Source organism: Algoriphagus marincola DSM 16067 (assembly GCF_000429405.1).
In the GTDB taxonomy this organism is placed as follows: Bacteria; Bacteroidota; Bacteroidia; order Cytophagales; family Cyclobacteriaceae; genus Algoriphagus; species Algoriphagus marincola.
The window spans coordinates 173,015-403,700 of sequence record NZ_AUBU01000006.1; the positions used below are offsets into that span (position 1 = coordinate 173,015).

A 230,686-nucleotide genomic window follows, 5' to 3' on the forward strand; every position below is an offset into this window, starting at 1 on the left:
GTTTGAAGATTTTCGAGGGATCCGCTTTCTGCATTGTATTTTGACCTGATTTTTTCTGCAGTTGAAAAGGCAATCACATAATCCCCCGAGCCATTGGAAGCAATCCCACCAGTTTTTGCCAAACCCATCATGGCTCTTTTGGCTAGTCTTTCGAGATTTCTGGATTCAAGTGGAGCATCAGTGGCCACTACAATCATGCAGCTGCCATCTGCTTTTTCGATTGCACTTCTAAACGGATATTTTTCCAGCTTCTCTCCTACTGGTATACCGGCAATTTGAAGGTTTCCACCAAAATTACTTTGAACCAACACGCCTACCGTATATCCGCCTAGAGAATGGGGCAAGACTCTGGAAGATGTACCGATTCCGCCTTTCCAGCCAAAACAAACCGTCCCTGTTCCAGCACCAACGTTTCCTTCCTCGATTGCTCCGGACTCGGCTGAATGAATGGCTTGAATCACCTCTTCCGGCCGAATATGCATGCCACGGATATCATTCAAAAAGCCATCATTCGTCTCTCCTACGACAGCATTGACGGATTGTACGGATTCATTTCCATCTTGAGAAAGCACATAGCGAACAGTCCCTTCAATCCCAGCAGCAACGGAAAGGGTATTCGTCAGAATAATCGGACTTTCGATCAATCCCAGTTCCTGCACCTGAGTGACCCCCGCCAATTTTCCAAAGCCATTTCCCACATAAATTGCTGCGGGTACTTTTTCCTGAAAAATATTTCCGCCATGGGGTAAAATCGCAGTCACTCCTGTCCGAATGGACTCTCCTTCAATTTTTGTCAAATGCCCAACTTTCAACCCTTCCACATCGGTAATAGCATTGAGTTTTCCACTAGGAAGCACACCAAACGGAATCCCCAAATCTCGAGGACGACTCTGACTGTAGGATTCAGAAACGAGCGAGACAAGGAAAATCAGACTGAGCAAATGCAAGGAATGAATCTTCATAGCTAAAGAGATATGGATGTTGAATTTTTCAATCCGTCAAAACGGACAAGTTCTTTCAATATTACCTATCTTAAACCCTTCATCCAACATTAAATAAACAATGCTTAAAAAAGAGCGCTACCAAGCTTTTATAGATTATTTTTCTCAAAATATGCCGATCGCTGAGACGGAACTCCAGTATGAAAGCCCTTTTCAACTCCTGATTGCGGTTGTGCTTTCGGCTCAGTGTACCGATAAGCGAATCAACATGGTGACGCCTGCTCTTTTTCGTGATTTTCCCACCCCTGAGCATTTGGCGAGTTCAAATTTTGATGAGCTTTTTCCCTATATCAAGACTGTTTCCTACCCAAACAACAAAACCAAGCATTTGCTCGGATTGGGGAAAATGCTCGTAGAAGAATTCAATAGTGAGGTTCCCGAGACAGTAGCTGAATTGACCAAGCTTCCTGGAGTTGGCCGAAAAACGGCCAATGTCATCACTTCGGTGGTTTGGCAGCAGCCCAACATGGCAGTTGATACTCATGTCTTCCGCGTTTCTCGTCGTCTGGGTCTAGTGCCGATGACTGCAAAAACTCCCTTGGAAGTCGAAAAACACCTAGTTCGTCATATTCCAAAGGAATTTGTACATCAGGCTCATCACTGGTTGATTTTACACGGTAGATATACCTGTTTGGCTAGAAGGCCGAAATGCGAAGAATGCCAAATCACTCATTTTTGCAGATATTTTGAAAAAAATCAAGGCTTGGTTCCCGGCAAAAAACCCAAAAAATAAATGTGTGGAATTCATCTAATCTGGGGTAAGGGTGCCAATGAAGAATCAATCGGCACTTTGATGAAGGATGCCCAACACAGGGGACCTGATCAGGATGCTCGGGTGAGTCCATGGCCGGGAATATGGATTGGTGTCAATCGACTCAAAATTTTACATCCCGGTCCTGAAGCAGATCAACCTTTTTGGTCAACTGAGGGAAATCACTTGCTAGTCTGGAATGGTGAAATCTATAATTTCCAGGATTTAAGAAACCTTTTGCTCAAAATGGGTATAGATCTTTTTACCCAATCTGATACAGAAGTCCTGATGCACTGGTTGAAGATATTTGGAAGCGCTGGCCTGGAGAAGCTCGAGGGAATGTTTTCATTATTTTTTGTGGACCTAACATCCCAAAATGTGCTAGTCGCCAGAGATCCCAATGGGGAAAAGCCACTCTATTATCATCAGACTCCCGAAAGCTTGATTTTGTCTTCCGAATCCCGGGGAATTGCCAAATTAATCCAGTCAGACTTTGATTTTAAGGAGGTCGAGTACTTCCATTATTTTCGTACACCCCAACCCGGAAAGACTTTTTTCAAGGGAGTCAAAGAGTGGAAAGCTGGTAGATTCAGTTTGATTCGTGATCAATCAGCTTTTCGATGGGATGATATTTCTACCAAGGTTTCAAAGGAAAAAGAGCCGAGCCAATCTGGATTTTTGGAGCTATTAAGGGACTCCGTTTTGAATCAGTTTCACGCTGATGTACCAATCGGAATGCTACTCAGTGGAGGTGCTGACAGCACGTTGCTTTATTCGCTGTGGTATGAGGAGACAGGAGTTACTTTGCCAGCATTTACCATTCAGCATGAAGTACAATATCAAAGAAAGTACAGCGATGCCAAAGCCGTGGAAAAGCTCGGAAAAAAGCTGCCATTCGAGGCGAATTTTGTACCGGTCAACCAGCAAATTTTTAAAGAAAATTGGCAGGAATACCTGACAAACCTTGACTATCCGGTAGGTGACTCTGCAAGCTTTTTGACTTGGCTCATTGGAAAAGAAGCCAAGAAATCAGTGAAAGTGCTAGTCTCTGGAGCTGGGGCAGATGAGCTTTGGGGAGGCTATCGTCGGCATCAGGCATTTCAAAGTTATCTAAACAACAAAGATTTGGCGCTATCGATAGCATCGTTTTTAGCTAAAATGCCTTTTGGTAGAAGCTGGAAGAAAACCTTTGAAGGCATCCAAAAAGACCCATTGCGAACCTTTTGGAATTTTTCTGCGCTGGAAAACCCTCCTCAGGACCTTTTTATGGATTATGAGCGAATCTTCAAATCGAATCTTTCTACCCTAAAGCAAGCCTTGGACTTTGATCGGCAAGTTTATTTGGTTCAGGATGTGTTGAAGATTCAGGACAATGCCTTGATGGCACATGGTATTGAAGGGCGCTCTCCTTATTTGGACCCTAACTTGATCCAGTTTTGGAAACAAGTACAAAAAGAAGAGGACCTGCTTGGTAAAAAATGGATTCGTCAAAGTTTGCGCGAACGTGAATTAGAATGGGTTGCGGATCGAAAAAAGCTTGGCTTTGGACTTCCATTGCTGGAATGGTTTAGTCGAAAAGATGATTTCTCAAATTGGGTATTTTCTACTGTAAAAAATTTCTCCAAAACCTATCAAAAGGAGCTACCCCCAGCTACCTTGGCCTTATGTCAGCAGCCGGAAAGTTATGTGAAATCTCATTTTCTCTCGATTTACAATTTCTTTCTTTTGGCAGAATGGCTGAAATTGCAAAAGCCATGAGAATCTTCTACATACACCAATATTTCAGAGCGCCGGAAGAAGGAGGGGCTGTTCGCTCCTACCACTTAGCCAAAGGACTAGCGGACGCAGGGATGCAAGTAGAAGTGATCACCGGAGGAAATATCAAAAGTTACGATCAGCGCTGGATAGATGGGGTCAAAGTCCATTATTTGCCGGTGGAATACGACCAGAAATTTGGATTTCTGAAGCGGGTTTGGGCTTTTTTAGCATTTGTCAGAAAAGCTAAAAATTTGATTCCAAAGTTGGGTAGAGCGGATCTTTTGTATGTGACTTCTACCCCATTGACGACTGGTTTGATTGGGCTTTGGGCAAAAAAGAAATTAGCCATTCCTTACATATTTGAGGTTCGGGACATTTGGCCGGAGGCACCCATTCAGGTTGGAGCGATCAAAAACCCCTGGCTAATTCAAGCTTTGAAAAGCTTGGAAAAAAACATCTATGAGCAAGCGCTTTCTTTGGTCGCACTTTCCCCGGGAATAGCAGAGCACCTGAGAAATGTAAGCTCGAAAAACAAAATTCAAATCATTCCCAACTTTTCTGATTTGGAGCGATTTTTCCCTCAAAAAAAATCAGAGAAGAGGCTTGAACGTTGGAATTTGAAGCCTGAATTGACCATTGCTTACACCGGAGCTCTGGGTCAGGTAAATGGAGTCGAAGAAATGCTGGACTTGGCGGAAATGGCTAGGCAGCAAGATAAAAAATGGCAATTTTTAATCATGGGCGAAGGAAGTCATCGACAGCAGATGATTGATTCTGCCAAAGCCAAAAAGTTGGAGAATGTTCACTTCGTTCCATTTGGACCCAAGGAAAAAGTAAACGAACTGTTGTCTTTGGCTGATTTTGCCTGGATTTCTTTTGCCCATCTTCCTGTGCTGAAAACCAACAGTCCGAATAAGTTTTTTGATGCACTTGCAGCAGGAAAAGCCATCATTGTTAATCACAAAGGTTGGGTTTATCAATTAGTCAAGCAGCATAATCTTGGACTGAGTTGCTTGCCGGGGAAAATGAGCAAATGTTTTGAGGAGCTCGAAAAGCTGGAAAATCAGCCCATTCGCTTACAAAAGATGCAAGCGAACAGCCGACAATTGGCTGAGCGATTCTTTACGAAAGAAAGAGCCATCAAAAAACTCTTATCGGTCATCGATCCCGATAAAAATCCGCCTATGCAGGAGGACGAGGTCTATATCCTGACTGCCTAAATATCTGCTCAGCATCCGGATTGGCCATCAGCATAGGTAGCGAAACTTCCTGATTGAAGACATAATCATCCACGATATTCCAACCCAGCCATCTCCCCAATCGTCCCGGCGCTACCGTACTGATCGCATCTGTAAATGGGGCTTCACCCATGTATTTTCGGATTTCGAAGGGATTGGTCTCATAGAGTAATTCATTTTCTACAAAATGAGCCCAGATGAATTCTTCATTGGCAAAGGACTCAGAAATCTGTTCTGGAGTATACCCGATAATAAACTGATCTGAAGTACAGGGAAGAATAGCTTTAGTGAAGTGATAAGCCTTTCCGTAGTAGATCATTTCGGCTAGGAGCGTATTATCATTTGGGTCTGTCCTGTTGAATTGTGAAGATATCGCCGTCACAATCATGGGAACGATATAGTCTTTCTCGTAGCGCTCTGCCATGTAGCGGGGCAAGTCAGGCTGAAAACTATGACTAGCCGGCAGAAAATAATCCAAGCCAATCACGATTAGGTCTTCAGTGACGACCAAATCTGAATTAAAGCCCGAGACGAAAGTGTAAACCTTCGGTACTTTAAATTCTGGAAAATAATACTTGATGGCTTTCAAGGCATTTTCCAAGTCCTTTTTTACCTCAGAAAAGTCTGCAAACTCTACCTGTACAGAATCATTCAAGACACGCATGGCTGAATCCTGATGGATCTGAACCAAGTCAGCTACCAATGAATCCATGGATTGATATAAGTCTGCCTGAAGGTAGTTTTTGGTGAATTCAGGATACTTTTCAAGAAGGAATTCAAAGTCACCTGCACTTTTAGCCTCGAAAAACTCCTTTTCCAATCGTAGAATTTCTAAATCAAGATCTTGGTCCAAAATCTCTGAATCGAGGGAGCAGGAATCTTCTTTTTGTCCGCAGGACTGAAAAAAAATAATTGCTAAGATGACCGCTAGGGCTCCTATGTTTTTCATTTCGTAGGGTTTTGGATCAAAATTACAGAATTCAAACCGTTAGATTAGAACGCAAAGCTTGACTTTTCCTTGTGGACTTTAGTGGATATGGAGGCTTTGCTGTAATTTCAGCTTGTGGAAAATAAATTCTTAACCAGTTTTGCTTATCTGAGACTTCTTTCTTTACGAAAGCTTTGGAATATTTTTCTACTAGGGTCTTCCTTTCAACTCAGTCGCTTTCTAAAAAAACCCATCATTTGGGGCATGCCCACATCCCTAAGCATCGAACCAACGACAAGCTGCAATCTCCGCTGTCCAGAATGTCCTTCGGGTTTGCGTTCCTTTACACGCCCTACCGGTATGCTTCAGCCTGAGCTTTTCGAAAAAGTCATCAATGAGTCAAAATCACATCTTTCTTGGCTGCATCTCTACTTTCAGGGTGAGCCATTTCTGAATCCCCGCTTTTTAGAAATGGTCTCGTATGCGCACACACAAGGTGTATTTACTTCCACTTCTACCAATGCTCATTACTTAGACGAAGCTCGCGTGGATGCTGTGATTAATTCCGGCCTGAGACAACTCATCGTTTCGATGGATGGTATTTCACAGGAGGTTTATGAAAAGTATCGGATAGGTGGTGTGCTTTCTAAAGTTGATCAGGGATTGAGATTATTGCTCAAAAAGCGAAAAGAAGCAGGGAAAAAATTTCCCCGAGTGGTTCTCCAATTTCTGGTGACTGGTCAGAATGAGCATCAGATACCGGAATTGAAAAGCTGGGCAAAGGAAGTTGGTGTCGATGAGCTTCAACTCAAGACCACTCAAATCTATGACTTCGAAAATGGTTCTGAGCTGATTCCTTCCGATTTGGGCTATTCCAGATATATCCCGGATGGCAAGGGGAAATGGAAGCTCAAGAAAAAGATCGAAAATAAATGCTGGCGAATGTGGCAGGGAGCCGTGGTCACTTGGGATGGAAAAGTCGTGCCCTGTTGTTTTGATAAGGATGCAGCGCATGTGATGGGGAGCTTTCAGGAAAAAAAGCTCGAAGAAATCTGGCATTCAGCTCCTTACCAATCCTTTAGAAGCCAACTTCTTCAGGACCGAACTCAAATAGAAATCTGTAAAAACTGCACGGAGTAAGGGCTAGTACCTGCTCAAAAAACAGCTTTTTGGAACTATTTTTGGTTTAAAGTAGAAATTGATGGATTTTTAAACCGCATATTTGCTTGAATCTCACCCGTGTCGGCGTTTTCACATGAAGATAACTTTACGAATCACTCATTTTTTCCTGCTGTTGATTTCCCTGCTGATTGCAGTTCCTGCACAGATTCAGGCGCAACAGACTACCGATATCACCAGCATCAAAGTAGACGAACTTTCTGACGATCAATTGCAGGAATTACTTCGCAGGGCGAACGAGGCTGGTCTCGGGACTATGGAGTTTCTTCAAATGGCAGAAATGCGAGGCATGCCCGCTTTGGAAGTAGAAAAGCTAAGGAAGCGTCTCCAGGATCTTGATATGGTGGGCAGCTCATCGAGTAGACAGGCCAATGTCTCCCGCCGTAATCCACGTCAGCAGGTAGATTTGAATGAAATTACCAAAGGCCTCTACGAACCTCAATCTGAACTGGACGACTCTGAAGGTTCCAGAATCTTTGGAAGCTCACTTTTTTATCAGAAAAACCGTCGACTCAGTTTTGAGCCTAGTTTGAATCAGGCTACCCCGTCAAATTATATTTTGGGACCTGGAGATATGCTTTATGTGGATATCTACGGGCAATCTGAGCAGTATTACGAAGCGACCGTCAACCCTGATGGTTTTGTGCTTTTGGATAATATTGGTCCGGTTTCAGTCTCAGGTAAAAGTATTCGTGAAGCCACGGGAATTATCAAAAATCGAGTGGCGCGCTTTTATCCCGGCATGCTGGGAGCAAACCCGAATACCTTTTTGCAGGTGACTCTAGGAAATGTACGCACCATTAAAGTGCATATTTTGGGAGAAGTTCGGCTTCCTGGCACATTCACTTTAAGCGCTTTTTCCACCGTATTCAATGCCCTTTACGCCGCAGGCGGACCCAATGAAAACGGAAGTATGCGTCAAATCAAAGTGATGCGTGATTCCAAGCCCGTTGCCGAAATCGATATTTATGATTTGCTGATCAATGGCACCGCCAACCTTGATTTACAGCTTCAGGATCAGGATGTGGTTTTGGTTTCCCCTTATCTGGCAAGAGTGGAAATCGAAGGAGAAGTCAAGCGTCCCATGATATTTGAAATCAAAGATGGAGATACCGTGGAAGAATTGCTGAATTATGCTGGGGGTTTTACGGATTTGGCTTTCCGTGATCGTCTAGCCATTTCGCGTATTTCTGACAATCAACGCTCTGTATCTGATGTGTACAAAAATCAATTTGGGATGTTTATCCTCAAAGGCGGAGATCAACTGACTGTAGGAAAAGTACTGGATCGCTATAGTAATCGGGTGCAAATCAAAGGTGCGGTCTATCGTGAAGGTACTTTTGCTCTGAGTGAAGATTTGACTCTTTCAAAGTTGATTGAAAATGCTGAAGGTCTTCGTGGAGATGCTTATCTGAAGCAAGCCAGCATTTTGAGGACAAAAAGCGATCTGAGCACCCAAATGATTCAAGTGAATTTGGAACAAATTCTAAATGGAACCGCTCGGGATATTCCTTTACAGCGGGAAGATGTCGTGCGGATCTCCAGTGTTTACGATATTCAAAATGAGCGCTACGTACAGGTTCTTGGGGAAGTGATGCGTCCTGGAGTTTATCCCTTTTCTGAGTCCATGACCGTAGAAGACTTATTGATTCAGGCAGGTGGATTTCAGGAGTCTGCAAACCCCAGTGATATTGAAATTGCCAGGCGATTGGAAGATTCAGATTTGGGCACCTTGTCCGATATTATTCCGATTCAGGTAAATGCTGATCTTTCGCAAGGCGCCAATCCTTCCATTCTTGAACCATTCGATCAGGTGATTGTCCGGAGAAAAGCTGCATTTACCATGCAAAAACTGGTGGCTGTAGAAGGTCAAGTCAATTCTCCGGGGATCTTTGCTATCGAAAGTTCAGTGGAGCGAATTTCAGATTTGGTAAATAGAGCAGGTGGCTTGAATCAATTTGCTTATGCTAAAGGAGCGACTTTGATTAGAAGGACAGAGTTTTTCAATACCGAATCGGAGCAAATCCGTCGTCAACGAAACTTAGAATCCCTCCGATTGCAATTGCTCAAGGACCCGAATAACTCAGAAGCGCAGGAAGAACTTTTACAGCGGCTTTTCGAGAATTTGAATGTAGAAGAAAACCCGGTGGACACCTTGATTGCTAATTCCAAGAAGGAATCACTGGATCAGATAGCTGCCGAAACTCCGGGTTTTGCAGTAAAAATCAAGGAAACCGAAGCTGTAGCTATTGACTTGGAAGCAATTCTATCCAATCCAGGATCTGAAAGTGATCTTTTGCTTGAGGAAGGAGATATTCTATCTGTTCCCAAGCTTCTTCAGACCGTCCGAATGCGAGGGGATGTGGTTTACCCAACCACGCTTCGACATGAAAAGGGTCGTGGACTGAAGCATTACATCAACGGGGCCGGAGGCTTTGAGCGAAGAGCCAATCGTAAGCAGACTTATGTGGTCTATGCCAACGGAGCAGTCAAGCGCACTAAGGGCTTTTTGGGAATCCGAAATTATCCTTCTGTGGAGCCGGGAGCTGAAGTGATTGTGCCGACTAAAGGACCGAAAATCCCTCTCCGATTAGGGGATGTGGTTGGAATAACTACCGGCTTGGCTACTTTGGCCTTGGTGATTTCGCAAATCAACTGGAACCAGCCATGACAGATAACAAGCACTTTTCGGATAGCCAGTTTACTTTGAAAGAAGTCATTCAAAATCTTCGGGATTGGTTGCTTTTTTTTATTTCTCAGTGGAAAATTTTGATTGCTGCGGGCCTAATCGGGATGGTTTTGGGAGCTTTGGTTTCAATTTTCAAAAAACCGGTTTTTCATGCAGAAACCTCTTTTGTTTTGGAAGAGGGAGATGCCGGAGGGATCAGTCAGATGTCTGGACTGGCTTCTTTGGTAGGAGTGAACTTGGGTTCTTTGGGAAGTACCAGCGGGCTCTTCCAAGGCGACAACATCATGGAGCTGTACAAGTCTGACCGAATGCTCGGAGAGACTTTGTTGAGTCCATTTGATCAAGAGAAACTTTTGATCGATCGATTCGTGGAATTCGAGGAACTGGACAAAAAGTGGGCCTCCAATGTTGATATTTCCGGAATGGATTTCTCCTTAGAGCGGCAGCAGTTTACAGTAGCGCAGGATTCAGTAGTGCAGCAAGTTTCCAAGCTTATCCGAGAAAGACAGCTCTCTGTGGTCAAACCTGATCGAAAGCTAAGTATCATCCAAGTTAGTATTTCATCGAAAGACGAGGCATTTGCCAAGATTTTCAACGAAACATTGGTGGATAAGGTCAATACCTTTTACCTGGAGACAAAAACAAAAAAAACCGGAGAAAACCTTCGGATTCTTCAAACTCAGGCAGATTCTGTTCGATCCATTTTGGATGAAAGTATCGCAGAATATGCAACTGCTACGGATCGGGTACCCAATGTGAACCCCCTGCTCAATTCTGCTCAGGTCGAAAGCCGTAAGCGACAAATCGACGTGCAGGCGACGGCAGCAGTCTATCAGGAGATCGTCAAAAACTTAGAAATTGCCAAGGTCAATCACCGCAACAATTCTCCTTTGATTCAGATTATCGACTCTCCGAGATTTCCATTGAAAAGAACAGAAATCCGATTGGTGAAAGGAATCGTTTTGGGAGCGATCATTGTGGGTTTACTGACACTATTTGCCTTATACTTTCGCAGGCTGTATCAAAAACATGTGCAGGAAAGCTAAACCCCAGCTGCCATGTTTGAAAAGCTCACCTTACTTCCTCTCAGCAATTTTATCCGAAACAAATCGATTCAGAACTTCCTGTTTCTGGCGATTATCCAATCATCCAATGTGCTGATTTCCATTATTTCCATGCCGCTGTTGATTCAGAGTATTGGTGTGGATCAGTTTGGTTTGGTAAACCTGGCGCTATCGGTCATCATCCTCCTGAATATTCTGGTTGGTTTTGGGTATAACCTCAGCGCCCCTCGTGAGGTTGCTGTCAACCAACAAAACAAAGAGGCCCTTTCGCATCTGGTTTCTAATGTCTTTTCGGGAAAGGCCATGTTGGCAGCGATTGCTACCCTTTTGATTTTGATTGGCGCTTTTGGACTCAACCTTTTTCAGGAGTATCAATTGATACTGGTTTTTTCCTCTCTGCTCCTATTCTCAGAAGCGACCTTGCCGCTTTGGTTTTTTCAGGGAATGGAAAAAATGAAACTGGTGTCCATCGCCAATATTTTCTCCAAGCTGCTTTTTTTGATGGGGATTGTGCTCTTTATCCACAGTCCTGAGCAAAGTCAATGGGTGAATTTTATGTTGGGCTTTTTTGGGCTTTCCATTAATCTGATGCTGCTTTTTTATATCCATGCTTTTATGGGAATCAAATTTTATCGTCCTGAGTTTTCGGCCATTTACCGAAGCCTCAAGGAGAACATACTCCTTTTCTTTTCCAATCTGGCTAGTCATATTTCTATTAATGGAGGACTGATTATTCTGAGCTTCTTCTCTGCTGCTGAGACCTTGGGCATGTACAGCTTGGCGGAGCGAGTGGTGATGGTTTTGAGACTATTTCCTGCTTTGATCATTCAGGCCATTTTTCCCAATGCTTCTAAATTGCTCAAAGAAGATAGACCTGCATTTTTTCGCTTTTTAAAAAATGTCTACTTGAGAGTTCTCTTGGCGGGTATGCTGATTTCCGCAGGAGCACATTTCACGGCACCTTGGATTATCCGAGTCCTTTCCCGTTCCGATTTGGCGGAGTCTGTGCTTTATTTGAAAATCTTGGCTGCAGTCCCCTTTTTGGCTTGTCTGAATGTGGGAAATGTGACCTTATTGCTTGTGGCAGACCTGAAGGAATTGCTCTTTAAGGCTAGCTGGATGATGTGCTTGTACATGATCGTGGTTTCAGCAATTTTAACCAGCTATTTGGGAGGTCTTGGCCTTTGTATCGGAATTATCTCCACAGAAATCATTGTATTTTTGATTTGTCTTGTACTGCTTTATCGGCATAAAAAAGATCTAGTCCGTGGCTTTTACACCTAATCCATCCGTAGCAATTATTTTGGTCAATTGGAATGGGCTGGAGTTTACCCGGGCCTGTTTAACATCTTTAGAAAAAGTCGATTATTCCGATTTTCAGGTTATCCTCGTGGATAATGCTTCCCAAAATCCGGAAGGGAAGGTCTTGAAAAAGGAGTTTCCAAAGACTCTTCTTCTGGAAAATGAACAGAATCTGGGTTTTGCGGGAGGAAATAACGTGGGCATCCGAAAAGCCTTGGAAATAGGTTTTTCTCACCTCATGCTCCTAAATAATGATACCCTGCTGGAGCCGGATTTTTTGGGAAAAATGATGCTTGCCTTTTCAAAAAATCCCAAACTAGGCCTGTTGCAGCCGATGATTTGTTTTTTGGATGAACCCGAAAAAATCTGGTCCGCAGGAGGAAAGTGGGTCTCTTGGCTTGCTCGTGCAAAGACCTTGGGAGATCGAAAATCCTTGAAAACCTACCGGATTTCTTCTACCCAACTTGATTGGACTACCGGCTGCTGCATGCTACTTTCCCGTGAGGCCATCTTGCATTCTGGATTACTCAATGAGCAATACTTTGCCTATTTCGAAGATGTGGAATGGTCACTGAGAATTCGGAATCAGGGCTTTGAAATCGGGTTGGTGCCTGAAGCAAAAATCTACCATGAAGCCGGAGGCTCTTCCAAAAAGTCACACTCTGAAGGAACCTTGAGTGCAAGGGTGTTTTATTACCATGTGCGGAATCAGTTTTTTCTGCTGAGAAGTCAAAAAGCTGGCTTAGGTTTTCTCTATCATTTGGGTAGGTTTAAGCTCTGGATCTTTTATTTCCTGCTGAGAGGCCGTTTTCGAAAACTAAAGGCCGTGGCAAAAGGAATCAAAGACGGGCTATTTACTCCACTTAAATATGCTCCAAAATGGCCTTGATCATCTTCTTTTTGATTGCCATAGCAGTAGGAGTTGGGTTCCTATGGACACTGGAAAAGATGATTTTTCAGGGTAAATGGACTTATGCCATTTTCTTTCTTGCCGCATTTCTTCCCTTTTATATTACCAGCTTAAGTGTGGTGTACCTAGCCACCCAGTCGGCTGCCGTGGTGAGTATATTTCAAATCCTCAAGGAGTTGGTAGTCTTGGTAGCGCTGCTGGTATTTGTCCTGTATCATCGGAAAATCGCCCTGTATCCCTTTCGTTTATATTCCACCGATTGGTTCTTCTTGGCATTCCTGAGTTTGGCTTTTGGCTATCTCTTGCTTCCGATAGGACAAGCTTCATTTCTAAACAAAGCCCTCTATTTCAAAAGCATGCTGATTCCCGGCTTGGTTTATTTTCTGGGGAGAAATACTTCCTTTTCAGACTTCGAAATTCAGCGTGTTTTCAAGATTATCTTTTTTGTAGCTATTGGAGCTTTTCTGGTCAATCTGGTAGAAAATTTCCTGCTCAATGCCCACTTGCAGCAGTTTACGGGTTATGCACTTTACAATTTTGCAATCAATGACATTGAGCCTACGGGAAATTTTGGATTGACCTGGACCTTTGAAACCCAGGCGGTGACCAAGCGCTTGGCCAGCTTTTTTTCAGATCCTTTGGAGATGGCGAGTTCGGTATTGATGGGATTTGCAGCAGGATTGATTTGGTTTTTGACCAGTAAAAAGGAATACAACTGGCTCTATCTTTTGGTGATGGCTTGTTCACTCGGAAGCTTGGTTTTTTCTGCTTCCAGAGCTGCATTTGGCGCTTTCTTCGTCATGATTTTCTTTATTGCTTTGGTCTTTCGCTTGTACAAACTGATCGGTGCGGGCTTTTTGGCTTTAGTGGCATTTGGTATTTACGTGGTCTTTTTTGCCTCTGAGGATTTTTACTTTTTTGTAATCGATACCCTGACCTTTGAGAATACCTCCAGCATCGGGCATGTGGTGGAATGGCTCTTGGCTTTGGATTCCATGATTGCCAATCCGCTGGGAATTGGTTTGGCGATGAGTGGAAATGCCGGAAGTGTGACGGATGAATTGAGAGTGGGCGGAGAAAATCAGTTTCTGATCTACGGGGTGCAATTGGGTTGGATTGGGATGCTATTGTATATCTTGATCATAGCTTCTGGGGTGGTACTAAGTCTGCGGGTTTTTTACGGAACAGAATCCACACCCAAAGCTCGGATTGCCTTCGTCGGAGCGGCTACAAAGGTTGGATTGCTTTTACCCCTATTCACGGCCAATGCCGAAATGTACACCTATGTAGCTTGGGTAAGCTGGTGGATGATCGGGTTTAGTGTGAGGGAGTATGGGAGAATCCAATTATCTTTGAGTAAACCCCTAGATTTTTGAAAGTACTCTTCGATCTCCAATACCTCAATGTCGCCAGCACTGGCATCAAAACCTATATGGTGGAATTGGCGAAGGGTTTTCGAAAGTATCCTCATCCCGAGATTGAGTTTATTTTTACACACGAGCCTGATGAGCAATTAAAAGATGAAAGTTTCAAAGGTCCACAAAACAAAATTCAGCGACTGAACTACCACTTGGACTATTTCCGTTGGAAGGAGTTTCAACTTCCGGATCTGGTGAAAAAATACAAACCGGATGTACTCATTTGTCCGGATTTTGTCTCTCCGGCGGCTTCATTGCCCTGTCGTCGCTTGACGGTCATTCACGATGCCTTCTTTTGGCAAATGCCGCAAAACTATCCTCGATGGTGGCGAAAGTATTTTCTGAGTCTGATCAAAAAAGGTCTGAAAGAGCAAACAGAAATCATTACCACGACAGAATACTCCAAGAAATCGCTATTAGAAAATCTGGGAGATGATTTCCCGATTTCTGTTATTTATCAATGCCCAAAAAGCCTCAAATCTCCTTCCGAAATGGGGGTTTTTTCAAAGCTAAACTTAGAGAAGAATGGCTATTTTCTACATATCGGTACCTTTGATAAGCGCAAACAGCTGCTGCTGCTGACCAAGGCTTTTGCAAATTTTGTCAAGCAAACTGGCTCGGACAAGAAATTGCTTCTGGTAGGTGGTCCCGGGCAAAGTGATCAGATGAATGACTTTCCGAAGGTGGAGGCTCTGATTCAGGAATTAGGTCTGGCCCAGCAGGTTTTACTTCCTGGTTATTTAAGCGACGGAGAGATCAAATCCCTGTACGAGGGAGCTTTTGCTTATGTGTTTCCTTCCGAAAATGAAGGATTTGGAATCCCGATTCCTGAGGCGATGGGCTTTGGACTTCCGGTAATCCATTCGGATCAAAAGGCACTGATGGAAGTGGCGGGAGGTGTTGGACTTCCTTTCCAAACCGGAAATCAGCAAGATTTACTGGAAAAAATGATACTTTTGGAGCAGGACTCTGCCCTTTGTCAGAGTCTCAGCGAAAAAGGGAAAATCCGCTCTGCCGACTTTTCCCCTCAAAAATTTGTAGAAGCTTTTCATCAGATTATTCTGAAATCCGGATCTTAATCCATGCGGCAAACTCACTGTCCTCTTTGTCAAACTCCTCCTCCTGCCAATCTCCTTCCGCTTTCCGTCCATACCTGTGCTTCCTGTGGAATCCGCTGGACTTATTTGCCAGAGGAAATTGAAATGGGAAGGCTATACGAGGATGAGGTTTATGCGGTGGTGGATAATCGGCAGTCGATTTTTGAAAAAATCATTTTCAGAGAGGCCAAACAAGCGCTACGAAAGGCACGAAGAATTTACCCGCAAGCAAAAAGTCTTTTGGATTTTGGGTCGGGGAAAGGACAGTTTTTGAAAGTTGCTCAAGATTTAGGATGGAAAGGTTTGGGAGTTGAAACAGCCCAAGAACGAGCTAGATTTGCTGCTGAGAAATATGGTGTCTCGGTCATTTCTGAATTTTATCAAGGGGGAAAAATCGGGTCAGAAAACTACGACTTAATCACACTAAACCATGTTTTGGAGCATTTGCCTGAACCACTGGATCTACTTCAAAAGTTGCTGGATCAGAATGCTCAGAAGCTTGTTTACATCGAGGTGCCAAGGGCTGATTCCTGGCAGGCACAAATCGCTGGAGGCAATTGGATGCACTGGGATATTCCTAAACATTTGACGCATTGGACAGAAGAAATTTTGGTCGAAAATGTGGAAAAATTGGGTTTTCGTAAAGTTGCTACACGTTCCTTTTCTATTCACTTGGGAGTCTTGGGGATGTTGCAGGCCTTTTTATCGCGTTTGGGTTTTCGGGAAAATCTGATTTTGCGACTCAAACGAAAAAAGACCATTGGATTGATGCTGATTGTGGGTTTGGTTTTGCCTTTTGCATGGATTTTGGAGGTAGTTTCGATTCCTTTCGGAAAGTCCGGAATTTTGGGAGTTTACTTCGAAAAGCATGACTAAAACCCGTAATGTACTTTTTCTTCAGAGTTCTTCGGAGCACTATGGCTCTGGAAAAATCATCTTGCAGGTTCTTCGGGTATACCAAAATCAAGGCTTCCAACCTGTAGTTGTTTTAACGGGTTCAGGGCCTATCGAGGAGGATTTGAAGAGGTCTAAAATTTCCTATCATATTCAGAATTTGGGCATTTTACGTAGGAAATATGTCAACCCCATTGGCTTAGCCAACCGAATTTCCAAAAATCTTAAAGCCTACCAATTCCTCAATAAGCTTTATCGACAGTACCAATTTGAATTGGTCTACTCCAACACCCTGGCTGTGGTAGTAGGTGCTTATTGGGCCAAGCGAAAGCAAATCCCCCATTGCTGGCATATTCACGAAATTTTACCCGGGCCGGCACCTTTGGTCAAGTGGCTGAGTAATCTACTGGATCAGACCACCCCTGCTCCGATTGCAGTATCTCAGTCGGTCGGAAATCATTGGGGAGGTATGTTGAAGAAGTCGGAAATTGAAGTCATTCCGAATGGAATTCCATACGGGGACTTTTTAGAAGCGAATGGTAACTTGAAAAAGGAGTTGGGTTTGAGTCAGGATACCCTACTCATTGGAATGGTCGGCAGAATCAATCCCGGAAAAGGACAGCTGTTTTTTCTGGAAATAGCTCAAAGCTTGCTTAAATCCCACTCCAATCTTCATTTCGTCTTGGTTGGAGACCCTTTTCCCGGCTATGAACCGATTTTGGAAGAAATCAAAGAAGAGATTAGAAATAAGAGCTTGGAGACAAGAGTGAGCTATTTGGGTTTTCGAAAGGACATCCCTGAGCTGATGGATTCCCTGGATATTTTTGTGCTTCCTTCGGTTTTGCCAGATTCTTTTCCCACGGTTATTTTGGAGGCAATGGCTGCATCCAAACCCGTGGTAGCTACTCGATCAGGTGGTGCCTCAGAAATGGTCGTAGAAGGTGAAACGGGTTTTCTTATTCCGATTGCTGAGGTGGAAGCTGGAGCAAAAGCTTTGGGCCAATTGATCAGAGATAAGAAACTCAGAATAGAGATGGGCCAAGCTGGAAGAGCTCGAGTCTTAAAGGAATTTAGCCTGGAAGCTTTCGAAGTAAATATCAAAAATCACCTATGGCAGCACCTGAGAAAAAACTGAAAGTTGCTATCATGGGCGCAAAAGGCTATCCATACGTATATGGTGGCTATGATACGATGATCAAAGAACTCGGAGAGCGATTGGTAGCCAAAGGAGTGCATGTACGAGTCTATAATCACCGGGCACTTTTTAAAGAAAGACCCCGTTTCGTCAATGGGATCGAATGTATTTATACGCCTGCGATCGAGTCCAAAAGTTTGACGCAGTTGACGCATACTTTCTTTTCTATGCTCCATGCCTGCTTTTCGGATGTGGATGTGATTTTTGTAGTGAATTCGGGGAATGGTCCGTTTGGAATTATTTCAAGAATTTTCCGCAAGCCTACCGCCATTAATGTAGATGGTTTGGAATGGCTAAGACCGAAGTGGAAAGGCTTAGGTGCTAAATATTTTTATTGGGCTTCCAAGATGGCTACCAAATTTTTCGATCAGATTATCAATGACTCAGATGAAATGCGCAGAGTATATTTGGAGCTTTTTCAAAAGGACTCCAAAGTCATCGCCTATGGCGCAAACCCTAGAGAAAGCGTAGGTTCCGAGCCATTGGAAAAGTGGAATTTAGAAAGCCGAGACTATTTTTTGATCGTAGGAAGGCTGGTGCCGGATAACAATGCGGACTTGATTATTGAAGGTTTTTTGAAGTCGAATTCTAAGCGGAAACTTGTCATTGTGGGCGATGTGCCTTTTGCCGATGCTTGGGCCAATCGTCTGAAAAATATTCAGGATTCGCGCTTACTTTTTACAGGTTATGTCACCGACCCCAATGAGTTGGCAGCGCTATATTCACACTGCTATGTGTATTTCCATGGGCATGAATATGGGGGCACCAACCCAGCGATGCTGAAGGCTTTGGGTTATGGCTGTGCGATTTTGGCTTTGGACACGCCTTTCAATCAGGAAATGCTACAGAATGGGAAGCATGGCTGGTATTTTGAGAAAAAGGCCGAATCAGTAAAAGAAACCGTGGAAAAAGCCGAATCAGAACCGGAAGAAATGGAGATGCTTCGAAAAACAGCTAGGTCGGGATTGACTCAAAAGTACAATTGGGATCATGTCACAGAGCAGTATTTGGAGGTGTTTCGTGGCCTGGCCAAGAAATAATTTTTACCACGGAGGAAGGGAGAGCGAGTGAGCTTTTTGTTTGCAATAGAATAGACTGCCACGCTTCGCTCGCAGTGACGGACCACTTTAAGTTCGATTTACTGATTTAGTATCAATCTTATTCTGCGCCAATGTGAGTGTCCTCACTCACGTCTGACCAACAGAAGGTTCAGTCTCCAGATTGCTATTCGTACTAAGTTTCTATGTGGTTTAAAAAAGTGGAATCACATAGGATTATAGGGAAGGCTATTTTTGTTTTTCCATCCCGCTGATCATCGCAGAAAAATCCGCTGATTTTCGCGGATTCAGATTCTGGACCCATTTTTTTTGGTCAAAAAATCAGCGAGCATCAGCGCAGCTAATCTGTGGAAATCTGCGGGAGATCCTTTGAATTATTGGTCTTCTGCTATGCATACTATGTTTCTATGTGGTTAAAAAAAAGAGGGACCACATAGCCATATAGAAAAGAACGATAAATGCGCCGATGTGAGTGTCCCCACTCGCGTTTGACTAACAGAAAATTCAGTCTTCAGATTGCTATGGGTACTATGCCTCTATGTGGTTTAAAAGAGATGAACCACATAGGGTTATAGGGAAGGCTATTTTTTGTCTTTTCCATCCCGCTGATCATCGCAGAATAATCCACTAATTTTAGCGGATTCAGATTCTGGAGCCATTTTTTTGGTCAAAAAATCAGCGAGTATCAGCGCAGCTAATCTGTGGAAATCTGTGCGAGACCCTTTGAATTATTGGTCTTGTGCTATGCGTACTATGTTTCTATGTGGTTAAAAAAAAGAGGGACCACATAGCCATATAGAAAAGAATTAGTAATTGCTCTAAGCCAATGCTACAATACATTTCTAGCTATAAAGGCCAATTGAAGTAATCTTCCAATTCTGAAATTTTCCAATTCTCAGGAAATCCGACTCCAATTGACCGCCGATTTTTTCTGTTGTCGTACCTGTCTAAGGATAGGAGCATTTTCAGGTTGGGAAAGATTGGGGTCATTTGCCAAAACCTGTTGTGCTGCATCTCTGGCCAAAGTCAAAATGGGCGCATCCTTACTTAGGTCAGCAATCAACAAATCCGTGATCCCGCTTTGTTGAGTGCCCATCAGATCTCCGGGACCGCGTAGTTTCAAGTCCACATCGGCAATTTCAAAACCATCATTGGTTCTCACCATCGTCTCTAACCGTACCCTGGAGTCCTTGCTCAGTTCATATTTGCTCATTAGGATGCAATAACTTTGCTCTGCACCTCTTCCTACCCGACCTCGCAGCTGATGGAGTTGTGATAGGCCAAATCGTTCCGCATTTTCGATGACCATGACGGAGGCATTAGGCACGTTGACCCCAACTTCGATGACTGTGGTAGCTACCATGATTTTGGTTTCTCCTTTTACAAAGCGTTGCATTTCATAGTCTTTTGCATCAGCTTTCATCGCTCCGTGGACAATGCTCAAGGGATATTGAGGAAATGCTCGGGCAATACTTTCATATCCATCCATCAGGTTTTTAAGGTTGAGTTTTTCAGACTCCTCGATCAGGGGATAGACGATGTAAACTTGCCGTCCTTTTTGGACTTCTTGATTGATAAAACCAAAGACTTTCAACCGGTCTTTGTCATAGCGATGGACGGTTTGGATAGGCTTTCGGCCAGCGGGCAGCTCATCGATGATAGATACGTCCAAGTCTCCGTAAAGCGTCATGGCCAAAGTTCTGGGGATGGGTGTGGCCGTCATGACTAGGACATGAGGATAGAAATTTTCATTCTTAGCCCAAAGTTTGGCCCGCTGCGCAACACCAAAGCGATGCTGCTCATCGACAATGGCCAAGCCCAAATTCTGAAACTGTACCACATCTTCCAAAAGCGCATGCGTACCGATCAAGATTTTGAGCTCTCCAGATTCCAAGCCTTCGTGAATTCCTTTTCGAGCGGATTTTTTTACTGAGCCAGTGAGTAGGGCAATCGAGATTCCCATCATATCCGCATATTCTTTGAGCCCTTCGAAGTGCTGATTGGCCAAAATCTCCGTAGGAGCCATCAAACAGGCCTGAGAGCCCGAGCTGATCGCAATCAGCATGCAGATAAAGGCTACCATTGTTTTACCGCTCCCAACATCGCCTTGAATCAAGCGATTCATTTGCTTGCCTGACTTCATGTCCTGATAAGCTTCGCGAATTACTCTTTTCTGTGCACCGGTGAGTTCAAATGGAATGTGGTTTTCGTAGAAATCCTTCAGTAATTCGGTGTTTTCCAAAAGCTGACCACGATACTTTTCCGTTCGGGTCACTTTCATCTTGAGCAGGCGGAGCTGAAGGAAAAAGAACTCTTCAAATTTCAGTCTTTTTCTCGCTCGTTGCAGTCGGGCAGGGTCTGTGGGAAAGTGAATTTCCCGGACCGCATCTTGTTTACCAATCAATTGGAATTGCTGGAGAAGGTTCTGTGGCAGCGTTTCCTGAATGTGCGGTAGACAAACTTGGATCAACTGCTCCATGATTTTGGAGATGCCACGGGAATCCAAGAATCGAGCGCGCAACTTCTCGGTAGTGGAATAGACAGGCTGAAAACTGTTTCGCTTCTCAGCTGATTGGCTCAAAGGCTCCATTTCCGGATGGGCTATACTCCATTTTCGACCAAACTGTGCAGGCTTTCCAAAGAAAATATAAACTGCACCGGGTGGAAGTTTTTTCTGAATCCATTGGATTCCCTTAAACCAGGTCATTTCCATCTCGCCGGTTTCGTCTTCTACATGCGCTACAAGCCGCCTTTTCCCTGTTCCCACGAGTTCCACTCGCATGACTTTAGCGATAATCTGGACATTCTCTAAGTCCTGATGCAGGTCTCGGATTTTGAAAAACTTGCTTCTATCCTCGTAGCGGAAAGGATAGTGCTGCACTAAATCCCCATAGGTGAATATTCCCAACTCTTGATTGAGCAGAGCGGCCTTTTGTGGGCCAACTCCTTTGAGAAACTCTATTTTGGTATCAAAAAAACGGGACAATGATGAATATTTTTTGCGGCTAGGCAATTTAGCCCCGCATGGAAATTAATTGCAAGTTTTGTCAGTATTTGTCTTAAAGAGAGGAATGTTTCGCAGCCTTAATCCAGAGTTTTTTCAAAAGCTCCCGCTTCGCTTGAAGATCTCGTAATAAAATGGATTGATTTTTTGCCCGATGAAGGTTTTGCTCGGGATAGTTGACCCGATAGTAGATATTTCCCTGTAGGTGATCGGTGAAAAAGCGAAGCCCCATCATGCAAGTCATCACCTCTCCTCCCAGCAGTAGCGATTCTTTTTCCTCTTTCTCAACCAAATTTCCCAACCCCGACAAGTAACCCTCCATCAATGCTTCAAAAACCGATTCGTCCAGAAGCAAATTTTCCCAATCAGTGCTTACCTCTGTTCGAGAACAGGCCACAGTCCGTACCAGATCGCCAAAATCATAAAGTAAGTATCCAGCCATTACGGTATCCAAATCGATGAGAGCTTTTACCTGTTCCAGATTTTCCGAAAAAATGAGATTATTGATTTTGGTATCATTGTGGGTAAGTCGTTGGGGAAGCCTTTGAATGGTTTCCTTATAGGATTCAATTAGCGGTTTTTGATTTAGGTAAAACCTCAGTAGGCTTTCCTCTTCGGAGTCAAGTTTTCGCTTAATTCCAGAAGCGATCGCAAAAAAACGTTCAAAGCGTAGATCGAGACGATGAAAATTGGGAATGGTTTCTTTCAATATGTCAACCTTCAAGTCTGCGCCTGCCTTAGAAAACTCAGCAAAAGCGGTTGCAGCAATTCGTGCTTGATCCTTAGAAGAAATATGCTCCAATGTCTTGCCTTGTACAAAAGGGAATACTCGCCAATTCTTCCCATCGACTGTACTTAATTGTTTTCCGCTTTTATTTAAGAGTGGAAGCGGTAATTCAAAGGGCAGTTTATCTGCAATTTGATTTATAAATAGCTGCTTTAGGTTGAAGGCAATTCGGTCTGGATATTGGAAAACATCCTGATTGAAGCCTTGCAGGACGTATTTGCCATTTGGACTTTCTATCAAAAATGTTTCATGAATAAGCCCTGCCCCCAGAGGCATGACTTGACATGCATCTAGATCTTCAAAAAATTCAAATTGTCTTAAGACCGGGCTTAGTTTCTCTAAGTTCATAGCCAAAAGTAGGCAGATTTTAGCTTCTGGAGAAAGCCACTTTTTCTTACCTATTTCAAATATTTTGAAGATAGAGTCTAAGGGTTTTGTAGAAATGCGGGGTCGAAGGAGCTTTGTTCAATGTTTAAATTATAAGTTTTTAAAATTTATTAAAAAAGTCTAAAGCTGTTTGGGTAAAAATTTGTTTATTGGAAAAAATTTTCCCAGAAACCTATGAATATCACCGCTATTGATTGGGCCATCATCGCAGCCTTTTTCATAATCTCGCTTCTGATCGGAATTTTCACTTCAAAAAAAGCAGGCTCTTCTGCCAAGGAATTCTTCCTTTCGGGTAGAAATATGCCTTGGTGGCTTTTGGGAGTGAGTATGGTAGCGACGACTTTCTCTGCAGATACGCCCAATTTGGTTACGGATATAGTTCGTAAAAATGGTGTTAGTGGTAACTGGGCCTGGTGGGCATTTTTGCTCACGGGTATGTTGACAGTTTTCGTCTATGCCAAGCTTTGGAGACGCTCTGAGGTCACGACGGATCTGGAGTTTTACGAATTGCGGTACTCAGGTAAGGGGGCGGCCTTTCTACGGGCTTTTCGGGCGATTTACCTAGGAGTTTTTTTCAATGTGGTCATCATGGCTACGGTTTCCCTGGCAGCAATTAAAATCGGGGGAGTCATGCTGGGTCTTTCTCCTGTGCAGACGCTTTTGATGGCATCAGTGGTGACAGTAATCTACAGCTCTTTAGGTGGATTGAAAGGGGTCTTGTTGACGGACTTTTTCCAGTTTTTCATCGCAATTATCGGTTCTTTCGGAGCAGCCTATTTTATCTTGGATCTTCCAGAAGTTGGGGGATTACAGAATCTACTTAGCCACCCGAATGTCTCGGACAAATTGGATTTTGTGCCTGATTTTGATGATCCCAATGTCTATATCCCGCTTTTCATCCTTCCTATTGCTATCCAATGGTGGGCGACTTGGTATCCTGGAGCCGAGCCAGGTGGAGGTGGATATATCGCTCAGCGAATGCTCTCTGCGAAGGATGAAAAAAATGCGGTCGGTGCTACCTTGTTTTTCAACATTGCACATTACGCACTCCGTCCTTGGCCTTGGATTATTATTGCACTTTCTTCCTTGATCGTATTCCCGAATATTTCGGATATGCAGGCTGCTTTCCCGGATGTAGCTGTGGACAAGCTGGGAGATGACTTGGGTTATCCGGCAATGCTGACCTATCTGCCGACAGGTTTGATTGGAATTGTACTAGCTTCCCTGATTGCGGCGGTGATGTCCACTTTATCTACTCATTTGAATTGGGGATCTTCCTACATCGTAAATGACTTCTACCTGCGATTTGTCAAGCCTGAGGCCTCTGACAAGGAGTTGGTGGCGGTAGGTAGAATATCTACTGTCAGCTTGATGGTTTTATCAGCCTTCTTAGCGCTTGCACTTTCTTCCGCATTGGGAGCCTTCAATATCCTTCTTCAAATAGGTGCGGGTACAGGCCTTATTTTTATTCTTCGGTGGTTTTGGTGGCGGATCAATGCTTACACAGAGATTTCAGCCATGGCTATTTCCTTTGTGGTTGCCATTTTCTTTGAGGTGATCAATCCCAATTTAGGCTTGATAGACATTCCAGAGAATCAGGCTTATTTGAAGTTGGTATACTCCGTATCGATTACCACAGTGGGCTGGTTGTTGGTGACATTTTTGACGCAACCTGAAAAGGATGAGATTCTTTTGAAATTCTACAGAAAAGTGCATCCAGCAGCTTTTGGATGGAAAAAAGTATTGGATCGCTATCCTGAAGAAAAGCAGGATATGGGTCAGCTTCCAAAGGAAATCGGCTTGATGCTGATCGGCTCAATTATGATTTATGCAGCACTCTTTGCAACAGGGTTTTGGATCTATGGAGAATCGCTGAATGGCACTATCGCCACAATCGTTTCACTGGTCTGTGGTGCTGTAGTGATAGCCTCTTGGAAAAAGCTGCGCTAGTCTTTAAACTCTACGCTATTCATCAAATTCGCCAAATCGATCTTAATGTATTCGATTAAGGGTGAAAGGGAGTCGTTTTTCATCGCTGTCTGGAAATACAAGGCGCCTCTGAGGAAATGCTCAGTAGAGTCCGTGACGAAAAATTGGAATTGGGTTGGAACCTCACCTTTGAGTTCGGCGACGACACCAGTATAGCCATTTGGTGTTCGAAGGATGGACTCTTCTATTCCATAGGCTTTGATTTGGTGCTTGGCAGTAAGCTTGAAAGCATCTTCCGAAAGGGATCGAAAATCAGCCTTTCCCTCGATTTTTTTGTAGGTCAAATGTACTTTGGCATCGAAATCCGCATAGTTGAGATTGATCCAATTTTTTTCTTGAAGATTGAAGGAATCCGGCTCCACTTTACTGTGAACTGAATAATCAAAGGTGTACGCGTAATCACCATTCAAATCCTGATAAAGATGCTCAGGAAGATCGATCCGGTTATATCCTTTGGGTTTTGGTAGGTAGGCATTTTCACAACCTACTAGTAAAATTGGGAAAATTAGGGTAGACAACAGTTTCCGCATGGGGTAAAATTAGGCCTTTGTGTTTGATTTCCACGGGGAATCTTGGAACTTTAACATCTAACCAAGCCAGTACGAAAATGAAAAATCATTTTAAGTTTCCGTTTTTATCCCTTGCCGCCTTTTTGATTTAAGGATTTTCCTCCTCTCTTCAGGCACAAACGACCATGGAGGAATTCATGTCCAAGTGGAATAATAGTAAGCAGTTTACCATTGATGTGCTCAATGCGATGCCAGACGATGGGATGGACTATAAAACCGACCCAGAGGCCATGAGCTTCAGGGAACAAATTCATCATATCGGAACAGCGATTAATGTAATCTCACAAGGATTTCTGATGGGAAAGGATCCTGGCTTTTCTATTGATTTGGCAACTGCCAGTAAAGCAGATTTGGCAGATTACATAGCTAAATGCTATGATTATGGCTAAGCTACGATTCAGGCTCTTCCTTTGGATAAAGCAAGGGAAGTCATCGAAGTCTTTGGAAATAATGTTAGCAGAAGACAGGTGATGGCTCTCCTGATGGATCACAGCACCCATCACAGGGGCTCTGCGATAGCCTATCTTCGGGCAAATGGCGCGCAGCCACCGGCATTTGTAGGGTTTTAAAAAAATATAACCGCTGAAAAAACTCAGCGGTTATTTTTTATTCTCTAATCCATCCGATCTTGTCGGCAATAGGTTCTCTTTTGCCAGTGGGCCAGCGATCATTAGCAGGCTTGGCTACATAGAAAAAGCCCATCAGCATATCTTCACCTTCTAATCCAAAATCTTCCCGTGCTTCCTCCCAAAAAGTCGGACCTCCTGTACCCCAATAGGCAGCTAGTCCATGTGCGGAGGCAGTAAGATACATATTTTGAACAGCCATCGCGGTAGCGGCAATCTCTTCCATCAGTGGTAGTCCGGAGCCCTCCGTTCGCTTCATCAAGATGGCGATTACATGAGATGCTTTGGTCGGATTTTCCTTAAACTTATTATAAGTAGCCTCAATGAACGGGGTACCATTTTTCTCCGCGCGCTTTTTGTAGAGCTCTGCCTGGTAATCAGCAAATGTTTTCAGCCCTTCTCCTGTGTAAACAATAAATCTCCAAGGCTGGGTCAACTTATGGGTAGGAGCCCAATTGGCATTTTCGAGCATTTCTTCGATGATGGCATCATCGACAGGATCATTTTCCTTAAACTGCGCCACAAACATGGATCTACGTCCACGAATGATTTTATTAACTTCTTCTACGTTGAAATTTGGTTTTTCCATTTGTTAGACTGCTTTAGCGGTTTCCATTTTGTTGATAATCTCCTCGTAGTCCAATCGGTTCCAATTTTCAGTAATTAATGGATCTGCCATCACTTGGCGCATGATTGAATCTTGTAATTGACCCTGAGCATAGGCCTCAGAGTAGCTCATATCGGAGAAAGTCACCATGGAATAAAGTGGCACCCAATCCTTCGGATAAAGTTCGTTCAGCTTGGTTTCGATCTTTTTCCGAATCAGAAATTTGGGGTCTGCAACAGTGTCCCGCATTTCAACGAAGTTTTCCATTGCCAATTGGCAGATGGCGTCGGTATCAGGCTTTCTGGTTTTCTGGAATTTTTCAAAGACCAGATCCCAAGAATTATGACCGTATTTATTGATCAAGCCATTTAACACACGACAATCTTCAAAGCCACAATTCATTCCCTGCCCATAGAAAGGAACCATGGCATGAGAAGCATCTCCTATCAAAAGACTATGCCCTTGTACCCAAGGGTAGCATTCGACATTGATTAGCGCAGAAGTGGGATTTTTAAAATATTCTTCCGTCAAGTCTGGCATCAATTCGTATGCGTCAGGGAAGAAGGCTCTGAAAACGGATTTTAGATCTCCTGCATCGTTTATTTTGTCAAAGCAAACCTTGGTGCCTTCAAATGGTAAAAAAAGTGTGCAGGTAAAGGATTTGTCAGGATTTGGGAGCGCAATTAGCATGAACTTTCCCCGCGGCCAAATATGAAGCGCGTTGGGATCCATGGCAAATTCTCCATCCGCAGTGGCTGGTATAGTCAGTTCCTTGTAGCCATGGCTAATGTATTCCTGCCTATAATTGAATCGAATCTGCTTTTGCATAGACATTCGCAGAGAGGAATAAGCGCCATCAGCCCCGATGATCACAGGAGCTTCTTTTTTGAAATTTCCTTCAGGTCCAGAAAAATGAATAGTCTGATCTCTGAAGTCCACTTCTTCACACTTATGGTCAAAAAGCATTTCTACGCCTAGATTTTCAGCTTCCTCGACCAAAAGTTGATTGAATTTGCCACGGGATATGGAATAGATGGCTTGACCTTCTTTCCCATACGGGATAAAGGAAGTTCCACCATGTTCATCGTGAATTCTTCGCCCATACATAGGAATCGCAAGGGGTAGTACCCGATCCTTAAGACCTACCTCTTCGAGGCTTTTCCATCCTCGATGGCTTAGGGCCATATTGATGGAGCGACCACCTTCGTATCGCTTGCTTTTCCGCATATCAGGTCTCTTGTCATAGATTTTGACTGGAAGACCTTGCTTTCGGAGGTATATACTCATCAGGGTTCCAATCAGTCCGGCACCCAAGATGGTTATTTCTTCTTTTTTCATTTTGGAAAGATTTCCTTCGCTCTTTTAAGCGAATTTATTGAGGGATTGTTCCAAAATCTTTGCGAATCGAAACACATCCATGAAGCTGTTATACAATGGAGTAGGAGCAAGACGAATGACATTGGGGTTGCGCCAGTCTCCCACTACACCATGCTGATACCATTCGTCGAAGACGGCTTTCCCGCCTTGATGAATCAGCAAAGATAACTGACAGCCACGTTCACTTGGGTTTTCTGGGGTTATAATTTCCAAAATCCCTGATTCTCCGCTGATTTCACGGATCAAAAATTCTAAGTATCCTGTCAAACGCTCACTCTTTTTTCTCAGGTTTTTGATTCCTGCCTCATGGAAAATATCCAAGGAAGCCTGATGAGCGGCCAAGGCCAACACATTGGAATTCGCCAGTTGCCAGCCATCAGCCCCAAACATGGGAATGAAGCCTTTCTCCATCAAAAAACGCTGTGCCTCATCATGGCCCCACCATCCTGCAAATCGAGGGAGGTCAGGTCGCTCGGCATATTTTTCATGAATATAGATGCCAGAGACATTACCAGGACCGGAATTGAGGTATTTGTAACTGCACCAAGTAGCGAAATCCACCTCCCAATCATGAAGGGATAGCGGAGCATTGCCAACAGCATGCGCCAGGTCAAAACCTGCCAGTGCCCCTACCTCGTGAGCTGCTTTGGTGATGGCTTTCATATCAAAAAGCTGTCCGGAGTAATATTGAAGTCCCGCCATGTTGACCAAGGCCAGCTCTTTTCCGTGCCGCTTAATCTCCGCCACAATATCTTCCGTCCTCAGCGTATGCTCCCCTTCTCTGGGTTTAATTTCGATGATAGTAGTGTCCGGGTCTAATCCATGCCATTTGACTTGACTTTCCAGCATGTACTGATCGGAAGGAAATGCTCCAGCCTCAATCAGAATCTTGTATCGCTCTTTTGTGGGCTGATAAAAAGTCACCATTAGCAAGTGGAGGTTGACCGTGAGATTATTCATCGCCACCACCTCATGCTCCTGTGCTCCGAGTATTTCAGCCAAGGCAGGTTTGGACTTTTTACGAATGTGATACCAGGCATCTTCTCCATGGAAATGACCGTCTACTGCCATTTCAGCCCAATTATTCAATTCCTTATTCAGGTAATCTTTCACAGATTTTGGCTGAAGGCCTAACGAATTACCACAGAAATAAAGTGCCTCCTGACCATTGACTTTCGGAAAGAAAAAGTGCCCTCTGAATTTTCGAAGTGGATCATTTTGATCCATTTCTTGAGCAAAAGCTTCAGTATATGAATAGGAAAGTGTTTTCATTTGAGGAAGAAGATAGGTTTAGAGAGTTTTTGAAAGGAAAAGGTTTACTTCTCCATGTAAGTACCGCATTTTTTGCAAGTCCTTAATTCATCACTACTCCAAAAGCGCTCCATGATTGGGGGTAGTTGATTGACAATGTCGGTAAGCTCGACATATTCTTCGTGAAGTTTGTGATTGCAGTTTTCGCAAAACCATAGAAACCCGTCCTTTTCACCTGGTCTGCGATATCGTTCCATGACTAGTCCGACCGTATTGGCAGGTCGCTGTGGTGAGTGTGGGACTCTCGGAGGAAGCAGAAATATTTCCCCTTCCTTGATAGAAATATCCTTAGGCTTGCCATCTTCGATGACTTTCAGCACAATGTCACCTTCCAATTGGTAGAAGAATTCCTCCCCTTCCTCGTAGTGATAGTCTTTTCTGGCATTTGGGCCTCCCACGACCATGACAATAAAGTCATCATTTCCCTTGTAAACCTGCTGATTTCCGACAGGAGGCTTAAGCAAGTGTCGGTTTTCGTCAATCCATTTTTTGAAATTAAAGGGGGAAGAGAGTGCCATAGTTTTGTTTTAAGGTCAGTGAAACTCTAACTCATCAAGGGGCTAAAAGTATTAAAAAACACGCATTTTTTTGATTTACTTTGTTTCAAACCCCAATTCCATGCATCTACCGATTTTTGACCTTCATTGTGATTTGCTATCCTACTTGTCGAAGATTCCCGGAGCAAGTCCCTCCAATGAAATTGATATTGCCTGTGCTTTACCTTGGCTGCGCAAAGGCAACGTAAAGCTTCAGGTTTTAGCGATTTATACGGATGTGCGCCCGGGTTCCATGGATTTGGCGCTCAAGCAAGCAGAAATATTCCAATCGCTAATTGATGAAGGAGCTTTTTCCGCATTTCAAGCGCAAAGTTGGAAATCTTCCGGTCCAATTGCAGCCCTTGCATCCATTGAGAATGCAGCAGGCTTGGGGGAGGAAAATTCATCATGGGAAGCCATAGAGCGACAACTCGATCAGATTCTATCCAAAGTTGGGCGTTTGGCTTATGTTAGTTTGACTCATCATACCGAAAATCGATTTGGTGGAGGAAATTACACCGAGGGAATTGGGCTAAAAGATGACGGGAGAAGATTGCTCGACCTTTTGATCGAAAGAAATATTCCCATCGATCTTTCTCATAGTTCTGACCTCCTGGCAGAGGGGATTTTGAATCATATCGATCAACATCAGCCTCAGTCCCCTATCATTGCTAGCCATTCAAACTATCGAGCTATTTGGGATCACAAGCGCAACTTAAATGACGAATTCGCCCAAGAAATTATCCGGCGGAAAGGGATCATTGGGGTTAATTTTCTACGGGCATTCTTAGATAATGACGTCCCAGAGCGGCTTTTTGAGCACATTTTGCACGGCTTTCAGATCGGAGGAGAAAATGCGCAGGGTTTTGGAGCAGACTACTTTTATACTCAGGATTTTCCGGATAAAAGTCGACATCCTTTCTACTTTCCCCTTGCTGAAAATGCCTCTAAGTACCCGGAAATTTTAGATGTTTTGGCTGAAAATCTCCCTGCCGAGCAATTGGAAAAACTCGCCTACAAAAATGTTCTTCACTTCTATCAAAACCTCTTCAGCTAATGTCTTCACATCATTTCGTCAAAGAGCAACAGGAACCCGCCTTAGTAATTTTGGACCTTCAGGACTTTTCTTGGGAACGGCTTTCCGGACTTCTTGAATGGGTACCTACCGTCTTGGTAGCTGAGGAAGCTGTAGACCAAGTGCTGTCCTGGGGCATCAAAATCGATGTCATTATCAGTTCAGAACGCTTTCGAAATAAAAACACTCAGCTAATGGAGGAGCAGTACCCGCTTCGGTTTTTGGTAAGTCAATCGGGTGAACATTTGAAGGAAGCATTGTACTATTTGCTTGCTTCGGATCACAAAGCGGCTCATTTGATCGGTTTTTCCAGACAGGATTCCAAGCAGTTGGATGAATTCCTGGACAAAATGGATTTGACCCTATTTGATGAGGGAAGAAAGTACTATCCCGTACAGGGAGGAAGTTTCAAAAAGTGGTTTCCAGCGACTACGGTGGAAATCTTTGGTCCAAATGGCCTTCCTGTTCAAATCAGAAACTCTGAAATGGATATGATTTTGCCCTTGGAATTTGTCACTCAAATAGAATTGCCTGAGGGATTTACTGAATTTTCAGCCGCAACTTTAATTTGGATTGGAGAGGAAGTCTGATCTATGAAAGAGTGTCGGAAAGCTTCTGACATAGCTGTTCCAAATATTCTTGATCCACTTCATCAAAATCATTCAGCTGATCGCTGTCTACGTCTAAGACCATCTTAACTTCTCCGTTTTTCAGAACAGGAACCACGATCTCCGAACGACTAGCTGAGCTACAGGCAATATGTCCTGGAAAAGCATCCACATCAGGAACTAATTGCGTTTTTCCTTCTTTCCAGGCCGTTCCGCAAACCCCCTTTCCAAAAGCAATTCTTGTACATGCGATGGGTCCTTGGAATGGTCCCAATACAAGCTGCTCCTCTTTCACGAGATAAAAACCTACCCAAAAGAAGTCGAAGCCCTGCTTGAGTACTGCAGAGATATTGGCCAAGTTGGCATAGAGATCAGGCTCTCCCGTAATCAGCGCTTCGATCTGTGGAAGAATGGCTTCGTATTTTTCGGCCTTGCTGGCTTCGGTAGGGATAAATAGATTTTCAGACATGGAAATAATAGGACAAAAGGTCTTCCTGAATCGAAATTTGGCGGTCGGGGTTTTGGTGCATTTTTGGCGCTTCTATCCCTTCACCAAATTTTGATGATCCTGTAAACACCCGAGCCTCGTCCCAAAGTTCGGCATCCAGGAAATTTTTTAATACAAATGCTCCACCTTCTACGATCACACTCTGGATTTTTCTTTTTTGTAGGTGAGCCAAAATTTCTTTGGGGTGAAAATTTGGTTCAAGCTTTACAAACTCGAGGTTTTGGTGCTCCTCATTTTTAAGCAGGTTATAGCAGATGGTCGGGATACTTTGATCAAAAATTTTCAATTGACGATCTAGGTGCAGTTGGGGGTCAATTACAAGGCGGATAGGATCTTTTCCGCTCCAGTCACGAACATTTAAGCTGGGGTTGTCATAGTAGGCTGTATTTTTCCCTACCAAAATAGCGTCTTCTTCGGCACGCCATTTATGAACAAATTGGCGGCTGAGGGGATTGGAGATCCATTTGGAAGAGAAATCCTTTCTGGCAACAAATCCGTCAGCGGTTTGTGCCCATTTCAAGATTACGTAGGGACGATTTTTTTCGATTTGGGTAAAAAACCGTCGATTTTGCCATCGGGCTTCTGTTTCCAAAAGGCCTGTTTCGACTTCGATTCCGGCGTTTTTTAGGATTTCAATTCCTTTGCCGCCGACCAAGGGATTAGAATCCATGGCGGCAATCACGACTTTTTTTACTCGCTTCTCTACCAGCAGATTGGCACAGGGAGGCGTTTTACCGTAATGGGCACAAGGCTCCAAGGTCACATAGACGGTTGCTTCAGGAAGGAGATCCTGATTTTTGACAGAATGGATGGCATTTACCTCCGCGTGAGGACTTCCATATTTTTGATGGTAGCCTTCTCCGATAATCCGATCATGATGCACGATCACACACCCCACTAGTGGATTGGGACTGACTGAGCCAAGTCCTAATTCGGCGAGCTCCAAGGCCCTTCTCATGTAGTTGATCGGATTTTCCATTAGAGATTCGAGCGAAAGTTTATTCGATCCAAAGTCAGTGTTTCACGAAGTCTTACTTCAACACCCCGGATGGTATCCGCCAGAAAGGCTTCATCTTTAGGATCCAAATAGAGATCGTAAATGCCGGGCTGAAGTCGAAATAGGAAAGCACCTGCGGTATTGGTGTGGGTGCTGATGCTATCTCCATTTAGAATAGCTGTAATCGATGGCCGAAGGGTAGTTGGAGAAACACTTCCCCTAATTTCCCCGAATGTCCCGGGCAAAATGGCTGTTACAGTTGGTGTAAGTTCAAAGGCAAATGGCTCTGTCCGAGTAGTCTGAATAGATTTTTCCAGATCAAAATCCAAAATCACATCATAAGAAAGCCCTCCATCCAGATCCAATGAGACAGGAATATTGACAAGAGCCTCTTCGTCTGTAGGATGTGCAATTGGATACACGTTTTCATTCTCCCATAGCGAATGCTCCGTTCCCAATCGCATTTCTAGCTCGATAATTCTTCCCGGAGGTAAGGTGCCTCGGCCAAGCAATAAGACTTCGCCGCCAACTAGGTCTGAGACACGAACCCGCTTATCTCCCAATTCATAGGGAATAAAAAATGATTGCTCCTCAGTATCCCTTCCTTCCACATTCATGCGGACATCCACCCCCAAAATTTCTATAAAAACAGAATCGTAGGCAGGAGGCGCATCTACTAAGACCAAATTGAGCAATGCTTTTGGCTCATCCGAAAGGTCTGAGCAGGAATAAGAAAATGAGATGGCTAGAATGCCGATAATCGAACGCAGTAGATTTCGCACAGGACAAAGTTAGTTCAAATCTTCGCTTCACGGCAAGTGCCCAAAAAGAACTTATGATTCAATCAAATAAAAAAGTCCGACTGAGAACATCCCAATCGGACTTTACAACCAAATCAACTACAACCTATTACATTTTTGGTAAGACTACACTGTCAACCGAGTGGATTACTCCATTTGACTGCCATACGTCAGCGATGGTTACTTTGGACTGTCCACCATTTTCGTCAGTGATGTACAAGTCCTTACCTTTCATCCAAGCTGTCAATTTTCCACCTTGTACAGTGGCTAATACTGCTTTTCCGTTTCCTTTTTTGATTGCCGCGGCGATATCTTTTGATCCCATCTTTCCAGCTACTACATGGTAGGTCAAGACAGCAGTTAATTGTCCTTTGTTTTCAGGCTTCAAAAGTGTTTCCACCGTACCATCCGGTAATTTGGCGAAAGCAGAATTTTCAGGAGCAAAAACTGTGAATGGACCTTTCCCTTGCAAGGTCTCGACCAAACCGGCTGCTTTGACTGCAGCAACCAAAGTGGTGTGATCGGCAGAATTTACCGCATTCTCCACGATGTTTTTAGAAGGGTACATAGGGGCTCCACCTACCTCGACGGTTTTTTCCATTTGGGCAAAAGCAAGGTTTGCACTGAGGAAAACAAATGCTAAAAGCGCTGTTTTTAAGAAATTTTTCATAATTGATGTGTTTTTTGATTTGGAAGGAATTACGAGGCCTGTAAATCATTTGGATCGATGATGAGGAGATTTTTTTGAAATAAGCCCAAGAATATTCCCGCTCTTCGGAAGATGTTAAAAATGAATTACCTTGAATTCTGCTCAAAAAGCTAAAAATTGTAGCTTTGTGCCTTTAGAATAAATTTCCATGAATCAGGACAAAATAGTAGCCATCAAAGAAGCAATAGCTCAGGCTAGAGCCAAGAATAAAGAAGAACTGGAAGCTTTTCGGATGAAATTCATTTCCAAGAAAAGCGTGGTGGGAGAACTTTTTGCTGAAATGGGCAAAATTCCTAATGAAAAGAAGCGCGAGTATGGGCAGCTGATTAATGGGGTCAAGCAGGCGGCTGAAGCAAAATTTCAGGAGCTTATAGATCGGGTCAATGAGTCCTCTAAAAAGTCTAAGTCTGCTGACCTGGACCTTACCTTGCCGCCCTCTAATCAATCCGTAGGGGGAATTCATCCACTTACGGCCACAAGACAACGGATCATTGAGATTTTCGAACGTATCGGTTTCAACCTTTCGGAAGGTCCTGAAATCGAAGATGATTGGCATAATTTCACAGCACTCAACTTCCCGGAAAACCATCCTGCAAGGGAAATGCAGGACACCTTTTTCATCGAAAAAAATCCGGATATCGCGCTGCGAACTCATACTTCCTCCGTGCAGGTACGGGTGATGGAAAATCAAAAGCCACCGATTCGAACGCTTTCTCCGGGAAGAGTCTATCGAAATGAAGCTATCTCAGCGCGTGCACATTGCATCTTCCACCAGGTCGAGGGGCTTTATGTAGATGAGAATGTTGGTTTCGCCGATTTAAAGAATACGCTCTATCATTTTGCCAAGGAGATGTTTGGAAAAGGGACTAAAGTTCGGTTCAGACCATCCTATTTCCCTTTCACTGAGCCAAGTGCGGAAATTGATATCTCTTGTCTGCTTTGTGGAGGTAAAGGCTGCAATGTCTGTAAGGGTACCGGCTGGGTAGAAATCGGAGGCTCCGGCATGGTTGATCCAAATGTCTTGGAGAACTGCGGAATCGACTCGAAAAAATATACCGGCTTTGCATTTGGTATGGGAATCGAGCGTATTGCCATGTTGAAGTATCAAATCAAGGATCTTCGGCTTTTCACTGAGAACGACGTAAGGTTCCTGAGGCAATTCAGACCCCTACTTTAATATTGCCTTTCAAATCATTAAGAACCTCTTCCACACAGAAGAGGTTTTTTTGTTGTTTTTACTTTTTCTGATAGGGGGTGTTTTTCTATGAATCTCCTTCGAAAGGACCTGTTTCTCAGTCAATAGTGACATTTTTCAAAAAAAATTGAAAAAATTTTAAAATTTTTTTCGCCCTTGATTTTCAGCGCTTTTACATTTTATCACCAGAAAAAAGCTTCATTTATGACCTTTTTTGATAATGGTACAATTTGAAGAAAAATAAGACAATTTTTAGCTGGAATTGATTTCTTGGCCATGATAAAAATCACTTGTCCAAAAGAATAAATGATATAAATTTCCATCGAACAGAAGAATATTTAGAATATCATTTTGCTGTATTCGATATACAAAAAATAATATTCTAAAATTTGAAATACAGAAATATCAATTCATAAGGCAAAATAGACCTGTTGAAATCTACATTAATTGAAAAGCTTTAAAACCACATATCATTTCGTAACGCTAGCTCTCCTCTTGAGCTTAGTCGTGGTTTCCAACGCCCTTGGACAATATGCCTTTGAAATTCCAAAATCCGAGAATGACCGGATCTTGAGTTTTAACGGAATCCAAGTCGATGTAAGTGGAAAGCTTGCTCTATGTTCACACAGCGAACGAGGATCTATCATTTTAGATGTCACGGGAGGAGTTCCTCCTTATACTTTCCTTTGGAACACCAAGGAAACAACTCAAAACAGAGGCAATCTGTATGCGGGTACTTACACAGTTGAGATCACAGATTCTCAAGGATTGAAGCACATTGAGAATATAGTGGTACAGCCTCCATTTCCATTAATCCTCAATCCAGTGGAAAAAACTGACGCATCTTGCGGTTCTTCTGCTGATGGCTCAGCGAAGATTTCCGTCAAAATCGGTCGTGGAGAGCCATATAAAGTGACTTGGAGCCATGGTCTTCAGGATTCTTGGGAGGCTAATGACTTGAAGCCAGGAACTTATATAGTCACAGTAGCCGATAGATACAACTGTGATGTGTCTATGAGTTTTCAAATCAACTCAAAGGAGGCTGGGATGCAGGTCACTGAATCGGTTGTTGATGCAAGCTGTACAGGTAAAAATGATGGGTCTATCACCTTGAATGTTTCTGGCGGACAAGCACCATACACTTATATATGGAGTAATGGGGTAAAGTCAAAGGATCTATCAAATGTATCTGCTGGAATCTACGATGTGCTTATTCAAGATCAAGGTGGATGCACCATGCAGGCTAGTTATCGAGTGGAAGAGCCCAAGTCCATGGAAGTAGAAGCAGAGGTTATCAATCCAAGTTGCTCTTCTGATTCCAATGGTACAATCGATCTAAATGTAATCGGTGGTACTGCGCCTTATGCGATTACTTGGAATAATGGAGCTAGTGGAGCGGAATTGGAAAACCTTCCTGCAGGAATTTATTCTGCTAGAATTACCGATGCTTCTGGTTGTTTTATAGATCAGCAAGTAGAATTGAAAGCTGAATCTGCATTGAGTCTGGATCTAATTGAGATTTCAAATCAAAGCTGCACCGGCGAAGCAGACGGAGCAATAAAAATTGCTCACAAAGGAGGCAAGGGCCAAGTTACCGTGACATGGGCAGACGGAGTATCTGGTGAATTGAACCGAACAGGTTTAGCTGCCGGTACTTATGAAGTAAGCATAACTGATGAGTCGGGATGTACTATTAGCGGAAGTTATAGTGTGTCTCAATCTGAAGCTGTCACTGCTCGGATAGAATCTGCACTAGATGTGAACTGTGAGCAGGGAAGTGTCACCGGTCATGCATGGGTTTCCATTACAGGAGGCAAGGAGCCTTTCACGATTTCTTGGAGTTCCGGGGAAAAGAACACTCGAGAAATCAACTATTTCCAAGCGGGTGTGGTGGAAGTGACCGTAACTGACGCTACGGGTTGTAGTTCAAATGTTTCTGCAGTTCTTGATTTTCCTTCTCAAATCAATCAAAGTGGAAGATTAGACTTTCAGTACAGAAAGCTTCAAATTACCACAGAGCCTGAGGTATTTATTGATGAAGAAATCCTTTTTGAGAGTCAAATAAGTCCAGAGATAATCGCGTGGGAATGGAGCTTTGGAGACGGTGTTTCTTCCACAGAAAAAGATCCAATACACGTTTATCAAGACCCAGGGACATACGAAGTGAAACTTACCGGGTATGATATCTTTGGTTGCTCCACCGATGAGGTGAGCAGTGTTAAGGTAATTACCGCTGAAGCTCAGGTAGTGATTCCAAACGCCTTTACTCCAAATGGAGATGGATTAAATGACACCTTTATTCCTAAAATTAAGAATATCAAATCCTTTACTCTGGAGATTTTCAATACTTGGGGAGAGAAAATGTTCTTCACCAATTCTCCCGAAAGCAAAGGATGGGACGGTACCTATAAAGGTCAACTCCTACCTGCTGGGAATTACCTCTATCGAATCACCTATACCGATCAAGACTCCAACCAAAAGGAGAAAACAGGAGGAGTCACCCTAATACGATAAATCAGAGTAAGGGAACAGTTTCCTTTTCTCTTGCTTTGATAATTTTCAGCTGGAGTATTTCTCAGGCTCTAGACTGCTTTTAGACTTTATCCCCTCCAGCTATTCCACAGCTATTGGCTACCATCCTGGCCATATAGGTTATTATTTTTTCGGGCTTGATCTATTCATTCAGGATTACCAAAGCCTAAATACTTACTAGCTCTTTCCCTCACAATTTATGCTTTCGAGATATTGCTGGAGAAAGTTTTTAAGCAAATTATACAGCTGATTAAAAACGGATTCTCTTTTATTCGAGGCTTTTACAATTCTTTGGGGTGATTTCTTCTAAAAAGTAAGATTCCAAACGGGTCGAATAATTTTCTAATAGACAGTAAATCAAATGATTTTCTGAATGTTAGGCTGATTCCAAATTATTTTTTTAAAAAAATTCAAATTTTTTTTAAGCCTGATTTTCAAGACAATTTCATTTCATATCCAGAAAAAAGTTTCATTTATGACCTTTTTTGATAATGGTATAATTTGAAGAAAAATAAGACAATTTTTAGCTGTATTTCATTTTTCTGAGCCAATTGAAATCGCTTGTTTTAAAGAATAATATACATATATTTAAATAGAACAAGGCAATTAATAGAATATCATTTTGCTGTATATGATTTACATAAAATAATATTCTAAAAAATGAAATACAAAATATTCGATTTATAAATCAAAAACACCATCCTGAAATTCTTCAAAAGTGAAAAACACACGGCTACCATATCAACTCTCGATTTCCTATCCTTTTCAGGATGGGGTAATCGTATCTGATGGCTTGGCTCAGTTTGCATTTGAATCTCTTCAAGTAGAAAACCTCAAGCCTCATCATAATCAGCAACGATTATTAAGAAGGCTTTATTTGTTGATCGCCTTTTGTATTGCCAGCTTGAGCCTTCATGCCCAGGATGTGCAGTATTCTCAGTTCTATGCTAATCCACTCTATCTCAATCCAGCTATGGCCGGATCTACTGAGATGACTCAGATTGGTGTCAATTATCGAAACCAGTGGCCAGGATTGGATCAGTCCTTTAATTCGTATTCTGCCTATATTGATCATTATATTTTTGGTGCAAATAGTGGAGTGGGTTTGATATTCAACCAGTCTGATCAAAGCATGGCCAATTTGAGTATTACGGAAATTGGTGCTGCTTATTCTTACCGTGCTCGCTTAGGCTTCCGTTCCTTTCTTCGTGTAGGTGGTCAGGTGAGTTACCAAGATCGAGACGCCTATTTCGGCGATATGATTTTTGGCAGTCAAATAGACGATCAAACGGGTGCAATTGGTGATTTTTCGGGTGAAAACCTAGGAGAAGATATGCGTCATCAGTTTGTGGACTACAGCTTCGGAATGCTTTTCCACAATGAAAATATTTGGTTTGGAGCTTCTGCACACCATGTAACCCAGCCGAACATTTCATTCATCGATGGAGAAATCAGCGAGTTGCCGCTCAAACTTTCTGCTCACGGTGGAGTCAAATTTGATCTTTCTGGAGGAAATTCCCGTGCATTCTATAATCAGCGAACTGGTACAAGAGAATTGACCTTTGCTTTCAATTATAAGAATCAAGGACCCTTCACACAGCTTGATCTAGGAACACAAGTAAATATCCAGCCTTTAGTTCTTGGAGTTTGGTATCGAGGAATCCCTGTTGGTCAAAGCGCTCTTCCAAATAATGAAGCAGTCATTGCATTGGTGGGTATTTCGCTAGGTGGAGGATTGGATGTGGGTTATAGTCATGACTTTACACTTTCATCATTGGGCAATGCTAATACTGGAGGAGCACATGAAATTTCAATCCGATACAGCTTCCTTGCAGGTAATACCAAAGGTGCTGGCCGAAAGTCCTCCATGCCTTGCTTCAAATATTAAGTTTCTCATAAACAATGCTTGGTTAAAAGGGCTTTAATTATCATAAAGCCCTTTTTTTATGCCAAAAACGCTACGCTTAATTCTTGGAGATCAATTGAATCAATCGCATTCTTGGTTTGAGGAGAAAAGTGATGATCACATTTACCTCATGGCCGAGATGCGACAGGAGACGGATTATGTAAATCACCACGTTCAAAAAGTCTTGGCCTTTTTTGACTCGATGAGGAATTTTGCTTCTGAAATCGAAACTCAGGGCCATCAAATGCGCTATTTCAAATTAGATGATCCGAAAAACCCGCAGGATCTCGAAAAATTGATTCAGCAGCTTGTGAATGATGAAGGGATCGAAAAGTTTGAATACCAACTGCCCGATGAATACCGCCTCGACGAGCAATTGCGCTCAATTTGCAAAAACCTGAAGATTTCTACCGATTCGGTCGATTCAGAGCATTTTCTCACTAAAAGAGCATTTTTGGAAGAATTTTTCAAAGGGAAGAAAACCTACCTGATGGAGTCATTCTATCGTGAGATGCGAAAAAAATATGACATCCTGATGGATGGCAAGGAACCTGTGGAGGGAAAATGGAACTTTGACCACGAAAACCGCTCTGCTCTCAAGGATTCCAAGCTATTGAAAAAAGCCAAAACGCATTCAAAGGATCTTTCGGGACTATTGGAAATGCTGGAAAAATCCGGGGTGAAAACCATCGGAAAGGTTGACGCTGAAAACTTCCCTTGGCCTACAAGTAGAAAAGAGTGTTTGGAGGTTTTAAACCATTTTTGCGAAAAGCTTCTGGTTCATTTTGGAGACTATCAGGATGCTTTGACAACTTGGGACGCCTTTTTATTCCATTCCAGATTGAGTTTTGCGATGAATAGTAAGATGCTGTCTCCGCTGGAGGTGGTACAGAAAGTAGAAAGCTATTGGGAAGGTCACCGAAAGGAAATTTCTATCTCTCAAGTAGAAGGTTTTATCCGGCAAATTATTGGTTGGCGAGAGTATATGAGAGGTGTGTATTGGGCCAAAATGCCCGATTATGCAGAGATGAATTTCTTCGGCCATGATCGTAAGCTTCCGGATTGGTTTTGGACTGGAAGGACCAAAATGAAATGTCTTTCAGAGTCAATCGGTCAATCGCTTGACTTGGCCTATGCCCATCACATTCAGCGTCTGATGGTCACGGGTAACTTTGCACTGCTAGCCGGAATCAATCCGGATGAAATAGACCAATGGTATTTGGGTATTTATATTGATGCGATCGAGTGGGTGGAGATTACCAATACTCGGGGCATGAGTCAATTTGCAGATGGTGGAATCGTTGGCACCAAGCCGTATGTTTCCTCTGCCAATTACATTAAAAAACAAGGAAATTACTGTGATCATTGTGCCTATAATCATAAAGAGAAAGTGGGCGACAAGGCCTGTCCCTTCAATAGCTTGTATTGGCATTTTTACGAGAGAAATCGGGAGAAATTAGAAAAGAATCCACGGATTGGAATGGCCTATCGGACACTTGATAAGCTGAAAAACAAGCAGGAAATTTTAGAACAGGCGGAGAGCTATCTTTCAAATATTAATGAGCTTTAGAAAAAGAGCTCGTGAAGGAATCTTCCAGGCGAAAAGGTAAACCCTCCTGCGATCAAAATTGCACCGATGTAAAGCAACACCATTTTGCGCTGATGGCTTTTTACTTTTCCTTTTCGAATGGCTAAGAAAGCTGTCGGTACAGTCCAAAGCACTAGAAAACAGAAAAGGTGAATCCAACCAAAATGTCCTAGGAAAACGGGTCCAACACGTGCCTCCATAAACAAAGCCAGAATCGCTGTGATAATCATCAAGACCATGTAAATGGCACCTAACTTTTGATGAAAAAGTCCACCTTTCTTTGCAAGTAATAAATATGCGCCTAAAAATACACATGGAACCACTGTGGCTAAATGCAGGTACATTAAAATCTCGTAAACCATTGGCTTAATTTAATTGAAAGATAAAGCAAAAGACCCCAAGAGAAAATAATTATCAGAATTGCCGCTATCAATACCCAGCACCGGCCCTGTCAGCCAACGCCCCTCTAATCGGAAGGTGGCAATTTTTCCCAATTTCCAGTCACCATTCAGTGAAATGCCACTTGTCTGGATTCCTTGATCGATGAGGCTCGTAGCGATAGCCTGAAATGGATCATTGTAATATTCGAAGCGAAGGGCTGAAGCTATTTTTTCTGAAAACTGTCTCTGTAGAATGGCAGACATCCCCCACCAGTTGCGATCAATATCAAAGGCCAAAGTCCTTCTACCTCCATCCAATCCGGCGATGAGTCTCCAGCCTTCACCAAGCTTAAAATCTCCATAGAAATTAGTAAAGTACAGCATCGTTTCAGCTTCCAAGGGTTGATCAGTTCCTATGAATGTGCTCCAATTCAATTTGATGTTTTCGTTGGGAGTATATGTGGCTTGAGTGCCAAAAGAAGGTCTATTTCTCCCTGGAATGGCTCTAATGCGCTGCCAGCCATTCAGATACAAAAAGGCAAAGTACCAGCGCTCATCCTTTTGCCAGCTTAGCTGTACGCCCGTTTCAAAATAGGGACTATTCTCGGCAATGATCGATCGAGATAAAGTCAGGTTTTCTGTCGATACGGCATTTTCAAAGCCAATGTGTGATGGAAGCACTCCAGCATCTATCCAAAACTTTCTGTTCTTGTCCAGAGCCAAGCCCACATTCGCCTGATGAATCCATTGAAAGAGTTCGGGTTCGTTGGCATAATTATCCCGGGCATAGGTTCCCTGCTGAATTCCTAAATTGGCTCGAAAGAAATCCGTTTTTGCACTGATTGTAACTAAGGCTAGGTTGATTCCCAGTCGGTTTTGATTGGTATGATTGTAAAGAAAAGGAAGCCTGTTTTCCTGGCCCATTTGATCCACAAAATCATAGCCATAGTAGACATCCAAAAAGCCTGAGATATCAAATTGTAATGAATTTCTAGAATTCTCTTGAGCAAAGGCAGGCGATGAAAAAACAAGAAGGAATATCAGGAGTGATTTTCTCATGTCTTTTTGTTTTCCTCTAGAACGACTCGGCTTCGTGGAAGTGCGGCAGGGTAGTTTTTCTGCAAGAATTCAATCATTTTTTCCCGCACATGCACACGCAAGTCCCAAGCAGTCGGCGAGTTCTTAGCAGAAACTAAGATTCGACTCTCCACGGTGCGCTCCTTAGCATCTGTCACCTGTAAAACCTTTACTTTTTTATCCCAAAGCGGGGTGTTTTCAAGAATCCGATCCAGCTCTTCACGAAGTGCATCGAAAGGAACCGAATAATCTGTATAGAGAAATACTGATCCAATGATGTCCGCTGAGGTCCTAGTCCAGTTTTGAAAGGGTTTTTCCAAAAAGTAGGTTGTCGGTAGCACTAGTCTTCGCTGATCCCAAATCCTGACCACAACATAGGTCAGATTGATCTCCTCGATCCAGCCCCATTCACCTTCGACCACCACGGCATCATCCAGCCGAAAAGGCTGAGCGAATGCAATCTGAATTCCTGCGACCAATGTGCCGATGGCTTTCTGAGCTGAAAAACCAATGATGATACCAGCTACTCCTGCTGAGGCAAAAAGCCCGACACCGATTTTACGGATGGGTTCAAAAGAGACCAAAATCAACCCAATTCCAAGAATGATAATAATAAAATTGACAATCTTTTGAAGGATGTTAAGCTGGGTGTAGACTTTTCTGGCTCGGAGATTATTCTCTTGACTGATATCAAACTGCTTCAAGAATACTCGTTTCAAAATACCTGTCAAGACCAAGAGACACCAGGTAAAACCTAGAATAATCAAGATGGTATTGATATGGGGTAGGACTGAAAATAAGCCGGTCCAGCTAGCAGATTCTTCACGGAAGTAGATTTTTGCAAGTACTAATACCAGCGTGACCAAAAAGGGAATTATTAGTCGTCGGTAATTTTTCATGTAAAAATAGGTTGAGCGAATTAGTAAAATAAGGAAGGATCAGGTCTAATCAAAAAAAAGCCCTTCTTGCCTAAAGCAAGGAGGGCTCTTGTGAATTTTTTATGGATCAATTAATCACCAATCCATTCTGCTACAAATAAGTTGGTATCTCGTGTACCGCCATTATTTCGGTTGGATGAGAAAACTAGGTGTTTTCCATCATTAGAGAATACAGGGAAGGCATCGAAAGTGTCATTTTCGGTAATTCTCACTAGTCCTGTTCCGTCCAAATTAATCATGTACAGATTAAAAGGAAATCCTCTTTCTGTATGATGATTGGAGGCGAAAATGATTTTTTCTCCCGAAGGATGAAAAAACGGTGCCCAGTTAGCCTGACCCAAATCGGTGATTTTCTGAATATCACTTCCATCCACATTGGAAACATAAAGCTCCATTTCGGTCGGCTTCACCAGTCCTTCAGCCAAAAGCTCTAGATATTCGGCTTTTTCTTCCTCTGTTTGTGGGCGAGAAGCACGCCATACTAGCTTGCTGCCGTCAGGTGAGAAAAAAGCTCCTCCGTCATATCCCAGATCAGAAGTGATTTGCTTGACATCTGATCCATCAATATTCATAGTGAAAAGCTCCAAATCACCGGTTCGCATGGAAGTGAAGACGATTTTGTCCCCTTGGGGAGATAGAGTGGCCTCTCCGTCATAGCCAGGATCATTGGTGAGTTGCTCTAGAATATTGCCCTCCAAATCAGCTGTGAAAATATCATAAGTATCATAGATCGGCCAAACGTACTTGCCATCTGCTCTTCGCTCGGGTACAGGAGGGCAGTCATCTCCTCCCAAATGGGTGGAGGCATAGACGATACTTTGGTTTCCCGGAAGAAAATAGGAGCAGGTAGTTCGCCCAAGTCCTGTAGAAAGGCGTTGAGGCATATTGTTTTTGAGGTCGTCTGTTTTCCAGTTGGTGTAGAAAATTTGATCGCACTCAGCTCCCCAACCTGAATAATCGGATTGGAAAACGAGCATTTCATCATCAAATGACCAGTAAGCTTCAGCATTATTCCCTCCGAAAGTCAACTGCTTGATATTTCGAAAGTATTTCATTTCATTTTCCGAAAGAAGCGCGGAATCCAAAGCCGTATGTGTTGGAGTGCTCTCTGCCGTTTGCTCGGAATTTTTTGGCGCACAGGCGATGATTAAAATCAATAAAAGCGGGAAATAGAAACGCATAGAAATCTTCAGTTTGTATTTATTGCAGCGCGAAGATACCAATTATTATCTTTGGGCTAAATCAAAATAGAACCATGAAGCAATATCAAATAGTTGGACTTATTGGAGCTTTGGCTTTTGCCTGCCAATCCGCCCCGAGTGATACAGATTTAATCAATGATCTTAAAAAGGATGTGACCTACTTAGCTGCTGACCAATTAGAGGGTCGGGCCATTGGTACTGATGGTGAAGTAAAAGCTGCGGAGTATTTGGCTGAGCGCTTCAGTGAGATCGGGATTTCGCCCAAAGGCACAGACGGTTTTTTTCAGGAGTTTACCGTTTCTAAGCCAAGCAATCCTCATGAGGAGGCAGTGATTGGTACAGATGGGGAGGGTGTCACAGGCCGAAATGTGATCGGGTTTATCGACAACCAAGCTGCTCAGACTATCGTGATTGGGGCTCATTTTGATCACTTGGGCTATGGCGGATCAGGATCTCTGCATCGAGGTGACTCTGCGATTCATAATGGTGCGGATGATAATGCTTCCGGAACAGCCGCCTTAGCAGCTTTAGCTGAGCTCTTGGTGGATGAAAAGCGTCAGTCTAATTTTCTGTTTATCGCTTTTTCCGGTGAGGAAAATGGCCTTTGGGGTTCCAATTATTTTGTAAAAAACCCTACCATCGATCTAGAAACGGTCAATTATATGATCAATATGGACATGGTTGGCCGTTTAAACGAGGAAAATACTTTGGCGATCAATGGAGTTGGTACCAGTCCTAGCTTTGTTCCGGCATTGGATCTGGTCAATAGCGACAGTCTCAAGTTGGTTACTTCAGAATCTGGCGTAGGTCCTTCAGACCATACGTCTTTTTATCTGCAGGATTTGCCGGTTTTACACTTTTTCACAGGTCAGCATGAAGACTACCACCGTCCCTCGGATGACTCCGAGAAGATCAACTATGAGGGCTTACTTCAGGTGGTTCGATACATTGATCGACTGATTGCGCAGCTTGACACAGAGCCAAAATTAGCTTTTACTAAAACGAAAGACAGTTCCGGTGATTCTCCAAGATTTACAGTTACACTTGGGGTAGTTCCGGATTATTTATATGATGGAAAAGGAATGCGAATCGATGGGGTATCTGAAGATAAACCAGCCCAAAAAGCAGGTTTGCAAAAAGGGGATATTGTAGTTCAGTTGGGAGACTCTACGATCGTGGATATGATGAGTTATATGCGGGCTTTGGGAGCTTTTCAACCCGGACAAGAAACGCAGGTGGCTTATGAGCGGGATGGTAAAAGAGTAGAGACTAAGGTGAGGTTTTAGTTTAAGGTTCAGGGTTCAGGGTTCTGAGTTCAAGGTTCATTGTTCATCAACGCATGATGGCTGATAGAAAAGATTGAGGTTTCCATTCCCCTCGTAAATCGTAGTTCGTAAATCTTACTTTTCCTATGTGCCTCTGTGGTGAAAAAAGGCCACTGTTATGGACCTTCTTCGATATTCAGTATTCATCATTCGATGTTCGAAATTTTTCCCATTCAAAGAGTTCTGATTCTAAGGATCAGGGTTCATTGTTCATCTACACTTGATGGCTGGTAGAAAAGATTGAGGTTTCGTTTCCGTCGTTAATCCTTCTTCCTTCTTCTTATTTATTTTTAACTTTATTAAAAATTTTAATCAAGTTAAATCCCATTTCCCTTGTCTAGATCCGCCAAGCTTCTCTTTTTCTTTTTTATTTCCAGTATCCTATGGAGTTGTTCCAATTCTGCTTCCAATGAATCCGAAGATGTTCCTTCAAAAGGGCCAGTAATTATGGCCTACTATGTGCCGGAGCGGAATTTTCAGCCAGAGGAAATTCCTGTAGAAAAGCTGACACATATAATTTTCTCTTTCACACATGTCATTGATGGGGAAATGAAGTTTAGAAACCCAGGAAATTCGGGTCCAAAATTGGAAGCTTTGGTCAGGCAAAAAGAGCGAAATCCAGATCTAAAAGTCATGATCGCATGTGGAGGCTGGGGTGCTGATGGATTCTCGGACATGGCTTTGACAGCCGAAAGCCGAGCCAAATTCATTCAAAGTGTCCGGGATTTCATTGCCAAATATCAACTAGACGGTATGGATATGGATTGGGAATATCCAGGGATATCCGGAGCTGGAACCAAAGCACGGGATGAGGATACGCAGAACTTCACGGCACTGATGAAAGGGCTTCGGGAGATGCTGGATACCTTTGAAAGCCCCAAGTTTTTGACTTTTGCCTCAGCGGGTTGGAAGCGATATTTTGACTTTGTGGAAATGGAAGAGGTGATGAAGTATGCCGATTTCACCAATGTGATGACCTATGACCAAGTATCGGGCGTGTCCATTTACACAGGGCATCATACCCCCTTAGGTTCCGTGACAAGCGAAGATGTGAAACAGACACCTTTTGGGGCTCACTTGGATAGCTTGTATCAAAGTGGAGAAAACTTGGACCCTCATCCCAGATCAGCCCAGAAAATTGTTGATTTTTTAATTGAAGAAGGGGTAAACCCGGAGCAAATTGTCATTGGAGGGGCATTTTATGGTCGGGTTTGGAAGGGCGTTCCTCTAGTAAATAATGGATTATATCAGCTAAGTAAAGGCTTGCATATAGGATGGATGGCCTATCATCAGATTCGGGAAAAATATGAGTCATACCCTAGTTTCAAGCGTTTTTGGGATGAAAAAGCACAAGCCCCCTACCTTTACAATCAGCAGGACAGTTTATTTGTGTCCTATGATGATACGGTCTCAGTTGCCTTGAAAACCAAGTATGTAATGGAGAAAGGTTTGGGAGGCATCATGTTCTGGGAATTGGGTAACGACACCAAAGAATCGGGTTCTTTGTTGGATGCGATTTATAAGGCAGCTAATTAATGTATCAAAAAGTCGAATAAATCTATCAGTGGTGAGAATAAGCGAAATATCAATAGAGCCTTGCAATGGTCAAGAAATAAAATTTATCTCAGATGGTTTGAATGAGTTCAACCTCAGTCAGGTGCCCCCTCTTGCTCCAAACTGGACCTCTTTTGATTTTGTGGCAAAAACGAAGGAAGGAGTGGAGATCGGTGGGATTCTTGGGGGAATAGGTTACTGGAATGGGTTGGAAATTCGGGCCCTTTGGGTCCATGAAAAATATAGAGGGAAGGGCCTTGGAAGCCGGATTTTAGCCTATATCGAGACTCTTGCTAGAAAAAAAGGAGCCGTAATCGCTATGCTGGATACATTTGATTTTCAGGCAGAGAAATTTTACTTAAAAAATGGTTATCAGCCTATCGGAGAGATCAAGGACTTTCCAATGGGCCATAGAAGAATCTATTTTTCGAAAAGGCTTTGATTAAATCCTTCTCAGATTAGCTGCAGGCAATTTTATTTACTCGCTTGCTATGGCGACCTCCTTCAAACTCAGTCGTCAAAAAGATTTCCACTTGGTTTTCTGCTTGCTCATAGGGGATAAAACGGGCGGGAATGGCGATCACATTTGCGTCGTTGTGACGTCGTGCAAGTGATGCAATGGCTTCATTCCAGCAGAGAGCAGCTCGAACTCCCTGATGCTTATTGGCAGTAATGGCTACCCCATTTCCACTTCCACAGATGACGATGCCTTTTTCAAATTCTCCACTTTCCACAGCGCTGCAAAGCGGATGTACATAGTCAGGGTAATCGACTGAAGCATCAGAGAATGGGCCAAAATCTTTGACCTCATAGCCAGACTTTTCAAGCTTCTGGATTAGTTGAGTTTTATATTCAAACCCGGCATGGTCACCGCCAATTGCTATTTTTCTGGACATAGTGGATAAGATTTTATTTATCAATTAGATGGTTTTAAGCTATAGGATACAAAATATGTATTCAATTACTCGTCGTCAAATTGTCTTTCGTACTCGGCTTCTTTGAGTGCACGTTTCTTTTCCAGGCGCTTCGCAATGGTAATCCCTGCCTCATACAGCACCAAAATCGGCATCGCAATCAGCAACTGAGATATCACATCAGGAGGGGTAATTACCGCTGCCAATACCAATATCACAACAATGGCATGCCGACGATAAGTTCGGAGCATTCCTGAAGTCACCAAACCACTCATAGACAGAAAATAGATCACCACCGGAAGCTGAAACATGATAGCTGATGCAAGCACCAACATAGTCAAAGTCGTCACATAGGAAGTGATATCAAATTCATTGAGAATGGAAGGGTCCAGTCTATAGTTGGAAAGGAAATTGATCGAAAGCGGAGATAGGATATAATATCCAAAAGCAGCACCAAGGAAGAACAGCAAACTCACGAAGAAAACAGCTCCTCTTGCAGCATTTTTTTCTTGATCGTAAAGCCCTGGACTGATAAATCGCCAAACTTCCCAAAATACGTAGGGAAAGGCCACAATAAAACCTACCACAAAACTGGAAGTCATGTGCATGGAGAACTGTCCGGTCATCTGCCTACTTTGGATGGTGAAAGGAAGTTTATCGATGCAAAGCGCCGGAACATTCAGGTACATCGCAATGTCACAAAGCACGCGATAGGTGAGAAAATCAATTTTGGACGGACCCAAAATGATGATTCCAAATACGATGCTTTTGGAGAGAAAGGCTATGACTGTGAAAATCAAAATCGCAGCTACCGATCGCAATAAGTGCCATCGTAGTGCTTCCAAATGATCCAAGAAGGACATTCCTTCTTCCTCTTCCTGTAGTTGGTCTAATGCCACGATTTAAATTTGGGTAATTAATACAATGGAAACTGAACCATCCATTCGTTTACTTCTGATCGGATTTGATTGAGAATAGCCTCGTCACTATGATTCATAAGGGCTTTGTCGATCAATTGGACGATTTTAGTCATATCCTTTTCTTTCAGACCACGGGTCGTCACGGCAGCAGTACCTACGCGCATGCCGGAAGTCACAAAAGGGGACTTAGTGTCAAAAGGCACCATGTTTTTGTTGATCGTGATATCTACCTTACCGAGTGTCTCTTCAGCGATTTTTCCAGTCAGATCCTTATTCCGAAGATCAATTAGCATCAGGTGGTTATCAGTCCCTCCAGAAATTAGCTTATAGCCTAATTTCACAAATTCTTCTGCCATGACAGCAGCATTCTTTTTCACCTGAAGAATATATTCCATGTATTCGTCAGAAAGTGCTTCCTGAAAAGCCACCGCCTTAGCAGCAATTATGTGTTCCAATGGTCCACCCTGAGTACCCGGGAATACGCCCATATCTAGTAAAGAAGACATTTTTCGGATTTCACCTTTGGGAGTTTTAATACCCCATGGATTATCAAAATCCTCCCGCATCAAAATCAAACCTCCTCTAGGTCCACGCAAGGTTTTGTGGGTAGTAGTCGTGACAATATGACAAAACTCCAATGGGTCATTCAAAAGGCCTCTGGCAATCAGTCCTGATGGATGGGATATATCTGCCAATAAGATGGCTCCTACTTGGTCTGCGATATCTCGAAGACGCTCATAATCCCAATCTCTTGAATAGGCAGAAGCTCCGCAAATCAACATTTTGGGTTTTACTTCCAATGCAGTGGCTTCCACCTTGTCATAATTAATGACTCCCGTCTCCTCTTCCACACCGTAAAAGTGAGGTTCATATAATTTTCCCGAGAAGTTGACAGGAGAACCGTGAGTCAGGTGTCCACCGTGAGCAAGGTCAAATCCCAAAATAGCGTCGCCAGCCTTTAGGCATGCAAGCATTACTGCTGCATTGGCCTGAGCTCCTGAGTGAGGCTGCACGTTAGCCCAAGTAGCTCCGAAAAGCTCTTTGGCACGATCGATAGCAATTTGCTCAATTTCATCTACTACCTCACATCCTCCATAATAGCGCTTTTTGGGCAGGCCCTCCGCGTATTTATTTGTCAATACGCTACCTGCTGCCTCCATCACCTGCTTTGAAGTGAAGTTTTCGGAGGCGATCAATTCGATTCCGCGCTTTTGTCTGTCTTCTTCTCTGTCGATGAGATCAAATACTACCTTATCTCTTTGCATAATTTGTGGGATTGATTGCCTACTGGAAATTTGCTCCTGAGGGCTTAACACTTACAAGGTTCAAAAATAGCCCGAAACTCCCGATAATCCAATGTAGCAAGCAAGGGAAATGAAGATGGATTTTTTTATCCAAAAGAAGGTCTTTCTCAAAGCTTTGGAAGGATGTCTCCATCACATTTTTGCTAATTTCGCTATATGCTTGATTTCAAATTCCGACCAGAAACCTATTTCTCAGAAGGCAGCAATTCAGTGCTGCTGGTGAAGCTTCACTATCCGGAGAGTCAATGGGGAGAGCAGATCAGTATTTACGCCCACGCACTCGATCTAATGATACAGCTTGAGGTGGTTGATTTTTATGGAAATGAGTACCTATTATATCCTTCAAAGGTGGAAGAGCCAATGAATTTGGAAGATTTGATTTATCTGATCGAGGGGATGCAGGTCAATCAGGATGAACTGGATGGAAAAATGGAATTGGTGTTGGATGGGATACCTGAGGCTAGTAGTGACTTTTATCCCGATTTGGAAACTTATTTTGCCGAAAAGCGAAAAAATTTTGGGCTTGAATAATTCAAGCCGAGTATGAATAGCAATGCTTGCTTAAAAGTCTGAAAGCCCAAGCTTCGGCTCAGCTACCTGCTGTGTTCGAAACCAAAGCTCATAAGTCTCAAAATCCAGGCAGTCCTTCAAAAGCAATCCTTGATAGCGAACACTCTTCAGACAATTTTTGGGAATCCAAGATCTCAACTTTCGGGCTTGATCTCCCTGAAGTTGGGAAAGCTGAATCCAGTTAGTTCCGTTGATAAAAATCGGTATAAGTTTGGTCATGGCTTTTTATCTTGATACAAAACTAGTCTGATTATCAAGCTGCTACAATGATGCCAAATTATTTTTATGTTAATAAAAGTTGAGATTTATAAATTGCCTTAATGATCGCCCCTTTCATCGCTTTAGCTTGTCTCTTTTTAGGTTTGTATCTCCAGCGAAAGCCGGGTTTTCCAGTGGAGCGGGCGATTTTTTGGGTCAATAGTTATTTGTTTAACCTAGTACTTCCTGCTCTAGCCTTGCTTTACATTCCGCAAATTGAACCGGGATGGGATTTGCTAATTCCTATTTCGGCAGCTTGGTTGACCTTTTTTCTCTCCTGGGCGCTATTTGGTACACTGGGAAAAGTACTGGGTTGGACACGGGAAGTAACCGCTTGCCTTGCCATTGTTGCCGGTTTGGCAAATACTTCCTTTTTGGGATTCCCGGTGATTGAAGCATTGTATGGAAAAGCAGGCTTGCCGGTGGCTTTGCTAATGGATCAAGGTGGATCCTTCTTGCTAGTTTCCTCGATGGCTATTGTCATCGCCTCCCTTTATAGCCATCAAAAGGGAAATCTCAGTGCTATTCCCTTGAAAATTATCAAATTTCCTCCCTTTGGTTTTTTGATCGGTACACTTGTGATGAGTTTGTTGGGGTGGAACACACCAGAGATTCTTATTCCGATTTTGACCTGGATCGGAAAGACCATGGCTCCGATTGCTTTGTTGGCAATTGGCCTCCGATTTCGGATAGTTAAAGGAGACCTGAAATCCCCCTATTTCTGGTTAGGATTGAGTTATCGACTGATTTTGGCTCCTGTGATTGTCTTTCTGATTTATCGGAATTTTATAGACCCGCAGGAACTGACATTCAAGGTCACCGTATTGGAATCGGCCATGGCACCCATGATCACCGGCTCAATTGTTGCTATTAATTATAATCTGGCACCTAGATTAGCTGCTTTACTTTCCGGCTTGGGAATGGTGATCTCCGTTTTTACTCTTGGGATTTGGTATTGGTTTTTAGGCTGACCAGATTCGATTCAATTCAATCAAAAACTCATCGTGAATTTTAGAATTGGTCGCGACAATCTGCCGGCCGAAGATATAATCTCCTCCTCCTAGAAAATCCGTCACTTTTCCTCCAGCTTCCTGCACGATCAAAGCTCCCGCCGCTACATCGTAGGAATTCAGGTTATATTCAAAAAAGCCCTCCAATCTTCCCGATGCGACGTAGGCTAAATCAACCGCAGCAGAGCCAAATCTTCGAAGCCCATGCGTCGATTGCATCAGCGATTTCAGAGCCGCTAGGTATTTATCGATTTGCTCAAAATTGTAATAAGGAAATCCCGTAGCAATCAGGGACGCGGCCAAATTTGGAGCGGCACTCACCTGAATCGGTGTTTCATTGCAGAATGCTCCTCCACCTTTGATAGCGTAAAAGCACTCGTGGAGATTAATTTCATATACTACTCCCAAGATCACCTCATCCCGTTCCATCAAAGCAATACTGACAGAAAATACCGGAATACCGTGGATAAAATTCGTAGTACCATCCAAAGGATCAATCACCCAATTGTAAACTTCTGAACGAGTGGTGTTGGTCCCTTCTTCGGTGATAAAACCAGCTTCAGGAAAAATTTTTGATAATTGATCCACGATTTGTCGCTCAGCCTCTTTATCGACATAGGATACCAAATCATTGAAGCCCTTGTGCTCCACATTTTTGACATCAAAATGCTGCCGTTCTTTGCGGATAAATGCACCGACTGACTTGGCCACCTCTTGGGTTTGCTCCAAGAGTCTCTTTAATTCCGAATCTTTCATACTCTGGTGGCTTTCTAAAGCTTAAAATATCTATTTGCTGTTTTTACTTTTTCCGTATTTAGCCAGGCGCTTTTCTTCGCGGCTTTCCTTCTGCTCGGTTTTTCCTGCTACGGTCAGGACGATTTCCCCTTTGAGGATATTTGTCTGATAATATTCGATGAGATCATCGAGGCTACCTCTGATATTTTCCTCATGGAGTTTGGTCAGCTCGCGGGATACACAAGCTTGACGATCCCCACCAAAGGCTTCTGCAAGCTGCTCCAAAGTTTTGATCAATCGATGGGGAGACTCATAAAAAATCATAGTGCGACTTTCTTCCATCAAGGCATCAATTCTAGTTTTCCGGCCTTTTTTATGGGGAAGAAACCCTTCGAATACAAAACGGTCATTAGGTAGTCCTGAATTGACCAAGGCAGGTACGAAGGCGGTTGCTCCCGGTAAACTTTGTAGCTCCAGTCCAGCCGCAATGACCTCTCGTACTAATAGAAAGCCAGGGTCAGAAATCCCCGGAGTACCCGCATCGGAAACCAAGGCAAAGATTTCCCCTTTCTTCATCCGTTCCACCAATTTTTCGACTGCTTTATGCTCGTTAAATATGTGGTATGACTGAAGATTATTGGAGATTTCCAGATGCTTGAGCAATTGCCCCGTAGTGCGGGTATCTTCAGCGAGAATCACATCTACGGACTTGAGAACCTCCAGCGCACGAAGGGTAATATCCTTTAAGTTGCCGATTGGAGTCGGTACAAGGAAGAGACTGATTGTCGGTGATTCACTCATCCTAGGATGGCATCTATCGCTTTAGCCAGTTTTCGATCTTTATCCGTGATGGTATTTCCTTCATCGTGCGTGGTCAGCTCGATTTCTACGGTATTGTACACATTGCTCCAGTTGGGATGGTGCTGCTGTGCTTCCGCCAAAAATGCCACTCGGGTCATGAAGGCAAATGCCTCTTGAAAATCATTGAATTTAAATGTTCGCTTGAGTCGGTTATTTTCTTCTTTCCACATTGGATTTGGGGTTAAAGTGAAATTACTCCCTCTATATTCGAGGCTTTTTCATAGTAGCTGATGACCTCATCAGCGCTTTGAACCATCATCTGAATGGTGGTACTGATGTATTTTCCTCCTGAACTAGGCTTGATTGTTAGTTCATTTTTTGGAAAAATCGCAGCTACTTCTGATTCTTGCCCATTGGGCACGATGAATTTAAACATATACAACATAGGAAAATCCCCATGCGCTTCTAGTTTCTCTTTGAAGTTGGTTTTGTTAAATGGCTTTTGCATTGTATTCCTTTCTAAACCTATACTCAAAAAGAAACCCATGTCGATCGACATGGGTTCCCGTTTTGATTCTTAGAAGAATTTATATCGATAGTCTTTCACATCGGCGAGCTCTTCGAGAGCCATCATCACTTGATAGCTGACTCGTTGTGCTCCGCTTTGTGCTAGCTGTGATTGATATGCTGTGTAATCAGCGATTTCGGCAGCCGGCGTAAGGGCATTAAGCTTTCCTACCAAGACTCCGATATCCTCTTGGATTGGTTGGGAAAGCTGTCCTTCTGAAAGCCCGAAGATCGCTCCTACTGCCTTTGGTGCAAAGCCAATTCCCGGAATCACGGATGAGCTAAGCTTCAGATCAGGAATTTCATTTAATGAAGCATCATCTCCATAGACAGCCTTCATTTCTTCTAAAGTAGACTTTCCTGCAAGGGCTTCTTTGATCAAAGCTGCTTTCTTGTCATTTCTTACCTGACCCTCTACTTGATCTCTCACATCAGCAAGTTCTGCGTCGCCTTCCTCTTTCTTGCTTACTAGGGAAGCTACGATGTAGGCATTGTCTAGTTCAAAGACAGGAGATACTTCACCTTCTGAAGCTTCTGCGAAAGCCCATCGAATGATCTCGCGTGCATTCTGTAGGTTGTTTAGGTTTCTTGCACCAGCATCTACATTATTTGCCTGAAGTACTCGGTAGTTCTGATCAATAGCGTTTTCAGAAAATTCATTTCTATTTCCAGACTCTGCTGCGAAAGCATCTGCATTTCTGAATGCTTCATTGCGAGTAGCATCTGAGGCGATCAATTCCTTTTGAAGAACTGCGATAGAAGTGTATTCAGATTGTGGCAGTTCAGTCACCTCGATGATGTGGAAACCATATTCTGTCTCCACTAGATTTGGCAATAAGCCGGTAGATCTTCTCGCATAGGTTGCGTTTGCAAATTCTTCCACAAACTCCTCTTTGGCAAACCATCCTAGGTCTCCGCCCTGCTGAGCCGTACCATCTTGACCATAGGTTCTTGCTGCTGCCGCAAAATCACCACCTTCTTTCAAGTCCTGAAGAACTTCTTCTGCTTGTGATTTGATACCAGCTTTGGCTACATCATCCATTCCTTCTGTACTGAAAAGGATGTGCGATGCTCTCATTCTTGGAGTGCCTTCGTACTTCTTGGTCACCTTGAAGCTGATGTAAGTAGAATTAGCTGTTACAAAAGGACCGTAAGTCACACCTTCTACAAACTCATCTGTATTTCTAGTGAAATCCTGAGGAAACTCATCTCCCGGACGGAAAGTGTAGAATGCCGGACGGATATCTGAGTTTCTGTTTACAAAAACAGAATCCTGATCGCTGTTGCGAAGTTCCTCAGTCAACTGAGTGATTTCTTCAATTACCTCCGCTGAATCAGCAGCACTTGGAAGGATGGAGAAATTCACATATTCGATATTGGCTGTATTTCCAGTCTGAAACTTTTCCTTGTTCTCACGGAGGTAGGTTTGCATTTCAGCTTCGGTTACGCTTACCGCTGAATCAGGGACAGCATAGTAAGGGACAAAAAGAATGGAAGTCTCAGCAATGGTATTTGCTGCTTTGTATTCCATTTTGCCTTCTGCTGAAGTTGCATATTCGGAAGTACCAAGAAGATTATCGTATTTGATACGAAGACGAGAGTCTGCGAAAAGTTGCTCTTGCTGTGCCCAGAAAGCTTGTTGAGCAGGATCTGCTGTTTCTAGAGACTGAAGAAAGCTGATTAGCTGTGTTTTGTCAAATTGACCAGTCTGTGGATTGACCAATTGCTGACGAAGCTCAGGGACGATGTTTTTTCCTTGCACCATATCGACCAATTCTTCTGGAGAAATGGTAAGACCAAGTTTTTCATATTCTTCTTTGAAAACCTTGTCTACAATCATGGACTGCCAAGCTTGCTCACGCACAGAGAACATTTCTACTTCAGAAGGAGCTCTTCCTGTCCGTTGCTGATAAGCTATTCGAAATTCCTCCACCTTATCCACATACTCTTGGTAGGTGACATCTTCGCCGGCGATCTCACCGACTACAGGGTTATTGTTTCCGAGAAGGCTGGAGTTTGGGCTTAGTAAATCCCCGCCCAAAAGGAATAGAATCAACCCGCCTGCGATTACGCCGATAGCGAGACCTGTCCGCTGTCTTATTTCTTTAATTAATGCCATTAGTTTTAGTACACTTTTTTAGAAGAGACGCAAAATAACGGCATTGCGAACGATTTTCAAAATATATTCTGAATCAAAGCTTTATCTATAAAATTGCTGAATGGTTGATTTTCAGGCGAAGTGAATCGATTCGGTGCTCTTGCTTAGATACAACAGAGAATGTGTAAGGCCCGATGATTATGGATTCACCTTTTTTAGGAAGGTTTTCTGTGTAAGAAAGAATCAAACCGGATAGGGTCTCATAGTCTCCAAGAGGCAATTCCCATCCATATTTATCATTCAGATAGTCGATTTCATGTCGGGCGCTCAGGAGAAATTCGTGCTCGGAAATTTTCTGCTCGATCAGATCGTCGCTGTCATACTCATCTTCGATCTCTCCAAAAATCTCTTCAATAATATCTTCCATCGAGACGATCCCACTCGTACCGCCAAACTCATCTACGACCAAAGCGAGACTTTTGCGCTCTTGGATAAATTGGATCAGCAGCTCATTGGCAAGTGCAGATTCTGGTACGATGATGATTGGCGTCAGGATTTCCTCGATGGTTTTGGGCTTTTTGAAAAGCTCTAGCTGATGACAGTAGCCGATTACATCGTCGATGGTTTCCCGATACACGATGATTTTCGAGTGTCCACTTTCTGCAAAGACCTCTTTGAGTTCTTCAATGTCGTCTTCTACTTCCACTGCTACGATGTCTGTCCTTGGAATCATACATTCCCGGACCCGGATGGTTTTAAACTCCACCGCATTGTCAAAAATCTTGGTGTCGATTTCGGGATTTCCCTCAGATTTGTCCTGCTGAAGGTGGTTTTGGATAAAGCTATTAAGGTCCGTAACGGTAAAAACCGGCTTGTCCTCGCTGTATTCTAGCCTTAAGATTTTTGTGATAAAAAATCGGGAAAGTCCCACCACGGCCCAAACTACCGGGTACATCAGGTAATAAATGATCAAAAAAGGGAGGGCGAAAACGTTTAACATGCTGTTTGGATTGAGCATGAAAAGGCTTTTTGGCAAGAACTCAGCTGTCACCAAAACAATGATGGTGGAAATCACTGTTTGCAAAATCAAAATCACTGCCTGCTGATTGAATCCTTCTGGTAGCCAGGCGGCCAATGGTGGTTCCAAGAGAAAAGCCATGAAAATACCATAAAGAACCAAGGAAATGGTATTTCCCATCAAAGTGGTCCCAATAAACTGACCCGGCTGCTGCACAAATCCACTCAGCACTTTACCTGCAAAGGCGCCCTGCTTGCTCTGTAGCTCTATCTGAAGTTTGTTAGCTGAGATGTAAGCGATTTCTATCCCCGAAAAGAAAGCCGAAAAAAGTAGGGTGATGATGACGTAAATCAAATAGCTGGTTTCCATGAATGCTTATCGCTTATTTTTCTTTTTTCCCTGTGGAGGCTCATTTTGCTGTTCTTCAGCGCGTTTGGTTTTTCGATACTGAAACCAAAATAGCAAGGCCACAGCAAACATAAAAATCGTGTATGAAAAACCGATTCCTACTGTCATGGTCTGATGTACTCCAATGATAATCAGAGCCAAAGCGAGGGAAAGGATTAGGACATCTGCTAACTTCATAAATTTTCTCCGGGAAGTACCGTCCGACTATCACGGACATTCTTCAGGGTGTAATTGGTAAAACTCTCATCAGCGACCATACCTGTACCGTTGAATAGCGTTTGCTTATCTCGAACGGTCACAAAGGTCTCTGTGTAAATGATTTTTTTATTCGGATCCCAAAAAAGCTCCTCTGCCTGTAAGTGCTGATCTTCGATTTCGTTGTCCACCTGGACATTTCCCTGCCCACGGTATAGGTTTTCTTTTTTATCAAAAAAGGCCTTATCAGCTTGGATTTTCGTGCTTGGTGTCCCGTCTTTTTCAAAAAACTGTATTTCGATTCCTTCCGGAAATTCCATGTCTCCTTCCAAGAATTCCATTTGCTTGGGTGCTCGAATTTCGGATCGCAGGAGTGCAGAGTCAGATTCGATGATGTGAATATTCGTGGCGACATTGATCGGGCCATCGTACACTTGTAGCGCGGATGCATCCACATCCTCCCGGCAGGAAATGATGGAAAGGCTAAAGAATAGTAGAATTGCTGCAAACAACTGCTTCATCACGCAAAGATACGAGACATTTTTTGATGGGGTTTAATAAAAAAAGGCAGCCTAAGGACTGCCTTTCAAATATGTTTTGTGTCGGATTAGTCTCTTGTTGCCAAGGTGACGGTCTCTCCAATCCAGCATCCTGTATTGATGGTGGATCCTGCCTGAAGGCCTTCTGTGAAGAGCTCTTCTTTGGAAGGGAATCTAGATCGCGCACTAGCCATACCTTGAGAGTCTCCTGCTCGCTGATAGGCATTGTAAGCTGCGATGTAGATAGAGTAATCTTTAGCACGTGACTGACCACCTCTACAATCGTTGAACGAGTTCATGTAAAGCTGCGCAACCAAGGTATACGCATCCTTCACCAATTCTTCATTAAGAGAAGCGGCTTGCTTAGCAGCATTTCTCGCGTCAGACTTACGGCCCATGTTTCCATAGATTTTAGCCAATTCCATCTGCATCTCGCCACGCTGCGTGTCGTTTTCAGCCAGCTCCAAAGCTTTTTCCACTACAGGAAGCGCTTTTTCATAATCTTGAGCCTGCATGTATCGCATTGCTCTTACTTGAGAAGTAGAGTAAGTTGGATTCTTGGAATCTATCAATTCCAAAGCTGTCAAGAAAGCATCCGAAGAGAAGCACTTATACTGCACGGAGTACTTGAAGATCTGATTTGCAAGTGCCTCATTGGTAGGATCAGCAGCTAGCTTAGGACCCATCGTATTTTCGATAAAGTCACAATCAATCAGCTTCATGGCCACAAGAATTGTTTCTGTAGTGCTTTTTGGACGAGAAACATCTTTTCCTTCAGCAGCCATCTTATCAAGATCTACCTGAATTTTATCATAGATTGCCAATACCTCTTCTGGCTCATAAGCCTTGTTGTATGCATTGTGACGGTAAACTGCATCGAAGTAAGCAGCATATAGATCGACCAAAGACAGTTCTCCATTTAATTCCATAGCACGCTCAAAGTCGGCTACAACATCTCCTAGCTTTTCTTTTGTGCCTTTGTAAAAGCCATAACCGAAATAGGCTTTGTTCTCAATCCACTTGGGTGCATTGTCATAGATCTGATCACGCTTATCGTAGATAGCCATCACAGAGTCCTGATATACTCGTTTCTGAGCTTCGTCAGCAGTCGCATCAGCAGCACCTTTATAGATGGTCACACCGTTGATATAGATAGACTCATTGAGTTCCGGTACATTCACCAATAGCCAGTTGAGTGGTCCGGTCGCCTCTATAAATTGCTCGGCTTTCATGTAGTCGGTGTAGGCTGCGTTTAATTCTCTAGCCTTGGCTTCTTCCGCAGAATCAGCTGGCCAGTTCCATCCATCCTGGGCCTGCACCATGCCTGCCAGGAGTAAGGCTGAAAGCCCCAGTAAGGTTGATTTAATTTTCATGGTTTCTAATTGGTTTTTATTCGGTTTAATAGTTTTATCTTATTCAAATACCCGCTTGTAGAACCAGGTGTTATCATTCAAAGAGAATCCTAGGGAGAAGTTTACGTAGGTTTCTCTGACAAGCCCTGAGTCCACGGTTCCTCTTTGACCAATCTTCATGGCCAAGTTCACTACGGACAGTTGATTAACACGAAATGAAGTTCCAAAGTTAATGCCAAGGTCATTGATCTGTGTGTTGTTCAGTACATACGGAGTCTGCTGAAATTCAAATCCTGCCCGGTAAGTAGAGCGCTTAGCAAGGTTGTCCACAGACAGATAATCAGGAACATATTCAAATCCCAGCCCCACTTTGATCGCCTGCTGAAGTTGAAGTGGATCACCTAGAAAGCTTCTGAAATCTGCAAAGTCTTGATACTGACCCTCTAGCCCTACGATAAATTTATTGGCTCGCTCATAACTCACTCCAAATCCGTAACGATTTGGTATTGAAATACTTCCCCTCAAATCATCTGCAAGCAGGTCCCCCGGCGTTTCGGGGTCGCTAGCTTGGCCAAATGCTGCTAGTTTGGCAAAAGCTTTTCCACGGAGATCGCCTATTCTCTGATAAATGGCGCCCAGATGAAGGTTTCCATTTTCACTTACAGGGAAAAAGTAGTGCGCCCCAAATTTGAAGCCCACATCACTGATTGTTAATCTTTCATAAAATTCGGAAGTGTTCCCTACTTGAGTTCCTAAGGTGTCGAAAATAGACAGCTGATTGGTTCGGATCGTAGATCCAAAAAAGTAGGATGCATGGAATCCAAGGCTCAGGTTTTTAGCAACCAAAAACCCACCACTAAGGTAGGCTTCCGAGATTCCACCGTCTCCGGTAATAGTATTGAAGCTGCTGAGATCTGTGCCTGCCACCTGACTAGTAATCTCCAAGTCATAGTTTACCGAGGTGAGTTGATTGAGACCCATACCCATGGTAAACTTTGTAGGCTTGAAGGGAAGCGACATGGCGATGTAAGAAAGTCCTCCTCCATCTACATCTGCTGTCTCAGAGCCGTTATTAGCATTGATTCGCTTGTAATTCAGTGCCGCCTGAAAGTTGAAAATCGTATTTCGGGTCTGAAGGGCCGGATTGACATAGTTGGGATTCCAGCCTGTACCGAAGCTTATTCCAAGTCCACCGTTTCCTTGATTGTGAGTGAGTCCTGAATAATTGAATTCACCGATTCCAAGGGCCGAGTAAGTAGATGCACTCGACTGTGCCTTTACCTCAGTAAATAATAAAAGGGTGCAGCAAACACCCAACAACTGCCATTTAATTTTGCTCAACATGGTGGTTTAGAATGCAATTCAATCCGCGCAGGACCAAATTTGGGACTACAAATATGTGTGCTTTTGCCAATGAATCAAAAATTTGGGCATCCCCTCCACAAATAAATACCTGTAAATCGGGATATTCTCGGAGGTAATGTCTGATTTGCCCCTCAATCTCATAGGCTATACCATACCAAATTCCTGATCTCATTCCATCGACAGTCTTTTTTCCCAAAGGATTAGTGATTTTCTCATTTACCTGAACCAATGGGAGCCTAGCGGTGAATTCATGCATGGCTTTTGCCCGCATTTGAAGGCCTGGACTGATAGCCCCTCCTTGGTAGACATTGTGTTCGTCCACGAGCTCAAAGGTCATGCAACTGCCCAAGTCCACGCTAAGACAAGGCTTCTCTCCAGATAGCTTCCATGCTCCTACTGCTGCGGCAATTCGATCCAATCCCAGCGTTTGAGGCGTTTCATAGCCGTTTTTGATGGGTATTGGAGTAGCATGAGTCAGAAAAATGAATGGGAAATCCAGTTCCGATTCCAATTCTTCTTTGCTCCACCGGACAGAGGAAATTAGGCAATGCTCAAAGGACTGAGATCGCCAAAATCCCCTTGCCTCAGCCAATTCCTGAAAGTTTTTTTCCCATATCAAATCCTCTCCCGAAAAGAGAGCGGACTTAATTCGGGAATTACCGATATCGATGATGAGATTTTCCATTTGGATTAAGCTTCGCAAATTAGCCAATTCAAAAAAGCGGGCATTTTCTTAAATCTAAAATTATCTTTATTCCTCGTTTCACTTAACAAACATTAACCCCATGGAGTACGCTGCAGATTTAATCGGCCTGATGTCCGGAACTTCCGGTGATGGATTGGATATTGCCTATTGTCGATTTACAAAAAAGGAGAATTGGAGTTTTGAGATTCTTCATGCGGAGACGGTACCCTTTCCGGAGGATTTGGCGAGTTTGTTGAGTAAATCACATCAGCTATCAGGGGAGCATTTGGCCCTATTGGATGTGGATTTTGGAGCTTGGATGGGACTGCAGGTGCGAGATTTTTGTCAGAAAAGAAACTTACAGCCTTTGGCAGTCTGCTCCCATGGACACACGGTTTTTCATCAACCTGACAAGGGCTTATCCCTTCAAATTGGGAATGGTTGGTCCCTGCATCAATACAGCGGATTGAAAGTAGTCAATGACTTCCGGATGCTCGATGTGCAATTGGGAGGTCAGGGTGCTCCTTTAGTCCCAATCGGTGACCGCATGCTTTTTTCGGATATGGATTTTTGCCTCAATTTGGGTGGAATTGCCAATATTTCCATGGAGTATGCAGGAAAGAGACTGGCCTTTGACACCTGTCCTTTCAATCTATTGCTAAATCCCCTCGCCGAGCAGCTTGGCGCACCTTACGATGATAAGGGCGCCTGGGCCGCTCAAGGCAAGGTGGATGATGAGCTTTTGAATCGCTTAAATAAAGTTTCTTTTTATCAAAAAACCGGAGCCAAATCATTGGGAAGAGAAGACATGGACCGGGACTTTTTTCCCTTGATCGACCAGGTAGCACTTTCTCCAAAGGATATTCTCGCTACGCTGGTTGAGCATTATGCCATTCAAATTGCTTCTGTCATTCGAAAAAATGCTTCCACTCCAAACCCCATAGTGCTGATTACCGGCGGCGGTGCCTATCATGAAAATTTCATAAAAAGACTGGATTCAAAATTGGATTCAAACTGGGAACAGGTAGCGGCATCCAATCAATTGATTGAATTCAAAGAAGCGCTTGTTTTCGCCTTTTTAGGCTACTTAAGAATTTTAGGGATCGATAATGTCCTTTCGGATGTGACAGGAGCATCAAGGGATTCCTGTTCCGGGACAATTTATGGCTAGGTAAGTCTGTGGGAGCCAAAGATTCCCCTTATGTATTTTTTCTGGGTCAGGCTCGAATATTTTCTATTTTTGCAGAGCAGATATAAACCCAATAAACGATGCAAGAATTACTCAAAAGGTTTGAAAATAAGAAACCTGAAATCATTTTTGAATGGTCAGATTCCGAATCCGAGGCAGAAGGCTGGGTCGTGATTAATTCCCTCCGTGGAGGAGCTGCCGGCGGCGGTACCCGTATGAGAAAAGGCCTAGACAAGCGTGAGGTAGAATCATTGGCCAAAACAATGGAAGTAAAATTTACCGTATCGGGTCCGGCGATTGGCGGGGCTAAGTCGGGAATCAACTTTGATCCAAAAGACCCACGGAAAGAGGAAGTTTTGAAGCGATGGTACAAGGCCGTCACTCCTCTTTTAAAAAATTACTACGGGACAGGAGGAGATATGAATGTGGATGAAATACACGAAGTCATTCCCATCACGGAGTCCTATGGCATCTGGCATCCTCAAGAAGGAATCGTCAACGGGCATTTTCATGCCACCGAACCGGAAAAAATCCGGAAAATCGGTCAGCTTAGACAAGGAGTCTCCAAAGTCTTGGAAGACCCTAAATACACTCCAAATGGTGCAAAAAAGTACACCGTGGCAGATATGATCACGGGTTTTGGGGTGGCAGAAGCAGTGCGGCATTATTACCAAATATGGGGAGGTAACCTAAAAGGAAAGCGAGCAGTCATCCAAGGATGGGGTAATGTAGGCTCTGCGGCTGCATGCTTTTTAGCGGTCGAGGGTGTTAAGATTGTCGGAATTATCGATAAGAATGGAGGTCTGATCAATACGGAAGGCTATTCTTTGGATGAGGTCAGAGAACTATTCCTCAATCGAATTGGAAATACGCTCGTTTCAGATGATTTAATTCCTTTCGAAGAGATTGATGAAAAAATCTGGGATCTCGAAAGTGAAATCTTCATCCCCGCAGCGGCATCGAGATTAATTACTAAAGAACAATCCGATCGAATGATCAAAGCGGGCTTGGAAGTAATCTCTTGTGGAGCCAATGTTCCATTTGCAGACCCTGAGATTTTCTTTGGGCCGATAGGAACTTGGACTGATCAGCAGGTTTCGGTGATTCCTGACTTCATAGCCAACTGCGGTATGGCGAGGGTATTTGCTTATCTAATGAGTCAGGAGGTCGAAGTTACGGATGAGGCAATCTTTGCCGATGTCAGTCAGACGATCGAAACAGCTTTGAAGAATACTTTCTCAGAAAACCCAACAAAAACCAAACTGGCAGAAAGCTCCTTTAAAATAGCTTTGGCTCAACTCGTGTAAAACTATTCTTTCAGAAAGCCCAGAAAGCATTAATTTTTGATTAATTCTGCTGGGCTTTCCCATTTATGAGTTGGGCGATTTCCGGCAAAATCAGTAGCTTAGCAAAGCTACTCAGCCACATTTGGGCAATTAAAATTTTGCTTAAATTACCCCCAGATAAAACGCAGCACACCTATTATCAGAAAAATGAGGAATTTTATACCAGTAGTTACCCTACTTTTCGGAATATTATTTTTTCAGGCTTTCTCAGTACAGAAAAGTTTTGCGAAGGAAGCGGTTTCCTTAGAAATCCTTACTGACCAAGATCATCAGTCTACGGAATCCTCGAATACTGAGCATGGACAAAGTGCTGAAGATCATGGAGGAGACCATGGAGAGGAAGCACATCATGCACCTCCAGGTTGGTTGGTGATTCCTTTTGTTGCCTTGCTGCTGATGATTGCCACCGGTCCCTTATTTTATGAGCATTTTTGGCATCACAACTACCCCAAAATAGCTGTGGCCTTAGCCTTGTTGGTCGTTTCCTATTACTTATTCATCCTTCAGAATGTCCATGGTCCTGTTCATGCCTTGGCTGAGTATGTTCAATTCATAGCCTTATTGGCATCACTTTACATTGCCTCAGGAGGGATTCTGATAGAAATTGATAAGAAAGCTACCCCACTGGCAAATGTCAGTTTGCTATTAATCGGTGCTTTAATTTCCAATTTGATTGGTACTACCGGAGCATCCATGCTTTTGATAAGACCATTCATCCGTTTGAATAAAGGAAATATTCAAGCTTATCACATCATCTTCTTTATTTTCATGGTGAGTAATGTGGGAGGTTCTCTGACTCCGATCGGTGACCCGCCACTTTTCTTGGGTTTCTTGAAGGGGATTCCATTCTTCTGGACCCTAGAGCATAACTGGCCTGCCTGGATATTCGCTTTGGCTGTGCTTGCAGTAGCATTCTATTTTATCGATCGCAAACTGGGACGTGCGGGAGATGATAGTGAATTGGAAGAAACTACCTACACCAATAAGTTTACCCTGATCGGAGTGAAGAACTTTGGATGGCTTTTCATCGTGATTTGTTCGGTTTTCTTGGACCCAAATGTGATCGAGTGGGTGCCGGCAATCGTGTATGACGGACAAAAATTCTCATTCCTACGGGAAATCATCATGCTATCCGTTGCATTTCTGTCCTATCGCTTTGCTGATCAGCGCGCGATCAAAGGGAATGAATTTAACTTCGAACCGATCCGTGAGGTGGCATTCATCTTTATTGGGATTTTCGGTACGATGATGCCTGCCTTGGAGTTGGTAGGCAACTTCGCCAAGTCTCCTGAAGGTTCAGCGTTGATCACTCATAATACCCTCTATTGGGGAACGGGTATTTTATCAGGCTTCCTGGACAATGCCCCAACCTATTTGAATTTCTTAGCGGCTGCCATGGCTTCCAAAGGAGCCTCGATCAATAATATTGAGGAGGTGCGGCAGTTTGCTGCGGATGGATTCCATGATTCTGCCTTCGAACTAATGGCGATTGCGATTGCTTCGGTATTCTTTGGAGCGATGACCTATATCGGAAATGGACCCAACTTTATGGTGAAGTCAATCGCCGAGCAAAGCGGAATCAAAATGCCTTCCTTCTTTGGCTATATCATCCGCTTCTCACTTCCGATTTTGCTTCCACTGCTCTTTATCGTATGGTTAATTTTCTTTGCTTTCGTTTAATTCCAAAACTTCCTTATATCGAAAGCAATCCACCAAATGATCATTCACCAGGCCTGTCGCCTGCATATGAGCATAGATGGTCGTGCTTCCCAAAAATTTAAAGCCTCTTTTCTTTAGGTCTTTGGCCAGTTTATCGGATTCGGGTGATGTGGCAGGGGCATCCTTCATGTTTTGAAGCTGATTTTGGATGGGTTTTCCGCCGACGAATGACCAGATGTATTTCGAAAAAGATCCAAATTCCTCTTGGATTTCCATAAATCGCCGGGCGTTGTTGATAGCCGCTTTGATCTTGAGCTTGTTTCGGATGATTCCCGGGTCCTGAAGCAATTCCTCCACATAGCTATCAGGAAATTCAGCGACGATTTGGTAGTCAAAATCCGCAAAAACTTTGCGATAGCCTTCCCGCTTTTTCAGAATCGTCGCCCAACTCAAGCCTGCCTGCGCTGATTCCAAAACTAAAAACTCAAAATGTACCTTATCATTATAGACGGGCACACCCCATTCCCTGTCATGGTATTCGATATATTGGGGAAAGCCCAAGCACCAAGGACAGCGGGTTCTATTTTTTTGCTCTTCCATCATCTTGATTTTGAATAAAAGTAGGAAAGCTTTGGGATTTGGAGGTAATGAGGCTTAATTTTTAGCCATGCAAGAATTACCTGATGGCATACCGACTTCCCGTTTAGAAATAAGTGCGAAAGCTTACCGACAGAATATCCGCTATATCCGCTCGGAAATTGGGCCTAAACCAACCATCTCTGCGGTGGTGAAAGGAAATGCCTATGGACACGGCATTGCTCAGATGGTCGAAATCGCTGAACGTGCCGGAATTCGACACTTTAGTACGTTTAGTTCGGATGAAGCCTGGCTAGTCAAAAGACACTCTACGAGAGCTTCTGAGATCATGATTTTGGGCATGCTCTATGATTCCGAGCTTCCGGATTTGATTCAGGCTGGAATTAGCTTTTATGTCTTTGATTTTGATCGGCTTCAGAAAGCTATTCAAGTCTCCCAAGACTTGGGAATTGCAGCTAAAATTCACGTGGAATTAGAGACAGGCTTTCATCGGACAGGTTTTGATTGGGAAGATCGAGCTCAGCTCGCTTCGCTTCTGCAAGAGGCAAAGGATTATGTCATTTTAGAGGGTTTATGTACACATTATGCCGGAGCTGAAAGTGTCAGCAATTATGTTCGGGTCAAAAACCAAATTGCTGTCTACTATGATTTCAAGAATTTTCTCTCTGAAAATAATCTCTTTTTCAATCGCTATCATACCGCTTGCTCAGCAACAACTTTAATTTTTCCGGAAACGATCATGGATATGGTGCGAATCGGAATAGCAGGCTATGGCTTTTGGCCCACAAAGGAAACCTTCTTTGCAAAGCTAAAGGATCTTCCGAAAGCCAATAAGAATCCTTTAAAGCGACTGATCACCTGGAAAAGTCAGGTGATGAGCGTCAAAAAGGTCGAAATGGGTGAGTTTGTTGGCTATGGAAATAGCTTTATGGCCTTGAAAAATATGCTTTTGGCCATAGTGCCTGTTGGATATGGACATGGCTATAGCAGGCTGCTTTCTAATTCAGGTCTAGTTTTGATTGGAGGGAAGCACTGCCAGGTAGTGGGGACGGTCACCATGAACGCCATAGCGGTGGATGTCTCTCACGTCAAGGATGTGCAGATTGCAGATGAGGTAGTGATGATTGGAAAGCAAAAAGGGAAAGAGATTACCGTAGCTTCCTTTTCGGAGTCTACCCAGCAGGTGAACTACGAATTGCTCACCCGATTGCCGCGGGATATTCCACGCAGAATTATTGATTGACCCTAATTAGGAATTCCAGATTTTCCAAGCAGCTTCAGCCTGACCTTCAAGCATTTCTAGGCCGTTTTTGGCTTTTCCACCCTTGTCCAGACAAGTTTGCATGAGCTTCGTAACTGCCGGATTATAGACCAGGTCATAAACGAGGGTATTTTTGGTAAAAGCTTCCTTTGAAATTGATGGCATGGCATCTGTGTTTGGAAAAGTACCCAATGGTGTGCAATTGATAATCAAAGGATACTTTTCAAAAAGCTCGGGCTTTCCAGCCAATTCCTCATAGTTGATACTCGAATCAGTGGTCTTGCGTGATACTGACAAGTATTCAATCCCAAGATCCTCCAATGCTTTGCAGACAGCTTTGGAGGCACCTCCTGTACCCAAGACCAATGCCGCAACTTCTTTTCCATCCAGCCACATTTCGAGCGAATCTCTGAACCCGATGTAATCAGTATTGTATCCGATGAGCTTTCCATCCTTGATTTGGATACAATTCACTGCGCCGATAGCTGCGCAAGCCGGATCCAAATCATCTAAAAGTGGAATGACTGCTTGCTTGTGGGGAATGGTTACGGAGAGACCTTCTAGAGAAGGGTTTTCGGCAACAATTTTTTTGAGTTGGTCGGCTGTTTCGATTTCAAAAAGCTCAAATTGACAATCGTCTAGTCCTTCTTTTTGAAATTTTTCTGTGAAATATTTCTTTGAGAAAGAGTGTCCCAGTGGAAAACCAATTAAGCCAAATTTTCGCATTATTTTTTCAGATAGTCAGCAACTAGATCAATTCCCAAAACTAATACAACACCTCCGACAAAGCCAGCTATTGCTAAACCCAAATTTGGCTCAAGGCCTACTTGCTCAAGATATTCAGAAGGCCAGAGATTTTCAGTCAAAAAGGGCTTTTGCTCACCTGAGGAAGAGGTTCGGTATTGGGTGACTACTTTCCAAGGCCAGAGTTTGTTGATCGAGCCAAGCATAAATCCTGAAAGTAAGCCAATCGTGGTAGAATAGAATTTCTTCAAAAGCCAGGAAATCACTCGGCTGAAGGACAAAATTCCAACTACGCAGCCAGCTGCAAATACCCCCAAGGTAAAAAGATCTCTCTCGGAAATAGCAGTCATAATGTTTTCATATTTACCTAAAATGAGCAAAATGAAACTTCCGCTGATTCCTGGTAATATCATGGCACAGATGGCGATCGCCCCGGCAACAAAGGTAAACCAGGTTGCGTCAGGAGAGCTCGTAGGCGGAAGCTCAGTCACCCACCAAGCTAGTGCTGTTCCCAAAACTACAGCAAGCACCACTCCTAGATGCCAGCGTTTGATTTCCTTAAGGATCCAAAAGGCGCTGACTAAGATCAAGCCACAGAAAAAAGACCACAGCGGGATGGGGTGCTCATCCATCAAGTAGGTGATCAGCCTCGAGAGTGTAAATGCACTTGTCAAAATCCCCAAAACCAGGCTCAATAAAAACTTCCCGTTTACCGACTTGAAAAAGCCTTTGAGCTCAAGCTTCAGCAGAAGGGAGAGATTTTCTTTGTTGAAGGAATTGATACTGTCGAGCAGCTGCTGGTAGATACCTGTAATCAGCGCAATGGATCCGCCGGAGACACCGGGAACGATATCTGCGGCACCCATAGCCAGTCCTTTCAGGTAGTTAATGAGGTACTTTTTGATCGATCTCATAGAAAAATAAGGGCTGACCGATGGATTCGATCAGCCCGAAATAATGTAAAATTTACAGCTTGATATCGCCTAGGAAATGGTCGAATGTGTCGCCTCTCAATCCCAAGCGGATTGTTTCCAAGGGAATTACTTCTGAAGGGCTGATATTTCCCAAGTTTACATTGGCTCCAAGGAGTTTGATAAACCAAACTTGCTGAGACTTGATAGGAGCTTCCCAGATGATTTTTTCCTCTGGAATTTTGGTTAGAATTTCTTCGACAAGACCTTGTCTTACCTCTCCAGAATCACGGAAAAGGCCGACATTTCCGCCTTCTCTAGCCTCACCGATTACTTTCCAAGCTCCTGCGTCAAGTTCTGTTTGCATTTGCTCGATCCATTTGTAGGGAGGAATGATTTTGGCGGCATCCTTAGAGCCCACCTCGGAAAGAACGGTCACTTGCTTTGAAAGGGTGGAAATAAATTCACACTTTTTATCGTGATTGAGGGAAATCGAACCGTCAGAGACCTCACAATATTCTAAATTATACTTGTCTAGGACTTTTCGGTAGTCATCAAACTGACCACGGACGATGAAAGCTTCAAACAAAGTACCACCCAAATAAACAGGGACACCAGCTTCTCGGTAGATTTCAATCTTCTCTTTGAGATTTTTGGTCACATAGGAGGTGGCCCATCCGAGTTTGACAATGTCAACATAGTCAGAGCAGATGCTCATAAAGTCTTCTACTTCTCTGATGCTAAGGCCTTTGTCCATAGCCATGGTGAATCCCGAGGTACGTGGCTTTTCAGTTCGTACCGGGATATTCTTCAGCACATAATTCATGGAGGTGAAATTTTTAAAATAACAAGCTAGGGGTTTTCTTCTTTGTACTGGGCAATGAGCTTGTAGATCGCCTTCTGCTTCTGGAGTTCGGGCATCAAATCATACAAAATCGTATGCCTGTCGAAGTCCAAAGTTAAGGCATTTTCCAAATATGAAAACGCTTCCTTGTATTTACCCATTTTTATTTGGTAGACGACCATTCGATAATAGAGCTCTGCAGCCTCCGGAAGCTCCTCAATTCCTTCATTGATGACGTCGATGGCTTCTTCGAAGCGGTTTTGGTCAAAATAAATTACAGAGAGGTTCACGTAGGTCTCCATGATACCCGGCTCAAGATTGATCGCCTCTTCATAGGCCTCGGAGCTTGCCTGAAGATTTCCCAAATTAAATTCTGCATCTGCCAGCCCAACCCAATAATTTGGATTTTCTTTGCTCAGGTTGAGTGCTTTTTTGAAATAATGAATGGCCTCGAAAAACTTTTCTTTTTTCAGCATGCACATCCCTAGCCCAAACCAAGCATCGTCATATTCCTCGTCTAGCTTAGCCGATTTTTTGAAATACTTGAAAGCCTCGTCGATTTGACCCAGCTTTTCATAGGCGGCGCCTAAATAGCAGCAGTTTTCGGCGTTGGCTCCTTCACAATTGATCGTGTTTTGATAAGCTTCACGTGCCTGCTCGAATTGCTCGGTATTCATCAGAGCATTTCCCAAATTAAAATACGCAGAAGCAAATGACTCATCAATTAGCAAGGCATAGTCGTAAGCCTTGATCGCTTCTTCGAATTTTCCCAAGCGATTGTAAACTACCCCGAGATTGTACCAAGCTCCAGCAGAATAGGGGTCTTGATCGATAAATTCCTGATAAAAATGCAGGATTTCATCAAAGGAGCCTTCCTCCTCCGTGATCATCGCGAGCTGGAAAAGTGCATCTTCATGATTGATTCGGAGCTTGACAGCTTCTTTGAAATAATGGCTTGCTTGCTTATTGTCTCCTTTGGCGCGGAAAAGATTGCCCAAAGAATAGAAAACCTCCGCTTTATCCTCCGCTAGTGGTAAAAACCGCTCCAGTAGCTCAATTCCTTCTTGGGGATTTCCAGAAATGATATGGGCATTTGCTAAAGCGAGGATGATCTCCTCGTTATTTGGAGAGATATTATTGATATTTTCCAACAGGGAAAGTCCTTCATCAACCTCATCCATAAAGATCAGGCTTTGCGCTTTGAGTAGCTTTATTTCTATTGAAAAGGGAAACTTTTCCAGAGCATGATCGGCTGCTTTCATGGCTTTCATAAATCGCTGCTGATCAAAATAAAATCGGATGATGTCTTCGAGTTCTTCCTCGTCAAAAAACAGATCCAAATTGGCTTTAAGGGAATTTTCAAATCGCTCAACAAGCTTTTTGTCGCTTTCCCAATCGTGATCGTGATCTCCTGTCATTCGAGTAGGTTAAGGTTTTTATAAGTTACCAAATAAATTGATGCAGCAATACCTCGGATTGGTAATTTTTGTGAAAAAAAACTGATCCGATTCTAGCAGACTTTGCAACGAACAGAATCAAGAATAAGTTTACTTGGCCCATTGAAATGATTCAGCAAGGCTTTTGAAAGAATAGCCCGTTTCAGCTTTGACTTTCTGATTGTCATAGTGGATTTCTAATCGGGAGAGCATTGCTGTTTTTTTATTGAGTGGAATCTTGGAAATTCTCAAAAATCGGCTGAACCCTGCATACCAAACGGCCAGTCTGAGCAAATTATCTGGCAGGGCTTTGCTGGGAGCTTTTTTCCCAAAGGTATGGGCCATTTTTTCAAAAAAGGATTGGTAGGAAACAGATCCTGCACTGAGAATATAGCGTTGACCCCATTTTTGTTTTTCAAAAAGGATCCGGGAGACTTTCGCCGCATCCCGCACGTCGATATAGTTGACGCTTCCCTTGGGATAGTAGCTTTTCTGCTCCAAAACATAGTCATAGATCGCAGTGCTGCTTCGCTGATGGGAGATCTTGCCTAAGATGATTGAGGGATTTACAATTAATACCTGAAGTCCTTCCTGCTCTCCCCGCCATACTTCCAACTCTGCCTCATACTTGGAGCAGGCATATTCGGTATTCAGTGGAGAATCGGTCCATTTGAATTTTTCATCTACGCGATGGATCTCTGAACTTCTTCCGATTGCTGCCACGGAGGATACATGGATCAGCTTAGGAATCCCAACTTGGATCATGGCATTCACCAGGTTCCGGGTTCCTTTGACATTCGTCTGATACAGAGTATCAGAGTCTCTTGGATTAAAAGACACCAATCCTGCTGCGTGGATGACTAGGTCCATCCCTTCTAATGCTTCCTCTAGAGACTGCTGATCATTTAAGTCCGCTTCTTTCCATTGAATAGATAGATCGAGTTCGTCCACCAGTCTGGTTGAAGAATTGGGTCTTTTGATGCCATGAATTTTTCCAAGAGAAGAGAACTCAGCCGCTAAAAAACTACCGAAAAGTCCCGTGATTCCCGTAATGAGGATATTCATCGAAGAGTTAGAGTTGGGTGTTGAGCCAGGAAGATTCTTTGATCTTGGAGTAGTATCGGGTTGCCGAAAGGGTTTTGAGCATATCCACGTATCGCTGATTGTGACAGTCTGAGCCTAAAAACCTAACATTCCCGGTATCGATGAGGCTTTCTGCAAAGTCTTTGACATGCTTAGAATAAAAGCCAGTCAAAGAAAGCATATTCACCTGAAGAAGAATATTGCGCTCGAGGATTTCCTCTTGGAGTTTTTTATCAGCGATCAGGTATTGATATCTTTCAGGATGGGCAAATACAGGCTTATAACCGGCCATTTCCATTTGAAAAAAGGATTCGAGAAGCATTTGGGGCTTATTGATAAATCCTGTCTCGACAAGGACATAATTGTCTCCGAAAGAGAGTAATTTTTCTCCGGATTTTACTTTCTCCAAAAAGATCTCGTCCAAGTAATACTCCGCGGCAGCTTCGATCTCAATGTCCAAACCCTCTTTTTTCACGGCTCTTCGCAGGTCTTCCAGACCCATCTGAATAGTTTCTGGGGTGTTTCGATAGTATTCAGACATGACGTGAGGAGTCGTGATCAGCTTGCTGAGTCCTAGATCTGACAACTCACGGATAAGAGTCAGGGATTCCTCCATGGTCTTTGAGCCATCATCGATGCCCGGGATCAAATGGGAGTGCATATCTGCTCTCAACCAACTCAAATCAAGTTCCTCTACCTCTACCGGTTTACGCTTTAGAAAATCAAGTATTCCCACTTCTTATAATCCTCCTCCAGATTGTTCTTTGAATTCCTGCAAACTTGGCCATTTTTGATCTTTTTCGGAAATAATTGGCTCACTCACTTTCCAATCGATTCCCAAAGCCGGGTCATTCCATCGAATTCCGCCTTCACTTGGAAAGTGATAATATTCAGAACATTTGTAAAGAAAAATCGCGTCCTCTAAAACAGAAAACCCATGAGCAAAACCAACCGGAACGTAAAGCAAGTTGTGAAGCTGTGCATCCAGAAGGACCGTGTGAGACTGTCCAAAAGTTGGAGAGCCCTTTCTTAAATCTACGGCTACATCCAACACTTTTCCTTGTACGACTCGGACCAATTTTGCTTGTGCGTATGGGGCTCTCTGAAAGTGAAGTCCTCGAACGGTTCCCTTTTGAGAAAAGGATTGATTATCTTGTTTCCAATCGACGGATATTCCCACTTCATCAAACCAGTCTTTTCGGAAAGATTCAAAGAAGTATCCTCTTGGGTCCTCAAAGATTTTTGGTCTTATCTCGACCAAACCGTCGAGTTTGGTGGTAATAATATTTGGCATGGGGGAAGAGTTTGACGCTTTAAAATAAGTATTCCGTAGACGAGTATCCTAATCAATATCGTGGAATTATCCCGACATTTGTTGTTAAAACTTGACTTGCTGTCGATTGAGACTTTAGAAAAGCTGAACTATTGACGCGAAGTCTACATTATTCAAGAAGAAAAGATACTATGAGTAAATATTCAAGAAAACTTCAAAAACTGTTTGATACCGCGCCTAGGCAGGAGACTGCTGTATTGGTTTCGCTGATTCGTCAGCAGCAGTCGGACTTTGAAGTAGAAGAACATCTGGAAGAGCTGTCGTTTTTGGCAGAGACTTTAGGCGTAAAAGCGGTTTATCGTTTTACCCAACGGATGGAAAAACCCGATATACGCACATTTATCGGTAAGGGAAAGCTGGAAGAAATTTTGGCCTATATCACGCATTTTGAAGTGGATATGGTCATTTTTGATGATGATTTGAGTCCTTCACAGATGAAAAACCTTGAAAACGAACTCAAGGTGAAAGTCTATGACCGCTCCTTATTGATTTTGGATATTTTTCTTCAACGCGCCCAAACCGCCCAAGCCAAAACCCAGGTTGAGCTAGCTCGCTATCAATATTTGCTTCCCCGTCTTACCCGAATGTGGACACACTTGGAGCGTCAGCGAGGAGGTACATCGACTCGTGGTGGTGCGGGTGAAAAGGAGATCGAGACGGATAAGCGGGATATTCGAAATAAGATTACGCTGCTGAAGCAAAAGCTCAGACAAATAGAAAAGCAGGGTGAGACTCAGCGAAAAGGAAGAAAGGGGATTGTCAGAGTGGCTTTGGTTGGTTATACCAATGTGGGAAAAAGTACGCTGATGAACCTGATTACCAAAACGGATATTTTGGCTGAGAACAAGCTTTTTGCTACGGTAGATTCTACTGTTCGCAAGGTAGTGTTGGAGCAAATTCCATTTCTTCTCTCAGATACAGTTGGTTTTATTCGAAAGCTGCCGACCCACTTGATAGAGTCATTTAAGTCCACCCTGGATGAGATTCGTGAGGCCGATCTTTTGGTCCACGTGGTAGATATTTCTCATCCAAACTACGAAGATCATATTGCAGTGGTGAATCAAACACTTCGGGAAATAAATGCCGGTGATAAACCCATTCTTTTGGTTTTCAACAAAATAGATCTAGTTGAAACCATGCCTTCTGAAGAGAAAATCATGGAAATGTCCGAGATGGATCTTCAGGATGCAGACTTTAAGGATTTTGGGGCATTGGCTGAGGCGTATAAGAAGAAAACCGGTATCGAGCCGGTATTTATGGCTGCCGGTTCTGGACAAAACGTGGATTTATTCCGAGAACGCCTGACCGAAGAAGTCAAAAAGCAACATTTAAAGATTTATCCACACTATCTGGGTGATGAAGTAATTTCATTCGAAGGAAAAGAGAATGCATAAAATCATATTAAAAAATCAATAACTATTGAAAAAGGGTCCTGTAAATTAGAATGCAGGACCCTTTTATTTTACAAGGTTTAGAATTTCAATTTCAACCCAAGCAAGAAATTTGTTCCTGCCTGAGGATAATAGAAGTTCTCTGTGATCAATTCACGTCCATTTCCTCCAGGTACAAAATAGCTAAAGGTATAGCCGTTTGGCTCGTAGAGTTCATTGAAGATATTATTGATGAGCAAGTTGATCTCCAACCCTTTGAAATACCGTGGTTGAGTCGAATAGCTAATTCGAAGGTCGTTGGTAAAGAAGGCGTCCAATGAGCGGTCCACATTCGAGGTGTTGTCAAGGAATTGTCGGCCTACATATTTGCTAAACCAATTGACTGACAGATTTTTAGTAGGCTGATATTCGATAATGGCGGATCCGACCACATTCGGCGAGAAAGCAATGTCGGTGTCCGTGTAGGTAAAAGTCTCTTGCTGAAACTCCTCTACGGAATAGTCATCGATGTATTCTGTGAATTCAGCGATTTTATTTTGACTAAAAGCAATATTTCCTCCCAAAGTCCACTGCTTCGAAAGCTTATAGGCACCGTCTAGCTCGATTCCTGCTCGATAGGAAGACTCGACATTTTCACGGATATAGGCTCCTACATCATTGATTTGACCGGTCAGGATGAGTTGATCCCGATAGCCCATGTAGTAGAAGTTGGCATTGTAGGTGAAATTTCCACTTCTGGATCTGACACCAGCCTCGATGTTGTTTAGTCGCTCAGGCCGGGGCACTTCTGTGATGGGGTTGTCGGTAAAGTCAGACCGGGTGGGTTCACGATTTGCCACTGCATAGCTCGCGTAGTAGGTTCGTTCTCCTTTTTCATAAGAAAAGCCAAATTTTGGATTGAAAAAGGTGTAAGACTCCTGGCCATCTACTATTCTCAAATCATCATTGATCCCTTTGAAAGAATAGTCAATTCCCCGGACTTGAAGGTCTCCGAAAATATTCAATCCCGGCTTGATTTCGTAGGTTGCTTTAGCATAGATATTCCGATCGTCTTTGATCGCATTATTATCGTAGTATCGATCTCGAATATTGGTATTCCCTGCAATTCTTGCCCAAATAATCTCACCAAAATGTCCTCCATCGTAGCGATTGGCTCCACCTCCTAAGATAAAGTCGAGTTTACCATTGTCAGATATATAGTTAGCTGAACCGATAAAACCGTAGAAATCATTGTCTAGCCATCTTCTTCTAATGAAATCAGTGCTGCTGATTACTTCTTCACCGATTTCTACATTGGGCAGATTGTAGCTTGCAAAATCATCATCCTCTCTGAATTGCTCGTAGTACCCTCTGCCATAGGTGTAGTGAAGCGCGAAATTTGTTTTCCAGTTGCTTCCGACTTGTCCGGTGTAGATTAATTGGTAATGATCCTGCTGATAATTGTCCGTTTCATTGTCGTATGTGTAGTAGTTCCAAGTCCGATCATCCTCCAATTTATCCTCTGGAAGTCCCCACCAAGATTGATAGGTTTGTTCTTTACCAGAGAAAGCAATCAATTTGATCACGCTTTTTTCACCGTAGTAGCCACCAGAGACAAACCAGCTGCGGAGATCCGAAAAGGCACGATCCACAAAGCCATCGGAGGTAATTTGAGAGAGTCTTGCATCCACTGCAAAGCGATTGTTGAGAAGACCAGTACCAGCTTTGACAGTATGTCTCCAAGTATTGAATGAGCCAAATCCATTGTCGATTTCGGCATAGGCATCATCTCTTCGTGTATCGGTCTGGAAGTTGAGACTGGCCCCGAAAGTGGCCGCACCGTTGGTGGAGGTTCCTACACCACGCTGTATCTGCACATTTTCTACAGAAGAAGCAAAATCCGGCATATTGACCCAGAATACTCCATGGGATTCTGCGTCATTAAGAGGAATTCCATTAATGGTAGCATTGATTCGTGTTTGATCCGAACCCCGAATACGAATCCCGGTATAACCTACTCCAGCCCCAGCATCCGAATGAGAGACCACAGAAGGAGTGAAATTCAGTAGAATCGGAATATCCTGACCTAGATTTCGCTTGGCCAATTGGGCCTTGTCGATTGTTTTGAAGGTCGTTGGAGTCGTTTCTGATGCTCGAGTAGCGGATACAATGAATTCCTCTGAAAGGAAATCTTTGCTTTCTAACTTGAAAAGAAGCGTCTCGGAATAAGGCAAAGTAATTTCCTCCGTGAGGGATGCATAGCCTAGGTAGGATACGCGGATGGTTATTTTTCCATCAGGGAGCTTGCTTAGAGTAAAATTCCCATCGGAGTCTGTCACTGCTCCTCTACCCGTTCCTTCAGCCCAAATAGCCGCTCCAATTAGTGGAGTGTTGGAGGATTGATCTACTACTTTTCCCTTGATTTGCTGCTGTGCAAATGCAGCAGATAAAGTCAGGCAAAACGCCAGACTTAGCCATAAATTTTTCATGATACTTTTTCCCTTGCGGGTGATTGGATGAAACATGGGAGGACTTAGGGGAAGTCATCCGTATTTGTTTACCCGTTTTGCAAAAGTGGACGACAAAAAAGCCAGTTGGTACCAGTTCTGTCTTCAGTGTGTATACTTTGCTTGCTCATTTCCCTTCGCCGGCACTACCCGGATCAGGTAATATGGGTATGATCTCAGCCCGTGATTTTAGGGCACCCCTTATGATCTGATGCAAAGGTATGGAGGAAATATTGGAAAGCAAAAAAGGAATTTAAGTCTTCTTCAGCCTTTTTTTAGAATCAATCGTAATGAATTCTACACTTGGCAATTAGAATTTCATCATCTTTTACCTGATAGATTAATCGATGTTCTTGGTCTATTGTTCTTGACCAAAATCCTGAGTATTTGAATTTTAATGGTTCTGGTTTTCCAATTCCTTCAAAAGGGTGTCTGGAAATATCTTTTAACAGCTCGTTGATTCTTTTCAGTTTCTTTTTGTCGGTTTTTTGCCAATAGAGATAGTCCTCCCAAGATTCCTCAACGAATACGAATTTCATTCTTCAAGCAGTTGTTTCTCGAATGATTTTCCGGATTTTAGCTTTTGAATAGCAGCATCGAGACGCTCTTCATTTACTTTAGAGGAAAGTTCATGATGAGTGGCTTTTAGGGAATTGTATTCGGCCAAAGACATGATCACAATTCCACTATCTTTTCCTCGGTTTATAATCAATGTTTCAAAATTTTGGGAAATTTGATCAAAGTATCTTTTGATATCTTTCCTGAAATCAGATAAAGTCGTCGTTAACATATCAAAATTATTATGTACACAAATATGTACATAATTTATTACAAAATTGTTGTCAGAGGATTTTAAATGAAAAAAGGGCCAAAGCCCCTTTCTTATAAATCATCTTCGTCAAAATCCTCATCCTCTCCCGGACCCATATTGAACATGGAGCTGAAGAGATCCTTGAACTGTAAGCCGGTGTCTAGTAAATTTTTACTAAGCTGAGAGTATTCAGCCAAGCCATGAAGGGCAAATTCCATGAAGAATTCCTTCTCTTTCTCCGGTAAATTCTTGACTAATCCGGTCACTACTTCTTCAAGGCCGGGGACCTCATGGAGTGCTTGCTTGTATTCTTTATCTGATTGGGAAGCAAGAATGTCCAATTCATTCCCCTCTCCAAACCAAGCCAAAGGAATCACATAAGGGTCACCTTCTTTTGATTTCTTTTTCGACTCAGGCGACGGGAAATAGTTGATAAACTGAGAACGTATCGCTTTTCCAATTAAATTGTACGCAACCAAACCTGCGCCTTCTTGTTCTCCCTCGTAGACTAATTCTACCTTCCCGGTAATGGCTGGAATCACGCCAATCAAGTCCGCAATTCGTACGGTTGTATTTTCTTCCCCATTCAGGTAAAGCCTCCTTTCTGCTGCTGAAATCAAGTTTTCATAAGCAGAAATCGTCAATCGGGCTGAGACTCCTGATTTTTCGTCTACATATTCTGAACCTCTTGCTTCGACCGCAATCTGCTCGATCAAGTCTTTCATCAGTTCCGGAATATAAATGTTATCCACAGGCTTACCTTTCAGGTTGGCCTCCTGTGCAGTGATCTTTTTACCTATTTCGATGGACTTCGGATAGTGGGTGATGATCTGACTCTCGATCCGGTCTTTTAGAGGAGTCACGATACTTCCACGGTTGGTGTAATCTTCAGGATTCGCTGTGAATACAAATTGAATATCCAGTGGTAATCGCAATTTGAAGCCTCGAATCTGAATATCCCCTTCCTGTAAAATATTGAACAGAGCCACTTGGATTCTCGCCTGCAAATCCGGCAATTCATTGATTACGAAGATGGAGCGATGTGATCTTGGAACCAGGCCATAGTGGATAACTCGCTCATCATTGTAGCTGAGTTTCATAGTAGCGGCTTTGATAGGGTCCACATCCCCAATCAAATCAGCTACAGACACATCGGGAGTTGCTAATTTTTCTGTGTAGCGATCATTTCTGTGCCACCAAGTAATAGGTGTATCATCTCCCCGCTCTTCGATTAGATTTCTGGCGTAGGAGGTCAAAGGGGCCAAAGGATCATCGTTTAATTCGGAACCGTACACAAGTGGTACGTATTCGTCTAGAAGGAGGGTCATCATCCTGGCGATTCGGGTTTTTGCTTGACCACGAAGACCAAGGAGGTTGATGTTGTGCCGCGACAAAATAGCGCGTTCGATATCAGGAATAACTGTATCCTCATATCCCCAGATTCCTTCAAAGACATTTTCTTTTTGCTTGATTTTAGCGATTAGATTGTCTCGAAGTTCTTCTTTAATAGATTTGGGTTGATATCCGGCAGCCTTCAATTGGCCTAAAGTTCGGATTTGGGTTAGTTCTTTTCCGGTAAGTTTTTGGTAGTCCATGCGTTTGTTTAAAAGCGTTTGGTTCGGTTTCTTCTATAGTCTTCAAAAATCAAATCGCCCAGTCCTTTCAACGAACTGTAATAGGCATTTCCATTATTGACTTGTGTAAATTCTTTCACAAATTCTTTCAGATAGGGGTCCGAGGCGATCATAAAGGTCGTCACCGGTATCTTCAGCTTTCGACATTGAGCAGCGAGTTTGAGGGTCTCATTTAATATTTTGCTGTCAATTCCGAAGGCATTTTTATAATACTTAATTCCGACTTTGAGGCAGGTAGGTTTCCCGTCGGTAATCATGAAAATCTGCTTGTTCGGATTTTTTCTTCTTCGAAGTAAATCCATCGCCAGTTCTAGTCCTGCCACAGTATTGGTGTGATAGGGCCCTACTTGTAGATATGGTAAATCTTTGATTTCGATCTGCCAGGAATCATTTCCAAATACAATCACATCCAAGGTATCCTTTGGATAGCGAGTTTTAATCAATTCAGCCAAGGCCATTGCCACTTTCTTTGCAGGGGTGATGCGATCCTCCCCGTATAGAATCATGGAGTGGGAAATATCAATCATGAGTACTGTGGAAGTTTGGGAACGATATTCCTGCTCTACGACTTCCAAATCATCTTCGGTCAGCAAGTAATCTCCTGAAAATCCGTGATTTGCCTGTGCATTCCGAAGCGAATCGGTCAGTGCGATTTGATCTAGATTATCGCCAAATTCATAAGCCCTACGGTCAGTACCCCGCTCATCACCAGGACCAGAGTGGGTGGTTTTGTGCTGTCCTGATTTTCCTCGTTTTAGTTTGCCAAAAATTTCCTCCAAAGCTGATTTTCGGATCGTTTGCTCAGCTTTTCCAGTGATTTTGAACTCCCCTTTTTGATTTTCTTCAGTGAGGTACCCTTTGGTTTTGAGGTCTTCGATGAAGTCCCCTATCCCATAATTGGGATTGGTGAGATTGTATCGTTTGTCCAGATTAGAAAGCCAGTTGAGTGCCTCTGCCACATCTCCTCCGGTCATCGTGACGAGTTGAAGGAAAATATTGAGCAGATTCTCAAAGGTATTTTTCTCTGGATCTTGGGGTGGGATATATTGAGTAAAGCGAAAGCCTTTCATAGTCAGATTTTTAGATGCTAGACTCAAGAAGCAAGACAGGCCTTGCTAAAAATCGAGCTAATCAAATCATAAGTTACACGTCTGGATAACAATCTGAAAGGGAATGGAGTTTTCATTATCCACTAAAAACACGAAAAAGATGAAGAATTATGAATTTGCGGTAGGTTTTGTGACGGGAGCTCTGATCATCTTCGTGACGCTGATTCAATTGAATGTAGCCCTCCCATTGGTATGGTTGCTATTTATGGCGGGACCTTTCTTGGTCATCTGGATGGTATGGTCTGTGTTGGTTGCACCGGTTCAGATCGAGGAGACTTTTGAAGATCAGTGGTATCAGGATAGACCGGATTTGAGGCGAGAGGAATAAAGTCCTAAATTGGGGTCTGCATGACCTCATTAGAAAAAAAAGCCCAAACCATCAAATCGACTGCCAAGCGATTGGGCTTCGATTTTTGTGGAATCGCTAAGGCAGAATTTTTAGAAGAAGAAGCGCCTCGATTGGAGGATTGGCTGAATCGCAACTATCAGGGCCAAATGGCTTATTTAGCAAATCACTTCGACAAACGACTGGACCCTCGCAAACTCGTTCCGGGCGCAAAAACTGTCGTCTCCCTGATTTACAATTACTTTCCCGAGAAAAAACTTCCTGAAAAAGCCGAGGATATCAAGCTCGCAAAATATGCCTATGGCGAGGATTATCACTTTGTCATCAAGGATAAGTTGAAGACTTTTTTGGAGGCTCTCCGGGAAGAAATCGGTGAGATCGAAGGGCGGGCTTTTGTGGATTCGGCACCTGTGATGGAGCGACAATGGGCACAAAAGGCCGGGTTGGGTTGGATAGGTAAAAACAGTCTGCTGCTCAATCGGGAGATGGGAAGTTTTTTCTTTTTGGCGGAATTGATCATCGATCTAGAAGTAGAGCCTGATTCTCCAATAGCCAAAGATTATTGCGGCACTTGCACAGCCTGCATCGATGCCTGTCCTACTGATGCAATCGTACAGCCCGGAGTGGTGGATGGTTCGCGTTGTATTTCCTACCTGACGATTGAGTTGAAGGATTCCATCCCAAACGAGTTCAGAGATAAAATGGAAAACTGGGCTTTTGGTTGTGATATCTGCCAAGACGTATGCCCATGGAATCGCTTTTCGCGTCCACATCAAGAGCCCGCCTTTGATCTTCATCCGGATTTAAAAGATTTCACAAAAAAGGACTGGGTAGAAATGACAGAAGAAACTTTCCGGAAAGTTTTTAAAAAGTCTGCTGTGAAGCGTACCAAATTTGTAGGACTCAAAAGAAATATCGAATTTCTAGGTGAAAAGAACCCATAGCCTATGCCTCGTACTCAGTCCACCTTGAAGCAATTTCAAAATCTTTTTAAAACTAAAAAGAGAAAAAAGCGCTCTCATAAAGTGGGGCTTCCTCCTGCATCCTTGGTATATGGAGGAGAGAAAAAGCAGGAAGAGGTTTTTATCAATCTGATCACCTATGATGAGTCAGAATTTTTAGAAGAACGAATCGAACTTTCGCAGCTTCAAGATCACCTCAATTTGCAAAAAAAAGTAATCTGGATTGATGTGGTTGGCTTGCATGATATCGCTTTGCTAGAGCAAATCGGAAAGCTCTTTGGTATCCATAAATTGACATTGGAGGACATACTTAGCGTAGAGCAACGTCCCAAAATGGAGGTTTTTGACGAGTACATTTTTGCTACGCTAAAGATGATTCAGTGCAATTCGCCTGAGTCTCCCATCACGGAAGAGCAAGTCAGTTTTTTGATGGAGAAAAATATTCTGATCACCTTTCAGGAAAAAGCAGGGGATGTATTTCAGTTTGTCAGAGACCGCCTTCTAGACCAAAAAAGGCCTATTCGTCATAGAGGTACTGATTACTTGCTCTATGCTTTGCTTGATGCAGTGATTGACAATTATTTCTCTGTCATGGAAAATATCGGTGAGCGAATCGAAAATCTGGAATCTCAAGCCATGCTGGAGCCTGGAAAGGAAACGCTGAATGCCCTCTATCTTCAGCGAAGGGAAATGATGGACTTGCGGCGTTCTGTCTATCCACTTCGGGAGGTGATTGGTGCTTTTGACAAATATGCCGAGCATAAAATTTCTCCAGAAGTCCGGCCTTTCATTCGGGATTTATATGAAAATACCATTCAAGTCATTGAGACTATGGAAGTATTTCGGGATATGTCATCCGGTGTGTTGGACCTGTATATGAATAGTCTTTCGAACCGGATGAATAATGTAATGAAGGTCTTAACGATCATTTCGACGATTTTCATTCCTCTTAGTTTTGTTGCAGGTGTCTATGGAATGAATTTCGAATACATGCCCGAACTGAGCTCCCGTAATGGATATTTTTACGTTTTGGGAGGAATGGGAATTGCTGCGTTTGGAATGCTCATAGCCTTTCGACTCAAGCGCTGGCTCTGATTATTGAAGCCGGATGATTTCTGTACCAGCACCATTTTTCAAAATGAGCTGACCCTCTTCGTAAGCGTAACTTCGAACCGCTCGAATCGCTTCTAAGAAGGCATTTTCAAATCTGCTATCCGGACAGGCCATCATGGTCGAACCTAAATTGCCAAATTGCAGCTGCTCATTCTTTTCAATTTCGTAAGGCCCAAAAATCCGATTACATCCACCATTCCCGCTGATTTGCTTTGACTCGGCATCAAACTGAATGTGGGCATCTTTGTCTGTACCTGATACCTGAACAGGGTTTCCGTTCAGCTCGATAAGTACCCACTTCTTCCCTTCCCAATTACTATCCGGAAAAGATTTGGGGCTGCAGGCGATAAGCCAGATAAATGCTAGGGTATAGGTGAAGCCTTTCATAGTGGTATTGCTTTTCCAATACAAAAGCAGATTAAAGGCCAAAAAAATTTAGATGGTGATTTTTAACCTTTTTTAAAAAGCTTTTAAGCTAATATCCATGCTGTTCACTGAGTGAGTCAAAGCACCCATGGAAATAAAATCAACTCCGCATTCAGCCACAGCTGCCAGGGTTTCTTCTGTAATTCCTCCAGAAGCTTCAATACTCATTTTTCCATCTACTAAATCAACTGCCTCTTGCATGGTATCGTAGTCCATATTATCCAACATGATATAGTCTACGCCTCCTACTTCCAGTACCTCAGCGACCTCTTGAAGATTTCTGGTTTCTACCTCGATTTTTAGATTGAGCGAATTAGCTTTGAGGTAGTTTTTGGTATTAGTGATTGCTTGTCGGATTCCTCCAGCGAAGTCCACATGATTATCCTTCAGCATAACCATATCGTATAGGGCAAAGCGGTGATTTACCCCTCCTCCGATGTGAACAGCCCACTTTTCCATCAATCGGAAATTGGGAGTTGTCTTCCGGGTATCCATCAGCCGAGCTTTGGTATGAAGGATTTTTTGGGTAAGATGGTGAGTCTTGGTGGCAATCCCACTCATTCGTTGCATGCAGTTGAGGACTAGTCTTTCAGAAGAAAGAATGGAAGCCGCCGGACCTGAGACTTCTAAGCCAATTTCACCGAAAGAAACAGCCTCTCCGTCTTTTTTGAAGACTTTTACCTCCAATCGAGGATCAAAAGCTTTGAAAATTCGCTCAGCCAACTCAACTCCAGCCAAGATGCCATCGCCTTTGATGAGCAATCTTGCTCTGCCTTGTCTATCCGATGGAAAGGCAGAGAGTGAAGAATAGTCTCCTGGACCAATGTCCTCGGCAAAGGCAGATTGTATAAATTGATCTAAGGCTGAATCAGATAGATAGGCAGGCTTCATGCCACAAAAATAGGCATATTGAAAGGTTTAGTCGCTGTTTTTGGAAAAATTACCTTAAGCTTTTACAAAGCCAAGGCTGTAAATTTTCAAATCTGTATCGAGTTGGTTGATTTTTATAAAGACTCGATAGCTTGCCTGACCACTTTGATATTCACCGATGTAGGAACTCAATTTGGGATTAGTTTCACTTCTGTAAACTAGCTGAAACCTCAAGGGAGGGTTTTTTTTGAAAAAATCTCTGATGACCTGTTCTGCTTGGTTTTTGGAGAAATCCCCTTGTTGCCCATTGATATTCAGGGAAATACTATTTTCGAAATAGCGAGCTAGTTCACTGCTGCTCCCAGAATCAATAGCCAAAATCACTGGATCGATAGATTCATTGAGTTCTTCCTTGTCCATCAAGGGCATGAAAATCAAGAATAAACTTAATATAAACGGGAGGGCATTCATTTGGGAATCAATTAGACAAATACTAAGCCAAAAAAGTATTAGGAAGTAGCTTTCCTGCTTTTTGAAAAGATGAATCTGAATCGGAATGGGAACTGCCCCTCACAATGGTGAGAAAAATAATATATTTGCCCCTATGGAAAAGAATGTACTTTTAATGATCCTGGATGGATGGGGCATAGCTACCAACCCGGCCGTATCTGCCATAGACAAAGCGAAAACGCCTTTTGTAGATAGTCTGTATCAAAATTATCCCCATGCCAAACTGGATGCTTCTGGCTTGGCTGTGGGATTGCCCGAAGGACAAATGGGTAACTCCGAGGTGGGACATATGAATATTGGTGCCGGTCGAGTAGTCTATCAAGATTTGGTAAAAATCAATCAGGCAGTCAAAAATGGAGAATTGAAAGATCATCCGATTTTGACGGAAGCATTTGAAAGTGCCAAAAAGAATAAGAAAAAGGTACACTTTATGGGTCTGGTATCCGATGGAGGAGTCCATGCCCATATTGACCACTTGAAAGGACTCTGTGATGCAGCTAAGCATCATGAGCTGGAAGATGTATTTATTCACGCTTTTACCGATGGACGGGATACAGATCCTAAAGGTGGAGTCAAATACCTTCAGGACTTGGAAAATCACCTTCAAAAATCAACCGGGAAAATCGCATCTGTGGTAGGGAGATACTATGCGATGGATCGAGACAATCGCTGGGAGCGTGTCAAGCTAGCCTATGATGCTCTGGTAAATGGTGAGGGAGAGAAGTCCAAGAATATTCTAGTGGCCATCCAAAAGTCCTACGATAATGGAGTGACGGATGAATTCATTCGACCCATCATCCATGTCGGTGCAGATAATAAACCGCTTGGTATCATGGCAGATGGTGATGTGGTGGTTTGTTTCAATTTCCGTACTGATAGAGGAAGAGAAATCACTCAGGTACTCACGCAGCGAGACTTTGAGGATTTCAATATGAAAAAGCTGGATTTAGACTATATCACTTTCACCAATTACGATGATACTTTTCAGGGTATCAAAGTGCTTTTTGAAAAAGACAATCTTAGCAACACTTTAGGAGAGGTCCTGGAGCGAGCAGGAAAAAAACAGATTAGAATCGCAGAGACTGAGAAATATCCTCACGTCACATTTTTCTTTTCTGGAGGAAGAGAAAAGGAATTTGAAGGTGAAAGCCGAATTCTCTGCCCTTCACCCAAGGTGGCTACTTATGATCTCAAGCCAGAGATGAGTGCCTATGAGATTGCTTCGAAAATCAATCCGGAATTGAAGCGAAAATCAGCCAATTTCATCTGCCTCAATTTTGCCAATGCAGATATGGTGGGACACACCGGAGATTTTGATGCGGCTGTGAAAGCTTGTGAAGCAGTAGATGAGTGCGCAAAAAGCGTGATCGAAACTGCCTTGGAAAATGACTACACGATCATAGTGATTGCAGATCATGGAAACTCGGATATGATGATCAATGAGGATGGCACACCAAATACAGCCCATACGACTAATTTGGTACCCTTCATTGTAGTCGATAAGCATGATCGATTTGAACTTGCCGATGGCAAATTGGGAGACTTGGCACCTAGCATCTTGAAATTGATGGGTGTGGCAGTCCCTGAGGAAATGACCGGAAATATCCTGATCAACTAATGAGAATTAGCCTATTTGTTGTTTTTGGGTTTGTTCTGACCCTTTTGAATTCCTGTGAAAATGCTCCTGGAATTGCTAAGCCCGGCGAGCTGGAGGTTCTACCTTACTATGATGTAGCCGGTTTTGTGGAGGCTGAGATTTCCAAATTGGGAAATGAGACCGTCCGTAAAATCACTCGGATCAATGGCAAGGAGGAATCCACGGAAGTGACACTAAGCCAAGAAGAATGGAAGGAGGAACTAGATGCTTTTTTCAGAGCTGATATCAACAAGCCTTCTATGGTTTCTGCATTTTCTACAGAGGTAAAGGGAGATGTATTGGTCCATAGGCTTTTGCCTGGAGAAAAAAGCCCTGTCAAGGAAATAAAAGTTCGAATAATTGATGATCGACCTATTTGGTTGACATTTAAGATTTCTAAGGAAAATATTTTCTATACCTCCACCATTCTTGGGGAGATTTATATGAATCAACGAACCCAAAAGATCGATCACTATTCCATCGAAACGACCCAAAAGATTATGTTTTTGGATGCAAATAATTTGAGAATCAAAGGAGCTGTTCAACCATAATCAATTTACCAATTCATAAAAAATCCCGACTTTCTGATGAGAGTCGGGATTTTTTTGTGGTGTGTTTACCAAGTTCTACCTCCGCTTGGCCGGGCTCTTCTCCAAGGGCTATCATCTGGCTCAGGCTCCTTGAAGTTGCCGATGATATAGGTAAAGGTCAGCATTCCGTATCGGGTCAATACATTGGTAAATACATCTGTAATGGCTACATCTGACACGGTTCGGCTGATGCTGTTGTTCTGATTTAAGAGATCAAAGATCACCACCTTCAATTCTGCTTTGTTATTCTTGGCAAAGCGGAAGCCTCCCTCTATATTCCAAAGCCACACTGACTGATCAAAACCTTCTGAAAGTCCGCTGTATAGCATGTTATTCACTGTATTTCCTACAAATAGCTTTCCGTTGTTTGGCGAGTAATACAAGCGAATATTAGACTCTTGCACGTAGAAGTTCTGATCCAGATTGGCCTGCAAGCTAGAGTTTACAATCGTATAGGTACCGGTAGTGCTGACCGAGAAGTCGACATTCTTACTGATATTGGAACTGATCGTGATTCCTTGACTTAGGTCGATATTATCATTCAGGTTTTTCTCCCCGTTGATCATACCTGGAGTTCGGTTGAAACCGATTCGTGTATTGATATTGAATTGGAGTTTCAGTTTAGGAATGGGCATTCCATAAGTGGCAAAGGCTCGCAATCTCCAATTACCATCCAAATTGACCGGCTGGGAAATCTGACCACCGGGTCTCAGCAATACCTCACCATTGATCAGTGTATCTTGGGCAGCAACAAAGGTGCTGTTTCCGATAAAGTTACTGGTAGCTGAGTAATTGATGAAGGTGAAGAAAGTCTTTGATTTCTCCAGATTCACCTTTGCTATATTGGCGAAAATATTGTGATTATAGCTCTGCCCAAGATTGGGATTTCCCACACTGAGATTGAGCGGGTTTTGATTGTTAATCACGTTTTGCAATTGATTCACACTTGGTTCATCGGTATCTGTTCGATAGCGAATTCTCCAGCTAAACCCTGATTCTCGATTTCTGTAATTGATATTGGCACTTGGTAGGATATTGTTGAAATCCCGACGGAAAACGCCTGGTTCGGGAAAAAAGGCCTCATTGTCCAATCTAGCGAACTGATAATCTAAGTTTAAGTTGATGCTATAACCATTATTGTTGTAAGCATAGCCACTTCTCAGGCGCTGTGTGATAAATTTATTATCAAACTCATTACTCAATGCCGTATCCAAAACGGGGAGGTTTTCTTCGTTGAAAACTCGTGTTTTTTGATCAGCAAGGGTTTTGTTGTTGGAAACTTGGTAGCCAAAGGTTCCCATGCCTTTTTCTCCCAATGGCTCAGTAAAGGTCAGATTCACCCGATAGTTGAAACCATCATTCAATGCGACTGTCTCTTGAATGGTCGTGTCTAACTGATTTCGTTGAAAATCCCTGCTTGCAGCTTCTAAGTCAGAAAGTTGATCCCGATTACTCCAAGTAGTTGAAATGTCCGTAGAAAGTGTTCTTCGGGGTTTGTCAAATTTATAGCGATAGGTAATATTATTTGAAATATTGAAAGCTTTAGTCTCCGCTTCCGAGACTGAGCGAAGAGCGGAAAGAGAATCTCCCTCATTGCCTAGTGTCAAGGCATCGCGGTCGCTGAAGGTCCGGTTGTTTTGAATTGAAAAGCTTGGCGTGATGATGATGCTGTTTTTATCATTCAGGTCGGCTTCAATTCTGGCGTTTGCCCGGTGATTGAAGTTTTCGACGTTGTTGATAAGGCTTTCTTGATAAAACTGACTCGTGCTTTCGTTTATAATCCGTTCTTCATTTGTGATTTGACGGAGTGTATTGTTCGTGTTGTTGAAGAAGTAAGAACCTGTGAAGTTTACCTTTTTACCCCATTTATCGCTGTAATTTAAACCCAATGCATTGGTAGCAATGATACCGATGTCATTGCCCACGAAGAAGTTATTATTTCCCCCGCCGCCCCATCGGCCACCTCCGCGTCCACCACGTCCGCCGCCACCGGAGTTAGCACTCAAGCCGGCCAGATCCTGTGAGGAGAAATTCTGCTGATTTATGTTATTGGTCAGGCCTAGAATGGAGAATCGCCGATCTCCGTTGAAAAAGTTTAAGCTACCCCCGCCAGAATATCGCTCATCTGTTCCATATCCGCCATAAACCCTTCCAAACTGACCGTTTTTACGATCCTCTCTCAAAATGATATTGATAGTCTTGGAGTAGTTGCCATCGTCAAAACCTGTCAAACGGCTCTGGTCTGAGCGCTGATCAAGTACTTCGACTCGCTCAATAGCATCTGCAGGTAGGTTTCGTAAGGCAATACTTGGATCCGAACCAAAGAACTCTCGACCATCGACAAGCACCTTTTGAACTGCTTCGCCCTGCGCTTGGAGTTGACCTCCCTGCATCGTGATCCCGGGCATTTTACGAATCAAATCTTCTGCTTGGGCATTCTCCATGGTTTTGAATGCATTCGCATTGAAAGAAGTCGTATCGCCCCTTTGCTCCCCAACGGGTACCTGTCCTTCGATCAATACTTCTCCCAATTCTTTGGTGTCCTCCATCAATACAAGCCTTCCTAAATCGCTTGCATCTCGCAGATTGTGGACTTTGGATATCTTTTCATAGCCTATGAAGGTGATTTCGATTTTCACCTGAGGGATATCAGGCCGTACAATTTCAAATTTTCCTTGTCCGTCTGTTACTGCTCCCCGAAGCAGGGAGTCGGCCAGTGTTTTTATTTGGACATTAGCCCCAACCATGGGCTGATTGATCGTACCGTCAATGACGATCCCGGTCAGTTTTCGCTCGGGCTGAGTTTGGCTTCGCTGGGCAAAAATAGAGTTGCTAGATAAAAAGCTGACAACCAATAAAATGAGAGGTATAATTTTTTTCATAATGAGCAAAGTTCAACTACTTTGACTCAATGAAAAAGCCTAGGGTTTAAACTAATCTGAAGAAAAAATAAGAATGGAATATCTTGGGGATAAAAGGCAAAATATGGGTATGGTTTTCTTTAAATTTTAGCCATGATACTATTGTATGAAATCCCAAAATGGCTGTCCTCAAATACGACTTTCCCATCCTTTATGAGAATGGCCTGGGGAGATTGATGAGGAACTCCAAAGTCCATGGCAACTTGATCGGATAGCGATCGGAAAGCAATCAGATCTAAAAAATAGGGTATAAGACGCTGCTCATCTTCTTTCTTCCAATTGCGTGCTAGTCTGTCGAGTGACATACTGCTAATAGAGCATCGCGTACTATGCTTGAAAATCAAGACTGGCATGTCTTTACTCTGCTGCTTGATTATATCAATTTGTCCGGGATCGGTAAGTTTTTGCCAATTCATACGTTATTCTCCTAATTTTGACCTGAATCTCAATTGAAAATTTACTAACCTTCATGCGAATTAAAAACGCAACATATTTGCAAAAATACAGTCTGCTTCTAATAAGTTCCTTATTTTTCTTCTTTTCCTGCAAAAGTTTGGATATATCAAGTCCAGGAGCTTCTCCGATTGTACCGGAGGCCCTATCGGAAGTATCCCTACCTGCACAAATGCCGGCGGCGTCTTTCGACCATTTGATCAATTCACAGATTCCACAAATCTTGGTAGAAGAAGATGATTTAGATCTGGGAAATGGTTTGGAGGGGAATCTGCAGATTAGACGGGCTGGAAAGGTAACCTGGAAGACCTTAAGCAAGGAGCATTTAGAATTGAGAATTCCTTTGCAAATACAGGGGGAAGTCGGCTTGAAGCAAGGAGGACTTGGGAGCCTTATCAGGAGAAGGGTTCCTTTGGACGAAAATTTTGTGCCTCTGATTCGAATCAATCCTGAGGTCAACCCTAATTGGTCTTTATCGGTCCACGATTTTGAATTGGTTGAGCTTGGTGGAGATTTGACTCTGGAAGTTTTGGGCATAGAACTGGACTTGACTGGCACGCTTGAGCGTCAAATCCGGCGATGGGCAGCGATGAATCTAGGCCCTGAGCAGGAATTGGTTCAATTGAAACCCTGGATTGATATTCTTTGGCAGCAGGTAGGAAAGCCTTTTGAGGTGAGTTGGCAAAACCAAAACCTAGCATTCTCGATTCAGCCTCAAGAAGTAGGTTTTGATGAGCAGTTTTCTGGGAATAATGCGCTGGATTTGTTCTTAGGTTTGAAGGGAAAAATCCAGAGCCACCCAGTGGAGGCAAAGCCTTCGAGAGCTTTTCCTCTTCCGAATCTGACTCAGCGAAGAGAGGAGAAAAACCTTATTTCAGCGCGAGTTCCTATTGGAATAGGATATGAATTTCTCGATCAGGAACTGGGCAATTTCTTAGGCAGTTCGCCTATCCGAGTGGATAAAAAAACCACCATGCAGCTATCAAATCTGCAGACCGGTCCTTTTGGTGAGTTGCTTATGGTTCGAGCAGACTTTTTGGCTATCCGATCAGATGGGGAACAGTTGGAAGGAGAGATCTACGTGGTAGGTAAACCCTCTTTTGATCAAGTGGAACAGCAGTTAGAGCTACAAGATATCAACTTCAAAGTGGTCACAGAAAGTACCAAAGTAAAGTGGGCGGTAGCTTTCAAAAAGGGGAAGATTATCCGAAGGATAGAAAGACAGGCAAGGTTTCCGATTGATGAATTATTGCAGGGCACTTTAGACTCTTTTCAGGGGCAACTAAAACTAGAAACTCCCATTGCAGATCTTCGCTTGGAGGATTTGAGTCTAGCACCCGGTGGATTTTATCCTTTAGTCGATGAATTGCTGATTCACATGCTGATCGAAGGGAAAGTTGATATCGTCTGGAAGTAATTAGCGAAAAAGCTTTCCAAAGCTATCTATTCCTTTTGTCTCGGCCGACTTGAGTATTTTGATTAAAAGCTGGGCTGTCAAAAAAGCATCACCAGCAGCTGTGTGTCGGTCTTCAGTTTGAATTTGATATCGCTCACAAAGTTGGTCTAGCCCGAATTCCCGCATCGGTATTTCATTCCAATTGATATGTGGTCCGTACTCCAGTCGGACAGCAAGGTCTAAGGTATCCAAATGTGGATTGGGAAAACTCTTCAAACCAAAAGGTGAGGATATTTTTTGAAGCATTTCCAGATCAAAATTCACATGATGCCCAACGATTATTCCTGAGCCCAGATAGCTCAGCAGTTTTTGGCTGAAAATCATTGGACTGAGCAGGTTTTCCCGATTGATCAATCCGTGAATTTTCGCGGTATTCGCGAGACTTTTTGAAGACTCAGGATAAAGTTCAATCGCTGAATCAACCCGGATTTTTCCCTGTTTGATTTTTACCGCACCAAAGGAAATGATATGATCTTTTTTGACATCCAGGCCTGTGGTCTCAGTATCTAATACGATGAATTCCAGCTGATTGATTTTTCGGATGGAAGGTATTGGCGTTTTAAAAAGAGCCAAATACTCTTCCACAAATGACTCTTTTTTTTCCTCCGGTCGAAATGGCCACCAGCTCATGAGCGGAAGAAGTCAAGTTGGAATCTGACCTGGATAATATCCTGAAGCTCTCCGATAGGGCCAAAGGTGTTTTTGAGAAGCTGACGTTGTATTTTCCCCAATTTTTCGGGAGCAATATAGCGTCCACTATTGCCATTTTGAAGACCTTCAATGGCCCGCATGCGCATCAGAATTTCATAGGCTTTGGCTGCTTGGGTAAAAAGCTCCCGATAGTTGGGTTCTATCTCAGCGAGTTTTTCGAATCGTTTGAAGGTATTGTTAATACCCGATACGCCATGATACAACACAAGAAGCCTCGCCAAATCGGTAAGCGGCATCATTGCTCGGGCTTTGATGTCAAATTGGTCCCGATGCTCACCTGATTTTTCGACCAGAAAGTTTCGGAAGAAACCCAATGGTGGAGGGTTTTGAAGGGTATTTTTTGCTAAGAAATTTAAAAAGACCGGCTTTTTCTTAATTTCCTCAAAGACATGAAAACTCAACTCATCTCCGAGAGCCAGACTACCTGCTATCACTCGAAAATCAAAGAAAATGGATGATCTCAGCAAGGCTTCCGGGCTTGGGTGAAGAACCCATTCGGAAAATTTAGCTTTCCATTTCGAAAGGGATAAAACCAAATCCGCATTGGAAGCCATGATATTTGCCGGGCATGCGCTAAATCCACAACTAAGCATGGCCTCTACCACATAGCTTCCCAGTTGCTGAAAGTATTCTTGTGTTTTTTCTTTAAGATCAGCTTCTACATTTCCATAAAGTATGGCATTATCCTGATCGGTGCGAAGCAACTGTTCTTCCCTTCCTTCTGAGCCTAATGAGAGAAAAGCAAATGGCACTTCTTCCATTTCAGGATAGTCTTTGCTCAAGTATTTTTTGCCAAAAGCAATGGCTTGCTGAATGATGACATCATTTATTTCCGTCATCACGCCTGCCACAAAATCCATGGCTACCTCATTTTCCAGATAGTAGCGGAGCATAGTTTCCGCACGATCTCGGATTTGGGCCATTTCTTCAATGGTGCTGGCATTGTTGAGAGCATGGATCAGCACTGCGGGGGAGTTGCCCATGGAAAGTAAAATATCATGATCGGAAAGAATTCCAGACACGGGACTCTCCGATGTGCCATCCTCAGTCAGTATGAGGTGGTGAAGGCGGTTTTTGATCATGCTGAGGTATAGATCAGCAAAAGCCGTATCTGGTTTTCTGGTAATCACCGGGCTAGACATGATCTCCGAACAGGATTTATCAGGAGAAATGCCTTTTGAAAGCACTTTACTTCGTAAATCCTTATCAGTGATGATTCCAAGCGGATATCCTTGCTCATTGCAGATAATAATACTACTGACTTGACGCTCATCCATGAGCTGAGCTGCTTCTCGGATGGTGTGTTCGGGCTGGCAAGTCAGGACATTTTTGGAAATACGGAAGGCGCTCTGCCCTGAAAAAATCAACAAGGAATGGTCCTCAGACTTGCGGCTAAATTCCATTCGGGCCTCCTGCCCCTTTTCCAAATCCGCTTTGAATACCACCTGTCCCGCAGCAAAGCCAGCAGCAAAATAGAGCGAAACCTTCGGGTTTTTCTCCAAAAGCTTTTCAAAAATAGCTACCGGTATCGCATAGATAAGGCAATTCTCTCCCGCAAGGGCATCAAGCACGTAGGGTCTTTTTCCCAGCAAAGCCAATATTCCAAACACATCGCCTACATCACAGTATTCTCGGATTTCACCAGCTTCTTGAAGCATGATTTGGCCCTCTTTGAGGATGAAAAAATGGGGTCTTGCAGCTTCTCCCTGATGAAATAACCACTCATCTTTAGATAGGTAGCTGATCTCAACCGATTGGGCTATGGATAGCAAGTCCCCCTCTTCCAAAAATGAAAAAGGAGGATGCTTTCTGAGAAATTCGGCTACCCGATTGATGATGACATTACTCATTTATTAGACACTAGATATAAGAATCAAGAAGTCAGACTTTTATCTAATTCATAGTTTTTCCAAATCGAACAATAACCGACTGAGAATTCTGCTTAAATGATCAAAATAAGCAAACATCCGTCATCTGTCATCGGACATCCAGCCCCATTGGTAAAGAAGATTAAGCTGGAGTAGATTTCCGGCTATTAAATTAATTTCTTTAACCTACTGTTATTTCCTTCCTTCAATAATCTGATTGACTACTTCCGGATCAAGCAAAGTACTGGTATCTCCCATATTTTCGGTGACACCTTCTGCTACTTTTCGAAGAATTCTGCGCATGATTTTACCCGATCGGGTTTTGGGTAGCCCAGGCACGATTTGAATTTTATCCGGTTTGGCGATCGGACCGATTATTTTGGAGACTGTATCCTTGATCTCTGCCACCAAATTTTCCGCGGTTCTGTTTTTCATATCGCAGATGACGTAGGCGTAGATTCCCTGACCTTTGACTTCATGCGGATACCCGACCACTGCTGATTCGATGACAAGTGGGTGCTCGTTGATGGCGTTTTCTACTTCGGCCGTACCCATTCGATGTCCGGAGACATTAATGACGTCATCCACACGGCCTAAAATTCTGTAATATCCATCATGATCTCGTTTTACGCCGTCTCCGGTGAAGTACATTCCTTTGTAGGTAGAGAAGTAAGTTTGCTTGCATCGCTCATGGTCTCCGTATGTCGTACGAATCATCGAAGGCCAAGGGAATTTGATGCAAAGATTTCCTTCTACTCCATTTCCGGTGAGTTCTTTCCCATCGGCATCTACGATGGTGAGTTGGATTCCTGGTAGTGGAAGTGTGGCATAGGCGGGTTTAGTTGGGGTAATTCCAGCCAGTGGAGATACCATGATTCCTCCTGTCTCCGTTTGCCACCAAGTGTCTACGATCGGGCACTTTCCTTTTCCGATATGGGTGTGATACCAGTGCCAAGCTTCTTCATTGATGGGCTCACCGACCGACCCAAGTACCTTGAGCGAGCTAAGATCATTGCCTTCAATGGGCTCAGTTCCGTAGGCCTGTAAAGCGCGAATTGCAGTCGGGGCAGTGTAAAACTGATTCACTTGATGCTTCTCTACCACTTGCCAGAAGCGTCCTGCGTCTGGGAATGTCGGAACCCCTTCAAACATCAGTGTCGTAGCACCAGCTAGAAGTGGACCGTAGACGATGTAGGAATGCCCTGTAATCCAGCCAATGTCAGCTGTACACCAATAAACATCACCGGGGGAGTATTGGAACACATTCTCGAATGAATATTTGGTATAAACCATGTATCCACCTGTCGTATGGACCACTCCTTTAGGCTTACCTGTCGATCCGGAAGTGTAAAGGATAAATAGCATGTCCTCAGAATCCATCTCTTCGGCTTTGTTTTCAGTAGATTCGTTTGCTACCACCTCATGCCACCAGAAGTCTCGACCTTCTTTCATGGTCACCTCTTGATTGGTACGCTGATACACAATGACACTTTCGACGGAGGCTTTTTCCAAGGCTTCGTCAACGACGGCTTTCACAGGAATTTTCTTCGCTCCTCGGAAATTGCCATCAGAAGTCAAAACAGCCTTCGCCTTGCAGTCGATGATTCGGTCTGCCAATGCTGAAGCACTAAATCCTGCAAAAACAACGGAATGAATGGCACCAATTCGGGCGCAGGCCAGCATAGCTACTGCTGCCTCGGGCACCATGGGCATGTAGATAATGACCCGATCTCCCTTTTGGATACCCTTGGATTTGAGGGCATTGGCAAATCGATTCACTTCTTCATATAATTCCCGATAAGTTAGGGTCCGTGTTTCTTCATTGGGATCATTGGGCTCCCAAATGATGGCAGCCTGATCTGCATGGGTAAAAAGTTGTCTCTCGAAAATATTCTCAGTGATGTTCAACTTTCCTCCTGCAAACCATTTCACGTCTGGCTTTTCGAAGTTCCATTCCAGCGTTTTGTTCCAGCGTTTTCTCCAGAAAAATGAATCGGCAATTCTTGCCCAAAATTCCTCAGGCTGGCTCACACTTTTTTGATATTCGTAGAGGTACCCGCTCAGGGTATGCAATCGATCGCTCATGGGTTTTTATTTTAGGTTTATTTAATTAGTTCAATATTGCTTTTACTTTTGCTACCAAGTCTTTATTGACAAAGGGTTTGGTCAAATACAAATCCGCTCCGATAGCCAATCCCTTCTGAATATCTTGCTCCTTACTTTTTGCAGAAAGAAAGATCACTTTGACAGATGGGTCCTGATTCTTGATGTATTTACAGACCTCATAGCCGTCCACTTTGGGCATCATAATATCCAAAATTACCAGACTTGGGGAATCCTTGTCCACTATGCCAATGGCCTCTTCTCCATCACGAGCGATAAAAACGCGATGTCCATCTTTTTTTAAGAGGTATTCCAGTGACAGGAGAATATTTGGTTCGTCATCGACGATTAATATCTTACTCATAGTGTTTGGGTCAGTTTTTCTTGTGGTTTAGTAATCAAAATCGGCAGCTTGATCTCAAAGTAGGTCCATTCATTTTTTCGATCAACGCTTAGTTCTCCCTGATGGGATTCAATGATTTTTTTGGAAATAGCCAAGCCCAGCCCACTTCCCACCGGCTTCTTACTGTTTTGATTTCTGGCTTGAAAAAACTTATCAAAGATGTAAGGGATCTCCTCTGAGGGAATACCCGGGCCATCATCCCAAACCGAAATCGTCCAAGAATTGCCTTCAAATTGAGCTTTGATTTTTACCTCAGAGCGGGCAAATTTTGATGCATTGGAAAGTAAATTCAGCAAAACTTGCTTGATTCGGTCTGGGTCCAAGTTTTGCTTTTTTATGCTTTCAGCTAGCTGAAGCTCAAACTTCAATCCTTTTTCTACCATCACTTGGCGGATTGATTCTGCAGATTCTCTGATAAGTTCAAGTAGATCAACTTCCCGGAGATTCATTTTCTGCTTTCCTGAGTCGAAACGCTCCAAATCCAGCACTTGATCGATCAATCGGCTCATCCGCTCAGTTTCCTGAATGATTATTTCCAAAAATCGATTACGCTCTTCTTCTGGTAGCTCATCTTCTTTTATTATCTCCGAAAATGCCCGAATGGATGTGATGGGTGTTTTCATCTCATGGGTCACGGTAGAGATAAATTCGTCCTTCAGTAGATCATTGATTTGAAGTTTTTGGATCAATTCCTGAAGCTTTTTAGAGGCCTTTTTGAGTTCTCGGCTTTTTGCTTCAAGCTCTTTGTTGAGAGCCTTGATTTCGCTGGATTCCTTGAGAATATCCAAGACCTCTTCCATTCGGATTTCCTCCTCTTTGACAACGGATGCAACCAATATTCGGGCGGAAGCCGCACCGATGACGCCACTCAGAAGACGCTCTGAATAATTGACAAATTCAGGATCGGCCAAGGCCTTTTCATCCAGTCGTTTTCCTGTGCTTGCAGTGAATTCTTTGAAGGCTTTGGCTGTTTTCTTTTCCCCGAGAAAATTGGTCAAGAGTGTTTTCAAATCCAGTAAATATGCTTGTCCTTTCCAGACTACTGACGAATCCATAGACTTACTGAGTCGGAAAATATCCACGAACACAACGGCTTGATTGTGCTCTTTTGAGCTTTGAATAGTAAAAAGGCTGACTCCTACGAAGCAGAAAATATTCATTGCCAAGCTGAAAAAAAGTCCATGAGAAATGTAACTCAGATCCGAAAGGCCCAAAAGCGCCTCAGGCCTTAAAAAACTCAAGCCAAATGGGCCATGCTGTAGAAGGCTTTCCGAAAAGTATCCCACATTCACCATAGTTGGTAAGACCAAGGTGTAAAACCAAATAGCAAAACCAACCAAAATTCCTGTTTGAGCCCCTCTTCTGCTAGCCTGCTTCCAGTAGATTCCACCGATAAGGGCAGGGGCGAATTGGGCTATGGCTACAAAAGAAATAAGGCCAATGGAGACCAAAGTGAATTGTGCTGCGACTTGATGATAATATGAATAGGCGGCAAGTATGACCAGAAGGATGGATAGTCTTCTGGAAAAAAGTAAGATTTGTCCCAAGCGGTGTTGATTCCTTTTCTGAAATCCAGGAAAGGAAAGTAAAATCGGCATTACCAGATAATTACTGATCATGGTACTCAGGGCTATGGTAGATACTATAATCATTCCGGTTGCAGCCGAGAATCCACCGAGATAAACTAGGATGGCTAGCCACTTTTCGCCCAAGGCTAGTGGAAAAGCCAGTACAAAAGTATCCGACTGAAACAAGCCCTCTGGAAAATACACCATGCCACCGAATGCGATGGGGAGGACAAATAGATTGATCAAAAGGAGGTAGAGTGGGAAAAGCCACATCGCCGTATCGATATGCTTTTCACTCGTGTTTTCGATGACTCCCATTTGAAATTGCCTCGGCAGAAATAAAACCGCCATCATGGACAGCAGACCCATCAGAAACCACTCCATGGCACCATTTTCACCTTGAAGAGTGAATAGGCTATCAAGACCTTGCTGAGCACTTTGATTGAAGAGATCCCCAAAACCTTCAAAAACGAAAAAGCTAACAAAAACCCCTACTGCCAAGAATGCGATGAGTTTAAAGACAGACTCGAATGCTACTGCCATAACCATTCCTTCATGTTTGGCGGTAGCCTCGATTGCCCGTGTGCCAAACAGGATGGTAAAGGCCGCCAAGACCAAGGATAAATAGAAGGCTGTGTCTTGGAAAAAAGGAATTCCCAGCGCCAAATCGAAACTCTGTGAATCCTGTAGCATCTGAAAGGAAGAGGAAACCGCCTTAATCTGAATGGCGATATAAGGTAAAATCCCCACCAAACTCAAAATAGTGACCATTCCTCCCAGAGTGACATTTTTGCCATAGCGACTGGCAATGAAGTCAGCGATGGAAGAGATATTTTGGACTTTGGAGATGCGGATAATCTTCCTCAAGACGATCCACCAAAGTGGTGCTGCCAGGCTTGGCCCTATGTAAATGGTCAAAAAATCCAGTCCGTGAGTAGCTGCTCTTCCCACCGATCCATAGTAGGTCCAAGCAGTACAATATACGGCCAGACTCAAGGCATAGATTGCAGGATGATTGGAGAGCTTGCGGCCGGTTTTGGCTTTTTTCTCCGAAAACCATGCAATGGCAAATAACAGTGCCAAGTATCCGAAGGTGAACGATATGATCAGCAGATTACTAAACATTCGCTTTTGAATTCGACTTTCGAAGGAAGATTACCATGGCTATGATTAGAAAAAGCCAAATTCCGAAGACCATCAAATACAATAAAGGTATGCCCAGCCAGCGCTCGGGGATGTCATAAATCGCCAGCACCGGATAGTTCAGTAGGAAAAGGGCAAAAATAAAAATAGCCCAGAGAAACTGCTTTTTCCGTTCTTCCTTCATGGTTTTTGGGTCAAATCAAACACTTAAGATAATCCTTTTGGGAGGTTAAAAGAAGAGAAAGCACGGGTATTCCTCCGGCTTTCTCTTTTTTAAGATTAATGGTCGTGTGCCTCACCCGCACCGCGAGGAATACGGATTTCCTGAATCATGTCCTGTACATCCTGAGGCGGAGCTGGTGTGAATTTGGATACACCAAAGCAGATCAGGAAGTTGAGAACCATTCCCACCGTACCAATTCCTTCAGGAGAAATACCAAATAGATAATTATCCGCAGAAACTGCTTCGGGACTAAGTCCAAATAAAGTCACTCCAAACTTGAAATAAACGATGTAGATTAGGGTGAAAAGTAAACCTGAGACCATTCCTGCAATAGCTCCTTCCTTGTTAATTTTGGTGGAGAAGATTCCCATGATGATTACCGGGAAGAAAGATGAGGCTGCCAATCCAAAAGCAAAAGCTACCACTTCGGCGACAAATCCAGGAGGGTTCACTCCAAAATAGCCGGCCAATACAACCGCTCCCGCAGCAGAAATACGTGCAATCAAAAGCTCACGCTTTTCGGTCATATCTGGCTTGAAGGTGCGGAAAAGATCCCGTGATACAGAAGTAGATATAACTAGGAGAAGCCCAGCTGCAGTCGACAGTGCAGCTGCCATTCCACCGGCTGCCACGAGTCCGATTACCCAATTGGGGAGCTCGGCAATCTCAGGACTGGCAAGGACCATAATATCCTTGTCTATGCTGAGTTCGTTAGTGGCCGGATCAGCAGCATATTGGACAATTCCGTCTTGGTTTTTATCATCGATCGCAATCAAATTGGTTTTTTGCCAATTACCGACCCATTCGGGAAGATTGTCCATAGGCTTTTCAGCCACCGAATCTAAAGCATTATATATTCCAAAAGCTGCTACTGCGGGAGCTGTGGTGTATAATATAGCGATGAATACCAAGGCATAACCAGCTGAAAGTCTTGCGTCTTTCACCCTTGGGACGGTAAAAAACCTTACAATTACGTGTGGAAGACCAGCCGTTCCTACCATGAGTGCAAGGGTAATCGCAAAGATGTCAATTGTGCTTTTCCTTCCAGAAGTGTATTCGGCAAAGCCCAAATCACCCAAGACTCCGTCTAATTTGTCCAAAAGGTAAGTACCATCTGCGACTGTGCTACCCAAGCCTAATTGTGGAATTGGGTTGCTGGTCAATTGCATGGAGACGAAGATGGCAGGGACCATGAATGCGAAGATCAACACACAATATTGGGCGACCTGTGTGTAGGTGATCCCTTTCATCCCTCCAAGCACTGCATAGAAAAAGACGATACACATCCCGATGACTACACCCCATTCGATGGGAACTTCCAAGTATCTTGAAAAGACAATCCCTACTCCCCGCATCTGTCCAGCGACATAAGTAAAGGATATGAAAAGTGCACAGATGACTGCGACTACTCGCGCTTTGTTGGAATAGTATCGGTCTCCGACAAAGTCAGGTACGGTAAACTTTCCGAATTTTCTCAGGTATGGAGCAAGTAATAGTGCCAAAAGTACATAGCCTCCCGTCCAACCCATCAGGTAAACGGATCCATCATAGCCAGAAAATGCAATCAATCCAGCCATCGAAATAAATGAGGCAGCAGACATCCAATCGGCTGCTGTAGCCATTCCATTGGCCAAAGGCGAGACTCCGCCTCCTGCCGTATAAAATTCTTTGGTGGAACCTGCTCTCGTGTAAATGGCGATTCCGATATAGAGGGCAAATGATAAGCCCACTAGAATATAGGTCCAAGTTAAAATATCCATGTTATTTGGGGTTTAGGGGCTTATTCTTCGTTTACATCAAATTCCTTGTCGAGCTTATTCATCTTGTACACATATACAAAAATCAAAAGCACAAAGGCATAAATAGAGCCCTGCTGGGCAAACCAAAAACCGAGTTTAAATCCTCCGATTTTGATGGCGTTTAGCTGATCGACAAGTAGGATTCCGAATCCGAATGAAACGGTAAACCAGATGAGGAGGAGAATCCCCAGGAGTTTGAGGTTTTTCTTCCAGTAGGCTTCTTTACTGAATTTGTTTTCTGTCATGGTTATTGGGTTTAGAGAAATATTTGTGTCTGCAAAATGAATTCACCGGCAGAACCTGATCTTCTGAAATTGTCGAAAATAGGGCGCTGACTGTACTGGAAGGTGATTTTGGCTTGATGTGCATTGATGTAGTAGTTCATGCCGAGGTCATATTGCCAATTCCCTTCCTCAAAGTATTCAAAATTCTTGTGGGTGATCGCTCCGAATGGCTGTAATTTTCCTTTGTCTCCTAAGATATTTTCAGGTAAAAGGAAGCCTCCCTGCGTGTAGAATATTTGCCCTGTTCCAATCATGGGTTGGGCATTTCCAGGGCCATTTTGGCTACTTCCACGTCCATAGCCCACATTCATGATTCCTACATTTCGGATATAATTGGGACCGAAATCATAGTGATAATAGACTGAGTAAAGGGTGAGCGCAGTTCCTGTTGCCTTATTGAGAGGCATGTCTAAAAAAGCGTCAAGCCCAAATAGTGAAATAGCGTGGTTTTGAGTATCTCCGGCAGCGTTTTTTGAGCTAGTCGCATCGCTATGATGATGCCAGCCAAAACCCAAATTGAATACTCGTTTTGTTCCCAAGTAAGTGCCAACAAAATAGGGGAGCTTGTTATTTTCTTTATCCCAAAACTGATAGTCAAAGTAGCCTTGAGTAGCCCAATGATCATTGATCACATTAGCAGCTATTGGGCGTGAAGTAGCTTCGTCGTATCTGCCTCCAGCTCCCACAGAAAATGGTTTGTTGAGAGCCATTCGGTAGTTGAGCTTACCGAGCATTCCTTTCGCATAGAAGCCAAACTGTCTCGCAAATTGATCCGTAAGTTCGATTAGCGGCCAATTGAAAATCGGCGCATCGACAGCCATAAAGTTAAGCGTACTATGACTGGTCATTCTTGAGATTCCATTCCAGTAGTGGAGGCCCATCCCGAGATAGAGTTCATTGGTGACTTTAAACTCTGTCCATACGTCGTGAAAGAAAAGCTGAGGTTTTTTGGCGGACATACCTGAGGCAGTGCCCAAACCTGTTTCAGGATCCACTGTCACAGGATTGCTCCCTGGATTACCTGTCAGTCCTCCTCCGGGAATTCCCCCATTGGTAAAGGTTTGATTATTGATGCCAAAATGACTTAGGATCAGAAAGCGAGGGGAGATTTCTGCATAAGCAAGAACTCTCGCTCTTCGAATGCCAATATCCGCTGTAGTGGATTGTGGGTTTCCGGCTACATCGAGGGTTCCAGGATTGTTTTGGATGACTCGTGCCCACATTTGATTCCAGAGTAGGAAGCGGATATATTTTGATCCGTCATCATTGAGCTTCAACGTGAGGGGTTTGTAGGTATGGTCTACAAAATCCTGGTTTGCTTTTTTAGGCCTTTCGGTTTCTTGGGTTCGTTTTTGGGCATAGGTGGGCATCCCTAATAAAAGGACTCCACACATGCTCAAAAGCACGGTGACATTGTTTTTCATGGTTATCTGGGTTATAGGTGCCTCTTTTCCAGGCCTGTAGAAAAGAGGTGACTCAAGATGTGGAGTTGGATTTCAAATCAAAAAACAGATGTCTTTTTTTGCTAAAAAAATATAGCTACCCAAATATTATTTGTTTAGCTATTTTTAAATCGCTCCCATTTGATCATCATAAACTTATCACCCAACTCTGTGAGCAGCATTCCTGACCCTTGGAGATTTTCCTTTTTAGTCATGAATTTCACTAATTCTTCATGGCTGAGCACCTTATAGGTAGGTCGATAGTCATATTGCTCAGGGGCTTTGATCTTGTATTGCCTGACCCAGTTCATGACAGATACATGACTCACACCTAATATTCTTTCGATTTCCCGAAAAGAGATTCCTTCCACATATAGCTGTAGCGCCTTGACTACATAATAGGAATCAATACCTTTCCCGATTTTATTCACCGAAAAGTGATAATTGCATTTTTTGCATTTGAATCGTTGTCTACCGCCTACAATTCCACTTTTTACTACTTTAGGATGATTGCATTTGGGGCAAAAGGGCTTTTCCATATTTCATTTTCATAATGAGCTATAGAAAATTAGCGAAACTATATTTATTTAGCAAATATTCATTTTCAAATAGAAAAATCAATCCAAAACAGAAAGAAATTTGGCAATTGAGACTTATATCTAGTCGAATCTTTCTAAAAAATGATTATTCGCTCTCCTGCCAATATTAAAGCTAAACGGTTTAAAACAAGTGTTGATATGAAAAAGTCGAATACTTCGATCTTCTTTCTTCCTACTTCCAGCTTGATTTCAAAAGAGATTTAGGATACGGGCATGATTCCGTATTTCAATATTTTTAATCTCAAATCAAAAACTCTGAAATAATTGCTAAACCTGCCGCCAGAAAGCTGACCAAGAGTTTATTGAGTTGTAATTTGTGATGAGGGCTACTTTCAAAGAAAATGGTGGTGGATATATGCAAGAATCCTCCTGAGACCAAGCCATAGAGTACTCCAATCCACTCTTTTTCCAAAATTCCTGATTGGAAAATAAGCGAGCTCGAAATCATACCCAGTGGAGATGCTAAGGCAAATATCACCAGTAAAATCAAGGTCCATCGCTTACTTAAGACTTGAGATATTACAGCCGCTAAGGCAAAAGCTGCAGGACCTTTATGCAGGATAATACCCAGTAAAAGCGTATTTTCACTATGCGCATGCCCGATGTGTGTATCCGTTTCGCCCATCAAAGTACCATGAGAAAGAAGTGTGCCTTCCAGAAATGCATGAATAAACAATCCCAGCATCACGGTCAAAACGCCTTTGGACTTTGGGCCATGCGGCAAATGGATATGACCATGCTCGATACCACTCGATAGAAACTCCAGAATCTGCTGTAGGAGAAAGCCAATCAGGATATAAAGCCCCATTTTGGCACTGTCAAAGCCACTGTCAAATAGCTCCGGAATGATATGTAAAATCGTGATCGAGAAAAGATAAGATCCTGCAAATACAAGGAAAAGTTTGAAATATTTATCCTTCCAACTAGGCGCAAAAAACACCAATGAGCCAGCCAGGAGTACTGTGAAAAAAAGAAGAATAAAGTTTAATACCATGTCGGGACAGGGCCAGTTTTATCCGGCCATGTTTGAAAACCATGGCAAAGGTAAGAAAATTCAATAATGTTGCATTTATTTCCTCTTATCAGTTGGTAGGAAAGGATAAGTATGGCTTAAGCCCTTCACTTACATGAAATTGATATTCACCATTTGAGTCACTATAAATCAAAAATACTTTGATCTCCTCAGTCTCTTCATCGAGAGCAATAGCTTTTTCCAGTCCCATGACCATCATAGCTGTAGCGTAGGCATCGGCGGTCATACAATCAGGCCCTACGACAGTAGCCGAAAGTAAATTGTGCCGAACGGGATAGCCTGTCTTTGGATCAATCGTGTGGGATATTTTCACCGAGTCCTGTACGTAGAAGTTTCGATAATTGCCTGATGTAGCCATCGCTTGGTCATCCAATGCAATGATGGAATACAGATCTGATGCGGTGGCTGACTCCTCGGGTCGGTTGATGCCTACTTTCCAGATCTCCCCCCGATCATTGACGCCTTTAGCCACCAATTCTCCTCCGATTTCCACCAAAAAATCACTGATGCCTTTTTCTTCCAAAAAATCGGATACTACATCCACTCCCTGACCCTTGGCTATTGCTGAAAAGTCCAAATAGAGACCGCTGACAGTCTTTCTCACCAGTTGTTCATCAAAGATGACTTTGTCAAAACCTACCAGCTTCAGAAGATCCCGGATTTCTACGGAGTCTTTGAGACTAGGACCATCCGGACCAAAACCCCACACATTGACCAAGGGTCCAACTGTAGGATCAAATGCTCCATCTGTTTTTTGGAAAATATCTTTGGAAGCCTTCAGTACCTGAGGAAAATAAGGCAGGTCAAAAACCAGGCTGTCTTGCTGGTTGAAGCGGCTGATCTCGGAGTCTGGGATATAGGTGGATAAACTTTGGTTGAAAACAAGGAGCAGGGAGTCCACGGAAAACTTCAAATCTCTCCCTTTGGTATCCAAATAGCTGATTTGATAACTGGTTCCCATGGTTTGTCCGGAAATGGAAATCCGACCTTCATAAACCGTTTCCTGTACAGACTCCGATTCTTCTTGGCCACGATTTCTCCAGAGATAAACCGCCAATACCATCAAGAGAAGTACCAGGGAGTAAATGATATTTTTTTGTTGATTGGATCGCATAGTTTATTGATGTGATTGTGGGGTAATCTCAATTACCGAGCTTTACAAATCAGCCTTAAAAGTCCGATGAAAGATGACCGATGTCCGTTGTTTGCATAACCTGAACTTCCATCCGGATTTTCAACCAATTTTCCTCCTAATTGTAAAATCTATCTGTTTTCTTAAGAGATCCAAATTTAGCTCAATTTTCAGCTTGTGGATAAAATCTATCATAAATTAAAAGGTATGAAAGGCTGGTTTGTTCCCAAGTCAATTCTCGAATGAATCTCAATGGCTTCCCGCTACATACTTCCCGCTTCCATCTATAAAACACGAAAATCGCTAAATCAAATAATTAGCGACTTGTAGAATCCCTATATTTGTGTCAAAGCAAAACCATGAGAGAAGATTACCTGAGCGGAGACGAAGAAAGCCTAAGCCCCAAGGATCAAGAATTTGAGCGGGCATTACGTCCTTTGAGTTTTGAGGATTTTACCGGGCAGGCCAAGATTGTGGAGAATCTCAAGGTGTTTGTTTTGGCAGCAAAAAAGCGGAGCGAACCGCTGGATCATGTTCTCTTGCATGGACCTCCTGGATTAGGAAAAACTACCCTCAGTCACATCATTGCCAATGAACTTCAGGCAGGGATTAAAATTACTTCAGGTCCGGTGCTAGACAAGCCATCGGATTTGGCGGGTTTGCTGACCAATCTGGAGGAGGGAGATGTACTTTTTATCGATGAGATCCACCGACTCAATCCCATCGTGGAGGAGTATCTCTACTCGGCCATGGAGGATTTCCGCATCGATATCATGCTGGACTCAGGCCCCAATGCCCGCTCGGTGCAGATTACACTTAGTCCCTTCACCCTGATAGGGGCGACTACCCGTTCGGGGCTACTGACTTCTCCCCTCCGGGCAAGATTTGGGATCAACTCCCGCCTCGAGTACTATGATGCGAAGCTGCTGACGGATATCGTATCCCGGTCAGCGGGAATTTTGGATACTCCCATCGATGAAATAGCTGCCTTTGAAATCGCCCGAAGAAGCCGAGGCACGCCGCGTATTGCCAATATGCTTTTGCGCCGTACCCGGGATTTTGCTGAGGTAAAGGGAGATGGTAGGATCACTTTGGATATTGCTAAGATGGCCTTGGATGCCTTGGATGTGGACGAGCATGGCCTGGACGAGATGGATAACCGCATCCTGCTGACCATCATCGAGAAATTCAAGGGAGGTCCCGTAGGGCTAGGCACGATCGCCACGGCCTGTGGAGAGGAAGCTGAAACTATCGAGGAAGTGTATGAGCCTTTTCTGATTCAGGAGGGCTACATGAAGCGTACTGCCCGGGGAAGAATGGCCACCGAACTCGCCTATCAACACCTAAAAATCAAGCCCAATCCTGGAACAGGAAGTCTTTTTGGGGATTAAAACTGGATTTTAGGATGATGCTATCCTGCTTCTCCGGGAGCCGGACTGCTTAAGTCGGTGAATATGAAATCCTGCTTTCGGAAAGGCAGGATAACTTGAGGTGTTCAGTCTATGGCCTCTGTTTGGATGGTTGAATGTAATGTCGTGGATAGAGGGGGAGCGCCCGGGTCTTCAGGTATCCCTGTGGGTCCACCTCCTGGAGGTGGCACTCCTACTAATCCTCTTCCTCCTACAGGTAATCCCGGAGAAGATGATGAAAGCAATAATTTTTGTAGGGATAATCATTGCATTCCTTTTCCGGAGGAGGAAATTATTAAGGATTCGTCTTTTGTTGGAACGAAGGCAGACCGTGTATACGAAAAATTACTGGATCTGAGTGGAGGATTTAGGAAAGCCATTCAAAAATTCGACGGTGAATTTCCTGTGGCTCATTTGAAGTTCAACGTTGATCCTCTAATGCCAGATACGATTAACGCTACTACGAATAATGCTCAAAAATATATCATCGAAATAAGTATTAATGGAAATACCTTAGAGCAAAGAACTACCCTTGGGCTAGCCAGGACAATGGCCCATGAAATAATTCACGCAGAACTTTTTAGAAAAGTTAGATCAGTAAATAATCAAATTTCTATAAACGACTTTCCCGAGATTTATGACTATTATATAAGATATCTTAAAAATTGGCAACATGAACAAATGGCAGCCCCCTATCGAAATTTAATAGCAGACATTATTCAAGAATTTGACAACGGGAAAAATTCTAGACAATTCTATATGGATCTCGCATGGGAAGGTTTAATTAATACGAGTTCATGGGAAAATCTATCCATACCTGAAAAACAGAGGGTCGTGAATACTATTATAGGTTATAAAAATTCTGGAGATAAATCGTGTAAGTTATGAGTATAATAAAACTGCAAATGCTTATTCTTTGGGTTCTTATGGGGCATATTCAGCGAGAAGCACATCTTTTATTGTTAGAATCTGACCAAGTTTTTCCCTACTCAAAAAAAATGGATGAAGATGGAATAATTCATTTTTTTGTAAAAGCACAGCATTTTGAATCCAAATCTGCTGAACCAGTAAAATTGGAAAAACATGATTTAAGCGATGTAGATTTTATGAATATCGAAGAGTTGCTACACATTGAAGATAGTATAAGGAGAAAACATATCGATAGTGGTAGCAAAGAAGGGTTGACCTATATAATGCCTAAAAATGAGTCATTTGAAAAAATATACATCTATGAGAAAGTTGACTCTGTTTACTTAAGGTATAAGGTAGAATGGATTGAAGAGGAAATAAATCTACCTTAGATAAAAACACTATCCCGAAAAGTGTGTAAATAGATTTAGACCATATTCATTTCTCAGTAAGATAAGTCTAAGAATATTAAAAAATACTTGAACCAAAACATTGCCATAACCTTGGCATTAGCCTTTAATTTGCCATTATTTTCCTTTGCTCAAGAAGTCAAACTGAAAGAGCTTTCTGAGGATTCGAAAGCGAATTACTTTTTTGCCAATATTCAAAGCGGCGAATTTCTGTCTTACCCAGTATTTGAAAGAGCCCTATTCATCAATGCCTTTTTAATTTATGACTCTAAGGCTACACCAACTGATTATTTCGAAGGAACGGATGAGATTTTGTCTAGTATTCTGATCAGTATTTGACCGGATGGAGACTACTATACTGCCAGTAAATTGTACAAGGTGGAGGGATTAGAAAATCCCAAAATTTTGGCAATCCAAGAGGGGGTCTTCCCAGATGTGATTGTAGAAGTCGAGTACGGAAAGAAGGATCATAGAAAGAAAGAAAGGATCAGACTCGGTTTAGATTAGAAACAGGTATTCTTTACTTCTTCAGTTTTTGGAATTGTCTATTTGCCATTAACCTGCTTTCGAAAATGTTGGATGAATTTTGAAATCTTTTAATTGGCTTACTACCTATTACTCCAATTTGGATTCTTAGAAGTATGAAAAACAGCTCGGATAATTAACTTTTTTTCTTGCGATGAAATGGTATAGTGTATTAGGAAAGGAAAGGTTTTGAGAGGGACACAGCGAACATTGTCATATCTAATGGCAAAAAAAGGATTCTTTTCAAGAATGGAAAACTTGTCCTCTACTGCCTCAATAAATTTATCTCCAAGGCCTTTCTGTTGCTTTTCATAATAATCTACTGACTCACTGATATCATTAAGAGCTGCTTTGTCTAAATAAATACTGTAGCAATCATTCATTTGGAGATTTAGGGAAAAATTTTTCTCTTGCCTCTTCCCAAGACAACAACTCTTCTTCTTTAGATTGTTCAATCCTTCTTCGGACGATGGATTTGTGTCTCTCTGGAATATCTTCCAAGTTTGAAATCTCATACCCTAACTCTTCGATAAGATTTAGGAAAAACTCAAACTTATCATCCGGAACCATTAGCTTCACTTCTTTCATTTCCAACAGTTTGTGGTAACACAATAATCGTAAGATACCAATTTTATGAGGATTTGTTATAATCCATTTTTTAATCGATTTCTTTATTCAAGGTTTTCCAAAAGCAAGACATAAAATAAAAATATTCTGAAAGAAGTTTAAAGCAAACTCGCTGCTTCTTGATCCAAAAACCAAATCAGGTTTCCGCTTTCAGGCTTTACCAAACTGGCTGGGTAGGAATCAAAATTCCCTTCTTTTTGGATCACCTCCCGCACCTTTTCTGCTTTGCTTTTTCCAGTCACCAAAAAAGCCACCGTCTCAGCACGGTTAATGATTTCTCCACTCAGTGAGACTCGAATTTGTCCTGATACCGGATGTGCTACAGTCACACAAAGGTCTTTGGCTTCCCACTGATCAATGGAATCCGGAAAAATCGACGCCGTATGTCCATCGTCTCCCATTCCCAAGATCACCAAGTCAAAGCGAGGCATTCCATTTTCTGCAGGCAGTTGCTTTTGCAGTACCTCGGAATAGCGTTTGGCTTCTTGGCTAGGATCATTTTCACCTTGAATTCGATGCACATTCTCTGCAGGCATTTCAATTTTTGAGAGCAGGTGATCCTGAGTCATTTTAAAATTACTCTCCGAATCACTCGGCGGTACACAGCGCTCATCTCCCCAATAGAAATGCACCTTTTTCCAGTCGATTTTATCCCCATATTCAGCCACCAACTCATCAAAAACGATTTTTGGCGTACTGCCACCGGAAAGGGCGATATGAATCTCCGATTTACTATCAATCAGATTGGACAAATAGTCAGAGAAGCTTTTGGCTACAGTTTCTTTATTTTCAAAAATTCGGGTTTCCATGGGTTTTGGGTTTAGCAAAGAATACAAAATCCTGTTTCATCGGTCAGCAAATCTCCGGGATTGCGCCATCCAAAGCTATCTTCGATCAATTCGTCCGAATTGCGAGGTCCCCAAGTTCCCACCGAATAGCCGTAGGTATTCACAGCCGGATTGTTTTCCCAGCACTTCAATATGGGATCTACAAATCGCCATGCAGCCTCCACCTCATCGGCACGGGCGTAGAGCGTAGTATCACCTTGCATGGCATCGAGCAGTAGGCGCTCATAGGCATCCATGACCTGGGCGGACTCTAGGTCGGAATAGTAAAATTCCATATTCGCTTGCTCCACATGAAATCCTAGGCCCGGAACTTTCACTCCGAATTTGATTAAAATCCCCTCATCGGGCTGGATTCGAATGATTAGCTTGTTGTCCTTGCGGTAAGCGTCTTGGCTCATGAAGACTTCATGGTGAGGAGTCTTGAAGTGAATGACCGCCTCGGTGACCTTGGTGGGCATGGCCTTTCCGGTACGAACATAGAAAGGAACGCCTTTCCATCGCCAGTTATCCACAAAAAACTTGATTGCCGCGTAGGTTTCGGTGGTGGACTCGGGATTTACCCCTTCTTCTTCCCGGTAACCTTTGACCGTTTTTCCATCAATTTCGGTTTTCACATACTGACCTCTCAGTGTGTTTTTGACGATTTCCTCCTCCGATTTCATAATTCGGAGGGATTTGAGGGCTTTGACTTTTTCATCCCGAATCTCCTCCGCATCGGAGGAAATGGGTGGCTCCATCACCAGCAGAGAGACAATTTGCAATAGGTGACTCTGAAACATATCCCGAAGTGCTCCCGATTTATCGTAATAGCCTCCCCTTTTTTCCACTCCTACCGTTTCGGCATTGGTTATTTCCACATGGTGAATGTAGCGTCGATTCCAGAGCGGCTCGAATATGGAATTGGAAAATCGGGTCACGAGCAGGTTTTGCACTGTCTCTTTTCCCAAGTAATGATCGATTCGATAAACCTGCTTTTCATCGAAATAGTGATGCAGCGCATCGTTTAGGGTTTTGGCTGACTCGAGATCATAGCCGAAAGGCTTTTCCACGATCAAGCGTCTAAAACCATCTTTTTCCTTGCTGAGTCCTGCCTCGGACAGGTTTTTGGCGATTACCTCATAGAGATTCGGAGGCGTCGAAAGGTAAAAAATGTAATTCCCAGAGGTGCCGTGCTGTTCATTCAGAGAAGCTATCCGATTGGCCAGTAAGTCATAGCTGTGGTCATAGTCACTTCCCAAGTCTTGGTAGTGGAATTGTTCAGCAAAGGCCTGCATGGTTTGAGGGTCTTCTTTGCTGTTTTCTTTTTGAAGAAAAGGGCTTTCCAAAATGGCTTTGGTCCGAAACTCCTCGTCGGTCATATTGCTCCTGCTTACTCCTAGGACACAGAAATTTTTGGATAAATGACCGCCTTTAAAAAGGTTGTATATGGCCGGAATGAGCTTCCTTGAAGTGAGATCCCCAGATGCGCCAAAAATGATTAGCATCTGGTTGGGTGTTTTTTTCATAGGGAGGAGCTTTGTTGCAAAAGGGGAAATATCAGAAGTCGTGATTCAGTTTTTTTCTCAAAATCCCAAATAAGCTGATCAGATCGGTTAATTTTGAAATCTGACACAAAAATAAGTGAATTGGTGAGAAAGAGCGAGCTTGAGTGCAGATTGATAGGATTAATTGAATTTTAGAATAGCGCAAAACATGCAAGAAACGCAATATGATTTTGGTTTGATCGGTCTCGGGGTAATGGGGCGGAATTTTATTTTGAATGTAAAGGACAATGGCTTTTCAGCTTTCGGCTATGATCTGGATGCTGAAAAAGTAGAGGCTCTCCGGCAAGAAGGCGGTGATCATTCCCGTGTCGATGCGACCCAAGATCTTTCTACTTTTTGTCAATCACTTAAGCGTCCCCGCAAAATCATGTTGCTCGTGCCGGCAGGGAAAATTGTGGATCAAGTCATTGAAGACTTACTTCCGCACCTTGATCAGGGCGATATCATCATTGACGGTGGGAATTCGTTCTTTTCGGATACAGATCGGCGGGATGCATATTTGAGCGAAAAGGGCATTCATTTCTTTGGTTCTGGGGTTTCCGGCGGTGCCAAAGGTGCTAGAAAAGGACCTAGTATCATGCCGGGCGGGAATAAGGAAGCTTACGAACATGTGCGCCCGATCTTTGAAGCGGTGGCAGCCAAGTATCATGGTGAACCTTGCGTGGCCTACTTGGGTCCCAAGTCAGCTGGTAACTATGTCAAAATGGTTCACAATGGCATCGAATACGCCATGATGCAGTTGACTTCAGAGATCTACGACTTGCTGCATCGTGGAGCAGGTTTGAATAATGATGAGTTGCACGAGGTTTTTGATACTTGGAATAAAGGTCGTTTACAGTCCTTTTTGGTAGAAATTACTGCAGAGATTTTCCTTCAGGAGGATGATTTGGGTTCAGGCCGCTTGGTGGATATGATTTTGGATAAAGCCAAGCAGAAAGGGACCGGCAAGTGGACCTCCCAAAATGCTATGGATCTAGGAATTCCAGTTCCTACGATCGATATGGCTGTGAGTATGCGGGAGATATCGGCTTTGAAATCTTTGCGTGTCGATGCCGATTCACTTTACGATCGTCCTAAGCTTCCTGCTTTGTCAAAAGAAGAGTTAATTGAGCAGGCAGAACAGGCTTTTTATTTCTCCTTTATCATCTCCTATGCGCAAGGTTTGCATCAGCTTGCAGAGGCTTCCAAGGAATATGGCTACGAGTTGGATCTTTCTCAGATTGCCAAAATCTGGCGTGCCGGATGTATTATACGTGCGGGATTATTGGCAGATATTGCAGAGGCCTTCGGCCAAAATCCAAAACTTGAAAATCTTTTGCTTTATCCAAGTTTTGTGGATAAGGTGAATGCAGCACTTCCTGCAGTTCGAAGAGTGGCTAGTCAAGCCCTGGAAAGGGGAATAGCCATGCCTGGCTTGTTGACTTCGATCAGTTATTTCGATGCCCTGACCACAGGCAGACTTCCACTCAATTTGATTCAGGCGCAGCGCGATCACTTTGGTTCGCATACCTATGAGCGGATCGATCGAGAAGGTATTTTTCATACAGAATGGGGGAAGAATTAATCCTCCCCCATTTTTTTAAAATTACTGAAGCGATTCGTAGCTTTTTACTTTTTGGGCTCCAACTGGGTTCCCAAGGTTTGATTACCACCTATCTCAATTACTGATGAGCCATATACCCGGATCGTTGACTTTATAAAGTCTTCTTCCGATGCCTCATAGATGTTGTCCACATATTTCTGTGGGTTGCGATCGATGTAGGGGAACCAAGTGCTGTGGATTTGGATCATGATTCGGTGTCCTTTTTTGAAGGTGTGAAGCATATCCTGAAGTCGGAAATCCACATCGGTTGGCTTGTTTGGTTCGAATGGCTCGGGATTCTCGAAACTATTTCGGAATCGACCCCGCATCACTTCTGATCTTACGAGCTGCTGATAGCCACCCATGATTACATTCTTGGGATTATGATCATAATTCGGATGATCCTGAGGATAGACATCGATGAGTTTTACGATGAAGTCAGCATCAGTTCCAGTCATGGATACCTTCAATCGGGCCATGATTTCACCTGCAAGGGTCACATCCTCAGCCAATACCTCTGTCTCAAAAGTAAGCACATCGGGTCTGCGTCCTGCTTCCCGCTGATCATCACTCATAAAAAGTCTTGGTGTAAAAACTAGACTCTCTGTATTGGAAGTGTATTGAACGGGCTTGTCAGGATCACTGATGTATTCAAATACAGCCTCTTTATCCAAAGGTTTGTTGACCGATAATTGGCCCCTTTCCCCAAAATAAAGTTTGGCTGGTTCGATTTCTTTTGGTGGCCAAGCGTCAAATTCTCTCCATTCCTTTTTGCCGGTATCGTACATGAGAGCTTCAGGGAGTTTCGGATTGTCGCCTCCTTTTAGGTGATGGTTAAAAAACCTGCGCTCCACTTCTTTTTGATAGAAAGTATTGATGCTATCGCCGAAATAAATATGGCCGTGCGTGGTCTGACCAGTTTCAGGGCGAGACCATTGTCCGTGAGCCCAGGGACCCATGACGAGCATGTTTTCAGCCGAAGGACTCGTCCTTTCGATGGTTTTATAAATATTCAAAGGCCCATAAAGGTCTTCTGCATCAAACCATCCACCCACAGTCATGACAGCATGATCGATATCATTCAAATGAGGTAGAATGGCTCTTTTTTGCCAAAATTCATCATAGTTGGGATGCTCGGTGATTTCCTGCCAAAAGAAATTATCGTAATGGTATTTCTCCGTGATATTTTTCAAAGGTCCCAAGCGGAGATTGAAATCATAGCCATCACTGATCGGCTGACTCATAAACCGGGCAAGTTTGTCCATATACCATGGAGAGCTCGTGGGACCATCATGCTGGTATCCAAAAACCGGCATGGCAGCGGTATAGCTTTGAAGAAAAGCGCCATTGTGATGGAAGTCATCAAAGAAAAAGTCTGCAATCGGAGCTTGGGGTGAAGAAGCTTTTAAGGCCGGGTGGGCATCGGGTAGCCCTGCTGCTGTGTAAAATCCTGGATAAGAAATTCCCCATTGACCGACTCTTCCATTATGCCCAGCAATGTTTTCCAATAGCCATTCTATCGTATCAAAAGTGTCGGATGATTCATCCACCGCCATCTTGTTATTGACGTCATTTCCCGGAATGTTGGGCGTCATATTCGTAAATTCTCCTTCAGACATCCATCGGCCCCGAACATCCTGGTAGACAAAAATATACCCATCTCGCATCAGGTAGCTACTTGGGCCTAGGCTAGTCTTGTAATTACTTTCTCCGTAAGGGGCCACGCTGTAGCATGTACGTTGCATCAAAAAGGGATAGATCTTCGATTTATCCTTTGGGATGTAAATGGAAGTAAACAGTTTGACGCCATCACGCATCGGAATCTGAACCTCCATTTTATCATAGTTTTCTTTGATATAGGTGGAGTCAGCCACTTGCGCAAACAAACTCCCTGTGACTAGCAGGAAGAAAAGAAGGAAAGTAGATAAGGTTTGTTTCATGTGTTTATAATTTGTTTTTAAGCGGTCACATGGAATCTTGCAATTATAGTTATACCCCGGTGTGAAGGGTACGTCATGCTCGATTTCATGTGTTTATAATTTGTTTTTAAGCGGTCACATAGCTTGTCCCGAACTTGATTCGGGAGAATCCCTGTCTGTTTAGGCAGGCCTACCTGCGGAATGCAGGCTCGTTTTTATACTTGTGAAATTAAAGTTTTTTTGAAGAAAGGCTTCCTATCCATTCATTTATGTGCCATTGATGAGGATGGGATATTGTTGGATCACCTATGCGGATACTTCGGAGGCTTCGGATTAACTTTCGAACGTGCCGACCATCTTGCTGCTGTCTTCCAGTTTCCCTACTTCCCGTTTCCTTCCGCCTCAATCATATTCTCAATTCCTTTCAGTAATGCATCCGAATTAAAGGAAATACTATCTATTCCTTCTTCGATCAGGAATTGAGCAAAGGCAGGATTGTCGCTCGGTGCCTGACCACAGAGCCCGATTTTCTTTCCGGCTGCTTTGGCTTTTCGAATTACCTCTGCAATCATCCATTTTACGGCAGGGTTGTTTTCATCAAACAGATCGCTCAGGACCTCCGAATCCCGATCCACGCCTAGTGTAAGTTGAGTCAGGTCGTTGGAACCGATGGAAAAGCCGTCGAAGATTTGGGCAAATTCTTCAGCGAGGATCACATTGGAGGGAATTTCGGCCATCACGTAGATCTCGAGTCCATTTTTCCCCTGCTCCAAGCCTAGCTTTTTCATCAGGGTAATCACTTTCTTTCCCTCCTCCGGTGTGCGGCAGAAGGGAATCATCACTTTGAGATTTTCTAATCCCATGTCTTCTCTGACTCGCTTGACGGCTTGACATTCCAAAGCAAATCCCTCCCTGTAGTGCTCGTGATCGTATCGGGAGGCTCCTCGGAAGCCCAGCATGGGGTTTTCTTCTCCGGTTTCAAATTTGCTTCCCCCTAAAAGATGGGCATATTCGTTCGTTTTGAAATCGCTCATGCGCAATATCACATCCTTCGGATAGAAGGCGGCGGCAATAGTCCCTACAGCCTGAGACAGATTATCCACAAAATATTCTTGCTTGTCAGAATAGCCCTTGCAGAGCGTTTCGATTTGGGCTTTTTCTTCCAGATCCTCCAACTCATCAAAATGCACCAAAGCCATCGGATGCACTTTGATGCTTCCGTTGACGACAAATTCCATTCGCATCAATCCTACTCCTTGATTTGGGAAAAAGGAGAGGTTGAAAGCCTTTTCAGGATCGGCAAGGATAAACATGGGCTGGGTTTTGGGAAGCTTAAGGCCTTTGAAATTGTGTTCCTGGGTTTTCCACTTCAGCTTGCCGGCATAGACTTTTCCGATTTTTCCGGAGGAATTGTCTACTGTTACCAAGTCTCCATTTTTGAGCTTTTCCAGAGCCCCTTCTGCACCCACGATTGCCAGCGCCCCCACTTCCCGCGCCACAATGGCGGCATGGCTGGTTCTGCCGCCTTTGGCTGTAATAATGGCTCCGGCTTTTTTCATTACTGGATCCCAATCAGGATTGGTGATTTCGGTGAGAAGAATATCCCCTTTTTCCAGCAGATCCGCCTCAGCGGGAGAGTGAAGGATTTTGACTTTTCCGGCTGTGATTCCGTTACCAATAGCATAGCCGGAACTCAGAAGCTCGCCTTTTTCTGTCAAGGAATACTCTTTCAGTACGTATGGATCCTTGTCAGCATGTACAGTTTCCGGTCGGGCTTGCACGATAAAAAGCTTTCCGGAGTTTCCATCCTTAGCCCATTCGATATCCATGGGCATTTGGTAATGCTTTTCGATCTGCACCGCCCATCTCCCTAGTGTTTCGATTTCTTTTTCGTCAAGCACAAAGGCTTCTTGTTTTTCTTTTGGGGTATCCAGATTGACTACTCCTCCCTTTTTTTCATAGATCATGGTTTTGGTCTTGGAGCCTATTTTCTTGGAAATAATGGACTTTTTACCCTTTTCCAAAGAAGGTTTGAACACCAAATACTCATCAGGAATCACTGCTCCTTGCACGATATTTTCTCCCAAACCCCAGCAGCCAGTAATCAAAACAGCATTGGAAAATCCCGATTCAGGGTCGATGGAAAAAGTAACCCCACTACAAGCCAAGTCAGCCCTCACCATCAATTGCACACCTACCGAGAGTGCTATTTCGTGTTTGTCAAAGCCCCTGTCATGGCGATATTTGATCGCGCGGGCATTGTAGAGCGAAGCAAAGCAGGATCTGACGCCTTCTAAGAGCTTTTTTTCTCCTTGTATATTCAAGAAAGATTCATGCAATCCTGCAAAACTAGCTCCCGGAAGATCCTCCGCTGTAGCACTACTCCGGACTGCTACATCTACTTCGCGCTCATTTGCTTCGCAAAGCTTCAAGTAAGCTCCTTCGATTTCCTCGATCAATTCATCCGGAAAGGTGCCTTTGAGAAAAAGCTTTTTGATAGAGCTAGAGACTGAATTGAGGTTGGAAAAGTCTTTCAGATCCAACTGCTTTAGATGGTCGTGGATAGCTTCACCGATTTGATTGTGCTGCACAAAAAGCCGGTAAGCATCTGCTGTCACAGCAAAACCATCTGGTATATTGATTTTCAGAGGAATCAACTTTTGAAACATCTCTCCGAGAGAGGCATTTTTTCCTCCCACTTTTGCAACGTCTTCCATTCCGATCTCCCGAAATGATACTATCAAATCTGCCATCCTATTTGCTCGTTATTGATGCTTAAAAATAGAAAGGAATAGCTTGGATTTAGCTGATAAAAATCAGGCCTTTGTAAACCAAATCTCACTCTTAGCTTTGGAAGGTTAGATAAATCTGGGATGGTTTGAAAATAGATAGATTTTTTCGGGTATTTAGTAAAGTAGAAAACTATACATTTTTTGGGTGGTTAGGATATTGAAAAAATTGATAAATCGTGATGAATATTTCCTGGGAAAAAGAAGCGGATAAAAATGTCTTTGGGGAAAAGTTGATCCCCTGCAGCATGGACCCTTTGACGGGATTTTTCAGAGATGGCTGCTGCAGTACGGGACAGACTGATCATGGGACTCATACAGTCTGCGCGATTGTAACGGAGGAATTTTTAGATTTTTCAAGGAAGCAGGGTAACGACCTGATTACACCAAGGCCTGAATATCTTTTTCCCGGTCTAAAACCTGGAGATCGCTGGTGCTTGTGTGTACTCCGCTGGAAGGAAGCCTATGAAGCAGGAGTAGCTCCGGAGGTGGTGTTGGAAGCCACCCATGAGCGAAGCTTGGATTTTATACCCTTGGATGTGCTGGTGAAGTTTGCTTTCAGTAAAAAGTAAAGGACTTACATCCTAGCTAACTTTTAGAAACAATTCGCCATGTCTCTTCACCACCCGAATACCGAAGTGTTGATTGATAAAAGCTTTGCAGTGGTTTTCGGCCCACTCAGCACGAGATTCTGTATCAAACAATAGCGTCATCCGAAGCATGGTTTTGACGTATTGCTCATTTTGACCCAACTGACGAATCATCGAGATTAACGCAGCCTCCCACTCTTCCTTAAACTTGTCAAAATGCGATTTGCCGTCAAATAGCAGTTCTAGCTGATTGTCTTGTTGTTGATAGCGGTAAACGCCACAAAGCTGCCGATAGATCATTCGAATGCGATCGGTAGGAAACTCAAACCCGTCTAAAATCACGGCATAGGTGCTGTCCATGAGTTTTAGTGGATTGTAGAGGTAAGTGTAGGATCGCTTGAGTTCGTATACCATCTGATCCAAAAGTTCCTCTTCTAGCGCAAACTGCGCCTGTCTAAGTATATAATTTTTGTCTAATGGGAAAAGTTTTTGAATCATTTTCAGTTCGAACTCTGGCAAAAATAGAAAAAATCCAATTCTGGATAAAATTCTTTTGATGCAGAACGAGAATTATCCAAATATTAATTCAAACCAAAAAATAATTCTTTTTGAAAAACTGTCTTTTACCAGTCAGCCGGTCTTCTGGCTTGGTAGGCTTGCATTTGATCCAAAAGCTCCACAGGATCATCAGAAATGATCAAGAGTTCTTCCTGCTCAGGGTATAAAAAGCCCTCTTTCATTGCATGATTTAGAAATTCGATGAGCATGTCATAATAGCCGTTGACATTATAAAGTGCGAGGGGTTTCTGAATATAGTGCAATTGATTCAATGTCATAATTTCAAAAAGTTCCTCTAAAGTCCCGATTCCACCCGGCATGGCAATAAAACCATCACCACGCTCAGCCATTAGCCATTTCCGGTCGCGCATGGTCTCGACGATTACTAGCTCTGTACATCCTGAGTGTGCTACTTCCCGGTCAACGAGTTTTTGTGGAATAATTCCCAAAACTTCCTGCCCCGCAGCAAGCATTTCATCTGCAATCACCCCCATGAGCCCTACCCGGCCGGCTCCATACACTAAGGATAGGTCTCGATTGATCATCTCTTGTGCAAGTGCTCTTGCAGCTGATTCGAAAACAGAGGAATTGCCTTTTTTTGAGCCGCAATAGACCGTTATTTTTTTCATAAATAGGAGATTTAAAAAACTGTCCGAAGTTAGTTCTTCGAAAAGTAATGACAATATAAAACCGCTTAAAAACCGATAATTCGTCTTAGGAATATTCTGTACTTTTGGATATGAAATGCCCATGTGAATGGCTCCTCACACAGGGGAATTCCCCGATATATCAAAGTAGGGATTCTCCCGAATCAAGTTCGGGACAAGCTATGTGGCCGCTGAAAAACAAATTATATACGCATGAAAATTTGCTTTGCCACCAACAACTCGAAGAAAATAGAAGAGGTCAAGGCAGCTCTTCCTGATTCCATCAAGATAGTTTCACTCAAAGAAATTGGTTGTGAGGAAGAGCTTCCTGAGACTGGTGATACGCTTGATCACAATGCCTTCCAAAAAGCTCGATATGTCAAGGAGAAGTATGGTGTAGATTGCTTTGCAGATGACACAGGTTTGGAAGTGGCATCCCTCCAAGGAGAACCAGGAGTCTACTCCGGTCGCTATGCAGGTGAGCCTCGATCGGATGAAAGGAATGTGGACCTTTTGTTGAAAAATCTAAGTGGAATAAGCAATAGAGAAGCTCAGTTTCGGACTGTGATCGCATTGATTTTGGGTGAGGATGAATATGCTTTTGAAGGGGTAGCTAAGGGGAAGATTATCGAGGAACGAAGAGGCGAAAAGGGATTCGGGTATGATCCTATTTTTGTGCCAGAAGGAATGAATCGGACCTTTGCAGAGCTTGATATGGAAGAAAAAAACCGCATTTCTCACCGTGGAAAGGCGGTTCATGCATTAGTTCAATTTTTAACGAGTAAAAATTTTTAAACTTGTGGCAAAATTCAGCACATGGGACGGCCATTCATAGTAGGAATCACAGGAGGTTCTGCCTCAGGTAAGACACTTTTTTTGGAAAGACTTTTAGGAAGTTTTGATCCAGGAGAGGTTTGTTTGATCTCGCAGGACAACTACTATAAACCAAGGCATTTGCAGCCAATCGATGCGCAAGGGATACATAATTTTGATACCCCCCAAAGCATAGACTTTGAAGCCTATGCAGCTGATATTCGCAGGATTCAAGCAGGAGAGACAATTTACAGAGAAGAGTACACTTTTAATAATGCCGCTAAAAAACCGGCGATGCTCACCTTTCATCCTGCACCGGTTATCGTGGTGGAGGGAATATTCGTATTGTACTATCCTGAGCTTTCGGACTTGCTCGATCTGAAAATATTCATCGATGCCAAGGATCACATCAAACTCAAGCGCAGAATCATCCGTGACAAAGTAGAGCGAGGATATGATCTCGACGATGTGCTTTATCGGTATGAAATGCATGTGATGCCAACCTATGAAAAGTACATCAAGCCTTTCAAAAATGACGCTGATTTGATCATTCCAAACAATTTGAACTTTGATAAGGGTTTGGAGGTCATTCGCGCTTACCTCAAAGCGAAATCAAGCTAAAACTCTCAGGAAAGGGCTTTTACATTGTAAATATTCTCTATATTTGCGCAGCATGAAGCAAAAAGCACAAAATAACATTCTATGGCAGCGAAGGTTCACATTGGCCTTGGCACTATTGCTGTGCTTTTTTGTCTCCTCATTAGAATACGTCACTCATCCCGAAATCAATAAGATTGAGCATCAATCCACCGAGGATGGAAGTGAGCAGGCTGTCATCTCCATGGCAGTAGATGCTGTGGTCCCTTTTGCGGTGCAATTGACCCAGACGGCCTTATACTTTATTTATGACATTATCAGCTTCGAGCCAAGGTCATTTACCGTTGAATCGGCATCCTTTGCTCCATCCAATCAGCTGGTTGAGATACTTTTTGAGCGGATTATTTCCACGCTCGGGCCCTAGTTTTCCTTCTTTTTCTTGCCAATTTCCTTACATGACCTATTGGTCTATGCTTCCTTATTCTATTTAAGAAATCAATAATTAATTCTATAATCCAATGCAAAACAAAGGAGTCATTGTGTTTTTGACAGTGGTGATCACAGGCTTGTGTCTGTATTATCTGTCATTCACATTTGTATCAAGTGGTATTCAAAAACAAGCCACTGAATATGCCGTCGAAGCGGATGGCAACGTAGATTTTGCCAAAAGAAGATCCTACCTGGACTCTATTTGGAGAGAGCCGGTGTACAACTTCTTAGGGGCAGATTTTACCTATCAAGAAATCAAAGAAACCGAATTGGGTCTAGGTCTAGACCTTCAAGGAGGAATGCACGTGACCTTGGAGGTTTCCCCTGTGGAAATCGTAAAGGGTCTTGCAGGAAATCCCAAAGATCCTGGATTCAATCAGGCTGTAGATGAAGCTCGCGAAGCTGCTAAAACCTCAACTGAAAAGTATGTGGATCTATTCTATTCCGCATGGCAAAGCAACAACCCAGGACGTCAGCTAAGCAGTATTTTTGCGACTGCTGCCAATCGTGGCCGTATCTCCCTGGAGTCATCTGATGCAGAAATTCTAGAGATCATAGACACAGAAGTTGAAAACGCAATCGAAAGATCTTTCAACATTCTTCGTACACGAATTGACCGATTTGGTACTTCTCAGCCAAACATTCAGCGAATTCAAGGAACTGGTCGTATTCAGGTAGAACTTCCGGGTGTAGATAACCAAGAGCGTGTAAGAAACCTACTTCAAGGAGTAGCGAAATTGCAGTTTTGGGAAGTAGCTGAAGTAAACGAACTAGGCGGTTCCCTTGACGCGATCAACGCTGCTTGGGTAGCTGATAATCAAAATGCAGATACTAGCGACGAAGACACGGTATCTACAGAGAATATGACAGAGGAAGATTCTCTTCGAAATGCGCTTGAAAAGCAGTTGGCGGAGATCGATCCAATGAATCCTTCCAATGACGTTTCTCCGATCTACAGCCTAATTCAGCCGAATTATGGTCTTGCCTATCAGGTTCGTGATACTATTATTATCAACCGAATCCTTAAAAACCCAGATTACAAATCACTACTTCCAAGAGACATTAAGTTGCTTTGGGGTGTGAAGCCATTTGTACCAGAAGGTACAGATTTGGAGATTCTTGAGCTTTATGCCATCAGAGCTCCTCGAGGAGCAGATCAAGCGCCTCTAGAAGGTGATGTGGTAACCGACGCTCGTCAGGTACTTGATCAGACTTCCCGTCCTGCTGTATCTATGCAGATGAATGCAGAGGGTGCCAGAAAGTGGAGATCACTTACAGGTGCAAATATCGGTCGTCGTATCGCAGTAGTTTTGGATGACTATGTGTACACAGCACCGGTAGTAAATGGCGAAATTCCTACAGGTCAGTCTGAAATTTCAGGATCTTTCACCCTGCAGGAAGCACAGGATTTGGCAAACATTCTGAAGTCAGGATCACTTCCTGCGCCAACTCAAATCGTAGAAGAAAGCATCATCGGCCCAACATTGGGTAAAGAAGCTCAAGGCCAAGGTATCATTTCCATGGTCGCAGGTCTTGTCTTAGTTGTCCTTTTCATGGTAGCATACTATTCCAAAGGTGGATTGGTTGCTATCGCGGCATTGGTATTCAACATCTTCTTCATTCTAGGAATCCTTGCTCAGTTGGGAGCAGCTTTGACATTGCCTGGTATCGCCGGTATCGTATTGACTATCGGTATGTCCATTGATGCGAACGTACTCATCTTTGAGCGAATCAAGGAGGAACTTCGAAATGGAGCAGGTCTACTTGCTTCAATCAATGCAGGTTATAACAAAGCCTTCTCAGCCATCTTGGACTCCAATGTGACGACATTCTTGACTGGTGCCATTCTTTACGCTTTGGGACAAGGTCCAGTAAAAGGCTTTGCCATCGTATTGATGATCGGTATTGCTTCGTCCTTCTTCTCAGCGGTATTTATCACTCGAGTGATTGTTCACTGGATGAGCAAAAAAGGAGAAAAGAGCTCTATCAGCTTCGCAACGCCATTTGCTAAAAATGCATTGACTGGCTTGAACTTCGATTTCTTAAGCAAGCGAAAGACCGCATATTTGATTTCATCCGCGATCATCATTGTCGGTTTGGCTATCGCCGCTGTAAACGGGTTAAAGTTTGGTGTTGACTTTACAGGTGGTCGATCTTATATCGTTGCTTTTGAAGAGCCGGTAGTTCCTTCTGAATTGAAAGTAGGACTGGATGGCGAATTTGATGGCTCCGTAGAGGTTAAAACTTATGGTGCGAATAATGTCCTGAAAGTGACCACCTCCTATCTGATCAACGAGGATGATGACGAGTCCAACCGTCAGGTAGAAGAAAAGGTAAAAGAAGGAATTGCCACAGTCACTGGCTTCTCTTTCACAGATAATGCTGAAAACCTAGGCACCGGCCAATTCGCAATTACTGGATCCTCGAAAGTGGGGGCGACTGTAGCAGACGATATCAAGACTTCCTCTGCCGAAGCCATGATCGTAGCCTTGATTGCTATCTTCCTTTACATTTTGGTACGATTCCGAAAGTGGCAATTCTCATTGGCATCAATTGCTGCCTTGGTTCACGATACATTATTTGTTATTGCAGCATTTGCAATTGCTACCGCACTGGGTGCGACCTTTGAGATCGATCAAGTATTTATCGCTGCGATATTGACGGTGATCGGTTACTCGATCAACGATACGGTGATCGTTTTTGACCGTATTCGTGAAAATATCGAGCTGAGAGGCACCGGTAAACTGGTGAATATCTTCAATGAGGCGATCAACCTTACCTTGGGTAGAACCTTGATTACTTCATTCACAACTTTGATCGTGGTATTAGTACTATTGATCTTTGGTGGAGAAGTCTTGAGGGGATTCTCTTTCGCCTTGTTCATCGGTATTCTAGTAGGTACTTATTCATCTGTATACATCGCTACTCCGATTGTAGTAGACTTGATGAAGAAAGAGTTGGATAAAGAAAAAGAAGCGAAAAAAGTAGCTTAATCAGCAAAACCTATAAATGCAAAAACCCGGCTTAGTTGCCGGGTTTTTTTATGCCCTTTTCAAAAATTTGAAAAGGATAATGGATTGGTCAAATCATGATTTCAAGCTGTAGTTTGGAGCTTCTCTAGTCACACTCACATCGTGAGGATGCGACTCTTTCACACCTGCAGCGGTGATTTTCACAAACTTGCCATTTTTCTGTAAGTCGTCGATTGTTTTGGTACCGCAGTATCCCATACCTGCTTGTAGTCCACCCACGAGTTGGTAAAGGACCTCTGCTACCAAGCCTTTGTAAGGTACACGGCCTACGATGCCCTCAGGCACTAGCTTTTTGATATTGTCTTCTGCATCTTGGAAGTAACGATCCTTGGAGCCAGATTCCATGGCTTCCAATGAACCCATTCCACGATAGGACTTGAATTTTCTTCCTTCGAAAATGATCATTTCACCAGGTGCTTCTTCGGTACCAGCAAGTAGGGAGCCAATCATAATAGAACTACCTCCAGCTGCGACGGCTTTTACCAAGTCGCCTGAATATCGAATACCCCCATCCGCAATTACAGGTACTCCTCTTTCCTTTAAAGCTTGTGAGCATTCGAATACTGCTGAAAGCTGAGGAACTCCAACTCCGGCAATGATTCGTGTGGTACAAATGGAACCTGGACCTACTCCGACCTTTACTGCATCAGCTCCGGCATCCGCCAAAGCTATTGCCGCTTCGGGAGTAGCAATATTTCCAACGATGACCTCTAAGTCAGGAAATGCTGTTTTGATTTTTTTACAAGTTTCGATTACGCCCTTGGAGTGTCCATGCGCGGTATCGATAGACACCACGTCTACACCTGCTTGCACCAAAGCCTCTACCCTACTTACGATGTCTGCGGTCACACCGACAGCTGCACCTACACGTAGTCTGCCATATTCATCTTTACATGCATGAGGCTTATCCTTTCGCTTCAGAATATCCTTGTAGGTGATCAAGCCTGTCAGTTTATTATCTTCATCGACGATCGGTAATTTTTCGATTTTGTACTCCTGAAGAATCTCTTCAGCCTGCTCTAGGGATACACCAGATTTGGCGGTGATTAGATTCTCGATCGTCATGATTTGCTTGATCGGGAGATTTGGGTCCTTGATGAAGCGAAGGTCACGGTTGGTGATGATACCTTTCAGAACTCGATTTTGATCAACGACCGGAATACCACCAATGTGGTATTCGCGCATGATAGATTCTGCATCACGGACCTTAGCATCAATATTCAAAGTGATTGGGTCCAAAATCATCCCCGCTTGCGAGCGTTTTACCTTTCGGACTTGAGCTGCTTGCTTCTCGATGGACATATTTTTGTGGATGAACCCCAAACCTCCTTCCAAAGCGATAGCAATGGCAAGTTCTGCCTCAGTTACGGTATCCATCGCTGCGGACACTAGAGGAATGTTCAGTCGGATTTTTTTGGTGAGCCAGGTAGAAGTGTCGGTTTCTCGGGGGAGAACTTCGGAGTATCCTGGTACTAGAAGCACATCATCATAGGTGAGGGCTTCGAAGAGGAATTTATCGGAATTTCGATTCATAGCAAATATTGGTTTGAGGTAACCCTATTTGCCCGTCAAAGGTACAAACAATTTCTCATGCGGAAATACCTATTAGAAAAATAAATCTTCAGATGGAAGTTACTTAGGGTTTTCAGCCTGCAGAAAACGGGTCCTGCAGATATTTTCCTGATTTGCTGGCCCGAATGATGAAGTAGAGTAGTAAACCAACAGGTCCCATCATGAAGGTGAAGATGAGGCAAGGTAAAATCCACCATCTTCCAATATTTCGCCTAGTGGAATCCCGACAAATCCACATCCCAACAAATAAATCAAATACCAAATAATGGATCCAGCCAGCCAAAACGGCTAAATCATCCTCGAAAAGTAACTTTAGATTGCCTAATGTATCGAAGCCACCTTGACTTTCCCCTGTCAGTGCTTGCGTAATGAAAAATGCATAAGTCAAGGCAAGTCCAACCATGACAAAGGAAAAGAGCGCCTTATAAATCCATGTCTTTTCGTAAAAGACAAACAAAAAAATCCAGCAGAAAAAGGCGATTGAATTGACGGTCAAAAAAACATTTTCTGCTGAATTCATGCTCTTGGAATTTAAGTTTTATGATTTTTTGGGCAGGATGATTTGGTAAGTTCTTCCTCTTCGTACATTTAGATTTCGCTCTCGCATCCAGGGATTATAAAGCTTGAGTTCTTTGTAGCTATAACCTTGACCTTTTGCCCATTCGGCTAAGTTGGAGATGTCTTTTTCTACGGTTACTATTTCCATCTCTGGATCCTGATAGTAGTCTTTTGGGCGTAGATTGAAGCCATAATCTTGAGGATTTTCAAAGATCACTTTATAAGCCAAAATCCTAAAAATGTATCTGCTTGTCTCGTCATTCAGCAATAGCTGATAATAATCCTCCTCCAGCTGTTCGGATTGCCTTCTGGAGAAACCAGCCTGACCCATATTATAACTTGCCGCTACTGCTGTCCAGTTTCCAAACTTTTTGTGGGCTTGATTTAAGTAGGCTGTTGCTGCTTTGGTAGCCTTTTGCCAATGGTATCTTTCATCGACATTGCGATTGACCTCCAGGCCAAAATCTTTGGCGGTGCCTTGCATAAACTGCCAAAAGCCCTTAGCTCCGGCAGGTGAGGTGACATTCGCCAAACCTGATTCGGCCATGGCTAAGTATTTGAAATCATCCGGTACTCCTTGTTCCTGAAGTGTTTTAGATATTTCAGGAAGATATTTTGCGGAGCGCTTCATCAGGAGAACGGTATTGGACTGCCAATAGGCTATGGAATAAATCTCCCGCTCCAGACGCTCGAAGATATCTTGTCTATCCAGAGGTACTCTTTCTCCCGCAAAACTCAGGGTATCGGGAATCGGAAAAATCCGGATTGAGTCCAAAGGAATGGGTGACATTCCCTGCTGCCGGTCCATAAATTGTGGCCCAGTGGTATCTCTTGTGGGTTTTTGAAGCAGGATGGCCCCAATGCCAGCTAGACATAGGGCCAACATGCCGTAAATGAAAAACAGGTGGTATCGAGGCATTAGAAATTCGGGCTGAGTAGGTATTTGTTGTAGAAGTCATCAATTACTTGCACCGCTTCTGTGGCATTTTCTACAACTGAAAATAAGTCTAAGTCTTCCGGGCTAATGTATTTATTTTCTAAAAGGGTACTTTTTATCCAGTCCACTAAGCCTTCCCAGTAGTTTTTACCAACCAAGACGATAGGGAAACGGCCGATTTTGTTGGTTTGGATTAGGGTAAGCGCTTCAAAAAACTCGTCCATCGTCCCGAATCCTCCCGGAAGTACCACAAAGCCTTGGGAGTATTTGACAAACATAACTTTTCTGACGAAAAAGTAATCGAAGGTTAGAAGCTTATCGCGATCGATGTAGATGTTATTGAATTGCTCGAAGGGTAGGACTATGTTCAGGCCTACGGATTTACCTCCCTCTGAGTGGGCTCCTTTATTTCCCGCCTCCATAATTCCCGGTCCGCCACCAGTAATCACCCCATAGCCATGCCGGACGAGTTTGGCGGCGATTTCTTCAGCCATTTGATAGTGCTTGTGGTCCCGTGGTGTTCGTGCTGATCCAAAAATTGACACACAAGGACCGATTTTAGCGAGTTTTTCGAAGCCTTCTACAAATTCGGACATTACTTTAAAAATCGCCCAAGAGTCTGCGCTTTTTATCTCACTCCAGTCTCGCTCCTTAAATGCCTTTCTGATTTTTTCATCTTGCTTGATCAGTTCTTTTTCGCTCATATCTATTCTTTTTCTGCTAAAACGATTCAGGACCTAAATAGTCTGTCTTTTCTTTAAAAATTTGGGCATTTGCCATTTCAATTCCTGAATTGAAGTTAGAAAAAATTTACAGTAGGGAGAATCAATTCGGTAGATTGCGTAGTAATTTTGTGGATTATTCATTGAATTCTTGAAGCTAAGCGAAAAGTCTCAAGCAGTCTTGGAGGTATTCCGGGAGCTTGAAGTCGAGAGTAGGGACTTTGTCCAGCATGCAGGTTTGTCTTGTGTGGTAGGGTGTGGGAAATGCTGTGCTAATCCAAAGGTACCAGCCAGTCCTTTGGAATTTTTGCCATTTGCCTTGGAGCTTTATGAAAATGGAGCTATCGAGTCAAATTTACGCATGCTTGATTCTCTGGGATCGGAAGGGTTTTGTCTGCTTTATCGTCCTACCTCTGAAGATGGTAGCAAGGGTTTTTGTAGCCAACATACTCAAAGAGGCCTGATTTGTAGGCTTTTTTCAAGTTCTGCACGCCGCAATAAGCAGGGTGAAAAAGAATTGATTCTATGTAAGGTTCTTAAAGAAGCAAAGCCGGAAGCTTTTGCGAAAGCAAGTGCTGCCATTAAGCATGAGCTGCAGGTTCCGATGGCATCTACTTACTATTCCAAGCTTGCTGATATTGATGCTTTTCTGACTGAAACTTACCCCATTAATCAGGCTATTCGCATAGCGATTGAACTGGTCCTGCGCTATAAGTTTTATGAGGAATCTGAGACGCTTGAGGATTATTGATTTTTTTGCTCTTCTCAATTAAGTTATATTCGTCCAACGAACAATTGTTAGATTTTTGGTATGCTCAATATTTCTGAAATCACTCAGACCATCAAAAAATTGGTCGAGACTCGAATCAATCTGATCAAACAAGACATTCAGGAGGAAATCCTGACACTGACTTCCAGAATATTTTTGCTGGTGGTGATTGGAGGATTGATGCTTTTGGTCTTGTTATTTTTGAGTTTGGCTTTGGCCTTTTTTCTGAGCAGTTATCTCGAAAGTCCATTTAGCGGCTTCTTGATCGTAGGACTACTGTTTTTGCTGATGATATTGATTCTTTACAAGGTGCGAGACTCGAAATCTTTCAAGCAAAATATCCAAAATGGGTTGAAGAATTTTATTGGAACTGCAGCTAAAAATTTTAAGTCCGATGAAGAGTGAACTGGAACGTCAAACTGAAGAGCTAGAGCAAACGCTTCAAAAGCAGCTTGAGTTGCTAAAAAAAGAATCTGAGGACTGGGTCAAAGTCGGTGGAGCAGTTTTGGCTGGAGCTCTGCTGGTTTTTGCAGTGGTGCAGCTTAAAAAGAAAAAGTCTTCCCGAAAAACTGATAAAGTACTAGAGGTATTGGAGCGGGAAGGTTTGCTGGACAAGGATCTTGAGAAGAAGATTACTAAGTCTGAAAAAGCTACGTTTTGGCCTGGAATCGGGCAGCGATTGCTGATAGCAGGTCTTGCATTGGCAAAAGAGAAATACCTCAAGGATTTATTCAATGCAGATCAAACCGAGACGTTCGAAAAAGGTCAGTGAGATACTGAATGATCTTAGCCTTTCCAGTAAAAGAGGGGTCGCATGGTTGATCGATCCAGATGAGTTTGATTTTGAAAAGCTTGAAGAAGAATTTTTTTGGCAGGCGTCTCGAGCTGAGTTGGATTTGATTTTTATAGGAGGTAGTCAGGGACTTACATCTGGTGTCGACGAGTTGATCTTTGCCCTTCAACAAAAACTTCCCTCAATCCCGAAAGTGATTTTTCCAGGCTCCGAACTGCAAATAAGCGATCAGGCAGATGCGCTTCTGTTTTTGAGCTTATTGTCAGGGAGAAACCCCGAATATCTCATTGGTCAGCAGGTCAAAGCAGTAGAGAAGCTTAGATCAAGCGAGTTAGAGATATTGTCAACCGCTTATTTACTAGTCAATAATGGAGATATCTGTAGTGTTCATCGAAAGTCCGAAACCTTTCCTTTGTTAAATCAGGATATTGACCAAATAGTCAATACAGCGCTTGCTGGAAAGTACTTGGGGATGCGTCATTTTTATCTTGATGCTGGAAGCGGATCAGATTCGACAGTATCTCCTGAAGTGATCAAAGCAGTCAAAAGTGCTGTAAACAGGCCTTTGATAATTGGAGGTGGCTTGGATAGCTTAGAAAAGGTTCAGCGTTGCTTCGATGCAGATGCTGATCTGATTGTGATTGGAAATCAGGCACAAAAAAACCCCGATTTTTTGATCGAGGTTTTAGATTATAAGCGGTTTTACAATGCTGCTTTACACATTGATGAGTGATTCGCGGCGACGCATTTTCCCGGCTGGTACTCCATACATCATTTTAAATCTTCTGCAGAAATAGGCAGTATCCTTGTAGCCTACCTCTTTTCCGATATCTCGAATAGATTTTTTGGTAGTTCGAAGAAGATCTACAGCAGCTTCCATTCGCTGATACTCAATGTAGTCTTGTGGATTTATGCCCGTAAGCATTTTAAAATATTGGCCCACATAATCTTCAGAGACATTGGCTACTTGTGCTAGCACCTTATTAGAAAGATCTCCTCCGAGATTTGTCTTGATGAATTTGAATAATTCTATCAATCTAGGGTCTTTGAAGTACGTCACATTTGTCGAAAGCTCTTCGACAAAAAGTCTGTTTTTCAAAATATGTCTTAAAATCTCAATGACTAATGCTTCACTGAGTGCTCGAAGTGAGCGTTCCTTTCCGATGGAAGTTTGCTCCACTTCCTTCATGATATCTTCTATCAAAATGGCGATTCGGTCATTGAATCGGATGATAAAGGGAGGAATATCTAAGCTATTGAAGAGGTTGACCACGTCGAATACCTTTGATTCAAAGCTGACTACAGAGATACAGTCTTCTTCAGAGTTTCTGATTTCTTTGAAGCTGACACTTTGGAGGTACTTTCGTTTGTTTTCCTGAAACTTATCCATGGAAATATCCACGTGCTTATTTCCTCCTCCTATGGTCAGTGGGGTCTTTTTTTCACCTGGCAGAAATAAGACTTCCCCTTCATTCAATAGTTCTTGGTCCTCACCAAATTTGACAGTACCATTATGAAGAAGAATTAGCATATTGTCAAATTCTTTATGGTCTGCCACGGCGAAAGGCTTCTGAACTTGGTAATTGAATCCGCGGAGGAAGCGAATATTTACTGATTCAATTAATTTATTGTAATATTCCATTAAAATATTTCATTAAATACTGATTACAAAAATAGCACTTTTCTTTTATAAAAATTAGAGTATTTATTGAAAAGGAAAAAAAATAATAAAAAAAGGCGCAATTTTTTGAATTGCGCCTATATTCTAATTAGTAATACTTACTTGAGAAGGTTTCTCGATATCACTATTTTTTGAATTTCTGATGTTCCTTCATATATCTGAGTGATCTTGGCATCACGCATCAAGCGCTCCACATGATACTCCTTGACATATCCATATCCTCCATGGACTTGTACAGCTTCCACTGTCACATTCATTGCAACTTCCGAAGCATAGAGTTTGGCCATAGCTGATGCATGTGCGTAGTCTTCACCCTGATCTTTGAGGCATGCAGCTTTGTATACCAGCATTCGGGCAGCTTCTATTTGGGTGGCCATATCCGCTAGTTTAAACTGAATAGCCTGATGCTGACTGATGGGTTTGCCAAAAGCCTTTCGTTCCTTAGAATAGGCAAGGGCTAATTCATAAGCTCCAGCAGCTATGCCTAATGCTTGTGCAGCAATACCTATACGGCCTCCATTGAGGGTTTCCATTGCAAAGGTAAAGCCAAAGCCCTCTTCACCGATTCTGTTTTCGACAGGGACTTTTACATCATTAAACATCAGGGAGTGCGTATCACTTCCTCGGATGCCCAATTTATCCTCTTTTTTGCCAATGATAAATCCTTTCCAGCCTTTTTCTACGATAAATGCTGAGATTCCTTTATGTCCTTTGCTAGCGTCTGTCTGTGCGATCACTAAATAAACACTTGCTGAGGACCCATTGGTAATCCAGTTTTTGGTCCCGTTTAGAATATAATGATCCCCTTCGAGCTTGGCTTCAGTTCTTTGTGAGGTAGCATCCGATCCTGCTTCAGGTTCAGAAAGGCAAAACGCACCTAGAACCTCTCCGGTAGCCAATGGCTTCAGATATTTCTCTTTTTGTTCTTCGGTACCGTATTTTTCTAAGCCCCAACAAACAAGAGAATTGTTGACAGACATGGACACAGAAGCTGATGCATCAATTTTGGAGATTTCCTCCATAGCCAAAACGTAAGAAAGCGTATCCATTCCGCCTCCATTATACTTAGGGTCAACCATCATTCCCATGAATCCTAATTCGCCCATTTTTTGGATTTGCTCCTTAGGGAATCGGGCTTCGGTATCTCTGTCGATGACTCCCGGCAGCAGTTCTGCTTGAGTAAATTCCCTCGCTGCATCTCTTACTGCAATATGCTCTTCAGTCAGTTCAAAATTCATTATATAATTCGGGTTTATTTTACGTGTTGAAATTTATAGTAAAAAAAGAAAAGGGGCAAAATGTTGCCCCTTTCCGAATTTTATTTTGATTTGAATCAATCTCGATTCCCAAAGAAAATAAATATATAGTAAGCTAAGGTCGCTAAGGAAGCCAATGCAGCGACTACATAAGTCATGGCTGCCCATTTCAATGCATCTTTAGACATGGCGTATTCTGAAGAAGTGACAATATTACGATTTTGGACCCAAGCCAAAGCTCGATTGGAAGCATCAAATTCTACAGGAAGCGTCACCAGAGTGAATAGGGTCATCACACCATAAGAGCCGACCACGATGTATCCGACAAACTCATAAGGAAGTCCCAAAGCAAAACCTCCAAAAAGGGAGGCGATCAAGACCACATTCAAAATCTTCCCCGAAATGTTCTGCAGCGGAACCATGGCAGATCGGAAATTGAGCCAAGTGTAGCTAGTGGCATGCTGTACAGCGTGACCACATTCGTGAGCTGCTACTGCTGCTGCGGCGGCATTTCGTCCATAATATACATCAGGACTCAAGTTTACAGTTTTGTTCATTGGATTGTAGTGGTCTGTCAACTGACCTTCCACCGATACCACTTGCACGTCGTGGATATTATTATCCGCAAGCATCAGCTTAGCGATTTCTGCACCCGATAGATTTGCTTGAAGGGCTGTCTGAGAGTACTTTTTAAATTTGCTTTTCAGCCGATTGCTTACCACCGATCCGATGATGGCGAAGAAAACGACAATTACTATTAATATGATCATCTTTATTTCAGTTTTTGGTTGAGTACGAAATTACGCGGATTCAGGTTTTTTCCAAGCGGGTTTTTGAAGCATATACACCCATGAAATCAGCCCTGCAATGAGAATAAGGATCAGCTGTGTTCCGTGGATTATTGCCGCAAAGATTTTTCCGTCCTGCTCCGCTATTCCCAACTGTATCAAAATAAAGGCCACGAGTGCATGAAAGGTACCAATACCACCCTGAACTGGCGCTACCATGCCAATACTGCCCATTACCATGACTAAAAGCACCTCTCCGGGAGACAAATTGGCAGTACTTGCAATTCCCATGGATACGGCATACATGGTCGAAAAATAAATAATCCAAATCAGCAATGAACTCAGCCAAAAGCCCCATGGATTGCTCAATCGACTGATTCCCTTCACCCCACTATAAATATCACGAAGGAAACCCTGGATTTTTTGAATTAGTCCACTTTGCCGAAATCTTCGGAAGATCAAATATCCAAAGAGAATGAAAACTCCAAAAGCACCAATTATCAATGGAAGATTATCCAAAATTCCTTGGAAGATTTGCTCCAAATTGACCAATTGGTTGGCTAGGCTGATAAAAAGTTGATTTTCGATGAGAAAAGCTAAAAGGATGGTTCCTATTAGAAAAAGAAGATCAATGGATCGTTCGATGATGACGGTACCCAGGAGTTGGCCAAGAGAGATTCCATTGGTGCGTGTCAAAACCCCACAGCGAGCGACCTCCCCAGCCCTTGGAACGACCAGGTTTGCCAGGTAGCCAACCATCACCGCATGGTAAGCTTCGCTGTAGCTGACCTTCTTTCCCTCAGACATATCCATCAGCAAGGTCCATCTCCAACCGCGGAGCCAAAACCCGAAAAGGGATATTACCAAGGAAAAGCTAATCCAAAACCAATTACTGGTTTTTACCTGGCTCCAAAGTGTCTCGACTTCAATATCCTTATATAAGAGCCAAAAGATCCACACCGCCAATCCCAAAGAAATTAGCACTTGTAGGATCTGTTTGATTCTTGGATGAAGCATCAAATCAATTGATTTTGATCATCCGGAAAGATGATGGTTGGTTTGAATTTTTTTGCCTCTTCAAAGTCCATGATTCCGTAAGAAAAAATAATGATCATATCTCCAACGGCAACTCTTCTAGCAGAAGGACCATTCAGGCAAATTTTTCCGCTTCCGCGCTCACCTTTGATCACGTAGGTTTCCAATCGCTCACCATTATTGATGTTGACGATTTGGACTTTTTCATTTTCGATTAGATTGGCCGCATCCATCAAATCTTCATCGATGGTGATTGACCCTACATAATGAAGCTCCGCCTGGGTAATTTTCACCCGGTGGATTTTAGACTTCATGATTTGAATTTGCATTGGCTTTGTTTTTTCAGGCCGCAAATCTAAGCATTTACTGATAAGTTGTCGATCAATCTCACTTTTCCAACCTCGGCGGCTACGCAAAGGGAGCTTTTTTGATTGGGGTCAAAAGTCTTCAAAATTTCAAAACTTTCTGTCCCCACCAACTCAAAGTACTCTAAACTCACCCCTTCAGCTTGCTTAAAATCGCGGATGATGTTCTGTTGCACCTCAAACCAACTTGTTCCATTTAAAAGTTCCTCTTTAGCCCATGATAGGGAGTGAAATAAAAGCAGTGACTTATCTCTGGAGTCTGCGTCAAGCCGGCGGTTGCGGGATGACATCGCTAAGCCATCGTTTTCTCGGCGAGTAGGAACTGTTTGGATTTCGATAGGAAAAGAAAGGTCCAACACGAGCCGCTTGATAATCGCCACTTGCTGCAGGTCTTTTTGTCCGAAAAAGGCTACATGAGGCTGGATCAGGTGAAAAAGCTTGGAAACAATCAGTCCTACTCCATTGAAATGTCCAGGCCGAAAGGCTCCTTCTAGCACTCGCTCCAGCGGGCCGAAGTCCAATGTCATTTGAGATTTTTGAGGGTACATGGTATCCACAGAAGGAGTAAAAACATAATCCGCACCCTCAGTTTTCAAAAGATCCAAGTCATCATTTAGACTTTGTGGGTACTTGGCAAAGTCCTCCGGATTGTTGAATTGAGTGGGATTGACGAAAATGGAGACAACCGTCACATCGCAATTTTCTTTAGACCTTCTTACCAAGTCGAGATGGCCTTGGTGCAATGCGCCCATGGTTGGGACGAGCCCTATTCGAAAGTTTTTCTGATGAAGTCGGAGGCGGATTTCTGACCATTCGACTCCAGTGTAGAATACCTGCACGCTTTGGGTAATAGCTTGGGGAAGATGCCGCAAAACTAGATTAATATTCAGAAAAACAAGGCTTTTCACCCTTTTTTTATTATCTTTGCGTCGTTGTTTATCACTTTACTAAAAAAACACTTAATATGTCCAAATTACGTATCCTCTACGTTGCTAGTGAAATCAACCCTTTTCTCCAAACTTCCGAAGTAGCCCAATTCTTACGAACACTCCCTCAAGCCATGCAAGAGCGCGGTATGGAGATCCGTATTTTGGTGCCTCGATTTGGGCTTATCAATGAGCGCAAAAACCGACTTCATGAAGTAGTTAGGCTTTCAGGGATCAACATTGCCGTAGGAGAAGAAGAAAAACCACTAGTCATCAAGGTGGCTTCCATCCCTCAGGCGAAGTTGCAGGTTTATTTCATCGACAATGAGGACTACTTTCAGCGAAAGAGTGTCTTTCATGATAAGCAGCAAAAATTCTACGAAGACAATGACGAGCGTGCGATCTTTTTCTGCAAAGGCGTGATCGAAACTGTCAAAAAACTAGGATGGGCTCCGGATATTGTACATTGCAATGATTGGATGACCTCACTTATTCCGATGTATCTGAAGACTACTTACAAAAACGAGCCTCTTTTCAAGGACACAAAATCCGTATTTGCTATCTACAACAATGGATTTTCTCATACCTTTGGCGATGATTTGTTAAACAAGGTTAAGATGGTGGACATAGATGACACGATTTTAGCACCTTTGGAAAGCAAAGATTTCGAAGGCTTCATCCGCATGGGCATGGAATATGCCGACTTAGTAGTCAAAGGCGGGGAAGTTTCGAAAGATCTAAACCAACTAATCGAGGATTTCTCTAAAGACAAGAAGTTTGAAATCAGTATTGAAGAAGAGGAGCAGGCTCACGAAGAGCTCTACGATATTTACACCAATTTGGCAGGCTAAAGCACTAGCGGCTGCCCTTGTAGTCACCATTTTCTTAAATTCTTGTTCTGACCCGTCTTCCGTGGGTATCGAATTGGCACCGGGAAACAACCAAGTGGGAGTTTTCTTTGTGGACTTCGAACTACCTGCGGAAGTCGTGTTATTGGACTCTTTTAATACGACCAATCAAAGTATTTTGGTCGTAGGGGAAGAGCAGGATGATTATTTTGGAAAGACTTCCGGAATGGGTTTCACCCGTTTGTTTATCAATGCCGTGGAAGAAAGACCGGAGTCTGAGGCTATTTTGGATTCCATGTTTTTCAACCTGGATGTGGTATCTGTTAACGGACAGGATCTGGAAAATCCCAAGTTCTACAGCGTCCATCGCTTGACAGAGCAACTCCAGGATACGCTTTATTACAATTTCAATGAGCTGAGCTTTGAAGAGAATCCCATAGCTAGCTCTGAGATTGAATTTGGTGAAACCAAGGATACCACCTTGATGATCCCTGTGACTGAAGCTTTCGCAGAAGAACTTTTCGGTAAAATGAAGCGGGGTACTGAGTTCAACAATCTTTTTACTTTCCGTGAGTATTTCCCCGGAGTAGCCATCAAGGCCCGTGAAGGAGATAATACAACCATCGGTGTCAATTTAGGATTTGAAACAGGCATCACCACCTTCTTTCACTATCCGGGAGATACGGTAGCGACTACTTATGAGATCAGTACGGCCTCTTCCAGAAGCTTCAATTCTGTGAAAAGTGATCGATCTGGGACTCCGACAGCTGTGGTAACTGAAAACCAAGTTGCATACAAGACAGGAGGAATAGTAGGTGCTAAAGCTAACTTAGGGATGGTGATAAGATTAAATACGGAGCCTATCGACGAGTTTTTAGATACGCTATCAGGAGTAATCTTTAATCAAGTAATATTTGAATTTGATGAAATTGAAAGTTATCCTGAAGATCAAAACCCCCTGTTCTCAGGATATTTATATTTTACTGATGAATCAAATAATTTTATTTATAATGGGGAAGAGTTACTTCCTTTAGCCGTTCAGAGAACAGGACAGCCACAAATTGGAGAAGATGAAAATGGAAATCTCGTACCGATCAATATTGCTCCCGCTCAAATGCTTTTGAACCCTTCACGAACCTCTTATTCTACGGATATATCTTCTCATTTTAATGCAATTTTCAGGGGCCAAATTCCAAGGAGAGACTGGATTTTTTATGGTGGAACATTTTTTAGGCGTTCTTCGGGAAACGACGACTTTAAGCGCTCGTTTAGACAGTTCAAAGTTCAAGATAACAATATAAAAGTCAGAGTGATTTACTCGAAAATTCGATAAGCAATCGTTTTCGAAAAAGTTATTAGAATCCACTTTCAAATTTTAAGAAAGTGGATTCTTTTTTTTGGCATGAAAGCTGTTTCTTTGTGGAAGTTCAATTTACCTTAAATTATTTTTCAATATGTGCGGAATTGTAGCGTATGTGGGGCAGCAGGAAGCTTTGCCCATCATTATCAAAGGACTCAAGCGTTTGGAATACCGAGGATACGACAGTGCCGGAGTAGCCCTGTTGGATCAAAAAGGCCTGAGTATTTACAAAAAGAAAGGAAAAGTCTCTGAACTGGAAAAGCATCTTGAATCAAATGGAGCTATCCAGTCTAAGATAGGAATTGGGCATACCCGTTGGGCTACTCATGGAGAGCCTAATGATGTCAATGCACATCCCCATTATTCCTCTTCGGAGAAACTAGCCATGATCCACAATGGGATCATCGAAAACTACGAGGTCCTAAAGAAAGACCTTCTCCAAAAAGGCTATTCGTTTCAGTCCGAAACGGACACGGAAGTTTTTATCAAGTTTATCGAGGATATTCAAAAACACAATCAGTGTTCGCTTGAGGAGGCATTACGACTTGCGCTTCATAAAGTCGTCGGCGCTTATGCCATCGTTCTGATCAATCTGGAAGAACCGGATACCTTGATCGCTGCTCGAAAGGGTTCGCCCTTGGTGATAGGAGTGGGGGAAGATGAGTACTTTTTGGCATCTGATGCTACCCCCATTATAGAATACACCAATAAGGTAGTGTATCTGGATGACTACGAAATTGCAGTGATCCGAAACGGTCGTCTTCAGGTCAAGACAATTGAAAATGTGGAGACCAATCCTTACATCAATCAGCTGGAAATGGAGCTTGAAGCTATCGAAAAGGGCGGCTATGAGCATTTCATGATGAAGGAAATCTATGAGCAGCCAAAGTCCATCGCTGACTGTCTTCGGGGACGATTGGATGCAAAGTCAGGCCGTTTAGTTTTGGGCGGTTTGCGTGATTACATGAATAAATTTCAGAATGCCGAACGCATCATTATAACAGCCTGCGGAACTTCTTGGCATGCGGGTTTGGTAGCAGAGTACTTGTTTGAGGAATTTGCCCGGGTCCCTGTTGAAGTAGAATATGCGTCCGAATTCAGATACAGAAACCCGGTGATCAATGATCGGGATTTCGTGATTGCGATCTCCCAATCCGGAGAGACAGCTGATACCTTGGCTGCGATCGAGTTGGCCAAGTCCAAAGGGGCAACCATTTTTGGAGTTTGTAACGTGGTAGGTTCTTCTATTCCACGCGCTACCCATGCAGGTTCATACACGCACGCAGGTCCAGAAATCGGTGTGGCTTCGACCAAAGCATTTACAGCTCAGATTTCGGTCTTGGCGATGATGGCGCTTAAGTTAGGCTATCAGCGTGGTACTTTGCCTGAAGGACGCTATATCCAGTTGCTTCATGAGCTAGAAGCCATTCCCTCTAAGGTAGAAAAGGCATTGGAATCCAATAAGCAAATTGAGTACATCGCCTCTGAATACAAAGATGTACGAAATGCCCTGTATCTAGGCCGTGGATATAATTTCCCGGTTGCTCTGGAAGGTGCTTTGAAGCTGAAGGAGATATCCTATATCCATGCAGAAGGCTATCCAGCTGCAGAGATGAAGCATGGTCCGATCGCCTTGATTGATGAAGAAATGCCGGTAATTTTTATTGCTACGCAGGATAGCTCTTATGAAAAAGTAGTCTCTAATATTCAGGAGGTGAAAGCCAGAAAAGGAAAGGTCATCGCAGTAGTCACTGAGGGAGATACACAGGTGCGGGGTATGGCAGATCACGTGATTGAGATTCCTGAAACCCACGAAGCTTTTGCGCCCCTAGTGGCCGTGGTTCCACTGCAACTGCTCTCTTATCATATAGCAGTGATGCGTGGTTGTAATGTGGATCAGCCAAGGAATTTGGCAAAATCTGTTACTGTGGAGTAAAATTCTCTTAGGATTCAATCCCAAATTTTTCTTTTTAAACCCGGGCTCAAACCCGGGTTTTCTTTTTGTAAAACGCTGAATTTGTTTATCTTATATCGGAATTTTTGATTGATGGCTTTTTTTTTCACCAATTGATGTAGGTATGTCACAACTTAGCAGGTACAAAACTTTGTATCTTTGGATGCTCATCCCGATGGCCTTTATGCAGCTAGGAATAGCAATGGATTATTGGGGAGATTTCACTGAAAATGCCTGGTCTGTTCATATTCATTATTGGACGGGGACGATTTGGTATTTTTATCTCATCGTTCAGCCCTACTATGCTACCCATGGGCAGCTTGAAAAGCATAGGACCAATGGCATCATCGGAATGTTTCTGGCCGGGGGAGTTTGTCTCACAGCATTGAGTATGATGCATCGAGACCTGGAAAGTGCGCAGAGTTCCTTAGCAAATCCCGAAAGGTTTGGGCCTTTTACCCCTGACTTTTTTTACGGAGTTGCTATCTGTGAGATTCCCATGATTCTCATCTTTGGATTTGCAGTAATAATGGCTACTCTCAAAAGAAAGCATTTGGAAGACCATGCATGGTGGCTGGTTTCTACGGTTTTTATCATTATGATGCCTGCTTTGGGCAGAGGTATTCAAAACATATTTATTATTTCACAAGTGGATCAATGGCCAAATTTAGACATTGTTTTTCCCACACTTCTTTCCCAAGCGATCATTATTCTATTGATCCTTTTAGCAGCATGGAAATATCAACAATTAAAACACCCGGCTACCTTTTGGGCTTTGGGGATCAATGTATTTTGTCTTTTTATTTTTCAGCTTGGAGAAATTAAATGGCTTCAGGATCTCCTCAATTCGCTGATAAAAGGGTGATTTGAAAAAAAAATTCAATCAATCTCCGCAGACCCCGGGAGAAAAGGAAATTACCCCAGATGATCTAGCTTCGCAATCATTGCCATAAGTAATACCGTTACAACCACAAACCGGTTCATATATTTGGTAGCAGCCTGCTGAAATATTGATCAGGTCAGGATCTATACAATCTAATGGCAATTCTTCTTCACATTGGAACCCAAGGAATAGAAAGGAAAGAAACAAAAGGGAAATTCGTTGAGGAGCCATAGCATTTTAATTTTTCTGAAGAGGGATGAAGCTGTCTAAATGATACTCAAACAATATACTTTAAAGGAAAACGCAAACAGGATTAATCCTTACTTTTGTACAGCGAAGAAAAAACCATGCTAGATAAATTACAAGCGCTAAAAGAGAGATTTGAAGAAGTTGGACAACTCATCATCCTGCCCGAATCCATGTCGGATATGAGTAAGTATGCCAAGCTCACCAAAGAGTATAAAGACCTTGAAAAGGTAGTGGAAGCATATGACGAGTACAAGTTGATTCTTCAAAATATTGACAGCTCAAAAGAAATCTTAGAAAAGGAAAAAGATCCGGATTTTCGCGAAATGGCCAAATCTGAGCTGGATGAATTGCGAGAGCGCAAGGATTCGATGGAAGAGCATCTCAAGCAACTTCTGATTCCTAAAGATCCCAACGATTCTAAGGACTGTATCTTAGAAATCCGAGGTGGTACAGGAGGTGATGAAGCCGCGATTTTTGCAGGAGATTTATTCAGAATGTATCAGCGATTTTGTGAGATGCAAGGATGGAAGTTGACCGTTTTAGATTTGACTTTTGGCTCTGCAGGAGGCTATAAAGAGATCATTGCTACGGTATCTGGGGCAGATGTATATGGCATGCTCAAATATGAATCCGGTGTACACCGAGTGCAACGTGTGCCGGCAACCGAGTCCCAGGGGAGGGTACATACTTCCGCAGCTTCAGTGGCAGTACTGCCCGAAATGGATGAAGTAGAGGTTCATCTCGATATGAATGATATCCGGAAGGATACCTACTGCTCCTCCGGTCCGGGTGGGCAGTCTGTCAATACAACCTATTCGGCGGTCCGATTGACCCACAATCCCACAGGGTTGGTGGTGACCTGTCAGGATGAAAAGTCTCAAATCAAAAACTTTGAGAAAGCGCTGAAGGTCCTTCGATCAAGACTATATGAAATCGAACTAGCCAAGCACAATGAATCCGTGGGAGCGCAGCGTAAATCCATGGTAGGTAGTGGAGATCGTTCAGATAAAATCCGAACCTACAACTATCCCCAGTCTCGGGTGACTGATCACCGAATCAATAAGACCGTCTATAATCTCCCCGAAGTCATGGATGGGAATATTGAGGAGTTTATTTCTGCATTGCGCTTGGCAGAAAACCTTGAGAAAATGCAAAATTCTGGTCTGGAAGAATAAATTGACCTTTTGCGTAAAACTGGGGCTATTTTTGTAGATTGCTTGGATAGGGAGTTATATTCCCTGATTGTTAGGAATTGCTGTTATGATACTTGCAGGAGAAAAAGAAATTAAGCTGGTAACGTGGAATGAAAATCACTTCCACCAATTATATCCTTTGGCCAATAATCCCAAAATAGCGATGAATTTGCGGGATAGTTTCCCGCAACCATATACCATCCATGATGCCCGTCACTGGATTGAGCATAATCAAAAATTTAATCCTCCGCAAAACTTCGCGATCGAATTCGAGGGCAAGTTAGCCGGAGCAATAGGTTCCGAGCGAGGTAAAGATGAACTACGAACAAACGTGGAATTGGGTTTCTGGGTAGGGGAGCCTTTTTGGGGAAAAGGAATTGCTACTGAAGCAGTTAGACTTTATACCGATTACCTTTTTGAGCGCTTCGATATACAGCGGGTTTTTGCCCAGGTTTTTGATTACAATGGAGAGTCTATGAATGTGTTAGAAAAGGCAGGCTATGTTCCCGAAGCCATATTGAAAAAGGCCTATGTTAAAAGAGGAACCATAGGAGACCTTTTTCAATATGTAAAAATCAGAGGGGAAAAGTGATGTTTACTAGCTAGTATTTAGTAGCAAACATCCAGTAAAAAGCCCACTCTTTGATTTTTAGTTTTTCCCTTTCTATGCATTTTTAAGTGCCTCAGAGATATCCCAAATTAGGTCTTCAAAATATTCCACTCCGATAGAAAGCCTGACTAGGTTTTCAGAAATTCCAATTTCTGCCCGGTCTCCTTCATCTACATCACTGTGAGTCATGGTGGCCGGATGTTCCGCGAGAGATTCGGTACTACCTAGTGAAACTGCTAGTTTGAAGAGTTTGAGGTTGTCTAGGAATCGGAAAGCCGCTTCTTCTCCTCCCTCTATGTCAAAAGAGACCATTGCACCTGCTGAGGACAGCTGATGCTTAAAAATCTCATATTGAGGGTCACCTTCTTCTAAATGTCCTAAATAGTAAACCTTACTTACTTTTGGATGGTTTTTAAGGAAATCGGCTACTTTTTCGGCATTTTTTGCCTGCTGTGTCATTCTTACTTTCAGCGTTTCTAGGCTTCGCATCAATAACCATCCGGTCCATGGCCCTGCCATATTTCCCAAAAAAGTCCGGAGCGTTCGTACTCGCTGCATTAATTCAGATCGCCCAAGGACAGCACCGGCTATCAAGTCCGAATGCCCTCCAATATATTTGGTCGCTGAATAAACTACCAAATCAGCTCCTAACTTCAGAGGATGTTGCCAAAGAGGCCCCATATAGGTGTTGTCTACTACGACATAAACTTGATTTTCCGGGGTACTTAGCCGGTCAGCCACTCTTTTGCAAAGGGTCAGATCGAAAAGGGCATTGGTAGGATTAGCAGGAGTTTCGATATAAATCAGTTTCACATTTTTCCCTTGGGCTATAGATATCAAAGTTTCCTCATCCATGGCGTTGGTAAAACCTACACCTTCAATCCCGTATTGAGGCAAGACTTTGTTGATAAAGTGATCCGTTCCTCCATAGACAGGTTTACTATATAGCAATGCATCCCCAGGTCTTAAAAACTCTAGTAAAACCGTTGAAATCGCAGACATACCACTTTCGAAAACAGCGCATTCATCTGCACCATCCCATAGAGTCAGTCGTTCCTCCAGGATTTGAAGGTCTGGATTATTCAGTCTGGAGTAGATTAGGCCCGGTTGTTCCTCTGGTGATTTTTCTCTTTTGCCGTAAGCAATTTCAAAAAACTCTTTTCCTTCTTTTGCACTTTTGAAAACGAAGGTGGATGTCTGGAATATAGGGCATTTGACAGCTCCTTCAGACCATTCTGGCTTGTAGCCATATGACATCATCAAACTCTCTGGGGCAAGTGAATGCATAAAATTTGGGTTTATATTCTCCCCAAATCATCAAAAAATTTTCGGAATTCCCAAATCAAAAAACCTAATATAATTTGGATTAATTATATCATGCGGTATGATATTTTAAATATCTAGAATAAAAAGGATATAATTTTACAAGTGCCAAATAAAATTTGGCTATCTCGAAAAAATATGACAAGTGGAAAAATTCTATGTGGTGAAGATTTTTTTCTATTGAACAAGAATTTTTCTGACCACAAGGTCAGCAGACCCCGTCATTCGGATAAAATACAATCCCGGCCGAAGATTTTTAATTTCGATCCGTTTTTGTCCCTTATTGATTGGAAGCATTTCAATGGGTTTTCCATTTGGATCAATGATATCAATTGAATTCCACTGGTCTAAAAATTCCGCCTCAATAAACACATTTCCTGAGGATGGGTTTGGAAAGACATTCAATCCTTTGATAGCCGGCGAAGGCTCCAATGATGTCACTAGACTGACAATGACAGGCAGGCTCCTCTCCGGTCCAAATCCACATGCATTTTGGGCAGCTACAGTCAGGCTATATTCCCCCTCTTCCACCCAGGATACCTCTACTCTGTTGGTCCCCTGACCGCTCAAAATCCTTCCTTCACCTTCTATTTGCCATTGGAAATTAAAGTTGGGCTGATTTTGAACTTCATAAAAGTAATTTCCTGGAGCCAAGATACTTTCGCCTTGAATTTCGCCGGGTTGGCTAGGACTTGCGATCACTTGAATTGGAAGAAGGACTGGATCAATGGTACCACAGCTATTTTCGGGTGTAGCAGTCAGTGTGGTTTGGCCAGCTTGTGTCCACTCTACCTCAACCTCGGCAGTCCCTTGTCCTGAGATGATGGTACCACCTGCTGCATTCCAGGTATAAGTTACACCTTCTAGTGTCGGGAGTGCGTAAGTCTCTGTTTGATCCACGCAGGTTGTTCCTTCTCCCTGGATTTGAAGATTTTGAGGTGGGATATCAGAGACAATTACCTCCATGTATGAGGTTTCTCCGGATCCACAGAAATTCTGGCGACTGACGAAGACCCCTTTTCTACCCGGATCAGTCCATTCCACTTCGATTTCGGAAGTGCCTTGACCGGAAATGATATTGCCTCCGTCTACACGCCAGGTGATTTCTGATCCAGGTGCAGGGGAATCAGCAATTGTGTATGTTTTCATTTCCAGACAAGTAAAGCTAGGACCTGAAATTTCTGCCAATCCTCCAGAAGGTGGTACACAATCGTATCCAATAACAACCCCATCCTTCCCCACTGCGAATGCTTTATTGGGATTCACTGATTGGATTGCATACAAATCTCTTTTTGTTTTTGAATCGAATTTGGTCCATGACTCACCGCCATCTACGCTGATCAGAAATAGGCCTTCTTTTCCTACAATAAAGCCTGTTTTATCATCAAAAAAATCAACTCCCAAAAAGTCTATTTCATACTCAGTCGGTATCTTTTTCCAAGACCTGCCTAGGTCCTCGGTTTTTAAAATGGTCCCTTTTTCACCAACCACAATCGCAGTTGAATCGCTCAGTTGTGATGTGAAGTAAAGATCATTCTCTGTTCCAGATTCGATTCTTGGCCAATCTGAGCCATTATTAGAAATGCTGATGTAGCCACCCTCTCCTACCGTCATGGCGTTTTGAAGATCAAAACCTAAAAGGTCATTTATATCTTGGTCGGTATCCGTGGTTTCTTGCTGAAAAAGTTCCCAGGAGTTGCCGCTGGTGCCAGAAGAACGCACAATCAGGCCAGATTGTCCAGACAGATATGGGAATTCGGGAAGGAATAAATGAATTCCTTTCAGAGATTGATTTGTTTGGATCGGAAGTGGCGTCCATGATTGTCCACCATTGGACGTTCTATAAATGTTACCGTTTTCTCCAGCAACAAAACCATAATTTCCGTTCCAAAAATCAGCGGTAAGAATTGAGATTTTATCCGGAATGGGCCTTTCAATTACTGATCTAAATGCATTGGTGGTTACGAAAAACTTCCCTTCAGTTCCTGCAGCTATTGCAAAGGTGTTGGATAGAAATTCAAGCGTATAAAAATCTACACGATAACCCAAAAGTTTTAATGCCCAAGAGTTTCCAGCATTAGTAGATGTAATGGAATATCCATCTTGACCGACAGCGTAAATTGTGTTTTCACCTGGTTTGAAGCTTAGCTTTTTAATTGTTCTTTCACTTCCTTGGGCAGGCAGGTTGATTTTTGAAAAACTTGTTCCCGAATTAACAGACCTAAATAATGCATTATTAGCTCCCGCGACATTAATTATCCTTTCATCCAATTCTCCGATGCTTAGGCTGTAAAAATCTACAGCCTCGGACGCTTGAATACTAGTCCATGTTTTACCAGTATCAAGAGAATGGATAATAGTTCCTGCTTCCCCTGCCGCGTAAACTTTACCCGAAGCTGAGATTTTTATGCTCTTTAAATTCTCAGAGGTGGCTACTGAGGTGATTTCCCATGTTTCACCCATATCTCTGGATTGGGCAACAAGGCCCTGATCTCCGGCTAAAACTCCAAGCCCACTATCCGAAAAATCCACTTCATAGAGGTTTGCACTTAAATTGGAACCCACTTCTACCCAGGTTTTTCCTTCATCAGTTGATTTAATAATTAAACCATCAGCTCCAACAGCAATTGCCTCCGTTTCATTAATTTTTGAAACACTAAAAATATCCTTTGTAGTACCAGAGTCTGACGACTCCCAAGTTTTTCCCCCATCCAAAGAGTAATAAACTTGACCTTGTTCACCGACCGCAATTCCGGTAATCTCGCTAAGAAATGTCAAATCGAAAAACCTGAAATCAAAGTTTCTAGGAACTTCCTGCCAGCTTTCTCCTCCATCTTCTGTGACTGCAATAATTTGCTCACCTACAATAACTCCATGAAGATTAGATGTCCAATATATTGACTCAAAGTCTAAGCCCCAGCTTTGTAATTGCGAAAAGGTTTGTCCCTTCGCAAAACTGGAGAACATAAATATGGTAAAAATAAAGAGTAGGTATTTTCTCATCATTTGCTTTGAATACAAACAAATTTAAGTGAATTCCGCACTTGTCAAAGTTCAATTTTGAATGTCTAAATTAAGGCTTTCCTATCATTTATTAGGATTGATTAGTAGATTTAGCAAAAGCAAACCAAATAAAAGATATGACTCGGAATCTGACTCTTATTTTCTTTATCACCATTTTGGCTTCTTGTGGAGGTGGCGAGCGAGTTTCCAAAGAAGTCTTTGAGGAAGTAAACCAAGCAATGGAAGTGAAAAAGCTAAATGAAGCTGAAATACTCGAAGAAGCCATGATATGGGGTGATTCAATCAGCTTGGAGGCTCAGAAGCAACTCATGGGAAGCCTTCAGAAAGCCATTGCCGAGAAAGGAGTACCCGGAGCTATTGAGTTTTGTAATGTTCAAGCCCTTCCTATTTTGAAAGAAGTGGGGGACAAATACGGAGTGGAGGTAAGAAGAGCTTCCAATCGGTACCGAAATCCTGCAGACCAGCCTACTGAAATGGAGTTGCGCTATCTTGAAACCTACGAGTACGATGTTGAAAATGGAAACGAACTAGCACCCAATCTCCAAAAACTAAATGGAGGAGAGGAGTTGCTTTACACTAAAGCAATTGTAATTCCTGGAGGACTTTGCTTGAATTGCCATGGTGAACCGGGCAAGGAAATCAATGAAGAGACCTTACAGAAGTTAAATGAGCTTTACCCTGAGGATAAAGCAAAAGGGCATCAAATCGGAGATCTTCGCGGGATGTGGTCCATCAAAATTCCCAAAAAAGAAGTCGTAAAAAGGATGTAATTGAGATCAAATGGGCATGAGCAAGACATGGGTTTTTATTATTCTACTTTTCCTGACCTTAGGCGAAAAGGACTATTCGGAATTCAATGCCTATGATCAGTCTATTGAGGGTACTGATCTCTATTTTTCTATGGTACCAATTCCCGCTGGAAGTTTCATTATGGGCTCTGATAATTCAGATTTTTTAGATGAAAAACCAGCTCATGCTGTTCAGATTGATGCATTTTGGATGAGCGCTCATGAGATTACTTGGGATATTTTTGAGCTATTTGTTGATAAGAATTATGAATTAGCTATTTCCGAAGGTCCCATTGGGGATCAAGTGGATGGTCTTTCTCGTCCTTCTCTACCGTATCTAGATATGACTTTCGGGATGGGTAAGGAAAGCAAGCCTGCTGTAGGTATGACACAGTATGGAGCTATCCAATTTTGCCATTGGTTATATCTGAAAACGGGTGTATTCTACAGATTGCCTACCGAAGCGGAATGGGAATATGCAGCGAGGGCAGGATCAGATGCCCGGTATTTTTTCGGAGAAAAGAGTTCTGATTTGAGTGATTACGCATGGATTAAAGAAAATTCGGAAGAGTCCACTCAGAAAGTAGGCCTCAAAAAGCCAAATCCTTGGGGGCTTTACGATATCTATGGAAATGTACTGGAATGGACCATGGATCATTATGATTCGAATTTTTATAAGGAATCCTCCGAAATAAACCCCTTAAACCCTTCCACCAATCTCTATCCAAGGGTAGTTCGTGGAGGTAGTTTCAAGCATTCTGCAGATGAAATTAGCGCTAGCAGAAGATTTGCCACTGATCCAAAATGGAAACAGATTGATCCACAAATTCCCAAAAGCCAATGGTGGTTTCCAGAAGCGCCATTTTTGGGGATTCGGCTGGTTAGACCCTTAGAAAGTCCATCTGAAGAAGAAATTCAGGCCTATTATGGACAAGCACCTATCGATGACTATTAAACCTAAAACAACCCAAAATATGAAAACCGAAAATTCTCGCCGGGACTTTATTAAGACTTCCGCCATTTTGACCGGAGGTGTCCTGACTTCGCCATTCGTCGTACCTGGGGCTTATGCCTCTTCTGACAACCATCTCAAGCTGGCACTCATTGGCTGCGGAGGTAGGGGTACGGGAGCTGTATTCCAGGCTTTTGAGACCGGTCACCCCATTCGATTGGTTGCAATGGCAGATGCATTTCAAGATCGATTGGATAAAAGTTTGAAGCCAATTTTGGATAAATATGGTCCAGAAAAGGTTCAGGTCCCGAAAGAGAAACAGTTTGTAGGATTTGAGGGGTACAAACAAGCAATAGCTGAAGCAGATGTGGTTATTTTAGCGACACCTCCTGGCTTTCGCCCCAGTCACTTTGAAGAAGCCGTAAGGCAAGGCAAACAGATTTTTATGGAAAAGCCAGTAGCCACCGATGCTGCTGGAATTCGCAGAGTTTTAGCCGCTGCAGAGATAGCAAAACAAAAAAAATTGAATGTAGTCGTTGGTTTGCAGCGGCACTACCAAGCCAACTACCGTGAAACCATCAAACGAATTCACGATGGAGCAATAGGAGATATTGTTGGTGGACAGGTCTATTGGAATGATGGTGGGGTATGGGTGAGAGAACGACAACCTGGCCAGACTGAAATGGAGTATCAGATGCGGAATTGGTACTATTTTAACTGGCTTTGCGGAGATCATATCACAGAGCAGCATGTGCATAATATCGATGTGGCCAATTGGGTCAAGCAAAGCTATCCGGTGAAAGCAGAAGGTACAGGTGGGCGTCAGGTTCGTACCGGAAAAGATCATGGTGAGATCTTTGATCATCATGTGATCACCTTTACCTACGAAGATGGATCGGTGATTCACAGTGAATGCAGACACTTCCCCGGAGCAGCTAATCGGGTGGACGAAACCTTCCAAGGCACGAAAGGGAAAGTCTATCTCAGTGCCGGAAATCACGGTAATCTGAGTGATTGGAAAGGGAATTCCATTTATACCCATGATCGGGAAAACAATGCCAATCCCTACCAGGTAGAGCACGACGAACTCTGGGCGGCTTTGGTAAAAGGAGACTATAAATTTGCTGATGCTGAAAATGCAGCAAAAAGTACCATGACTTCCATTATGGGAAGGTATGCGACCTATTCGGGAAAAGTCATTTCCTGGGATGAGGCTTTGAATGGATCTGTAGATTTATTCCCTGAAAAACTTGCCTGGGATGCCCTTCCAAAAATACTTCCCAATGAGGATGGATTTTATCCACATGCCGTTCCCGGTAAAACTAAAGTGATCTAAGCCATGGAAAGAAGAGGATTTATAAAAAAAGTAGGTCTTGGAAGTACTTTTTTGGGTCTTACTGGAGGAATGAGTTTTCAGGCTATGGGCAAGGATTCGCTGAATGCTCCAACTTTTAACATGGACTTTGCTCCGCATTTCGGGATGTTTAGAAATCACGCCCCGGGAGGAATCATCGATGAGCTGAAGTTTATGGCTGATCAGGGTTTTCGCTCTCTAGAAGATAATGGTATGCTCAAGCGATCTGTTGAGGAGCAAGAGCAAATCGGAAATACACTAGATCAACTGGGGATGCGAATGGGAGTTTTTGTGATCGAAGGCGGGGATAATTGGAAGACTTCTTTAGCAACAGGCAAGCAGGAATTTATGGATACTTTTCTCAAAACCTGTCGTGAATCAGTGGAGGTGGCCAAGCGGGTCAATGCCAAATGGATGACGGTGGTACCGGGGTATTTTGATAGAAACCTGCCGATGGGGATTCAGACTGCCAATGTCATCGAAGCGATGAAACGGGGTGCTGAGATCTTCGAACCACATGGATTGATCATGGTCATGGAGCCTCTCAGTGACAATCCTGATCTTTTCCTTCGACATGCTGACCAGACCTTTATGATTTGTCAGGCAGTAGATAGTCCAGCTTGTAAGATTCTATACGATATCTACCATATGCAGCGAAATGAGGGAAATCTAATTGCTAATATGGAGAAGTGCTGGGATGAAATAGCCTATATCCAAATCGGTGACAATCCGGGAAGAAAAGAACCGGGAACTGGAGAAATCAATTTTGAAAATGTATTTAAATACATTCATGATAAAGGGTTTAAGGGGGTAATGGGAATGGAGCATGGCAATGCGATGCCTGGAAAAGAAGGTGAGCTTGCACTTATTGAAGCGTATCGAAAAGTAGACGTGAAAGTTTAAGGAAATTATTCAGAGTCATGTGCTGGGGTATTTCAAATCCCAGCATAAAAATATAAGGCTCCTAATGCTTTAGCTTCTTACATTTGGCCTAGTCTGAAATTTTATTCATAAAAAAGTATTTGTGCAAAACTTCATATTCAAGAATCGGCTGAGCTTCACGCTTGCCATCGTTTATTCACTTATTTTTTCTGCTTGTCAAAATAAATCAGGTCAGGAGCCTCCAGAAAAACCATTGGCTTGGGAAGTAGTCAATACACCAACCGAAGCATCTCTTCGTGGTATCAGCGTAGTCACTTCTGATATAATTTGGGCAAGTGGTTCGCAAGGAATTTGGCTTCGATCAGTTGATGGAGGGAGTTCATGGAGTTCAGGAGTGGTTGATGGCTTGGATTCGGTAGATTTCCGTTCGATTCATGCTTTTAATGCTGAAGAAGCCATAGTGGTGACAGCTGGACAACCAGCTCGGATTTATCGTACTTCAGACGGTGGGGAAAGTTGGGAGTTGAAGTTAGAAGAGTCCGAAAAGGCATTTTTCGATGGAATCAATTTTGCAGATGAAAAGCGCGGTTACGTCTTCGGAGATCCTGTAGATGGCTTTTGGATGATCTATCAAACCTTGGATGCAGGCTTGACTTGGAGTCTATTGGATTCCCTTCCGCAAGCGGAGGAAGGTGAAGCAGGTTTTGCAGCATCTGCTAGTTCACTCCTTGCACAAGAAGATAATATTTGGCTCGGGAGTGGCGGTAGTTATTCAAATATCCACCACTCACCGGATCGTGGGAAAACCTGGATGGTTCATCCGAGTCCACTGATTCAAGGAGAGTCCTCGCAGGGAATTTTTTCAATGACTTATACGAAAAAGGGAGAATTGGTAGCTGTGGGTGGGGACTACTTAGAGCCCGATTCAGAAAAAGGGAATATTGGACTATTTTTGACTCCTTCTATGAACTGGTCTGAAGAAAATACTACAGGGCCAAGTGGCTATCGATCCGGTGTACAATACTTCCCGAGGTTTTCATGGTTGATAGCTGTTGGACCTAGCGGATCAGATTTTTCTGAAGATGGTGGCAAAACTTGGGAGCGCTTTTCAGACATGTCCTTCCATGCAGTTTCTTTGAGTACCTCAACAGGAAGTATTTGGGCATCTGGTCCAGATGGTAAAATAGCGAAGTTGCAATATTGAAATTCTGAATGTTCGATTTCCTATCAATACAAAAAATACCTGCTAGAATAGGCCTCGAGATTTAGATTTCGCACGCTTATGCCCTTATTCTTTCGACGACTGTACTGAGTGAAACCGAAGTATGCAGCTCAATTAGCAAAAAAAATTAGGGTGCTGGGTGAATTGCTTATCTTGCTATTCTAATTTCATCTTTTGCATTGAATCCTTGAGTAAATTTAAAAAATTGTAAAGTTTTGCCACTTTACTTGGAGAGATAGTAGTCTTCTGTGTTATCTTTAGGATTCAGATTTTTCTGCTTATTTTACTAGACACCTCTATCGAAATTAAAATGTTTGAAATAATACCTTCAATATGGCTTATTGATGGCAAATGTGTCCGCCTGAAGCGTGGAGACTTTTCCACTCAGGAAGTCATTTCCAATAATCCTCTCGCGATTGCTCAGCAATTTGAGTCTATTGGCATTAAGCGCTTGCACTTGGTGGATTTGGATGGTGCAAGACGGGGTGAGCCAAAAAACTACCATATTTTGGAGGCAATCTCCGGATATACCGATTTGAAGGTTGATTTCACCGGAGGAATTACGACTGATGGAGATGTGATCAAATGCCTAGAGTTTGGGGCAAAAACGGTAACGATATCTTCTGCGGCGGCAAACTACCCGGAGCGTTTCGCTCAGTTTATCTTGTCCTATGGGCGTGAAAAAATCAATCTTGCAGCGGATACCAACCCATCAGATAATAAAATTAAAATCCGTGGTTGGCTCAAAAAAACAAGTATTGATCTCTACGAACATATTGAATTCTTTTATGAGCGAGGCCTCAAATATCTCAAAGTATCGGATGTAACTCGAGATGGGGTCATGGAAGGTCCCAATTTTGAGCTTTATAAGACGGTGAAGGAGAAGTTTCCCCAGTTGCATATTGCAGCAAGTGGCGGGGTGAGAGGGATTGACGACTTCAAGGCGCTAAGAGACGTAGGGGTACAATCTGCTGTTTTTGGACGAGCCTTTTATGAAGGAATGATTAGTGTACAAGATCTGGAAAAATTTCTAACAGAATCATAAAAAAAGGGACTTTCTAAAAAGTCCCTTTTTGCTTTTAAAAGAAAACACAAATTAGTCTGCTTTGAATTTCTCTAAAACATAGAGAAAGATATTAAATGATAATGTTGATGAAGGCTCACTGGATTTTTTTCCTTCAGGTCCTATGACTACTTCTCTTCTGATAGGAGTGGTAGGAATTGGAACCGGACTAACTTTTAATTCAGCATTAACTTTGATATCATTTTGATCCGAATTAAAATTATGATGAAAGGATCCATCTTCTTCTACAACAGGTCGGTCTGATTGTCTTGGTACTTCAATTGGCTTCTCTTGCTCATTTTGCGCCAGTGATTCACCTGAAAAAAGGCATAATGCTAATACAGAGGTCAGAATAAAGCCAATTTTACCAAAAGGAAATGTAGGTTTATTAAGCATTTTGAGTTCGTTACCTTATTTTAAACTTAGGGCATTTTAAAAGGTTCATAAAATTAGTAAAAAAAATCACTATGCAAACGATTGACTACGAAGATTTCGCCAAATTAGATATTCGTGTTGGTACCATTATTCGAGCTGAAAATTTTGAAAAAGCGCGGAAACCTGCCTATAAAATTTGGGTTGATTTTGGACCTGAAATCGGTGTGAAAAAGTCATCTGCCCAAATTACGGAGCTTTACTCAGAAGCCGAGCTTAAAGGTAAGCAGGTAGTATGCGTAGTCAATTTTCGACCTAGACAGATTGCTGATTTTATGTCTGAAGTTTTGATCACTGGATTTCCAGACGAAAAAGGACGGGTAGTTCTTACATCTACCGAGCGAATTGTTGCCAACGGAGCCAAACTATATTAAATCATGCAAAAAATCTCATCTATTCTCCTTGTTGTATTTTTATTTACCTACCAGTCCTCTTTCGCCCAAGAGTCTGATACTGCCTCGCATAGTCCGCGTCAATTTGTAAAAAGCCACACCGGGGTGTTTGACGGTCAAAGGATTTCTTATCAGTCCATTGTCAAAGAAACATTTCTTAAGAATTCGAAAGGAGAAGTGACTGCCTCATTCTGGAGTACTAGCTACATCAAGGAGGGAGCTGACCAAAATCGGCCTGTGATCTTTATTTTTAACGGAGGGCCAGGCTCAGCTTCTATTTGGCTTCACATGGGATTTTTTGGGCCTAAGGTAGTTCGGGTAGACTCTGAGGCCAAAGCGGATGATGGAGCTGCTCCATACCTTGTTGAAAGCAATTCAATGGCTTTGCTGGATCTGGCTGATCTGGTTTTTTTGGATCCTATCGGAACAGGCTTCAGTCGAGTAACGGAAAAAGGGAAAGTAGAAGACTATTGGGGTTTGGTCGAAGATGCACAGTCAGTTGCTGATTTCATTCGGATTTGGATTCGGGAAAACAATCGTTGGCAGGCTCCCAAGTTCTTGGCAGGGGAAAGCTTTGGTACAACCCGAGCTGCAAAAGTTGCTGAAGTTTTGGAGGGAGATGGGCAGCACGTTGCTTTAAATGGCCTAATTCTGATTTCTCAGGCATTGGATTATGCAGGATCATCTTCTTGGCCAGATAATTTGACCTCATTTTTTACCTATTTGCCATCTATGGCTGTGACAGCCCGGTATCATGGGAAAGCCGGAGAGGGAAAAAGCATAGAGGAATTTGCCAAAGAAGCCCGAGACTTTGCCTATCAAGAATACCTTCCTGCTCTTTTCGAAGGTCAAAATCTATCCAAAGATAGAAAAGAGGAGATTGCGGAAAAGCTTTCTTATTTCACCGGATTAGGTCAAAAATATATTCTCAGGTCTGACAATCAGATTTTGATGCATCGCTTCAAAAAGGAGCTTCTGAGAGAAGATGGGATGGCAATAGGGACCTTAGATGGACGATTTGCGGCAGTGGAAACCGATCAAGTAGCAGAAGGTCCGGTACTAGGAGATCCGAGTGATTACATGACAGAGGGAGCTTACACCGCAGCCTTCAATTCATACCTACTCAATGAATTGGGTGTGGAGCTGGAGATTCCTTATTTGTCTTCCAACGGAGAAATTGGCGGTAAATGGCGCTGGAGACCAGTTCCAGATGGCAGTTATTGGGAGCCTTCCTATGTCAGTACTGCGAGAGCACTTAGCGAAGTGATGCATAGAAATACAAAGATGAGAGTAATGGTAGCCAATGGCTATTATGATTTGATTACTCCTTTCTTTGATGCGGAATTTACTTTTGCCAGACATGATTTTCCTCAAGACCGCATTGAGATGAAGTATTACGAGGCAGGCCACATGATGTACAATCGCAGAGAGGACTTTGAAGCCTTGGCAAAGGATATTCGAGCTTTTATCGAGGAAGTTTTGGCGAACTGATTAAGCTTACTTCATAATCGCTAAAAGCTCATCTAAATAGTCGCGGCTATTTGATAGTCGGGGGACTTTATTTTGTCCGCCAAGCTTTCCTTTTTTGCGCAGCCATTCTTGGAAAAGCCCACTTTCGGCTACATGAATAATTGGTTTTACCAGCGCTAGATCTTTGTGCCTTTTGGCGTCATAATCGGAATTGATTTCCCGCAAGTGTTGATCTAATAGCTCTTCGAATTTAGCTAGGTCAGTCGGGTTTTTGGCAAACTCAATGATCCATTCATGCGCACCTTTTTCACCATTGTTTCCAAAGTAGGCAGGGGCAGCAGTAAAGTTTTCGATGGTCGCTTCAGTCTTTTCAGCTGCAAATTCTACCGCCTTTTCTGCATTCTCCACAATGACTTCTTCTCCAAAAGCATTGATAAAATGCTTGGTTCTTCCGGAAATTTTGAATCGGTAGGGCTTAGTTGAGGTAAATCGGACGGTATCTCCGATTTTGTATCTCCATAGCCCACCATTTGTTGAGATGACTAAGGCGTAGTTTTTTCCTACTTCTACCTCCCATAGCGGAAGTACGGTAGGATTCTCATCCTCCCAGGATTCCATGGGGATAAACTCATAGAAAATCCCATAATCCAAAAGCAAAAGTAATTCGTCAGAATCTATTTGGTCTTGCAGTCCAAAGAATCCCTCCGATGCATTGTAGGTTTCCATGTACCGCATCTTGTCAGAAGGGATGAGTTCTTTAAAAAGGTTGCGATAGGGACCAAAGGCTACCGCTCCGTGAAAAAAGACCTCCAGATTAGGCCAGACTTCCAGGATGTTTTTGGCTTTTTTGATCTCAAGGATTCTTCTCAGTAGGACGATGGTCCAGGTGGGAACACCCGCAATGCTCACTACGTTTTCGTCCATGGTTTCGCGAGCCATTTTTTCAATTTTGGCTTCCCACTCATTCATCAAAGCGACCTCAAGCGAGGGAGTTCTGGCAAATTGTGCCCAAATGGGAAGGTTACGCATGATGACAGCTGAAATATCACCTGCTTTTGCTTTGCTATTTGAGTTAAGTGGGTTGGATTCCAAAGAACCTCCGATTGTCAGGGATTTACCCGAAAAAAGCTTGGAGTCAGGATAGTTATTTACATAAATAGTGACCATATCCTTCCCGCCTTTAAAATGACACTCTTCAAGGCTTTTTTCAGTGACTGGAATGTATTTGCTTCTGCTGGAAGTAGTACCTGATGACTTAGAAAACCATTCGATTTCTGTGTTCCAGATCAGGTTCTGCTCTCCTTTCATGACTCGGTCGATATAAGGCTTGAAGCCTTCATAATCGTTTAGAGGTACATTTTTAGCAAAATCTTGGTAGCTCTTAAAACTTGAAAAATCAAATTCCTTTCCGAATTTGGTTTGTTTTCCAGCTTCAATAAGGTCTTTCAACACGCTGTCTTGAGCCGCATGCGGGGCTTTTTTGAAATATTCGATTTGTCCCAGGCGGCTTTTGAAGACCCAGGTCATAAAGCTGTTGATTACCTCCATTAATTTGAAAAAGTTTTGCGTTTCAATTCAAACTGACTGCCCAAATAGACCTTTCTTACTTGCTCATCGGCAGCTAATTCTTCAGCTGTCCCAGCCTTCAAAAGTCTTCCTTCAAACATCAGATAGGCCCGGTCCGTGATGGATAGAGTTTCATTTACATTGTGATCGGTGATCAATATCCCGATATTTTTGGTTTTAAGCTTGGCTACGATGGTCTGGATTTCCTCAACGGCAATCGGATCTACCCCGGCAAATGGCTCATCAAGCAATACGAATTTAGGATCAACCGCCAATGCACGGGCAATCTCCGTACGTCTTCTTTCGCCACCAGAAAGGACCATTCCGAGGTTCTTTCGGACGTGTGTTAAGCTGAATTCTTCCAATAGGCTTTCCACTTTTTCCTTTTGCTGCTGCTTTGGCATATTGGTCATTTCGAGGACTGCCAGAATATTTTCTTCCACGGAAAGTTTGCGAAAAACGGATGCTTCCTGCGCTAAATATCCGATACCCAATTGAGCCCTTTTGTACATCGGTAGGCTGGTAATATCTTCCTGATCCAAAAAGATTTTCCCTTCATTCGGTTGGATCAATCCCACGATCATGTAAAAAGAAGTGGTTTTTCCTGCTCCATTGGGACCTAGTAACCCGACAATTTCCCCTTGCTTTACCTCAACGGAGATATCGTTGACCACCTTTCGGCTTTTGTATATTTTGATGAGATGCTCTGCTCGAAGTTCCATACTAGTCGAATTTGATATCTTTCACGTAGAGTTGCAAACTACTTTTGTCCCGGAAGAAATTTTCCCGCATTTCTGCCACTAAGTCAAAACGCATTCGGGATCTAAGGAAATTCACTGTAGTCAAATCTGGGTCCTTTGCTCGATCCGCCATTCCGAAGCCAAGACAAACCGGAGTGGTGAGTTGGCCGTCCTGCACAATTTTGAACCGAAGATGCTTTTCTTTCAAAATGACCACATCCTCGGCCTGCACATTGGAAATCTTGAAAATGGGCTCGGGATTTCCGGGGCCAAAAGGGGCCATTTGCTTTAGAATATTGTAAAAGCGATAATTGATTTGGTCCAGCAGGAGTTCTCCATCGATCTCAATGACCGGTTTTCGATGAACTTCCTCGATTCGGTTTCGAACTACCTCTTCAAACTTTGCTTGAAAGGCAGGAACCTTATCCACCGAAAGTGTCAAACCTGCAGCATACTTGTGACCTCCAAATTGATCTAAGAGATCGCTACATTCTGCAATGGCTTCATAAATATTAAAATCTACAACAGACCGCGCACTTCCCGTTGCTTTAGAATTGGATTCGGTGAGTATAATGGTTGGACGGTAGTACTTTTCGATACAACGGCTCGCTACGATCCCGATGACACCCTTGTGCCAGTCTTCCTTGAATAGAACCGTCGAGTTCCAGGTTTGCTCCTCTTCCCTTGCCGCAATCATTTCAAATGCTTCTCGGGTGATGTTTTCATCGAAATTTCGTCGGGTAGCATTGACTTCATCCACGACTTTGGCTCGCTCAAGAGCCTCGTCCAGTTCGGTAGAGATCAGAAGCTCCACAGATGCTTTGGCATGTTCTAGGCGACCGGAAGCGTTGATTCTTGGACCGATTTTGAAGACAATGTCAGAGATGCCGATGTCTTTTTCGATTTTGCTGCGTAGGATCAAAGCTTTGAGTCCGGGTCTGGGAGTATTGTTGATCCGATCGAGACCATAGTAGGCCAAAATTCGATTTTCTCCGGTGATAGGTACAATGTCCGCTGCAATACTCACCACGACTAAATCCAGATACCCGTAAAGTGCGGATTCATCTATATTTCTTCTTTTGGCAATTGCCTGGATCAGTTTGAAACCGACCCCACAGCCGCTCAATTCTTTGTAGGGATATTGACAGTCCGTCTGTTTTGCATCCAAAACGGCAATGGCAGCCGGAAGAATTTCCCCGGGTGTGTGGTGATCACAAATGATAAAATCTACGCCCAGTTCCTTGGCTAATGCCACTTTTTCGATGGCTTTGATTCCACAGTCTAGTGCAATGACCAAAGAGAAATTTTCATCTGAGGCATATCTGACCCCTCTTTCGGATATCCCATAGCCTTCTTTATAGCGATCTGGGATATAAAAGTCTACGTGTGGATAAATGCCTTTTAGAAAGCCATAGACGAGCGAAACTGCCGTGGTGCCATCCACATCGTAGTCTCCATAAACTAGGATCTTTTGCTCGTCCCGAATGGCTTCCTCGATTCTATTGACAGCCTCCTGCATCCCCTTCATTAGATAAGGGTCGTGAAGCTGACTAAGGCTCGGTCGGAAATAATCCTTTGCCTGCTCAAAGCTCTCCACCCCCCGATTGATCAGCACATTGGCCAAAGTCGGATTGACATTGATCTCTTTGCTGAGTTTTTCGAGTGCAGATTGAGCTGCTATTGGTTTAGGTTTCCAGACGTACTCCATGGGTGTAAATTACGAAAGAATTTGAGGATCGGGTTCGATCGTGTATTGTGAATACCCCTTTTCAGGATTGTTTAACTTCTTTTTGGTATTGAAACCAATAGTAAGCGGGAAAAATCAAGGCCTTAAGTTTCCAGTCATTTTTTTCCTTGATCGAAAGATGGGAATTTGCGTGAACAGCCCGGTACATTTTTCCTGCTAAGAGCGTATGCCCCAGAAGTAGTAAAAACAAAACCGCATAAAACAAGAGTTCCTCCATCTTAGCTTTTAGTGAAGACCAGTGCGGCCCAGTTATCTTTTTCGCTTTGATTGACCAATTCCAGGCCAAGCTTTTCGCAAGCCGATTGGATATCGGCAATATCATGGGTGTAAAAACCACTCAGAAGTAAGTACCCATGAGGTGCCAAAAGACGGGAATATATCTCCATTTCGTCCAAAAGCACATTTTTGTTGATGTTGGCGAGAATGATATCAAAGGGCCCCTTGGGATTTACATCCCGAATGCTGCCTAGCCCCATGGTTGCCGGGACTTCATTGAGCTGAAAGTTTTCATTCCCATTATCCACGCACCAGTCATCGATATCAAAAGCTTCAACAGAAGAAGCCCCAAGAAGATGAGCCATGATTGCTAAGATTCCAGTACCCGAACCCACATCCAATACACGCTTACTTTGATGGTCAATTTTTCCCTGAAGCTTCAGAATCTGAAAGGTAGTCGCATGATGACCTGTCCCAAAAGACATTTTGGGATTGATGACTATCTGGTATTTAAACCCTGGTCTTGGCTCATGAAAAGAAGCTCTGACGAATACCAAGTCACCGACTGCAATGGGGTCATAGTTTTTCTCCCATTCCTCATTCCAGTTGACTTTTTTGGTGAGATTCTCCGAAAAGGTAATGTTTGCATGACTTTGATATCGATTCAGAATCTCATCAAATGCTTCCCGGTCGAAACTGTCCAAGGGCGAATAGCAATCGAATCCCTCCTCAGTTTCCAAAAAGGCATCAAAACCTATTTCAGAAAGCTCAGCAATTAGAATCTCTCGAAAATCTTCGGAGCAAGTGAATTTGAATTCCCGGTAGTCCATCCAAGCTTAGTAGGATTTGGCGATATCGATGAAGTCGCGGGATTTCAAAGAAGCCCCTCCGATAAGTCCTCCATCCACATCGGGCTTAGCAAGAAGTTCGGCAGCATTTGACGGTTTCATACTTCCACCGTAAAGAATGGAAATTGAATCAGCTACTTCCTTACCATACTTACTGGCCAAATGCTTTCGGATAGCCGCATGCATCTCCTGAGCTTGCTCAGCGGAAGCTGTTTTTCCTGTACCGATTGCCCAAATGGGTTCGTATGCGATGGTGACTTTTGATATTTCTTCAGCACTAAGTTCAAAAAGGCTGTCAGTGAGCTGGAATTTGACATTAGGTTCATGGGTTCCGGCCTCTCTGATATCCAATGATTCACCGCAGCAGAAAATTGGTTGGAGTCCAGCTGCCAAGGCTTGCTTCACTTTCTCGGTGAGCATTTCATTATTTTCTTTGAAATATTCTCTTCGCTCCGAATGTCCGATAATTACGTAGCTGACTCCAAAAGACGCTAAAATTGCCGCTGAAACTTCTCCTGTGTAAGCTCCTGATTCCTTGTCAGAGCAGTTCTGAGCTCCTACAAAAACGTTGGGTGCACCTCCGATTAATTTTTTTACCACGTGAAGGTGAGGAAAGGGTGGATTGAGCACGAGGCTGACATCTTTCAACTGTTCATCCTGTGCCATTTGCACGATCTCAGAAGTAAGTATTTGACCCTCTTCATAGGTCATGTTCATTTTCCAGTTTCCAGCTATGATTTTCTTTCGCATCGTAAGAGTTTTTATTAGGTTTGAGAAAAACTAAGGACAAAATTTTCTATAAAATTAATCAAAATGTCTGGTTGGGGAAGAAATAACCCAAAGCAAGTCCGAAAAACCACATGGACGGTCGAGGAGGCTGAGGAAAAAATCGCTGCTTTCTGTGCCTATCAGGAGCGATGTGTCTGGGAGGTGCGGCGTAAGCTTTATGAAAAAGGGATCGCTGAAGCGCAGATTGAAAAGCTGATAGGTTTTCTTCTCCGGGAGAAATTTATTGATGAGGGGCGCTATGCTAAAGCCTTTGCCCGGGGAAAATTCCGCTTGAAAAAATGGGGTAAAAACCGGATTCGAATGGAGCTGAAGATGCGGCAAGTTCCTGAGGACCTGATCAGAAAAGGCTTGCTGGAAATTGACCCAACGGAGTACTATGACACGCTTCTTTCGGAGACAGAAAAGAAATGGGAGAAGACCAAAGAACCCGACCTGTACAAAAAGCGATTTAAGGTTGTCGGCTATTTGATGCAGCGGGGATTTGAGCAGGATCTGGTTCAGGAAGCAATAGACTCACTTTTGTGATTTATGATTGACGAAATACGATTGACGATGGGCAGAGTAGGGATGGAAGTGAAGCTTAGAGTCTTTGCCCGAACTTTTCATGAAATACGAGTTATGGAGTACGAAATACATGCAGCAGAGCAGGATTTGAAGTAAATTTGCAAATCTTTGCCCGAACTTTTCCATTTTCCAACCTATAGCTAAAGTACTGCCCTTGCTCATGACTACAATTTTCCAATTTTCTAATTTTTCAATTTTGAAATCATCTCACTCATAATCTTTGCTGAGAGCAAGGAAAGCGGAATTCCTCCTCCAGGATGTACTGATCCCCACAGAAATAGAGGTGGTTCCTAGCGACTTTGGATAATTTCCAAAATTTCGTCCGTTTCGGATTCAAGATAGCTTGATATTCGTAAAATATTTTTGATGAGAAGAACAGAAATATTTTTGGTAGTTAAATTTCCGGTATTCAGATAAATAATTTTAGGAGGAGTGCCATAAACCCCGTTGAGATCGATAAAATCTGAGTCAAAAGTAACTATCGTATAATTATTTTTCCTTGCGTATTGAAAAATTTCCATATCGGATGAGTTTTCCAATCCAACTTGCTGGCTATTTGATAATTGCGAGGGAAGAAGCTTTAAAATTTTTGGAGAAATATTTTGATGAAACAATAGCTTCATATTGTTGAAATCATCCTTCTTTCTTTATCGGCTGCATAAGCTAAGCAGGCATCAATCATTTCATCTGTAATTTCCTCAAAATCAGACTTTATTTGATCGCGACTCATTCCATTGGCCATCCAGTTCAGTACGTCATAAACTGAAATTCTGGTGCCCTTAAGACATGGTTTACCAAATCGTTTTTCGGGCCGAATCTCTAGGTGTTTTTTGAAATCCATAATGTAAAATACGAAAAATTGGATGATAAGATTAATAGTACTAAAGTCATTTTTGAATTTTGCCTAGGAATCCCCCACAAATCCCATCATAATCTTCGCCGAAAGGAGACTTAACGGAATTCCTCCTCCAGGATGTACCGATCCCCCGCAGAAGTAAAGATTTTTGATGTCGGAAGAATAGTTGGCATGCCGAAGGAAAGCTGCAAATCGATTGTTGGAAGAGTTGCCATAAAGCGCCCCATTCGCACTGGAAGTTTTGGACTCAATCGTTCGAGGTTCTAGAATTTCCTCGACCTCGATCAAGGATTCCAAATCAGTTTTTAACACCCGATTGACTTTGGAGATGATATTTTTCCGGGCTTCCTGTATCAAGCTATCCCAATCCTGCCCCTGATTATTGGGGACATTGATCATCGTAAACCAATTCATACAGCCCTCGGGAGCATCGTCGGATTTGTGAGTGGAGGTGATATTGATGTAAACAGTCGGATCTTCGTAGATGCTTCCCTTTTTGAAAATATGCTCAAACTCAGTTTGATAATCTTCCGAAAAAAGAATGTTATGTAGTCCTAGCTCTTGGAATTCTTTTTTGACTCCCCAATAAAAAATCAGGGCAGAGCTGGATTTGGGTTGCTCCAGCAACTTCTTGGGCTGCTTCTGCTTGCGCAAAATACTTTTGTAGGCATTCACCATGTCCATATTATTGACGACCAGATCAGCTGGATGGCTTTGGCCATTGACTTGGACTCCCACGGCTTTGCCATTTTCCACTAAGATCTCTTCAACTTTTGCATTGAAATGAAAACCAACTCCTAGATCTACAGCTAGTCTATACAAGCTCATGGTGATGTCATGCATCCCTTTTTTGGGGAAGTAGGCTCCGATATTGAATTCCAAGTGGGGGATGATATTCAGGGTAGCTGGGGTCTGATAGGGGTCCGATCCATTGTAGGTAGCATAGCGATTGAAAAGCTGAACCAACTTTGGGTTCTGGAATTGCCGTTCATTTGCCTGATTCATGGTGGAGAAAATGCCCAATTTCCCCATTTTGAGGTAAGACTTTAGCGCTTGCGGATTGGTCCAGGTACCAAATTGATGCAGGGATCGATGCATGAATAGGGGTGCCAAATGCTCATAAATAAAGGCCGAGCTCCGCAAAGCCTCTCGTACATTTTGAGCAGGTTCCCCTAGCTTGGTTTCTACCTCTTCAGCAAAGCGATGGATATCTGCCCAGGCCTTGATTTGCTTCCCATCTTCCCAAAAATAATGACAGGCTACTTCCAGTTTTTCGTAATCAAAATGATCCTTGGGATCTTTCCCGGCTAGCCGAAAGAGCTCTTCGACTTGCTCAGGGAGGGTGAAAAGCGATGGGCCTGCATCAAAGCGGTAACCTTTTAAGGTGATTTCGGAAAGTTTTCCGCCGGGATAGGAATTCGCCTCGAAAACCTCAACTTGATAGCCTTGGACCGCTAGCCGAATAGAGGATGCAATACCGGCAATTCCGGAACCTATGATCAGGGCTTTTTGGGACATGGATATGCTTTTGAATCTAAACTACACAATCGGCCGGGAAGTTGGTAGAAAATCGGGAAAAGCTCAAAACAATTACTATCCCAAAAATATATCATGCCTTCAGGGGACATTTCCGTGAGTGAGACAATAATGGAGGAGGATAAAACCAAAAAGCCTTGAGAAATTAAATCTCAAGACTTTTTTCACTAGTTGTCATTGCCGCTGTTAGTGTCTCCACTAACAGCTATTATCAAATCTTCTCAAAAACCCGTCTAAAGCTCGTTGCCTCAGCGATTCTACCATGCAACTCAGAGATGGAAACTCTCTCCTGCTCGGTCGTATCCCGGTGACGGATGGTAACTGTATTATCTTCCAAAGTCTGATGATCCACGGCGATACAGAATGGCGTACCAATTAAATCCTGTCTTGCATAGCGCTTTCCGATAGACGCCGCCTCTTCATAAATAATATTGAAATCATATTTCAATAATTCCACAATTTCCTGCGCTTTCTCAGGCAATCCGTCTTTCTTGGTAATTGGAAGAATGGCTGCCTTCACCGGAGCGATAGCAGGATGGAATTTCAAGTAGGTTCTGCTTTTCTCCTCTGATTTTTCTTCCGTGTAGGCATTGCAAAGCGTCAACAAAAACAGGCGATCTGCTCCGATCGATGTCTCGATCACGTAAGGAATGTAGTTTTGATTAACCTCCGGATCGAAGTACTGCTGCTTTTTCTTGGAGAATTCTTGATGGGATTTTAAATCAAAATCAGTTCGCGAGTGAATCCCTTCCACTTCTTTGAAACCAAATGGGAATTCATATTCGATATCCATGGCTGCATTGGCATAGTGGGCCAATTTCTCATGGTCATGCTTTCTCAATTTCTCAGCCGGCGTACCCAAAGCCAAATGCCAGTTCATTCGAGTCTCTGCCCACTGCTTGTACCAGTCTAGTTCGGTGCCAGGGCGAACGAAGAACTGCATCTCCATCTGTTCAAACTCACGCATACGGAAGATAAACTGACGGGCTACGATTTCATTTCGGAAGGCTTTCCCGATTTGGGCAATCCCAAAAGGAACCTTCATCCTTGCGGTTTTCTGCACATTCAAGAAATTCACGAAAATCCCCTGAGCTGTTTCCGGACGCAGGTAAATGGTCGAAGCATCTTCAGCCACAGAACCTACCTGAGTAGAAAACATCAAGTTAAACTGACGCACATCAGTCCAGTTGGTCGTGCCACTGATTGGACAGGCAATTCCCGTATTTACAATCAAGTCCCGAACTCCCGCCAAGTCTTCCGCCTCCAGCAAGCGAGCTAAAGCGGCAGTAAGTTGCTTGCCTTCCTCCACTTTCCCTTCATTTTCCAATTTGGCAGCATGCTCCTCTACCAAAACATCGGCGCGATAGCGTTTTTTGCTGTCCTTGTTGTCGATCATGGGATCATTGAAAGAGTCCACGTGACCGGAAGCCTTCCAAGTCGTAGGATGCATAAAAATTGCCGCATCGATCCCGACAATGTTTTCGTGGACACGCGTCATGGTTTCCCACCAGAGACGCTTCAGGTTGTTTTTCAACTCAACCCCATAGGCCCCATAGTCATAGACCGCCTGCAGACCGTCATAGATCTCGGAACTTGGGTACACAAACCCATACTCCTTAGCATGGGCAATTATATCTTTCAATTGGGCGTTTTCCGCCGGAGTCGCTGTCTTTGCCATAGGGTGCAAAATTAAGGAAACTTATTGATTTGGGGGAGGAAGGGATAGAAATTGATGAATCAAGTTTGAGTTGGAGCAAAAAGAAAAACCCAAGTCCTTCGACTTGGGTTTTTCTTAATTTCACATTTTCCATTCATCATTTCTTACTCTCCGCCACCGCATGGTGTGCTGCTCTCGCAGCGAAGGCCATATAGGTCAGGGATGGATTTTGAGTAGCTGTAGAAGTCATAGATGCACCATCGGTCACATAGACATTCGGTACGGCATGCAGCTGATGATGGGCATTGAGTAGGGAAGTTTTGGGGTCTTTGCCCATGCGTACTCCACCCATCTCATGAATATCCAATCCCGGTGCCTGTTTGCTGTCACTGGAGCGGATATGGGTGAAGCCTGCCTTGGTGAACATCTCCGTCATCTGCTCGATGTAATCTTTGACCATTTTCTCATCATTGTCATCATAATCTACCGAGATTTTGAGCAGGGGCATGCCCCATTCATCTTTCAAGTTCGGATCGAGTGCGACATAGTTGCTTTCCTTTGGTATGGTTTCGCCCATCATATGCGAACCTACCCGCCAAGGGCCATATTGATCGGGATTGAGTAGGCTGTTTTTGAGATCCATTCCTACGCCGCTAGTATCTGCGCCTGCACCTCGGCTGGCAGAGAATCCTGCTGCATAGCCTCGGAGAAAGTCCGTTTCCTGCTTGTACACATTTCGGAATCTGGGGAAATAGCCGCTTGTCGGTCTTCCACCACTTGTGGTGTATTCCGAATGTCCCTCATATTCTCCGGATACACGAGCCCGATAATTGTGGAAAGCCACATATTTTCCGAGTAGGCCATTGTCGTTGCCTAGCCCGTTGGGGAACCGATTCGAGGTAGAATTCAATAAAATTGCATTCGTATTCAAAGCGGCTGCATTGACAAAGATCACATCGGCGTAGAACTCTTCCATTTCTTTGGTCAGGCGATCGATGATTCGGACTCCGGTGGCCTTTCCTTTTTCTTCATCATAAATAATAGAATGAACGACGGAGTCAGATCGAAGGGTCAAGTTTCCAGTTTTTAAAGCCCAAGGGATGGTAGAGGAATTGGAACTGAAGTATCCACCGAAAGGACAGCCCCGCTGGCAAAGGTTTCGGTTTTGACATTTGGCTCTACCTTGCTGTGCGTAGAAATCCAAATTTCCGTTGATGTGTGCACAACGAGCAGAAATCATGTGTCGGTCATTGCCATAGTGCTTTTTCAATTGCTCCGCAAAGTGCTTTTCGACTACATTGAGTTCGTATCCCGGCAAAAATTCTCCATCTGGCAAGTGTGGAATACCATCGCGATTTCCCGATACTCCAGCGAATTTTTCTACATGACTATACCAAGGAGCTATATCCTTGTAGCGAATCGGCCAATCCACCGCAAATCCATCCCGGGCAGGACCTTCAAAATCAAAGTCAGACCAACGCTGCACCTGTCTGGCCCAAAGCAAAGATTTCCCTCCGACTTGATAGCCCCGAATCCAATCGAAGGGCTTTTCCTGCACGTAGGGGTGCTCGGTGTCTTTCACGAAAAAATGCATGGCATCTTCCCGAAAGGCATAGCAGCGGCTGATGACGGGGTTTTCTTTTTTGATATCCTCCGGAATCTGACCACGATGTGGGAATTCATATGGAAGCATGTTGGTCGTGGGGTAGTCCTTGATGTGTTCGACATTTCTACCTCGCTCCAGCATCAGGGTTTTGACTCCCAAGTCGCAGAACTCTTTGGCAGCCCAAGCTCCACTGATTCCCGAACCGATAACGATGGCCTGATAGGTTCGATCTTGCTTACTTTTGATATTTAGATTAGCCATTGACTCGAGGTTTTTGAAGGTCAGAAATCAAGACTGCCCCGTTGTACTCACCTGGAATGAGGGAGTAAGGAACCACTTCAGTTTGGATGTATTCGGAAGCCATATATCCTTGAATAGTAAATCGCTTCGCAGTATTGACGAAATATGCGATGGATTCTTTGGTGCGACCTTCCTCGGAATCATCTCCTTTGAGTTGGGCCGTTTCTAGCACCATTGCCTCCTTTTCTTTGGTGGTCAACTGATCAAAAGCTTTTCCACTGCTTTCTTTTATATAACTGGAAAAGGACTGCAATCCTTGAGAAAACTTTTTCTGATTTTCTTCATTGAAGCAATCGTTGACCATCACTAAAATAAAATCATGGACTTCCAGGTCTAAAGCGCCTTTGATCTCTCCTGCGGGAATGATCGTATCAGAAATACTTGCAAGAAGCTTTTTGAGTGATGGTGTGATTTGGAGTTTATCGTAGGCAGTGAGGATATCTTCCTTTCCAAAATCACAGGAAGGAATAAGGGCAAGTCCCCCGGAAATCAGGGCAATATGCCGCAAGGCGTGTCTTCTATTCATGGGTAATAATGGGTTTAAAGCAACTGGATTAAAAAGTAGGGATTTTTCTTTCAAAATCCCACCTTATACATGCTTTTGGAGGAAATGATACCATTAGTGGTAAAAAAATCTGGAGTGAAAATCTACCGGGTCAGGACCCCTATTTCAGCCAAGGTAGCCGAATTACCGTCTGCGGGTTTGATTGCTTCCAATTCTATCCACTTAGCTGAAACCCCATCGAAGCGTATTTCCTGCTCAATTGGGCTATTGACCACGTTGGCAAACTCACCACTAGCGACTTCCGTCCAGTTTTTTCCGTCTGTACTGACTCTGAATACAAACTCTGTGATATGTCCACTTGGATACCGGGCTTGCATGGGGAGATAGGTAAAGCCAGTTAGCGTAACCGCTTCTCCCAGGTTTACCTGTATTTTGGAGGAACTTAAAGTGGCATATGAGCTAGGGTTTTCATCGATCGCTTTTTCATCTTCGGTCTTCCATTTTGCTTTGGCGATGTCCAGCTCTTTTTGAAATAGGTCACTGTTTTCGCCAGTCCTCGGGTCAAAGGACATAACTTTTAAGGTGGAGGCTTCTTGAATTTCCAAAGGATGGGTATAAAGCTCCGATGGTTCTGATCCATCCAAGGAATAGCGAATCTCCAGTCCCTCATCCGGTGAAAGCAGGGAGACTAGTCCGGACTTTTCCCGTTGGATAGTAGGTGGAAGAAGCAATTTCGGGGCATAGTAGATTCCCAGCTCTGAAATCACGGGGATGTCTTTTCCATCCTCGAAATTGATTCGGATTTTTTGGGTGCTTACATCCGGAAACCGCAAAATCCGTTTGTAGCCGACGGTATTGCCAGACGCAATTTTTTCCCAAGATCCATTGATCTCAGCTTCCAGCGTGAAAGCCTTTACCCGCTGTCCGAGCGGGGTGTATTCCTGTAAAAGCAAGCGATTGAAAGACACCTCTTTCCCAAAGTCCAATTCCAAATTGGCTTTTGGTCCTGCCCCATCTGATAGGGTCCAATAGGTTTCATATTCCCCATCAATCACCCTATTTGCCTCGTAGCCATAGCCCCGATCTGCACTAGATGAAATGGTCGCTTCAGTCGCTAGATTTGTTTGAAAATCTTCTTTGATTTTTGCTGCCATTTTTAAGATGGCTTCTTCATCATTCTCATGAATCAAGCCGCGGGTGTCCACAGGGAAATTGATCAGCAAAGAAGAATTTCGACCGATGCTTTTGTAAAAAATCTCCATCAGTTGGGGGAGGGTCTTGACTTTGTGATCCTCATAGGCATGATAATACCATCCCGGGCGAATGCTCACATCAGACTCAGCAGGCACCCAATGTGTACCATTTTCCTGTCCGGATGCCCACTTTTCCGAATACTCAGGCATGCCTGCATAGACCGAGTCTCGCATCAGATTGGACCAAGTGGTCTCGTAGGCAAAGCCATGCTCATTACCCACCCAACGCACATCGGGTCCGGCATCGGAGAAAAGCATGGCATTTGGCTGCAATTCCCTTACCAAGGCATGGGTATTTTCCCAGTCGTAATAGGTCAGCTTATCGACTTTCCGTTCCTCATTGGCTCCACCATACCAACCTGTACCTCCATTGGCCCCGTCAAACCAAACCTCAAATATTTCCCCATAATTCGTTAGCAATTCGGTCAGTTGATTGCGCATGTAGGTGATGTATTCAGGCTTTCCATAGTCCGGATGATTCCGATCCCAAGGGGAGTAATAAATGCCCACTTTCAACCCATATTCCCGGCAAGCATCCACAAATTCACGGATCAAATCGCCCTTTCCATCCCGCCATGGACTGTTTTTCACAGAGTGCTCCGTGTAGGCTGATGGCCAAAGCACGAAACCATCGTGATGCTTGGCGGTGATAATCAGTCCTTTCATCCCGGCTTCTTTGGCGATCCTTGCCCACTGTCTTGCATCCAGCGTGGTTGGGTTGAATTGTTCGGGTTTTTCATCCCCAAAACCCCATTCCCGATCCGAGAAGGTGTTCATATTGAAATGCACAAAGCCATAAAATTCGAGTTGCTGCCAGGCTACCTGTCGCTCATGAGGAACAGGCAGGACTGGCTCAGGCGGAGCTGATTTTTCTTGGCACTGGGAAAAAAGAATCAGAATAAGCGGAAAGAGGAATTTTTTCATATTTCGAATTTGAAGCAGCATTCTAAGAATTTTCGATGGAATTGGAAAAGAAAAGTCCTGTTCAGCAAGGCTTTTCTGCCATTTGGAAAAAACGGGAAACTATTACCCCGCTTTCCTTGTATTTTCGGGGTATGAGGTATTTAATTCTTTTCGCTCTGCTTTTGGGCTCACTTTCTCTAAAAGCTCAAGTAGAAATCACGGTACGGGATGGGCTTAATTATGATCCGCTATCAGAGGTTTTGATTCGCTTAGAAACAGGCGAAGAGTTTCAGACAGATCGGCTTGGGCTGGCCACTTTTGATCAAAAGACTCCTTTCTCAGTCATTCTTTTCAAGCCTGGATATGAATCGCTCGAGGTTACAGTGAATGCGGAGGAAAGCACCTTTTTTCTTTTCCCAAAAAGTATTTCACTCTCGAGTGTGACTGTTAAGGCCTTTGAAACAGAGCGACCACTCTTAGAGCAGTCTGCCTCTATCAGTTTGATAGGTGAGTCGGATTTGTATCGCTTTAATGAAACATCCATAGTCAATGCCTTTAATACCAAACCGGGTGTGCGAATCGAAGAACGGGCACCGGCTAGTTACAGGGTATCCATTCGAGGAAGTTCCCTTCGAGCTCCTTTTGGAGTCAGAAATGTCAAGGTTTATTGGAATGAAGTGCCGATCACGGCTCCTGATGGGACGACTGCTTTGAATTTGCTGGACCTTAGCAATATTCGTACAGCCGAGGTGATCAAAGGGCCGTCTGGAAGTATCTACGGAGCTGGAAATGGTGGGGTCATCAACCTTAGCAGTGCTGAGGACTTACAAAGCGGCAAACTGACCTCGGAGTGGGTTGCTGGATCTTTTGGATTAAATAAGGGACGGTTTGCCATCACCCAACCTATCGGAAAAGGAGGCATTGAAGTAGCGATCGTCAATCAGGAAAGTGACGGCTATCGCGAGCATTCGGCTATGGACCGGACCGTTTTTCAGTTGGGAGGCTATTTTCCAGTAAACGAAAAACAGGAGATCCGGACACAGATTTTGTTTTCAGATTTAGACTATCAAATTCCCGGTGCTTTAAATGCCGAACAGCTAGCGGAAGACCCTACCCAGGCTCGTCCCGGATCGGTAGATCAGAATAGCTCTATTTCACAGCGAGCGCTTTTAGCAACTTTTGGTCATCGCTATCGATTCTCGGATAAGATTGAAAACAACACCACATTCTATGTGAACACCAATGACTTTGAGAATCCCTTCATTTTGGACTACAAAAAGGAATTGGGCTTTGGGAGTGGAGGAAGGACTCGTTTTACATTCGATTGGAATTTGGCAGGTAAGCCGCTTCGACTAATTGCCGGAGGGGAATATCAAACCAGTCTCACCGATGCTCAAAATTTCGGGAATCGAAGTGGAGTGGCAGATACCGTTCGCTTCGCTGATAAATTACGGGCGACCCAAGCATTTTTATTCCAGCAAGCCGAATGGGAGTTTACTGAGCGCTGGTTGCTGACATTAGGTTTGAGTCAGAATTTTTCCTCTTTTGAAATCGACCGTTTGATTGATGCAAGTGGAGGTCCTACAGGCCCTCAGAAAAGACAATTTGATCCTATTTTAATTCCCCGAGCAGCAGTCAATTTCAGTTTAAATGATTTTTCGGCTTTGAGAGCATCTGTAAGTAGTGGTTTCTCTCCGCCCACTATTGATGAGGTTCGTACAAATGAGGGAAGTCTGAATTTGGACCTGGAGGCTGAGCGGGGAACAAATTTTGAGCTGGGGTATCGATTGGGAAAGAATCGATTGAATTTCGATCTGACAGCTTTTTATTTTCGACTTAATCAGACTATAACCACTTTCACGAACGAACAGGGCGTAGTACTCTTTCGAAATGCCGGGTCCACCGATCAAAAAGGAATCGAGTTGGCTTTGGATTATCAGTTGGTACAGCGAATGGGTGGATTTCTACGGGTTCTGGATTATGGAGTAGCTTACACCGGACATTATTTTGAGTTTAGGGATTACCAAAAACGAGATCAGGATTTTTCCGGAAACCAATTGACGGGAGTAGCTCCAAATACAGTCGTTCAGACGCTGGATTTCCGTTTTGCCGGAAATGTTTACCTGAATTTGACCCATCAGTTCACCGATGAAATCCCCCTGAATGATGCCAATACAGTTTACCAAGATCCATTTAATCTGGTGAATCTCCGGATGGGCTTTTTCGAGCAGATTTCTAAAAAGCTTGATATGGAAATCTACTTTGGTCTGGAAAATTTGTTTGATGTGGATTACTCCTTGGGAAATGACCTGAATCCCTTTGGAGGCAGATTTTATCAGCCAGCTCCGTCACAAAATGTCTATTTCGGGGCCAAATTCAATTTCCGCTATTGAGCTGAATGATCAGTCCCTCATCGGTGAGATTCGTCTGATAAACCTCCAAATCAGAACAAGAGCCTGAATGGAGTGCGCCTGTTTTCAGGTCGAAGCGGTATTGATGAAGTGGGCAGATAATTTCTTCATAGCCATTGATGCTGCCTTGAATAAGCGATGCGCCGCGGTGCGGGCAAAGACTATCAAAAGCGAAAAAAATTTCTCCTATTCGGACTATCCCGATTTCTTTTTCGCCAAGCTTTACCCGTCGGATGGCTTTTTCTGGGAAAAGATTGATGACATTTTCTCTGGACTGACCTAACTGGAATTTCTTCATAGCAGTGTAAAAATCAGATTTTTACCCTTCAAAATAAAATTTTAGATTTAGCGGGTAAGAAGTGGTAACTTACTCCAAACCTCGAAAAGTATGAAAACTCTAATCACTTTTGCTCTTTTATTTTGCTTCGGATGGGTTCAGGCGCAATCCATAGAGGGAGCTTGGAAGATGACTCATCAAAATGGTGAGGAAGTTACAGATGTAGAATATATCAAGATTTATCAGGATGATTACTTTGCCTTTGGGGCTAAAAAGATCGCTGATAATGCCTTTGTAGGTGCAGGTGGAGGTCCTTTTGAATTGGACGGAAATACATACACAGAGACTTTGGATTTTTTCACCTTAGAGCCCTTTCAGGTCGGGACAGTTAATAAGTACCAATTGGATTGGGTAGATGGGAAAATCGTCATTTCATCAGAAATCAACGGGCGAATGCTAGTAGAAATTTGGGAGCGAGTTTCCGATGGGCAGGATGATTTGACGGGCAATTGGGTGATCACAGGCAGAAAGCGAGATGATGAAATTCGCCGATCTACTCCAGGAGCCAGAAGGACGATCAAGATTCTTTCCGGAGGGCGCTTTCAGTGGGTAGCCTTCAATTCGGAGACTAAGGAATTTAGTGGTTCTGGAGGGGGTACTTACACGGCAAAAGATGGAAAATATACCGAGAATATCACCTTTTTCTCCCGAGACAATTCACGTGTGGGAGCAAGTTTGGGTTTTGATTATGAGGTCATTGACGGAGAGTGGCATCACAGCGGGCTGAGTTCAACCGGAAACCCTATCTATGAAATCTGGACCCCTTACGCGATCGGGTATCCCGGTGCGAAGAAATGAATGAGTCAAGTCATACCAATAAAAAAGAGCGGAAATTTCCGCTCTTTTTTTGTAATAGAAATTACTGTAATGGCTATTACAATCAATGAACTTTTAAGTGGCCTAAGGTTACACCTCTACCGCGTAAAGCTCTTTCAATTTCTCGACAGTGTAATCTATCTCTTCAATAGTATTGAATCGACTAAAGGAAAACCTAACGGAATCTCTTTCTGGATTATGATTCAATGCCCTTAAAACATGTGATCCAACTGTGGCGCCCGAACTGCAAGCCGAACCACCGGATCCAGAGATGCCAGCCAAGTCCAGATTGAACAGTAACATCCCCGCATTGGCCTCAGATGGAGGTAAACTCACATTAAGGACCGTATAGAGCGACTGATCAATATCCCCAGACATTCCGTTGAATTCGACACCTGGAACGCTTGCTTTGATTGATTCGATGAAATGCTTTTTCAAGGCTTTGATGTGTGCCTCATGGCCACTCATATCCTCGTATGCTATTTCCAAAGCCTTGGCAATCCCAATGATTCCGATCACATTTTCCGTTCCACCCCGCATATTTCGCTCCTGAGCTCCGCCATGAATAAATGGGTGGATCTTTTTGTCTTTTCGCACATACAAAAACCCGGAACCCTTTGGACCATGAAACTTATGCCCACCAGCGACAAGAGCATCGATCGGTAAACTCTTCAGATCATGAACATAATGCCCCATAGTCTGTACGGTATCCGAGTGGAAAAAAGCCCCGTGAGCCTGCGCTAACTGGCCGATTTGATTGAGGTCGTTTAGGTTTCCGATCTCATTATTTGCTTGCATCAAGGAGACGAGCGCATTTGGATATGTTTTCAACAATTCCTCCAATTGGCCTAAGTCGATTTCTCCTTTTTCATTCACATCTAATAGATGTAGCTGAATGTTTCCTTTTTGAGCACATACTTCCAGCGTGTGCAATACTGCATGATGCTCGATAGGAGAGGTAATAGCATGCTTGATCCCGTGTGTTTCGATTCCGCAAACCAAGGCGGTATTGTCTGCCTCAGTTCCTCCAGAAGTGAAGAAAATCTCTGAAGGGCTTGCATTGAGCAGTTCTGCCACTTTTTTGCGCGACCGCTCGATGGCAGTACGGACTTCTCTTCCGTGGCTATGAACCGAAGAGGGGTTTCCGTAGTGGTTTTTCATAAACGGGAGCATGGCTTCGATCACTCGATCGTCCATGGCTGTAGTAGCAGCATTGTCCAAATAGACCTTCATCTTTTCTTCTTTTTGGGTTATTTAAATCAAGGAAGCGCTGACGACTTCTTTGATGTCTTGCATGATTTTCTTGGCTAGGTGTTCGGCTTTGGATTCAGAGTCGGACTCCGCATAGATTCGGATAATCGGTTCGGTATTTGACTTTCTCAAATGCACCCATTCCTTCTCAAATTCGATTTTTACACCATCAATATCATTGATAGGTTGCTTTTTATATTTCTCACGGATCTCTGAGAGGATTTTATCCACATTGATCTCCGGGGTAAGCTCGATTTTATTTTTAGAAATATAATAATTCGGATAGGTCGCCCGAAGTCTAGAGATGGACTTCCCAAACTTGGCCAAGTGGGTCAAAAATAGCCCAATCCCCACCAAGGCATCTCGACCGTAGTGTGAAGTAGGATAGATGATTCCTCCGTTTCCTTCACCCCCGATGACTGCATCTACGGCCTTCATCTGACTGACTACATTGACTTCACCTACTGCTGCGGCCGTGTAAGTGCCACCTCGCTTCTCTGTCACGTCCCGTAGTGCTCGGGTAGATGAAAGGTTTGATACCGTGTTTCCTTTTGTGTGTGACAAGACATAGTCTGCCACTGCTACTAAGGTATATTCCTCCCCAAAAGGAGACCCGTCTTCATTGATCAGCGCTAATCGATCTACATCTGGATCGACGACGATTCCTAAGTCAAAATTTCCTTTTTCCAGTTTTTGAGAAATGTCGCGTAGGTTTTCAGGAAGTGGTTCGGGATTGTGCGGGAAATGACCGTCAGGGGTACAATACATTTCCTCAATGACCTCGACTCCCAGCGCTTTCAAAAGCTTTGGTACTACAATCCCTCCGGTAGAATTCACGGCATCGACTACCACTTTGAATCCACGGGCCTTAATCGCTTCTACATCTACCAATTCCAAGTCCAACACATGCTGAATGTGGCGATCCAGATAGTCATCAATAGGTGTATAAGCTCCCAATTTTTTCACCTCTGCAAAGGAAAAGTCCTCTGTTTCTGCCTTTTCTAAGATATCCTTTCCTTCTGCATCAGAGATAAATTCTCCCTTCGCATTCAGAAGTTTGAGTGCATTCCACTGGATAGGGTTATGACTAGCCGTAAGAATAATTCCTCCTCCTGCTTTCTCGGCAGGGACAGCAAGTTCTACAGTGGGAGTGGTACTTAGACCCAAGTCTATCACATGTATTCCAAGGCCTTGAAGGGTAGCAGAAACCAATTTGGATACCATTTCCCCAGAAAGTCGTGCATCTCTTCCGATGACGATTTTTGAGTTTCCGGTTTTTTCCAATACCCAAGCGCCATAAGCGGCGGTAAACTTCACAACATCGATCGGGGTGAGACCTTCTCCGGCTTTCCCACCGATAGTTCCCCGTATTCCGGAAATTGATTTAATCAGTGACACGTACAGTAAATGATTTGTTGAAAAATTGAAAAAATCCTGCCGATAGGCAGGATTGAGATTTATTTGAATTTTGCCAGTACTTTATCGACTTCGTTGTCGGGATTTCCACAACTACTGTTTGAGTCCACCGTCTTCCCACAGTAGCTACAAGTCCCACCATCCTTGTTGAGATAAGGGTTTTGAGAAGCACAAGTTCCTTTAAACTCCCCGTTTTTTATGAGTATGAGCCTGACAGACATCAAAACGAAGAATAATGCCAAGAAGCCAAGCGTGATTAATACAGTTGCCATAACGGATAATTTTGCACAAATTTAAAGCTTTACTTCGAAAACGACTATCATTTCCACATAGTTTCCCAAATCATGTCTAATTTGAGTACCCGTGCCGAGCAGTTGGCTGCTTTCGATCGATTATTGACCATCATGGATGAGCTTCGCGCACAGTGTCCTTGGGATCAAAAGCAGACCACGGAAAGCCTCAGGCACTTGACTATTGAGGAAACTTTTGAGCTTTCGGACGCTATCCTCGAAGGAAATCCTGACGAAATTAAAAAAGAGCTGGGGGACATACTTCTTCACATTGTTTTTTATGCCAAAATCGGTTCTGAGGAAGGCAACTTTGATATAGCTACTTTGACCAATTCGCTTTGCGAAAAGCTCATCCGCCGTCATCCTCACATCTATGGAGATACTCAAGCAAATGATGCTGAAACCGTCAGTCAAAATTGGGAGAAAATTAAGCTGAAGGAAAAAGGGAATAAATCTGTCCTAGGGGGAGTTCCGAAATCACTTCCTGCCTTGATTAAAGCGATGCGGATTCAGGAAAAGGCCCGAGGTGTGGGCTTTGACTGGGAAGAGAAGCATCAAGTTTGGGAAAAGGTAGAGGAAGAAATGCAGGAATTCAAGGAAGAGTTTAATGCTTCTGATGCTAGTGAAATAGACCAAGAGAAAGCCACAGCTGAATTTGGGGACCTGCTTTTTTCATTGATCAATTATGCACGTTTTATCGATATCAACCCTGAAGAAGCATTGGAGCGGACGAATTTGAAATTCATTAAGCGATTCCAGTATCTGGAATCAGCAGCACAAAAATCCGGTAAAAATCTGGCTGATATGACTTTAGCAGAAATGGATGTCTTTTGGAATGAGGCAAAAAAGCTGTGAGAAATTTGTGTTTTTAGTAAATAAGCTTTTCTTTTTTTAAGGATTTTAACAAAAATTCTATTAGGTAAATTGAATGGTCGATCAGGCTGATCCGTCTAAATTTTTAATAAACCCAAAGAATATTCTGACTCATCTCTATTTGTCGGAATCTGAATATCCGGTTCTCCAGGCTGAATTTCTGCTTTGACTTGTTTTGGCAGGCTTTTGGAAGATTAATCAATTATGAATAAAGGCATTTTGGTTTTTTTGGTCTTGCTCCTGTGCGGTCATGGGGTTTTATCTCAAGATACCCGATCTTACAAAGGAGGTTTTACCTTCAAGGGACTTCGTGGAACAGCTGAGCTTCAGTATACACTTGATGAGGAGATGGAGCCTATTTTGAATGGTCCTTTTGTTTTCAACTATGGCAAAATGGATAGCCTGGAAAGGGGATTGTTCAGAAAACTTCAAGTTGAGGGTGTATATGCCGAGGATCAAAAAAATGGGGATTGGACCTACCGGCAAGAAATACATCAGATAGGTATTGAGGATATTGTAAATAGGCAAATTCAAGCTGCGCTTTTTACAAATCTGATAGAACTGGAAGCAAATTATCAAAAAGGGGAATTGAGCGGCTCATGGAGCTATTCCGAGAAAAATTGGCAGGCTGAAGAGTACTTGAATGTATTTGTAGCCAAAGATTTGACTTTTGAAAAAGACAGCTTGCTTGGCTCCGTAAATTTTGAGTCGAAAGACCCAAAGCGTACCTATCAGATCTTTGGCCAGGTAAATAAAGAAGGCTTGATGGTAGGTAATTGGGAGTTTTTCTATCCCATGGACAGCAATCTTACCATTCATGAAACCCGGCGCTACGAAAAGGGATTCTTGATTGGTCTTTCTAAAGTCAATAGCCTGACAAATCAGAAAATTGATGAAGTGGTTTTTTATAATGCTATTGAAAAACTCGATTCACTCAATCAGGGATTTGAAGTAGACTACAAAGTATCTGATCAGGCATTTGGACTGATTTTCAATGATGGCTATGCGGAAAGCAGCGAGGAGTTTCAGGAACAATATTTAGGAACCTTTCTGCTGGAAGATGCCCTTAGCAGGCTTTTGCAGTTTGAAGAAGATTTCTTTTCCGAGGATGGGAAACTCAAAAAATATCCGCTTTCAACCCGAAGGTTTGTCTATGCCATATCCGAGGAAGACCAAGGCCGCTACGAAGAAATTATCGAGGTTTTTGACAGGTTGAAGGAAAAATCCAACCAAAAAGCTATTTCCGATTTCCTTTCACTTAACCAAAACACTTCCGATTCACTGGCTTTCAGCGGGGCCTATTTTGAGTATTTGATGAGGAAAATCGGAAACTATGAGCAAGTTATCCAATTGCTTCGCAATGGAGATATCCAATACTTTGATACTGGGAATTACCTACGTGACGGATTGAATTTCTTGAATTCAGAGGAGCAGATTAATTATACTTATGACACTGAATTGCGTCAAAAGACTTTGGAGTTTCCGCAGCTCTCTGAAAACAAAAAGCTCTCAACAGATCTGCTAGCGCACATTCAACGGGAGTGGGAGACATTTGAGTCGATTCAGGTTTATATTCAAAAGCAACAAGTCGACTTTAGGCAAAGTACTGAACTTGATGTCCTCGAAGAGCGGATTTTAAAAGAAAAGCAACGGGTAGCAAGTCAAAAAAAATCACTTGAAATCCGCAATAACCGACACCTGGCATTGGTAGATTCGGTCTATCAGAACCTCAGTGTAAAAAATTATCAGCAACTCCTCAATACGTATAATGAAACCGAAGGCTTTTTGGAAAAAGCGGAGGTTGGGGATGAATTGATTGAGTTGTTTCTCTTTCTGGAGGAAAGCCTTCCCGAATTGCAGCGATACGAAAATCTAGGCTCATCCCTTCGAGAAGAGTTTACAGAAAAGACGCTGGACCCATTCACCTTTGAGACGGACTTTGAAGTGCTGCGTCAACCGGGACTCATTCAGGCAGCAGAATCCATTATTGATTATGAACTTGACCTGATCATGCGTTCGGAAGATTTTCGGGATGTGCAGGTTCATCTACTCAACTTGGATGCTCTCGAATCTCGCCTTTTGGAATTGAAAGGCAGAAATACCAAAAGACTGGAGCGAAATATTCGGAAAGTCTCCGGCAACATCAACCAACTTAAAAAACTACTTTCGATATGAGGTTTGACTTTTTAAAAGCTTTAATAAGCAGGATGAAGGCGCCTCTCTTGTTTTTGATATTGATAGTCTCGCCTTTAGTAGCTCTGTCACAAGAAGAACCTGAGCAGGAAGAACGGATCACGTCTCGTCGATCTGAGCTTTGGAATGGGCTTTACACGAAGTATAGAATTGGCGAGAAACTATTCTACTACGGAGAGTATCACCTTCGGACAAGAGATCAATTGGTTCAAAACATGGGGCAAATCTATTTGAGATTTGGACTCAGTTATATTATCAATAAAAACCTGGAAATTACAGGTGGGATTGTCACTCCATTCTATTGGGCACCACCGGAGTACGCTGATCAAGAGCTTCCCTATGATAAGATCGTCAATCAATTTCGATTCTGGCAACAGGCCCTTTTTATTCAGTCGCTAGGAAAGGCAAAACTTTATCATCAAATCCGAACTGAACAGCGCTGGAGAAGGGATTATTATGTCGGTTCCCCATTCGAACTCAGCTATCGATGGCGATATAAAATTTCATCATACATTCCCCTGAACTCTTATAAATTCCAACCGGGAACTTACTTTCTCTCGCTTTACAATGAAGTTTTTATACAAACTGGAAAGACGATCATTCGAAATCCATTCGAGGATAATCGGGCTTTTGTAGGCTTAGGGTATATTTTGAATGAAAATATTCAATTTCAGGTTGGTTATGCCAAAAGTTGGCAGCAAAGGGATTCCGGGATCAATTACAATAATCGGGACCTGATACGTTTCTCCGTTTATCATAATCTTGATTTTACCAGAAAGAAAAAGCCACCGGTGGATTTTCAGCCAGTGTTTTGATGAATTTTCAGTAAAACCAAGCTTTCTTCCAGCCCAAATCCTGAGAGGAATAAATACTTCCTTTTCCGCTGAAGACATAGGCGATTCCACAGGCAAGCGCTAGAAAAACTCCGGCTTCTGAGCCAAATAACTCCATGCCCATAACAGTGCAGGCCATTGGGGTATTGGTGGCCCCTGAGAAAACACCGACAAAGCCCATCCCCGCCAGTAGCGCTAAAGGCAGGGGTATCAAGCTACTCAATGCATTGCCCAAGGTGGCTCCTGTGAAAAACAAAGGTGTCACTTCACCACCCTTGAATCCTGCCCCCAAGGTAAATCCGGTCAAGCCAGTTTTGGCGAGCCAGTCGTACCAAGGCAAGGGCTGCTCAAAGGCCTCCACAATCCGGGGAATTCCCAATCCTATGTAAGTGGTGCTGTCCGAAATCCATACAATCCCTGCGATCACCAGTCCGCCTATGACCGGTCTCAGCGGAGGGTAGGAGAAGGTCTTGGAAAATAATTTTGAAAAAAAATGAGTGCATTCCGCAAATAATCTACCCGAGAGCCCAAAGGCAATTCCAGCTGGTATCACCCAAAGTAAATTCGGTAAAGAATGAGTAGCTACTTCAGGAATATAATACTCGATGTGCCCTACTCCCCAAAGCAATTCGCAAGTCCAGTCTGCTACAAAAGCCGCCCAAAAAGCTGGAAAAAGCGATTGAGGCCGAAATTTGCCTGTATGCATCCATTCCAAGGCGAAGATTGCCCCGGCAAGTGGTGTCCCAAAAACTGAAGAAAATCCGCCAGCAACGCCTCCTATGAGCGTCAAACGCCGATTTTCACGATTAAGTCCAAGCCATTTGGTCAATTGATCGGAAAGAGATCCTCCCATCTGTACGGCAGTCCCCTCTCGGCCTGCTGAGCCACCAAAAAAATGGGTCAAAATGGTCCCAAAAAGTACCAAAGGCGTCATTCTAAGCGGAATGGGGCTTTTATGTGCATTGAGTTCGTCTAGAAGTAAGTTGTTTCCTTTGAGGGAGTTTTGCCCAATTTTGTAATAAGTCCAACCGATCAAAAAACCACCCATTGGAAGGAGTGCAATAACCCATCGGTGAGACTCTCGGTAATCAGTAACCCAATCAAGAGAAATCAAAAAAACAGCAGAGGCAGACCCTGCCAACAGTCCTATCAAAAGCCCGTCAAGGAGCCACTGAAAAAAGTAAATGCCAAATGATTTGAAAGTCAATTTAGATTTTTGTTCTTGGGATGGGCAAATTAGGAATAGAAATTGAATTTTAAAGAACTGTCCGGCCGCTTACAACTATTCTTGGCAGGGAGTGGTTATTTACAAAATCCATTGAAATGAAAAATATACTTATCACCGGTGGCTCAGGCCTGATAGGGCAGCGCATCACTCAATTGCTGGAGCAAAAGGGGATGGAAGTCGCTTGGTTGAGTCGATCTGCAAAATCACGAAAATCGTTTACCTGGGATATTCCCAGTCAACAAATCGATGCTGAGGCGATGGAATGGGCTGATGCGGTGATTCACTTGGCCGGTGCTGGAGTGGCAGACAAAAAATGGACTCCTCAGCGGAAAAATGAGATTCTGGAATCCAGGACCCAAAGTACTCAATTGCTCCATCAGGCAATTGAAGCGGCGAAAGAAAAACCGACGACTTTTATCTCTGCTTCCGCGATTGGATATTATGGATTTGATACCGGTTCACAATTACTCGATGAAAACAGTCAAGCCGGGAGTGATTTCTTGGCGGATGTGGTGATTGCATGGGAAAAAGAAGTCAAAAAGATAGAGTCATTGAATTTGCGGACGGTATTACTTCGGATCGGGATCGTCCTAGATGCCGAAGGTGGAGCTTTAGGAGAAATGCTCAAGCCGCCTGTCGCTGCTCCGCTTGGAAATGGAGACCAATGGATGAGTTGGATTCATATCGAAGACTTGGCAAGAATGTTTGTATTTGCTCTGGAGAAAACAACCTTGCAGGGAATTTATAATGCAGTCGGACCCAACCCCGCCACCAACCAACACTTAACCCAAGAAGCAGCAAAAGCAAAGGGAAAGCCTTATTTGGGTATAGGGGTTCCTGGTTTTGTGCTTCGATTGATGTTGGGTGAAATGGCCCGTATGGTGCTAGGAGGAAACCGTGTCGCTAGTCAAAAAATCCAAAAAGCCGGGTTTGAGTTTGAGCATGAAAATTTAAAAAGTGCACTTCTTGACTTATTTAAGAAGTAATCTCAGAGGCGCTTTGTCCTTCCAACCAAAAACCAGAGTATCGTACCCAAGAAAGGGACAAGTACAACAATCAAAAGCCAAATCAATTTGTCCGTTTCGTTGGCAAAATTGCTGATTACCACATCGTAGATAGTGTAGGCATAAATAGCCAGTCCGATGATTCCTAGTCCAAACATCAGTAGGAGAATTTTTTACCGCTATTGCCGATAATAAGGTAAATGATGGGTCCAATCCCTTGGGCAAAGACTAAAATCAGCACCCAAATTAATTTCATATTGGGATCTTTGAATTCGGAGCGAATGACATCTACAAGACAATACACCCAGAAAATGAAATAAAGAATACTAAATAAAAAGAGGATGATAAATCCACCGCCAATATTTTGAATGAACATCATATGCAAAGTTTTTATCGATGAATTCTACTTGAAAAAATTGGATTAAATTTTCGCTTTTCTTTGTGTCTTCTACTCATGGCTAAATACAGGAAAACTCCGAATGGTGTGGTAAAGAGCAAGATCAGCAACCACATCATTTTTTCGTGTGGAACGCGAAAATCACTTTTGATCAAATCTACCATGGCGTAAAGCCAAAAAGCAGCATAACCAAATAAAAGAAGAGCACCTCCAGCTTGCCAAATCCATAGTCCTTGTCCGGGAGTAATTAATTCCATAGCTTTTCTTCAATTATTTTTACCACTGCTCTAAAATAGCTTTTTTTGAGAAAAATTAGTAAGAATTTAGTCAAAAGTTTTAATCATACTTATATGCAAAGAATCCTATTTCTCCTGATTTTCACATTCATGTCTTCCTGGGCCAGCGCCCAAGTTGATCTGAGTTATTATTTGCCGGAAGGCTACACCTATGACCCCTCCATACCTACTCCCAAGCAGGTTCTTGGCTATGAAGTGGGGGAATGGCATGTCACGCATGACCAATTGGTGATGTACATGAAAGCGGTTGCTGAAGCCTCTAATCGAGTAATGTTTGAGGAGACGGGTAGAAGCTATGAAAAGCGTCCGCAGACCTTATTGACCATTTCTTCCCCTGCCAACTTAGCAAGACTAGACCAAATCAAGGCAGATCGTAAAAAACTCCGGAATCCCAATCAGAGTGTTTCCATAGAGTCTATGCCGGTGGTGATGTTTATGGGATATTCTGTACATGGGAATGAAGCAAGTGGTGCAAATGCTTCGCTTTTGGCCGCTTACCATTTTGCTGCGGCAAATGAAATTGAAGCTGAGTTGGAAAATGTGGTTTTGCTTCTCGATCCAGCGATCAATCCTGACGGTCTCAATCGATTTGCCTCATGGGTCAACTCCCACAAGTCTTACAATCTTAATGGGGATCCAAATGGAAGGGAATACAATGAAGCCTGGCCAAGAGGTCGGACGAATCATTATTGGTTTGACCTTAACAGGGATTGGTTGCCAGTGCAACATCCAGAGTCAAGAAATCGGGTAAAAGTCTTTCAAAGCTGGTTGCCTAATATTCACCTGGATTTTCATGAAATGGGAACCAACAGCACCTTTTTCTTCCAACCTGGTGTTCCATCGCGTACCCATCCGCTTACCCCGGATAAAAACTTTGAGCTGACCGAAAAAATAGGAACCTATCATGCCAAGGCTCTCGACAAGATCGGCTCGCTTTATTACAATCAAGAAAACTACGATGATTTCTACTATGGAAAAGGCTCTACCTATCCGGATGTACAAGGGTCAATCGGTATCCTCTTTGAGCAGGCAAGTTCTAGAGGACACCTTCAAGAATCAGCCAATGGGATGTTGAGTTTTCCTTTCACAATTCGAAATCAATTCACCGCAAACCTTTCTTCTTATGAAGCTGCAAAAGAGATGCGTGAAGAACTCAATCAGTGGATGCGGGATTTTTATGTTGGAATAGCTGAGGAAACTGCGGCAGATGTCAACAAAGCGTACATTTTTGGTTCAGAGAAGGATGATGCCCGTAGCTTTCACTTGGCAGATTTGATCCTACAGCATGACATCAAAGTATTTAGCCTGGAAGAGGATATTACTGTAAATGGAAGGGATTTCAAAAAGGAAAATGCCTACATCGTGCCGGCAGACCAGCCCCAATATCGATTGATCAAAGCAATGTTTGAAACTAGAACGGAGTTTCAAGATTCACTTTTCTATGACATTTCAGCTTGGACTTATCCGATGGCTTTCAATTTGGACTACATGGCTTTGAATAGCCGTATTTTGAATTTGGCAAATGTACGTGAGATCAATAAGAATGAATTTCAGCTTAAGCCTGGCCAAGTCATTGGTGGGGTGGGAGCCTATCAATATGCCATGGAGTGGACAGACTACTATGCTCCGAAAGCAGCCTACAAGTTGATGAAGGAAGGCTTCCGTGTGCGGGTGGCAAATGCAGAGTTTTCCACACCTGAAGGTAAAAGCTTTGGTAGAGGCACTATCCTAATTGATAAGGGAGAGACCGATTTGTCTGATGCAGCTTTCTTTCAAAAGCTACAAGAAATTGCCTCTTCCTCTACTGTGGATATTCATGCTATCAGTACTGGATATACAGCAGGGATCAATATGGGATCTACCTTTATCACACCTTTGGAAATTCCGCGAGTGGCTTTGTTGGTAGACAACGGAGTAGATGGATATGAAGCAGGAGAAATTTGGCACCTGCTGGATCAGCGAATCGAAATGCCTATCACACTTTTGCCTGTAGATCGAGTCAGCTCCAGTGTTATTGATCGCTACAATGTCATTTTAATGCCTGATGGCAATTATGGAAGCTTAGGCAAATCCGGAGCAAGCACCTTGAGATCTTGGGCTGCTAAAGGAAATACCCTTGTAGCCAAAGGTGGTGCGCTTCGCTTTCTAGCCCAAAATGAAGTCATTGATATCAAATTCCGTTCGGTGGATAATGATGAAAAAGGACTTCAGAAGCCTTATGCGATTTACCGAGATGCGACCGGAGCCAAGGTGACCGGAGGAGCAATATTTAATGCTAATCTGGACCTAACCCATCCTTTGGGATATGGCTATACCGATTCGGCGATTCATACCTTCAGAAATGATAATCTGTTTTTGGAGCCTGCCGAAAACCCATACGCAAACCCACTGGTATATACTTCAAACCCGCTTGCTTCTGGCTATTTGCACCCAAGCAATCTGCCTGGACTACAAAATGGATCTGTAATCCAAGTACGGGGTATCGGGCGAGGAAGAGTCGTGGCCTTTGCTGATAATATGAATTTCCGTGCTTTCTGGTTTGGTACGAATAAGCTGTATCTAAACGCAATCTTCTTTGGTCAGGTGATCAATGGAGGTACTACTCGATAAAATTTTCAAATCCCGATTTCAACTAGAGATCGGGATTTTTTTAACTCTTTCCCCAAATCTATTTGAAACTGTTATGAAAAAAATCTTTCGAATCCTGCTTTCGGTGGTCTTATTATCAAGTGCTATTGGAATTGCTCAGGGGCAAGAGATGAGCTTTGAAGAATATAATCCGCCATCCACCTTAAAAGTAGAGGAGACCATCGTCACCCGGGCCAAGTTTCCATTCGTCGATATCCACAGTCATCAGGGTGGTGTCAATAAAGAGAAAATTGATCAGCTTCTTTCGGACATGAAGGAATTGAACATGGGAGTTCTTGTCAATCTAAGTGGTAGAGGATTTGGCAGAGGTGATTCCAATAGCCAGCAAGAGTATATCCGTGGGATGCTCAAGGAGTTTGAAACTTTTGCTCCGGGAAGATTTATGGTCTTTACCAACCTGAATTTTGCAGGGTTTGGAGATGAGAACTGGAGCCGCATTGCCCTCAAGGAACTAGAAGAAGATGTAGCTGCTGGAGCGGTAGGCTTGAAGATTTACAAAAGTCTAGGTTTAAATGTGACAGACATCCAAGGCAACCGTGTGCCTGTTGATCATCCGGATTTGGATCCTGTTTGGGCCAAAGCAGGTGAGCTGGGAATTCCCGTATTGATTCACTCTGCGGATCCCGCTCAGTTTTGGCAGCCGATGGATGCTAATAATGAGCGTTGGCTCGAACTCAAAACCCATCCTCGCCGTCAGCGATCTGCTACAGATCCTGCCCCATTCGAGCAAATCATTGCTGAGCAGCATCATGTCTTCGAAAAGCATCCGAATACGACCTTTATCAATGCTCACATGGGCTGGATGGCTAATGACCTGGACAAAGCTGAAGCTCATCTGGCAAAGTATCCTAATGTCAATTTTGGAATCGGAGCTGTCATTGCCGAATTCGGAAGACAGCCGAGAAGAGCGCGGGAGTTTTTTATTAAAAATCAGGATCGTTTACTATTTGGAAAAGATGCCTACAATCCAGAGGAATTTCATACCTACTTCCGAGTGTTGGAGACCGCTGACGAATATTTTCCCTATTACAAAAAGTATCATGCCTTCTGGCGAATGTATGGTCTGAATCTTCCTGATGAGGTACTCAAAAAGGTCTATTATAAAAATGCGCTAAGGATAGTACCTGGGATGGATTCATCGCTTTTTCCAGATTAAACCATTTGTTTTGAGGCATTTTTCTTAATCCTTTCCAATAAGTCTTCATTATTTATTCGGGCTTCCTCGATATCATAATCATCTTGGAGCCCTAGCCAGAAGTTCGCAGAGTTACCAAAATAGGAGCTTAATCGAAGTGCGGTGTCAGCAGTAATTCTTCTTTTCCCTTTGATGATTTGTGAAATTCGGGTTTGAGGGATTTCTGTGTCCTTTGATAGTCGATACGCTGTGATATTTAGTGGATGTAGAAACTCCTCAAGCAAAACTTCTCCCGGGTGAATATTTGGTAGTCTTTCCATTTTAATTTTCTTTTTTTAATGATAGTCCATTATCTCTACATCATGAGCACCATTGTCTATCCAACGAAACACAATTCTCCATTGGTCATTTATTCGAATACTAAAAAAATCTGAACCTTTCAGTTTCTCAAGCTTATTTGATGGAGGAATTCTCAGGTCAGACCAGTTTTGAGAGTTATTGATCATTCTCAATTTCCTTCTACCGATTTTCTGAATTTCAGCTGGTATTTTTTGAACGCGCTCTCCGTTCCATATTTTTTCCGTATCCTTTGAACCAAATGAAACAATCATGCTAACGAATAAAGATACTAACGTTAAAGATAAGCATTTGTTTTTTAATGCTAGGCATTTTAGAGGTTTTTGAAACAGTAAATGCCTAAAAGTGATATTTTTCAGTCTCAATTTTTGACAGTTCAGTCTCAGATTTCTACACTTCAGTCAGGTTGATTTCCTGAACCCAGTCTCGGAGTTCATTTTTGGATCAAATACGATTCGCTATGAACCTTCGACTGACACTTTTCTGCTACCTGTTTCTACTTCAAGGCCTAGCCTTTGGACAGACAATTCTTTCAGGAAGAATATTGGATGAAAAAGGCATACCTCTCCCTGGAGTCAATGTTTTGCTCAAAGGAAGCTATGACGGGACGACTTCTGGAGTAGAGGGAGAGTTTGAATTCAGTACCAAAAAGAGCGGAATGCAGGTATTGGTTTTTCGATTGATGGGTTTCAAAACCCTAGAAATCCCGGTAGCGGTTGAAGGGGAATCCTTGCAAATACCTGATCAGGAATTAAGGGAATCCATCACAGACATCAGTGGAGTCACGATTTCCGCTGGAGCGATGGAGGCTTCCGATGAGAAAAAATCGGTCGTACTCCGACCCTTGGATATCGTTACCACACCCAGTGCTGTGGGAGATATTGTCGGAGCCCTTCAGACATTGCCTGGTACGAGTGCTGTAGGAAATGACGGACGACTTTTTGTAAGAGGAGGGGATGCGAGTGAGGTAGGAATATATATCGATGGCCTTCGAGTGGCCAATGCCTACGGGACTACCGCTGGAAATGTACCGACCCGCACCCGTTTCAATCCCAATCTTTTCAAAGGAACATTTTTCTCTACAGGAGGCTATTCGGCAGAATACGGGCAGGCCCTTTCTTCGGCTTTAGCCTTGAACACCAAAGATCTTTCCATCCGAAATCAGGGAGATTTAAGCCTGATGTCGGTTGGTGGCGGCTATTCGCACACCTTAGCAAATGAGGAGCAGAGTATTACCCTCACGGGAAATTATTTTGATCTCTCACCATATCAAGGATTGGTCAAGCAGGATTTTGACTTTGAAAGAGCTCCGTTTGGATGGGACTTAGAAGTGGCGGCACAGAAGAAGCTCGGCAAAGATGGACTCTTGAAGGTTTTAGGCCGGACAGAATCGGGAGGTATGAAAATCCGCCAGCCTGAGCCAGGGCAGGAAGGGGCAGGACCATTGATTGACCTGCGAAATCAGTACAGCTATGCTCAAAGTAATTGGTCTAAAATTAGCCCAAAGGGTTGGACTTGGTTTTTGGGAGCTTCTATCTCCGCCAATTCAGATGAGATTGCTTTTGATACTATTCAGACTACGCGAGACAATCAATTGGCTCACTTAAAAGCATCTACCATCCGGGATTTTTCAGATCGGGTATCCATGAAACTAGGAGTGGAGCACTTTTTCAACACTTATGCCGAAGGGCTTCCTTTGCAAGGTCTGGAGCGCAGCTTTCAAGATGGCCAGACCTACTTATACACCGAGTGGGATTGGTATCTCAGCAAAAAATTAGTGGTACGCGGTGGGCTTCGAGGGGGCTTAAGTTCGCTTTCCGAGGAAAAATGGCTGGATCCGCGTGTCTCTTTTGCCTATCAAGTATCCGAAAATGGTCAAGTTTCATTGGCAGCTGGAAAGTTCTCCCAAGCCCCATTGGAGAATTATCGAGTCCTAAACAATGACTTGAAAAATACACAGGCTGATCATTTGATTTTGAATTATTTCTGGAATAAGGATGGTATTACATTCCGAGCAGAAGCTTTTCACAAGGAATACGATGAATTGATCCGATTTGAAGGTGTACCCATGGCTCCTGTGAATCTTCGAAATGAAGGAAGCGGTTTTGCCAGAGGTTTTGATTTATTCTTCCGTGATCGTCAAACCCTAAAGAACACAGACTATTGGGTGACTTACAGCTTTGTAGACAGCAAGCGAAGCTTTGAGCAATTCACCACCCAGGTTCAGCCTGGCTTTGCTCCCAAGCATAATCTTTCTGTGGTAGTAAAGCACTTTGTCACCGGTCTTAAGTCTCAATTGGGAGCCAGTCTCGCAGTGAATGACGGCTATGCATATACCAATCCTAATCTTCCAGGTGAGATGAATAGTAAAACACCTGGATTTCAAAATCTAAGCCTTAGCTGGAGCTACCTGCCCCGTCCTAATCTGATTATCCACGGTGCGATCACCAATGTGCTGGGGCGGGAAAATATTTTCGGATATGATTTCTCCACTACCCCCAATGCTCAAGGGGTCTATGAATCCCGAGCTATCGGTCAGCCTGCGCCAAGATTCCTATTCTTAGGCATATTTCTGACCCTTTCTAAAGACAAAAACGCAAATCAATTAAATAACCTCTAAATCTAATTCTTATGAAAATCTTTAATCTAATCTTCGCCTTCGTCTTTATTTCATTTTCAGCATTTTCTCAATCCAATGGAGCCTTTGAGACTGCTATTAAATCGCAAATTCAGGCTATGGAGCAAATTGACAGCCCTGAATCGGCCCAGGAAGTGAGCAATTCCTTTCTGAGAATTTTCGAGGCAGAATCTGGAGAATGGTTACCCCTCTACTATGCTGCGCTGACAAAAATTGAAACTGCCTTCCGCTTTGATGTGGACAAGGACGCATACTTTGATGAGGCAATAGACCTCGTACAAAAAGCAAAGGAAATATCACCAAATAATTCTGAGTTGACTGCATTGCATGGATATGCCTTGATGGGAAAAGTATCCGTCGACCCCGTCTCCAGAGGGCAAAACCTCAGCCCACAAGTGATGCAACTTTATGGGACGGCTATCGGTCAGGATCGATCAAACCCACGTGCAGTGGTTTTGATGGCACAGATGGAATTGGGAATGGCGGAGTTTTTTGGTCAAGGTCCAGAAAAAGCCTGTGGTATGGCCCGAATGGCCGAGGAGCTTTTCCGAAAAGAATCGCAAAAAGTAGATGAGAACTACTTGCTACCAACATGGGGAGCAAATACTGCAAAAGCACTGATTGAAAACTGCCAATAAAACCAACTAGAATACCCAAGCTGATGAATATGCTCCAGCAGTAGTTCATTGGTTTGGGTTTTATTCTTAATTTCCACCAATGCAAATCGAGCTAAACAAACCAGAGACACACAGAGAGCTCTTTACCCGAGTGGGTCCTTTTATTTGGATCAATTTGCTCATTGCATTCGTACTGATGGCGAGCACCTGCCCCAGTTGCTTTTTATCTCTGGAAGGGCTAAAGCAAATATTTCCCGATTTTGCTTTTTCATTTTGTATTTCATCAGCCTTAAGCTATGGAGGTACGGTGATAATTCGCTGGCTCGATCGGAAGATCCCTTGGGTGGTTTATCCTTTTGGAAGGCTATTCGCCACGGTTGGCATCTACATGGCTTATTCCTTCCTGGTCTCCTTCGTATTTGTTTTTGTCTTTGCTTGGCTGACTGGGCAATTAGCGATACAGAATATCCCTTGGGGTGAGATTTTCCGCTTGACTGCTTTCCCCATGCAGGTGGCTCTGATCATCATGGCAATATTTACCACTTGGTCTTGGCTGGGTGAGTGGCGCAAATCAGCCGTGGAAGCTGAGAGATTGAAAGCGGAGCGTTTTGCCAGTCAATATCAAAGTCTCAAGGATCAACTTAACCCTCATTTTCTCTTCAATTCCTTGAATGTCCTCACCAATCTAGTCTATGAAGATGCCGATCGGTCTGCTGCTTTTATCCAAAAACTCTCCAAAATCTACCGCTATGTGCTAGAAGTGCAGCAAGAGGAGCTAGTCTCCTTGGAAAAGGAGTTGGACTTTGCTAAAAACTTTCTGGATTTACAGAAAATCCGCTTTGAAGAAAACCTTCAATTTAGAATGGAGGAGGAAAAGGGACAGCAGTTTTATTTACCACCTTTATCTCTTCAGTTGCTTCTCGAAAACGCCATAAAACATAACGTGGCTTCCAAGGAAAACCCCTTGTTTATCGATATTCGCCAAAAGGGGAATGAACTATGGGTAAGTAATACGCTACAACTCAAAAATCAGGTTGAGGAAAGTTCCACAGGAATAGGTTTAGAAAACATTTTGAAGCGTTATAAGCTTCTCAATGCAAAGGCTCCTACCATCAAAAAAGGTGAAAGCGAATTTTTAGTAATCCTACCTTTGATAAAGATTGAGCAATGAGAATACTGATCATTGAAGATGAAAACCCTGCGGCGAAGAGGCTTCTTTCTTTGCTGAAAATCCATTTTCCTTCAGCAGAATTTGAAGGAAATTTGGATAGTGTTCGTTCGGCGCTGAGTTGGCTTTCTGAACATTCAGAGCCGGATTTAATTTTTTGTGATATTCAATTGGCAGACGGACTGAGTTTTGAGATTTTTCAGAAAAACCCAGTCTCTTCACCTGTAATATTCACCACGGCCTTTGACCAGTATGCGATTAAAGCATTTCAAGTAAATGCCGTAGACTACCTGCTCAAGCCTATCGATCCGGAAGAATTGGCTCGGGCGGTCGATAAGTATCGGAAAAACCAGCTTCCTAGTCAGCTAGACGGACGACTTCTCGAGCAATTGCTCAAACCCCAATCAATACGCTTCAAATCCCGATTTTTGGTGAGTTTTGGAGACAAAATACAAAGTGTGTCGTTAGATGAGGTAGCATTCTTTTTCAGTGAAGAGCGAGTGACTTTTTTGAAGACCTGGGCTGGCAAAAAGTATGTCATTGATCAGACTTTGGAGCATACGGAGAGTCAACTTGATCCAACTCGTTTTTTCAGGCTGAATCGCAAATACCTCGCTTCTTTGGAAGCGATCGAAGCGGTATTCACCTACTCCAACAGTCGCCTTAAGATTAAATTACAGGCTTGTGAAGATTCTGATATTCTTGTCAGTAGGGAAAAAGTGAGTGAATTTAAGGCTTGGCTTGATCAATGATTGGGATATATAGAGTCTAGGACTTAACTTTTAGCTATGAATTCCAATCCGGATAGTAGCAGAAAGAATGAGGAGCTCTCCTGGCTCGAGCAGTTGCAGCGAAATAGCTGGGAGCCGGAGGTCATTATTTCAGGTATCATCTTGGCCTTTTTGTTTGCCTTTCCATCTCGGGTCTATGAATTCGCCGCCTTTTTGATTCAGGAAGCCGGGGTAAACAGTATGTTGAGTTGGCTCATTTTAATTTACTTGACGGCCATTATCAGTGTGTTTAAGATTTTTTTTGTGGTTCACTTGGCTCTTCGGTTTATGTGGGCAGGATTGCTGGGACTGAGTTATGCGTTCCCGAAAGGAGTAATTCAGGAGCGGCTTTTCAAGACTGGTCAAGGCTATGATTACCAGCAGCCTGACTCCATGGTGCTTCGGTTGGAGCGGATCTGTAGTAGCACTTTTGCTTTTCCTGTGTCCCTATCCATCATTTTTTTAATTATCACATTATACCTAGGGATATTGGTGGCAGTGTATCTGTGGTTGGATTTTACCTTTATTCAGATCTATCTCTTTTTCATGATTACACTACTTGTTTTTGCTCTACTGATGATGACAAAAAAGAAGACCAAATTCAAGTCTTGGTATTCTACTTCGATCGTTTCTTCCATTTCTGCGATCTATCAGAGTAATATTGGAAAGTGGTACTCCATCGGCTATATCTTGTTGATTTTTATACTTGCTGCTCCTATCATCGTGACTGATGTGAGAGACTTCACCTTGTTTTTTAACGAGCGAAATATGCTTGATCATGAAGTAGAGTGGCCTGCCAAGAATCTGTATTTTGAATCAGATCACAATGCGGGGAAGCGTTTCCCAAGAGCTTTTCTAGCCAATGAGGCAGTTGAAGGTCAACATTTACGATTGGGAATAGCACGATATGAAGGGGATCAAAAGATGATGGAAATCATCAATAGAGACTTTTCTTCTAGCCTTGATTCCTTGGGTTGGCACGAACTAAATCAGACAGCGGATCTTCACCGAATCTATGTGAATGATTCGCTTATTTCGGTCAATGGCTGGGCCAAGTACCGCCTTGCAGGAGCAGGACAGCGGGTTTATCAGTCCCTGCTTGATGTCAGTTTTTTAGCTCCCGGTCGATATCAAATCCGAGTAGAAAAGTTGATGCTGAGAGATCCCTTATTCGGAAGTGATACGGACTTGAGAGTGTTGGAAAATTGGTCAGTTTTTGAGTTTATCAAACTTTAATCTTTGAATTTATCAAACTAACTATGATAAGAAAAATTATTGCTGGGGTACTCTGTGCCGCAATTACTTTTTCATGCTCAACCATGGAAAAGAAAAGTCAAAACTTCAATTTTGAAGATTTGGTGACGGATACCTTGGTATTGGAAAAGGATGAAGGCGTAGCCAATATTTCTCAGTCACTGACTTATATGGAGACAGACTCCGGAGCTTATTTATTCGATTTTCAAAATAGGCAATTGCTTGCATGGAGCTTTCCAGAAGGCAAGAAAGTGTTGGAGCAGTTTTATATGCGGGAAGGTCCAGATGGAGTAGGGGATAGTCCCTTCAAACACCTTATTACCAAAGAAGGAATCTTTGTTATAGATGCGGAGACCAAGTTGATTCAGGCAAATTTCGAGGGAGAAGTAGTTTCCCGATGGCAATTGCCAGGTGTTCCATCCGAACGGCTGTATGTGAATTATACTACCGTTCCCAATAATCCAATTTCCAAAACCGGAAATCAATTGCTTATCGCAGATGTCCCTTTCGTTTTGAAGGAGGAAATTATGGATTATCAAAACTGGATCTTGCGATATAATCTCGATGATCAGACCAGCAGTCACATTTCTTTTTCTTTTCCAGAAAAACTCAAGGAGTACTATGATGATCCCAATCTTGGACCTTACAGTCATTACTATAATTCTACAAGTGGGGATTTATTAGTCTCCTTTTCTGTCATGGATAGTTTGCTTGTGATATCTAAAAACAGAAGCCAATGGGTGGATGCATCAACCGATGAGCGGCTTGAAATTTTAAAAGGAAGAACAGAGCAGCAAGGTGAGTATACGGTGTTTTTGCCGGACCATAACTCAGGTAGGTATGTTTGGGTAACTTTTGATCCAGTGCAAAAAGTGTATCTGAGGCAGGTAATTACGGGCCTCTGGCCAGAGGCTGTGCGTGAAATAAAGGGCCCTTACAAGGTGAAATTGGTGGTGCTGGATGAAGATTTCGAAAAACTAGGTGAAGTCGATATGCCTGAAAATCGAAATGGCTTTTCTACGCCTGTTGGATTCTATTATTCCATTGGAAATTTAGGAGTAGAAGAAAAAGTGGGTTTTGTAAGACTGGATTTTTCAAAAATGAAATGATAAAAAAAGCGAGACCTATTCAGTCTCGCTTTTTACTTTTAGTTCTATTTCCTCTCCAGATTCATCTTCGAATCTGTATTCCGTCACCGGTAGGGAAGAGTCTTTGATCAGTTTTATCCATTTGTAATATTTGAAAAACCACTTGACCCTTCGGCTCATGATGCCTTGGGTAAAGTAGGCATGCAGATATGGATGCAGTCCGATTTGGACTTTAGCTATATTCTGCATAGTCAGCAGGTGCTCCAGGTCTTTCTCCAGTTTGTCCGCCACCAAAATGGAAGCTTGAATCTTGCCGGTGCCATTGCAGGCAGGGCAAACTTCTTTAGTGACAATATTGACCTCTGGACGAACACGCTGACGGGTGATTTGCATCAATCCGAATTTTGTCAGCGGTAGCACGGTGTGTTTGGACCGGTCTGCCTTTAGCTCGTTTTTCATCGCATCGTAGATGGCCTTTTTGTTTTCGGCCCGCTTCATATCGATAAAATCGACTACGATGATACCTCCCATATCCCGGAGGCGGAGCTGTCTTGCGATCTCTTTGGCTGCAACCATATTGGTCTTCAAAGCGGTAGATTCTTGGTCGCTTTCCTGATTGGATTTATTGCCACTATTGACGTCAATGACATGGAGCGCTTCTGTGTGCTCAATGATCACATAGCCTCCTTGTGGTAAGCTGACCGTCTGTCCAAACAGACTTTTGATCTGTTTTTCGATCCCAAAACTTTCAAATAATTTAGCTTTACCGTTGTAAAGCTTGACAATTTTTTCTTTTTCAGGAGCTATTGTCCTGATGTAGGATTTAATCTGATCGTAGGTAGATTCTTCTTCTACGGTGATTGCATCGAAGGATTCATTGAGCAGGTCTCTCACTAGTGAGGAGGCCATACTCATCTCTCCAATAATTTTGTCGCGACTCTTGGCTTTTAGCAGCTTTTTCATCCCTTCTTCCCAATTGTTGAGAAGGTTTCGAAGGTCTTTGTCCAGTTCGGTGACTGATTGACCTTCGGCCACAGTACGGATGATTACTCCGAAGTTGGCAGGTTTGATAGAAGTGATAAGCCTCAAAAGCCTTTTTCTCTCGTCACTGCTCCGAATTTTTTTGGATACATTGACTGTATCTGAGAATGGAACGAGAACGAGGTAGCGACCAGGAAGAGAGAGCTCACAAGATAGTCGGGGGCCTTTCGTTGAAATAGGTTCTTTGACAACCTGTACGAGCACTTGGTTATTTTTAGACAGGATGTTAGAAATCTTTCCAATCTTGTCTATTTCCGGCTCGTTTTCAAAGCCCTTCAGGTTGTAATTCGAATAATTGTTGTTGCGCACCATTTTAGTGAACTTCTGCAAGCTTCGAATATTGGGACCCATGTCTTGGTAGTGAAGGAAGGCATCTTTTTCGTAGCCGACATCAATGAAAGCTGCATTCAGCCCATTGACTATTTTCCTTACCGTGCCAAGGTAGATGTCTCCTACTTTAAACTGATTGTCTACACCTTCTGAGTGCAGTTCAACCAAGCTTTTGTCCTGAAGGAGGGCAATCCGACTTCCGTTTTGAGCAGAATCAATTAACAATTCCGTACTCAAAATCTAGTCTTATACTATGTAAATGAACGTGTGTTTTTGTCTAAAAACGGGTATAAGAAGAAGTGTATTACTTCTTCTTATGTCTGTTTTTTCTTAGTCTTTTCTTACGCTTGTGCGTAGAGATCTTATGTCTTTTTCTTTTTTTTCCGCAAGGCATAGTCTTGTTGTTTTAAAGTGATACAATTTTATTTAGAGCCTATCCAGGTAGCTTTGCACACTTTCCAGAATCATCGCATCCTGTGTCATGTCCTTCACTGCTTCGAATTGAGCCCTTGCTTTATTTCTTTGATTGGCTTCGAAATAGCTTACACCTAAGTAAAACTGCCCCTGAAGATTGTCAGGGTGATAGTTAATGAGCTCCTCAAATCGCTCCACGGCCCGCTTATACTGTCCGGACTGCATGGATAGGATGCCCATATTGAAAAGCGCATCTTCATTTTGAGGGTCTTCTTCCAGAATCTCCCGAAGCATCATAATGCCTTGCATGGGATTGGAAGATGACACATAGGTCATGGCTATTTTTGATTTCAAATCACTGCGTGCCGGATCGTTTTCCAGCACAGTGCCGAGATACTCTCGGACGAGTTGGGCGGTAGCTTCGACTTTATCAGGATTCAAGGCAAAGGTAAAAGCCTCAAAATAGGCATTACCGGTTTTTTCGTCCCAAGAAATCTCATCAGATCGCTCTGCCGCCAAAGATAGAAAATACCCCGCACTGTCGTACAAGGATTTTTCTTTGTAAAGTTCAGCCATTTGCTCCAGTTCTTCCAGGGAAATTTCTTCACTGCTTACTTTGGATCGCAACACAGCAAGACTTCTTTCGGCTTCCTCACTTAACTCTGCCTCATGCATAGCGGCAGGGTCGGAAGCAGTTTCAGCAGAAGACTGTGCTGTAGCTGTTTCAGCTTGCCCCTCATTGTCCACGACGAATTTTGGGAGGGAATAAAGCCCTGCAATTGCCAAAAGGCCGACGACAATGAGGATAAGCTGTGTTTTTTTCATTTCAAATTTCTCCTAAGACCTATTCTTGTGGAGCTAATTCTTTAATTTTGTCACTGCTTTTGATCTTTTCGATAAACACCTTTGAAGGCTTGAAAGCCGGGATGTAATGCTCATCGATGACAATGGCAGTATTTTTAGAAATATTTCTAGCGATTTTTTTCGCTCTTTTCTTGTTGATAAAGCTACCAAAGCCTCTTACATAAATGTTTTCGCCTTCAGCCATGGATTCTTTGACCACGCTGAAAAACGCTTCAACTGTCTGGGTAACATCATCCTTTTGGATCCCGGTCATGTCCGAGATTTTGGTGATTACTTCTGCTTTTGTCACGGTGATTTAGATTTAGAAATTATTAAATAAGCTTAACAACCTATTAACCAAGTGTTTTTGGGACTGCAAATGTACGAGAACCTGCTCAATTAAAAAACAAATCCATAAAAATTAACCAGTTTTGTGCTGGACCTATTCTTAGCAAATGAATTTTAAATCAACTGATAATCAAGTCTTTTCAAAAGAAATTCTCAAGTGGTATCGCGCAAATCCAAGAGAATTACCTTGGAGAGGCACCACTGATCCCTATAAAATTTGGCTTTCGGAAATCATTTTGCAGCAAACCAGAGTGGCGCAAGGCCTACCTTATTATTACAAGTTTGTGGAACAGTATCCTACGGTCAAAGATCTGGCAGAGGCGCCTGAGGAAGAAGTGCTGAGACTATGGCAAGGGTTGGGATATTACAGTCGGGCCAGAAACCTACATTTTTGTGCCAAGCAAATCTGGTTTGAAAGGGCAGGAGAGTTTCCCAATTCGTATTCGGAGCTTTTAAAACTTAAAGGGGTGGGGACCTACACGGCAGCGGCGATAGCGAGTTTTGCTTTTTCTGAAGCCAAAGCGGTAGTAGATGGAAATGTATTCCGGGTGCTTGCCCGAGTTTTCGGGATCGAAACAGACATTGCCAGCGGAAAAGGGAAGCGGGAATTTCAGGAATTGGCCGATCAGTTGATCCCTCAGGACAATCCCGCTGAATACAATCAGGCGATGATGGATTTTGGGGCAAGGCTTTGCGTGCCCAATAAACCCGACTGTGCGAATTGCCCGATTCAAGGCTCTTGCTTTGCCTTCAATAATCAACTCGTCAATGATCTTCCAGTCAAAATCAATAAAACTAAAGTTCGGGACAGGCATCTTCATTATTTTGTCATTCGCTGTGGAGAAAGTTGGGTCTGGAAAAAACGTAGCTCCGGAGATATCTGGGAAGGCCTGTTTGATTTTCCGCTGATCGAAAAGGAGAAGGATTCGCTAGAAGAAGGCTTAGCCATTCCGCTGAAAGCTGGTGAACCAAAGAAGTTTCCCAAAAAATACCGACATATTCTGTCACATCAGCGCCTGCATGCAGAATTTTCCGAGATTGAAATTCCAGATGAAAACCGTTCGAGTCTTGAGAATTGGGCTGAGCAAGAAGGATATCTATTAGTAGAGGAGGAAAAAATCGAATACCTCGCTAAGCCCAAGTTGATTGTTAATTTTTTGACCGATCAGGGCTTTTGATTAACTTCAATTTTCAATCAAAAACAAGCAAATAAATCATGGCAGGAGTTAATAAAGTTATTCTTTTGGGAAATCTCGGTGCGGACCCAGAAGTCAAGTATTTAGAAGGAGATAATGTGGTAGCCAATCTTCGACTCGCAACCACAGAGTCTTACAAAGACCGAAACGGAAACCGGGTGGAACAGACCGAATGGCATGATTTGGAGCTTTGGGGCGGACAAGCGAAAATTGCCGAGCAATACCTTAAAAAAGGAATGCAGCTCTATGTAGAAGGAAAAATAAAGTCTGATACCTGGCAAGACCAAGAGGGGAATAACCGGAAGCGGACCAAGATTCGTGTGCTAAGCTTTACCATGCTCGGTTCCAAGTCAGATAATCCGGGCGGAGGAGCCCCTGGAGGCTATTCTGAAAATAAACCTGCTTCAAATCCAATGGCAAATCAAACAAAAGCCGAGGCAGCACCAGATATCTCAGCCCCGTCCGACGATGATGATGATCTTCCGTTTTAATTCAATCCCCTGAAATATTCAGGGGATTTTGTAATTTTGCACTAACCATCGTGTTTTGTCCATGGACGACCCTTACCCGAGTGCCTACTTACTCGCTCAAATCGCTGAAATCAGCCCTACTTACCTCCTAATCAACGGAGTGATTTTTATCCTTTTGCTTATTTGTTCTGCCCTGGTATCAGGTTCTGAGGTTGCTTTTTTCTCATTAAATAATGACGACCTCGATGATCTGTACAATCAAGATACTCCGAAAAGCAAGACAGTTCTTGATTTGCTCAAGCGTCCGAAGGTATTACTGAGCACCATATTGATCCTGAACAACATGATCAATATCGCCATTGTGACCCTGACAACCTTTGTGGTGTGGACTATTTTCGGGATGAATACCACTGGCATCATTGTCATATTGGTACAGACCGTCGGAATTACATTTGCCATTGTGTTTTTTGGGGAAATCGTCCCTAAGGTCTATGCCAATAAAGCTAGAAAGGAATTTAGCCTTGGAATGGCCCCAACCATGAATCTTTTTGCTTCTGTATTGAAGCCAATTTCCATTTTCTTAATGTCCATCAGCAACCTTATTGAGAGACGGATTGAAAAGAGAGGTTACACGCTTTCGGTGGAGGAATTGAATCAGGCTTTGGAGCTTACCACGGAGGATACCCCTACTGAGGAGCGTGAGATCTTGAAAGGTATCGTGAATTTTGGAACGCTTACGGTGCGTCAGGTGATGCGAAGCCGAATGGAAATCACAGCTGTCGATACAGAGATGGATTTTCATGAACTCATGGATAAAATCAATAAAAGTGGCTATTCCAGAATCCCGGTTTTTCATGAGACTATTGACAATATTCAGGGGATATTATACATCAAGGACCTATTGCCTTACATCGAGCGGGATGAGAATTTTGCTTGGCAAGAGCTTATCCGGAAGAGTTTCTTTGTGCCCGAAAACAAAAAGGTTGATTCCCTCTTGAAGGATTTTCAACAAAAGCGGGTGCATATGGCCATCGTCGTCGATGAATATGGCGGCACTTCAGGTTTGGTGACTTTAGAGGACTTGATTGAGGAAATCATAGGAGAGATCAATGATGAGTTTGATGATGCCGATGACTTTTTCTTTAAGGAGCTTGATCCTCAGACCTTTATTTTTGAAGGAAAGATTTCATTAAATGACTTTTGCAAAAAGCTCGAGCTTGACTCACAGATTTTTGATGAGGTAAAAGGCGAAAGTGAATCTCTAGGAGGCTTATTACTTGAGCTGAACAGTAAACTTCCCAAGAACGGCACCAAAATCGGTTTTGAAAATTTTGAATTTACCATCTTAGCTGTAGATACTCGTCGAATCAAGAAAGTCAAAGTCCACATCAGACATAGTGAGAAGGATGGGATAGGTGAGAATATTGATTGAGCTTAATTCGGCTTATTTCCATTTTAGCAAAATAAAATTTTGTTGAATAATTAGACTGTACTCAGTTTAAGAAGTCATCTGATTATTTGTAGATAAATTTTTTTTAAAAAATCACCAATAAACCTGTTTGTCTGACTAATTTGATTTTTTTCCAAAAACTGGTTTAATTTTTACCCGTATTTTCCAAAAAATAGATCAATTTATTGAAATTGGGTTTATTTTTTATTTAAAAATTCAATTGCCGAAAATTCAAAAAAAATTGATTTTCTAAAAAATAAATCACCTATAAAGGTGATCTATTGCCTTTATTTTAAAAAAAGGAAATTTTTTAGTAATTTTTCGAAAATTTTGAACCTATTAAATCGTAAAATATATGCAAAATGGAATGTACCGTCCCGATCTGGAACATGATTCCTGTGGTATCGGAGCGGTGGTGGATTTGACAGCTCAAGCGACGCATGAAACGATCAGTGATGCGTTGTTTATGTTGAGCAATATGGAACACCGGGGAGGAAGAGGCTCAGATCCCAAAACGGGAGACGGAGCAGGGATTTTGATCCAAGTCCCGCACGATTTTTTGAAGGATATCACAGCAAGGACGGAAATAGAATTACCAGAAAAGGGTTCTTATGGAGTGGGGATGACTTTTTTTCCCAGAAATAAGCAGCTTTTTCAGAAATCAAAAGCACAGCTCAATACCATCATCGATGAGCTTGGATTTGAGCTGATAGGCTATCGGCCAGTACCCGTTGATGAGACTGTACCGGGTTCAGGCGCTTTGGAAGTGATGCCAAATATTGAGCAGCTTTTTGTCAAGCATAAAAAGGGACTCACGGGATTGGATTTGGAGCGTAAATTATATGTTTTACGAAACCATGCGACTACTCATATCAATCAGAATATTCCGGGTGTAAACCAGTCTTTTTACTTTGCTTCGCTGAGTAGCAAAACACTTATTTATAAAGGGCAGCTTCGTACAGATCAAGTTTTACCTTTTTACAAAGATCTACAGAATAGCAAGATCGAATCCGCATTTGCGATCGTACACTCCAGGTTTTCTACCAATACCTTCCCAAATTGGCGTCTGGCACAGCCCTTTAGATGCTTATCCCATAATGGAGAGATTAATACCATTCGGGGAAACCTGAATAAAATGAAGTCCAAAGAGACGCTGATGAAGTCTAAGTTCTTCTCGGACGAAGAGCTTCAGATGCTGATGCCGATCACCAATAAGTTGAATTCGGACTCAGCTAATTTGGATGCCATGGTCGAGCTGCTGTCACTTTCCGGAAGGTCCATTTCCCATGCCATGATGATGCTCGTGCCGGAAGCTTGGCAGGACAATGAGGTCATGGATAGAGACCGAAAGGCTTTTTATAAGTTTCATGCCTCCTTGGTTGAGCCTTGGGATGGTCCGGCAGCACTCTTATTCACCGATGGGGAAAATGTAGGTGCGACCTTGGATCGAAATGGACTTCGCCCACTTCGTTATTTCATTACGAAAGACGAGCGATTGGTGCTTTCTTCCGAAGCTGGAGCTTTGCCTATCCGGGAAGCTACCATTGTTCAAAAGGGAAGAATCAGTCCCGGGAAAATGATTTTGGCAGACCTGAAACAAGGAAAAGTAAGATTTGATGAGGACATTAAGTCTGAAATCTGTCAGAGTCAGCCTTATGAAAAATGGGTCAATGAACAGCGAATTAAGCTGCGTCTTGAGCCTGATCCGGAGGTCTTGACTCATCCATACTCCACTGAAAACATCAAGAAATGCCAAACAGTCTTTGGGTACACTTCCGAGGAACTCAAAGTGGTCCTTGCTCCCATGGGAGGTAATGGGCAGGAAGCGTTGGGGTCGATGGGGGCAGATACTCCTTTGGCGGTTTTGAGCAAGCAGAGCCAGCATATCGCTAATTATTTCAAACAGCTTTTTGCGCAGGTTAGTAATCCGCCGATTGATCCGATAAGAGAGCGATTGGTGATGTCTCTTTTCACCAGAATTGGGGAAGGTTACAATATTTTAGAAGAAAGTCCGCAGCACACCCGGCAGATCCATATTTCTCAACCGGTACTGCTGAATGAGTCTCTTGAGAAGATTCAAAACATGGAATCTCAGGGCTATCGTTCCGAGAAGCTGTTTGCACATTTTAAGGCAGATCATCAGCCGGGAAGACTACTTGAGGCCTTGGATAGCCTTTGCAAAGCAGCTGAAGAAGCCATTGCAGCGAAAAAAAATATTCTCATTATTTCTGACCGAAACAGTGATGAAGAATGGGCTCCTATTCCTTCTTTATTGGCTATTGGAGCAGTTCATCATCATTTGGTGAAAAAGAAAATCCGGACCAAGGCTGGATTGGTCTTAGAGTCAGGTGATATTCGAGAGACGCATCACTTTGCGACAGCGATTGGATATGGTGCTTCGGCCATCAATCCATATCTGGCATTGGAATCTTTACTTTCCATGTATGAGAAAGGACAATTCCCTGAGATCAAAGACCGAAAGGCGCTTTTCTCAAATTATCAAAAAGCCATTGGCAAAGGATTGCTAAAGGTGCTTTCGAAAATGGGAATCTCTACGCTTCAGTCCTATCAAGGAGCTCAGATTTTCGAGGCGATTGGATTGGGGCCTGAGGTGATTGATCGATGTTTCAAAGGGACTATTTCCCGAATTTCCGGAGTTTCTTTTGATGAGCTTGCGGAGGAGGTTTTGATTCGTCATCGAGCAGCTTATCATAGTAATAGCCCGATTTTGGAAACGGGAGGGGTATATCAATGGAAGCGAAAGGGAGAAAAACACTTATTCAACCCTGAGACGATCCATTTGCTTCAAAAGTCTACGAGACTGAATGATTACGGTATTTACAAAAAATTTGCATCTAAAATCAATGAGCAAAGCAAGGATGCGCTGACTTTAAGAGGGCTTTTTGAGTTCAAGAAGCGAATTTCTATTCCGATCGAAGAAGTGGAGCCTGCAGAGTCCATTTTGCGTCGCTTTGCTACTGGAGCCATGTCCTTTGGTTCGATTTCCCATGAGGCTCACACCACCTTGGCGATAGCCATGAACCGGATTGGTGCGAAAAGTAATTCGGGTGAGGGAGGAGAAGACGAAATTCGATTCGAGCGTAAAGAAAATGGTGATTGGGAACGATCTGCTATCAAGCAGGTGGCCTCAGGTCGTTTTGGAGTGACGAGTAACTATCTGGCAAACGCAGACGAATTACAAATTAAAATGGCCCAAGGAGCCAAGCCAGGTGAAGGAGGTCAACTTCCGGGGCATAAAGTAGATGATTGGATAGGAAGAGTGCGCCATTCGACTCCTGGTGTTGGATTGATTTCCCCGCCGCCACACCATGACATTTATTCGATTGAAGATTTGGCTCAGTTGATCTATGATTTGAAAAATGCCAATCGAAAGGCTCGAATCAATGTGAAATTAGTTTCCCAGGCCGGTGTTGGTACTGTTGCTGCGGGTGTAGCAAAAGCAATGGCAGATGTCATTTTGATCTCTGGAGCTGATGGAGGTACGGGTGCATCGCCACTTTCATCCATTCGCCATGCGGGCCTACCTTGGGAACTTGGGCTTTCTGAAGCTCATCAAACCTTGGTGAAAAATAATCTTCGGAGCCGAGTTGTATTGCAGACTGATGGTCAGGTCCGTACAGGAAGAGATTTGGCAATTGCTACTTTACTTGGTGCAGAAGAGTGGGGTATTTCTACCGCTGCTTTGGTGGTCGAGGGCTGTATCATGATGCGAAAGTGTCACCTGAACACTTGTCCTGTTGGAATTGCTACACAAAACCCGGAGTTGAGAAAGCTATTTACCGGGGATCCTGATCATGTGGTGAATTATTTCCACTTCCTAGTCCAGGATCTTCGGGAAATCATGGCCTCTTTGGGCTTTGCCACGGTGGATGAAATGGTTGGTCAAAGTCATGTCCTTCAGTCTACCGGACATCTGAATCACTGGAAGTGGGACAAAGTAGATTTATCACCGATTTTCCACAAAGTGGAGGTGCCCGATCATGTAGGTATTCACAAGCAAATCGATCAGGATTGGGACTTGTCCGAAGTATTGGATACCAAGCTAATTGAATCGGCAAAACCTTCTTTAGAGCAGGGAATTCCGGTCACAGGGGCATTTCAAATCAAAAATACAGATCGTGCCGTGGGAGCGATGCTTTCCAACGAAATTTCCAAAATCTATGGCAGTCCCGGTTTACCGGATGATACGATTCAGATCAAATTCACCGGATCCGCAGGACAGACATTTGGAGGTTTTTTGACCAAAGGAGTCAGCTTTGAATTAGAAGGAGAGGCTAACGACTATTTCGGAAAAGGACTCTCCGGAGGAAGATTGACAGTCTATCCAAGCAGAAATGCCCGATTCAAACCAGAGGAAAATATCATCATCGGTAATGTGGCTTTTTACGGAGCGACTTCTGGGGAGGCATTTATCAATGGAAAGGGTGGGGAGCGCTTCTGCGTGAGAAATTCCGGAGTAAAGACCGTCGTGGAAGGAATCGGTGATCATGGTTGTGAATATATGACCGGTGGACTGATGATTAACCTTGGCGAGGTAGGACGGAATTTTGCTGCAGGTATGAGTGGAGGAATCGCCTACATACTTCAAGATTTTATCACAGAAATCAACCCTGAATTAGTGGATGTAGATCCGCTTACCAAAGAGGATATAGAGACCATCCAATCGTTCTTGAGAAAGCATGTGAAGCTTACTGGTAGTCAGCTTGGTCAAGTATTTCTAGACGATTGGGAAAAGCAAAGCCTGAAATTCATCAAGGTAATTCCGAGGGATTACAAGGCGGTATTGGAAAAAAGAGCAAAAGAACAATCAAAAACATTGGCATAAGATGGGAGCGAAAGAAGGATTTTTACAATTTCAGCGAGAGCTGCCAATCAGTAGAGACCCCAAAGAGCGGGTTGGAGATTATAAAGAAATCTATGAGGACTTTCCTGAGGAAAAGCTCAATCATCAAGCAGCACGCTGTATGGATTGCGGTATTCCCTTTTGTCATCAGGGCTGTCCGCTGGGAAATGTAATTCCGGAGTTTAATGACGCGGTTTACAATCAAGAATGGGAGCAGGCAATTCAAATTTTGAAAAGCACGAATAATTTTCCCGAGTTTACAGGGAGAATCTGCCCCGCTCCATGTGAGGCAAGTTGTGTTTTGGGGATCAATAAGGACCCAGTTGCCATCGAGTTAATCGAGAAGAATATTGCCGAAAAGGCTTATGAATTAGGGTTGATTCAGCCTAATCCTCCCCAAACCCGAACTGGAAAGCAAATAGCGGTGATTGGCTCGGGACCGGCGGGACTGGCAGCAGCCGATCAGCTTAACCAAGCGGGGCATGAGGTTACTGTTTTTGAAAAGGATGCAAAGCCGGGAGGATTGCTCCGATATGGGATCCCGGATTTCAAACTTGAAAAGTGGGTAATCGATCGCCGCATCGATTTGATGAAGCAGGAAGGTGTGATTTTCATTTGCAATACCGATGTGGGTTTCAATATCAAGGCAGAAAATATTCTCCGAAATTTTGATGCAGTTTTGATTGCTACGGGAGCTCAACAGCCGCGTGCACTGAATATCAAAGGATCTGACCTAAAAGGAGTCCACTTTGCGATGGATTTTCTTGGAAAACAGAATCAGGTAATCGGAGGAGAAATCCAGGAAAACCCAATTTCTGCAAAAGGAAAGCATGTCTTAGTAATCGGTGGTGGCGATACCGGAAGTGACTGTATAGGTACCTCCAATAGGCATGGAGCAGCTTCGATCACACAGTTGGAATTACTTCCCAAGCCACCCAAGCAGCGAACTGTTCTCAATCCTTGGCCGGAGTGGCCGATGACTTTGAAGACTTCTAGCTCCCATGAGGAAGGAGCTGAGCGAATTTTCTCCATCCTTACCAAAGAGTTTATTGGAAATGAGGACGGGGAAGTCACCGGTCTGAAGTTAGTGGATATCGAATGGATGGAGAAAGATGGTAAAATGACCTTTGAAGAAATAGCCGGAACAGAGAGAGTGGTTCCATGTGATTTGGCATTCTTGGCTATTGGTTATACCGGACCTGCCCAAAATGGTCTTTTGGAAGCTTTTGGAGTAGATACCATGGAAAATACCCTTCCAAAATCCAAGAATTACCAAAGCAGCAACTCAAAGGTATTTCTAGCTGGAGATATGCGAAGAGGTCAGTCTTTAGTAGTCTGGGCAATTTCAGAGGGAAGAGAGGCTGCTGTGAAAGTGGATGAATTCCTGATGGGAGAATCATCTCTTCCTCAAAAAGACGAGTCTTTCTTCCATGTGGAGGATGAGATTGCTGGAATTGAATAGGTTCAGATTCAAATTTGAATCTTTAAAGCAAGCAACCGCCCGTTTGGGCGGTTTTTTTGTTTGTTCGGATTAAAATCCGGATACCATTTCTGCAGCTACAGTAGTTGGATTTAGATTGGGGAAAATGGTTTTGCCAGTGCTTGGATCATCATAATTATTTGACCAGAAGGATTCACCGTATGCCCGAACGTAGAAATTTCCTTCAGGATTGAATCCCCATTCATTGAGTTCGTTTCGACTGAAAGCCCTCTCGAATGGGTTTTCTTGAGAAATAAAAATCGGTGAAAATGCTTGATAGTTTTCATTGGAAACATCGTTGTCCGCAGAAAAGAAAAAGCGGATATATCGCCTATTCGAGGAATTTCCAGCTGGGCTAGTGGAAACTCTAGCTGTGAAAGAGTTGATTCCCGGAACAATCTCCAATTCTGTAATCTGAGTGGATGATTTTTTACCTAAAGAAGGAATATTGGTAATTGGAGTAGAAAGTGATTGGTGGGAGAAGTTGTTGATTCTAAAAGTCCCATACTCCTCTTTTTCAAATCGCAGATTCACGGTCCCAAAAGGAATATTTTCAAACGAGAATTTCCCCTCAGAATTGGTTGAGGAGGATAGTTCCGTGGAAGATGTCTGTTCAAGAACTATCCTCATCCCCTCAGGTGACACTCGATTGGAGCTTTCATCATAAAGAAAAACCGAGCCGCTTATTGAGCCTTGAGTTGGGTTGGGTTCAGGTGTTTCGTTCCCTCCGCATGCAAAGACAAAGGCGAGTAGCAGAGAGGTACATCCAATTTTAGTTGAGTTTTTCATCGAAATAGAAAATGAGATTAAGGAATTCAATATCCTAAATATAAGATGATAAAGCACTGAATAGAATAATTTAACTTAGAAAAATGCAAAAAAACCACCTGGAATAAGGTGGTTTTTTTGTTCTAGAGATTACCCCCTCTACGCTTTCTAAACTCCTCTTGGTCTTCAATCTGACCTCCTCTTCGTCCTCGACTTCTTCGAGTTTCTTTTAACTCTTCCCATTTCTTCCTTTGCTCTTCTGTGAGAACTTCTTTGATTTGCTCATCCTGTTTTTTCATTTCTTCTTTTAGAGCTTCGCGATCAGCTCTTTGAGATTCCATTGCCGCCTTTCTTTTTTGAGCATTTGCTAAATTGATTTCTAGAATCTTGGCTTTCTGTTCTTCATTCAGCCCGAGTTCTTCGGCCATTCGATCGGTCATCATTTTGGCCCTTGCTTCCGGGTCTGGTCTCTCTCCTCGGCGCTGTTGCTGGGCAAATGCACCAAGAGAAACCAAGAAAATCATTGCGATACTGACTAATAGCTTTTTCATTTTTTTGTGGTTTGTTTGGCTATTTGACTCCAAAAAATTTCCAAGGTTTATTCGGCCTAGGAGTTAAACTTGAGTTTAACATTTATTCACTTTTGCTCAATCAATTCAGCCCGTTCGGATTCTCTGACATACTTGGGCTTGATCAATAAGCGAAGACTTGGATCAAAGCTGAGGTAGTTCCAAGACCAGTCCAAAAAGATGAATAGCCTGTTTTTGACCCCTAAAATCGCCATCAAATGCACAAATAACCAAGTGAGCCAAGCCAGCAATCCCTGAAACTTGACGAAAGGCAAATCCACTACTGCGAGTTTACGACCTACTGTAGCCATTGAGCCCAGATCTCTGTAGTGGAAGGGAGAAGGCTTTTCTCCACGTTCAATTTTGGGAAGGTTTTTTGCAAGCTGTGCAGCTTGCTGCAAAGCCACCTGTGCTACCTGAGGATGTCCACTCGGATATTCTTCTTCCTGCAAAAGGCTGATGTCTCCAAGCGCAAATACTCCTTTTATTCCAGTAATTTCAGAGTATTCGTTTACATAGATCCTTCCATTCTTGGCGTAGATTTCCTCGTGAAGCCCCTTAATCTTGTTAGGTTTAATCCCCGCTGCCCAAAGTAGCGTTTCTGTCTCAATTGTTTCATCATTTCCCAATCTCACCGATTTCCCGTCATAGTCTTTTACAAGAGTCTTTAGTCGCACTTCTACGCCGAGCTTTTCCAAGTAATCCTTTGCTTTCTGTCTAGCTTCCGGAGACATGGGACCCAATAGGTTTTCTCCTGCCTCTATCAGGACTACTTTCATGTTTTTGAAACTCAATTCGGGGTAGTCTATTGGAAGCACATTATTTCTAAGTTCGGCTACTGCACCTGCAAGCTCCACTCCGGTAGGACCTCCACCGACTATTACTACGTTCATGAGTGAGCGTCTATTTTCTGGTTTTTCGATATTGATAGCCCGCTCATAGTTGGAGATAATCTTGTTTCGTATGTACAAAGCCTCCGAGACGGTTTTCATCGGTGACGAATAGGCTTCTATGGATTTATTTCCAAAAAAATTGCTGTCTGCACCCATAGCCAAAACCAAATAATCATATTCCAGAAAGCCGAGATTGGTAATGACCCGCTTTTTTTCGGAATCGACTTCATGGACTTCAGCCATGCGGAAGATGACATTTTTGGAGTGGTGAAAAATCTTTCTAAGTGGGAAACTAATCGCACTTGGCTCCAAGCCAGCAGTTGCTACTTGATAAAATAGCGGCTGAAACTGATGGTAATTGTTTTTATCCAAAAGGATTACCTGAAACTTCTTTTTGTTGAGACTTCGTGCCAGCTTCAGTCCAGCAAATCCAGCACCGATGATGACGACTTTTGGATTTTGGGAAACCGGAATATTGGGTAGGGGAGAGTCCTGGAGTGCTTGCATGGGTTTTTGTTTCTTTTTACGAGAAAAGAAGAGCTTGGACTGAGTTTTTGCTATAAAATTTACTGTATTCGCTTGATATGACTTTCCTGCCCACAAAAAGAAAAGATTTGCTATTTTTGGCCCAAATCAAGCAAATCCATGGGAAGAGCATTTGAATTCAGAAAAGAGCGAAAATTTAAGCGATGGGCAAAAATGTCCAAGGTTTTTACCAAACTAGGTAAAGAAATCGTCATGGCCGTCAAAGCGGGAGGACCTGATCCCGATAGCAATGCCAAGCTACGGACTATCATTCAGAACGCTAAAGGTGCTCAGATGCCCAAAGACCGCATCGAAGCGGCAATTAAGCGGGCTACCAATAAAGATGAAAAGGATTACGAAGAGATTGTGTATGAAGGATACGGTCCACACGGTATAGCTGTGATCGTGGAAACTTCTACTGACAATACCAACCGTACTGTTGCCAACGTCCGATCTTACTTTACCAAATTCGGAGGCTCTTTGGGTACTTCTGGTTCAGTAAGCTTTATGTTTGATCACAAAGCGGTTTTCCGTTTTGCACAGGGAGATTGGGACATGGAGGAGTTGGAGTTGGAATTGATCGATTTTGGCTTAACCGACATTGATGAAAATGAGGGAGAGCTTTTCGTTTACACAGAGTTTGGAGACTTTGGTACGATGCAAAAGGCTCTGGAAGAAAAAGGAATTGAGGTTATCTCAGCAGATTTTCAGCGCTTTCCTACCACCTTGGTGGAGCTCAATGAGGAGCAAGAGGAAATCATAAATAAGCTGATCGATAAGCTGGAAGAAGATGATGATGTAAACAATGTCTATACAAACATGGCCTAAGCGTTAAGCTTAGGCTTTTTTGCAAATGAAGCTACCTAAAAGAGAGAATTTCACCCAACAGGCCAAAGAATTGATTATTGTCGGGAGCCTCAATCCCGTCAAGCTGCAAAGTACAGAGGATGCCTTTACCTTGGCTTTTGATCGTTCCTTTCACATTACCGGGGTCAATGTTCCTTCGGGAGTTTCAGATCAGCCCTTTGGTGCAGAAGAGACTCTTTTGGGAGCTCAGAATAGAGCCAAATCCGCTAAAGCAGCATTCCCTGAAGCAGATTATTGGGTAGGGGTAGAAGGCGGCGTAGAGGAAGATGCAAGAGGACTTTTTGCTTTTGCCTGGGTATGGGTTTTGGATAAAAACGGTAAAGAAGGGCAGGCAAAGACGAGCACTTTCTATTTGCCTGAAAAGGTGGCGGAATTAGTCAAGGGAGGAATGGAACTAGGTCAGGCAGACGATGAGGTCTTTTCCGAAGATAATTCCAAACAAAAAGGAGGTTCGGTGGGCATTTTGACTAAAGGAAAGCTAAATCGAACTGAATATTATCAGCAAGCTGTGCTTTTAGCTCTAATTCCCTTTCTCCAAAAAAATCTCTATAAATAGGATTTATTCTATAAAAATTTTGAAAAAGTCAATTTTAGTAAAAAAAATTTTTGTGTGAATAGGAACTTTCATATTTTTTTCACTTCTTTATTCTTATAGTTTATTGATTTACGGAATGAATACATTGATATAAGATGTAAAAGTTGCTTTAATCACCCTAAATTTCTCAAAGCAACCAAGCCTCCCTTCGGGGAGGTTTATTTTTTTAGATTCTCCAAGAAGCTTCTCAAGGCTACCCGCCAGTCTTCATCCGCATCCCATTCGGGTCCGATATAGAGTTCATCTCTTACGATGAGCTTGATGTAATATTTGACTACCGTTTGGGTCTCGGTTTGCTGGTTTGCTTCCAATCCCATGCTTTTTTTCAGGTCGGCTTCCCGTCCTTCTACGCGAACCAACAAGAATTGAACCCGATCCCTGATTAATTCTTGATCTGTTTTAGATTCTGTCAGCCAAACGTACCCATATGGGTAAACCGATTCTAGGATGGATTCCAATTGATTTTTTTGGGCCGCTTGATCGGCTAGGACTGCTTCGGGCGATTTTCCGTAAAGATCATATCGGAAAAAGCTCAAAAAACCTGTCGCTGCACTACTGCCTTCTAGGGGTATACCTAGTTTGAATACTTCTAGGTTAAGGGGATTTCTAGGTAGAAATTTAGCAGCTGCCTGAGCATTGTTGCTTTCCATTCCGGCCATTTCAGGAAATTCGGCAACATCAATTACCAGAAGGTTTTTGGAAGGTCTTGATTTTCCTGCCTCTGCGAAAAGTGAACCAGCCTCTTGAAGTTTGCCTCCAGATGTGCCAAATAAAGCCGTAGAGGAGATCATTTGAGCGTCGCCTGTAAATTCACCAGTGTGGACACTGCTTTGGTTTTTTTGCCGGGTAACCAAAATGATGTTTTTGATCATTCGCTGCTCAAAGGCTTTGGCATAAGCGGAACGAACTTCTTCCGAAAGAACCACCTGCTCCAATTCATAGTATGCAACCGGATCTGCACCTGCCTCTACCAAATATTGGTGGACGCTGTCGGCGACTACCTGCCAATCCATTACCGGTCTTGCAGCTGGATCTGCTGAAACCAGTACTACTGACTTTCCATTAAAAAAGCTTTCTGGTAGGCCGCTTTGGGCGATTACCAATTGGGTCAGCCAAAAAAAGACAAAAAGACCAAAGAAATATTTCATTTATTCGCGTTTCTGGGCTACTTCCTTTTTAATTTCGCCATTAAATAACGAAAAATTCGCCAGCCTATGCGTCATCACTTTAAAGTATTCCTAATTATTGCCGCCTTATTTTCGGCTCAAAATTCTTTTTCTCAATCACTCGATGGAGATAGACTTTGGAAGCATTTAGAATACCTTGCTTCTGACGAAATGAAGGGAAGAGAATCTGGCACAAAAGAAAACTTACTGGCTAGAGACTATATCGTAGCCCAATTTGAGGAGATGGGATTGGACTCGCAGTATCCGGATTTTATACAAGAGTTTCGATTCACGGACAGACGCAGTCAAAAGTCCATAGAAGGATATAATGTGGTGGCTTTCGTACCTGGGACCGAAAGTAAAAAAATCATTGTGGTGACTGCTCACTTTGATCATGTCGGCATAGGGAGACCAAATGCTCAAGGTGATTCTATTTACAATGGCTCAGATGATAACGCTTCCGGTACGGCAGCCTTAATAGAGATGGCGCGTTATTTCTCCGAGAACCCTCCGCAGCATTCCATGCTTTTTGCGGCCTTGGACGCAGAAGAAAAGGGCCTGCAGGGAGCAAGAGCTTTGGTACAGGATTTTCCATTTGAACTGGAGCAGGTTTTATTGAATGTCAATATGGATATGATTTCCCGAAATGATAAAAATGAAATCTATGTCTCGGGGACTCATTATTATCCTGAATACAAAGAAATTTTGGAGGAGTCAGCCTTAGGCAGTAATGCTAAGTTGATGTTTGGGCATGATATCCCAGGTACAGGATCGGATGATTGGACGAGGTCCTCAGATCACGGTGCTTTTTTTGAGAAAAAAGTACCACACCTGTATTTTGGGGTGGAAGATCATGAGGACTACCATCAGCCAAGTGATGAGGTTCGGCAGAAGGATAAGGGTTTTTTCCTGGATGTCTCTGAACTGATTTTAAACAGTCTGAAAAATATCGATCAAAAAGGCTCAAATCTCTGAGCCTTTCTTTTTCCTTTGAGTTCTAGGTTTTTTACTTTGTCAGTATATCCACTTATTCAGCACTTTGGCTAAAAATGATTTCATAGCGCGACTTTTGATCTGGCGGCTCCGGCACATGAGCAATCAAAATTTTATTTTGATCCTCAGTGGTGTAATTGGGATTCTGTCTGGGTTGGCGGCAGTGATACTCAAAAAAGCGGTTCATTTTATTCAAGTTTTCCTCACAGAGGATTTTTATGTCGAGTATGCCAACTTCCTGTACATTTTATATCCTATCATTGGAATTTCGGCAGCCTACCTGCTGAGCAAGTACATTTTCAAAGACTTTGGGGGACATGGTATACCGGATGTACTTTTTACCATTTCCAAAAAGCATAGCTTGATTCCACGGATTAAAACCTATAGTCGGGTCATTACTTCGGCTCTGACAGTTGGCTTTGGTGGATCTGTGGGTTTGGAGGCACCCATGCTAGTCACTGGCTCTGCCATTGGATCCAATATCGGGGTGTCGATGCATCTTAATGCAAAGAAAAGAACCCTACTGATTGGATGTGGTGCCGCTGGAGCTATATCGGCCATATTCGGGGCACCAATCGGCGCGGTGATTTTCGCGATTGAGGTAATCTTGATGGAAATCAGTACGGCTAGCTTTATTCCGCTATTGATAGCTTCTGTGATGGGGTCCCTTACTTCCATGGTTTTAATAGGAAGAGATCAATTATTCAAATTTGACCTTCAAGGTACCTTCTTGGCCTCTCATATGCCCTATTATTTGGTTTTGGGGATTTTGTGTGGGATTATTTCACTTTATTTTTCCAGTGCGGTCATGAAGACCGAAAAGATCATGGAAGGCTTAGAAAGCCAATTGATCCGAATTCTTTATGGGGGAGCTTTGCTTGGATTTATTTTATTCTTTTTCCCGCCTATTTATGGAGAAGGTTACGATACATTGAATTTATTGATTGAAGGAAATTCGGATCAGTTACTTGACCGGTCTCCTTTTTTCTCAGCTATTCAAAACCCCTATCTAATTCTCTTTTTCTTAGCATTTGTCATATTGATCAAGCCGGTAGCATCAGCCCTTACTTTGAGTGCAGGAGGGGCAGGGGGTATTTTTGCGCCTTCGTTATATGTGGGGGGTATTTTAGGTTTTTTGTTTGCCTACGGCAAAAATATGCTCGGCTTTCATATTCCCCTTCCCTTGGCTCATTTTACCCTCGTAGCCATGTGCGGAGTGATGGCGGGAGTACAGCATGCTCCGCTTTCGGCGATATTCTTGATAGCTGAAATCACCGGTGGATATGAGCTTTTTGTCCCGCTTATGTTTGTATCAGCTATTTCATTTTCCACAAAAACATACTACCAAAAGGACAGCTTATATACGCAGCAGCTCAAAGAAAAGGGTCGTCACCTCCCGGAGACAACTGATCAGCAACTTCTCGACATGATTACAATTCTTCAGGTGATTGAGCGGGATTTATTGCCGATTCATCCAAATGCCAAGTTGAAGGACCTGATCAATCTAGTAAAACAATCCAAGCGAAATATTTTTCCTGTGGTAGACGAAAACCAACAGCTTCGAGGGATTGTCACGCTAGATGACATTCGGGATATCATGTTTGACTCAGAGAAGCAAACTACAGTAGAGGTAAAGAGTCTGATGCACAGTCCTCCTGAAATCCTACTTTCTAATGAAAATATGCAAAAGGCCATGGATAAGTTTGAAAAGTCTGGTGCATGGAATCTCCCCGTAGTTGAGGATGGACGCTATTTGGGCTTTGTTTCTAAGTCTCGTATATTCAATTCCTACCGGAAAAAATTGATCTTTAAATAGCACGATTAATTCCTTTTTAGAATAAAATTTGGATTTTGAATTTATCCACTTTTTTCGATGTGGATTTCTATAAAAAATTTCATTTAGCTATTATTATCCACAAAATTCAGCGAATTTATAATCATCTAATTTATTGATAATCAGATTAATGAACTGAAAATGTTGAAAACTGTGGATAAATTAACGTAAATGTGGATAAAAAATTCTTGACTTTTTAAATGTCTGATTCTAGCCAGAAATGGACGATTTTTACCTAAGTGTTTCCTAAGCTTAACCTTCCCTTAATATTCTGAAATGGGCCAAAATAAAAATTCAAAACAAATTTAATTTCGATTTTGTTATCCTTTCCTTTTTTCGAATAATATTTTAACTATGTAAAAAGTAAATTAACTTTACAAAGTACAATTTTTAGCGACTTTTATTTTCCTACAGGTAGTTGGTTGAGGTTACCCATTTGTTTTAGGATCCAGGATTGCCGGCTTTTGAGGTAGTTGGTGGGATTTTTTGGTGACCATTTTCGTGGGTTGGGAAGAATTGCTGCGATCATGGCTGCTTCGGCTCTGTTGAGTTCTGAGGCTGGTTTTCCATAATAGGTCTGAGCGGCAGCTTCGATTCCATAAATACCCGGACCCATTTCTATCACATTCAGATAGACTTCAAGAGTCCGTTCTTTTCCCCAAATCAATTCTATTAAAACAGTAAAATAAGCTTCCAAACCTTTCCGGAGATAGGTTCGTGCTGGCCAAAGAAAGACATTCTTTGCAGTTTGCTGAGAGATGGTACTTGCCCCTTTGATTCGCTTTCCTTTTTTGTTTTGTTCCCAAGCTTTCTCCATAGCTTTCCAGTCGAATCCATGGTGCTCAAGGAAATTTTGATCTTCCGCTGCATAGACGGCCTGAAATGCATGCTTGGAAATTTCAGAAGCCGGAACCCAATCTTTACTCAGCTTGATAGATTGCTTTTCATCAGTGGCTTGCTCAAAGGTGCGGATGAGCATCAGGGGAGTCACCGGTACAGGTACAAACTTGAAAAAAAATACCGAAAGGATAGACAAAACAAAAAATCCAAGAACTAACTTCAGCAAAGATCTACCTACTCGCTTCAAAAACCTGATCATGGCTTGTAGGCCTTGGCCTGAATGAATTGATAAAAAAATACTGCCTCAGGATGCTGGGCTAGTTGATCCAAATCGGCTTCCATAGCTTTCACAGTGGCTTGATCGATCTTTCCCGAAAGGATCAAATCTTCCGCTGCACTTTTCATCAGTTTTTTCCAATATTCGACCATTTGTTTCAGTAGGGCAGGCTGGCTCTGATCGAGGTGGAGTCCACCTGGTTTCAGCTCTATGTTCTCAAATCCTGATTTCTTAAGCAGGTTTCCCAATTGAAGCCCTATGTCTGGGTTTCCTCCATTCTCTTTTTGCAATTCGTTGAAGGCATTATAATAAGCTGCTAAACCGTCGCATTGTGGAAAATAGTGAAAACTGGAATTGAAGACTTCTGTGATGTACACAATCCCTCTAGGCGATAAATGATTAAAAACTGAATCTATAACAAGTTGAGGTTCGGAGACATGCTCCAAAACCCAGCAAATAAAGGCGCCATCATATTTTTCTTCCAGGGCAAGGTTTTGCGCATCCTGTTGAATGATCCGAAACTGTGAAGACGGATAATTTTGAAGGTTAACCTGAGCTTTTTCGATTTGAGAGGCTTCGAGTTCTACGCAGGTCAGGTGCATCTCCGGATAAAGCTCCAAAAGTACCTTAGTCTGAGCACCTACACCTGAACCCACTTCCAGAACTTTATTCCTCCCTGCTAAGTCGACCCAAGGATAAATCAAGGAAGCCAGCATGCCAGCCTGTTCCAGCAATCTATCTTGCTCTCCTGTCAAATATCCGTGAATGTAGTTGCCCATAGATTTTCGAAAATTACCGAATTTTCCTTGCTTTTATAGCGTCAAGCTTAATCTGTCTTCTTTTTCAAAATTACCGGAAACTGCACGCTTTCGGATACTTTTTCAGCAAAGGATTTTAAATCTGTATAGGCACGGGGTGTGAATTTTTTCACGTTAATTTTTAATATTCCATTTAAACGGATTGACCCTTCGTCTACCTCGGACTCCAATTCATAGGTCAATTCCTGATTGGAAGTTGCAAACTTCACAGAAGGAGGGAATTCGTCCAATTCAAACCCTTCGGGTACTTCCATTTCAAATTGAAACCGTTGATAGAATGGATAATCAAAATCAATTGGATAGACTCTTCTGGGCTCAAGAAATGGATTTTCATAGAATATGGATTCTTTGAATGGTGTCAGAATGACTAATTCCTCATCGGCTTTAAATGCAGGTTTTTTTGCCCGTGAGATAATAAACTTTTCTTCTTGAAACCGATCTTCCAAACTGACATCATAGTATTCATCTTCCAGATCTTCTAATTCAGGACTAGGGTTTGCAAGTTGATCTCTCAGACTCAAGACACTTAGGCCTTCCAGTTTGGAATCAATGCGATAAGCCCAATTTCCTAAAGAGTCTTTTTCCAAACTGAATTCCAGACTCGAGCCAGATTGATGTTGGAGGTCAATCGGGACCAGCTTGGACTCATCATTTCGAATGAGAAATCCCTGAGGGACCAGTTTTTTGGAAGGGATCATCCCAAAAGTCAAATAGGGGTCTGTGGCATCAAGCCATATGGTGGAGTCTTTGATTTCCAAGCGGATGAGTGAATTGGAAAACTGATTTAAGAATGGACTGGGAATCAGATCAGTTCTATTTTCACCCTTTTGATTGATCAAAACCAAATCTGAGGAAAGGCCATGTTCTTGGAGTAGATTGAGTAAAGTCAAATGGATATCCAAATGATTTCCAATTCCCTTTTTGACCAAAGATTTGGCATCTTGAGAGGGAAGGGGATACACGCTAGGTTCTACTTTAAATTTGTCCTTGACAAATCGATAAATATTCTCAGCCGTTTGAAAATTATCAGTGCCATAGAGCACATCTTTGATTCCAAGCTTTTTCATTGAATTGCCTTTAAAATAGGACTCAAAAGCTGGAATAGATTGAATTTGGGTGCCCAATTCCTCCCATGTTGAATATACAATAGGCTGAAACTGCGTTCCGTCCTGAAATAAAAAACCTTCCACCCGATACACATAATCCAAAGGATTACTGATGTAGGGCTCCATCTGAAAGGCAGGGACATTTTCCAACTGCCAGAAAAAATTATCCTTGGAAGGGGAGATTTGAAGGTTTTCTCGGACAGGAGTACCCTGGGTGACAAGTTGATACCGGAGATAATCAGGTACCTTAAAGGTATACTGAGATTTGATTCTTGGGTAGCTTCCTTGAAACTCCCATCCTTCTAGGAGGTAATATTCCCGATCCACCTTCACATATTTCCACTCTAGGATAGATCCTTTTTTCACCTGGGGAAAGACAATCCGATAATCTGACCAGCCATTTTCATGATCTGATCTAAAAATATGCTCCTCCCCCAAATCTAGCCTTTTTCTTTCTTCTCCATCCAAGTAGCTGACAGTGGCTTTGAGATCGAGAATTTGTTCGATTTTCATTTCACCAGCCATTAAAAAAGGGATGGTGATATTACCAAAATTATCCGGGTTATCACCCAGGATTTTATATCGGAAGTGGTACTCAGTCACCAGTCCAATTACCCAGCCTTCGCCCTCCTTGATCAAGGGATAAGTTTGGCCAGTTTCAAAAAGACATACCACCTGAGCTTCTGGCTGGAAAAAGACTGAATCCAATTCCTCCTCAAACTCACTATACTCCCCAAAAAGACTCTGTGCATGACCTGCCCAATTCAATACAAGGAAAAGGGTGACAAGTCTAAACTTGAAATTCAAGGATCTACGACTTTTTTGAAAACAATTGGTGCATTCATCTTGGTAGCAATAGATTCCATAAAGTATTTTAAGTTTCCGTATTGCCGTACATCGATCTTGGGCTTTCTGATTTCTACTTTGGCAGAAATCTGAACCTTATCATTCATTATGATCGGATTGTATTGAAAGACAACTTCTCCATTTTCCATGGTAATGGATTCCTTCAATGGGTAATCATCCAACTCATAGCCGGAAGGGATTTCTACCAAGGCTGTGTAGGTCTCTGAAAATGCAAAGCCAAAGTCTACCGGAAAGATCCGGAAATCCTGAGTGAATGGATTTTTTGAGAAAGTAGCAATCTTGAATGGAGAGAGCATGATCAAGTCTAAATTATCAGATTCTGGACCGGGAATCCGAAGCTTGTAATTTGTGGTGGTGTAATTACTTTCCTTCATCTTGTCTTCCACTTCAAAATCAACCACTTCCCAGTTGGGATCCAATGTAAATAGCTCATAGAGAGGTCTATTGCTTTTCTCCAAATCATGAGATCGCTGGGCAGTAACCAGCCCTTCATAATAGGACTGCCGTAGATTGCCTTCTACCATCAGATTATTCGCCTCATCAAATTTCAACTGAGAGATAAAGATTGAGTTAGAATTATGCGGAATAGATATGGGAACCAATTGACTGTTGTCCTTGATTAGGAGTAATCCTGCCTTGACATGTTTGTCCAAGTCTACATAGCCAAAGGGAGCAATCGGGTCTTCTAAATCCAATAAGTACTCATTCCCGTCCAACTTAGCCAGTAAGACCATACTGTTAAACTGATTGATAAAAGGAAAAGGCACCAAGTCACTTCGACCACTTCCCTTTGATCCTACCAAGATCGGATGACACTCGATACCCAGTGAAGTCAGAATTCCCATTAAGGCCAGATCCAACTCCAAAGGAGATCCGATTTTTGATTTCATCAGTTGATTGATCCATTGATCGGGGAAGAAGCCTCTTTCCTCATTGATTTGGAAGTTTTCCTGGATGTAGTAATAGGCTTTCTGGGCTTTCTCCAGTTCCGTGCTTCCTTCAAAGTCTGCTCCTACTGTGGCTTTATCCAGTGGTGCAGTCCTGAAATAGCCTTTTTCGTCATAATCCTTCAAAACTTCATTTCCGAGGACTACCCAATTTTGGAGGACATCTTCCCATTCTGTCAAAGTTTTTTGATAGCGGGAAAGCTGGAATTCAACGCGCTCTCTGTAGTCGGCAAAGTTTTTCATGTATGGCTCTGCCTTTAGTGAATTCAGCTTTCTCAGAGTCCAGCTATAGGTGCCATTGCTTGCTGTTTTTTCAGAGGTCGTATTATACTTCTCCCCTTGACCGATCATTTTATATTCCAACTGGGGAATCATCGTGATGCTGTAAGTAGACATGATAGTTGGAATATCATTTTGAAAGGTCCAACCATCGAGCATGGTAATGTTTTTGTCGGTCTTTTTATAAGTGTATTCGATGATAGAGCCGACTTTGACATTGGGAAAAGTGATCCTGACTTCCTTCCAACCATTCGCGACTTCTACTTCAAAAATCTGGTCTTTCTCCACTTTAATCGTTTGAGTTTGCCCTCCTTCAAAATTGGTGATCAAGGCTTTCACACTGCTAATTTCCTCAGTTCTATTATCCCCTGAATAGAATGGTATGGTGACATCGCCACGGGAAATGCCAGATTCTTTAAGAATCTTCATTCTGAAATGGTAAGAAGTCTCAAAAACATCCCCGTAAAATTTGGAAACTCCCTCTTCGAACAACATGACAGCGTCCGCATCTGGCTCGAAGTCCACCTCTGAATAGGCCATTTCATTGGCATTGTATTTTCCAAATTTCTCCTTTTGAGCATAGCTGGTAATATGCAATCCGGAGAGAAAGAGTAAGAATAGAATCTTCTTCATACTATTGTTGACTTAGGCTGGGTTTGGTAAAATGATAGGCTCCATTTCCTACCGAGTTGATTTTGCTGACTATAAGTTTTTTGGCCTCTTCATCCTGAGAATCCGAAAGCGACACCTTGATTTTTCTGGAGACGATCAATTGATTGTTTTCCAGACGGTTTTCGATTAGAATGCTGTATTCCTCTTCCTTAATCTCTAGAGGCATCAAACTGAATTCTGAACCAACTCCTGAAGGAAGGTCTATGGTATAAGATTCAGATAGATCAAAGTTTTTGAAGCCGATTTCTTCTAATTTGATTTTGGTGAAAAATGGCTTGAGTAATAAGCGTTTGGCTGTGGTTTGGGCAAATTTTTGGATGATACCCTTAACTTCTCTATCAGCAATCGGAAGGGAATCGAGGTGATCAGGTTTTAGTTCGTAATCCTGAATCACCAAGCCTGAAATCGCAGAGTACTTATTGAAATAATCCCGTTGCTGTCTGGAGTCTAGTTGTCTGGAAAGACTGGTAGCTGTGTAAGCTGGATTTCCCTCCAGATGCTGCTTCATGGTCATTTGAGCATCTCCGCGATCATCCAAGCTGATATGAAATTCATTTTCTACTCGATTCCAATGATCTTCCTGATAGCCCGGAGTCTTTGCCAAATATCCGCCAGTAGGAGTGACGACCAACACATGTCTATCATTGGTAAATGAGCCCAGATATCCGGCTGGAAGGCTATTGGAAGTACACTCCAACCAAACTGGCTGCTCATCCACCTCGGCACGCAAAATCACATGATTGAATTGGTTGGATGGCAAATCAGTATGAATATCGGACTCACCCTCACCGGCATAGACCAGTGTATAATAGGCTGGAATCCCTGCAGTCTCTAGCATGGCTTTCATTAAATTGCTGAGTCCTTTGCAGTCTCCGTAGGAATATTTGACTGCATCCGTGGCAGTCATTGTCTGCCAGCCTCCAATTCCCAATTGGATACTGACATAGCGGAAGTTCTTCTGTAGATAATCGTATAAAACGGCAATTTTCTCATAGGGATCCTCTATGCCCTCGACTAATTCAAGGATTTTTGCTTTAAACTCCTCAGGCAAAATATCCCGTCCTTCGTTCAGCTTGTATTTCCAAAGTCCCAATTCAGACCAATCAGTCATGGATCCTCGAAAGTTATCCAGTTTGAATTCCTTCGGTGCGATATACAGTCGATGATCATCCTCCTCCTTGATGCTCAGATCTTGAACAGGTAGTTCGGACTCTTTCCAGGTCAGTTGAACCCTCCCATCTGGAAGTGTTTCCTCCTGTCTATTTCCAGAAAGATGCTGCTCTTTGTACCTGATTCCCATAGATTCCGGGTAACTTATTTTTAACTCTGCCTCCTCCAATTTTTGGAATGCCCGCTCCACGGGAATCCAAGGCTGAAAGCTAAAATTGGATTGATGATAGACTTCCGTTTCTATATGAACTTCGATGGGAAAGATGGAAGAATTCACCTGATAGTATTTCTGCCTGTTGTCAGCAAAAACCGAAAACCCATCAAATAATTCTGCATCCGACAAATCCTTCATTTTGGCTTTTTGGATTGTTTTTCCATTCTGAGGATCAATTATCTCCAAGCTGAAATTTTTAATCTGGACAAGCTTATCATAAAAAATTCCAACAGAAGCATGGGGCAATCCTTCAGGACTGAGGACCGTCACAGTTTTTTGAGTTTTTAGCGTATAGCCAAAGTCCTCGTCGATCACAATCTCCTTACTATGAGTTAAATGGGAATAAATGGGCACTTCTTTCGAAGGTAAAGAATCAAGATGAGCGGTAAATAACCCTGCCAAAATGGCGAGAATCGTAAGAGTCATAAATTCAAAACTGGGTAAAACTTGGTCGAAAAATATATATTAAATTTTTAAAAGCAACGGGTTTTAACAGATTTCAAACGAAAAATTTTTTCAGACTACAAAACATGCATTTCATACTTAAAACTATGCATAGAGCAAGATATTTTTCCTTGCTTTTCAAAAAATATCTAAGCTACTTGGAGGCTTAAATAGAAAAATTGCAGCATGAAACCCGTAATCATCAGAAGCTTTGAGGACTTCGAAAAATACAATGGACAAGAAATAGGAACCTCCGAGTATTTTACCATCACCCAAAACCGAATCAATCTTTTTGCCGATGCAACTCACGATCATCAATGGATTCATACAGATCCTGAGCGAGCTAAAGTAGAAGGAGCCTTCGGCAATACCATTGCTCACGGCTATTTGACACTTAGTATTGTACCTCATCTTTGGGAGCAGATCGTACAGGTGACTAATCTGAAGATGATGATCAATTATGGGATCGAAAATTTACGATTTGCACAAGCTGTCACCGTAGATAGCGAGGTGCGGCTCCACGCAAAACTCAGAAATGTAGCCAACCTTCGAGGTACGGTGAAGGCCGAAGTGGAGGTGAAATTGGAGATTAAAGACCAAAGAAAACCGGCTTTCGCCGGAGTTTTGATCTTCTTGTATCATTTTGAAGATTAGGATGCTAGGAGGTCATTGACGACCGTGGCAGCGCATGAGCAACCGAAGGCAGCCGGTAAGAAAGACATGGTGCCATAGGCTGACTTTTTGAAGTTGCTTCCATCGGTCATCATCAGACTCTCTTTGATGACCTTTTCTGTTGAATACACTGCCTTAAACCCATCGTAAATCTTTCTTTTTTTCAATCGCTTTCGGATTAGACGAGCCAGTTTGCATTCGTGTGTCTTGGAGATATCCACCACTCGGATTTTTGTGGGATCTACTTTGCCACCTGCGCCCATTGAGCTTACCAAAGGAAAGCCTCTACGATATGCCCCTTCAATCAAGTGAAGCTTTGGAGTGAAACTATCGATGCAATCAACCACATAGTCAAAGTCATTTTTCTCCAAAAGGCTAGTCATGGGTTTGGGCTCTAAAAATTCCCGTATGGTATGGATTTTTAGATTGGGATTGATGGAAAGTAGCCGCTCCTCCATCCATTCGGCTTTGGATTGCCCTAGATTTTTTTGGGTTGCAGGCAGTTGACGATTCACATTGCTGATGTCTACACTATCTCCATCGATGATGGTCATTTCGCCTACGCCGGAGCGGGCGATAAATTCCGCTGCAAAGGACCCCACACCTCCCAGTCCTACCACGAGGACATGTTTTTGAGCTAGTTTTTCAAGCCCTTCTCGACCAGTGATTAATTCTGTTCTGCTCAGCCAAGCAAAGTCACTCATTTTAATTTCTTACTTGATATTCGATTCCAATTTTGTATGACCTGCCGCTCCAAGTCTTCGACAGAAAGGCCCAAAATTAAAGAAGCTGCCTGATAAATTTGATCAATTTCTTTCTCCGAATTATCGGTTTCAAAAAAAATCCGCTCTTTTGGACAGTTTTTAAGCCATTGGGAAGCATTGGATTTGGAGTCTAGGATTTTCTCTCCAAAGGAGAAGTTTATAGAGAATGGCAATAGTTGCTCTGCAAGATGGGTTTTTAGGTTCCATCCATGCCAGATGATCTCGGGATGCGAGCTTGTATTTTTTAAATATTCCAAAAGTAAATCATGCCCTTTGACGCAGTGTAGAATCAAGGGTATCCCCTCTGTTTTTGCGGTATTTGCCTGCTCTTCAAATGCAGCTTTTTGAATGGAAAGTTCCGGTTCACGGAGCCGGTCAAAACCTGCTTCGCCTATTGCCAAGCAGTTTTGATTGGTTACATAATTTCTGAATTCCGACCATTTTTCCTCCCAATTGTCATATAAATACCAAGGGTGAAGACCAATAGAAAAATATTGATTGGGAGATAAGGAGTTGATATCCCTTTCTGCATTGAATATGCCATTCGGAATATTCAATCGATGGGTATGGATATCGAAAAGCTTCATTTTGAATTCTAATATTTTATCAATTTATTTAGGTCAAAACCAAAGATTATGATTCGACAAAGCTATCCACTATTACTCGTAATTGCTGTATTTTTTGCCTGTCAAGGCACGGAGACTGAAGATGCCTCCGAACCGATCAATTTGGAATTGGAAGTTACTGATTCGGTTCGCATACCTTATGTAGGCGTTTTATCCTTTATGGATATCCAGCCTGAGATGGACCGTGCATTGTTTTTTGATTTGCAGAAAAGAAGCTTTGTCAGCACTGACTTACAAGGTAATATCCTAGGGCAATTCTCGAAAGACCGCGATTCTCCAGATGGATTTGGATCCTTTCCAATGGCAGCGGGTAGATTTTTGGATCAGAATCGAATTCAGCTAGTTTCCATGTATGGGGTCTTTGAATATGATTTGGAAGGAAATCTCCTGCGAAGCGCCAAGACGCCAAAAGACGAGATTAAAGGCTTTTCGGGTAGGATGGATGCTATTCGGGAGATCAAACAGGTCGGTGATCAGTTGCTCCTGACAGGTCTTTTACCGCGAACGGAGTATAATAAGACCCAACCGGAGTTTTATGATACTTTTCAGCAACTCGTGTGGGTTGATCCGCAGTCTGGAAGTATAGAGCAGTTCCTGGGTTTGGATTCTGCTAGTATTTTTCAAAATAATCGCTCACATGAACCGACGACGCTCTCAGCCACCTTTGATATCAGAGATAATGAATTATTTGTGATATCTGGCGGTGATCCTTATTTGAATGTGTATGAACTGGAAGAACCTTACAAAAAATTAAAGCGAATGCCATTGGAATTGACCGATTTTCAGGTGAATCCCGGTGAAGACCCTCAAAAAGCGGATCCTCGAGCTATTTCTTTTGATCCAAGCTATGGGATGATCAGCAAGCTGACAATTGTGGGAGATTACTTGCTAATCAACTATACGACCGGCTATGAAGACCTGGATCGAGAGGAGTATCAATCAATTCAATCGCAAGAGCAATGGCAGGATTTCAATACAAGGGTTGGTGAAAAGTACAAGCCCCGGCTTCAGGTTCTTTCTTTGGAGTGTGAGAAATTACTAGATATTCAGACGCCCGATAGATTGGGGAATGTCTTTGTCAGCCGAGATGGAAATCTTTGGTTTAATGTATTGCCAAATCCGGACGTTGAGGAGGACTTTTTTCAAATCAATAAGGTGGAGATCAAAAAAGCCGGGATTAACCGGCTTTGAACATTCTTACTGTTTTTGATAGGCAAAGGTACCGCCTCCTTGTTTGAAGGTGAGTGTTCCTTTACTCGGGTCAAAAATAAATGTGGCACCGACTTGCCGAAATTCGAAGGTATGCTCGGCAGTG

At 43.0% G+C, this 230,686-nt stretch carries 215 protein-coding genes and 1 riboswitch (2 of these 216 cut by a window edge); of the genes, 93 read left to right on the plus strand and 122 right to left on the minus strand.

From position 1 onward, the window contains the following. Nucleotides 1–962, minus strand: partial view of a DmpA family aminopeptidase gene (locus G457_RS0109165; protein ID WP_026946212.1) — the 5' portion only. Its footprint begins 163 nt before the window's first position; 962 of the gene's 1,125 nt are visible here — the first part of the coding sequence; it begins with the start codon at nucleotides 960–962; its stop codon lies beyond the left edge, outside the window. 100 nt (nucleotides 963–1,062) lie between these two features. Between G457_RS0109165 and nth the strand changes: the two genes are divergently transcribed. The 3 genes from nth to G457_RS21280 are packed head-to-tail and all read left to right on the plus strand — an operon-like array spanning nucleotide 1,063 to nucleotide 4,730. Continuing rightward, the gene (nth, locus tag G457_RS0109170) at nucleotides 1,063–1,734 is read left to right on the plus strand and encodes an endonuclease III (RefSeq protein WP_026946213.1); all 672 of its coding nucleotides are present in this window, start codon (nucleotides 1,063–1,065) and stop codon (nucleotides 1,732–1,734) included. Continuing rightward, entirely contained in the window at nucleotides 1,735–3,510 is a 1,776-nt protein-coding gene (asnB, locus tag G457_RS0109175; RefSeq protein WP_026946214.1) for an asparagine synthase (glutamine-hydrolyzing), read from the plus strand. It abuts the gene before it with no gap. Continuing rightward, entirely contained in the window at nucleotides 3,507–4,730 is a 1,224-nt protein-coding gene (locus G457_RS21280; RefSeq protein ID WP_035483616.1) for a glycosyltransferase family 4 protein, read from the plus strand. The genes asnB and G457_RS21280 overlap by 4 nt, the downstream gene beginning before the upstream one ends. Here G457_RS21280 and gldB read toward each other — a convergent pair. Then, nucleotides 4,693–5,697, minus strand: coding sequence for a gliding motility lipoprotein GldB (gene gldB / locus G457_RS0109185; protein WP_035483559.1), 1,005 nt, complete (start codon nucleotides 5,695–5,697; stop codon nucleotides 4,693–4,695). The two genes, G457_RS21280 and gldB, sit on opposite strands and share 38 nt — an antisense overlap. A 114-nt stretch (nucleotides 5,698–5,811) precedes the next feature. On the opposite strand from gldB, the gene G457_RS0109190 reads away from it, so the two are divergent. From G457_RS0109190 to G457_RS0109235, 10 genes are all read left to right on the plus strand, one after another. After that, a complete protein-coding gene (locus G457_RS0109190; protein WP_026946216.1) occupies nucleotides 5,812–6,816 on the plus strand; it encodes a radical SAM/SPASM domain-containing protein in 1,005 nt (334 codons plus the stop codon). Nucleotides 6,817–6,931: 115 nt separating this feature from the next. Beyond that, on the plus strand, nucleotides 6,932–9,526 hold the full coding sequence (locus G457_RS0109195; protein WP_026946217.1) for an SLBB domain-containing protein: 2,595 nt from the start codon (nucleotides 6,932–6,934) through the stop codon (nucleotides 9,524–9,526). Further along, nucleotides 9,523–10,590 (plus strand): GumC domain-containing protein, encoded by a 1,068-nt coding sequence (locus G457_RS0109200; protein WP_026946218.1) that lies wholly within the window; start codon nucleotides 9,523–9,525, stop codon nucleotides 10,588–10,590. Before G457_RS0109195 ends, G457_RS0109200 begins: the two co-directional genes overlap by 4 nt. A gap of 12 nt (nucleotides 10,591–10,602) precedes the next feature. Next, nucleotides 10,603–11,892, plus strand: a complete 1,290-nt coding sequence (locus tag G457_RS0109205) for an oligosaccharide flippase family protein (protein WP_026946219.1) — start codon at nucleotides 10,603–10,605, stop codon at nucleotides 11,890–11,892. Beyond that, on the plus strand, nucleotides 11,876–12,799 hold the full coding sequence (locus tag G457_RS0109210) for a glycosyltransferase family 2 protein (protein WP_026946220.1): 924 nt from the start codon (nucleotides 11,876–11,878) through the stop codon (nucleotides 12,797–12,799). The genes G457_RS0109205 and G457_RS0109210 overlap by 17 nt, the downstream gene beginning before the upstream one ends. After that, nucleotides 12,790–14,196: an O-antigen ligase family protein gene (locus G457_RS0109215; RefSeq protein ID WP_026946221.1), complete on the plus strand. Its 1,407-nt coding sequence runs from the start codon at nucleotides 12,790–12,792 to the stop codon at nucleotides 14,194–14,196. Before G457_RS0109210 ends, G457_RS0109215 begins: the two co-directional genes overlap by 10 nt. Next, a complete protein-coding gene (locus G457_RS0109220) occupies nucleotides 14,193–15,317 on the plus strand; it encodes a glycosyltransferase family 4 protein (protein WP_026946222.1) in 1,125 nt (374 codons plus the stop codon). The genes G457_RS0109215 and G457_RS0109220 overlap by 4 nt, the downstream gene beginning before the upstream one ends. A gap of 3 nt (nucleotides 15,318–15,320) precedes the next feature. Further along, on the plus strand, nucleotides 15,321–16,211 hold the full coding sequence (locus G457_RS0109225) for a class I SAM-dependent methyltransferase (RefSeq protein WP_026946223.1): 891 nt from the start codon (nucleotides 15,321–15,323) through the stop codon (nucleotides 16,209–16,211). Beyond that, nucleotides 16,204–17,364 (plus strand): glycosyltransferase family 4 protein, encoded by a 1,161-nt coding sequence (locus G457_RS21285; protein ID WP_035483562.1) that lies wholly within the window; start codon nucleotides 16,204–16,206, stop codon nucleotides 17,362–17,364. Before G457_RS0109225 ends, G457_RS21285 begins: the two co-directional genes overlap by 8 nt. After that, nucleotides 17,340–18,464, plus strand: coding sequence for a glycosyltransferase (locus tag G457_RS0109235; protein ID WP_026946224.1), 1,125 nt, complete (start codon nucleotides 17,340–17,342; stop codon nucleotides 18,462–18,464). The genes G457_RS21285 and G457_RS0109235 overlap by 25 nt, the downstream gene beginning before the upstream one ends. 913 nt (nucleotides 18,465–19,377) lie before the next feature. On the opposite strand, the gene recG is transcribed toward G457_RS0109235, so the two are convergent. Further along, entirely contained in the window at nucleotides 19,378–21,468 is a 2,091-nt protein-coding gene (gene recG / locus G457_RS0109245) for an ATP-dependent DNA helicase RecG (protein ID WP_026946225.1), read from the minus strand. Nucleotides 21,469–21,541: 73 nt separating this feature from the next. Continuing rightward, the gene (locus G457_RS21290; protein ID WP_035483564.1) at nucleotides 21,542–22,621 is read right to left on the minus strand and encodes a phosphotransferase enzyme family protein; all 1,080 of its coding nucleotides are present in this window, start codon (nucleotides 22,619–22,621) and stop codon (nucleotides 21,542–21,544) included. A 213-nt stretch (nucleotides 22,622–22,834) separates the two neighbouring features. Here G457_RS21290 and G457_RS0109255 point away from each other — a divergent pair, with 213 nt between their 5' ends. Next, the gene (locus G457_RS0109255; RefSeq protein WP_026946226.1) at nucleotides 22,835–24,610 is read left to right on the plus strand and encodes a sodium:solute symporter family protein; all 1,776 of its coding nucleotides are present in this window, start codon (nucleotides 22,835–22,837) and stop codon (nucleotides 24,608–24,610) included. Here G457_RS0109255 and gldD read toward each other — a convergent pair. Next, complete coding sequence (gene gldD, locus G457_RS0109260) at nucleotides 24,607–25,179, minus strand: gliding motility lipoprotein GldD (RefSeq protein WP_026946227.1); 573 nt, start codon at nucleotides 25,177–25,179, stop codon at nucleotides 24,607–24,609. The two genes, G457_RS0109255 and gldD, sit on opposite strands and share 4 nt — an antisense overlap. Nucleotides 25,180–25,343: 164 nt before the next feature. Between gldD and G457_RS23055 the strand changes: the two genes are divergently transcribed. Both G457_RS23055 and G457_RS23060 read left to right on the plus strand, forming a co-directional pair. Continuing rightward, nucleotides 25,344–25,607 (plus strand): DinB family protein, encoded by a 264-nt coding sequence (locus tag G457_RS23055; protein ID WP_051260774.1) that lies wholly within the window; start codon nucleotides 25,344–25,346, stop codon nucleotides 25,605–25,607. 21 nt (nucleotides 25,608–25,628) lie between these two features. Next, complete coding sequence (locus G457_RS23060) at nucleotides 25,629–25,787, plus strand: DinB family protein (RefSeq protein WP_248602844.1); 159 nt, start codon at nucleotides 25,629–25,631, stop codon at nucleotides 25,785–25,787. Nucleotides 25,788–25,824: 37 nt separating this feature from the next. Here the strand turns inward: G457_RS23060 and G457_RS0109270 are convergent, their stop codons facing one another. Genes G457_RS0109270 through G457_RS0109285 form a run of 4 tightly spaced genes read right to left on the minus strand, consistent with a single transcriptional unit; the run spans nucleotide 25,825 to nucleotide 29,657 of the window. After that, a complete protein-coding gene (locus tag G457_RS0109270; RefSeq protein WP_026946228.1) occupies nucleotides 25,825–26,433 on the minus strand; it encodes a nitroreductase family protein in 609 nt (202 codons plus the stop codon). Nucleotides 26,434–26,436: 3 nt separating this feature from the next. Further along, complete coding sequence (locus G457_RS0109275; RefSeq protein ID WP_026946229.1) at nucleotides 26,437–27,789, minus strand: FAD-dependent oxidoreductase; 1,353 nt, start codon at nucleotides 27,787–27,789, stop codon at nucleotides 26,437–26,439. 24 nt (nucleotides 27,790–27,813) lie between these two features. After that, nucleotides 27,814–29,100, minus strand: coding sequence for a kynureninase (gene kynU / locus G457_RS0109280; protein ID WP_026946230.1), 1,287 nt, complete (start codon nucleotides 29,098–29,100; stop codon nucleotides 27,814–27,816). Between the two features lie 44 nt (nucleotides 29,101–29,144). After that, nucleotides 29,145–29,657: a 3-hydroxyanthranilate 3,4-dioxygenase gene (locus tag G457_RS0109285; protein WP_026946231.1), complete on the minus strand. Its 513-nt coding sequence runs from the start codon at nucleotides 29,655–29,657 to the stop codon at nucleotides 29,145–29,147. A gap of 100 nt (nucleotides 29,658–29,757) precedes the next feature. On the opposite strand from G457_RS0109285, the gene G457_RS0109290 reads away from it, so the two are divergent. After that, nucleotides 29,758–30,732, plus strand: a complete 975-nt coding sequence (locus tag G457_RS0109290; RefSeq protein WP_026946232.1) for a dipeptidase — start codon at nucleotides 29,758–29,760, stop codon at nucleotides 30,730–30,732. Further along, nucleotides 30,732–31,340, plus strand: a complete 609-nt coding sequence (locus G457_RS0109295) for a hypothetical protein (RefSeq protein WP_026946233.1) — start codon at nucleotides 30,732–30,734, stop codon at nucleotides 31,338–31,340. Before G457_RS0109290 ends, G457_RS0109295 begins: the two co-directional genes overlap by 1 nt. Nucleotide 31,341: 1 nt before the next feature. Here the strand turns inward: G457_RS0109295 and G457_RS0109300 are convergent, their stop codons facing one another. The 4 genes from G457_RS0109300 to G457_RS0109315 all read right to left on the minus strand — a co-directional run bounded on the left by G457_RS0109300 (nucleotide 31,342) and on the right by G457_RS0109315 (nucleotide 34,333). Further along, the gene (locus tag G457_RS0109300) at nucleotides 31,342–31,827 is read right to left on the minus strand and encodes a GAF domain-containing protein (RefSeq protein ID WP_026946234.1); all 486 of its coding nucleotides are present in this window, start codon (nucleotides 31,825–31,827) and stop codon (nucleotides 31,342–31,344) included. After that, entirely contained in the window at nucleotides 31,820–32,845 is a 1,026-nt protein-coding gene (gene ribD / locus G457_RS0109305) for a bifunctional diaminohydroxyphosphoribosylaminopyrimidine deaminase/5-amino-6-(5-phosphoribosylamino)uracil reductase RibD (protein ID WP_026946235.1), read from the minus strand. The genes G457_RS0109300 and ribD overlap by 8 nt, the downstream gene beginning before the upstream one ends. Beyond that, nucleotides 32,845–33,645 (minus strand): DUF4382 domain-containing protein, encoded by an 801-nt coding sequence (locus G457_RS0109310; protein WP_026946236.1) that lies wholly within the window; start codon nucleotides 33,643–33,645, stop codon nucleotides 32,845–32,847. Before G457_RS0109310 ends, ribD begins: the two co-directional genes overlap by 1 nt. 127 nt (nucleotides 33,646–33,772) lie before the next feature. Continuing rightward, entirely contained in the window at nucleotides 33,773–34,333 is a 561-nt protein-coding gene (locus G457_RS0109315; RefSeq protein ID WP_026946237.1) for a fasciclin domain-containing protein, read from the minus strand. 187 nt (nucleotides 34,334–34,520) lie between these two features. Here G457_RS0109315 and G457_RS0109320 point away from each other — a divergent pair, with 187 nt between their 5' ends. The 4 genes from G457_RS0109320 to G457_RS0109345 all read left to right on the plus strand — a co-directional run bounded on the left by G457_RS0109320 (nucleotide 34,521) and on the right by G457_RS0109345 (nucleotide 41,575). Further along, nucleotides 34,521–35,549, plus strand: a complete 1,029-nt coding sequence (locus tag G457_RS0109320) for a phenylalanine--tRNA ligase subunit alpha (protein WP_026946238.1) — start codon at nucleotides 34,521–34,523, stop codon at nucleotides 35,547–35,549. Between the two features lie 465 nt (nucleotides 35,550–36,014). Next, a complete protein-coding gene (locus tag G457_RS21300; RefSeq protein WP_081701410.1) occupies nucleotides 36,015–38,081 on the plus strand; it encodes a T9SS type B sorting domain-containing protein in 2,067 nt (688 codons plus the stop codon). Nucleotides 38,082–38,976: 895 nt separating this feature from the next. Then, nucleotides 38,977–39,987, plus strand: a complete 1,011-nt coding sequence (locus G457_RS0109340; protein WP_026946239.1) for a PorP/SprF family type IX secretion system membrane protein — start codon at nucleotides 38,977–38,979, stop codon at nucleotides 39,985–39,987. Between the two features lie 58 nt (nucleotides 39,988–40,045). Next, the gene (locus G457_RS0109345) at nucleotides 40,046–41,575 is read left to right on the plus strand and encodes a cryptochrome/photolyase family protein (RefSeq protein ID WP_026946240.1); all 1,530 of its coding nucleotides are present in this window, start codon (nucleotides 40,046–40,048) and stop codon (nucleotides 41,573–41,575) included. On the opposite strand, the gene G457_RS0109350 is transcribed toward G457_RS0109345, so the two are convergent. The 4 genes from G457_RS0109350 to G457_RS0109365 all read right to left on the minus strand — a co-directional run bounded on the left by G457_RS0109350 (nucleotide 41,572) and on the right by G457_RS0109365 (nucleotide 45,169). Continuing rightward, complete coding sequence (locus tag G457_RS0109350) at nucleotides 41,572–41,955, minus strand: DUF2306 domain-containing protein (RefSeq protein ID WP_026946241.1); 384 nt, start codon at nucleotides 41,953–41,955, stop codon at nucleotides 41,572–41,574. The genes G457_RS0109345 and G457_RS0109350 overlap by 4 nt on opposite strands. Nucleotides 41,956–41,964: 9 nt before the next feature. Then, nucleotides 41,965–43,032, minus strand: coding sequence for a porin (locus tag G457_RS0109355; RefSeq protein ID WP_026946242.1), 1,068 nt, complete (start codon nucleotides 43,030–43,032; stop codon nucleotides 41,965–41,967). Next, a complete protein-coding gene (locus G457_RS21305) occupies nucleotides 43,029–43,949 on the minus strand; it encodes a mechanosensitive ion channel family protein (RefSeq protein WP_035483568.1) in 921 nt (306 codons plus the stop codon). The genes G457_RS0109355 and G457_RS21305 overlap by 4 nt, the downstream gene beginning before the upstream one ends. Nucleotides 43,950–44,059: 110 nt before the next feature. Beyond that, nucleotides 44,060–45,169 (minus strand): TolB family protein, encoded by a 1,110-nt coding sequence (locus G457_RS0109365; RefSeq protein WP_035483570.1) that lies wholly within the window; start codon nucleotides 45,167–45,169, stop codon nucleotides 44,060–44,062. 74 nt (nucleotides 45,170–45,243) lie between these two features. Here G457_RS0109365 and G457_RS0109370 point away from each other — a divergent pair, with 74 nt between their 5' ends. From G457_RS0109370 to G457_RS0109380, 3 genes are all read left to right on the plus strand, one after another. Next, nucleotides 45,244–46,476: a M28 family peptidase gene (locus G457_RS0109370; protein ID WP_026946244.1), complete on the plus strand. Its 1,233-nt coding sequence runs from the start codon at nucleotides 45,244–45,246 to the stop codon at nucleotides 46,474–46,476. Nucleotides 46,477–46,848: 372 nt separating this feature from the next. Beyond that, nucleotides 46,849–48,051, plus strand: a complete 1,203-nt coding sequence (locus tag G457_RS0109375; RefSeq protein ID WP_035483573.1) for a glycoside hydrolase family 18 protein — start codon at nucleotides 46,849–46,851, stop codon at nucleotides 48,049–48,051. A 31-nt stretch (nucleotides 48,052–48,082) separates the two neighbouring features. Beyond that, nucleotides 48,083–48,511: a GNAT family N-acetyltransferase gene (locus tag G457_RS0109380; protein ID WP_248602845.1), complete on the plus strand. Its 429-nt coding sequence runs from the start codon at nucleotides 48,083–48,085 to the stop codon at nucleotides 48,509–48,511. Nucleotides 48,512–48,527: 16 nt separating this feature from the next. Here G457_RS0109380 and rpiB read toward each other — a convergent pair whose 3' ends face one another. The 3 genes from rpiB to G457_RS0109395 all read right to left on the minus strand — a co-directional run bounded on the left by rpiB (nucleotide 48,528) and on the right by G457_RS0109395 (nucleotide 51,168). Then, nucleotides 48,528–48,965 carry a ribose 5-phosphate isomerase B gene (rpiB, locus tag G457_RS0109385; protein ID WP_026946247.1) on the minus strand — a complete coding sequence of 146 codons (438 nt, stop codon included), beginning with the start codon at nucleotides 48,963–48,965 and terminating at the stop codon, nucleotides 48,528–48,530. Nucleotides 48,966–49,030: 65 nt separating this feature from the next. Further along, on the minus strand, nucleotides 49,031–49,882 hold the full coding sequence (tatC, locus tag G457_RS0109390) for a twin-arginine translocase subunit TatC (protein ID WP_026946248.1): 852 nt from the start codon (nucleotides 49,880–49,882) through the stop codon (nucleotides 49,031–49,033). Nucleotides 49,883–49,899: 17 nt separating this feature from the next. Then, entirely contained in the window at nucleotides 49,900–51,168 is a 1,269-nt protein-coding gene (locus tag G457_RS0109395) for a serine hydroxymethyltransferase (RefSeq protein ID WP_026946249.1), read from the minus strand. A 195-nt stretch (nucleotides 51,169–51,363) separates the two neighbouring features. On the opposite strand from G457_RS0109395, the gene G457_RS0109405 reads away from it, so the two are divergent. Beyond that, on the plus strand, nucleotides 51,364–51,738 hold the full coding sequence (locus tag G457_RS0109405) for a hypothetical protein (protein WP_026946250.1): 375 nt from the start codon (nucleotides 51,364–51,366) through the stop codon (nucleotides 51,736–51,738). A gap of 30 nt (nucleotides 51,739–51,768) precedes the next feature. Here G457_RS0109405 and G457_RS0109410 read toward each other — a convergent pair whose 3' ends face one another. Then, nucleotides 51,769–51,996 carry a hypothetical protein gene (locus tag G457_RS0109410; protein ID WP_026946251.1) on the minus strand — a complete coding sequence of 76 codons (228 nt, stop codon included), beginning with the start codon at nucleotides 51,994–51,996 and terminating at the stop codon, nucleotides 51,769–51,771. Nucleotides 51,997–52,097: 101 nt separating this feature from the next. Between G457_RS0109410 and G457_RS0109415 the strand changes: the two genes are divergently transcribed. Then, on the plus strand, nucleotides 52,098–53,006 hold the full coding sequence (locus G457_RS0109415; protein ID WP_026946252.1) for an AEC family transporter: 909 nt from the start codon (nucleotides 52,098–52,100) through the stop codon (nucleotides 53,004–53,006). Here G457_RS0109415 and G457_RS0109420 read toward each other — a convergent pair. The 11 genes from G457_RS0109420 to G457_RS0109470 form a co-directional block, all read right to left on the minus strand. Then, nucleotides 52,998–53,801, minus strand: coding sequence for an inositol monophosphatase family protein (locus G457_RS0109420; protein ID WP_026946253.1), 804 nt, complete (start codon nucleotides 53,799–53,801; stop codon nucleotides 52,998–53,000). The genes G457_RS0109415 and G457_RS0109420 overlap by 9 nt on opposite strands. Before the next feature lie 30 nt (nucleotides 53,802–53,831). Beyond that, nucleotides 53,832–54,581, minus strand: coding sequence for a 16S rRNA (cytidine(1402)-2'-O)-methyltransferase (gene rsmI, locus G457_RS21310; protein WP_051260776.1), 750 nt, complete (start codon nucleotides 54,579–54,581; stop codon nucleotides 53,832–53,834). After that, nucleotides 54,578–54,811 (minus strand): 4a-hydroxytetrahydrobiopterin dehydratase, encoded by a 234-nt coding sequence (locus G457_RS0109430; protein WP_026946254.1) that lies wholly within the window; start codon nucleotides 54,809–54,811, stop codon nucleotides 54,578–54,580. The genes rsmI and G457_RS0109430 overlap by 4 nt, the downstream gene beginning before the upstream one ends. A gap of 11 nt (nucleotides 54,812–54,822) precedes the next feature. Further along, the gene (locus tag G457_RS0109435; RefSeq protein ID WP_248602846.1) at nucleotides 54,823–55,140 is read right to left on the minus strand and encodes a DUF493 domain-containing protein; all 318 of its coding nucleotides are present in this window, start codon (nucleotides 55,138–55,140) and stop codon (nucleotides 54,823–54,825) included. Nucleotides 55,141–55,158: 18 nt separating this feature from the next. Further along, the gene (locus G457_RS0109440; protein ID WP_026946255.1) at nucleotides 55,159–57,267 is read right to left on the minus strand and encodes a peptidylprolyl isomerase; all 2,109 of its coding nucleotides are present in this window, start codon (nucleotides 57,265–57,267) and stop codon (nucleotides 55,159–55,161) included. An 85-nt stretch (nucleotides 57,268–57,352) separates the two neighbouring features. Continuing rightward, the gene (locus G457_RS0109445) at nucleotides 57,353–58,633 is read right to left on the minus strand and encodes a hemolysin family protein (RefSeq protein WP_026946256.1); all 1,281 of its coding nucleotides are present in this window, start codon (nucleotides 58,631–58,633) and stop codon (nucleotides 57,353–57,355) included. 6 nt (nucleotides 58,634–58,639) lie between these two features. After that, nucleotides 58,640–58,849, minus strand: a complete 210-nt coding sequence (locus G457_RS0109450) for a hypothetical protein (RefSeq protein WP_026946257.1) — start codon at nucleotides 58,847–58,849, stop codon at nucleotides 58,640–58,642. Continuing rightward, nucleotides 58,846–59,388 carry an LPS export ABC transporter periplasmic protein LptC gene (gene lptC / locus G457_RS0109455; protein ID WP_026946258.1) on the minus strand — a complete coding sequence of 181 codons (543 nt, stop codon included), beginning with the start codon at nucleotides 59,386–59,388 and terminating at the stop codon, nucleotides 58,846–58,848. Before lptC ends, G457_RS0109450 begins: the two co-directional genes overlap by 4 nt. A gap of 86 nt (nucleotides 59,389–59,474) precedes the next feature. Further along, nucleotides 59,475–60,779, minus strand: coding sequence for a tetratricopeptide repeat protein (locus G457_RS0109460; RefSeq protein ID WP_026946259.1), 1,305 nt, complete (start codon nucleotides 60,777–60,779; stop codon nucleotides 59,475–59,477). A gap of 39 nt (nucleotides 60,780–60,818) precedes the next feature. Then, a complete protein-coding gene (locus tag G457_RS0109465) occupies nucleotides 60,819–62,102 on the minus strand; it encodes a hypothetical protein (RefSeq protein WP_026946260.1) in 1,284 nt (427 codons plus the stop codon). Further along, nucleotides 62,086–62,808, minus strand: coding sequence for a type III pantothenate kinase (locus G457_RS0109470; RefSeq protein WP_026946261.1), 723 nt, complete (start codon nucleotides 62,806–62,808; stop codon nucleotides 62,086–62,088). Before G457_RS0109470 ends, G457_RS0109465 begins: the two co-directional genes overlap by 17 nt. A 100-nt stretch (nucleotides 62,809–62,908) precedes the next feature. On the opposite strand from G457_RS0109470, the gene G457_RS0109475 reads away from it, so the two are divergent. The 3 genes from G457_RS0109475 to G457_RS0109485 all read left to right on the plus strand — a co-directional run bounded on the left by G457_RS0109475 (nucleotide 62,909) and on the right by G457_RS0109485 (nucleotide 67,023). Continuing rightward, complete coding sequence (locus tag G457_RS0109475) at nucleotides 62,909–63,979, plus strand: anhydro-N-acetylmuramic acid kinase (protein WP_035483576.1); 1,071 nt, start codon at nucleotides 62,909–62,911, stop codon at nucleotides 63,977–63,979. 98 nt (nucleotides 63,980–64,077) lie between these two features. Further along, nucleotides 64,078–65,304 carry a Glu/Leu/Phe/Val dehydrogenase dimerization domain-containing protein gene (locus G457_RS0109480; protein ID WP_026946263.1) on the plus strand — a complete coding sequence of 409 codons (1,227 nt, stop codon included), beginning with the start codon at nucleotides 64,078–64,080 and terminating at the stop codon, nucleotides 65,302–65,304. Between the two features lie 186 nt (nucleotides 65,305–65,490). Continuing rightward, nucleotides 65,491–67,023, plus strand: coding sequence for a sodium:proton antiporter (locus G457_RS0109485; protein ID WP_026946264.1), 1,533 nt, complete (start codon nucleotides 65,491–65,493; stop codon nucleotides 67,021–67,023). Here G457_RS0109485 and G457_RS0109490 read toward each other — a convergent pair. After that, nucleotides 67,000–67,605 (minus strand): DNA-3-methyladenine glycosylase I, encoded by a 606-nt coding sequence (locus tag G457_RS0109490; RefSeq protein ID WP_407637263.1) that lies wholly within the window; start codon nucleotides 67,603–67,605, stop codon nucleotides 67,000–67,002. The two genes, G457_RS0109485 and G457_RS0109490, sit on opposite strands and share 24 nt — an antisense overlap. A gap of 64 nt (nucleotides 67,606–67,669) precedes the next feature. On the opposite strand from G457_RS0109490, the gene alr reads away from it, so the two are divergent. Then, on the plus strand, nucleotides 67,670–68,842 hold the full coding sequence (gene alr / locus G457_RS0109495) for an alanine racemase (RefSeq protein ID WP_026946266.1): 1,173 nt from the start codon (nucleotides 67,670–67,672) through the stop codon (nucleotides 68,840–68,842). Between the two features lie 6 nt (nucleotides 68,843–68,848). Here alr and G457_RS0109500 read toward each other — a convergent pair whose 3' ends face one another. From G457_RS0109500 to rfbC, 7 genes are all read right to left on the minus strand, one after another. Next, nucleotides 68,849–69,586, minus strand: coding sequence for a shikimate dehydrogenase family protein (locus G457_RS0109500; RefSeq protein ID WP_026946267.1), 738 nt, complete (start codon nucleotides 69,584–69,586; stop codon nucleotides 68,849–68,851). Beyond that, the gene (locus G457_RS0109505; RefSeq protein WP_026946268.1) at nucleotides 69,586–70,518 is read right to left on the minus strand and encodes a DUF368 domain-containing protein; all 933 of its coding nucleotides are present in this window, start codon (nucleotides 70,516–70,518) and stop codon (nucleotides 69,586–69,588) included. The genes G457_RS0109500 and G457_RS0109505 overlap by 1 nt, the downstream gene beginning before the upstream one ends. Nucleotides 70,519–70,570: 52 nt before the next feature. Next, nucleotides 70,571–71,341, minus strand: coding sequence for a phosphosulfolactate synthase (locus tag G457_RS0109510; RefSeq protein ID WP_026946269.1), 771 nt, complete (start codon nucleotides 71,339–71,341; stop codon nucleotides 70,571–70,573). A 26-nt stretch (nucleotides 71,342–71,367) separates the two neighbouring features. Further along, entirely contained in the window at nucleotides 71,368–72,777 is a 1,410-nt protein-coding gene (locus G457_RS0109515; protein ID WP_026946270.1) for a tetratricopeptide repeat protein, read from the minus strand. 129 nt (nucleotides 72,778–72,906) lie between these two features. Next, nucleotides 72,907–73,860 carry an NAD-dependent epimerase/dehydratase family protein gene (locus G457_RS0109520; protein ID WP_026946271.1) on the minus strand — a complete coding sequence of 318 codons (954 nt, stop codon included), beginning with the start codon at nucleotides 73,858–73,860 and terminating at the stop codon, nucleotides 72,907–72,909. 7 nt (nucleotides 73,861–73,867) lie between these two features. Then, nucleotides 73,868–74,614: a tyrosine-protein phosphatase gene (locus tag G457_RS0109525; protein ID WP_026946272.1), complete on the minus strand. Its 747-nt coding sequence runs from the start codon at nucleotides 74,612–74,614 to the stop codon at nucleotides 73,868–73,870. A gap of 3 nt (nucleotides 74,615–74,617) precedes the next feature. After that, nucleotides 74,618–75,172: a dTDP-4-dehydrorhamnose 3,5-epimerase gene (gene rfbC / locus G457_RS0109530; protein ID WP_026946273.1), complete on the minus strand. Its 555-nt coding sequence runs from the start codon at nucleotides 75,170–75,172 to the stop codon at nucleotides 74,618–74,620. A 170-nt stretch (nucleotides 75,173–75,342) separates the two neighbouring features. On the opposite strand from rfbC, the gene hflX reads away from it, so the two are divergent. After that, complete coding sequence (gene hflX / locus G457_RS0109535) at nucleotides 75,343–76,605, plus strand: GTPase HflX (protein WP_026946274.1); 1,263 nt, start codon at nucleotides 75,343–75,345, stop codon at nucleotides 76,603–76,605. A gap of 77 nt (nucleotides 76,606–76,682) precedes the next feature. On the opposite strand, the gene G457_RS0109540 is transcribed toward hflX, so the two are convergent. The 5 genes from G457_RS0109540 to G457_RS0109560 form a co-directional block, all read right to left on the minus strand. Further along, nucleotides 76,683–79,070 (minus strand): TonB-dependent receptor, encoded by a 2,388-nt coding sequence (locus G457_RS0109540; protein ID WP_026946275.1) that lies wholly within the window; start codon nucleotides 79,068–79,070, stop codon nucleotides 76,683–76,685. 133 nt (nucleotides 79,071–79,203) lie between these two features. Further along, a riboswitch (TPP riboswitch) is annotated at nucleotides 79,204–79,300 on the minus strand. Between the two features lie 69 nt (nucleotides 79,301–79,369). After that, complete coding sequence (locus tag G457_RS0109545; protein WP_026946276.1) at nucleotides 79,370–79,627, minus strand: Txe/YoeB family addiction module toxin; 258 nt, start codon at nucleotides 79,625–79,627, stop codon at nucleotides 79,370–79,372. Further along, nucleotides 79,624–79,878: a type II toxin-antitoxin system Phd/YefM family antitoxin gene (locus G457_RS0109550; RefSeq protein ID WP_026946277.1), complete on the minus strand. Its 255-nt coding sequence runs from the start codon at nucleotides 79,876–79,878 to the stop codon at nucleotides 79,624–79,626. Before G457_RS0109550 ends, G457_RS0109545 begins: the two co-directional genes overlap by 4 nt. Before the next feature lie 92 nt (nucleotides 79,879–79,970). Then, on the minus strand, nucleotides 79,971–81,494 hold the full coding sequence (locus G457_RS0109555; RefSeq protein ID WP_026946278.1) for a P-loop NTPase family protein: 1,524 nt from the start codon (nucleotides 81,492–81,494) through the stop codon (nucleotides 79,971–79,973). Between the two features lie 8 nt (nucleotides 81,495–81,502). Further along, on the minus strand, nucleotides 81,503–82,603 hold the full coding sequence (locus G457_RS0109560) for a vWA domain-containing protein (protein WP_026946279.1): 1,101 nt from the start codon (nucleotides 82,601–82,603) through the stop codon (nucleotides 81,503–81,505). 139 nt (nucleotides 82,604–82,742) lie between these two features. On the opposite strand from G457_RS0109560, the gene G457_RS0109565 reads away from it, so the two are divergent. The 3 genes from G457_RS0109565 to corA are packed head-to-tail and all read left to right on the plus strand — an operon-like array spanning nucleotide 82,743 to nucleotide 85,045. Next, nucleotides 82,743–82,970, plus strand: coding sequence for a hypothetical protein (locus G457_RS0109565; protein WP_026946280.1), 228 nt, complete (start codon nucleotides 82,743–82,745; stop codon nucleotides 82,968–82,970). A 20-nt stretch (nucleotides 82,971–82,990) separates the two neighbouring features. Continuing rightward, complete coding sequence (gene queG / locus G457_RS0109570) at nucleotides 82,991–83,932, plus strand: tRNA epoxyqueuosine(34) reductase QueG (RefSeq protein ID WP_026946281.1); 942 nt, start codon at nucleotides 82,991–82,993, stop codon at nucleotides 83,930–83,932. A gap of 3 nt (nucleotides 83,933–83,935) precedes the next feature. Then, nucleotides 83,936–85,045, plus strand: coding sequence for a magnesium/cobalt transporter CorA (gene corA / locus G457_RS0109575; protein ID WP_051260777.1), 1,110 nt, complete (start codon nucleotides 83,936–83,938; stop codon nucleotides 85,043–85,045). Here corA and G457_RS22240 read toward each other — a convergent pair whose 3' ends face one another. The 3 genes from G457_RS22240 to G457_RS0109590 all read right to left on the minus strand — a co-directional run bounded on the left by G457_RS22240 (nucleotide 85,046) and on the right by G457_RS0109590 (nucleotide 86,830). After that, a complete protein-coding gene (locus tag G457_RS22240) occupies nucleotides 85,046–85,450 on the minus strand; it encodes an META domain-containing protein (RefSeq protein WP_026946283.1) in 405 nt (134 codons plus the stop codon). Nucleotides 85,451–85,522: 72 nt separating this feature from the next. After that, the gene (gene nadC, locus G457_RS0109585; RefSeq protein ID WP_026946284.1) at nucleotides 85,523–86,380 is read right to left on the minus strand and encodes a carboxylating nicotinate-nucleotide diphosphorylase; all 858 of its coding nucleotides are present in this window, start codon (nucleotides 86,378–86,380) and stop codon (nucleotides 85,523–85,525) included. Nucleotides 86,381–86,434: 54 nt separating this feature from the next. Further along, nucleotides 86,435–86,830, minus strand: coding sequence for a DUF4783 domain-containing protein (locus G457_RS0109590; RefSeq protein WP_026946285.1), 396 nt, complete (start codon nucleotides 86,828–86,830; stop codon nucleotides 86,435–86,437). A gap of 133 nt (nucleotides 86,831–86,963) precedes the next feature. Between G457_RS0109590 and gpmI the strand changes: the two genes are divergently transcribed. Continuing rightward, complete coding sequence (gene gpmI / locus G457_RS0109595; RefSeq protein WP_026946286.1) at nucleotides 86,964–88,487, plus strand: 2,3-bisphosphoglycerate-independent phosphoglycerate mutase; 1,524 nt, start codon at nucleotides 86,964–86,966, stop codon at nucleotides 88,485–88,487. Further along, a complete protein-coding gene (locus tag G457_RS0109600; protein WP_155847126.1) occupies nucleotides 88,487–89,056 on the plus strand; it encodes a hypothetical protein in 570 nt (189 codons plus the stop codon). The genes gpmI and G457_RS0109600 overlap by 1 nt, the downstream gene beginning before the upstream one ends. 65 nt (nucleotides 89,057–89,121) lie before the next feature. Here G457_RS0109600 and G457_RS0109605 read toward each other — a convergent pair whose 3' ends face one another. Next, complete coding sequence (locus G457_RS0109605; RefSeq protein ID WP_026946288.1) at nucleotides 89,122–91,977, minus strand: outer membrane beta-barrel protein; 2,856 nt, start codon at nucleotides 91,975–91,977, stop codon at nucleotides 89,122–89,124. A gap of 119 nt (nucleotides 91,978–92,096) precedes the next feature. Beyond that, the gene (gene ytxJ, locus G457_RS0109610; RefSeq protein WP_026946289.1) at nucleotides 92,097–92,432 is read right to left on the minus strand and encodes a bacillithiol system redox-active protein YtxJ; all 336 of its coding nucleotides are present in this window, start codon (nucleotides 92,430–92,432) and stop codon (nucleotides 92,097–92,099) included. Nucleotides 92,433–92,569: 137 nt separating this feature from the next. Between ytxJ and G457_RS0109615 the strand changes: the two genes are divergently transcribed. Further along, a complete protein-coding gene (locus G457_RS0109615; protein WP_162142699.1) occupies nucleotides 92,570–93,886 on the plus strand; it encodes a DUF4403 family protein in 1,317 nt (438 codons plus the stop codon). Here the strand turns inward: G457_RS0109615 and G457_RS0109620 are convergent, their stop codons facing one another. The 12 genes from G457_RS0109620 to G457_RS0109675 all read right to left on the minus strand — a co-directional run bounded on the left by G457_RS0109620 (nucleotide 93,887) and on the right by G457_RS0109675 (nucleotide 108,215). Next, nucleotides 93,887–94,555 carry a 3'-5' exonuclease gene (locus G457_RS0109620; RefSeq protein WP_026946291.1) on the minus strand — a complete coding sequence of 223 codons (669 nt, stop codon included), beginning with the start codon at nucleotides 94,553–94,555 and terminating at the stop codon, nucleotides 93,887–93,889. It abuts the gene before it with no gap. Then, nucleotides 94,552–96,486: a DUF294 nucleotidyltransferase-like domain-containing protein gene (locus tag G457_RS0109625; protein ID WP_026946292.1), complete on the minus strand. Its 1,935-nt coding sequence runs from the start codon at nucleotides 96,484–96,486 to the stop codon at nucleotides 94,552–94,554. Before G457_RS0109625 ends, G457_RS0109620 begins: the two co-directional genes overlap by 4 nt. A gap of 210 nt (nucleotides 96,487–96,696) precedes the next feature. Continuing rightward, on the minus strand, nucleotides 96,697–98,589 hold the full coding sequence (acs, locus tag G457_RS0109630) for an acetate--CoA ligase (RefSeq protein WP_026946293.1): 1,893 nt from the start codon (nucleotides 98,587–98,589) through the stop codon (nucleotides 96,697–96,699). A gap of 25 nt (nucleotides 98,590–98,614) precedes the next feature. Then, a complete protein-coding gene (locus G457_RS0109635; protein WP_026946294.1) occupies nucleotides 98,615–98,971 on the minus strand; it encodes a response regulator transcription factor in 357 nt (118 codons plus the stop codon). After that, entirely contained in the window at nucleotides 98,968–101,703 is a 2,736-nt protein-coding gene (locus G457_RS0109640) for a sensor histidine kinase (protein ID WP_026946295.1), read from the minus strand. The genes G457_RS0109635 and G457_RS0109640 overlap by 4 nt, the downstream gene beginning before the upstream one ends. Beyond that, complete coding sequence (locus G457_RS0109645) at nucleotides 101,696–101,905, minus strand: hypothetical protein (protein ID WP_026946296.1); 210 nt, start codon at nucleotides 101,903–101,905, stop codon at nucleotides 101,696–101,698. The genes G457_RS0109640 and G457_RS0109645 overlap by 8 nt, the downstream gene beginning before the upstream one ends. A 95-nt stretch (nucleotides 101,906–102,000) precedes the next feature. After that, nucleotides 102,001–103,704, minus strand: a complete 1,704-nt coding sequence (locus tag G457_RS0109650) for a sodium:solute symporter family protein (RefSeq protein ID WP_026946297.1) — start codon at nucleotides 103,702–103,704, stop codon at nucleotides 102,001–102,003. Nucleotides 103,705–103,724: 20 nt separating this feature from the next. Beyond that, complete coding sequence (locus G457_RS0109655) at nucleotides 103,725–103,988, minus strand: DUF4212 domain-containing protein (protein WP_024284321.1); 264 nt, start codon at nucleotides 103,986–103,988, stop codon at nucleotides 103,725–103,727. An 11-nt stretch (nucleotides 103,989–103,999) separates the two neighbouring features. Then, nucleotides 104,000–105,397, minus strand: coding sequence for a porin (locus tag G457_RS0109660; RefSeq protein ID WP_394373340.1), 1,398 nt, complete (start codon nucleotides 105,395–105,397; stop codon nucleotides 104,000–104,002). A 188-nt stretch (nucleotides 105,398–105,585) separates the two neighbouring features. Beyond that, the gene (locus tag G457_RS0109665) at nucleotides 105,586–106,008 is read right to left on the minus strand and encodes an IS1/IS1595 family N-terminal zinc-binding domain-containing protein (protein ID WP_026946299.1); all 423 of its coding nucleotides are present in this window, start codon (nucleotides 106,006–106,008) and stop codon (nucleotides 105,586–105,588) included. A 301-nt stretch (nucleotides 106,009–106,309) separates the two neighbouring features. Further along, the gene (locus G457_RS0109670; protein ID WP_026946300.1) at nucleotides 106,310–107,062 is read right to left on the minus strand and encodes a ZIP family metal transporter; all 753 of its coding nucleotides are present in this window, start codon (nucleotides 107,060–107,062) and stop codon (nucleotides 106,310–106,312) included. An 88-nt stretch (nucleotides 107,063–107,150) separates the two neighbouring features. Continuing rightward, nucleotides 107,151–108,215 (minus strand): FAD:protein FMN transferase, encoded by a 1,065-nt coding sequence (locus G457_RS0109675; RefSeq protein WP_026946301.1) that lies wholly within the window; start codon nucleotides 108,213–108,215, stop codon nucleotides 107,151–107,153. Between the two features lie 377 nt (nucleotides 108,216–108,592). On the opposite strand from G457_RS0109675, the gene ruvB reads away from it, so the two are divergent. The 4 genes from ruvB to G457_RS0109700 all read left to right on the plus strand — a co-directional run bounded on the left by ruvB (nucleotide 108,593) and on the right by G457_RS0109700 (nucleotide 111,300). Further along, nucleotides 108,593–109,624: a Holliday junction branch migration DNA helicase RuvB gene (gene ruvB, locus G457_RS0109685; RefSeq protein WP_026946302.1), complete on the plus strand. Its 1,032-nt coding sequence runs from the start codon at nucleotides 108,593–108,595 to the stop codon at nucleotides 109,622–109,624. A 111-nt stretch (nucleotides 109,625–109,735) separates the two neighbouring features. Next, nucleotides 109,736–110,530, plus strand: a complete 795-nt coding sequence (locus G457_RS0109690; RefSeq protein ID WP_026946303.1) for a hypothetical protein — start codon at nucleotides 109,736–109,738, stop codon at nucleotides 110,528–110,530. Further along, nucleotides 110,527–110,943 carry a hypothetical protein gene (locus G457_RS0109695; protein ID WP_026946304.1) on the plus strand — a complete coding sequence of 139 codons (417 nt, stop codon included), beginning with the start codon at nucleotides 110,527–110,529 and terminating at the stop codon, nucleotides 110,941–110,943. The genes G457_RS0109690 and G457_RS0109695 overlap by 4 nt, the downstream gene beginning before the upstream one ends. Before the next feature lie 87 nt (nucleotides 110,944–111,030). Further along, nucleotides 111,031–111,300, plus strand: a complete 270-nt coding sequence (locus G457_RS0109700; protein WP_026946305.1) for a hypothetical protein — start codon at nucleotides 111,031–111,033, stop codon at nucleotides 111,298–111,300. Nucleotides 111,301–111,569: 269 nt separating this feature from the next. Here G457_RS0109700 and G457_RS0109710 read toward each other — a convergent pair whose 3' ends face one another. The 4 genes from G457_RS0109710 to zwf form a co-directional block, all read right to left on the minus strand. After that, nucleotides 111,570–111,869: a type II toxin-antitoxin system RelE/ParE family toxin gene (locus tag G457_RS0109710; RefSeq protein ID WP_026946306.1), complete on the minus strand. Its 300-nt coding sequence runs from the start codon at nucleotides 111,867–111,869 to the stop codon at nucleotides 111,570–111,572. Continuing rightward, the gene (locus tag G457_RS0109715) at nucleotides 111,862–112,074 is read right to left on the minus strand and encodes a hypothetical protein (RefSeq protein ID WP_035483579.1); all 213 of its coding nucleotides are present in this window, start codon (nucleotides 112,072–112,074) and stop codon (nucleotides 111,862–111,864) included. Before G457_RS0109715 ends, G457_RS0109710 begins: the two co-directional genes overlap by 8 nt. Before the next feature lie 137 nt (nucleotides 112,075–112,211). After that, the gene (gene pgl, locus G457_RS0109720) at nucleotides 112,212–112,922 is read right to left on the minus strand and encodes a 6-phosphogluconolactonase (RefSeq protein WP_026946308.1); all 711 of its coding nucleotides are present in this window, start codon (nucleotides 112,920–112,922) and stop codon (nucleotides 112,212–112,214) included. Between the two features lie 11 nt (nucleotides 112,923–112,933). Continuing rightward, nucleotides 112,934–114,466 carry a glucose-6-phosphate dehydrogenase gene (gene zwf / locus G457_RS0109725; protein ID WP_026946309.1) on the minus strand — a complete coding sequence of 511 codons (1,533 nt, stop codon included), beginning with the start codon at nucleotides 114,464–114,466 and terminating at the stop codon, nucleotides 112,934–112,936. Nucleotides 114,467–114,653: 187 nt separating this feature from the next. On the opposite strand from zwf, the gene gndA reads away from it, so the two are divergent. After that, on the plus strand, nucleotides 114,654–116,069 hold the full coding sequence (gene gndA / locus G457_RS0109735; protein WP_026946310.1) for an NADP-dependent phosphogluconate dehydrogenase: 1,416 nt from the start codon (nucleotides 114,654–114,656) through the stop codon (nucleotides 116,067–116,069). Between the two features lie 44 nt (nucleotides 116,070–116,113). Here the strand turns inward: gndA and G457_RS21320 are convergent, their stop codons facing one another. Both G457_RS21320 and ppsA read right to left on the minus strand, forming a co-directional pair. Further along, nucleotides 116,114–118,027, minus strand: coding sequence for a CocE/NonD family hydrolase (locus G457_RS21320; RefSeq protein ID WP_035483580.1), 1,914 nt, complete (start codon nucleotides 118,025–118,027; stop codon nucleotides 116,114–116,116). 359 nt (nucleotides 118,028–118,386) lie between these two features. After that, nucleotides 118,387–120,759, minus strand: a complete 2,373-nt coding sequence (gene ppsA / locus G457_RS0109745) for a phosphoenolpyruvate synthase (RefSeq protein ID WP_026946311.1) — start codon at nucleotides 120,757–120,759, stop codon at nucleotides 118,387–118,389. A 218-nt stretch (nucleotides 120,760–120,977) separates the two neighbouring features. On the opposite strand from ppsA, the gene G457_RS0109750 reads away from it, so the two are divergent. Continuing rightward, complete coding sequence (locus G457_RS0109750) at nucleotides 120,978–121,367, plus strand: DUF2237 family protein (protein ID WP_026946312.1); 390 nt, start codon at nucleotides 120,978–120,980, stop codon at nucleotides 121,365–121,367. A 12-nt stretch (nucleotides 121,368–121,379) separates the two neighbouring features. Here the strand turns inward: G457_RS0109750 and G457_RS0109755 are convergent, their stop codons facing one another. Continuing rightward, nucleotides 121,380–121,883, minus strand: a complete 504-nt coding sequence (locus G457_RS0109755) for a hypothetical protein (RefSeq protein ID WP_026946313.1) — start codon at nucleotides 121,881–121,883, stop codon at nucleotides 121,380–121,382. A 125-nt stretch (nucleotides 121,884–122,008) separates the two neighbouring features. Further along, nucleotides 122,009–122,572 (minus strand): LOG family protein, encoded by a 564-nt coding sequence (locus G457_RS0109760; protein ID WP_026946314.1) that lies wholly within the window; start codon nucleotides 122,570–122,572, stop codon nucleotides 122,009–122,011. A 231-nt stretch (nucleotides 122,573–122,803) separates the two neighbouring features. Between G457_RS0109760 and G457_RS0109765 the strand changes: the two genes are divergently transcribed. The 4 genes from G457_RS0109765 (at nucleotide 122,804) to secDF (ending at nucleotide 127,482) form a co-directional block, all read left to right on the plus strand. Further along, entirely contained in the window at nucleotides 122,804–123,385 is a 582-nt protein-coding gene (locus tag G457_RS0109765) for a non-canonical purine NTP diphosphatase (protein ID WP_026946315.1), read from the plus strand. A 21-nt stretch (nucleotides 123,386–123,406) separates the two neighbouring features. Then, a complete protein-coding gene (locus tag G457_RS0109770; protein WP_026946316.1) occupies nucleotides 123,407–124,024 on the plus strand; it encodes a uridine kinase family protein in 618 nt (205 codons plus the stop codon). A gap of 52 nt (nucleotides 124,025–124,076) precedes the next feature. Beyond that, on the plus strand, nucleotides 124,077–124,424 hold the full coding sequence (locus G457_RS0109775) for a hypothetical protein (protein WP_026946317.1): 348 nt from the start codon (nucleotides 124,077–124,079) through the stop codon (nucleotides 124,422–124,424). 94 nt (nucleotides 124,425–124,518) lie between these two features. Beyond that, complete coding sequence (gene secDF / locus G457_RS0109780; protein ID WP_026946318.1) at nucleotides 124,519–127,482, plus strand: protein translocase subunit SecDF; 2,964 nt, start codon at nucleotides 124,519–124,521, stop codon at nucleotides 127,480–127,482. Nucleotides 127,483–127,575: 93 nt separating this feature from the next. Here secDF and guaB read toward each other — a convergent pair whose 3' ends face one another. From guaB to G457_RS0109800, 4 genes are all read right to left on the minus strand, one after another. Further along, a complete protein-coding gene (guaB, locus tag G457_RS0109785; protein WP_026946319.1) occupies nucleotides 127,576–129,054 on the minus strand; it encodes an IMP dehydrogenase in 1,479 nt (492 codons plus the stop codon). A gap of 112 nt (nucleotides 129,055–129,166) precedes the next feature. Then, entirely contained in the window at nucleotides 129,167–129,613 is a 447-nt protein-coding gene (locus G457_RS0109790; RefSeq protein ID WP_026946320.1) for an ABA4-like family protein, read from the minus strand. Between the two features lie 18 nt (nucleotides 129,614–129,631). Next, entirely contained in the window at nucleotides 129,632–130,570 is a 939-nt protein-coding gene (locus tag G457_RS21325) for a lytic transglycosylase domain-containing protein (RefSeq protein WP_035483583.1), read from the minus strand. Next, nucleotides 130,570–131,292, minus strand: coding sequence for an LOG family protein (locus tag G457_RS0109800; RefSeq protein WP_026946321.1), 723 nt, complete (start codon nucleotides 131,290–131,292; stop codon nucleotides 130,570–130,572). The genes G457_RS21325 and G457_RS0109800 overlap by 1 nt, the downstream gene beginning before the upstream one ends. Nucleotides 131,293–131,461: 169 nt before the next feature. On the opposite strand from G457_RS0109800, the gene G457_RS0109810 reads away from it, so the two are divergent. The 4 genes from G457_RS0109810 to G457_RS0109825 are packed head-to-tail and all read left to right on the plus strand — an operon-like array spanning nucleotide 131,462 to nucleotide 133,605. Beyond that, nucleotides 131,462–132,061 (plus strand): YkgJ family cysteine cluster protein, encoded by a 600-nt coding sequence (locus G457_RS0109810; protein WP_026946322.1) that lies wholly within the window; start codon nucleotides 131,462–131,464, stop codon nucleotides 132,059–132,061. 60 nt (nucleotides 132,062–132,121) lie between these two features. Further along, the gene (locus G457_RS21330) at nucleotides 132,122–132,484 is read left to right on the plus strand and encodes a phage holin family protein (RefSeq protein WP_081701412.1); all 363 of its coding nucleotides are present in this window, start codon (nucleotides 132,122–132,124) and stop codon (nucleotides 132,482–132,484) included. Next, entirely contained in the window at nucleotides 132,474–132,851 is a 378-nt protein-coding gene (locus G457_RS0109820; RefSeq protein WP_026946323.1) for a hypothetical protein, read from the plus strand. Before G457_RS21330 ends, G457_RS0109820 begins: the two co-directional genes overlap by 11 nt. Then, nucleotides 132,814–133,605 carry a geranylgeranylglyceryl/heptaprenylglyceryl phosphate synthase gene (locus G457_RS0109825; RefSeq protein ID WP_026946324.1) on the plus strand — a complete coding sequence of 264 codons (792 nt, stop codon included), beginning with the start codon at nucleotides 132,814–132,816 and terminating at the stop codon, nucleotides 133,603–133,605. Before G457_RS0109820 ends, G457_RS0109825 begins: the two co-directional genes overlap by 38 nt. Here G457_RS0109825 and G457_RS0109830 read toward each other — a convergent pair. The 6 genes from G457_RS0109830 to panC form a co-directional block, all read right to left on the minus strand. After that, nucleotides 133,588–134,514, minus strand: a complete 927-nt coding sequence (locus G457_RS0109830; RefSeq protein WP_026946325.1) for an AraC family transcriptional regulator — start codon at nucleotides 134,512–134,514, stop codon at nucleotides 133,588–133,590. The genes G457_RS0109825 and G457_RS0109830 overlap by 18 nt on opposite strands. A gap of 137 nt (nucleotides 134,515–134,651) precedes the next feature. Next, nucleotides 134,652–135,791 (minus strand): acyl-CoA dehydrogenase, encoded by a 1,140-nt coding sequence (locus G457_RS0109835; RefSeq protein ID WP_026946326.1) that lies wholly within the window; start codon nucleotides 135,789–135,791, stop codon nucleotides 134,652–134,654. A 95-nt stretch (nucleotides 135,792–135,886) separates the two neighbouring features. Further along, a complete protein-coding gene (locus G457_RS0109840; RefSeq protein ID WP_035483586.1) occupies nucleotides 135,887–136,579 on the minus strand; it encodes a zinc metallopeptidase in 693 nt (230 codons plus the stop codon). A gap of 30 nt (nucleotides 136,580–136,609) precedes the next feature. Continuing rightward, nucleotides 136,610–137,614: a lysylphosphatidylglycerol synthase transmembrane domain-containing protein gene (locus G457_RS0109845; RefSeq protein ID WP_026946328.1), complete on the minus strand. Its 1,005-nt coding sequence runs from the start codon at nucleotides 137,612–137,614 to the stop codon at nucleotides 136,610–136,612. Then, on the minus strand, nucleotides 137,614–137,961 hold the full coding sequence (panD, locus tag G457_RS0109850; protein WP_026946329.1) for an aspartate 1-decarboxylase: 348 nt from the start codon (nucleotides 137,959–137,961) through the stop codon (nucleotides 137,614–137,616). The genes G457_RS0109845 and panD overlap by 1 nt, the downstream gene beginning before the upstream one ends. A 26-nt stretch (nucleotides 137,962–137,987) precedes the next feature. Further along, entirely contained in the window at nucleotides 137,988–138,905 is a 918-nt protein-coding gene (gene panC, locus G457_RS0109855) for a pantoate--beta-alanine ligase (RefSeq protein WP_248602847.1), read from the minus strand. 56 nt (nucleotides 138,906–138,961) lie between these two features. Between panC and G457_RS0109860 the strand changes: the two genes are divergently transcribed. From G457_RS0109860 to G457_RS0109880, 4 genes are all read left to right on the plus strand, one after another. Continuing rightward, nucleotides 138,962–139,774, plus strand: a complete 813-nt coding sequence (locus G457_RS0109860; RefSeq protein WP_026946331.1) for a glycogen/starch synthase — start codon at nucleotides 138,962–138,964, stop codon at nucleotides 139,772–139,774. 61 nt (nucleotides 139,775–139,835) lie between these two features. Next, nucleotides 139,836–141,104: a DUF4270 family protein gene (locus tag G457_RS0109865; RefSeq protein ID WP_162142700.1), complete on the plus strand. Its 1,269-nt coding sequence runs from the start codon at nucleotides 139,836–139,838 to the stop codon at nucleotides 141,102–141,104. A gap of 121 nt (nucleotides 141,105–141,225) precedes the next feature. Further along, on the plus strand, nucleotides 141,226–143,067 hold the full coding sequence (gene glmS / locus G457_RS0109870) for a glutamine--fructose-6-phosphate transaminase (isomerizing) (RefSeq protein WP_026946333.1): 1,842 nt from the start codon (nucleotides 141,226–141,228) through the stop codon (nucleotides 143,065–143,067). Between the two features lie 142 nt (nucleotides 143,068–143,209). After that, nucleotides 143,210–143,950, plus strand: coding sequence for a hypothetical protein (locus G457_RS0109880; protein ID WP_035483587.1), 741 nt, complete (start codon nucleotides 143,210–143,212; stop codon nucleotides 143,948–143,950). Nucleotides 143,951–143,968: 18 nt separating this feature from the next. Here G457_RS0109880 and G457_RS23160 read toward each other — a convergent pair whose 3' ends face one another. Beyond that, on the minus strand, nucleotides 143,969–144,199 hold the full coding sequence (locus G457_RS23160; protein ID WP_081701414.1) for a Kazal-type serine protease inhibitor family protein: 231 nt from the start codon (nucleotides 144,197–144,199) through the stop codon (nucleotides 143,969–143,971). Between the two features lie 116 nt (nucleotides 144,200–144,315). On the opposite strand from G457_RS23160, the gene prfA reads away from it, so the two are divergent. Continuing rightward, nucleotides 144,316–145,392, plus strand: coding sequence for a peptide chain release factor 1 (gene prfA, locus G457_RS0109885; protein ID WP_024284366.1), 1,077 nt, complete (start codon nucleotides 144,316–144,318; stop codon nucleotides 145,390–145,392). Nucleotides 145,393–145,477: 85 nt separating this feature from the next. Then, nucleotides 145,478–146,002, plus strand: a complete 525-nt coding sequence (locus G457_RS0109890) for a GNAT family N-acetyltransferase (protein ID WP_026946335.1) — start codon at nucleotides 145,478–145,480, stop codon at nucleotides 146,000–146,002. Between the two features lie 72 nt (nucleotides 146,003–146,074). Here G457_RS0109890 and G457_RS0109895 read toward each other — a convergent pair whose 3' ends face one another. Next, on the minus strand, nucleotides 146,075–147,307 hold the full coding sequence (locus G457_RS0109895) for a cystathionine gamma-synthase family protein (protein ID WP_026946336.1): 1,233 nt from the start codon (nucleotides 147,305–147,307) through the stop codon (nucleotides 146,075–146,077). A 213-nt stretch (nucleotides 147,308–147,520) separates the two neighbouring features. Next, nucleotides 147,521–150,349 carry a YCF48-related protein gene (locus tag G457_RS0109900; protein WP_081701415.1) on the minus strand — a complete coding sequence of 943 codons (2,829 nt, stop codon included), beginning with the start codon at nucleotides 150,347–150,349 and terminating at the stop codon, nucleotides 147,521–147,523. Nucleotides 150,350–150,483: 134 nt separating this feature from the next. On the opposite strand from G457_RS0109900, the gene G457_RS0109905 reads away from it, so the two are divergent. The 6 genes from G457_RS0109905 to G457_RS0109930 all read left to right on the plus strand — a co-directional run bounded on the left by G457_RS0109905 (nucleotide 150,484) and on the right by G457_RS0109930 (nucleotide 156,610). Then, complete coding sequence (locus G457_RS0109905; RefSeq protein ID WP_026946338.1) at nucleotides 150,484–151,137, plus strand: Tll0287-like domain-containing protein; 654 nt, start codon at nucleotides 150,484–150,486, stop codon at nucleotides 151,135–151,137. 16 nt (nucleotides 151,138–151,153) lie between these two features. Beyond that, nucleotides 151,154–152,110 (plus strand): formylglycine-generating enzyme family protein, encoded by a 957-nt coding sequence (locus G457_RS0109910; protein ID WP_051260784.1) that lies wholly within the window; start codon nucleotides 151,154–151,156, stop codon nucleotides 152,108–152,110. A 19-nt stretch (nucleotides 152,111–152,129) separates the two neighbouring features. Further along, complete coding sequence (locus G457_RS0109915) at nucleotides 152,130–153,443, plus strand: Gfo/Idh/MocA family oxidoreductase (RefSeq protein WP_026946340.1); 1,314 nt, start codon at nucleotides 152,130–152,132, stop codon at nucleotides 153,441–153,443. A 3-nt stretch (nucleotides 153,444–153,446) separates the two neighbouring features. After that, nucleotides 153,447–154,364 (plus strand): hydroxypyruvate isomerase family protein, encoded by a 918-nt coding sequence (locus G457_RS0109920; protein ID WP_026946341.1) that lies wholly within the window; start codon nucleotides 153,447–153,449, stop codon nucleotides 154,362–154,364. Between the two features lie 121 nt (nucleotides 154,365–154,485). Continuing rightward, on the plus strand, nucleotides 154,486–155,547 hold the full coding sequence (locus G457_RS0109925; protein WP_248602848.1) for a WD40/YVTN/BNR-like repeat-containing protein: 1,062 nt from the start codon (nucleotides 154,486–154,488) through the stop codon (nucleotides 155,545–155,547). A gap of 328 nt (nucleotides 155,548–155,875) precedes the next feature. Further along, nucleotides 155,876–156,610 carry a 1-(5-phosphoribosyl)-5-[(5-phosphoribosylamino)methylideneamino]imidazole-4-carboxamide isomerase gene (locus tag G457_RS0109930; protein WP_026946343.1) on the plus strand — a complete coding sequence of 245 codons (735 nt, stop codon included), beginning with the start codon at nucleotides 155,876–155,878 and terminating at the stop codon, nucleotides 156,608–156,610. A 51-nt stretch (nucleotides 156,611–156,661) separates the two neighbouring features. Here G457_RS0109930 and G457_RS0109935 read toward each other — a convergent pair whose 3' ends face one another. After that, nucleotides 156,662–157,024, minus strand: coding sequence for a hypothetical protein (locus G457_RS0109935; protein WP_026946344.1), 363 nt, complete (start codon nucleotides 157,022–157,024; stop codon nucleotides 156,662–156,664). A 71-nt stretch (nucleotides 157,025–157,095) separates the two neighbouring features. On the opposite strand from G457_RS0109935, the gene G457_RS0109940 reads away from it, so the two are divergent. Then, nucleotides 157,096–157,434: a tRNA-binding protein gene (locus tag G457_RS0109940; RefSeq protein WP_026946345.1), complete on the plus strand. Its 339-nt coding sequence runs from the start codon at nucleotides 157,096–157,098 to the stop codon at nucleotides 157,432–157,434. A gap of 3 nt (nucleotides 157,435–157,437) precedes the next feature. Then, nucleotides 157,438–158,943, plus strand: a complete 1,506-nt coding sequence (locus G457_RS0109945; protein ID WP_026946346.1) for a S10 family peptidase — start codon at nucleotides 157,438–157,440, stop codon at nucleotides 158,941–158,943. Between the two features lie 6 nt (nucleotides 158,944–158,949). Here G457_RS0109945 and G457_RS0109950 read toward each other — a convergent pair whose 3' ends face one another. From G457_RS0109950 to tpiA, 6 genes are all read right to left on the minus strand, one after another. Beyond that, nucleotides 158,950–160,470, minus strand: coding sequence for a GH3 auxin-responsive promoter family protein (locus G457_RS0109950; RefSeq protein WP_026946347.1), 1,521 nt, complete (start codon nucleotides 160,468–160,470; stop codon nucleotides 158,950–158,952). Beyond that, nucleotides 160,470–161,210, minus strand: a complete 741-nt coding sequence (lptB, locus tag G457_RS0109955) for an LPS export ABC transporter ATP-binding protein (RefSeq protein WP_024284379.1) — start codon at nucleotides 161,208–161,210, stop codon at nucleotides 160,470–160,472. Before lptB ends, G457_RS0109950 begins: the two co-directional genes overlap by 1 nt. Before the next feature lies 1 nt (nucleotide 161,211). After that, nucleotides 161,212–162,936, minus strand: a complete 1,725-nt coding sequence (gene recJ, locus G457_RS0109960) for a single-stranded-DNA-specific exonuclease RecJ (protein WP_026946348.1) — start codon at nucleotides 162,934–162,936, stop codon at nucleotides 161,212–161,214. Nucleotides 162,937–162,997: 61 nt separating this feature from the next. Next, the gene (locus G457_RS0109965; protein ID WP_026946349.1) at nucleotides 162,998–163,192 is read right to left on the minus strand and encodes a hypothetical protein; all 195 of its coding nucleotides are present in this window, start codon (nucleotides 163,190–163,192) and stop codon (nucleotides 162,998–163,000) included. 1 nt (nucleotide 163,193) lies between these two features. Continuing rightward, on the minus strand, nucleotides 163,194–164,021 hold the full coding sequence (prmA, locus tag G457_RS0109970; RefSeq protein WP_026946350.1) for a 50S ribosomal protein L11 methyltransferase: 828 nt from the start codon (nucleotides 164,019–164,021) through the stop codon (nucleotides 163,194–163,196). Between the two features lie 6 nt (nucleotides 164,022–164,027). Then, on the minus strand, nucleotides 164,028–164,789 hold the full coding sequence (gene tpiA / locus G457_RS0109975; RefSeq protein WP_026946351.1) for a triose-phosphate isomerase: 762 nt from the start codon (nucleotides 164,787–164,789) through the stop codon (nucleotides 164,028–164,030). 63 nt (nucleotides 164,790–164,852) lie between these two features. Between tpiA and G457_RS0109980 the strand changes: the two genes are divergently transcribed. Both G457_RS0109980 and G457_RS23095 read left to right on the plus strand, forming a co-directional pair. Beyond that, nucleotides 164,853–165,353: a regulatory protein RecX gene (locus G457_RS0109980; RefSeq protein ID WP_026946352.1), complete on the plus strand. Its 501-nt coding sequence runs from the start codon at nucleotides 164,853–164,855 to the stop codon at nucleotides 165,351–165,353. 3 nt (nucleotides 165,354–165,356) lie between these two features. Next, nucleotides 165,357–165,488, plus strand: coding sequence for a hypothetical protein (locus G457_RS23095; protein ID WP_282705549.1), 132 nt, complete (start codon nucleotides 165,357–165,359; stop codon nucleotides 165,486–165,488). A gap of 194 nt (nucleotides 165,489–165,682) precedes the next feature. On the opposite strand, the gene G457_RS0109990 is transcribed toward G457_RS23095, so the two are convergent. The 7 genes from G457_RS0109990 to G457_RS0110025 all read right to left on the minus strand — a co-directional run bounded on the left by G457_RS0109990 (nucleotide 165,683) and on the right by G457_RS0110025 (nucleotide 174,029). Further along, nucleotides 165,683–166,015, minus strand: coding sequence for a DUF5615 family PIN-like protein (locus tag G457_RS0109990; protein WP_026946353.1), 333 nt, complete (start codon nucleotides 166,013–166,015; stop codon nucleotides 165,683–165,685). Next, nucleotides 166,012–166,233 carry a DUF433 domain-containing protein gene (locus G457_RS0109995; RefSeq protein WP_026946354.1) on the minus strand — a complete coding sequence of 74 codons (222 nt, stop codon included), beginning with the start codon at nucleotides 166,231–166,233 and terminating at the stop codon, nucleotides 166,012–166,014. The genes G457_RS0109990 and G457_RS0109995 overlap by 4 nt, the downstream gene beginning before the upstream one ends. Before the next feature lie 63 nt (nucleotides 166,234–166,296). Next, nucleotides 166,297–167,766, minus strand: coding sequence for a 1-hydroxycarotenoid 3,4-desaturase CrtD (crtD, locus tag G457_RS0110000; protein WP_026946355.1), 1,470 nt, complete (start codon nucleotides 167,764–167,766; stop codon nucleotides 166,297–166,299). 229 nt (nucleotides 167,767–167,995) lie between these two features. Then, nucleotides 167,996–169,462, minus strand: a complete 1,467-nt coding sequence (locus tag G457_RS0110010; RefSeq protein WP_026946356.1) for a glycine--tRNA ligase — start codon at nucleotides 169,460–169,462, stop codon at nucleotides 167,996–167,998. A 136-nt stretch (nucleotides 169,463–169,598) separates the two neighbouring features. Then, nucleotides 169,599–171,308, minus strand: coding sequence for a GMC oxidoreductase (locus G457_RS0110015; protein ID WP_026946357.1), 1,710 nt, complete (start codon nucleotides 171,306–171,308; stop codon nucleotides 169,599–169,601). Next, the gene (locus G457_RS0110020; protein ID WP_026946358.1) at nucleotides 171,301–171,873 is read right to left on the minus strand and encodes a gluconate 2-dehydrogenase subunit 3 family protein; all 573 of its coding nucleotides are present in this window, start codon (nucleotides 171,871–171,873) and stop codon (nucleotides 171,301–171,303) included. Before G457_RS0110020 ends, G457_RS0110015 begins: the two co-directional genes overlap by 8 nt. A gap of 122 nt (nucleotides 171,874–171,995) precedes the next feature. Beyond that, on the minus strand, nucleotides 171,996–174,029 hold the full coding sequence (locus G457_RS0110025; protein WP_026946359.1) for an alpha-L-fucosidase: 2,034 nt from the start codon (nucleotides 174,027–174,029) through the stop codon (nucleotides 171,996–171,998). A gap of 35 nt (nucleotides 174,030–174,064) precedes the next feature. Here G457_RS0110025 and G457_RS0110030 point away from each other — a divergent pair, with 35 nt between their 5' ends. After that, nucleotides 174,065–176,401 (plus strand): TonB-dependent receptor family protein, encoded by a 2,337-nt coding sequence (locus tag G457_RS0110030; protein ID WP_248602849.1) that lies wholly within the window; start codon nucleotides 174,065–174,067, stop codon nucleotides 176,399–176,401. Here the strand turns inward: G457_RS0110030 and G457_RS0110035 are convergent. Further along, nucleotides 176,385–176,717, minus strand: a complete 333-nt coding sequence (locus tag G457_RS0110035) for a Rieske (2Fe-2S) protein (RefSeq protein ID WP_026946361.1) — start codon at nucleotides 176,715–176,717, stop codon at nucleotides 176,385–176,387. The genes G457_RS0110030 and G457_RS0110035 overlap by 17 nt on opposite strands. A 90-nt stretch (nucleotides 176,718–176,807) precedes the next feature. On the opposite strand from G457_RS0110035, the gene G457_RS0110040 reads away from it, so the two are divergent. Continuing rightward, nucleotides 176,808–177,554 (plus strand): hypothetical protein, encoded by a 747-nt coding sequence (locus G457_RS0110040; RefSeq protein WP_026946362.1) that lies wholly within the window; start codon nucleotides 176,808–176,810, stop codon nucleotides 177,552–177,554. Nucleotides 177,555–177,662: 108 nt separating this feature from the next. Here the strand turns inward: G457_RS0110040 and G457_RS0110045 are convergent, their stop codons facing one another. Genes G457_RS0110045 through G457_RS0110055 form a run of 3 tightly spaced genes read right to left on the minus strand, consistent with a single transcriptional unit; the run spans nucleotide 177,663 to nucleotide 180,511 of the window. Further along, nucleotides 177,663–178,805, minus strand: coding sequence for a cysteine desulfurase family protein (locus tag G457_RS0110045; protein WP_026946363.1), 1,143 nt, complete (start codon nucleotides 178,803–178,805; stop codon nucleotides 177,663–177,665). A gap of 21 nt (nucleotides 178,806–178,826) precedes the next feature. Continuing rightward, nucleotides 178,827–180,221, minus strand: coding sequence for a phosphoglucosamine mutase (gene glmM / locus G457_RS0110050; protein WP_026946364.1), 1,395 nt, complete (start codon nucleotides 180,219–180,221; stop codon nucleotides 178,827–178,829). Between the two features lie 59 nt (nucleotides 180,222–180,280). Beyond that, a complete protein-coding gene (locus G457_RS0110055) occupies nucleotides 180,281–180,511 on the minus strand; it encodes a hypothetical protein (RefSeq protein ID WP_026946365.1) in 231 nt (76 codons plus the stop codon). Between the two features lie 72 nt (nucleotides 180,512–180,583). Here G457_RS0110055 and mazG point away from each other — a divergent pair, with 72 nt between their 5' ends. From mazG to G457_RS0110075, 3 genes are all read left to right on the plus strand, one after another. Then, nucleotides 180,584–181,384, plus strand: a complete 801-nt coding sequence (gene mazG / locus G457_RS0110060) for a nucleoside triphosphate pyrophosphohydrolase (protein WP_026946366.1) — start codon at nucleotides 180,584–180,586, stop codon at nucleotides 181,382–181,384. 222 nt (nucleotides 181,385–181,606) lie between these two features. After that, nucleotides 181,607–183,577, plus strand: coding sequence for a hypothetical protein (locus tag G457_RS0110070; protein ID WP_026946367.1), 1,971 nt, complete (start codon nucleotides 181,607–181,609; stop codon nucleotides 183,575–183,577). Nucleotides 183,578–183,609: 32 nt separating this feature from the next. Further along, the gene (locus G457_RS0110075) at nucleotides 183,610–184,410 is read left to right on the plus strand and encodes a DUF2490 domain-containing protein (RefSeq protein ID WP_026946368.1); all 801 of its coding nucleotides are present in this window, start codon (nucleotides 183,610–183,612) and stop codon (nucleotides 184,408–184,410) included. 7 nt (nucleotides 184,411–184,417) lie between these two features. Here G457_RS0110075 and G457_RS0110080 read toward each other — a convergent pair whose 3' ends face one another. Next, nucleotides 184,418–185,635, minus strand: a complete 1,218-nt coding sequence (locus G457_RS0110080) for a voltage-gated chloride channel family protein (protein WP_248602850.1) — start codon at nucleotides 185,633–185,635, stop codon at nucleotides 184,418–184,420. A 116-nt stretch (nucleotides 185,636–185,751) separates the two neighbouring features. On the opposite strand from G457_RS0110080, the gene G457_RS0110085 reads away from it, so the two are divergent. Then, nucleotides 185,752–186,642 (plus strand): TIGR01777 family oxidoreductase, encoded by an 891-nt coding sequence (locus G457_RS0110085; protein WP_026946370.1) that lies wholly within the window; start codon nucleotides 185,752–185,754, stop codon nucleotides 186,640–186,642. Nucleotides 186,643–186,644: 2 nt separating this feature from the next. On the opposite strand, the gene G457_RS22530 is transcribed toward G457_RS0110085, so the two are convergent. The 3 genes from G457_RS22530 to G457_RS0110100 are packed head-to-tail and all read right to left on the minus strand — an operon-like array spanning nucleotide 186,645 to nucleotide 187,314. Further along, nucleotides 186,645–186,818 (minus strand): PLDc N-terminal domain-containing protein, encoded by a 174-nt coding sequence (locus G457_RS22530; RefSeq protein WP_081701418.1) that lies wholly within the window; start codon nucleotides 186,816–186,818, stop codon nucleotides 186,645–186,647. Continuing rightward, nucleotides 186,818–187,039: a PLDc N-terminal domain-containing protein gene (locus tag G457_RS0110095; RefSeq protein ID WP_026946371.1), complete on the minus strand. Its 222-nt coding sequence runs from the start codon at nucleotides 187,037–187,039 to the stop codon at nucleotides 186,818–186,820. Before G457_RS0110095 ends, G457_RS22530 begins: the two co-directional genes overlap by 1 nt. Nucleotides 187,040–187,050: 11 nt before the next feature. Further along, nucleotides 187,051–187,314 (minus strand): PLD nuclease N-terminal domain-containing protein, encoded by a 264-nt coding sequence (locus tag G457_RS0110100; RefSeq protein ID WP_026946372.1) that lies wholly within the window; start codon nucleotides 187,312–187,314, stop codon nucleotides 187,051–187,053. A gap of 93 nt (nucleotides 187,315–187,407) precedes the next feature. Here G457_RS0110100 and G457_RS0110105 point away from each other — a divergent pair, with 93 nt between their 5' ends. After that, nucleotides 187,408–189,963, plus strand: a complete 2,556-nt coding sequence (locus tag G457_RS0110105) for a M14 family metallopeptidase (RefSeq protein ID WP_026946373.1) — start codon at nucleotides 187,408–187,410, stop codon at nucleotides 189,961–189,963. Between the two features lie 73 nt (nucleotides 189,964–190,036). Next, a complete protein-coding gene (locus G457_RS0110110) occupies nucleotides 190,037–191,158 on the plus strand; it encodes an amidohydrolase family protein (protein WP_026946374.1) in 1,122 nt (373 codons plus the stop codon). Here G457_RS0110110 and G457_RS0110115 read toward each other — a convergent pair. Further along, complete coding sequence (locus tag G457_RS0110115) at nucleotides 191,155–191,457, minus strand: HigA family addiction module antitoxin (protein ID WP_026946375.1); 303 nt, start codon at nucleotides 191,455–191,457, stop codon at nucleotides 191,155–191,157. The genes G457_RS0110110 and G457_RS0110115 overlap by 4 nt on opposite strands. A gap of 15 nt (nucleotides 191,458–191,472) precedes the next feature. Then, nucleotides 191,473–191,748 (minus strand): type II toxin-antitoxin system RelE/ParE family toxin, encoded by a 276-nt coding sequence (locus G457_RS0110120; protein WP_026946376.1) that lies wholly within the window; start codon nucleotides 191,746–191,748, stop codon nucleotides 191,473–191,475. A gap of 206 nt (nucleotides 191,749–191,954) precedes the next feature. Here G457_RS0110120 and G457_RS0110125 point away from each other — a divergent pair, with 206 nt between their 5' ends. The 6 genes from G457_RS0110125 to G457_RS0110155 all read left to right on the plus strand — a co-directional run bounded on the left by G457_RS0110125 (nucleotide 191,955) and on the right by G457_RS0110155 (nucleotide 199,050). Further along, nucleotides 191,955–194,114, plus strand: coding sequence for a TonB-dependent receptor (locus G457_RS0110125; RefSeq protein WP_026946377.1), 2,160 nt, complete (start codon nucleotides 191,955–191,957; stop codon nucleotides 194,112–194,114). An 11-nt stretch (nucleotides 194,115–194,125) separates the two neighbouring features. Further along, complete coding sequence (locus tag G457_RS0110130; protein WP_026946378.1) at nucleotides 194,126–194,770, plus strand: hypothetical protein; 645 nt, start codon at nucleotides 194,126–194,128, stop codon at nucleotides 194,768–194,770. 79 nt (nucleotides 194,771–194,849) lie between these two features. Then, complete coding sequence (locus G457_RS0110135) at nucleotides 194,850–195,920, plus strand: sensor histidine kinase (protein ID WP_026946379.1); 1,071 nt, start codon at nucleotides 194,850–194,852, stop codon at nucleotides 195,918–195,920. Beyond that, nucleotides 195,917–196,669 carry a LytR/AlgR family response regulator transcription factor gene (locus tag G457_RS0110140; protein ID WP_026946380.1) on the plus strand — a complete coding sequence of 251 codons (753 nt, stop codon included), beginning with the start codon at nucleotides 195,917–195,919 and terminating at the stop codon, nucleotides 196,667–196,669. Before G457_RS0110135 ends, G457_RS0110140 begins: the two co-directional genes overlap by 4 nt. Nucleotides 196,670–196,705: 36 nt before the next feature. Then, nucleotides 196,706–197,923, plus strand: a complete 1,218-nt coding sequence (locus G457_RS0110145) for a hypothetical protein (protein ID WP_026946381.1) — start codon at nucleotides 196,706–196,708, stop codon at nucleotides 197,921–197,923. Between the two features lie 83 nt (nucleotides 197,924–198,006). Beyond that, complete coding sequence (locus G457_RS0110155; protein ID WP_026946382.1) at nucleotides 198,007–199,050, plus strand: DUF4221 family protein; 1,044 nt, start codon at nucleotides 198,007–198,009, stop codon at nucleotides 199,048–199,050. Nucleotides 199,051–199,065: 15 nt separating this feature from the next. On the opposite strand, the gene G457_RS0110160 is transcribed toward G457_RS0110155, so the two are convergent. The 3 genes from G457_RS0110160 to G457_RS0110170 form a co-directional block, all read right to left on the minus strand. After that, nucleotides 199,066–200,637 carry an Rne/Rng family ribonuclease gene (locus G457_RS0110160; RefSeq protein ID WP_026946383.1) on the minus strand — a complete coding sequence of 524 codons (1,572 nt, stop codon included), beginning with the start codon at nucleotides 200,635–200,637 and terminating at the stop codon, nucleotides 199,066–199,068. 189 nt (nucleotides 200,638–200,826) lie between these two features. Continuing rightward, on the minus strand, nucleotides 200,827–201,639 hold the full coding sequence (locus G457_RS0110165) for a tetratricopeptide repeat protein (protein ID WP_026946384.1): 813 nt from the start codon (nucleotides 201,637–201,639) through the stop codon (nucleotides 200,827–200,829). Between the two features lie 19 nt (nucleotides 201,640–201,658). Further along, complete coding sequence (locus G457_RS0110170) at nucleotides 201,659–201,967, minus strand: HU family DNA-binding protein (RefSeq protein ID WP_024284423.1); 309 nt, start codon at nucleotides 201,965–201,967, stop codon at nucleotides 201,659–201,661. A 145-nt stretch (nucleotides 201,968–202,112) separates the two neighbouring features. Here G457_RS0110170 and mutY point away from each other — a divergent pair, with 145 nt between their 5' ends. From mutY to G457_RS0110195, 5 genes are all read left to right on the plus strand, one after another. After that, entirely contained in the window at nucleotides 202,113–203,183 is a 1,071-nt protein-coding gene (gene mutY / locus G457_RS0110175) for an A/G-specific adenine glycosylase (RefSeq protein ID WP_026946385.1), read from the plus strand. Between the two features lie 38 nt (nucleotides 203,184–203,221). Continuing rightward, on the plus strand, nucleotides 203,222–203,692 hold the full coding sequence (locus G457_RS0110180) for a single-stranded DNA-binding protein (RefSeq protein WP_026946386.1): 471 nt from the start codon (nucleotides 203,222–203,224) through the stop codon (nucleotides 203,690–203,692). Between the two features lie 61 nt (nucleotides 203,693–203,753). Continuing rightward, a complete protein-coding gene (gene gldE, locus G457_RS0110185) occupies nucleotides 203,754–205,103 on the plus strand; it encodes a gliding motility-associated protein GldE (RefSeq protein ID WP_026946387.1) in 1,350 nt (449 codons plus the stop codon). Nucleotides 205,104–205,476: 373 nt separating this feature from the next. Next, the gene (gene gltB / locus G457_RS0110190) at nucleotides 205,477–209,967 is read left to right on the plus strand and encodes a glutamate synthase large subunit (RefSeq protein ID WP_026946388.1); all 4,491 of its coding nucleotides are present in this window, start codon (nucleotides 205,477–205,479) and stop codon (nucleotides 209,965–209,967) included. A 1-nt stretch (nucleotide 209,968) separates the two neighbouring features. Continuing rightward, entirely contained in the window at nucleotides 209,969–211,447 is a 1,479-nt protein-coding gene (locus G457_RS0110195; protein ID WP_026946389.1) for a glutamate synthase subunit beta, read from the plus strand. Between the two features lie 69 nt (nucleotides 211,448–211,516). On the opposite strand, the gene G457_RS0110200 is transcribed toward G457_RS0110195, so the two are convergent. The 3 genes from G457_RS0110200 to G457_RS0110210 form a co-directional block, all read right to left on the minus strand. Continuing rightward, complete coding sequence (locus tag G457_RS0110200) at nucleotides 211,517–212,254, minus strand: hypothetical protein (protein WP_051260780.1); 738 nt, start codon at nucleotides 212,252–212,254, stop codon at nucleotides 211,517–211,519. Nucleotides 212,255–212,376: 122 nt separating this feature from the next. Next, entirely contained in the window at nucleotides 212,377–212,784 is a 408-nt protein-coding gene (locus tag G457_RS0110205) for a DUF4890 domain-containing protein (RefSeq protein ID WP_026946391.1), read from the minus strand. Between the two features lie 86 nt (nucleotides 212,785–212,870). Next, nucleotides 212,871–214,202 carry an NAD(P)/FAD-dependent oxidoreductase gene (locus G457_RS0110210; protein WP_026946392.1) on the minus strand — a complete coding sequence of 444 codons (1,332 nt, stop codon included), beginning with the start codon at nucleotides 214,200–214,202 and terminating at the stop codon, nucleotides 212,871–212,873. 138 nt (nucleotides 214,203–214,340) lie between these two features. On the opposite strand from G457_RS0110210, the gene G457_RS0110215 reads away from it, so the two are divergent. Further along, nucleotides 214,341–215,048 carry a YebC/PmpR family DNA-binding transcriptional regulator gene (locus G457_RS0110215; protein ID WP_024284432.1) on the plus strand — a complete coding sequence of 236 codons (708 nt, stop codon included), beginning with the start codon at nucleotides 214,341–214,343 and terminating at the stop codon, nucleotides 215,046–215,048. A 25-nt stretch (nucleotides 215,049–215,073) separates the two neighbouring features. Beyond that, a complete protein-coding gene (gene yjjX, locus G457_RS0110220) occupies nucleotides 215,074–215,643 on the plus strand; it encodes an inosine/xanthosine triphosphatase (protein WP_026946393.1) in 570 nt (189 codons plus the stop codon). A gap of 197 nt (nucleotides 215,644–215,840) precedes the next feature. Here the strand turns inward: yjjX and G457_RS0110225 are convergent, their stop codons facing one another. After that, nucleotides 215,841–216,830, minus strand: a complete 990-nt coding sequence (locus G457_RS0110225; RefSeq protein WP_026946394.1) for a hypothetical protein — start codon at nucleotides 216,828–216,830, stop codon at nucleotides 215,841–215,843. Between the two features lie 66 nt (nucleotides 216,831–216,896). Between G457_RS0110225 and G457_RS0110230 the strand changes: the two genes are divergently transcribed. Together G457_RS0110230 and G457_RS0110235 are read left to right on the plus strand one after the other, a co-directional pair. Continuing rightward, on the plus strand, nucleotides 216,897–217,823 hold the full coding sequence (locus G457_RS0110230; protein ID WP_035483592.1) for a M28 family peptidase: 927 nt from the start codon (nucleotides 216,897–216,899) through the stop codon (nucleotides 217,821–217,823). A 115-nt stretch (nucleotides 217,824–217,938) separates the two neighbouring features. Continuing rightward, complete coding sequence (locus G457_RS0110235) at nucleotides 217,939–219,657, plus strand: chloride channel protein (RefSeq protein WP_248602851.1); 1,719 nt, start codon at nucleotides 217,939–217,941, stop codon at nucleotides 219,655–219,657. Between the two features lie 418 nt (nucleotides 219,658–220,075). On the opposite strand, the gene mtgA is transcribed toward G457_RS0110235, so the two are convergent. Genes mtgA through G457_RS0110260 form a run of 5 tightly spaced genes read right to left on the minus strand, consistent with a single transcriptional unit; the run spans nucleotide 220,076 to nucleotide 227,291 of the window. Further along, complete coding sequence (gene mtgA / locus G457_RS0110240) at nucleotides 220,076–220,774, minus strand: monofunctional biosynthetic peptidoglycan transglycosylase (protein ID WP_407637267.1); 699 nt, start codon at nucleotides 220,772–220,774, stop codon at nucleotides 220,076–220,078. Further along, nucleotides 220,771–221,571 (minus strand): class I SAM-dependent methyltransferase, encoded by an 801-nt coding sequence (locus G457_RS0110245; protein ID WP_026946398.1) that lies wholly within the window; start codon nucleotides 221,569–221,571, stop codon nucleotides 220,771–220,773. Before G457_RS0110245 ends, mtgA begins: the two co-directional genes overlap by 4 nt. A gap of 47 nt (nucleotides 221,572–221,618) precedes the next feature. Then, on the minus strand, nucleotides 221,619–223,523 hold the full coding sequence (locus G457_RS0110250; protein WP_026946399.1) for a DUF3857 domain-containing protein: 1,905 nt from the start codon (nucleotides 223,521–223,523) through the stop codon (nucleotides 221,619–221,621). After that, the gene (locus G457_RS0110255) at nucleotides 223,520–225,442 is read right to left on the minus strand and encodes a DUF3857 domain-containing protein (protein WP_026946400.1); all 1,923 of its coding nucleotides are present in this window, start codon (nucleotides 225,440–225,442) and stop codon (nucleotides 223,520–223,522) included. Before G457_RS0110255 ends, G457_RS0110250 begins: the two co-directional genes overlap by 4 nt. Before the next feature lies 1 nt (nucleotide 225,443). Then, the gene (locus tag G457_RS0110260; RefSeq protein WP_026946401.1) at nucleotides 225,444–227,291 is read right to left on the minus strand and encodes a DUF3857 domain-containing protein; all 1,848 of its coding nucleotides are present in this window, start codon (nucleotides 227,289–227,291) and stop codon (nucleotides 225,444–225,446) included. Between the two features lie 204 nt (nucleotides 227,292–227,495). Between G457_RS0110260 and G457_RS0110265 the strand changes: the two genes are divergently transcribed. Beyond that, entirely contained in the window at nucleotides 227,496–227,963 is a 468-nt protein-coding gene (locus G457_RS0110265; protein ID WP_026946402.1) for a MaoC family dehydratase, read from the plus strand. Here G457_RS0110265 and G457_RS0110270 read toward each other — a convergent pair. Then, nucleotides 227,960–228,685, minus strand: coding sequence for a tRNA threonylcarbamoyladenosine dehydratase (locus tag G457_RS0110270; RefSeq protein WP_026946403.1), 726 nt, complete (start codon nucleotides 228,683–228,685; stop codon nucleotides 227,960–227,962). The genes G457_RS0110265 and G457_RS0110270 overlap by 4 nt on opposite strands. Then, entirely contained in the window at nucleotides 228,682–229,332 is a 651-nt protein-coding gene (locus G457_RS0110275; RefSeq protein ID WP_026946404.1) for a TatD family hydrolase, read from the minus strand. The genes G457_RS0110270 and G457_RS0110275 overlap by 4 nt, the downstream gene beginning before the upstream one ends. Nucleotides 229,333–229,380: 48 nt before the next feature. On the opposite strand from G457_RS0110275, the gene G457_RS0110280 reads away from it, so the two are divergent. Beyond that, entirely contained in the window at nucleotides 229,381–230,562 is a 1,182-nt protein-coding gene (locus G457_RS0110280; RefSeq protein ID WP_026946405.1) for a DUF4221 family protein, read from the plus strand. Between the two features lie 6 nt (nucleotides 230,563–230,568). On the opposite strand, the gene G457_RS0110285 is transcribed toward G457_RS0110280, so the two are convergent. After that, nucleotides 230,569–230,686: the final stretch of a serine hydrolase domain-containing protein gene (locus G457_RS0110285; RefSeq protein WP_026946406.1), read on the minus strand. The gene runs 1,205 nt beyond the window's last position; 118 of the gene's 1,323 nt are visible here — the last part of the coding sequence; the start codon falls outside the window, past its right edge; the stop codon is at nucleotides 230,569–230,571.

Excerpts from the sequence above, each read along its gene's own strand:
- G457_RS0109215 (WP_026946221.1), top strand. The coding sequence starts at position 12,790 with ATGGCCTTGATCATCTTCTTTTTGATTGCCATAGCAGTAGGAGTTGGG.
- mazG (WP_026946366.1), top strand. The coding sequence starts at position 180,584 with ATGTCTAATTTGAGTACCCGTGCCGAGCAGTTGGCTGCTTTCGATCGA.
- G457_RS0109645 (WP_026946296.1), bottom strand. The coding sequence starts at position 101,905 with ATGAAGGAAGAACGGAAAAAGCAGTTTCTCTGGGCTATTTTTATTTTT.
- G457_RS0109205 (WP_026946219.1), top strand. The coding sequence starts at position 10,603 with ATGTTTGAAAAGCTCACCTTACTTCCTCTCAGCAATTTTATCCGAAAC.
- G457_RS0109410 (WP_026946251.1), bottom strand. The coding sequence starts at position 51,996 with ATGACCAAACTTATACCGATTTTTATCAACGGAACTAACTGGATTCAG.
- G457_RS0110245 (WP_026946398.1), bottom strand. The coding sequence starts at position 221,571 with ATGGGCAACTACATTCACGGATATTTGACAGGAGAGCAAGATAGATTG.
- G457_RS0109270 (WP_026946228.1), bottom strand. The coding sequence starts at position 26,433 with ATGGAAAAACCAAATTTCAACGTAGAAGAAGTTAATAAAATCATTCGT.
- G457_RS0109820 (WP_026946323.1), top strand. The coding sequence starts at position 132,474 with ATGAAGAGTGAACTGGAACGTCAAACTGAAGAGCTAGAGCAAACGCTT.
- G457_RS0109860 (WP_026946331.1), top strand. The coding sequence starts at position 138,962 with ATGTCCAAATTACGTATCCTCTACGTTGCTAGTGAAATCAACCCTTTT.
- asnB (WP_026946214.1), top strand. The coding sequence starts at position 1,735 with ATGTGTGGAATTCATCTAATCTGGGGTAAGGGTGCCAATGAAGAATCA.
- G457_RS0110070 (WP_026946367.1), top strand. The coding sequence starts at position 181,607 with ATGAATAAAGGCATTTTGGTTTTTTTGGTCTTGCTCCTGTGCGGTCAT.
- G457_RS0110230 (WP_035483592.1), top strand. The coding sequence starts at position 216,897 with ATGCGTCATCACTTTAAAGTATTCCTAATTATTGCCGCCTTATTTTCG.
- G457_RS0110095 (WP_026946371.1), bottom strand. The coding sequence starts at position 187,039 with ATGATGTTCATTCAAAATATTGGCGGTGGATTTATCATCCTCTTTTTA.
- G457_RS21290 (WP_035483564.1), bottom strand. The coding sequence starts at position 22,621 with ATGAACTTAGAGAAACTAAGCCCGGTCTTAAGACAATTTGAATTTTTT.
- secDF (WP_026946318.1), top strand. The coding sequence starts at position 124,519 with ATGCAAAACAAAGGAGTCATTGTGTTTTTGACAGTGGTGATCACAGGC.
- G457_RS0109295 (WP_026946233.1), top strand. The coding sequence starts at position 30,732 with ATGTCTTCACATCATTTCGTCAAAGAGCAACAGGAACCCGCCTTAGTA.
- G457_RS0110205 (WP_026946391.1), bottom strand. The coding sequence starts at position 212,784 with ATGAAAAAGCTATTAGTCAGTATCGCAATGATTTTCTTGGTTTCTCTT.
- G457_RS21330 (WP_081701412.1), top strand. The coding sequence starts at position 132,122 with ATGCTCAATATTTCTGAAATCACTCAGACCATCAAAAAATTGGTCGAG.
- G457_RS0109935 (WP_026946344.1), bottom strand. The coding sequence starts at position 157,024 with ATGCTTAATAAACCTACATTTCCTTTTGGTAAAATTGGCTTTATTCTG.
- guaB (WP_026946319.1), bottom strand. The coding sequence starts at position 129,054 with ATGAATCGAAATTCCGATAAATTCCTCTTCGAAGCCCTCACCTATGAT.
- G457_RS0109565 (WP_026946280.1), top strand. The coding sequence starts at position 82,743 with ATGAAGAATTATGAATTTGCGGTAGGTTTTGTGACGGGAGCTCTGATC.
- G457_RS0109540 (WP_026946275.1), bottom strand. The coding sequence starts at position 79,070 with ATGAAAAATTTATGGCTAAGTCTGGCGTTTTGCCTGACTTTATCTGCT.
- ytxJ (WP_026946289.1), bottom strand. The coding sequence starts at position 92,432 with ATGAATTGGCAAAAACTTACCGATCCCGGACAAATTGATATAATCAAG.
- ppsA (WP_026946311.1), bottom strand. The coding sequence starts at position 120,759 with ATGGCAGATTTGATAGTATCATTTCGGGAGATCGGAATGGAAGACGTT.
- G457_RS0110255 (WP_026946400.1), bottom strand. The coding sequence starts at position 225,442 with ATGAAGAAGATTCTATTCTTACTCTTTCTCTCCGGATTGCATATTACC.
- G457_RS0110110 (WP_026946374.1), top strand. The coding sequence starts at position 190,037 with ATGAAAAAAATCTTTCGAATCCTGCTTTCGGTGGTCTTATTATCAAGT.
- lptB (WP_024284379.1), bottom strand. The coding sequence starts at position 161,210 with ATGGAACTTCGAGCAGAGCATCTCATCAAAATATACAAAAGCCGAAAG.
- G457_RS0109605 (WP_026946288.1), bottom strand. The coding sequence starts at position 91,977 with ATGAAAAAAATTATACCTCTCATTTTATTGGTTGTCAGCTTTTTATCT.
- G457_RS0109830 (WP_026946325.1), bottom strand. The coding sequence starts at position 134,514 with ATGGAATATTACAATAAATTAATTGAATCAGTAAATATTCGCTTCCTC.
- G457_RS0109430 (WP_026946254.1), bottom strand. The coding sequence starts at position 54,811 with ATGTGGAAAGAAGAAAATAACCGACTCAAGCGAACATTTAAATTCAAT.
- G457_RS0109910 (WP_051260784.1), top strand. The coding sequence starts at position 151,154 with ATGAGCAAGACATGGGTTTTTATTATTCTACTTTTCCTGACCTTAGGC.
- G457_RS23055 (WP_051260774.1), top strand. The coding sequence starts at position 25,344 with ATGGAGGAATTCATGTCCAAGTGGAATAATAGTAAGCAGTTTACCATT.
- G457_RS0109905 (WP_026946338.1), top strand. The coding sequence starts at position 150,484 with ATGACTCGGAATCTGACTCTTATTTTCTTTATCACCATTTTGGCTTCT.
- G457_RS0109445 (WP_026946256.1), bottom strand. The coding sequence starts at position 58,633 with ATGGAAACCAGCTATTTGATTTACGTCATCATCACCCTACTTTTTTCG.
- rsmI (WP_051260776.1), bottom strand. The coding sequence starts at position 54,581 with ATGAGTGAATCACCGACAATCAGTCTCTTCCTTGTACCGACTCCAATC.
- nadC (WP_026946284.1), bottom strand. The coding sequence starts at position 86,380 with ATGAAGCCTGCCTATCTATCTGATTCAGCCTTAGATCAATTTATACAA.
- G457_RS0109225 (WP_026946223.1), top strand. The coding sequence starts at position 15,321 with ATGCGGCAAACTCACTGTCCTCTTTGTCAAACTCCTCCTCCTGCCAAT.
- G457_RS0110265 (WP_026946402.1), top strand. The coding sequence starts at position 227,496 with ATGAAACCCGTAATCATCAGAAGCTTTGAGGACTTCGAAAAATACAAT.
- G457_RS0109880 (WP_035483587.1), top strand. The coding sequence starts at position 143,210 with ATGTCACAACTTAGCAGGTACAAAACTTTGTATCTTTGGATGCTCATC.
- G457_RS0109895 (WP_026946336.1), bottom strand. The coding sequence starts at position 147,307 with ATGCATTCACTTGCCCCAGAGAGTTTGATGATGTCATATGGCTACAAG.
- G457_RS0109965 (WP_026946349.1), bottom strand. The coding sequence starts at position 163,192 with ATGGAGGAACTCTTGTTTTATGCGGTTTTGTTTTTACTACTTCTGGGG.
- G457_RS0110020 (WP_026946358.1), bottom strand. The coding sequence starts at position 171,873 with ATGAATAGAAGACACGCCTTGCGGCATATTGCCCTGATTTCCGGGGGA.
- G457_RS0109485 (WP_026946264.1), top strand. The coding sequence starts at position 65,491 with ATGAGGAATTTTATACCAGTAGTTACCCTACTTTTCGGAATATTATTT.
- G457_RS0110040 (WP_026946362.1), top strand. The coding sequence starts at position 176,808 with ATGAAAACTCTAATCACTTTTGCTCTTTTATTTTGCTTCGGATGGGTT.
- G457_RS0109450 (WP_026946257.1), bottom strand. The coding sequence starts at position 58,849 with ATGAAGTTAGCAGATGTCCTAATCCTTTCCCTCGCTTTGGCTCTGATT.
- G457_RS0109420 (WP_026946253.1), bottom strand. The coding sequence starts at position 53,801 with ATGAAAGATTCGGAATTAAAGAGACTCTTGGAGCAAACCCAAGAGGTG.
- tpiA (WP_026946351.1), bottom strand. The coding sequence starts at position 164,789 with ATGCGAAAGAAAATCATAGCTGGAAACTGGAAAATGAACATGACCTAT.
- G457_RS0109835 (WP_026946326.1), bottom strand. The coding sequence starts at position 135,791 with ATGAATTTTGAACTGACTGAAGAGCATATTGCAGTAAGAGATGCAGCG.
- G457_RS0109200 (WP_026946218.1), top strand. The coding sequence starts at position 9,523 with ATGACAGATAACAAGCACTTTTCGGATAGCCAGTTTACTTTGAAAGAA.
- G457_RS0109940 (WP_026946345.1), top strand. The coding sequence starts at position 157,096 with ATGCAAACGATTGACTACGAAGATTTCGCCAAATTAGATATTCGTGTT.
- G457_RS0110115 (WP_026946375.1), bottom strand. The coding sequence starts at position 191,457 with ATGGAAAGACTACCAAATATTCACCCGGGAGAAGTTTTGCTTGAGGAG.
- yjjX (WP_026946393.1), top strand. The coding sequence starts at position 215,074 with ATGAAGCTACCTAAAAGAGAGAATTTCACCCAACAGGCCAAAGAATTG.
- G457_RS0110260 (WP_026946401.1), bottom strand. The coding sequence starts at position 227,291 with ATGACTCTTACGATTCTCGCCATTTTGGCAGGGTTATTTACCGCTCAT.
- G457_RS0110275 (WP_026946404.1), bottom strand. The coding sequence starts at position 229,332 with ATGAAGCTTTTCGATATCCATACCCATCGATTGAATATTCCGAATGGC.
- G457_RS0109945 (WP_026946346.1), top strand. The coding sequence starts at position 157,438 with ATGCAAAAAATCTCATCTATTCTCCTTGTTGTATTTTTATTTACCTAC.
- G457_RS0109315 (WP_026946237.1), bottom strand. The coding sequence starts at position 34,333 with ATGAAAAATTTCTTAAAAACAGCGCTTTTAGCATTTGTTTTCCTCAGT.
- G457_RS0109640 (WP_026946295.1), bottom strand. The coding sequence starts at position 101,703 with ATGTTTAGTAATCTGCTGATCATATCGTTCACCTTCGGATACTTGGCA.
- G457_RS0109995 (WP_026946354.1), bottom strand. The coding sequence starts at position 166,233 with ATGGATTTCAAAAAACACCTAGAGATTCGGCCCGAAAAACGATTTGGT.
- G457_RS0109980 (WP_026946352.1), top strand. The coding sequence starts at position 164,853 with ATGTCTGGTTGGGGAAGAAATAACCCAAAGCAAGTCCGAAAAACCACA.
- G457_RS0109770 (WP_026946316.1), top strand. The coding sequence starts at position 123,407 with ATGGGACGGCCATTCATAGTAGGAATCACAGGAGGTTCTGCCTCAGGT.
- mutY (WP_026946385.1), top strand. The coding sequence starts at position 202,113 with ATGAATTTTAAATCAACTGATAATCAAGTCTTTTCAAAAGAAATTCTC.
- G457_RS0109710 (WP_026946306.1), bottom strand. The coding sequence starts at position 111,869 with ATGAATGATTGCTACAGTATTTATTTAGACAAAGCAGCTCTTAATGAT.
- G457_RS0109650 (WP_026946297.1), bottom strand. The coding sequence starts at position 103,704 with ATGGATATTTTAACTTGGACCTATATTCTAGTGGGCTTATCATTTGCC.
- G457_RS0109350 (WP_026946241.1), bottom strand. The coding sequence starts at position 41,955 with ATGGTTTACGAGATTTTAATGTACCTGCATTTAGCCACAGTGGTTCCA.
- G457_RS0110105 (WP_026946373.1), top strand. The coding sequence starts at position 187,408 with ATGCAAAGAATCCTATTTCTCCTGATTTTCACATTCATGTCTTCCTGG.
- G457_RS0109620 (WP_026946291.1), bottom strand. The coding sequence starts at position 94,555 with ATGAGCTGGTGGCCATTTCGACCGGAGGAAAAAAAAGAGTCATTTGTG.
- G457_RS0109440 (WP_026946255.1), bottom strand. The coding sequence starts at position 57,267 with ATGGCATTAATTAAAGAAATAAGACAGCGGACAGGTCTCGCTATCGGC.
- G457_RS0109755 (WP_026946313.1), bottom strand. The coding sequence starts at position 121,883 with ATGATTCAAAAACTTTTCCCATTAGACAAAAATTATATACTTAGACAG.
- G457_RS0110280 (WP_026946405.1), top strand. The coding sequence starts at position 229,381 with ATGATTCGACAAAGCTATCCACTATTACTCGTAATTGCTGTATTTTTT.
- G457_RS0110015 (WP_026946357.1), bottom strand. The coding sequence starts at position 171,308 with ATGGCTAATCTAAATATCAAAAGTAAGCAAGATCGAACCTATCAGGCC.
- G457_RS0109285 (WP_026946231.1), bottom strand. The coding sequence starts at position 29,657 with ATGGCACTCTCTTCCCCCTTTAATTTCAAAAAATGGATTGACGAAAAC.
- ribD (WP_026946235.1), bottom strand. The coding sequence starts at position 32,845 with ATGGAAAATCCGATCAACTACATGAGAAGGGCCTTGGAGCTCGCCGAA.
- hflX (WP_026946274.1), top strand. The coding sequence starts at position 75,343 with ATGAGTAAATATTCAAGAAAACTTCAAAAACTGTTTGATACCGCGCCT.
- G457_RS21285 (WP_035483562.1), top strand. The coding sequence starts at position 16,204 with ATGACTAAAACCCGTAATGTACTTTTTCTTCAGAGTTCTTCGGAGCAC.
- G457_RS0109355 (WP_026946242.1), bottom strand. The coding sequence starts at position 43,032 with ATGAGAAAATCACTCCTGATATTCCTTCTTGTTTTTTCATCGCCTGCC.
- G457_RS0109490 (WP_407637263.1), bottom strand. The coding sequence starts at position 67,605 with ATGATGGAAGAGCAAAAAAATAGAACCCGCTGTCCTTGGTGCTTGGGC.
- G457_RS0109890 (WP_026946335.1), top strand. The coding sequence starts at position 145,478 with ATGATACTTGCAGGAGAAAAAGAAATTAAGCTGGTAACGTGGAATGAA.
- nth (WP_026946213.1), top strand. The coding sequence starts at position 1,063 with ATGCTTAAAAAAGAGCGCTACCAAGCTTTTATAGATTATTTTTCTCAA.
- G457_RS0110210 (WP_026946392.1), bottom strand. The coding sequence starts at position 214,202 with ATGCAAGCACTCCAGGACTCTCCCCTACCCAATATTCCGGTTTCCCAA.
- G457_RS0109845 (WP_026946328.1), bottom strand. The coding sequence starts at position 137,614 with ATGCTTCATCCAAGAATCAAACAGATCCTACAAGTGCTAATTTCTTTG.
- queG (WP_026946281.1), top strand. The coding sequence starts at position 82,991 with ATGACCTCATTAGAAAAAAAAGCCCAAACCATCAAATCGACTGCCAAG.
- G457_RS0110235 (WP_248602851.1), top strand. The coding sequence starts at position 217,939 with ATGAGCAATCAAAATTTTATTTTGATCCTCAGTGGTGTAATTGGGATT.
- corA (WP_051260777.1), top strand. The coding sequence starts at position 83,936 with ATGCCTCGTACTCAGTCCACCTTGAAGCAATTTCAAAATCTTTTTAAA.
- G457_RS21280 (WP_035483616.1), top strand. The coding sequence starts at position 3,507 with ATGAGAATCTTCTACATACACCAATATTTCAGAGCGCCGGAAGAAGGA.
- G457_RS0109825 (WP_026946324.1), top strand. The coding sequence starts at position 132,814 with ATGCAGATCAAACCGAGACGTTCGAAAAAGGTCAGTGAGATACTGAAT.
- rpiB (WP_026946247.1), bottom strand. The coding sequence starts at position 48,965 with ATGTCCAGAAAAATAGCAATTGGCGGTGACCATGCCGGGTTTGAATAT.
- G457_RS0110195 (WP_026946389.1), top strand. The coding sequence starts at position 209,969 with ATGGGAGCGAAAGAAGGATTTTTACAATTTCAGCGAGAGCTGCCAATC.
- zwf (WP_026946309.1), bottom strand. The coding sequence starts at position 114,466 with ATGAAAAAAACACCCAACCAGATGCTAATCATTTTTGGCGCATCTGGG.
- G457_RS0109760 (WP_026946314.1), bottom strand. The coding sequence starts at position 122,572 with ATGAAAAAAATAACGGTCTATTGCGGCTCAAAAAAAGGCAATTCCTCT.
- acs (WP_026946293.1), bottom strand. The coding sequence starts at position 98,589 with ATGAGCGATCGATTGCATACCCTGAGCGGGTACCTCTACGAATATCAA.
- G457_RS0109465 (WP_026946260.1), bottom strand. The coding sequence starts at position 62,102 with ATGTTGAGCAAAATTAAATGGCAGTTGTTGGGTGTTTGCTGCACCCTT.
- G457_RS0109695 (WP_026946304.1), top strand. The coding sequence starts at position 110,527 with ATGAGTATAATAAAACTGCAAATGCTTATTCTTTGGGTTCTTATGGGG.
- G457_RS0109750 (WP_026946312.1), top strand. The coding sequence starts at position 120,978 with ATGAATATTTCCTGGGAAAAAGAAGCGGATAAAAATGTCTTTGGGGAA.
- G457_RS0110055 (WP_026946365.1), bottom strand. The coding sequence starts at position 180,511 with ATGGCAACTGTATTAATCACGCTTGGCTTCTTGGCATTATTCTTCGTT.
- G457_RS0110085 (WP_026946370.1), top strand. The coding sequence starts at position 185,752 with ATGAAAAATATACTTATCACCGGTGGCTCAGGCCTGATAGGGCAGCGC.
- G457_RS0109690 (WP_026946303.1), top strand. The coding sequence starts at position 109,736 with ATGGCCTCTGTTTGGATGGTTGAATGTAATGTCGTGGATAGAGGGGGA.
- G457_RS0110010 (WP_026946356.1), bottom strand. The coding sequence starts at position 169,462 with ATGGCAAAGACAGCGACTCCGGCGGAAAACGCCCAATTGAAAGATATA.
- G457_RS0109665 (WP_026946299.1), bottom strand. The coding sequence starts at position 106,008 with ATGGAAAAGCCCTTTTGCCCCAAATGCAATCATCCTAAAGTAGTAAAA.
- crtD (WP_026946355.1), bottom strand. The coding sequence starts at position 167,766 with ATGTCCCAAAAAGCCCTGATCATAGGTTCCGGAATTGCCGGTATTGCA.
- lptC (WP_026946258.1), bottom strand. The coding sequence starts at position 59,388 with ATGAAGCAGTTGTTTGCAGCAATTCTACTATTCTTTAGCCTTTCCATC.
- prfA (WP_024284366.1), top strand. The coding sequence starts at position 144,316 with ATGCTAGATAAATTACAAGCGCTAAAAGAGAGATTTGAAGAAGTTGGA.
- G457_RS0109460 (WP_026946259.1), bottom strand. The coding sequence starts at position 60,779 with ATGAAAATTAAATCAACCTTACTGGGGCTTTCAGCCTTACTCCTGGCA.
- G457_RS22530 (WP_081701418.1), bottom strand. The coding sequence starts at position 186,818 with ATGTTTGGACTAGGAATCATCGGACTGGCTATTTATGCCTACACTATC.
- G457_RS0110030 (WP_248602849.1), top strand. The coding sequence starts at position 174,065 with ATGGAATTGGAAAAGAAAAGTCCTGTTCAGCAAGGCTTTTCTGCCATT.
- gpmI (WP_026946286.1), top strand. The coding sequence starts at position 86,964 with ATGGAAAAGAATGTACTTTTAATGATCCTGGATGGATGGGGCATAGCT.
- G457_RS0109715 (WP_035483579.1), bottom strand. The coding sequence starts at position 112,074 with ATGAAAGAAGTGAAGCTAATGGTTCCGGATGATAAGTTTGAGTTTTTC.
- G457_RS0109505 (WP_026946268.1), bottom strand. The coding sequence starts at position 70,518 with ATGAGATCGATCAAAAAGTACCTCATTAACTACCTGAAAGGACTGGCT.
- G457_RS23160 (WP_081701414.1), bottom strand. The coding sequence starts at position 144,199 with ATGGCTCCTCAACGAATTTCCCTTTTGTTTCTTTCCTTTCTATTCCTT.
- G457_RS0109370 (WP_026946244.1), top strand. The coding sequence starts at position 45,244 with ATGAAGCAATATCAAATAGTTGGACTTATTGGAGCTTTGGCTTTTGCC.
- G457_RS0109660 (WP_394373340.1), bottom strand. The coding sequence starts at position 105,397 with ATGCCCACCTATGCCCAAAAACGAACCCAAGAAACCGAAAGGCCTAAA.
- G457_RS0109590 (WP_026946285.1), bottom strand. The coding sequence starts at position 86,830 with ATGAATGCCCTCCCGTTTATATTAAGTTTATTCTTGATTTTCATGCCC.
- pgl (WP_026946308.1), bottom strand. The coding sequence starts at position 112,922 with ATGGAAACCCGAATTTTTGAAAATAAAGAAACTGTAGCCAAAAGCTTC.
- G457_RS0109470 (WP_026946261.1), bottom strand. The coding sequence starts at position 62,808 with ATGGAAAATCTCATCATCGATATCGGTAATTCCCGAATTAAGTCCGCT.
- G457_RS0109290 (WP_026946232.1), top strand. The coding sequence starts at position 29,758 with ATGCATCTACCGATTTTTGACCTTCATTGTGATTTGCTATCCTACTTG.
- G457_RS0109235 (WP_026946224.1), top strand. The coding sequence starts at position 17,340 with ATGGCAGCACCTGAGAAAAAACTGAAAGTTGCTATCATGGGCGCAAAA.
- G457_RS0109365 (WP_035483570.1), bottom strand. The coding sequence starts at position 45,169 with ATGCGTTTCTATTTCCCGCTTTTATTGATTTTAATCATCGCCTGTGCG.
- recJ (WP_026946348.1), bottom strand. The coding sequence starts at position 162,936 with ATGGAGTACGTCTGGAAACCTAAACCAATAGCAGCTCAATCTGCACTC.
- G457_RS0109670 (WP_026946300.1), bottom strand. The coding sequence starts at position 107,062 with ATGGTATTAAACTTTATTCTTCTTTTTTTCACAGTACTCCTGGCTGGC.
- G457_RS0110025 (WP_026946359.1), bottom strand. The coding sequence starts at position 174,029 with ATGAAAAAATTCCTCTTTCCGCTTATTCTGATTCTTTTTTCCCAGTGC.
- G457_RS22240 (WP_026946283.1), bottom strand. The coding sequence starts at position 85,450 with ATGAAAGGCTTCACCTATACCCTAGCATTTATCTGGCTTATCGCCTGC.
- G457_RS0109475 (WP_035483576.1), top strand. The coding sequence starts at position 62,909 with ATGGAGTACGCTGCAGATTTAATCGGCCTGATGTCCGGAACTTCCGGT.
- gldB (WP_035483559.1), bottom strand. The coding sequence starts at position 5,697 with ATGAAAAACATAGGAGCCCTAGCGGTCATCTTAGCAATTATTTTTTTT.
- G457_RS0110140 (WP_026946380.1), top strand. The coding sequence starts at position 195,917 with ATGAGAATACTGATCATTGAAGATGAAAACCCTGCGGCGAAGAGGCTT.
- G457_RS0109435 (WP_248602846.1), bottom strand. The coding sequence starts at position 55,140 with ATGTCGATCGACATGGGTTTCTTTTTGAGTATAGGTTTAGAAAGGAAT.
- G457_RS0109415 (WP_026946252.1), top strand. The coding sequence starts at position 52,098 with ATGATCGCCCCTTTCATCGCTTTAGCTTGTCTCTTTTTAGGTTTGTAT.
- G457_RS0109800 (WP_026946321.1), bottom strand. The coding sequence starts at position 131,292 with ATGAGCGAAAAAGAACTGATCAAGCAAGATGAAAAAATCAGAAAGGCA.
- G457_RS0110200 (WP_051260780.1), bottom strand. The coding sequence starts at position 212,254 with ATGAAAAACTCAACTAAAATTGGATGTACCTCTCTGCTACTCGCCTTT.
- mtgA (WP_407637267.1), bottom strand. The coding sequence starts at position 220,774 with ATGATCAGGTTTTTGAAGCGAGTAGGTAGATCTTTGCTGAAGTTAGTT.
- G457_RS0109515 (WP_026946270.1), bottom strand. The coding sequence starts at position 72,777 with ATGACAGGAGATCACGATCACGATTGGGAAAGCGACAAAAAGCTTGTT.
- G457_RS0109480 (WP_026946263.1), top strand. The coding sequence starts at position 64,078 with ATGCAAGAATTACTCAAAAGGTTTGAAAATAAGAAACCTGAAATCATT.
- G457_RS21320 (WP_035483580.1), bottom strand. The coding sequence starts at position 118,027 with ATGAAACAAACCTTATCTACTTTCCTTCTTTTCTTCCTGCTAGTCACA.
- G457_RS0109675 (WP_026946301.1), bottom strand. The coding sequence starts at position 108,215 with ATGCGATCCAATCAACAAAAAAATATCATTTACTCCCTGGTACTTCTC.
- G457_RS0110180 (WP_026946386.1), top strand. The coding sequence starts at position 203,222 with ATGGCAGGAGTTAATAAAGTTATTCTTTTGGGAAATCTCGGTGCGGAC.
- G457_RS0109275 (WP_026946229.1), bottom strand. The coding sequence starts at position 27,789 with ATGAAAAAAGAAGAAATAACCATCTTGGGTGCCGGACTGATTGGAACC.
- G457_RS0110145 (WP_026946381.1), top strand. The coding sequence starts at position 196,706 with ATGAATTCCAATCCGGATAGTAGCAGAAAGAATGAGGAGCTCTCCTGG.
- gldD (WP_026946227.1), bottom strand. The coding sequence starts at position 25,179 with ATGCGGAAACTGTTGTCTACCCTAATTTTCCCAATTTTACTAGTAGGT.
- G457_RS0109900 (WP_081701415.1), bottom strand. The coding sequence starts at position 150,349 with ATGATGAGAAAATACCTACTCTTTATTTTTACCATATTTATGTTCTCC.
- G457_RS0110165 (WP_026946384.1), bottom strand. The coding sequence starts at position 201,639 with ATGAAAAAAACACAGCTTATCCTCATTGTCGTCGGCCTTTTGGCAATT.
- G457_RS0110035 (WP_026946361.1), bottom strand. The coding sequence starts at position 176,717 with ATGAAGAAATTCCAGTTAGGTCAGTCCAGAGAAAATGTCATCAATCTT.
- G457_RS0110045 (WP_026946363.1), bottom strand. The coding sequence starts at position 178,805 with ATGAAGGTCTATTTGGACAATGCTGCTACTACAGCCATGGACGATCGA.
- G457_RS0109915 (WP_026946340.1), top strand. The coding sequence starts at position 152,130 with ATGAAAACCGAAAATTCTCGCCGGGACTTTATTAAGACTTCCGCCATT.
- G457_RS0109990 (WP_026946353.1), bottom strand. The coding sequence starts at position 166,015 with ATGAAGCTATTGTTTCATCAAAATATTTCTCCAAAAATTTTAAAGCTT.
- gndA (WP_026946310.1), top strand. The coding sequence starts at position 114,654 with ATGCAAGAAACGCAATATGATTTTGGTTTGATCGGTCTCGGGGTAATG.
- glmS (WP_026946333.1), top strand. The coding sequence starts at position 141,226 with ATGTGCGGAATTGTAGCGTATGTGGGGCAGCAGGAAGCTTTGCCCATC.
- G457_RS0109655 (WP_024284321.1), bottom strand. The coding sequence starts at position 103,988 with ATGACAGAAAACAAATTCAGTAAAGAAGCCTACTGGAAGAAAAACCTC.
- G457_RS0109405 (WP_026946250.1), top strand. The coding sequence starts at position 51,364 with ATGCTTGATTTCAAATTCCGACCAGAAACCTATTTCTCAGAAGGCAGC.
- G457_RS21325 (WP_035483583.1), bottom strand. The coding sequence starts at position 130,570 with ATGCCTCGATACCACCTGTTTTTCATTTACGGCATGTTGGCCCTATGT.
- G457_RS0109510 (WP_026946269.1), bottom strand. The coding sequence starts at position 71,341 with ATGAATTATGTGCTGAAGAATATCCCGGTACGAACTGAAAAGCCACGT.
- G457_RS21305 (WP_035483568.1), bottom strand. The coding sequence starts at position 43,949 with ATGAAAAATTACCGACGACTAATAATTCCCTTTTTGGTCACGCTGGTA.
- G457_RS0110215 (WP_024284432.1), top strand. The coding sequence starts at position 214,341 with ATGGGAAGAGCATTTGAATTCAGAAAAGAGCGAAAATTTAAGCGATGG.
- G457_RS0109560 (WP_026946279.1), bottom strand. The coding sequence starts at position 82,603 with ATGAAAGGCTTTCGCTTTACTCAATATATCCCACCCCAAGATCCAGAG.
- gldE (WP_026946387.1), top strand. The coding sequence starts at position 203,754 with ATGGACGACCCTTACCCGAGTGCCTACTTACTCGCTCAAATCGCTGAA.
- G457_RS0109600 (WP_155847126.1), top strand. The coding sequence starts at position 88,487 with ATGAGAATTAGCCTATTTGTTGTTTTTGGGTTTGTTCTGACCCTTTTG.
- G457_RS0109345 (WP_026946240.1), top strand. The coding sequence starts at position 40,046 with ATGCCAAAAACGCTACGCTTAATTCTTGGAGATCAATTGAATCAATCG.
- G457_RS0109790 (WP_026946320.1), bottom strand. The coding sequence starts at position 129,613 with ATGAATTCAGCAGAAAATGTTTTTTTGACCGTCAATTCAATCGCCTTT.
- G457_RS0109320 (WP_026946238.1), top strand. The coding sequence starts at position 34,521 with ATGAATCAGGACAAAATAGTAGCCATCAAAGAAGCAATAGCTCAGGCT.
- G457_RS0109500 (WP_026946267.1), bottom strand. The coding sequence starts at position 69,586 with ATGCGAAAATTTGGCTTAATTGGTTTTCCACTGGGACACTCTTTCTCA.
- prmA (WP_026946350.1), bottom strand. The coding sequence starts at position 164,021 with ATGGACTACCGGGAATTCAAATTCACTTGCTCCGAAGATTTTCGAGAG.
- rfbC (WP_026946273.1), bottom strand. The coding sequence starts at position 75,172 with ATGCCAAATATTATTACCACCAAACTCGACGGTTTGGTCGAGATAAGA.
- G457_RS0109300 (WP_026946234.1), bottom strand. The coding sequence starts at position 31,827 with ATGTCTGAAAATCTATTTATCCCTACCGAAGCCAGCAAGGCCGAAAAA.
- G457_RS0109255 (WP_026946226.1), top strand. The coding sequence starts at position 22,835 with ATGAATATCACCGCTATTGATTGGGCCATCATCGCAGCCTTTTTCATA.
- G457_RS0109395 (WP_026946249.1), bottom strand. The coding sequence starts at position 51,168 with ATGCAAAGAGATAAGGTAGTATTTGATCTCATCGACAGAGAAGAAGAC.
- G457_RS0109545 (WP_026946276.1), bottom strand. The coding sequence starts at position 79,627 with ATGAAATTCGTATTCGTTGAGGAATCTTGGGAGGACTATCTCTATTGG.
- G457_RS0109775 (WP_026946317.1), top strand. The coding sequence starts at position 124,077 with ATGAAGCAAAAAGCACAAAATAACATTCTATGGCAGCGAAGGTTCACA.
- G457_RS0110075 (WP_026946368.1), top strand. The coding sequence starts at position 183,610 with ATGAAGGCGCCTCTCTTGTTTTTGATATTGATAGTCTCGCCTTTAGTA.
- G457_RS0109765 (WP_026946315.1), top strand. The coding sequence starts at position 122,804 with ATGAAAATTTGCTTTGCCACCAACAACTCGAAGAAAATAGAAGAGGTC.
- G457_RS0109840 (WP_035483586.1), bottom strand. The coding sequence starts at position 136,579 with ATGATCATATTAATAGTAATTGTCGTTTTCTTCGCCATCATCGGATCG.
- G457_RS0109930 (WP_026946343.1), top strand. The coding sequence starts at position 155,876 with ATGTTTGAAATAATACCTTCAATATGGCTTATTGATGGCAAATGTGTC.
- kynU (WP_026946230.1), bottom strand. The coding sequence starts at position 29,100 with ATGAAAACACTTTCCTATTCATATACTGAAGCTTTTGCTCAAGAAATG.
- panD (WP_026946329.1), bottom strand. The coding sequence starts at position 137,961 with ATGCAAATTCAAATCATGAAGTCTAAAATCCACCGGGTGAAAATTACC.
- G457_RS0110270 (WP_026946403.1), bottom strand. The coding sequence starts at position 228,685 with ATGAGTGACTTTGCTTGGCTGAGCAGAACAGAATTAATCACTGGTCGA.
- G457_RS0110225 (WP_026946394.1), bottom strand. The coding sequence starts at position 216,830 with ATGAAATATTTCTTTGGTCTTTTTGTCTTTTTTTGGCTGACCCAATTG.
- G457_RS0109195 (WP_026946217.1), top strand. The coding sequence starts at position 6,932 with ATGAAGATAACTTTACGAATCACTCATTTTTTCCTGCTGTTGATTTCC.
- G457_RS0109520 (WP_026946271.1), bottom strand. The coding sequence starts at position 73,860 with ATGAATATCCTCATTACGGGAATCACGGGACTTTTCGGTAGTTTTTTA.
- G457_RS23095 (WP_282705549.1), top strand. The coding sequence starts at position 165,357 with ATGATTGACGAAATACGATTGACGATGGGCAGAGTAGGGATGGAAGTG.
- alr (WP_026946266.1), top strand. The coding sequence starts at position 67,670 with ATGCAAGAATTACCTGATGGCATACCGACTTCCCGTTTAGAAATAAGT.
- G457_RS0110135 (WP_026946379.1), top strand. The coding sequence starts at position 194,850 with ATGCAAATCGAGCTAAACAAACCAGAGACACACAGAGAGCTCTTTACC.
- G457_RS0109555 (WP_026946278.1), bottom strand. The coding sequence starts at position 81,494 with ATGGACTACCAAAAACTTACCGGAAAAGAACTAACCCAAATCCGAACT.
- G457_RS0109635 (WP_026946294.1), bottom strand. The coding sequence starts at position 98,971 with ATGAGTAAGATATTAATCGTCGATGACGAACCAAATATTCTCCTGTCA.
- G457_RS0109550 (WP_026946277.1), bottom strand. The coding sequence starts at position 79,878 with ATGTTAACGACGACTTTATCTGATTTCAGGAAAGATATCAAAAGATAC.
- G457_RS0110155 (WP_026946382.1), top strand. The coding sequence starts at position 198,007 with ATGGAAAAGAAAAGTCAAAACTTCAATTTTGAAGATTTGGTGACGGAT.
- G457_RS0110130 (WP_026946378.1), top strand. The coding sequence starts at position 194,126 with ATGAAAATCTTTAATCTAATCTTCGCCTTCGTCTTTATTTCATTTTCA.
- G457_RS0110100 (WP_026946372.1), bottom strand. The coding sequence starts at position 187,314 with ATGGAATTAATTACTCCCGGACAAGGACTATGGATTTGGCAAGCTGGA.
- G457_RS0109950 (WP_026946347.1), bottom strand. The coding sequence starts at position 160,470 with ATGGAGGTAATCAACAGCTTTATGACCTGGGTCTTCAAAAGCCGCCTG.
- G457_RS0109920 (WP_026946341.1), top strand. The coding sequence starts at position 153,447 with ATGGAAAGAAGAGGATTTATAAAAAAAGTAGGTCTTGGAAGTACTTTT.
- ruvB (WP_026946302.1), top strand. The coding sequence starts at position 108,593 with ATGAGAGAAGATTACCTGAGCGGAGACGAAGAAAGCCTAAGCCCCAAG.
- G457_RS0110120 (WP_026946376.1), bottom strand. The coding sequence starts at position 191,748 with ATGATTGTTTCATTTGGTTCAAAGGATACGGAAAAAATATGGAACGGA.
- G457_RS0110125 (WP_026946377.1), top strand. The coding sequence starts at position 191,955 with ATGAACCTTCGACTGACACTTTTCTGCTACCTGTTTCTACTTCAAGGC.
- gltB (WP_026946388.1), top strand. The coding sequence starts at position 205,477 with ATGCAAAATGGAATGTACCGTCCCGATCTGGAACATGATTCCTGTGGT.
- G457_RS0109625 (WP_026946292.1), bottom strand. The coding sequence starts at position 96,486 with ATGAGTAATGTCATCATCAATCGGGTAGCCGAATTTCTCAGAAAGCAT.